Genomic DNA, 226,091 nt, shown 5'->3' on the forward strand with positions numbered 1-226,091 from the left:
ATGTGGGCAGTGCGGAACGAACGCTTCAGATCATGGCCATGCCGCCGTTGACGTGAATGGTCTGGCCGGTGACGTAGGCTGCTTCGTTCGAACTGAGGTAGACGGCCGCCGCCGCGATATCCTCGGGCGTTCCCAGGCGGGCGGCCGGAACCTTGGTCAGAATCGTTTCGCGCTGCTTGTCGTTGAGCGCATCGGTCATCGGCGTCTTGATGAAGCCCGGTGCGATGCAGTTGGCGGTGACGCCGCGCTTGGCGTATTCGGCCCCCAGCGTCTTGATCATGCCGATCAGGCCCGCCTTCGACGCCGTGTAATTGCCCTGCCCGGGATTGCCGGTGACGCCGACCACCGAGGTGATGGCGACGATGCGGCCGAAGCGCTTGCGCATCATCAGCTTGGTGGCGGCGCGCGCCAGGCGGAAGGTCGAAGTCAGATTGATGTTGATGACCTCCTCCCAATCCTCGTCCCGGAGCTGCACGAAGAGATTGTCGCGGGTGATGCCGGCATTGGCGATGAGGATGTCGACCTGGCCCATTGCCGCTTCCGCAGCGGGCACCAGCGCCTCGACCTCGTCGGCCTTGGAGAGATTACAGGGCAACACAAAGGTGCGCTCGCCGAGCTTGCCGGCAAGCTCATCCAGCACCTCCTTGCGCGTTCCTGATATCGCAACCGTCGCACCCTGCGCGTGCAGCGCCTGCGCGATCGCGCCGCCGATGCCGCCGGTCGCGCCGGTGACGAGCGCCTTTTTACCAGTCAGATCGAACATCGAAAAACTCCTCCAAAGCACGATCCGGAAAAGTGCGCAGCGGTTTCCGAAAGATCGTGCGTAAACTGAAAAACTCAAGCGCGATGAGCAATCATCGCGCTTTAGCCCTGCTTGGCAGCGGCCAATGCATCCTTGGCGGCGGCAATGTCGTTCGGGCCACCGACTGAAACGCCGACGGCGCCGTCCGCGATGCGCTTGACGAGACCGGACAGGACCTTGCCGGCGCCGATCTCGAAGAACCGCGTGACGCCCTGCCCTGCCATATAGGCAACCGACTCGCGCCAGCGCACGGTGCCGGTGACCTGCTCGACCAGGCGGCGACGAATCTCGTCGGGATCGGTGATGGCGCTCGCCAGCACGTTCGACACCAGCGGCGCGGCCGGGGCCTTGATCGTGACCTTCGACAGCGCTTCTGCCATGGCGTCGGCAGCGGGCTGCATCAGCTTGCAATGGAACGGGGCGGACACCGGCAGCAGCATCGCGCGCTTGGCGCCCTTGGCCTTGGCGATCTCGACGGCGCGATCGACCGCGGCCTTGTCGCCCGAGACGACAACCTGCCCGCCGCCATTGTCGTTGGCGGCCTGGCAGACCTGCCCCTGCGCCGCCTCCTTGGCGACCTCGATGGCCGCCTCGTAGTCGAGACCGAGCAGCGCGGCCATCGCGCCGGCGCCGACCGGGACGGCCTTTTGCATTGCGAGACCGCGGGTGCGAAGCAGGCGGGCGGTATCCGAGACCGTCAGGCTGCCGGCCGCGGCCAGCGCCGAATATTCACCGAGCGAGTGGCCGGCGACGAAGGCTGCATCTCGTCCCACGGAAAATCCCGCCTCAGCCTCCAGCACGCGCAGGGTGGCGACAGACACCGCCATCAGCGCCGGCTGGGCGTTTTCGGTGAGCTGGAGGGTTTCGGCCGGACCATCCCAAATGATCGCTGTCAGCTTCTCCCCTAGCGCGGCGTCGACCTCGTCGAACACGGCGCGCGCCACCGGAAAGGCATCGGCCAGGGCCTTGCCCATGCCGACCGCCTGGGAACCCTGTCCAGGAAATGTGAATGCAGCCGTCATCGGCGCTCCCTGCTTGTCGGACACGATCCCTGCGAGAACCGGCAGCCGATTACGCACGGCGTTAGGCCATGGTTCCGGATCGTGCTCCAAAGGGGGCCGTAGACACTGTCCGGGGCCGGACTGTCAAGCCGAGATGGGAACTTCGAGCAGCACTCAACTGGGGATGCGCCCCCTCAAAACCCACCGGCGGTCTGGTTGGCGTCGACCTCCGCTCCGGCCCGCGCACGGCGCGCGCTGCTCGCCAACTGCCCCGGCCGATCCTCCTTGTCAGGCTTTGCGGTCGCCAGCCGCAAGACCGCCGCGTAGTTCGGCTGCACCTCCATGCGGCCGGCGTGCCGGCTCTCGCTCAGCAGGCGATGGACCTTCGGCAGATTGTAACAGGGCACGTAGAACAGCAGATGATGCTCGAGGTGATAGTTGACGTAGTACGGCGCGATGAACAGGCGCTCGAGAACATTGGCATGCGTGGTGCGGGTGTTGCGCAGGGGATCGCTGCTGTCGGGGACGACGGCATGCTCTGCAATGTTGCGGATGCGGGTGATGACCATCATCCAGGTCAGGAGCGGCACCAGCCAGAGCAGCGGATAGGCCCACCACACGCCGGCCGCCGCGAGCGCTGCGAACATCGCGGCGTTGAGGAGGCATTGCGGGCCGAGCTTGTCCCAGAAATGCGCCAGACGCTGCTGCCACGGCCAGTCCTTCGGCCCGAGCGCATTGAGCAGCTGCGCCTTGCGCTGCTGGTAGCCGGTCTGTCCGGTGATGTCGCGAATGAACTTGCGGCGATAACTCAGCTTAGTAATCGGAAACGGCGCCGACAGCACGAGATCGGGATCATCCTCTTGCTGCGTGCGCGCATGGTGCTGAAGGTGGTAACGCCGGTAGCTGCGCGTCTCCGCAAACAGCGGATAGGCACAGAGCCACTGGCTCAGGGCCAGATTGGTCTTCTCATCAGTGGACAGGCAGCCATGCGCGCCATCATGCATCAGGATCGCGAGGCCCAGCTGACGCGAGCCGATGATCGCGACGGCGAGGACATAGGTGACCGGATTGGGCCACCACGCGACCAAGGCGATCGCGCCAATGATCAGCGCCCAGGCGTGCGCGATCAGCGCAACACCTTTCCAGGTCACACGCTCTCGCACGTCGGCAAGCTGGTCGTCGGTCAGGAAATCGCGGGCACGCATGCGAAGCGCGGTCATGGCCTAGCCTTCCTCGTTCGAATTGCTTGATGCCTCGCGCCCCTCGACGAGACGCAGGCGCGCCGTGTCATCGGATTTCGCCTGCTCGCCGAGCACGCGCAGCATCTCGGCGCAGAGCGCCTCGGGCGAACGGCCCATGGCGTAGCCTTCGAGAATGACGCCGATGGCGACGGCCCAGAACCGCCGCGAGCTTTCGTCGGGCGCGCGCAGCGAGCGCCAGCCGTGCCGCGCCACCTGGCTCGCATAGGCGCGCGCGCCTTCGCCGTGCAGGCGCTCGATCGTGCGCTCGACCAGCGGTGCGAGATCCTGGCGGCGCCGCGTCAATGTCAGCGCCTCGGCAAAGAAAGCCACTGAATCGCTCGCCGTCACGGTCTCCGCGAGCGCATGCGTGTAGTCCCGTGGCGTGCGCGCCTTCAGCGCCGCCTGCTCGGTCGCACGCGCCAGATACAGCAGCTCGCGGCAAGCGCATTCGACGAACAGCGCCTCCTTGGTGCGGAAGTAGTAGGTGATCTGGCTCGGGAATGCGTCCGCGGCGGCCGCGATGTCGGTGATCGCCGTGCCCGAAAGTCCCCGCTCCCGGAACAGGGGGCTTGCCGCATCCAGCAGCAGCGAGCGCATCTTGCGCCCCGCCGACCGTGTGGCCCGCGTAGCGTGCTTCGGATCGCCTGCCGACGCCTCAAACGGAGCCTGGATCGATTCACCCGCCATCAGCACCTCCCGATCCATTATTTGTATGACATACAAACAAATAGATCAAGCTGGTACGGGAGCGTGGGTTTGGCCCCCCCTGCCAGCACCGCCCGGCCGGAAACGGGACACTCCAACCTTGCCAAGTCAGCCAAAATCCGTATAAGGCGCGCATCCGCAGACCCCGGCCGGGAGCTGAACGGACGGTCTCAGCAAGTCATTCGTGATTTTGGTGTGGCAGGGCCAGTCGGCCCGTCGTCCCGTGTTTCCGCCTTCTGAGCTTAATCCCAGAGTCCTTTCCGAAGGCCTCTTAAGGGCTTGACGCCGGGCGATGCGCCAACATGAGGAAAGGACCACCATGGCTCTTTATGAGCATGTCTTTCTCGCGCGTCAGGACGCGAGCACGCAGCAGGTCGAAGAACTGACTGCGCAGATGACCGGTATCGTCGAGGGTCTCGGCGGCAAGGTCACCAAGACCGAGAATTGGGGCGTACGCTCCCTCACCTACCGCATGAACAAGAACCGCAAGGCGCACTTCGTTCTGCTCAACATCGACGCGCCGTCCGCGGCGATCGCCGAGATCGAGCGCCAGGAGCGCATCAGCGAAGACGTGATCCGCTATCTCAGCGTCCGCGTCGAGGAGCTCGAGGAAGGCCCGTCCGCGATGATGCGCAAGGCCGACCGTGACCGCGAGCGCGACGACCGTGGCGGCGGCTTCCGTGGCGACCGCGAAGGCGGTGGCTTCCGCGGCGACCGCGAGGGTGGTTTCCGTGGTGGCGATCGTGACGGTGGTGGCTTCCGCGGTGACCGCGGCCCGCGCCGTCCGCGCGAAGAAGCTGAAACCACCACCACGACGGACGGGGAGTAAGAACAATGGCTGAAGCTGGTGCACGCCGCCCATTTTTCCGTCGTCGCAAGAGCTGTCCGTTCACGGGCGCCAACGCTCCCAAGATCGACTACAAGGACTCCAAGCTGCTGATGCGTTACGTCTCCGAGCGCGGCAAGATCGTGCCGAGCCGCATCACCGCGGTGTCCGCGAAGAAGCAGCGTGAGCTCGCCCGCGCCATCAAGCGCGCGCGGTTCCTGGGCCTGTTGCCCTACGTCATTCGCTGATACGACCAATTCGACCGGCGGCGTCACGCCGCCGGTCGCGACTTTTTTGAACTCATAAGGCTTCCGGGTCGTCCGGTCGCCGATGGTTGGGGCGAGATGCCTCTAACCGCTCGAAGGGAGCGGGACAGCTGATGATGGCCTTTGTGCTGATAGCCCTGATCGCCGGCGCTGCGTCGGCCCTGATGTTCGCCTCGATCATTTCGGGCGCGCTGATCTCGCTCGTCCTGTTCTATCTCGCACCGCTGCCGCTGATGGTCGCCGCGATCGGCTGGGGACCGCTTTGCGCAAGCCTCGGCGGCATCGCCGCTGCGATCGGCCTCGGTGCCCTGTTCGGCCTGCCCTATTGCATCGCATTCGCCGTCACCGTCGCGCTGCCGGCCTGGTGGCTCGGCCATCTCGCGCTGCTCAGCCGTCCTGTGGGAAAGGTTGCCGTGGGACATGCCGCGCCAGACGGCGCCGCGCCCGCCGAACCTGACCTCGAATGGTATCCGGTCGGCCGCATCCTGCTGTGGCTCGCCGGCTTCGCCACGCTGACCACGATCGCCGCCCTGCTCACGCTCGGGACCGACGCCGAGACCATCATCGGCACGCTGCGGCGCGGCCTGATGCGCCTCCTCCGGGCCACCGACCCGCAAAGCTCCGGCGAAGCCGGCCAGTTCGTCGACGCGCTGGTGCGGATCGCACCGGCCGCGGCGACCATCATCGCGATGATGACACTGACGCTCAACCTCTGGCTCAGCGCCAAGATCACGGCGACCTCGGGCCGGCTGCGGCGCCCGTGGCCGGACATGATGACGGCGGAGCTGCCGCCGATGACGCTGGTGGCGCTCTGCATCGCGCTCGCCTTCTGCTTCACCGGCGGGCTGCTCGCGATCGCGGCACAGATCACCGCGGCCGCGCTGATGATGGGCTATGCGCTGACCGGCTTTGCGGTGCTGCATACGCTCACGCTGACGCTGAAGAGCCGCACCTTCTGGCTCGGCTCAACCTACGCCGTCGTGGTCGTGTTCGGATGGCCCGTGATCGCGATGGTGATCCTCGGACTTGCGGATGCCGTGTTCGGCTTCCGCGAACGCTTCCTGCGCAGCCGGCAACCGCCGCCGCTGCCGACCCCTTGAGTTCAACCCCGAAACCGAAACCGTACAGAGCACTTCAAAAGGAGAACGAATATGGAAGTCATTTTGCTGGAACGCGTCAACAAGCTCGGCCAGATGGGCGAAGTCGTGAAGGTTCGCGACGGCTATGCCCGCAATTTCCTGCTCAAGCGCGGCAAGGCATTGCGCGCCACCGCCGACAACAAAGCCAAGTATGACGGCATGAAGGCCGAGCTCGAGGCCCGCAACCTCCAGAGCAAGGGCGAGGCGTCAAAGGTCGCCGAGAAGATCGCGGGCAAGAACATCATCGTGATCCGCCAGGCCTCGGAAGCCGGCCAGCTGTTCGGCTCGGTCAACGTGCGTGACATCGTCGTCGCGTTCGAAGCCGACGGCATCTCGCTGGCCCGCCCGCAGGTCCAGCTCGACGCGCCGATCAAGACCATCGGCAAGCGCTCCATCACCGTTGCCGTCCACCCCGAGGTCGAGGTCGAGATCACCGTCACGGTCGCACGCAGCCAGGACGAGGCCGAGCGCATCAACCGCGGCGAGGACATCTCGACCCGCAACGAGGACCGCGATGCGGCCGCCGAGGCGATCGCCGCCGCCGGCGAGTTCTTCGATCCGGAAGCCGAGCACGACGAAGCCGAGCCGGCACCGGCCGCGGAAGAGAAGTAAGCCTCGCATTCCTACGCGAAGCGAAGCCCGGTCGCCTCAGGCGGCCGGGCTTTTCGTTTTGGCGGCGACGTCCTCGCTCCACATCGCGATCGAGGCCAGCGCCGTCGCCGTGTGCTTCTCGACACCGTCGCTGACGCAGAACACGTCGGCCGCGACCACCGACACCTGGCGGCCCGGCTTGATCACCCGGGCACGACAGATCAGCTTCTCACCGACCGCGGGCGACAACAGGTTGAGCTTGTATTCCGCCGTCAGCGCCGGCTGGCCGCGCGAGGTCGCGGCTGCGATCGTCGTGGCGTTGTCGACCAGGAAGGCGGTGACCCCGCCGTGGAAGAAGCCGTGCTGCTGCAGCAGCTCCGGCCGGCGATCCACAGCGATCGTGCAGGTGCCGCGCGACAATTCCGAGAGCTCGGCGCCGACCAGGTTCATGAAGCCTTGTCGGCCGACATTGGCGTGGATGCGTTCGGCCACAGTGGCGAATTCGGGATCTGCTGCGGCGCTCATGAGGCCTCTCCTTATGTCTTGTTGATGCGTTCGGGCGGCCTCAGCGCACGGCCGGCACAGGCGATCAACGTGTCGGCCTCGACGCGCGGATCGGCGCGGTCGCGTCCCGACAGGAAGGCGCGGCAGAAGATCTGCGCCGGCCCGATGAGCTGGCTGACGAACATCACCGGCGTCATCGGCAAGAGCTCACCGCTTGCAACGAGCGGCGCGCGCCAGCGCTCGATACCGTCGGCGAGCCGCGCATTCTGCGCGCGCTGGGCGTCGCGAACGTCCTCGCCCCACTCGCTCCGCGAAATCTCGAACAGGTAGCGCGCCTCGCGCCGGCTGGTCACGACCCAGTCGAGATGGGCCCGGATCAGCCGATCGATGCCCTGCTCCGCATCGGGCACGGGATCGAGCGCCGCCAGCACCGCGGCGTGATAGTGCCGCAAGACCTCCAGGAACAGCGCACCGGCGAGCTCCTTCTTCGAGCCGAAGGCGTGAAAGAAGCTGCCATTGGAGGCGCGGGCCCGGGTGCGGATCGCGGCCACCGTCGCGGCCTCGAATCCGACGCGGTCGAACACGATCAGCCCGGCTGCCAACAGGTCGTTCCGCACGCTCGCCGTCATGGACGCCTCCTAGAGTATTACTCTAGAGCAATACTCTAGACGCGGTCAATGCAATGCGGAGGCCGCGATGAAACGCGGCCTCCGCATGTCGATCAAAAATGTCGCTGGCTTAGCGCGAGATCGGCGGCGTTGGCGGACCGGACTGCTCGGCCGGCGCGGCGGGCGGGGCTGCAGCGGTCGCGGGTGGCGCCGGCTGCTGCGGCTTGGCCGCCGGCTCGGAGCTGGCCGCAGGCGCGGCCGGCTTGGGAGCCGCCTCTTCCGCCGGCTTGGGTGCGGCTGGCTCGGCAGGCTTCGCAGCCGGCGCTACCGCCGGGACTGGATCGGGCCGCAGCGCCGGAGCTTCGCTGCCGCGGGGCTCGGCCTTGGCGCTGTCAGGCTTGGTCTCAACAGACTTCTCGGACGCCTTGCCGCTGTCGGGCTTGGCCTCGTCGCGACCGGGCTCGACCTTGGCCGTGTCGGGCTTGGACTCAGGTTTGGACTCGGGCTTGGATTCGCTTTTCTTCTCGTCAATGGCTGGCGCGGCGGCGTCGACCTTCGGCGCCTCCTCGGTGCCGGGCTTGGCGCGGCGCTTGCCCTTGCGTCCCTCGGGCGCAGCCTGTCCCTCGGGCTTCGTGCCCTCCTCGGCGGGCCGTGCGGCACGCTTCTGGCGCGCACCTTCCGCTACGGGAGCAGCGGCCTCGCCATCCGGCCTGGCTGCGTCCTGGGCGCGCGGGCGGCGGCCCTGATGATCGGGATTGGTGCTCGCGTCCTTCTCCCTCGCGCCGTCCTTTTTGCCGTCCTTGGCCTGGTAGCGGGTGTCGGTGGCGCCGTTGGAGACGAGATAGGAGGCGAGGATGCCCGCCATATCCGAGCTCGTGGTGTAGTGCTGGCGCAGAAAGCCCGGCAGCGAGCCCGGCGCGACGGACTTCAGAAGTCCGCGCGGGCTCTTGTGGCACGCATTGCAGGTCTGCGCGAAAAGCTGGGACGGGGTTTTGCCGGCCTCGAGGTTGGTCACCTGCGCAAAAACGGTATCGGCCGCGCCGAAGCCGATCAGAAGCAATACCGTCGCGAGGCTGAGCGCTCGGCTCGACATTCCCATCATCTCCATTGAATTCCGAGAGTTGCAGCCAGCGTGCGGCGCGGCAGCGGTCACCTTTTATCCGATTGAGCCACGAATGGAAGCAGGCACCACGCGCAAGGATGTGATTAAGCGGTTTGCGAATATCGGCTGTGAACTCAGCGCATTAGCGCAGCCGATCCTGCCTCCCTAAATTTGGATGCAAGCGCATAGGAACCGCCGCGTCACCTGGGCGTCAGAAGTGAAGGCCGGGTTAGTCGCATCCCTTCGGGTTCGCTCGAGAGGAAGGTGTCGATGGACCTCTTGTTGCGTAGATTTCTGTCTCAATTCATCCGCCGCGGCACGATGACGGTGACCGGCTCGAGCGGATCGAAGTTCACCGTTGGAGACGGCACTGGTGAACCGGTCGCGGTGCGCTTCGTCACCGCGGAGGCGGAGCGGAAGATCCTCGTCAATCCCGAGCTCGGGCTTGGCGAGGCCTATATGGACCGCGAGTTCATCGTCGAGCACGGCACCATAGCTGATGCCCTCGCGATCCTGCTCGATCAACCCGACCTATTGCCGCAGTGGGCAAAACCCTGGTGGCGCCTGCGCTATCTGACGCGGCATCTGAAGCAGTTCAATCCGCGCTCGCGCTCCCGCCACAACGTCGCGCATCACTATGATCTCGATGCCCGGCTCTATTCGCTCTTCCTGGACGCCGACAAGCAATATAGCTGCGCCTATTTCGAGACGCAGGACGCGACGCTCGACGACGCGCAGATCGCCAAGAAACGGCACATCGCCGCAAAGCTGCTGGTCAGGCCCGGCCAGCGCGTCCTCGACATCGGCTCCGGCTGGGGCGGGCTCGGGCTCTACCTCGCCGAGATCGCCGCCGCCGACGTCACCGGCGTGACGCTGTCGAGCGAGCAGCTGCAGCTCGCCAACGCGCGCGCGGCTGAAAAGCGCCTGACCGGATCGGCCAGATTCCTGCTCCAGGACTATCGCGACATCGAGGGCCCGTTCGACCGTATCGTCTCCGTTGGCATGCTCGAGCATGTCGGCGCCCGCTTCTACGACACCTACTTCCAACGCTGCGCCGAGCTGTTGGGCGAGAACGGCATCATGCTGCTGCACGCGATCGGCCGTTCGCAGGGCCCGGACTCGACCAATCCCTGGATCGCCAAATACATCTTCCCCGGCGGCTACATCCCGGCGCTGTCGGAGGTGCTGCCGGCGATCGAGCGCGCCGGCCTCCTGGTCTGCGATATCGAGATCCTGCGCCTGCACTACGCGGAAACGCTGAAGGCCTGGCGGGAACGTTTCATGGCGCGGCGCGAGGAGGCCGTGCAGCTCTACGACGAGCGCTTCGCGCTGATGTGGGAATTCTATCTGGCGGCCTGCGAGATGACGTTCCGCAAGCAAGCCATGATGAACTTCCAGATCCAGCTCACCCGGCGCCAAGGCGTGGTGCCGATCACCCGCGACTACATGCCGCGTGAAGAAGCCCGGCTGCGAGCTCGCGAACGCGCGAGCAAGCCCAGACTGAAATTGGCTGGTGAATAGGTCCTAGTCTGGTGAATAGATCCTAGTGACGCAGGGTCGACATCTGGGAGGAGCGGAAACTGGCCGTTAACGCCAGCTGCGCCCTCAGCGCGACCAGGATTTCCGGGGCGACAGGCTGGCGACGTATTTCGGGCCGTTCCGCGTGCTCCATGGCCGCAATCAGCCCCGAGAGCCAAAGCCGGCTACCCGCCTCGCTCCGCCAAATCTGGTGCTGCCGTTCTGGCCGCATCGCCTGCCTCGTTCCCTGTTGACGGATCGCGGGAGACAATTCCCTCCCCCGCCTGCCTGTTCCCGTCTTACCCCCGAAAGATTCCGGGGAGATGTGATCCAATTCACATAAGTCTGGTCGGGCCTGGCTTAGACCGTCGCCATGAGCAAAGAGACCCAAACCTCATTCGACGTGCAGGACGACCTCCGCACCGATTACGCCCTGATCGTTACCGGCGTCGGGGCGGCTCTGGTGGCGCTGGTCTACCTCCTGCTGGTCTGAAGGCGAGCCCAAAGCCGCCAGCGTGCGTCATTTCGCGCGCTTCTGGATTCGTCTGCGCGCCAATCCATTAGGTTCATGCCATAAGGTACATGGTTGCAGGATTTTTCCATGGCGCCGTGGCGGCCACTTCCTGGCCGGGCGAGTTCCGCAAAAATCCGTCAAGCGCGACGCGTGCTGCGAGCGCTAATCATCCACCATTTTAACTGAGCGGTTGATAGCGGTCAGCTTTCGCTTCCGCTTTGCACCGAGGCGGCGCTTTATCCCGGCCCCGCATCCGCCCAAGAAAATTGCTAAGCACGTCCGACCATGGCCCTGACTGATTCGAACGTCCTCAAACTCGCACCCGAGCCCGGCACTCCCGCCTACCGGAGCGCGCCGCATAATATCGAAGCGGAACAGAGCCTTCTGGGCGCGATCCTGGTCAACAATGATGCGTTCTACCGTGTCTCCGACTTCCTCGAGCCGAAGCATTATTTCGAGCCGCTGCACCAGACCATCTACGAGACCGCCGGCAGCCTGATCCGGATGGGCAAGATCGCCACGCCCGTGACGCTGAAGACGTTCCTGCCCGCCGACACCGACGTCGGCGGTATGACCATCGGGCAGTATCTGGCGCGCCTTGCGGCGGAAGCGACCACCATCATCAATGCTCAGGACTACGGCCGCACCATCTATGACCTGGCGCTGCGTCGCGACCTCATCGGCATCGGCGAGGACATGGTCAATGTCGCCTATGACGCCCCGGTCGATTTCGCGCCGCGGGCGCAGATCGAGGACGCCGAGCGCCGCCTCTACGAGCTCGCCGAATCCGGCCGCTATGACGGCGGATTCCAGAAATTCTCGCAGGCGCTGGCGGTCGCGGTCGATCTCGCTGCAAAGGCGTTCCAGCGCGACGGCAAGCTGTCCGGCATCTCGACGGGCATGCGCGATCTCGACACCAAGATGGGTGGCCTGCAGCACTCCGACCTCATCATCGTCGCGGGCCGTCCCGGCATGGGCAAGACCTCGCTGGCGACCAACATCGCCTACAATGTCGCGCAAGCCTATGTTCCGGAACTCCAGGCCGACGGCACCACGAAGGCCGCCAATGGCGGCGTCATCGGCTTCTTCTCCTGCGAAATGTCGTCCGACCAGCTCGCCACGCGTATCGTGGCCGAGCGCACCGGCGTTCCCTCCTCCCACATCCGCCGCGGTGGCATCTCGGAAGCCGATTTCGAAAAGATCCGGGAGGTCTCGATCGAGCTGCAATCGCTGCCTTTCTATGTCGACGCGACCGGCGGCCTGTCGATCGCGCAGCTGATGGCGCGCGCCCGCCGGCTGAAGCGGCAGAAGGGCCTCGATCTGCTCGTGATCGACTACATCCAGCTGCTGTCGGGCTCGGGCAAGCGGAGCGATAATCGCGTGCAGGAAATCACGGAGATCACGACCAGCCTGAAGGCGCTCGCCAAGGAGCTCAACGTTCCGATCATCGCGCTGTCCCAGCTCTCACGCCAGGTCGAATCCCGCGACGACAAACGGCCGCAGCTCTCCGACTTGCGTGAATCCGGATCAATCGAGCAGGACGCCGACGTCGTGCTGTTCGTGTATCGCGAGGAATATTACCTCGCCATGAAGGAACCGCGCCCGGGCACGCCTGAACACGAGAAGTGGCAGCTCGACATGAGTCTTGCGCACGGCAAGGCCGAGGTCATCATCGGCAAGCAGCGCCACGGCCCGACAGGCACCGTTGACTTGGCCTTCGAGGCCTCGATCACGCGGTTCGGCGACCTCGCGCCTGACAGTCAGTTGCCGGCTCGCAGCGGCAACGACTACTGAGTTCCTTGAACAGGACCGGCCTCTTGCGTAAAACGACGCCATGACAATGGCGTCCGACCCGAAAACCATCTCACAATCTGGCCTTCTCTCCGCGGAGGCCAACCAGGCTGCCGCGCTCGCTGCCTATGGCGGCGTGCTGACCGTCGATCTCGACGCCATCATTGCCAATTGGCGCAAGCTCGAGAAGACGGCGGTGCCGGCTGAGTGTTCGGCGGTGATCAAGGCCGACGCCTATGGCTGCGGCGCCGCCGAGGTCGCGCGTGCGCTGAGCAAGGCCGGCTGCAAGACCTTTTTCGTCGCCACCATCGAGGAAGCGCGCAAGGTGCGCGCAGCCGTGCCGGAGCCCACGATCTACGTGCTCGGCGGCTATTTCCAGAATACCGGCGAGCACTACGCCAAGATCAATTGCCGTCCTGTCATCGGCGACCTCAACGAGCTCGCCGAGTGGGACGTGTTCTGCCGCCGCACCGGCTGGACCGGGGGCACGGCCGTTCACATCGACACCGGCATGAACCGGCTCGGCCTGACGTTATCGGAAGCGCAGGCCATCATCCCCCGCATCAATGCCGGCGATCACGGCATCACGCTGGTGATGAGCCATCTGGTCTCGGCCGAGCAGCTCAACAGCCCCGTGAACGCCAAGCAGCTCGCGGCCTTCCGCGGCATCGCCAGCGAATTCTCCGGCGTGCCGGCGGCGCTCGCCAATTCCTCCGGCATCTTCCTCGGCGCGCCCTTCCAGTTCGATATGGTGCGGCCGGGCGCTGCGCTCTACGGCGTCAACCCGACGCCGGAGGCCGACAATCCGATGCAGCCGGTGGTCGACCTCAAGGCGCGCATCGTGCAGATCCGCACTATCGAGCGCGGCGAGACCGTCGGCTATGGCGGCACCTGGACCGCGCGGCGGCCGACAAAGCTCGCGATCATCGCGGTCGGTTATGCCGACGGCTATTTCCGCGCCGCCAGCTCCAATGACGGCACCCGCGGCGCCGAGGTCATCGTCGCCGGCAAGCGCTGCCCCGTCGCCGGCCGCGTCTCCATGGATCTCATCGCGATCGACATCACCGATCTGCCGCAGAATGCAGCGCGGCGCGGCCACCTGGTGACGCTGCTCGGCGAGGGCATCACCGTCGACGAGCTCGCGCATCATTTCGGCACCATCGGCTACGAGGTGCTGACCAGCCTCGGCCACCGCTACGCCCGACTCTACAAAGGCGGCAATGTAGAGGAACCGCTGGTGAAGCCGGAGCCAGCGCAGGCCGCCGAGCAACCGCCCTCCCCGCCGCCAATCGAGCAGCCGGCAGCCCCGCCGCCGCTGCCGGGCTGAACTCTCGTGCCCCGGATGCGGCGCAGTGCGCTGCTGAGCCGGGGCCCATCTCTCTACAGCGCACCGTGTCGCTGTCTGGGTCCCGGCTCGCGCTACGCGCGTCCGGGACACGGAAGGGATCGCTTACTTCTTCTTCCTGTTGTCCAGCGCCGCCTTGCAGGTCGCGCTGAGCTGATCGCGCTTGTCGGTGAGGCAGGCGACGACGCGCCCTCCACCCGGCGCGATGCCGGCGCAGAATTTATCATAGTCTGCCTTGCACGCACCGCGCGGGTCGGACGATTGTGCCGACGCGGCCCCGGAGAACGCGAGGGCGACGACGATGGCGGCAAAGTTCAACTTGGACATTTTATCTCCGGGTACGGAAGGCAGGAGCCGGTAGCTCTACATGAAGATCGCGACATTCAACATCAACAACGTCAACCGCCGCCTGCCCAATCTGTTGGCATGGCTGCGCGCGGCAAAGCCCGATGTCGTCGCGCTTCAGGAATTGAAGGCAAGTGATGGCGAATTTCCGGCGGCCGCGATCGAAAAGGCCGGCTATGGCGCGGTGTGGCGCGGACAGAAGACCTGGAACGGTGTCGCGATCCTCGCCCGCAATGCAGAGCCCATTCTGACCCGCGACCGCTTGCCTGGAAAACCCAGCGATCTCGAAGCCCGCTATCTCGAAGCCGCCGTGCGCGGGATCATCGTCACCAGCATCTATCTGCCGAACGGCAATCCGCAACCGGGGCCGAAATTCGACTTCAAGCTCGACTGGTTCGCGCGCCTCAAGCGCCACGCCAAGAGCCTCATCAAGCAGGATCTGCCCGTCGTGCTCGCCGGCGACTACAACGTCGCGCCTGCAGAGATCGACATCTATCCGACGCGCTCATGGGACAAGGATGCGCTGATCCAGCCGAAGAGCCGGGCAGCCTTTGCTTCGCTCGTCGAGCAAGGCTGGTGCGATGCGATCCGCGAGCTGCATCCGGACCAGCGCATCTACACGTTCTGGGACTACAAGCGGAACCGCTGGCCGCGCGATGCGGGGCTGCGGCTCGATCATCTCCTGCTCAGCCCAGCCCTCGCCCCGCGCCTGGCCAAGGCCGGCGTCGACAAGAATATCCGCGGCGAGGATGGCGCCAGCGATCACGCGCCAGCATGGGTGGTGTTGAAATAGCAGAAGTGCCGTAGGTGGGCAAAGCGAAGCGTGCCCACCAAACTCGTTTACGGAGACAGACGGTGGGCACGGCGCAAGTGCGCCTTTGCCCACCCTGCGATCACCCGAGTTTAGCGCCCATAATAGTCCTGCACCGTGTCCCATGCCGCCTTTTGCAGAAGCTGCGCCGTCCCCGCATCCAGCCCCAAAGTGTAGGCATTGTCGACAGGCGAACGGCCTGTCAACGCGGCAAACGTCACGCATGCCGCAAGATAGGTGCCCGCCGGACTCGGATGCCGCTTGTCCAGCGCATACAGATTGAGCTCCGGCCGCAGCTTGCGCACCCGCGCGAAGGCAAGACCTGCAGGAATGACCAACGCATCGTTGGCATTGCCTGCGATCGTGTAGGCCTCGGCCAACGATTCCGTCATCTCCGGCTTGTCAGCATAGGCCCAGGACATGAACAGCACCGGCCGCATGCCGTGGACGCGAACGATCTCGCTGTCCTTCTTCGCGAAAGTCGCGAACGCGTCCTTCAATTGCGGATGGATCGGGCACTGGCTGCAATCCATCATCACGACGGCGTCGTACTGCCGGCCTGGCTTGTTGAAGATGACGTTGTTCTGCTCGTCGAAGGAATACGCGCCGAGGCCGCCCGGCCGCAGCAGATTGTCCATGTCGTGCCAATCGAGGCCGGAGCCGCCGATCGTCACCATGGTGTTGCGGTACACCGCCTTGTTCGCGGGATCCACCGCCCGCTCCATGAAGGTGAGATGCCCGGGCATGCCGTTGTTGTAGTAGAAGAAGCTGTTGCCGACGAACAGCGCTGCCTTGGGGAAGTCCGGTCCGAGCGAAGTCACCTTCGGCCTGGTCTGCGCCTGGACATTGAAGCCGGCTGCAACGGCGAGACACATTGCGAGCATGACTCGCGCAAAAAGACGCATCATGGCTTCCTCCCCTTTTCTCCAGGGCCGGAACCAAATCAGCTTTTCAAAATGGCCTCAAGAGCGCGAACGTGCAGCGGACATCTGCGCGCATGCATGCTCACCACAAGTTCTTGCCGTCAATCATGTTGACCGGCACCGCCTCCAGATCGAAATCGTCGAACAGGCGCGCATTCACCGCGACCTTGGGATTGTCGAAATCGGGCTTGCCGGTCGACCAGTCCGGCGACTCCGAATAGGTGCCGCAGCCGCAGCTTGCACAGAAATGATGTTTGACGGTGCGGCTACCCCAGAGATAGGTCGCGACATTGTCCGGCGGTGACAGCAGACGAAACTGCGCCGGCGTGTAATAGGCCCACAGCGCGCCGCGCTTGGCGCAGAGCGAGCAGGTGCAGCGCGTCACGCTCGAAGGCACCTCCGTCACCTCGAACACCGTCTCACCGCAATGACAACTTGCCTCGATCGGCATGACCCCTCCCGTTGTGTCAGAACTGGGGCATAGCCAGCCCCTGCTGCCAACATGCTGTCAGCAGCAGGACGCCTCAACCAAAATATGAAAAACAACCCCATGCACAGTAGCCGACCGCTGTCGGATCAATGAGTTACTGATTTCCGCAATTCGACCTGCCTGCCGTCGGGCAAAACACCGGCACGATGCCTCGGGGATTCAGATGGCCCCTTCGTCGGGAATATTGAGAACGGTGCCACAGGCCTTGCAATGCACGGCGTCGGCATCGTGCCTCTGGAGCCCGCAAGTCGGGCACGGAAATCGCACCTTGTGGGGACTGAGGAGCGCGCGTGCGAGATTGAAGAACAGCGTCACGCCGAAAATCATGATCACGACGGTGATCAAGCGACCGAGCGTGCCCGGCAGGGTAATGTCGCCAAAGCCGGTCGTTGTCAGCGCCGTGACGGTGAAATACAGGGCATCGGCATAGTTCCGGATCTCATCGTTGCGAAACTTCTGGGTCTCGTAAACGATCCCGGTCATGACGAAGATGAAGACGGCCAGGTTCGTGACGGCGAAGATGACGTCTTCGTTGCGACGGAAGAAGGGAGAATCCATGCGCAACCTCACCAGCATCTGGTAGTCGCGAAGCAGGCCCAACGTTCGCAAGATCCGGAAAAAGCCGCCCGCCTCGCCGGCAAGCGGTGCCAGGAACGATACGATCGCAACCATGTCAGCCCAAGTCGCGAGTTGACTGAATTTTCGAAACGGATGCCGATCGACCAGAAGCCGCGCCGAGAAGTCGGCGAGTAACGTGACGCCGAACAGGACATCGAGCGTTTCAACGATCTCACTGGGCGGCAGGAACGAGGTTGCGATGATGAACAGCACCGTCACGATGTCGAAGGCGAGCAGCGCGTAGCGGAAGCGCACGCCGCTTGGCGTTGCGCCCTCGTAAAGGCGACGGACATTGCTTCTGAGAGAATTGAGAGTCACGGCATCATGATCGCGGTTCGCACGGATGATGGCAACTCGGAGAGCGCGCCGCAAGATCGAACCCGATCGCTGCCATCTTTGGCCGAACAGGAGAAGGGTTGCCAACCCTGAGCGACTGGACGGTGTCCGACACGAAAGCCATGGTTGCGCCAGTTTCGCGATAATTTCTTAGCCCACCTGATCTATTCCGAGATTATTCGCGGTGCGAATTATTCTGATCGCTGCGATGTCGCTCGCCTGCATTGGTGCCGCACAGGCGCAGAACGTGACGTTCAAGCGTTTCCGAAACTCCGACCCGCAATGGGTGTCAGTATCGCTGCGAGGATCGTCCGCTGAGTTGAAGCCGACGCGATCGACATTGTTGCGGATGTCGGATCGGTAACTCGTCGTTGTCGAGAATGAACGTCTTCGTCGAATAGGTGCTGCCAAGGTCGATGTGGAGATAGTCGAGCTTCGCCGTCCAGTTTGCCGCGAGCGCCGCCTCGATGCCGCCCCGACGACCCGATCACGGACTGGGCGATGTCGACATCGACGGCCAAAAGCGGCTCCCGGTGGACTAAGGCCGGAACCGAGGCCGGCTTGAGAGCCGAGCCTCTTGACCTCAGCCCCTTGGTCAGCATACTGGTCTGACCAAGATCAGACCAGCGGGACGGGAATGGAGCTCAAGCGGGCCACCGAAGGCGAAAAAGGGTTCGAGAAGGTGTTCGCCTTCCTGCGCGAACGCCTGCTCGCCGGCTCGCTCAAGCCCGGCGACCGCCTCATCTCGGAACGCGAGCTGGCAACTCTCCTCGGCGTCAGCCGGCCGATCGTCCGCGAGGCACTGCGTGCCCTCACCGTGCTCGGCATCGTCGAGATCCGCGATCGCATCGGCACCGTGGTGACCCGGCCGGACGTGTCGGTGCTGAACGACTTCTTCACCTTCGCGCTCGCCCAGCAGGCGGACATGCTCGACGACGTCATGCAGGCGCGCGTCGCGATCGAATGCCAGGCGATCCGCCTCGCCTGCGAGCGTGCCAACATTGCAGATTTCGAGCGCCTGCAGCGCGCGCTCGCGAAGATCGGCGAGACGATCGACGAGGCCGATGCCGGCGGCATGGCCGATTTCGACTTCCACCGTGCCATCGTCGTCGCCTCGCATTCGGAGACACTGACGGTCCTGCATGGTTCGTTGGCCGGCCTCTTGACCCATTCGCATCGCAGCCGCCGTGAGCTGGTGCAGGCCTTCCCGTCGATGAAGACCTATCTGATCGACGATCACCGCCGCATCTTCGAGGCCGTGATTGCGCGCGACCCGGAGCGGGCGGACGCGACGCTGCGCAAGCATTTCGCCATCGGCGACGAGTACCGGCGGCGCGCCATCGTCGGCGACATCGACAAGACCAGCGCCTCGGGATGATCGCGGCAGCGCGGTCAACCAAGAAGCCAATCAACCAAGAAACGGACTTATTACATGGGACGGAACGACAAGGGCAATGTCGGCTTCATCGGCATCGGCACGATGGGCCGAGAGATGGTGCGCAACTTGCTGATGGCCGGCCACGCAGTTCGCGTGTTCGATCTCGACGAGGCGGCACTGGCCGACAGCGCCAGGGAAGGCGCTGCTCGTGCCAAGAGTCCAGCCGATGCCGCGCAAGGCGCCGACATCGTCATCACCATGCTGCCCGACACGCCCCATGTCGAGGCGACCATTTACGGCGAGCACGGCCTGCTGAAGTCGCCGCCATCAGGCAAGCTCGTCGTCGACATGAGCACGATTTCGCCAGTCGCCGTCCGCCGCATCCATGCCGACCTGCAAAAGATCGGCGTCGGCTTCATCGACGCGCCGGTCTCCGGCGGGCCGGTTGGCGCCAAGAATGCCGCGCTCTCGATCATGGCCGGCGGCGATGCGGACGCCTTTGCGCAGGCCGAGCCGTTCTTCCGTGCGATGGGCACCACCATCACGCATGTCGGCGCGTCCGGCGCCGGCCAGACCGTCAAGCTCTGCAACCAGCTGATCTGCGGCATCAACATCCAGGCGATTTGCGAGGCGCTGGCGCTTGGGCGCGCTTCGGGCCTCGATCTCAATCTGCTGCGCCGGGTTCTGCTCGGTGGCTCCGCGGCCTCCTGGATGCTCGACAAGCTCGGCCCCCAGATGATCGCAGGCGACGTCTCCGCCGGCTTCCGGATCGATCTCCAGCTCAAGGACCTCCGCCTGGTCCAGGAGCACGCGCAGGCGCTCAGCGTGCCGCTCCCCGGCACCGCGCTCGTGACCAGCCAGTATGTCGATGCGCGCGCGCACGGCGAAGGAAGCAACGGCAACCAGGCGCTGTTCCGCGTCTACGACCGCATGACCAACCAGACAACCGGCTGAACGGGTGGCGATGAGCCTTCAACTCGACTTCCCCGCAGTGCTGGAGCGTTGGCCGAGCTTTCTCGCCGGCGCCGTCCTCACGCTGGAGCTTGCCGCCTTCGCGACGGTGCTCGGCGCCCTCCTCGGCACGCTCGCGGCGGTCGGGCGCGGAACGCACAACGCGCTGATATCAGGCGCCTGCAAGGCCTATGTCGAGACCATCCGCAACACGCCGCTCTTGGTTCAGATCTTCCTGGTCTATTTCGGCCTGGCCAGTCTGGGGCTGAAATTCTCCGCTTTCACGGTGGCCGTGGCCGCGCTGACGATCAACGTCGGCGCCTACACCGCCGAGATCATGCGCGCCGGCTTCGAGGCGATCCCGCGGGGACAGATCGAGGCGGCCGAGGGCCTGGCGCTGTCGCGCCTCCAGATCTACTGGCACATCATCCTGCTGCCGGCGATCGAGAAGGTCTATCCGGCGTTGACCAGCCAGTTCGTGCTGCTGATGCTGGCCTCTTCGGTCTGCTCGCAGATCTCGGCCGAGGAGCTCACCGCCGTCGCCAACTACATCCAGTCGGATACGTATCGCGCGTTCGAGACCTACATCATCGTCGCCGTGCTCTACGTCATCCTGTCGCTGGTGATGCGCGCCGGCTTCTGGGGCCTCGGCCTCGTGCTGTTTCCGCGCCGTCGCCGGCTCGGCACGCCGTTGTGAGATGATCATGGGCGGACATCTCAACATCAATCATCTGATGTTCCTCGGCCAGGGCGCGCTGTGGACCATTGGCTTGTCGGTGATCGCGCTGATCGGCGGCGGCATCGTCGGTTTCGTGATCGCGCTCGCGCGGATATCGCCGCTGAAATCGGTGCGGATTGCCAGCGCCGTCTATGTCCAGCTCATCCAGGGCACGCCGCTACTCGTCATCCTGTTCCTCGGCTATTTCGGTCTCGCCGCGATCGGCCTCAAGGTCTCGCCGCTCGCTGCTGCCGGCGCCTCGCTGACGCTGTACGTCGCCGCCTATCTCGGCGAGATCTGGCGCGGCTGCATCCAGTCCGTGCCGAAGCCGCAATGGGAGGCCGCCGAAGGCCTGGCGCTGAGCCGGACCCAGCGCATGATGAAAGTTATCCTGCCGCAGGCCATTCGCATCGCGACGCCGCCCACCGTCGGCTTCATGGTGCAGATCGTCAAGAACACCTCGCTCGCCTCCGTCGTCGGCTTCGTCGAGCTGATGCGCTCGGGGCAGATCGTCAACAACTCGCTGTTCGAGCCCTTCGCCATCTACGCCATCATCGCCGTCATCTATTTCGCCATGTGCTATCCGCTGTCGCTGTTCAGCCAGAGGCTGGAACGGCGGATGGGGCGTGGCAGATCCAACCTCGCGCCGGCCTGACATGCAACAGAACCCCTCCTCCGACTCAATCGTGTCGCTCCGCGACGTGCAAAAGAGCTTTGGCTCGCTCCGGGTCCTCGATGGCGTCAGCTTCGCAGTCGAGCGCGGCGAAGTGCTGGCGCTGATCGGCCGCTCAGGCTCCGGCAAGAGCACGGCGCTGCGCTGCATCGACCGTTTCGAGAAGGTCGACGGCGGCGAGATCGTCGTTTGCGGGCATCGGGTCGACCGTCCCGACGTCGATCTGCGCGCGCTGCGCCAGGACGTCGGTATCGTGTTCCAGAGCTATAATCTGTTTCCACACCTGACGATCGAGCAGAACATCACGCTGGCGCCCTGCGCCGTAAAGGGCCTGGCGAATTCGCAGGCCAAGGACCTCGCGCGAAAGGTGCTGGCGCAGGTCGGGCTCGAAGAGAAGCTGCACGCCTATCCCGAGCAATTGTCGGGCGGCCAGCAGCAGCGCGCCGCGATCGCGCGCTCGCTCGCCATGCAGCCGAAGGTGATGCTGTTCGACGAGGTCACCTCTGCGCTCGACCCCGAACTCACCGCCGAAGTACTGAAGGTGATCGAGCAGCTGGCGGCGGACGGCATGACCATGGTGATGGTCACGCACGAGATGGGCTTTGCCAAAGGCATCGCCGACCGGATCGTGTTCATGCATCGCGGCAAGGTTCACGAGACCGGCCCCGCCTCGATCCTGACATCGCCGACGACGCCGGAGCTCACGCAATTCGTGGGCACCGGAAATCTAAAATCATAACAGGGAGAGGAGAACTAGGGATGACCAACAAGACACTGCTGGGGACCGCCGCCGCGCTGCTCGGCCTCGTCATTTTATCCGCCACGCCGGCATCGGCCGACCTGCTCGACGACGTGATGAAGGCCAAGAAGATTCGCATTTCAACCGATCTTGCGATTCCGCCCTCGGGCATGATGGATTCCAGCATGAAGCCGACCGGCTCCGACGTCGAGGTGGCTCAGTTGCTCGCCAAGGACTGGGGCCTCGAGCTCGAATTCATCCAGACCACCGGCGCGACCCGCATCCCGAACGTCTTGACCGGCAAGGCCGACATCATCATCTCGACCCTGTCGGTGACGCCCGAGCGCGCCAAGGTCATCGACTTCACCAAGCGCTATGCGACGCTGCAGTCCGACGTCGGCTGCCTCAAGTCGATGAACGTCAAGGACTGGCCCGACCTGAAAGGCAAGACCATCGGCGTCTCGCGCGGGACCACGCAGGATACCACCCTGTCCAACATGAAGGACAAGGAGCTGACGATCGCCCGCTATGACGACGACGCCACGGAAGTCACCGCGGCCGTCTCCGGTCAGGTCGATTGCGTCGGCACGTCGGCCACGATCATCAACCAGATCGGCGCCAAGAATCCCGCCCGCATCTTCGAGTCGAAGATTCCGCTCGCAACCTTCGACCTCGCCATCGGCCTGAAGAAAGGCGAGCAGCGCCTGATGGACAAGCTCAACGGCTGGATCACCGAGAACGTCAAGAACGGCAAGCTCAACGCGATCTACAAGAAATTCCACGGGGTCGAGCTGCCGCCCGACATGCGTAGCTGAACGAAAGAGAAGCCGTGACAGCCGCTTTCCGGTTGTCACGGTCAATGAAAAATCAAGAAGGACACCACATGCGTCTCGTCATCGGATCCGACCACGCCGGCTGGCCGCTCAAGCAGACCGTTATCGACCACATCCGCAAGCTCGGCCACGACATCGTCGATGTCGGCTCCCATGACGACAAGCCGGTGGACTTCCCCGACATCGCGCGGGCCGTGGCGCAGAAGGTGACGTCGGGCGAAGCCGCACGCGGCATCATGGTGTGCGGCACCGGCGTCGGCGCCTCGATCGCGGCCAACAAGATGAAGGGCATCCGCGCCGCGGTCTGTCACGACGTTCATTCCGCCCATCAGAGCGTCGAGCACGACGACGTCAACGTCATGTGCATCGGCGCGCAGATCGTCGGCGCCTGGCTCGCCGTGGATCTCGTCTCGTCCTACCTCTCCGCGGAATTCTCGACCGACGAGGATTTCCGCCGTCGGGTCGAGAAACTGCGCGTCATGGACGAGCAAGGCTGAGGGCCTCTCCACCAATGATCCTGGTGTTCGGGTCGCTCAACATCGACCTCGTCGCGAAGGTCCCGATCATTCCAGGCCCCGGCCGGACGGTGCTCGCGCCGTCCTACCAGACGCATTTCGGCGGCAAGGGCGCCAACCAGGCCGTTGCCGCCGCGCGGATCGCGGGACCGGGACAAGTCCGGATGGCGGGCCGCGTCGGCCGGGACGGATTTGGCAACAGCGCGATCGAGAACCTCCGGGCCAACGAAGTCGACACCGGCCTCGTCGTCGGGGCCGACGAGCCGACCGGCTGCGCCTTTATCACGGTCGACCAGGCCGGCGAGAATGCGATCACGGTCGCAAGCGGCGCCAACATGGCCGCGAATGCCGGGGATCTCCCGGCCAGGCTGTTTGGTCCCGACACGGTGCTGGTGCTTCAGATGGAAGTGCCCTTCGCGCAGGCGCTCGAGGCTGCGCGCAGGACGACATTGGCCGCCGGCACCGTCGTCTGGAATCTCGCGCCCGTCCCGGAGAGGATGACCCGCGAGATGGTGACAAAGCTTCTTGCCGTGACCGACCATCTCCTCGTCAACGAGCACGAGGCGCTGGACGCCGCCGGCGCCATCGACCTCGCTACGTCCAGTTACGAGGCCGCTGCCGCGGACCTCGCCAGGGCCGGCGACCTGACCTGCATCGTGACCGCCGGCGCGCAAGGCGCGCTGGCGGTGACGGCCGACGGCTCCCGCTTCCGCGCGGCTGCTCCACGGATCACGCCGGTGGACACGACCGGCGCTGGCGACACCTTTGTCGGCGCGTTCGCGGCCATGCTGAGCGAAGGCGTGTCGCTGCAGATTGCGCTCGATGTGAGCTGCGAAGCCGCCGCATTGAAATGTCTCAAGGCCGGCGCCCAGACCGGCATGCCGATGCGTAGCGCAATAGGTTCCCTCGCCTAGCACGAATCGCCCATATCGCTGCCCGCGGCTAAACTCTCCCGATTCGTGGAGAGCGTTTTGGCCTTCCTCTTCGTCCTCATCGTCGGCCTCGTCGCCGGCACCATTTCAGGCATCGTGGGCACCGGCTCGTCGATCATGCTGATGCCGGTGCTGGTCTATGCCTATGGGCCGAAGGAAGCGGTGCCGATCATGGCGGTCGCGTCCGTGATGGCGAACTTTTCGCGGATCCTGGCCTGGTGGCGAGAGGTCGACTGGCGGGCCTGCGCGGCCTATTCGGTCACGGGCATTCCGGCCGCCGTGCTCGGCGCACGGACGCTGCTGGCGCTGCCTTCGCATGCGGTGGACCTCGCCATCGGCATCTTCCTGATCGCGATGGTGCCGGTGCGGCACTGGCTGGCGCGGCACGACCTCAAGGCCAATCTCTGGCATCTGGCGATCGGCGGCGCCGTGATCGGCTATCTCACCGGCATCGTGGTCTCGACCGGCCCGCTCAGCGTGCCGCTGTTCCTGTTCTACGGACTCAGCAAGGGCGCTTTCCTCGCCACCGAGGCGGCCTCCTCGCTCGGCCTCTATTTCGCGAAATCGGTGACCTTCGAGCGTTTCGGCGCGCTGACCGGCGATGTCTTCATGAAGGGCCTGATCGCGGGTGCCTCGCTGATGTCGGGCGCCTTCATCGCAAAACGCTTCGTGCTGCACCTGAAGCCGGACGTGTTCCGCCTGCTGATGGACGCGATCATGGTCGCGGCCGGGCTCTCCATGCTATGGAACGCGACGCAATCTCCCTGAGCACGATTGACGCCCCATGGCCAAGAACACGCTTTCCTTCGTCTGCCAGAACTGCGGCGCGGCCTATAACCGCTGGCAGGGCAAGTGCGAATCCTGCGGCGAGTGGAATACGCTCGCCGAGGAGGACACCAGCGGCAGCATCCCCGTCTCGATCCGCTCCAAGCGCAAGGGACGGACGTTTGCGCTGGAGAGCCTGTCGGGGAAAACCCAGGATGCGCCGCGCCTGTCCTCAGGGATGACCGAGCTCGACCGCGTCACCGGCGGCGGCTTCGTGCGCGGCTCGGTGCTGCTGGTCGGCGGCGATCCCGGCATCGGCAAGTCGACATTGCTGACGCAGGCCACCAGCATGATGGCACGCGCCGGCCACCGCATCGTCTACATCTCCGGCGAAGAAGCCGTCGCGCAGGTGCGCCTGCGCGCCGAACGGCTCGGGCTGTCGGATGCGCCGGTGCAGCTCGCCGCCGAGACCTCGGTCGAGGACATCGTCTCGACGCTGTCCGAGGGCGCGGTCCCGCGGTTGATCGTGATCGATTCGATCCAGACGATGTGGACCGACACGGTGGAATCCGCGCCGGGCACGGTGACCCAGGTGCGCGCCTCGGCGCAGGCGCTGATCCGCTTTGCGAAGAAAACCGGTGCGGCCATCATCCTGGTCGGCCATGTCACCAAGGACGGCCAGATTGCCGGCCCCCGCGTGGTCGAGCACATGGTCGACGCCGTGCTGTCGTTCGAGGGCGAAGGCTCGCAGCAGTTCCGCATCCTGCGCGCCGTGAAGAACCGTTTCGGCCCGACCGACGAGATCGGCGTGTTCGAAATGACGGGCCTTGGCCTGCGCGAGGTCACCAATCCCTCCGAGCTGTTCCTGTCCGAGCGTGATCTCGGCACGCCCGGCACCGCAGTGTTCGCGGGCATCGAGGGCACGCGGCCCGTCCTGGTCGAATTGCAGGCGCTGGTGGCGCCGACCTCGCTCGGCACCCCGCGACGGGCCGTGGTGGGCTGGGATCAGAGTCGGCTCTCGATGGTGCTGGCGGTGCTGGAGGCCCATTGCGGGGTCAAGCTGTCGGGCCACGACGTCTATCTGAACGTGGCGGGAGGCTTGCGCATCCACGAGCCCGCGGCCGACATGGCCGCCGCGGCCGCGCTGGTGTCCTCCCTGGTTAACGCGCAGTTACCCACGGATGCGGTCTATTTCGGCGAGATTTCACTTTCTGGCGTGATCCGGCCGGTGGCGCAGACCCCGGCCCGGCTCAAGGAGGCGGTCAAGCTGGGCTTCAAGCGCGCCGTGCTGCCCGAATCGGCCCGAGGCGGGGATGCCGGCGGTGACGCCGGACTGTCCCTGAACGCGGTCAACAGCCTGACGACATTGGTCGCAGAGATTGCCGCCAAGGGCTCGCGCCGGGGCGAATCGAACGCGCCGGCAGAGAAAAATGCCACACCGGCAAGATTCCGCCGTGGAGAGGGTTAGGTGGAGGTGACGTCGGAGGCCCCCGCCGCTATACAGCCGTCACAAAAGCAGCATGGGATTGCGAGGTTGCGGCCTTGCCGGGAACGCCGTCTGCCCCTCTTTTAGGGCAGCGGCCAAACACCGATTCGGCTAGAGCACCTTCGACGTACGAGCGGACCAGACCAGCCGATGCCAGTAACACTCCTCGACCTGATCCTGCTCGGTGTGATGCTGATCTCGGGCCTGCTCGCCATGGTCCGCGGCTTCATGCGCGAAATCCTGTCGATCGCGGCCTGGGGTGCGGCGGCGATCGTGACGCTGTACTCCTTCTCGAAGCTGCTGCCGACGGCCAAGAGCTATTTCAACAACGATACCGTCGCGAGCGTGGTCGTCGTCGCCGGCGTTTTCGTGGGCACCCTGGTCGTGGTTTCCGTGATCACGGTCCGGATCTCCGACATGATCCTGGATTCCAGGATCGGCGCGCTGGACCGCACCCTCGGCTTCCTGTTTGGCCTGGCTCGCGGGCTTTTGATCGTCGTGGTCGCCTTCCTGTTCTTCACCTGGCTGGTTCCGGACAAGCAGCGCCCGGACTGGGTCACGGGGGCCAAATCCCGCGTCGTGCTCCAGGGAACCGGGGATTGGCTGATGGCCCTCTTGCCTGACGACCCCGAGAACACCATCTTGAAGAGATTCAAGAAAAACAAACCAGATGATGATCAAGCTGAATCCGAGCAGCAGCCTTCGGGCAGTGGCGACGGATACAGTAAACCTGCTCGTGACAGTTTGAAGAAACTGATCGAGAAACCTGCGGCGCGTTGATTGCCCTTAAAGAGAGGCGCGGACGAGATGCGACACCCTGACCAGGACGCCCAACTTGATCTCGATCCAAACGCCGGCCCAAGCCCGGCCGTTCTAGAGGTTCAGGACGACCTGGAGGGAGATACGCTGCGCGAGGAATGCGGCGTCTTCGGCATCTATGGTCACCCGGACGCCGCCGCCATCACCGCACTTGGTCTGCACGCCCTTCAGCACCGCGGCCAGGAAGCCGCCGGCATCGTCTCCTACGACGGCAGCCGCTTCCACAGTGAACGCCGCCTCGGCCTCGTCGGCGACACCTTCTCCCGCCGCGAAGTAATCGACCGCCTCCCCGGCAATATGGCCGTCGGCCATGTCCGCTACTCCACCACCGGCGCCACCATCCTGCGCAACGTGCAGCCGCTGTTCGCCGAGCTCAATGCCGGCGGCCTTGCGGTCGCCCATAACGGCAACCTCACCAACGGCCTGACGCTGCGCCGCGAGCTGGTGCGCCACGGCGCCATGATGCAGTCGACCACCGACACCGAGGTGATCCTGCATCTGGTCGCGCGCTCCAGGCGCAGCCGCTTCATCGAGCGCTACATCGACGCGCTGCGCGAGATCGAGGGGGCCTATGCGCTGGTCTCGCTGACCAACAAGAAGCTGGTCGGCGCGCGCGATCCGCGTGGCATCCGCCCGCTGGTGCTCGGCGAGCTCGACGGCTGCCCGATCCTGACCTCGGAGACCTGCGCGCTCGACATCATCGGCGCGCGCTTCATCCGCGACATCGAGCCGGGCGAAGTCATCGTGTTCGACGAGAACGGCCAGGACATCCACAAGCCGTTCCCGCCGATGGCGCCGCGTCCCTGCATCTTCGAATACATTTATTTCGCCCGTCCGGACTCCATCGTCCACGGCCGCTCAGTCTACGAGGTCCGCAAGGCCTTCGGTGCGCAGCTCGCGCGCGAGAGCCACGTGCCGATCGACGTCGTCGTGCCGGTGCCGGATTCCGGCGTGCCCGCCGCGGTCGGCTACAGCCAGCATTCGGGCGTGCCGTTCGAGCTCGGCATCATCCGCAACCACTATGTCGGCCGCACCTTCATCCAGCCGACGCAGGCGATCCGCGAATCCGGCGTGCGCATGAAGCATTCGGCCAACCGCGCCGCGATCGAAGGCAAGCGCATCATCCTGATCGACGACTCGCTGGTGCGCGGCACCACCTCGAAGAAGATCGTGCGCATGATGCGCGATGCCGGCGCCAAGGAAGTGCACTTCCGCCTCGCTTCGCCGCCGATCCTCTATCCCGATTATTACGGCATCGACCTGCCCGACCGCGGCGGCCTCCTGGCCGCGACGCATTCGCTGGAGGAGATGCGCGAGATCATCGGCGCCGACTCGCTCGCCTTCCTGTCGATCGACGGCATGTACCGCGCCATGGGCGAGCCCGGCCGCGACCCGGCCAATCCGAAGTTCTCGGATCATTGTTTTACCGGCGCCTATCCGACCCACCTCACCGACCAGACCCAGACCGAGCAGCAGCCGCGGCAATTGTCGCTGCTGGCGGAAGCGAGCTGACGGCGTAGTCGTCATCCCGGGGCGATGCGAAGCATCGAGCCCGGGATCTCGAGATTCCCCGATGCGCGATTGCGCATCTGAGGTCTGGTGCTTCGCACCATCCCGGAAATGACAGATGCGGATGGGGGCTTGTCCCAGCCATCCACGCCTGTAAAACCCCGCCATGACAAAACTCCTCGCTGATCGCATTGCTCTCGTCACCGGCGCCTCGCGCGGCATCGGCCATGCCGCAGCAATCGCGCTCGCCAAAGCCGGCGCGCATATCGTGGCGGTGGCGCGCACGCAGGGCGGGCTCGAGGAGCTCGATGACGAGATCCGGAAGATCGGCGGCAGCGCCACCCTGGTGCCGCTCAACCTCACCGATTCCGACGGCATCGCGCGGCTCGGCGCCGGCCTGCACGAGCGCTATGGCAAGCTCGACATCCTCGTCGGCAATGCCGGCGTGCTCGGCCCCTCCTCGCCGATCGGCCATATCGAGCTGAAGACCTTCACCGACGTGATGGCCGTGAACGTCTCCGCCAACTTCCAGCTGATCCGCTGCATGGAGCCGCTGCTGAAGCAGTCGGATGCGGGCCGCGCCGTGTTCATCACCTCGGGCGCCGCCAACAAGGCGACCGCCTATGTCAGCCCCTACGCAGCGTCCAAGGCCGCGCTGGAGACGCTGGCGCGCGCCTGGGCGCAGGAGACCGCGAACACGAAGCTCCGCGTCAACCTGTTCAACCCCGGCCCGGTCCGCACCCGCATGCGCGCCACGCTGATGCCGGGCGAAGACCCCGCGACGCTCGACACGCCCGAGCAGGTCGCCGAATTCATCGTGCCGATGTGCGCGCCTGACTGGACCGAGACCGGCAAGTTCTACGACTACAAGACGCGCAGCCTGATGAGCTTCCGCTCGCCTGCGTAATTTCCTTGCCTGATTGACTCGCCTGCCTCCCCGCGATTGACTGCCCGCGCGCAAGCGGCAGCAAGCCGCACGCCAAAAAAGGGAGGTTGCCATGGCGCCATGGCATGATCGCGCAGGCTTTGCGTCTGCGCTCGCACGTCACGCACTCTCCATTCTGATCGCAGCCGTCGCGCTCGCGTCTCCGGTTGCATCGAATGCCGGCGACGTCCCGACCTTCGCGGTCGATCCCTCCTGGCCGAAGCAGCTGCCCAACAACTGGATCCTCGGCCAGGTCGGCGGCATCACGGTCGACTGGCAGGGCCATATCTGGGTGATCCATCGCCCGCGCTCGCTCACCGACGACGAGAAAGGCGCAAGCCTCACTCCGCCGCGCTCGAAATGCTGCGTGTCGGCGCCGCCCGTGCTCGAGTTCGACGCCGACGGCAATCTGCTGCGGTCCTGGGGCGGTCCCGGCCAGGGCTATGAATGGGTCGGCCGCGAGCACGGCATCGAGGTCGACGAGCGCGGCTTCGTCTGGGTCGGCGGCAATGCCGACAACGACAACGCCATTTTGAAGTTCACGCTCGACGGCAAGTTCGTCGCCCAGATCGGCAAGTTCGCCCCGAGCCTCGGCAGCAACGACACGACGCAGCTCGGCAAGCCCGCCGAGACCGCACTCGACAAGGAGGCGAACGAAATCTACGTCGCCGACGGCTACGGCAACCGCCGCGTCATCGTGTTCGATGCGACGACGCTGGCCTACAAGCGGCACTGGGGCGCCTACGGCAACAAGCCCGACGACGCCAAGCAGGCGCCCTACGATCCCAAGGCGCAGGTCGCGCAGCAATTCGGCAACCCGGTCCACTGCGTGAAGCTTGCCAATGACGGCCTCGTCTATGTCTGCGACCGCATCAACAACCGCATCCAGGTCTTCAGGAAGGACGGCAGCTTCGTGAAGGAGTTCTTCTTCGAGAAGAACACGCTCGGCAACGGCGCGGTGTGGGACATCGCGATCTGGCCCGATCCGAAGCAGACCTATCTGCTCAGCGCCGACGGCGAGAACAACGAGATCAGGGTCATCAAGCGCGAAGATGGTAGCGTGGTCGGGAGCTTCGGGCACAACGGCCGCAACGCCGGTCAATTCCACTGGGTGCATGCCATGGCGATCGACGCGAGGGGTAACGTCTATACCGCCGAGGTCGATACCGGAAAGCGCATCCAGAAATTCAAGCTGACATCGGACGCGCTCAAATAGCGTCTCAACGCATTTTGCCCAAAAGTTAACCGAAGGATGACGCTACGACGCAGCGTCATCCGGCTTTAGGCGCATTGCCGCCGGCCCTGGGAAAGGCTAGAGCCAATCAGCCGGAACAAGGCTTCGCAAGAGAGCCGTCCGCATATTTGACAAGGGAGGAAACCTTTTATGACGACGACGTTCGCGCGCCGCTCCGCGGCCCTTCTGGCCTGTGCCGCCTTCGGTTTTGCAACATCCGCCTACGCGCAGGACAAGACCGTCAAGATCGGCGTGCTCAACGACATGTCGAGCCTCTATGCCGACATCGGCGGCCCCAATTCCGTGGTTGCGATCAAGATGGCGGTTGAGGATTCCGGCCTGCTCAAGAAGGGCTGGAAGATCGACGTCATCAGCGGCGATCACCAGAACAAGCCCGACGTCGGCGTCAACATCGCCCGGCAGTGGATCGACAACGAGAAGGTCGACGCGATCGCCGACACGCCGAACTCCGGTGTCGCCCTGGCGGTCAGCAACCTCGTCAAGGAAAAGAATGCGGTGCTGCTGAATTCCGGCGCCGCCTCCGCCGACCTCACCGGCAAGGCCTGCACGCCGAACACGATCTCCTACACCTATGACACCTACATGCTGGCCAACGGCACCGGCAAGGCGCTGACCAAGGCCGGCGGCGACAGCTGGTTCTTCCTGACTGCGGATTATGCCTTCGGCCACGCGCTCGAACGCGACACCACGGCGGTCGTGACCGCGAACGGCGGCAAGGTGCTCGGCAGCGTCAAGCATCCGATCAATACCGCGGACTTCTCATCCTTCCTGCTGCAGGCGCAATCCTCCAAGTCCAAGGTGGTAGGCCTCGCCAACGCCGGCGGCGACACCACGAACTCGATCAAGCAGGCGGCCGAATTCGGCATCGTCTCCGCCGGCCAGAAGCTCGCGGCCCTGCTGCTGTTCATCAACGACGTGCATTCTCTGGGCCTGAAGACCGCCCAGGGCCTGACCTTCACCGAATCGTTCTACTGGGACCTGAACGACAAGACCCGCGAATGGTCCAAGCGCTTCTCTGCGCTCGCCAGCAAGAACGCGATGCCATCGATGACACAGGCCGGCAATTACGCGATGGTGCTGCACTATCTGAAGGCGATGGACGCACTCGGCGGCAATCCGCATGACGGCGCCAAGGTCGTCGCCAAGATGAAGGAGCTGCCGACCGACGATCCGCTGTTCGGCAACGGTCCGCTGCGCCAGGACGGCCGCCGCCTCATCCCCGCTTACCTGTTCGAGGTGAAGAAGCCCGAGGAGTCGAAGGGGCCGTGGGACTATTACAAGCAGATCGCCACGATCTCGGCGGAAGACGCGGCCAAGCCGCTCAAGGACAGCGACTGCCCGCTGGTGAAGAAGTGACCGCGTAGCGGTCATCCCGGGATGGTGCGCAAGCACCAGACCCGGGATCTCGAGATTCCGGGTTCGATGCTTCGCATCGCCCCGGAATGACGAAGGAACAACTGCCGTAGGGTGGGCAAAGCGAAGCGTGCCCACGACTTCTTGCTATCATGAACAGATGGTGGGCACGGCGCGGCGCGCCTTTGCCCACCCTACGATCCTGCCTTCGCCGCCCCCAGCGTCCGCACCGCGATCGCCACGCAGACCACCATCAGCGCTGCCGCGAGCAGGAACGGTGCGCCGGGCAGATGCAGCGGCGCGCCCGCGCTGATGAAATAGGAAAAGGTCAGCGTGAACAGGAACGGGCCGACGAGCTGCGAGACGCTCTGCACGCTCGCGGTCGCGCCCTGGAGCTGGCCCTGCTGCTCGGCCGCGACCAGCCGCGTCATCAATGCCTGCGACGCGGCACCCGAGATGCCCCACAGCGCCAGAATGGGAATCCCGATCCAGGACAGCGGCCCGGTCGGCGCAGCGCCCAGGACGACGAAGCCGAGCGCGCCACAACACAGGCCCAGCAACAGCGCGTTCCGCTCGCCGAGCACGCGCACGATCGGGCCGATCGCAAGCCCCTGCACCACCATGGCGCAGATGCCGACCATCGCCAGCGTCAATCCCACGGTCTTGGAATCCCAACCGTAGCGATAGGTCGCATAGAGCACGAAGGTCGAGGGCAGCACGACATGTGCGACCTGCGCGATGAAATTGACGACGGACAACGCAGCGAGCACTGCATTGGAGCGCAATAGGCGGAGCGCCCCGACCGGACTGGCGCTCCGCCAGCGGAACGGCGCGCGCTTGTCGGGCGCGAGCGATTCCGGCAGGACGAATAGCCCATAGAGCGCATTGGCGAAGCTGAGGGCTGCCGACGCCCAGAACGGCAAGCGCGGATCGATATCGCCGAGCAGGCCGCCGAGCGCTGGCCCAAGAATGAATCCGACGCCGAACGCCGCGCCAATCCGGCCGAAGACCGCCGCGCGCCGCTCCGGCGGCGTGATGTCGGCGATATAGGCAAAGGCCGTCGAGATGCTGGCCGAGGTGATGCCGGAGATGACGCGGCCGACGAACAACCACACCAGGGACGGCGCCAGCGCCATCAGCACGTAGTCGGCGGCAAGGCCGAAATTCGACAGCAACACCACCGGCCGCCGCCCGAAACGGTCCGACAGCGCGCCGAGCAACGGCGAGAACACGAACTGCATCAGCGCCCAGGCGGCGCCGAACAGGCCGAAGATGCGGGCGGCGTGGGCGGTATCGTTGTCGACGAAGCTCTCGATCAGCTTCGGCAGGATCGGCATGATCACGCCGAGCGCGAGCATGTCCAAGAGGATGGTGACGAAGATGAAGGCGACCGCGCCGCGCCTCGCCGGCACGGCGCCTTGCGCCGTCGCCTCGCCGGCGCCGTCACTCACGACGGGCGCTTGCGCTTGTGCGCGAAGGGATTGGCCTTTTCACGGAGAGTAATGCGCACCGGCGTGCCCGGCAGTTCGAAAGTCTCGCGCATGGAATTGATGAGGTAGCGCAGATAGGACTGCGGCACCGCGTCCGCGCGCGAGCAGAACAGTACAAAGCTCGGCGGGCGCGCCTTGGTCTGCGTGATGTAATTGAGCTTGAGCCGTCGGCCGGACACGGCGGGCGGCGGATTGGCCTGGACAGCCTGCTCGAACCAGCGGTTCAACGCCGAAGTCGACACGCGCCGGTTCCAGAGCGCGTAGGCGTCCTGGATTGCCTGCATCAGCCGATCGATGCCCTCGCCCATCAGGCCCGAGACCGCGACGATCGGCACGCCCTTGATCTGCGGCAGCCAATGGTCGGCATCGCGGCGCAGGCCCGAGATCGCGCCGCCCCCCTTGCTCTCCATCAGGTCCCATTTGTTGACGGCGAGCACGACCGCGCGGCCCTCGCGTTCGATCAGATCGGCGATGCGCAAATCCTGCTCCTCGAAGCGGTTCTGCGAATCCATCATCATCACGACGACTTCGGCAAAACGGACCGCGCGCAGGGCGTCGGCGACCGAGAGCTTTTCCAGCTTCTCCTCGATGCGGGAGCGCCGGCGGAGGCCTGCTGTGTCGAATACGCGAAACTCGCGGCCCTTCCAGTTGATCTCGACCGCGATGGAATCGCGCGTGGTGCCGGCCTCCGGGCTCGTCAGCAGGCGTTCCTCGCCGAGCAGATGGTTGATCAGCGTCGACTTGCCGGCATTGGGCCGGCCGACGATGGCGACCCGGATCGGGCGCGTCGCGGCCTCTTCCTCGGTGAGCGGCTCGTCGTCCTCGGTCTCGTCGTCGTCGCCGGGCTCCGGCATCAGCTTGGCGAGCTCATCGTAGAGCTCTCCCATGCCCTCGCCATGCTCGGCCGAGATCTGGATGGGATCGCCGAGGCCGAGTGCAAAGGATTCCATCGCGCCGGCATCGCCGTGCTTGCCCTCGCTCTTGTTGGCAACCAGCAGCACGGGCTTGTTGGCCTTGCGGGCGAAATCGGCGAAGGCGCGGTCGGTGGGCGTGAGGCCGACGCGGGCATCGATGACGAAGAACAGCGCGTCGGCCTGCGCGATCGCGGTCTCGGTCTGCTCCTGCATGCGCGCGGTCAGCGAGCCCTTGGCGCCCTCGTCGAGGCCGGCGGTATCGATGATGGTGAATTCGAGATCGCCGAGCCTCGCCTCACCCTCGCGGCGGTCGCGGGTGACGCCCGGCAGGTCGTCGACGAGCGCGAGCTTCTGTCCGACCAGGCGGTTGAACAGCGTCGATTTGCCGACATTGGGCCGGCCGATAATGGCAATCGTGAAGGACATCGGTCATTCGTGCGCTGCCGGGGCTGCGCCTGTCAATGCAGGTGGAATTATTAGCGCGAGAAGCTGCCGCTCGGCAGCGGCGCCGGGAAGCCGCCCTGCGTCTGCTGCTGCGTGGTCTGGGTCGGTTGCGCCTGCTGGACCGGCTGATCTGGCGGCGGTGCGGTGGTGCGCTTGCGGACGATCTTGTGCTTGGGCGGCGGAGCGGCCGAGGCCGGCGCCGCCTCCGGCTGGGCCTCGCCGTCAACTTCGCCGGCGGGCGCCTCCGCGGGCGCGACGGCTGCGGCGGCCGGCTGCCTTGTCTTCTTTGCGTGGGCTCCCTTCGCCGGCTTGGCCTCGGGCGGCGGCTCGGCGGGCAAAGCCGCGACGGCAGGTGCGTTCGGATCGGGCTGCTGCTGAGCGCCCTTGTACATGTCCTTCGGGACGCCCTGCTCGAGGCCCGGCACGCCCTCCGGGAAGACCGGCTTGCGGTCGCCCGGCAGCTTCTTCTTGGTGTCGAGGAAGTCGAGCATGTCGCTTGGATCGAAGCTGGAGCAGCCGCCCAGGACACCCGTGAAGGCGATCAGGACGGCGGCTGCGATCAAGCGTGGCGTACGGCGCATCTTGTGTGTCTCGTTTACGTCAGAGGGCCCGTCGTCAGCTCTTTTTGCTCAGCTCTTGGCGACGGGCGGAAGCAGGGCCTGGAGCGCCTCGGCGCGCGAGCGCAGGCCGGGCGGCGTTTCGCCGTCCTCGCTAATCGCGTCGAGCCATTTGCGGGCCGCGGTCATGTCGTTGTTGCGCCAGGCCGACAGCGCCAGCATCTCGCGGGCACTGTGGCGGAAGGTCGATTTGGGCGCTGCGGAAGGCTCGAGCCGCTGCTGCATGTCGGCATAGGACGCGCTGTCGAGCAGCAGGCCGGCGGCGCGGACCTTGGCCAGATCCTGCCACTCACCGCCGACGCTGCGGTCGGCAGCGATGTCGTCATACATCTTGGCGGCAGCCTTGGCGTCGCGGGGCGCCGCCTCGGCCGCGGCACGCAGCCGCGCCAGGGTGCGATAGCCCGACGGCGCCTTGGCGGCGAGCTCGGTGAAGGCGGCCTCGGCCTCGGCATGCTTGTCCTGGTCGGACAGCTCGGCGGCCTTCTCGAAGGCGGCGCCGGCCTCGGCGGCCTTCCTGGCCTCCAGATACTGATACCCGCGCCAGCCGCCGACGCCGGCCACAACCAGCACCATCAGGGCGATGAAGTAGATCGAATATCTATCCCACAGCTTCTTGAGCTGTTCGCGACGTACTTCCTCGTCGACTTCGTTAAATAATTCAGACACTTATGCTAATCCCATGCCCATCCGGGTACGCGCGCGGAAGCGTTCGCGTCAGGAATCCCGTCCCCCACGTGGCGGCGAGGTACCCTAACGATATGGCGCTGGCAAGGCAAAGCGAGCCCGATCAAGGCGTTAACCACCCGGGAGAGCCCGGATGGCGCCTGCCCGGCTCAAGGGCCCAGGAGCTCCCGGAGCTGCCGCTTCAGCACCTTGCCGTTGGCATTGCGCGGCAGCGGGTCCGGCGTGATCGCCATGGTCTCGGGAACCTTGTAGTCGGACAGACGCTCGGCGCACCAAGCCCGTAAGTCGCTGTCGGCGACCGGGCTGCGTGTCACCACCACGGCGTGGACGCGCTCGCCCAGCACCGGGCACGCCTTGGCGATGATCGCGCTCTCGATCACCGCGGGATGGCCGGCCAGCACGGATTCGACCTCGGCCGAATAGATCTTCAGGCCGCCGCGATTGATCATGTCCTTCTGCCGGTCGAACACCCGGACGAACCCGTCCGCATCGACCGAGCCGAGATCGCCGGAGTGCCAGAATCCGCTGGTGAAGCTTTCGGCGGTCGCCTTCGGGTTGTTCCAGTAGCCTTTGATGACGGAGGCGCTCTGGATCCAGAGCTCGCCGATCTCGCCATGGGCCAGCTCACGCCCGTCCGGATCCATCGCGACGATGCGCGCGCCGGGACACGGCAGGCCGACGCTGTCGATGTGGCTCTCGGTCAGCTCGCCCGGCATGATCGTCGAGGGGGACGTCGTCTCGGTCGAACCGTAGCAGTTCATCAGCTTCAGGCCGGGAATCGTCGCCTTGAGCTTCTCGATGGTCGCGACCGGCATCGGCGCGCCGCCGAAGCCGCCGATGCGCCAGCTCGACAGATCGTAGCTGTCGAAATCCGGCTGCAGCAGGCAGAGATTGTACATCGCCGGCACCATCACCGTGTAGGTGACCCGCTCGCGCGCGGCGAGCTTGAGGTAATCGGCGGCCTTGAACTCCGGCATGATGATCAGCGCTCCGCCACAGCGGATCATGGTCGTGATGTTGGCGACGACGCCGGTGACATGGCCGAGAGGTACTGCCGCGATCGAGCGATCCGCCTGCGTCAATTGCAGGCAGGACGCGAACACCATCGAGGAATGGACGATGTTGCAATGGGCCAGCATCGCGCCCTTCGGCTTGCCTGTGGTGCCCGAGGTGTAGAGGATCATCGCCGTGTCCTCTTCGCTCACCTCGACCGGCGCTGGCGCCGGCGGATTGTCGGCGAGCGCGGCGAAGCGCGAGCGAGCCGGATCGTCGTCGACGGCGATGCGATGGATCACATCGGGCACCTCCTGCGCATCGGGCAGCCGCTCTGCGAGCCCTGCTTCGTGGATCAGGATCCTGGCGCCGCAATCGGCGAGGACATAGGCGATCTCCGGCTTCTGCTGGCGCGTGCTGAGCAGCACCGTGACCAGCCCCTCATGCGCGGCGGCAAACAGCAGCAGCGGAAATGCGATGCGGTTGCCGAGCAGGATCGCGACGCGGTCGCCGCGCTGCAGGCCAAGCTTGCGGAAGCCCGCGGCGATCTGCGCTGCCTGCTCCACGGCCTGCCGCCAGCTCAGCCGGACATTGCCTGCGATCAGCGCCTCGCCATCGGCATTGCGGGCGCGGGCTTGCGCGATCATCTCCCACACGCTCGCCGGCCGGTCGCAAAAGGCCGGCACCACCCGATCGCCAAAGCGCGCCTCGAACCGCATCGGCGGGATCTGAGATTGCGACCAGTCCATCGAAGGGCCCTCGGCTTGTTGCTCTTATTGCCTTCCGCGCATGGACATCGGGTTTCGTCTTGTGCTGACCGGCTAGACCCCGATCACGGGAACACCGATCACGACCGGATGGAACGCGAAGGCCAGCGCGAGATAGGCGACGACGCCGACGACGATCGCAATCAGATCATTGCTGACGCCGCCCACAGGGATCGGCGGGCCACCGCTATCGGTGCGATGCTTGAGCGAAATGCGGTCGTATACCGCCCAGCCCAGGAACGAGCCGAACAGGATGATGGAGCCGAGATCGCCGTTGGCGAGCAGATGCGCCGCCGCCCACAGCTTGATGCCGGCCAGCATCGGATGCTTCAGCGTCGCGTAGATGCGGCCGCGCAGGTAAGAGGCGACCACCAGGATGACCGCGGGCAGCATCAGCGCGAGCGTGATGTGCTTCATCGCCTTCGGCGGATACCAGACGTCGATCCAGCCGGAGCTGCGGTAATGGGCAAAGCCCCAGATGATCAACGCGAGCCCCGCGAGCGAGACCACGGCATAGAGAATCTTGTAGGTCCCCTCGCCCAGCCTTGCGATTGCCTGCGCGCGCGCCTCACGTTTGGTGGTGAACACATGGGTCGCAAAAAACAGCGCAAGCCCCAGGATCATGACCAGCAGACCCACGACATCCTCCCCCGTAAAGCAGCCCCCGCCAATGGCGTATCATCGATTGGCCGCGGGTCGCAACTCGCGCGCTACTGAGCGACCTGCCGATTGTCGACATACCGGATCGCGATCGGCCGCCCGGCCAGGGCGCCGGCGAGCCCGCCAGTGAATTTCAGCGGCAGGCAGGCATTCAGCGATGCGTTGATCGCCTTCAGATACGTCGTGCGGGTGTCGGCGGGACGCCGGCGGTCGCGAATGTGAGGCGCGGCGGGCCGATCAGGCCTCCGGCCCTGTTGAAGCTGAAACGCACCGACATCTGCATGCCCGCGCGCGCATTGTCCGATGGCGGCGACCAGCAGCTACGCAACTCGGCGAAGAGGTCGCCGATCGTGTCGAGATCGTGATCGGGCTTTTGGTATTTGGCGCGATCGGCCTCTGGTGGGACGCTTTGGATGGTGAGCTGGAGATTCTGGCCGTAGGGATAGTCAATCTCGGGAATGCAGGGACCGGGCTCGAGCGGGCTGCAATAGGACGGCGTGCAGGGGCGGCCGTCGAGCACGCTGCAGGGCTCGTGCGCGAACGGGATCGGATTGATCTGGCGGGAGCGCGCGTCGGCGGTGGTCGAGACTGCCAGCATGAGAAGGACGAGGATGCCGCGCCACATGGGATGAACTCGCAAGGTCACGAGTAAAAGTGGCGTTGTCCATGAGCGCGTCAAGTCCGCGCGCGCTCACATGCTCGCGTACGAGCGGCAGGCGCCCCTACCCCTTCTTCTTGACGTCCTTGACGTTGGTGAACTCGATGCCCTCGGCGCGCTCCTTGGTGTAGCCGAGATAGAATTCGTTCCTCGCCAGATACACGGGATCGCCGTCGACGTCGTCGGCGATGCTGGAGGTATTGGCGGCGATGAAGGTGTCGAGCTTCTTGCGGTCCTCCGAGGAGACCCAGCGCGCGAGCTGGAATTCGCTGACCTCGAATTCGACCGGCAGCGAATACTCCGCCTCCAGCCGCGCCTTCAGCACGTCGAGCTGGAGCGCGCCGACGACACCCACCAGCGCCGGCGCTCCGTCGCGCGGGCGGAACACCTGCACCACGCCCTCTTCCGACATCTGCTGAAGCGCTTCCTTCAGCTTCTTAGCCTTCATCGCGTCGGTGAGACGGACGCGGCGAACGATTTCCGGCGCAAAGCTCGGCACCCCGACGAAGTTGAAATCCTCGCCTTCGGTCAGCGTGTCGCCGATGCGCAGCGTGCCGTGATTGGGAATGCCGACGACGTCGCCAGCGAAGGCTTCATCCGCGACCGAGCGGTCCTGCGCGAAGAAGAATTGCGGGCTCGACAGCGGCATGCTCTTGCCGGTACGAACCAGCTTGGCCTTCATGCCGCGGCTGAGCTTGCCCGAGCAGAGGCGCGCGAAGGCGATGCGGTCGCGGTGGTTCGGATCCATATTGGCCTGGATCTTGAACACGAAGGCGCTCATGCGCGGATCGGTGGCCTCGACCTTGCGCTGGTCGCTGTCCTGCGCGCGCGGCTCGGGCGCGAACTTGCCGAGGCCTTCCAGGAGGTCGCCGACGCCGAAATTGCGCAGCGCACTGCCGAAATAGACCGGCGTCAGGTGGCCCTCGCGGAACGCGTCGAGCTCGAACGGTTTTGACGCTTCGGTGACGAGCTCGAGCTCGTCCTTGACCGCGGAAACGTCGAGATTGGCGTTGAGCTTGGCGAGCTCGGCGATCTCGATCTGCTGCGCCGCGCCGGTCTTGGCGCCGCCGCCTTCGAGCAGGCGCACGCCGCCATTGACGACGTCGTAGGTGCCGAGGAAGTCGCGGCCGCGTCCGACCGGCCAGGTCATCGGCGTGGTGTCGAGCGCCAGCGTCTTCTCGATCTCGTCGAGCAGCTCGAACACGTCGCGGCTCTCGCGATCCATCTTGTTGATGAAGGTGATGATCGGGATATCCCGAAGACGACACACCTCGAACAGCTTTCGGGTGCGCGCCTCGATGCCCTTGGCGGCGTCGATCACCATCACGGCGGAATCGACCGCCGTGAGGGTGCGATAGGTATCTTCCGAAAAGTCCTCGTGGCCCGGCGTGTCCAGGAGGTTGAACACGAGGCCCTCGAACTCGAAGGTCATCACCGAGGTCACGACCGAGATGCCGCGCTCGCGCTCGATCTTCATCCAGTCCGATCGCGTGTTGCGCCGCTCGCCCTTGGCCTTGACCTGGCCGGCGAGATTGATGGCGCCGCCGAACAGCAGCAGCTTTTCGGTCAGCGTGGTCTTGCCGGCGTCGGGATGGGAGATGATCGCAAACGTGCGCCGCCGCGCCACTTCGGCGGCAAGCGGGGAACGGGCCGGCAATTCGGCTGTGGTGATGGCGATGTCGGACATGGCGGGAGCGTGTGGCAGGGAAAACGGGCCTGATCAAGCCTCATTTGGTGATTGCGGAGCCCCCCGGCCAGCCCCATATCGGCCTTGGCCATACTGGCCTTGGGGGAGGACGGCCTCCCCAGCCCATCAGCACGTTAGCCGCGGGGACGACCCTGCCTTGAATGGAGGGTCGTCATGGCCTGGAGCATCCTGTTCGTCGCGGGCCTTCTCGAGATCACCTGGGCGATCGGCCTGAAATACACCGAGGGCTTTACCAGGCTTGTTCCGTCCGTCGTCACGCTCGTGGCCATGGCCGGCAGCGTCATCCTGCTCGGGCTCGCGCTCAAATCCCTGCCCGTTGGAACCGCCTATGCGGTCTGGACCGGCATCGGCGCGGTCGGCACCGCAACACTGGGCATCATCCTGTTCGGCGAGCCGGCCACGGCCCTCCGTCTTGCCAGCATCGGGCTGATCGTCGCCGGGATCGTCGGGCTGAAGCTCGTTACTTGACGAAGATCTTGACCGCCCACCAGGTCAGCGCCGCCACGATGGCCGAGGCCGGGATCGTGATCACCCAGGCGTAGACGATCGAGCTGGCAACGTTCCAGCGCACCGCCGAGACGCGGCGGGCGGCACCGACGCCGACGATGGCGCCGGTGATGGTGTGCGTGGTGGAGACGGGAACCCCGAGATAGGTTGCCATGAACAAAGTCGCGGCCCCGCCGGTCTCGGCGCAAAAGCCCTGCATCGGGGTCAATTTGGTGATGCGCAGGCCCATGGTGCGGACGATGCGCCAGCCGCCCATCAGGGTGCCCAGCGCCATCGCCGCCTGGCAGGACAGCACCACCCAGAACGGCACCGAGAAGTCGCTGCCCAGATGGCCCTGCGAATAGAGCAGCACCGCGATGATGCCCATGGTCTTCTGCGCATCGTTACCGCCATGGCCGAGCGAATAGAGCGAGGCGGAGGCGAATTGCAGGATACGGAAGGCGCGATCGACCGCGAAAGGCGTCGAGCGCACCGAGGCCCAGGACACGATCGCCACCAGCATCATCGCGAGCAGGAAGCCGATCAGCGGCGACAGCACGATCGCCAGCACCGTCTTGGTCAATCCGCTCCACACCGCAGCCGAGATCCCGGCCTTGGCCATGCCGCCGCCGACGAGCCCGCCGATCAGCGCATGCGACGACGAGGACGGGATGCCGAGCGCCCAGGTCACGAGGTTCCAGACGATGGCGCCGACCAGGGCCGCGAAGATCACCTGGGCATCGACGATCGAGGGATCGATGATGCCGGTGCCGATGGTCTGGGCAACGTGCAGGCCGAACACCATGAAGGCGACGAAATTGAAGAACGCGGCCCAGAATACCGCGAATTGCGGTCGCAGCACGCGGGTCGAGACAATGGTCGCGATCGAATTGGCGGCATCGTGCAGGCCGTTCAGGAAATCGAACAGCAGCGCGACGGCGATCAAGCCGACCAGGACGGGAAGACCCAACGCGGCATCCACAGCGGCCTGTCCTAAACTTGCTCGATGACGATGCTGTTGATCTCGTTCGCAACGTCGTCGAAGCGATCCGCCACCTTCTCGAGGTGGTCGTAGATCTCGACGCCGACGATGAAGTCCATCGCATTGCCGTCGCGATGCTTGAGGAACAGCTCCTTCAAGCCGATGTCGTGGAGATCGTCGACGCGGCCCTCGAGCTTGCCGAGCTCCTCCGTGATCGCGGTCAGCATGGCGACATTCGGGCCGATCGACTGCATCAGCGGCAGCGCGCGGCCGACCAGATTGGCGCATTCGATCAGAAGCCCGCCGATCTCGCGCATGGGCGGCTCGAAGGTGCGGACCTCGAACAGCATCACCGCCTTGGCCGTCTGCTGCATCTGGTCGATGGCGTCGTCCATCGACGTGATCAGGTTCTTGATGTCGCCGCGGTCGAACGGGGTGATGAAGGTGCGGCGCACCGCCGTCAGCACCTCTCGGGTGATGTTGTCGGCATCATTCTCGAACTGGTTGACGCGCTGGCAATAGACCGGCGTCTCCTCGCCCCCGTTCAGCATACCCTGGAGCGCGATGGAGCCCTGGATCACCGTCTGGGCATGCCGGTCGAACAGGTCAAAGAACCGTTCTTCCTTGGGAAGGAAAGCACGAAACCATCGCATCATGGGGGTAGGCTACCGGTTGGAAATGGCCCGGCCCTGTCGGGCCGTCATGAAACTGTCATAGACCATTTTCGATCCGCGCGCGTGTCATCTCACGCCCGCGGAGCCGGATCATCCACCGCTTTCAGGCGGGCAGTAAAACACTTTTGAATCAGCTACTTAGAGCGATCGCCGGAAGTAATGCGCGATTTCGCCGATGACGCCGCGGCGGAAGGTGAGCACGCAGATTACGAAGATCGAGCCCTGGATTACCGTCACCCACTGGCCGAAGCCGGCGAGATATTGCTGCATGGCGATGATCGCGAACGCACCGACCACGGGGCCGAAGATGGTTCCAAGGCCGCCAACCAGCGTCATCAGCACGACCTCGCCCGACATCGACCAATGGACGTCGGTGAGCGAGGCGTTCTGCGCCACGAACACCTTCAGCGCACCGGCAAAACCGGCCAGGGTTCCCGACAGCACGAAGGCCAGGAACTTGTACTGGTCGGTCCGGTAGCCGAGCGAAATCGCCCGCGGCTCATTCTCCCGGATCGCCTTCAGCACCTCGCCGAACGGCGAGTTGATGACACGGAAGATCAGCAGGAAGCCGGCGAGGAACCCCACCAGCACGACGTAATAGAGCACCGTCGGCTTGGACAGATCGAACACGCCGAACATGTGTCCCTGCGGGATGCCCTGGATGCCGTCCTCGCCGTGGGTGAACGGGGCCTGGAGGTAGATGAAGTACAGCAGCTGCGACAGCGCCAGCGTGATCATCGAGAAATAGATGCCCTGGCGGCGGATCGAGATGTAGCCGGTGATGAGCGAGAGCACGAAAGCCGCGGCGATGCCGACGAGGATGCCGAGCTCGGGCGGCAGCGCCCACACCTTCAGCGCATGCGCGCAGCAATAGCCGGCGGTGCCCAGGAACATGGCGTGGCCGAACGACAACAGGCCGCCATAGCCGATCAGCAGATTGAAGGCGCAGGCGAGCAGCGCAAAGCACAGCGCCTGCATCACGAAGAACGGGTAGACGCCCGTGAATGGCACCGACGCCAGCAGCAGCGCCATCACGACGAAAGCGATCATCTCGTCGCGCATCGCGCGAGGGGTCACCGGCAGCGTGTCGTCCGTCAGGGTTGTCATATCAGGCCGCCCTTCCCGTCAATCCCGTTGGCTTCACCAAGAGCACCAGCACCATCAGCACGAAAACGACGGTGTTGGAGGCCTCGGGATAGAAATACTTGGTCAGACCCTCGATCACGCCCAGCGCGAAGCCGGTGATGATGGAGCCCATGATCGAACCCATGCCGCCGATCACGACCACCGCGAACACGACGATGATGAGGTCGGCGCCCATCAGCGGCCGCACCTGGTTGATCGGCGCCGAGAGCACGCCCGCGAGCGCGGCAAGGCCGACGCCGAGACCATAGGTCAGCGTGATCATGCGCGGCACGTTGATGCCGAAGGCGCGCACCAACGTCGGATTTTCGGTGGCGGCGCGCAGGTAAGCGCCGAGCTGGGTCTTCTCGATCAGGAACCAGGTCGCCAGACACACGACCAGCGAGAACACGACCACCCAGCCGCGATAGATCGGCAAGAACATGAAGCCCAGATTCATGCCGCCCTTGAGCTGGTCCGGAATGGCGTAAGGCAGACCGGAGGAGCCGAAATAGTTCTGGAACACGCCCTGCACGATCAGCGCGATGCCGAAGGTCAGGAGCAGGCCGTAGAGATGGTCGAGCCCGGTCAGCCATTGCAGCATGGTCCTTTCCAGGATCATGCCGAAGATGCCGACGATCACGGGTGCGATCAGCAGCGCCCACCAGTAGTTGATGCCGCCGAGGCTCAACAGGAAATAAGCAACGAAGGCGCCCATCATGTAGAGCGCGCCATGGGCGAAATTGATGATGTTGAGCATGCCGAAAATCACGGCAAGCCCGAGACTGAGCAGCGCGTAGAACGAGCCGTTGATCAGTCCCACCAGTAGCTGAGCGTATAGAGCCTGCATCGATCCCGCACCCGGTCCCTTCGGCGTTCCCTGAAAGTCGCCCGCGGGCCTGATGGCCTGCGGGCGGTTATCTTACTTCTTCAAGAGCGCGCACTTGCTCTCGGACAGCGGCGTGAAAGCCTGATCGCCCGGCACCGTGCCGACCAGCTTGTAGAAGTCCCACGGCCCCTTGGATTCGGAGGGCTTCTTCACCTCGAACAGATAGGCGTTGTGGATGGTGCGGCCGTTGGGCTGGATCTCGCCCTTGCCGAACAGATCGTCCTCCGTCGGCATCGACTTCATCTTCTCGACGACCTTGACGCCGTCATGGGGATTGCCGCCGAGCGCTTCCAGCGCCTTGAGATAGTGACGCACGCCCGAATAGACGCCGGCCTGCACCATGGTGGGCGGTGCGTTGTTCTTCATCCTGTCAGCGAAGCGCTTCGAGAACGCCCGGGTTTGGTCGTTCATGTCCCAGTAGAAGGTCTCGGTGAAGTTGAGGCCCTGCGCCGTCTCCAGTCCGATCGCCTTGACGTCGGTGAGGAAGAGCAGCAGCGCCGCGAGCTTCTGGCCGCCCTTGCCGATGCCGAACTCGGCAGCCTGCTTGATCGTGTTGGTGGTGTCGCCGCCGGCATTGGCAAGACCGATGATCTTTGCCTTGGATGACTGCGCCTGGAGCAGGAATGACGAGAAGTCGGGCGTGTTCAGCGGATGCTTGACGCCGCCGACCACCTTGCCGCCGTTGGCGGTGACGACCGCCGTGGTGTCGCGCTCGAGCGCCGCACCAAAGGCATAGTCGGCGGTCAGGAAGAACCAGGTGTCGCCGCCGGCCTTCACCAGCGCCTGGCCGGTGGTGTGGGCCAGCATGTAGGTATCGTAGGTCCAGTGCACGGTGTTGGGGGAGCACTGCGCGTTGCTGAGATCCGAGGTCGCCGCGCCCGAATTGATGTAGACGCCGTTCTTTTCCTTGATGACGTTGTTGACGGCGAGCGCCACGCCGGAATTCGGCACGTCGACGATGATGTCGACCTTGTCGACGTCGAACCACTGCCGCGCGATCGCGGTGCCGATGTCGGGTTTGTTCTGGTGATCGCCGGAGATGATGTCGATCTTCCAGCCCTTCGCCGCCAGGCCGGAATCCTCAACGGCCATCTGTGCGGCAAGCGTCGAGCCGGGACCGCCGAGGTCGGCGTAGAGGCCGGACTGATCGGACAGCGCGCCGATCTTGACGGTCTTGTCCTGCGCGGAGGCGACGCCTGTTACGGCGAAGGTGAGCGCGGTGGTCAGCAGCAACGATGCAATCGACTTCGTCTTCATGCAACTTTCCTTTTTGAATTTTCTCGTTGGCAGTTCTAGACACCCAAATAGGTGTGGAGCTTGTCCATGTTGGCGGCAAGATCCGCATTGGAAAATCCGTCAATGATCTTGCCGTGCTCGACCACGTAGTAGCGGTCGGCGACGGTGGATGCGAAGCGGAAATTCTGCTCGACCAGGAGGATCGTGAACCCCTCCTTCTTGAGCCGCGCGATGGTGTGGCCGATCTGCTGGATGATGACCGGCGCCAGGCCCTCGGTCGGCTCGTCCAGCATCAGGAAGCTCGCGCCGGTGCGCAGGATGCGCGCGATCGCGAGCATCTGCTGCTCGCCACCGGATAGCTTGGTGCCCTGGCTGTTGAGCCGCTCCTTCAGGTTCGGGAACAGATCGAAGATCTGATCGAGCGGCAGCCCGCCTTCGCGGACCACCGGCGGCAGCATCAAATTCTCCCGCACATCGAGACTGGAGAATATGCCCCGCTCTTCCGGGCAGAATGCGATGCCCATGCGCGCGATCTTGTCGGAGGTCGCGCGGATGATCTCCTGGTTGTTGAACTTCACCGAGCCGGTACGCTTGCCGATGATGCCCATGATCGACTTCAGCGTGGTCGTCTTACCGGCGCCGTTACGCCCGAGCAGGGTGACGACCTCGCCCGCGTTCACGTCGAAGTTGATCCCGTGCAGGATGTGAGACTCGCCGTACCATGCTTCCAGGTTGCGGATTTGAAGGATGTTTCCGCCGGTCGCAGCCTTGGCCGGAGCCTCGGCGATCGCAGTGTCAGGCATGACCGGCTCCCAGATAGGCTTCCTTGACGCGCTCGTCCTTGGTGAGCTCCGAGTAATGGCCCTGCGCGAGCACCTGGCCGCGCGTCAGCACGGTGATGATGTCGGACAGGTTGGCCACGACGCTTAAGTTATGCTCCACCATCAGGATGGTGTATTTCGCCGAGATCCGCTTGATCAGCGCCGCGATCTTGTCGATGTCCTCGTGGCCCATGCCCGCCATCGGCTCGTCCAGCAGCATCATCTCCGGGTCGAGCGCGAGCGTGGTTGCGATCTCCAGTGCACGCTTGCGTCCATAGGGCATCTCGACCGCGGGCGTGTTGGCAAACTCGTTCAGGCCGACATCGTTCAACAATTCGCGCGCGCGATCGTTGAAGCGGTTGAGCACCGACTTGGAGCGCCAGAAATCGAACGAAGAGCCGTGCTGGCGCTGAAGCGCGACACGGACGTTCTCCAGCGCCGTGAGATGCGGAAACACCGCCGAAATCTGGAACGAACGGACCAGCCCCATGCGGGCCACGTCGGCCGGCGCCATCGCGGTGATGTCCTGCCCCTTGTAGAGGATTTTTCCTGCGGACGGTTTCAGGAACTTGGTCAGAAGATTGAAGCAGGTCGTCTTGCCGGCCCCGTTCGGGCCGATCAACGCATGAATGCTCCCACGGCGAACCTTGAGCGCAACGTCACGGACGGCGAAGAAGCCCGCGAACTCCTTGGTCAAGCCTTCCGTTTCGAGAATAAACTCATCGGCCAAACAGATTTCCCCCTGCCCGCGCGAGCCGCGTGGCTATCCTTGTTGCTTCGGCTTTCCGGGGGCCTTGGAGCCTATCCTTGGAGCCCATCCGGAACGCCGTCTCCGGGCGCGGAATATGCCGGAGGTGACGGGGGTTAGGCAAGGCGGAAAGCTGAGCAGATCAGGTCTCCGGCTGGGATACAAATGCTCCCTTAGTCGGAGATGTTTTGATGTCGTGCCTGCCCGGCCTCCCGGTTCGCAAGACACCGGTCATCAAGCCGTCGTTAACGGTCTTTCGTCCGGCGCGCCAGCCTTCATAGAAAATTTTCCCGCAAGCGACATCATGTGCTGGTTTTGACGTTCCGGGATTATTGTTTTGGATTTCGCAAGCGCCGCTCCGTCCGTCGTCAAGTCGATCAGGCAGCGTGATCTCCTGAACACGTGGCTGCGACTTTATGCGCGCCAGCAGATCGCGCCGGCGGTCTGGGAATATCAGCCTGCGCGGCTCGAGGAAGAGCTGTCCGATCTCATCTATTATACGGTGGACGTTTCGACGCCGGCGCCGCGCCTCACCATCCAGAGCGAAAACACGCGCATCTCCCGCGCCTATGGACATACCGGCAAGGGCGTTCTGCTCGACGATTATCTCGGGCCGCGGCTCGCCCCCTTCGTGATGCCGGTTTACTATGAATGCGTGGCACGCGGGCTGCCCGTCTACAGCGTTGCCGATGTCGACGACATCTACGGACGCATCGTCGCGTATGAACGGCTGCTGCTACCTTTCCAGACGGGCGGCCAAGTCTGCCACGTCATCGCCTCGGTCAAGACCTTCTGCGAGGACGGCGGCTTCGAGATCAAGAATCTGATGCGCGGAAATGACTCGCTGCCGCGCCCGAAACTGCGCGCCGTGATCGATCGCGATCTCTTCCATCGCGCGCCTGGCCGCATCGCAACGGCCGACGTCGTCGAGTTCGCGGACCAGCCGGCTCCCGGCGTCACCAACGAGATCATCGAGCTGAACTAGACACTAACGCGTCCTGGCTCCGACTTCCTTGGCATAGATGTCCGGCTTGAAGCCGACCAGCAGCTTGCCGCCGATCTCCAGCACCGGCCGCTTGATCATCGATGGTTGCGCTAGCATCAGCGCCAGCGCCTTCTTCTCGGTGACGCCATCCTTGTCGGAATCGGGCAGCTTCCTGAACGTCGTGCCGGCGCGATTGAGCAGAGTCTCCCAGCCGACCTTGTCGCTCCAGTGCTTGAGCTTGTCCTTGTCCACGCCCGCTGTCTTGTAGTCGTGAAATTCATATGCGACGCCATGGGAGTCGAGCCAGGCGCGCGCCTTCTTCATGGTGTCGCAGTTCTTGATGCCGTAGATGGTGTTGGGCAAGATGTTCCTCGCGCATGGCGTACGTGATGTTCGCAGCGTTGTACGAAACTCCGCCTCGCGCGACAATATTGCGAACGACGCCAACTCGCCGAACGGACATCCCATGCACGTCACCCACGATCCCGCAGCCGCCGCCACGCCGACCATCGACTTCAACAGCTTCCTCGCGGTCGATATCCGCGTCGGCACCATCGTCGATGCGAAACCGTTTCCAGAGGCGCGCAAGCCGGCCTTTCGGCTGTGGATCGACTTCGGCCCGGTGATCGGCGTGCGCAAGAGCTCGGCGCAGATCACCGAGAACCATCCGCTCGAGACGCTGGTGGGACAACAGGTCGCGGCCGTCGTCAATTTCCCGCCGCGCCAGATCGGACCCGTCATCTCCGAGGTGCTGACGCTCGGCTTCCCCGATGCCGACGGCAAGGTCGTGCTGGTGCAGCCCAGCAGGCCGGTGCCGAACGGCGGACGGCTGTTCTAGCCGCGCGCGATCGAGTGCAGCGTCGCCTCTGTCGACGCATTCGCAACGACATCATCCTTCTCCTGCCAGGCCTCCAGACCAGCCAGACTTGACCAAAATCTTCTTTTGCATTAAAAATGACTGACTGATCGTTTTTTATTACGGTCCACTTATGTCCTGCCCAATTGGGATCAACGGTAAAACGATCGACCTGTCAGTTATTTAAGGACGGCGAGATGCCCAAGATCAGCGACAAGCAGCGCGAAAGTCGGCGACAGCAAATTCTCGAAGCTGCCCTCGCCTGCTTCTCCGAAGACGGTTTTCACCAGACCGGCATGGCCGACATCGTCAAACGCTCCGGACTGAGCCACGGCGCGGTTTATCTCTACTTCCAGAGCAAGGACGATCTGATCGAGGCACTCGCCGACGACCGGCATCGGCGCGAAGCCGTGCTCAATTCGGTCGCGCAAGGATCCGGCGATCCGATCGAAGGGCTTCACGCGCTGATCCGCGTCTACGCGCAATGGCTGACCGACCCCGCCGGCGAACCGCGCCGCCGTGTCGGCATCCACGGCTGGGCCGAAGCCCTGCGCAACCGCCGCGTCCGCACCAGCGTCGTCGAAGGCATCGACATGCCGCGCGCGCTGATCGTGGCGCTGGTCGAGCGCGGCCAGCATGACGGCCTGATCAGGCGCGACCTCGGTGCCGAAGCGATCGCACGCGTGCTGATCGCGATCTTCCAGGGTTTTGTGCTGCAAAAATGCTGGGGCGAGGATTTCGACGTCGAGGCCTGCATGGCGGCGGTGGCCGGGGTGATCGACGGCTTTCGCACGACCAGGCCTGACATCAAGCGGCGAACCAGGACGTAAGCGATGTCAGGAATCCACGACCTGCTCGCTGGCGCCGGCGTCGGCCTGGTCAGCGGATTGACGTCGGGCTTGATGGGAACGAGCCCGGGTGGCGGGCTCGTGATCTTCAGCGTGCTGCTGTTTGGGGCCGAACAACACGTCGCGCAGGGCACCTCGCTGATCACCCAGATTCCGCCGACGGGCCTCGCCGGCGCGCGCCGCTATTGGCGGAGCGGCAATCGCAGCCCCTTGCCGTGGATCGTCTGGATCGGCATCGGATTTCTCGTCGGCGGTGCCGGCGGCGGTTACGCCGCGGCGGCGGTTTCCGACCGGGTCTTGCAATGGACTTATGTCATCTATCTCGCCGCGCTGATCGCCCTGCTGATCCTGCGCCGCGATCGCAAGGACGGCGGCCGTGAGGCCGACGACCAGGACCAGCAGTCCCGGCTACCCCTGCTGCTCATCGGCCTGCTCGCCGGATTTTCCTCCGGCTTCATGGGCATCGGCGGGGGCCTGGCCATCACGGTCGGCCTTGCTGCGGGCCTGCGCGTGCCGCAGCATCAGGCGCAGCTCGTCAGCCTCGTTTTCTCGGTCATCCCGACCAACCTGCCGGCGGCCTGGATCTACTGGAGCAAGGGCCTGATGGTCGGCTGGCCGGCCATCACAGGTATTCTGGCCGGCCTCTGGATCGGCACGGATCTCGGCGCACGCATGGCCAACGGCGTCAGCAGATCGGTGCTGCGCCGGGTCATGATCGCCTTCGTCTCGCTGATGGCGCTCTACATGACGTACAAGGCGCTGACCTGATCTTACGGCCGCTGCGGAATGTTCAGCCCCCGCTGCACCGCCGGACGCGCGAGGCCCCGTTCGAGCCAGGCACCGACCGATTTGAACTGGGTGAATTCGACGAGCTCGCCGGCACCGTAGAAGCCGATGAGATTGCGCACCCAGCCGAGCATGGAGATGTCGGCAATGGTGTAGTCGTCATCCATGAACCATTGCCGTCCCGAAAGATGCGTCTCCATCACGCCGAGCAGGCGCTTGGCTTCGGCGACGTATCGGTCACGGGGCCGCTTGTCCTCAAAATCCTTGCCGGCGAATTTGTGGAAGAAGCCGACCTGGCCGAACATCGGCCCGATGCCGCCCATCTGGAAGTGCACCCACTGGATGGTCTGGTAGCGGCGCGCGGCATCCTCCGGCAGAAGCTTGCCGGTCTTCTCGGCGAGGTATTGCAGGATCGCCCCGGACTCGAACAGCGGCAGCGGCCTGCCTCCGGGACCGTTGGGGTCGAGGATCGCCGGGATCTTGCCATTCGGATTGAGCGAGAGAAATTCAGTCGTCTTCTGGTCGTCCTTGCCGAAATCGACGAGATGGACCTCGTACGGAAGTCCGATCTCCTCCAGCATGATCGAGACCTTGACGCCGTTCGGCGTCGGCAGCGAATAGAGCTGGAGCAACTCGGGATGTTTGGCCGGCCAGCGTCTGCTGATGGGAAAGGCGGACAGATCAGACATCGGGACTCCAGCTTCGTTCATGCGATGCCGCCTAATCTAGGCGAGCAGACGAACGACGCAAGGTCGAGCGGTCACATCATTTCCCGCACGGGGATGAGATCACAAGGGCCGCAGCAAATGACTGGTGGCGTAAATCACATCGCGCTGTGCGCGCTGCTTGATGAAGAGCTGTCCGGTGACGAGCAACGCGCTGGTGAAGACGAGCGCAAGCATTGCGGTCGCGAATTGACTGACATCCCTCATCGCACGAGCTTCTCTGTCATCGGTCCACACGGGGAACGCGGACCCGCCATCGACAGTTCCCGCATAGGTCAAATAAATTGCCACTTTTTCCCGATTTCCATATCATGGGCTGGCAGCCTCAATAATTGATCTCCATACGCAGTCCGCGCGGATCGGTCTCCTCCCCGCCGACACGTTGCGTGCTGTCGCGCGCCGCGATGGCGCAGGCACAGGCGTCGATGAGATCGTCGCGGCCGATGCCGGTGCCATGTCGCTGCGTCAGCCATTTCGGCAAGCGCGTAAAGCCGCGTTGCGCCAGCAGCGCGACGCGCTGCTTGCGGCCGAGCGCGGATGCCTTCTTCGCAAGCCGGACTCGCCCTGCGAGATTCCAGAACACCAATTCCGGATGCGCTTCGCCGGTCGTTGCCTGCCGCGCCGGAGTCATGATCTCGTCGACCTCCCTGATCTTGTCCCTGATATTCCAGAGCTGCGCTGACACGCCCCTGCCCTTGCCTTCATGCGCCCAGTAGTAACGGTTGGCCTCGGCCATGTCGGTGAACGTCCAGAGATCGCGGCGCGCACCGAGAAACACGGCGGGGCCAATCAGCTCGCGCGCTCGCAGGTCGCACAGGCGATAGCCGGCCGGATTCAATCCGATCGGCATGTCGATCATCGCACGCACATGCGGCAACGCGAGCAAACGCGTCAGGCCCGGCGAATAGTCGAAGCCATGATCGCCGCGCTCGCCGATCCAGGCCGCGACCCAGCCGAAACGAAATCCGTCGATGCCGAGATAGTTATTCACGCGCGCGACGCCGCCGCTGCCGAAGTTCGTTCACCCCAAGCTGCCACCTCGATGTTGCAGGAACGGCGCTCACGTTTCATCTCGTCAGATATTCGCGCATCAGGGCGCGAGCGCGGTGCAGCCGGGCCTTTACGGTCTGCCGGGACGCGCCGAGCGCGACGGCGATTTCCTCGATGGTCATTTCCTTGACGTCGCGCATCAGCGCGACGTCGCGATAATGCGGCGGCAGTGCCTCGAAGGCCGCAGCCACGTCGAGTCGCAGATCGGCTTCAGGGCGCGTCAGCAGCAGCGCTTCCGCCTCGCTCTCATCGATAGGCCGCGCGAGGCCTGCTTTGCGCGCCAACCGCAGGCATTCGCGGCGGACCACGCTGAACAGCCAGGCCGAAAACGCCAGCAGCGAGCGGATGGTGCCGACATGGCGGAACAGGATCCATAGCGCCTCCTGCGCCGCATCCTCGGCATCCGCCGAGCTGCGGCAGGTCGCGCGGGCGTAGCGGCGGATATCCGGCTGCGCCGTCTCGAGCAGCGAGGCGATCGCGTGGGGATCGCCGAGCCGCGCCGCTTCGAACAGGTTCGGCGAGATCGCCGCCGCACTCACGACACCCCTCCTCTCCCGATCCCCGCCATCGCGCACATCGGGCAATAGCCGACAAGGCCGGTCAGCGCGAAGCCGGCGCCACCCAGCGCGACCAGCCACGCCGTCGGGCCGGCCAGATAAACGGATGCCGCAACCACCACCGCGACTCCCGAGGCGATCCGCACTGCCTGGTGCAAGCCGCCGATGTTCTTCCTGTAAAATGCCATCGCATCCTCCGAGTTGAGCCGAGGCAAATTGCCTCGACCATCAAGAGGGCGCGCCGGCCGGAAAGGATTCGCGGGGCGCGTAATTTTTTTCGCCGGTCAGCCTCCGACGGCCTGATAGGCCAGGCGCTTGAACTCGAAGAAGAACGGATTCCAGAAGCCCATGTAACGTTGGGCCATCAGGACCCCCGCGGTATTGGCCTGCGGACAGATCCACCAATGCGTGCCGGCAAGCCCGCCCCACTGGAATTCCCCGGTCGAGTTCCGCGGATCAAACGGCGTCGGCGCGAAGGTAACCGCGCCGCCGAGGCCAAAGCCCTTGCCGGGGATCGGGCCGAGATTGGCGAAGCGGATGGTCTGCCCTGCCGGGAGCTGGTTCGTCATCATCTGCCGCAGCGTCTCCGGCTTCAGCAGCGCATCCGAACCGGGCAGCAGCGCGCGGACCAGCGCGAGCATGTCGGGCAGGGTCGAGACCAGACCGCCGCCGCCCGAGAGCCGCGGGAACGGCCGTCGATAGGCTTGCGGAAACGGCAGATTGTCGGCGCGCGTGAGCCCGGGCTTCATGGGGTCGAGCACATCAGCGCCATTGTAAAGCGCAACCAGCCTGCCCTGCTGCGCGTCCGGAACATGGAAGCCGGTGTCGGTCATGCCGAGCGGGTCGAAGATGCGCGCCTTCAGAAAGGCGTCGAGCGCTTTGCCGGAGACGACCTCCACGACACGGCCGAGCACGTCGGTGGCGACCGAATATTCCCAGTTCGTGCCGGGATGATACGACAGCGGCAGATCGGCGAGTTGGTCGATCATGTCGGCGAGTGGCGTCAGCGGATTGAGTACGCGCGCCTCGTTGTAGGCCTTGAACAGCACCGTGCCGGGATCGAAGATGCCGTAGCTGAGGCCGGAGGTGTGGGTCAGGAGCTGGCGGATCGTGATCGGGTTCTTCGCCGGCTCGACATCGGCAAGGCTCGAGGCGCCCGGCTTCAGCACCTTGCGACCGGCGAGCTGCGGCAGGAATGTCTCGATCGGGTCATCGAGGCCGATGCGGCCTTCCTCGACCAGCAGCATGATCGCGCAAGTGACGAAGATCTTGGTGTTGGAGAACGCGCGGAAGATATGGTCGGGACGAAGCGCGGTCTTAGCTTCGCGGTCGGCAAAACCGACGCATTGCTGGTCGACCACCTCGCCCCCGCGCAGCACGGCCCAAGATGCGCCCGGAATGATCTCCTGATCGACGTAGCGCTGCATCGCCGTCCGTGCGGCGGAAAAATCGGTCGTTCTGGCGTCCATTTACTTCCCCCAAATTGTGGTTGGGACGGATATAGCGAAAATCGGGAGGAAATGAAGGGCGCCCCCGAGGGCGCCTATTCTTCCCTCATGAACGCTGTGACGTGCAGGCAACGGCGGATGCGCATGCCCTGTCGCTGGTACAGCGCGATCGCCGACGCGTTGCTCGAAAACACGTGGAGGAACGGAATTTCCCCGCGCGCCTCGATCCCGCGCGCGACGGCCGCAAGCAGCGCTTGCGCATAGCCGCGGCCGCGATAGTCGGGATGCACGCACACGGCCGTCACCTCGGTGAACTTGCCCGGCTTCATGCGCTCGCCGGTCATCGCGACCAATTGTCCCCCGGCGCGAATGCCGAGGAACGTACCAAGCTCATGGGTGCGCCGCGCGAACGGACCGGGCTTCGTCAGCTCCGTCAATGCCATCATGGCAGGGACGTCGTCGGCCCCCAGAGTGACGATCTCGGCATCGCGGAGCGGACTGACCGCGGGCGAGCCGATCATCTGCTCGCAAGGCCCGGCGATCACGACCTTGAAACCGACGGGGACGTCAACCGGATCCGGCGTGAACAATGCTGCGACCTGCGAACCCGACAGCAGATCGCGCAGCGCGGCAAAGCTTGCCGCGGACATGTCCACCATGTCGGCAAACGGCGTCATGTCGACGGGATAGCGCAGCGCCCGCGCCCCGCCCTCGGCCAGATGCTTGTGACTGGTCGTCAGCGCGCTCCAGATCGGACGATCGAGCAGCGCCTCATCGCTGTCGGACACCGGTCTAGTCCTTGTCGAAGCTGACGATGACAGCGGCATTGGCGATGAGGATGGGATCGTTGGCCACTTCGGTCGCCGAGGGAATCTCCAACCCGCCCTTGACCGCGGTGACGGTCACGGTGCCGTAAGGAAGCTCCTTGGCCACAGCCTCCTTGTCGACGGCTTCCGGATTGGGTACCGCGATCGTGACGTCGACGAACATGTCGTTCGCGGTCTTGCCGATCATCCGGAAGAAGCCGAGGCTCGAGTGCCTGATGGCATCCGACACCGCGCGCTTGGCCGCCTTGGTGGCGTCCCTGCCGTGGACATCGACGCCCATACCCATCTCGGTGACGCAGCGAACACGAGTCATTTTGTTGTCCTGTGCTTGTTCGGTATTTGGGAGTGTGGGTGATCGATTCTCTCCAGACAAGCCCCTCTCGTGTCCCGGACGCGCTGCAACGCTTTTGCGTTGCTGCGCAGAGCCGGGACCCAGGAGGCGGCGAAGGTGGCTGACGCATGGGCCCCGGCTCTGCAGCGCAACGCTGAAGAAGCGCTGCGCTGCGTCCGGGGCACGAGACCAAACATCACCCCTTTGCCTTCTCATGGGCGCGCAGCTCGTCGACGAGCACGCGCACGTTCTCCGAATAGTCGATCGGGATCACGACCAGATGCACGCCGCCCTCTTTGAAAGCGGCATCCAGCGTCGGGCCAAAGCTGTCGATGCTCTCGACCCGATGCCCCTTCGCTCCATAGGCCTTCGCGTAGAGAACAAAATCAGGATTGCCAAAGGTCATGCCGTAGTCGGCGAAATGGTCGACGGCCTGCTTCCAGCGGATCATGCCGTAGGCGTTATCCTCCAGCACCAGCACGACGAGGTTGAGCTTGAGACGGACGGCGGTCTCCATCTCCTGGCTGTTCATCATGAAGCCGCCGTCGCCCGCGACCGCGAGCACGCGGCGGTCGGGATAGAGCATCGCGGCCATCATCGCCGACGGCAGACCTGCGCCCATGGTCGCCAGCGCATTGTCGAGCAGCAGCGTGTTGGCGACGCGGGTGCGGTAGTTGCGCGCGAACCAGATCTTGTACATGCCGTTGTCGAGCGCGACGATGCCGTTCTCCGGGATCACCTGCCGGATGTCGTGCACGATCCGCTGCGGCGTCGGCGGCCAGCGCGCCTCGGTGGCGCGGTCGGCGATGTGGCCGAGAATCTTCTCGCGCAGCGACAGCAGCGACGCGGCTTGCGGCAGCTTGCCTTCGAGCCGGTCGGCAAGCAGTTCCAGGCTGGGGCCGACGTCGCCAATGACCTCCGCGTCGGGAAAATAGACCAGCTCCACACTGGCCGACGTGTAGCTGACGTGAATGACCTTCGGGCCTGACGGCCCCATGATGAAGGGCGGCTTCTCGATCGGGTCGTGACCGATCGCAATGATCAGGTCGGCGGCATCGATCGCGTCATGAACGTAGTCGCGTTCGGACAGCGCGGCGGTCCCCATGTAGAGATTGGTACCGCCGGGCACGGTGCCCTTGCCCATCTGCGTGGTGAAGAACGGAATGCCGGTCCGCCGCACGAAGCTGGCGATACCGTGGGTCGCGCGCGGCCGGCTGGTCGCGGCGCCCATCATGACCAGCGGATGTCTCGCCGACAGAATCATCTCGGCGGCGCGGTCGAGCGTGGTGCGATGAGCGACCGGGATTTCGATCGGATGGACCGGGATCACGGGAACATCAGGCACTTCGTCACCCGCGATGTCCTCGGGCAATTCGAGATGCACCGGCCCCGGCCGCTCCTCCATGGCGACGCGAAAGGCATCGCGCACCACGGTCGGAATGCTGGAGGCGCTGACGATCTGCCGCGACAGCTTCGTCAATGGCTTCATGGTCGCGACCACGTCCACGATCTGGAAGCGCGCTTGTCGGCTGCTCATGATCGGCTTCTGGCCGGTGATCAGGATCATCGGCATCGCGCCGAGATGCGCATAGGCGGCGCCCGTTGACAGATTGAGCGCGCCGGGCCCGAGCGTCGAGAGGCAAACGCCGGGCTTGCCGGTCAACCGCCCATGCGTGGCGGCCATGAAGGCGGCGGCCTGCTCGTGACGGGTCAGGACCAGCTCGATCTTGGAGGTGCGGAGCGATTCCACGAGATCGAGATTCTCTTCGCCGGGAACGCCGAAGATGCGATCGACACCTTCGTTCTCGAGCGCCGCGACAAACAGGTCCGATCCCTTCACCTTGCGCTCCTGTCCGCTCATGTCGCCTCCGCTTGTGCTCGCTGCCGTGTTCCACGGCAGTTGGCACATGGTAGCGGCCTGCGGCGCCGGCACAACTCACAAAGGGCGGCACACGGCATCAACTTCGCCCTTGCCGTGCGAACCAAGCGAAACAATCGAGCGTCTCTCCGCGAGGCCGTCAGCATGCACGTTGCAAGCCGCGCGCAACCTGCTATCGCTCCGGCAATGACACCCAAATCCTTCGAAACCCGCTGCCTGCGCCTGCCCGCCGTCACCAAGGTGGTGCAATGGGAGGGCACCTCCGTCTTCAAGGTCGGCGGCAAGATGTTCGCGCTCGGCGGCGGCTTTGCCGCGCGCTCCGGCGGCTACATGTTCAAGACCGCGAACATGGCCTACGCCATGGTGATCGAGCACGGCCTGGCCCGGCCTGCGCCGTATTTGGCGCGCGCCAAATGGGTGCAACTCGTCAGCAACAACGCCTTACCCGATGCCGAGCTCATCCTGTATCTGGCGCAGGCGCACGCGCTGATCGCGGCAAAGCTGACGCGGAAGACACGCAAGGAACTCGGGCTCGCCTCACCGGAGCGATCATGACCATTCCCGCGTGCAGCACAGGGATCGCTCGCGGCGACATTGAGCTTTCATTGTTCCCCGTTATACTGCCGTTTCTGGATTCGATTTAGGGCATCGGCGTGGCGATTGATCTGAAGGCGGTCGAGCAACTCGCTACCGATCAATCCTCACTCAAGGCCGCCGCCGGCCTCGCCAAGCCCGCCAAATGGTCCGGTGTCGGCATGAGCCGTGATGCCGCGCTGATCTGGGGCGAATGCGCGGGCTCCGGCGCCAATCCGTACCGCGTGATGGCCGATCTGCGCGACCTCGGCAACAAGTGCACCTGCCCCTCGCGCAAATTCCCCTGCAAGCATGTGCTCGGCCTGTTGTGGCTGAATGCAGAAGCGGTGGTGCCGTTCACGCCCGCCGACACGCCGGCCTGGGTCAGCGATTGGCTCGGCCGCAGGCGCGGCCCGTCCGCAGCAAAGCCTGCAACCAATGCGCCGCCTGGCGGCGACAAGGATCTGGGTGCCGCGCGCGCCGCCGAGCCTGAGGTCGCAGACGACCCGAAGGACGTGGCGCGGCGCGAGGCCCAGGTAGCCAAACGTAACGAAGAGACCGAGCGCGCCATTTTCGATGCGCTGGATGCGCTCGATCAATAGATCGGCGACCAGCTTCGCATGGGATTGTCAGGCTTCATCGATGATGCCACGGCGCGATGCCGGCGGATCGCGGCGCGGCTTGTCGATGGCAAGGCCGCGGTGCTCGCCGGCCGGATCGACGAGCTGCCGTCCCGCCTCCTCGCGCTCTCCGCAGGCGACCGTCCGCGCGGCGCCGTGGTCGAGCTCGGCAAGCTCGTTCTGCTCGCGCGCGCCTTCCGCGCCACCCCGCGCAATACCGCGATCCGGCGCGCGGTCGCCGCATCGGAGACGCGCGAGACGGTGCTGGCCGATCCAGATGCGCTACGGGTCGATGCGGATTGGGAGGTGCTTGCCGAGCAGGTGCAGACGCGCCGTGACGGGTTGGTGTCACAGACGACATGGCTGCTCAACCTCGCCGCGGCCGGCCCACGCTTCGCAATGCTGCTCGATTTTTTCCCGGCAAGCGCGGGAAGGCGCGGTTCGGTCTTCACGCCCGGCGAGCGCTTTCATGGCGAGCTCGTCTTCTATCCGTCGGCGCAGCCGCTTCGCGCCCTGCTCGTCCGGCGCGACGCCACGCACGAGATGCCGCCGCCGGCATGGCCCGCGCCGGATGACACACTCTCCGACGCGTTGACGCGACCGTTGCTGGCAGAGCCCTGGGTGATCGATATTCCGCTGCTGCTGCCGCAGGGGCGCATCGCGCGCGACGCTGCCGGACACAAATGGTGGCGATCGGCCGATGGCCTCGCGACGCTGCCGGTGGCCTCCGAGGTCAATGGCATTCTGTGCGGCACCGATCTCGCGCGCACCGCCGCGATCTGGTCGGGCAATCGGCTCGCGATCCTCGCCGCGCAGACCCCTTGGGGGCGGATCGGCGGCCATGACTGAGGCAACCAGGGCCGAGACGATCCTTGATGCGATGGGTGCAGTCCTCACGCGCTGGACCATGGGATCCGCGGCCGCGCCCGCAGCCACGTTCTGGCGTACCGAGCTCGGCGACGATCCCGCCGAAGCGGAATTGCGGCTGCTTGCGCTTTCGGGCCAGTTCCTCGGCACATCGGTGACGATGGAGCCGGCTTCAGTGCTCCGCATCCTGCCTGATATTCCGACGCTTGCATTGCCGACGGTGCCCGAAGAGCTGCGTCCGCTCGTGCGCCGGATCCTCGCGGCGAGGAAGCACGCGCACGCCGGAACCGAACTCGTCCATTTCCTGGCGGCGCGCGGCTGGACAGCGCATCCAGCCGACTGGATGCCGGCCGCCGATGATGACGACGCGCCGGACGTCTATGCCATCTGGCGCGACTGGGCGGCGCTTGCAGACTCCGACAGCGCCGCGCGGCAGCAAAGCAGCGACGATCTCACCGCCGAGAACTGGGACGATTTCTGGCCCGCTGCGCGCAAGGCGGCACTGACCGAACTCAGGCGGCGCGACCCGTCCGCCGCACGCGCGGTGCTCGAGGCCAAGCTCGCGAGCGAGACTGCCGACGCACGCTTGCGCCTGCTGTTGCTGCTGTCGGAGCGGCTTTCCGACGACGACATCCCTTTTCTCGAACGCATCGCGGCCGACGATCGCGCCCCCAAGGTCAAGGCGCTTGCGGCCTCGCTGCTCGCGCGTCTTGGCCGAGGCCCTGCGGCCGGCGAGGACGTCGCCGAACTTGCCGGCTTCTTTTCGGTCAAGACCAAGGGGCTGCTACGCCGCTCGCGCGTGGTCCAGGCCGAACCACTCAAGACGCCGGCGCAAGTGCAACGCCGCAAGGCCCTGTTCGACGGCGCCGACCTCGTTTCGTTTTCCGGCGCGCTGGGGCTTGCGCCGCAGGAGCTGATCGCCGCCTGGGACTGGAACGTGGACCACGCCGCCGACATGTCATTGATCAACCTGATCGTCGCGACCGGGACGGATGCGCTGGTCGCGCAAGCAGCGGATGCCGTCGGTGAACGTGATGCCACTGGCCTCGTTGCCGCGCTCGCGCCACGCCTTGCGCCCGCCGAACGCACAGGGCATGCCGAGGCGGCGCTGCGCACCCACGGCATCAGCTTCGAACTGGCCCGACAACTCGCAGGCGCAGCGGCACGGCTGGACGATCCGCTCTCCGCGCCCGCCGGCAAGACCCTGCTCGCCGCGCTTCATCGCGATGACGCGAGGCCCGGCGATCAGGTCCCGGAGCTTCACGCGCTCGGCCTTCTCGCCTCGCGAGACGGCGCGCGACAATCACTGCAACGACTGACGGCTGCGGGCCTCCTGCAAGGAGACTCGCGCCTCGACATGCTGCGGCTCAACGCCGCGTTGGACGACAATGGAGCGAAACCATGAGCGAGAAACTGCGCTTGCCCGCCGAGGACAGCTATGCCGCCGAGTTGAAGGCGCTTGCCGCGGGCGACGGGCATCGTCCGCCGGGCTGGGCGCTCTCGCCGCGGCAAGTGGTGACTTACCTGATGGGCGGAAAGGCTGCCGACGGGAGCGTGATCACGCCGAAATATGTCGGAGACAAGCGGCTGATCGAGACCGCCGTTGCAACCCTTGCGACCGATCGCGCATTATTGCTGCTGGGCGTGCCCGGCACCGCCAAATCGTGGGTCTCCGAGCACCTCGCCGCGGGCATCACCGGCGACTCCACACTCGTGATCCAGTGCACGGCCGGGACCGACGAGAACCAGATCCGCTACGGCTGGAACTATGCCCAATTGCTCGCGCACGGGCCGAGCCGCGAAGCGCTGGTCCCTACGCCGCTGATGCGTGCGATGGAGGGCGGCAAGCTCTGCCGTTTCGAGGAACTGACGCGGATGGGCAGCGACGTGCAGGACACGCTGATCACGGTGCTGTCGGAAAAGATGATGCCGGTTCCTGAGCTCAACACTGCCGTCTATGCCCAGCGCGGCTTCAACATCATCGCCACCGCCAACAACCGCGACAAGGGCGTCAACGAATTGTCGTCCGCGCTCAAGCGCCGCTTCAACGTCGTCGTGCTGCCCCTGCCCGACAGCGCCGAGGAGGAAGTGGCGATCATCGTCAAGCGTGTCGGCGAGATGGCTGAGAATCTCGATTTGCCGGCACCGAAGAACGTCGCCGACGAGGTCGCGCGCATCGTTTCGATCTTCCGTGAGCTGCGCTCGGGCTCGACCGAGGACGGCAAGATCGCGCTGAAGTCGCCCTCGGGCGGGCTGTCGACAGCCGAAGCGATCGCGGTGATGATCGGCGGCATCAGCCAGGCGACCTTCTTCAACGACGGCAAGCTGACGCCGGAAACACTCGCCAGCAACATGATCGGCGCCGTCGTGAAGGATCCGGTGCAGGATACGGCCGTGCTCGGCGAGTATCTCGAGACCGTGCTGAAGAAGCGGCGTGGCTTCGAAGGCTACTATGCTTCGCTGACCGACCGGATCTGACAGCGCGGCGCGAGCGATGGCAGACCAGGTCTCCCTCTTCGGCATCCGGCATCACGGTCCCGGCTCCGCGCGGCGGCTGGTGGAAGCGCTCGACGCGCTGAAGCCGGTCGCGGTGCTGATCGAGGGCCCGGCGGATGCATCGGAGCTACTACCCATGCTCGCCGATCCCGACATGGTGACGCCGGTGGCGCTGCTCACCTACGCCGAGGACAATCCGGCCAACGCCAGCTTCTTCCCCTTCGCCGACTATTCGCCGGAATACCAGGCCGCACGCTGGGCGGTGCGCCACGGCGCGACCCTGCGCTTCATCGACCTGCCGGCATCGGACCGGCTGGGTGCCACCGACGGCGACATTGCGGAGGAGATTGCTGCAAGGGCGGAGGCCGATCCAGTCAGCCACGACCCGATCGGGGCGCTCGCCACCGCCGCAGGCTATGACGACGGCGAGTCCTGGTGGTCCGACGTCATCGAGGAAAACCCTGCAACGGGCCCGATCTTCGCCGCCGTTGCCGATGCGATGACGGCGCTGCGCGCAGACGAGAAATCGCTATCGGCCCGCGAGGCCGCGCGCGAGGCGCATATGCGGATCGAGATCGCGAAGGCGGCAAAGGACCACGATGGCGCCATCGCGGTCGTCTGCGGCGCCTGGCACGTGCCGGCACTCGCCGAGCGTCGCAGCCTTGCTGCGGATCGCGAATTGCTCAAGGGCCGGCCGAAGACGAAGATCAAGGCGACCTGGGCGCCCTGGACCGCGCCGCGTCTGGCGCGCGCGAGCGGCTATGGCGCGGGCGTGGTGGCGCCGGGATGGTGCGCTCATGTCTGGGACACGCGCGAGCGCGATCGTGCCGCGGAGTGGCTTGCCAAGGCGACCCGCGTGCTGCGCGATCGCGGCCATTTCGTCTCGACCGCCTCGGTCATCGAGGCGCAGCGGCTGGGCACGGCGCTTGCGGCGCTGCGCGGCCGCCCCGCGCCGGGTTTCGCGGAGCTGCGCGAGGCGGCGATCGCCTGCCTCTGCAACGGCGAACGCGCCATGTGGGACGACATTTCGGCCGAGCTGCTGATCGGCGCAGGTGTCGGCGCGATTCCAGCGACAACACCGCTTGCGCCGCTGCTCGAAGATCTCCAGCGGCAGCAGAAGGCGACGCGGCTCAAGCCGGAGGCGCTCGATCGGCCGCTGACGCTCGATCTGCGCAGCGAAAGCGGGCTGATGCGCTCCACGCTGCTGCACCGGCTGAACGCGCTCGACGTGCCCTGGGGACGGCTGACCGATGCGGGCCGCAGCCGCGGTACGTTTCGCGAGAACTGGCAGTTGCGCTGGGAGCCGGAATTCGCAGTCAGGCTCGTGGAGAATCTGCTCTACGGTTCGACCATCGCTGAAGCTGCCGGCGGACGCCTGATCGAAGCGATGGGCAAGGAAGCCGAGCTTGCTCCGCTCGCGACGCTGGTGCGCAACGCCATGATCGCCGACCTGTCCCGTGCCACTGCGTTCGGCATCGCGGCGCTGGAGACCAAGGCGGCGCTGACCAGCGACGGGCAGTCTCTGCTCGGTGCGCTGCCGCCAATGGCCGACATCCTGCGCTATGGCGAGGCGCGCGCCGGCACGGTCGAGCATCTGGCGGCGCTGATGCCGCGCATCGTGGTGCAGGCCGCACTCGCCTTGCCTTATGCGGCGCGCAATCTGGACGGTCCCGCCGCGGCCAGGCTGCGCGGCGCGCTGCTCGCGGCCGACGCCGCGATCCAGCTTGCCCAGATCGAGCCCGAAATCGTAGCCAGCTGGCGCGATGCACTGAGCGCGCTGCTGAACGATGATCAGGCGACCCGGTTGATCGCCGGCACCGCGGCCCGGCTGCTCTACGAGGCCGAGCTCTTGACCGCCCATCACGCGGCAGACCTGCTGACGCGGATGCTCTCGCCCGGCACACCCGTGGCGGAAGCCGCCGGCTTCTTTGAAGGCTTCTTCGAGGGCGCCGGCCAGCGGCTGATCCACGATGCAACGCTGCGCGGCGCCGTCGACGGCTGGTTGATGACGCTGGACGAGGACGCCTTCACCGCGAGCCTGCCGCTGTTCCGCCGCGTCTTCTCGGCGCTGGACCGAACCGAGCGCAGGCGATTGATGGACGCGCTGTTCGCGCGCAGCACCGATGCCGCCAAAGGGTATCGGCTGCTCGCCGGCGCAGGCGAGATCTGGCCCGCGCATCAGGCCCGCGTGCTCGAACTTCTCACCTCGGGAGCTGCGCGATGAGCGAAGCCGATGAACGCAGCCGCCGCTGGACGCTCGCCCTCGGCGTCGACGCGGAAGGCGCCGAGAACGGCCCCGCCCTGTCCGCCAGCGATCGCCGCATGTCCGAGGCGCTGACGGCGCTCTATGGCGACGGCGACGAGGCGCCGAGGAAGGGCCGCGGCGGGCTCGGCGGCTCGGCGCCGCGCGTCGCAAAATGGCTCGGCGACATCAGGGAGTTCTTCCCCGCGCCCGTGGTGCAGGTGATCCAGAAAGATGCCTTCGAGCGCAAGGGCCTGCGCCAGATGCTGCTCGAGCCTGAATTCCTTGCGACCGTCGAGGCGGATGTGAGCCTGATCGCCGATCTCGTCGCACTGCGCGGCGTGATGCCGGAGAAGACCAAGGACACCGCCCGCATCGTCATCGCCAAGGTGGTGGCCGAGCTGATGGAACGGCTCGAGCGGCGCACCGCGGACGCGGTCCGCGGCGCCTTGAACCGCTCGCTGCGCACCCATCGCCCGCGCTTTGCCGACATCGACTGGCCGCGCACCATCAAGGCCAATCTGCGCCACTACCAGGCCGAGCACCGCACCGTGGTGCCCGAACGGCTGATCGGCTTCCTGCGCCAGCAGCGTCGCATCGTCGATCTCGAAGAGGTTACTCTGTGCGTCGACCAGTCGGGGTCGATGGCAACCTCCGTCGTCTATGCCTCGATCTTCGCGGCGGTGATGGCCTCGCTGCCGGTGGTCACAACCAAGCTCGTCTGTTTCGACACTGCGATCGTCGACCTCACCGAGGAGCTCGCCGATCCCGTCGAGGTGCTGTTCGGCGTCCAGCTCGGCGGCGGCACCGACATCAACCGCGCCGTCGCCTATTGCGAGGAACGCATCGAACGGCCGGCGAAAGCGCATCTGATCCTGATCACCGACCTCTATGAGGGCGGCGATGCGGACGCGCTGGTCGACCGGCTGGCGCGGCTCGCGACGCGCGGCATCAACGTGATCGTGCTGCTGGCGCTGACCGACACCGGCCATCCCTCTTACAATCCCGCGCTGTCTGCGAAGGTCGCAAGTCTCGGCATTCCCGTGTTCGCCTGCACGCCGGATCAGTTCCCGGATCTGATGGCAACCGCCCTGAAGCGCGAGGATGTTGCCGGATGGGCCGCCGACCAGGACATCAAGCTGATCCGGCCGGAAACCTAGCATCCAGCCCGATCAGCTCCCGCCCGATTGACAGACCACGATATCTGACTAAAGTCAGACATCATGCTCGACCCCGTTTCCCGCGTCCGCCGCTTCAACCGTGCCGTCACCTCCGCCGTCGGCGCGCTCGATACCTCATTTCTCGGGCGCGGCCGCCCGCTCGGCGCGGCGCGTGTGCTCAATGCGATCGGGCACGGGCGTTCGGACGTGGCCGAGATCCGCGATTATCTCGGCCTCGATTCCGGTTTGATGAGCCGGCTGCTGCGCAGCCTGGAAGAGGACGGCCTGGTCGAGACCGCCGCGCATGAGGACGATGCCCGCCGCCGGGTCGCGACATTGACGCGTGCGGGCCGGCGCGAGTTCGCAGCCTATGAGGCGCTGTCGAACACGCAAGCCGAGGGCTTGCTCGCGCAGCATTCGCAGGCCGAGACGCTGCTGGCGGCGATGGACCTGATCGCGTCCGCATTGACGCGCGAGCGTGTTGCGCTGGAGGAGATGGATCCGCAAAGCGAGCAAGCGCGTTACTGCCTCGGCGAGTATTATGCCGAGCTCGGCCGCCGCTTCAAGCAGGGCTTCGACGTTTCGCTGTCGCGCGACCCCGACGCCAAGGACATGCGCCGCCCGCGCGGCAGCTTCATCGTCGCGATGTCGGACACGCTGCCGATCGGCTGCGTCGGCCTGAAGGGAACCGATCACGGCTATGCCGAGATCAAGCGGCTGTGGGTCGCGCCCGCCGCGCGCGGATTGCGGCTCGGCCGGCGCCTGATGGACGGGGCCGAGAGCGCCGCGCGCGAACTCGGCATCACGCTGCTGCGGCTCGACACCAACAGCGCGCTGCCCGAGGCCGGCCAGCTCTACCGCACGACGGGCTGGCGCGGGATCCCGCGCTACAATGACGACCCCTACCCGGACCTGTTTTTCGAGAAGCGCATCTGATGCGGATGGGTATCGTCACCTCGTCCGCGTCGGCCGCACGACGATCTCGTTGACGTCGACGTCATCGGGCTGCTCGATGGCGAAGCGCACCGCGCGGGCGATGGCGTCTGGCTGAAGCGCAATCGTCCGATACGTCTTCATCGCCTCGGCGGCCACGGGATCGGTGATAGTGCCGGCAAGCTCGCTTTCGACCACGCCGGGATGGATGCAGGTGACGCGGATATTGTCGTGCTCCTGGCGCAGGCCATCCGAGATCGCCCGCACCGCATATTTCGTGGCGCAGTAGACGGCTGCCGTCGGCGACACGCTCAGCGCACCGATCGAGGCGATGTTGACGATTTGGCCGGAGCCGCGCGCCACCATCTCCGGCAGCACGGCGGCGATGCCGTAGAGCACGCCCTTGATGTTGACGTCGACCATCCGGTCCCACTCCTCGACCTTGAGCGAGGCCATCAGCGACAGCGGCATCACGCCGGCATTGTTGACGATGACGTCGACGCGGCCCCAGACCCCGCGCGCTGCGTCGGCAAAGGCGGCAACGCTGGCGCGGTCGGTGACGTCGAGTGGATGCGCGAGCACCGTTCCGCCCCGCCCGTTCAACTCGGCCGCAAGCGCATTCAGACGGTCGGTGCGCCGCGCGCCGAGCAGAATCTTCGCGCCGGCCGCGGCCAGCTCGCGGGCAATGCCGGCGCCGATACCGCTGGAGGCGCCGGTGATGAGAATGACTTTGTCGATTGGCATGAGGGTTCTTCCCGTTGCTTTCGGAGTGATTGCGGGAAGATGGACCGGCGCCATCGCTGTGATAAGACGACGATCCCTAACCACACTGACAAGCTACGCTAACCGATGGAACCAGACCTCAACGCCCTCGCCGTCTTTGCGCTGGTCGCCGAAGAGCGGAATTTCCGCGCCGCCGCCGACCGTCTCGGCGTAACCCGCTCGGCGGTGAGCCAGACAATCCGGCGGCTGGAGGAAACGCTCGGCATCGCGCTGGTCCAGCGCACCACCCGCAGCGTCAGCCTGACCGAAGCCGGCGAGCGGCTGCATGCGGAGGTCGCGCCTGCGATCGCGGACATGCGCGCCGCGCTCGACGGCACCGAGGCACTACGCGGGCGGCCGCGCGGTTTGCTACGCCTCGCCGTCTCCTCGATCGCCGAGCATTTTCTCTCGGGGCGCTTTCTAGCGGACTTCGCCGACGCGAACCCGGAGGTGCAGCTCGACATCACCGTGACGGATGCGGAATTCGACATCGTCGCCGCCGGCTATGACGCCGGCGTCCGCCTTGGCGAGGTCATCGAGCAGGACATGATTGCGGTGCCGATCGCCGGAGAGGAACGCCAGCTCGCCGTCTGCGCGCCGGATTTCCGCGACCGCTTCGGCGTGCCCTCGCATCCGTCCGAGCTTGCGTCCTTTCGCTGTATCGGCTGGCGTCCGGCGCCGAACGTTGTCCCCTATCGCTGGGAGTTTGCCGACGGCGGCAAGGAGTTCAGCGTCGCGGTCGCGCCCGAGATCACGACCAACGACATGGCGCTGATGATCAAGCTGGCGGTGGCCGGCGCCGGCATCACGTTCGGCATGGAGGCGAGCTTTCGCCCCGCGATCGCGCGCGGCGAGCTGGTGCCGATCCTGGAGGACTATTGCCCCTGCTTCGCCGGATTCTATCTCTACTACCCGAGCCGCCGCAACGTCGCACCGAAGCTGCGCGCGCTGATCGAGCATCTGCGGCGGCGCGCGTGAACCGGAAGGAGCCGGTATGGAGAAAGAAGAGCTCGCCGGCATCTACCGTGCCTACATCGCCTGCCTGAACCGGCAGGATTGGCCGGCGCTCGGCCAGTTCGTGCATGATGAGGTCGCCCGCAATGCCCGTCCGCTCGGCCTGTCCGGCTACCGCGCGATGCTGGAGCAGGATTTTCGGGAGATACCCGACCTGCAATTCCACATCGAGATGCTCATCATCGATCCACCGCGCGTCGCGGCACGACTGAAGTTCGATTGCACGCCGGTCGGGACGTTCCTTGGGCTTGCCGTCAACGGAAGGCGCGTGTCGTTTTGCGAGAACGTGTTCTACGAATTCGGCAACGACAAGATCCGGCAGGTCTGGTCGGTGATCGACAAGACCGCGATCGAGGCGCAGCTCTGACCTTGCGCCTCGATGTCGAACCTACGCCGCCGCCGGCGCCACCTCGCCTTGCGGCTTCGCAAACGGCCTGAAATTCATCGCCATCAGGAAGGCACCCAAGCCCATCGCCCAGGAAGCGATGTAGAGCCAGGCGTAGCTGGAGAAGGCGTCGTAGATCAGGCCGCCGGCGAGCGGGCCCGTCGCCATGCCGAGGCTGCCGGCCATCGCCGTGCCGCCGATCACCGTGCCCATCATCCGCAGCGGAAAGTTCTCGCGTATCAGCACGGCGTAGAGCGGCATGGTGCCGGCATAGATGAAGCCGAACACCGCGCCGACGGCGTAGAAGGTCGCGAGCTGATGGGCGAAGACGTAGGCGAGCGCGCCGAACGCCTGGAGCAGCAGCCCTGAGACCAGCACGCGCTTGGCCCCGAAACGGTCGCCCATCAGGCCGAAGGCGATGCGCCCGCCGAGACCGGCAAAACCCTCGATGCTGTAGATCGTCACCGCCGCGACCAGCGGGATGCCGCAGCTCACGGCATAGCTGACGGTGTGGATGATTGGACCGGAATGGGTGGCGCAGCAGAAGAAATTGGTCGCGAGCAGGATGAGGAATTGCGGCGAGCGCAGCGCCTCGCCCATCGACATCTCGCTCTGCGCGGCCCCCTCGCCCGTTGGTGCGACCGCCGCATTGGCGAGCGCTGGCGGGCGGCGCACCAGGAACGAGACTGGGATCATGATGGCGCCGACGACGAGCGCGATGATCTGCATCGAGGTGCGCCAGTCATGGTTCGAGACGAGCCAGGCCGCGAGCGGCGCCATCGTCATCGGCGCCACGCCCATGCCGGCCGACACCAGCGACACGGCAAGGCTGCGATGGGTATCGAACCAGCCGGTCACGGTCGCCATCATCGGCGCGAAGATCGCCGCACAGGAGGCGCCGACCAGAAGGCCGAACACGAACTGGAACACGATCAGGGAGGTCGCATGGCTCGCCGTGAACAGGCTGAGCGCCAGTACCGTCGATCCCGTCAGCACCACCGGCAGCGGCCCGAACCGGTCGGACAGTGTGCCCCAGACCATGCTGGTGCAGGCCATCGCCAGAAAGCCGATCGTCATCGCGCTTGAGATGCCGGTCACGGACCAGCCGGTGTCCTTGGCGATCGGCTGCAGGAACACCGGCAGCGAAAACATGCCGCCGATCGCGACGCAGCCGAGCAGGCCGCCGGCGGCGACGATCACCCAGCGATAGTTGGAAGAAGTCATTTCGGTCTCCCGTCAGGTCTGTCTCACGTGGAAGACGAATGGGAACCGGGCGGACCGACATGGCTCACGTCATTTTTGCCGCCCCGGTTCGTGACCTGCCAACAAAAAAGTCGAAAAACAACCCCATGCAAAGTAGCCGGGCGCTGTCGGATCAATGACTTACGAGGCAGATGATTTGCGACAACCGTGACGCGATTTGACTCATCGGGCAAAACACCAGCACCATACCAGGGACAAATCCATGCCAAAGATCGACATCGCTGCCGTGCCATCGCGCAAAGGCTCCGGTTATCCGGCGCCCTTCAATGCGCCTTGCGCTGATCGCATCCGCCAGCGGCTCGGCGATGCCGGAGGCCTGAGGGATTTCGGGGTGAACCTGATGCGCCTGCCGCCGGACGGCTGGTCGAGCCAGCGGCACTGGCATTCGCACGAGGACGAGTTCGTCTATGTGCTCGAAGGCGAAGTGACGCTGATCGAGGACGGCGGCGAAACCGTGCTGCGCGCTGGCGACTGCGCCGCCTTCCCGAAGGCAAGCGGCAACGGCCATCACATGGTCAACCGGTCGGATGCAACGGCCGTCTATCTCGAGATCGGCTCGCGCTCACCCGACGACCTCATCACCTCCTCCGACATCGACATGATGAGCCCGGCATCCGACGGCCGCTTCCTGCACAAGGACGGCACGCCCTATCCGGCGTGACGTCTCACAGCGCCGCGCCGCGGCGCCACGTGCTGACGGTGAGCCAGACCGCCGAGACCAGGAAGTACAGCGCGCCGACCGCAGCGTAGCCCGCGACGTTCGCGATCGACGGGATTGCAGGCATCGCGGCCTGAACGATGAAGAAGCCGCCTGCCAGCGCCGACTGGCCTCCGCTGAGCACCATGGCCCATTGCGCGCCGTAGCTCCTCCAGCGCCGGACCGCCGTGCCGAGCTGAAGCAATCCGGCAAGGATCGCCCACGCGCCGAAGATCCCGAGCACCCAGTTCATGCTCACCCGCAAGGCCAGGATGACCGCGATGGTGGTCGCCAGGCTGACCAGCACGTTCAGGGCCTGGGTGCGGTTTTGGTTCAATCCGCCGCTGCAGAACGCGTCGAGATAATTGGCCGCGGCGTCCCATGCCGGATAGGCGACGAGCAACGTTCCTGCGATCGCCGCAGACGACGGCGCGACGGCAAAGGCGGCAATGACCCAGGCAACGGAAAACGCGGCGCGAAGGAAATAGTATTGCTTCAGCCATTGCGCACGGTCGGATGTATCCGAAGCCAACTCAAGATCTTTCATTTTCTCTTCCTTACCTACTAGTTGGTAGTTTTCTTGCGAAACCAGATCGCCTCGCCATTCAGATCGATTGCAACAGTGCGGATTGCGTCAGTGCCTGGGGGAAAGCCGATCCAGCAACGGCCGGGCGATGACCCCAAACATCTTTGGATCGCCATAGGCCCGCGCCGACAACATCGCGCCGTGAACGGTCGCCATGAACCCTTCAGCCTCGACCCGGGCTGTGCCGGAGAGCTGAAGCCGCCCCTGCCGCTTGCCGCGCTCCATCACCGATGTCAGCCACGACGCCAGCGAGCGGAAGTGAGCCCGGACCTCGAGCGCGACCTCCTCAGGCAGGATCGGAAGCTCGCTGGCGAGCAGCGCGCAAACGCAGAACGGAGCCTTCGCGTCCTTGATGCACGCTTCCCAATACGCGACATAGCTCTTGAGCTGCTCGCCGGGGTCCGGCACGTTGCGCTCCATGGCCGCCAGCCCAGCCTGGGCCTCCTCGCGATATCGCGACACGAGGGTGCGGACCAGATCGACCTTGCTGGCGAAATGGTGGTGGATGCTCGGTTTGCGGATGCCGACGATCTCGGCCACATCGGCGTAACTGAAGCCGTTGTAGCCGCCTGCAATGATCAGCGTGCGGGCGCAGTCCAGAATGTCGTCGGCGGTCGAGGAAATCTTGGTCATGGCAGATTAACTACCTTCCAGTTGGTAGGCCGTCAAGAACGGTGTGCTTCAACCCTCCGTGAGTGGTAGGAGCCCTGCATGACCATCCGCCTCATCGTCCGTTACCCCGATCGCCGGCTCACAATGCCGGCACGCACCGTCACCACATTCGACGACGGCTTGCGCGAGCTTGCAGCGGATCTGCTCGACACCATGCGGGCCGCCCCCGGCATCGGCATCACCGCGCCGCATATCGGCGTGCCGCTGCGCGTCGTCGTGCTTGAGCTCGATGCCAAGGACGGCCCCCTCACCTACGTCAATCCGGTCATTGAATGGACGTCACCCGAGATGATCCTGCACCGCGAGGGCAGCGTCTCGATGCCCGGCGTCAATGACGAGGTACAGCGCCACGCCCGGGTGCGGATCAGCTATTGGGATCTCGACGGCAAATTGCAGAGCGAGGAGTCCGAAGCCTTGCGCGCCGTCTGCCATCAGCACGAGATCGACCAGCTCGACGGCATGTTCTGGATCCAGCGGCTGTCGCGGCTGAAGCGCGAGCGGCTGGTGAAGAAGTTCGAGAAGATGTCGCGGAATATGTAGTACGGGTTGGCCGCGACTGCGCTTCGCGCAGCCGCGGGCATAATCCACCTTAGGCAATCATTTCAGCGGCAAAAACAAATCCGCGACCGTCTCGTGCTCGGGCACTTCCGGGAAGAAGCTCAGCCGTTGGCAATAGATCGGGAAGTCGCGTGCCTCCTCGCCGCTGGCCGGAAGCCAGTCGCGATAGAGATAGAGCGCGGCGGGCTCCAGATTGTCGGTGTAGCCGACGATTCGCAGCACGGCGCAGCGTCCGCCGGGGATCTCGCCGGCCTTGATCTCTTCGCCATTCGCCTCGATCGACTGCTCGGCGCCGACACAAAGGTCCACGCTGTAATCGGCAGGCGATGAAGGACGCCGCTCGGAACGCCAGACATTGAAAGTCGGACTTGTCCGGGGATGCAGGCCGGCTGTCTTGCGCCAGGCGATGAAGCGCTGGATGGTGGCGCCAAGCGTCGCCGGGTCGCCCCGATGCTCCATGATCGCCACTTTCGTGGTGGGCACATCGCGGATCGTCACGTCGTCACTGCTAAACGTCTTCATGAGCTTGTTCCTCGCGTTATCGAGAGGCCCGAAGGCCGCAAGCCACGGCTCCCAGTCGGGAGACTTCCGGAACGACGACGGCGATTGCCCGAACCGTTGCCGAAAGGCGCGGGCGAAGGCGTCAGGCGTAGCGTAACCGGCATCCATCGCGATGTCGGTGACGCCAAGGGCGTTACCGTAGGCCAGCTGATGTGAAGCGCGCTTCATGCGGGCCAACTGGACATAGCGATGCACTGACAACCCGAAGGTCGCGGTGAATTGCCGGTGGAAATGAAACTTCGAGAACGCGGCAACAGCGCTTAACCCGTCGAGGGCCAGATCATCGTCGAGATGCCGATCGATATGATCCAGCACCCGTCGCATCCGGTCCTGATAGTTTTGCAGCGCCGCCTTCATCGTCCCTCCTCCGTGGCGGCTCCATCTAGCCGCAGAAGGCCGTGACACGCTCGACCGATCTTGCGGTTTGAGAGGATATCGCGGCATTCGCCGGCCCGTAGGGCGGATTAGCGAAGCGCAATCCGCCATCTTGAACGAGCAGCGGCGGATTACGCCTTGCGGCTAATCCGCCCTACGCACCTATCCCGCCATCAGCGCCTTCGCCAGCGCCATGTAGGCCGGCAGCGTCACGGGATCGTTGGCGGCGTTGCCCGCGACGGGATGCGACGCGTAGCGCGCGATCACCATCTCGGCCTTCGGATCGACATAGATGCCCTGGCCGTGGACGCCGCGCGCCATGTAGGCGCCGTGGGCGTTGTGGCTGACCCACCATTGGTTGCGGTAGGAGGCGCCGGGCAAGGTGGTGTAGCCGGCGGGCTTGAACTTTTCGGGGTCGCCGCCGCGCGCGATGTCCTCGACCACGGATGATGGCACGATCTGGCGACCGTTGAAGCGGCCGTGGTTGCGCATGGTCTCGCCGAAGCGGGCAAGATCGCGCAGTGTCGTGGAAAGACCGCCACCGCCGCTCTCGGTGCCGATGCGGTCGACGTGATAATACGCGTCCTCCTCCGCACCCATGGGAATCCAGATGCGCTCCGACAGAAGATCGGACAGCGTCATGCCGCTGGCGCGCCTGATGATCCAGGCCAGCACGTCGGTGTTGACGGTCTTGTACGCAAAGACCTTGCCGTGCTCGCCCTGCTTCTTCTGCGCCATCAGGAAATCGAAAATGGTGGTCGGGCCGTCATAATCGGGCTCGATCGGCGCCATGCCGTTGGCGCGCCGCAATCCCCACACGGCCGAATTCTTGTCGGTGTAGACTTCGGTGTATGCGAGCCCCGTGGTCATATCCATGACCTCGTGCACACGCGCGTCGCCAAACCCGCTCGCCTTCAGCTCCGGCACATAGTCCGTGACGGGTGCCTGCGGGTCGATCCTACCCTCGGCCACCAGAATGCCGGCCAGCACGCCGGTGAACGACTTCGTCACCGACATCCCGATATGCGCCTTGTGCGGCTTCAACGCGCCGAAATAGCGCTCATAGATCAGCTTGCCCCGATGCAGCACGGCGATGCCGTCTGCATAGGTCTCCTCCAGCATCTTTGCGAAGGTCATGGGCCGGCCGTCCATCGTGGTCGAGGCGACCGCGCCGATGTCATGGTCCTCGCGCGGCAGCGGCGAGGCCGGCCCTGCCCCGCGCCAGACGTTCACCGTCGGCACCAGCTGCCGGACATTGCTCCACGCCCAGCGCAGCTCGGGAAAGCTGCGGAACGAGCCGTCCTGGAAGGTGATGGTGCGATCCGGCGCCGGCGGAAAGCCCTTCATCCAGCCGAGGGTCTCGGGATCGGTCTCGGCGGCGGTTGCGGGCTGTTGGCTGAAGGCGGTCGCAGTGGACATGCAGGCTGGCTCCGGAAAGGACGATGCAGATGTCGTATCACGGCCGAACGTGACGGACATCCGACGTTTGCGCCGGGTCCCTGCGCGCCGATCGGATCGGCGGCAGCGCCAGCCCTGCTCACCACCGCGCTGTCGCGCTCCCCAGCACGGTCCGTCCCTGCGTGAACGCGCAGGTCCCACCATTGCAGATCGGAACGCGCTCATCCGACAGATTGCGCGCATTCAGAGCCAAGCGCATGCCGCGATAGTCGTAATGCACGCCCGCATCAAACGCCGTGACGGCCGGATTCCTGATCGTATTGACCTCGTCCGCCCAGGTCTGCCCGATCCATCGCGCACCGGCACCGACGCCAAAGCCTGCAAGCAGGCCATTCTGCCAGGTGTAATCGAGGAAGATCGCCGCCTGCTGCAACGGCACGCCGATCGGCACCTTGCCGAGATCAAGGCCATTGCTGCGCGTCACGATGGCATCGGTATAGCTGTAGGACGCGACACCTTTGAGACCCGCGGCCAGCGACAGCACGGCCTCGAGCTCGGCGCCGCGCGAACGAACCTGACCGGTCTGCACCGAAAAAGTCGGAAAGGCCGGATCGATGGTCAACACGTTGTCCTTGGTGAGGTTGAACCAGGTCGCGGTGAAGTAACTGTTCCAGCCAAGCGGCTGATACTTGATACCGGCTTCAAACGATTCACCCGTCGTTGGCGCGAATGGTGTACCGCCGCGCTGGGGTGCCGTCGTGCCGGTTAGCGGCAGAAACGATGTCGCATAGTTCACATAGGGGGCAAGCCCCGACTCGAACAGATACAACAATCCGGCGCGGCCGGTGAACTTGCTTGGCTCGCTGTTGCTCGTCACACCCGTCAGGTCGTTGCGGTTCGAGAGCTCGGCAAAATCCTGCCGGCCGCCGACGGTCAGCCGCCAGCCGCCCCACGCCATCTGGTCTTGTGCGTAAAGCCCGACCTGGCCGAGCGTTTGGCTGTTGGTGCTCATGAGCCCCAGAGGCATCGTCGGCGCCGAACTGCCGTAAACCGGATTGGTCAGATCGAGCGACGGCGCCAAGCCGGCATAATAGTCCAGCGTCGTGCTTTGCCGGAAATAATCAACACCCGCGAGGACCGTATGCTTGATCGGACCGGTGGCCAGCTTGGCCTCGATCTGGTTGTCGACGTTGAATGTGCTCAGCCGCTCACGGAAGGTCGCCGCGTAGCGGTTGAGGGTGCGGCCATCCGGCGACAAACTGAGCGCATCGACCATGTTGCCCTCGAACGACACATGTCCGAGCCGGACATGCTGCCGGAACGCCAATGCCTCGTGGAAGCGATGCTCGAGCCTGTAACCGACCGAGGCCTGCCACTGCGTGAGCGCGTCGAATGCGGGATCGCCGAGACGAATATTGGTGACCACGCCGGTCACCGGGTTGCGAAGGTAATACGGCCACATCGACGTCTTGCTGCGCTCGTACTCGGCCAGCACGGTCAGCGTCGTATCCTCGTTCAGCTTGGCGGTCACGCTCGGGGCGAAAAACACGCGGTCGTCCCACGTCCCGGGAATCTGCGTGCCGCTATCGCGCACCAGCCCGGTGAAGCGATAGAGCAGCTTGTCGTTATCAAGGCTCGGTCCGCTGAAGTCGAAACGTCCCTGATAGCGATCGAAATTGCCGATATCGAGGCCAACCTCGTTGAGCCGCTTGTCGAGCGGCATCTTGCTCACATAGTTCACCATGCCACCGGCTTCATTGGCACCGTACAGCACGGACGACGGACCGCGCATCACCTCGATGCGCTCGGCGCCATAGGGCTCGTTGCGGAAATAGGCGAACGAGCCGTTGCCCTGCCGCAAGCCGTCCCGATAATTGCCGTACTGGTTGGCCGCAAATCCCCGGATCAGAAACTGATCATAACGCGGGTCGAAGCCGTATGGCTGCGTCTGCACGCCGGCGGTGTAGGCCAACGCCTCGCCGACGGTTCGTGCGCCGGTGTCGCGGATCTGGTCCTGCGTCACGACCGAGACGGACTGCGGCGTCTCGATCAGCGGCGTATTCGTCTTGGTGCCGGTGGCGCTGCGCGTTGCGACGAAGCCCTGGACCGGACCCATCGCACTCTGAAGAGTCGTGGCCGACACCGGAGCTGCTGCAGCAATCTGCGCCTCCCTGCGCGGATTCGGCCGCCGCACCGATCGTCGCATCTCGCTTGCAGCACCGGGCCGCGCGGACTGCGCGCGGCGGGCCTGCTGCGGCTTTGGAGCATCGACCGTCACTGGCGGTAGCTGAGATTGAGCGTAACTCTTGCCGTCAAGTCCTGCATCCAACACGAACAAACTGCAGGTCGCGAGAAAACCATGCCTCACGGCATTCAAACTCAGCATTCCAATCCCCGGTGAGCAAAAAATCAGACGCGGACTTATGGGCACACGGAAACGAGGAAGCGAAATTGAATGGGTCTAAGGAATGTCGTCTCGTCGCGACTGTGGCATTGTTGCGACTCCGATCCCGTATGCGCAGCGTGCGACAATCTGGACATCGCACCCCTTGATGGATGGCGCTGCGAGCGCTGCGTCAAACCGTCCCGCGGCGATGTTGAACAAACACCGGCGTCAGGCGTCTACCGTTTCACCCTGTCAACTCAGGCGCGGAACGGAAGGATCCCATGAAGGTTCGCAAGTTTGCCGTGGCGGATGCGTCGTTCGAACGCTCGCCCGGGCAGGACGGAGATATTTTCGCAGGCAATGTGATCGACCGGCGCCACGGCGGCCCGATCACCATCGGATTCGGCCGCTATGCGCCGAACCAGAGCCTCGATGAAAAGCTCGCCGTGGACGATGTCATGCTCGTGCTGGAGGGCAAGCTATCGGTGTCGAGTGAAGCCGGCACCGTCACGGCAGGCCCCGGCGAGATCATCTACATGCCCAAGGGCGAGAAGGTCACTATCCGCTCGCACGAGCAAGGCGCCGTCACGGCCTACGTCACCTATCCACATTGGCAGGAGGCGCATGAGTGAGGCGCTTCGGGTTCGGCACAGCTCTCAAGCCCTCTTGCCGCTCCGCTTGGTCAGCGGCGCATTGCGCCGCTCCCGCTTGCCGCGCGCGACTTCCGTCGCCAGCGCGTCGAGCTTCGGCTCCCAGAAAGTCCTGAACCGACCAACCCACGCATCCACTGCCTGAAGTCCGGCCACGTCGACCGAGTAGAGGCGTCGTTGCGCTTGCGCCCGAACGATCGCAAAGCCGCTCTCGCGCAGCACCTTCAGGTGCTGCGACACGGCGGCTTGCGTGATGCCGAACTCGGCGCCGATCGCCTCGACGACTTCCCCGGAGGCCATCTCTCCCGGGGCGAGCAGTTCGAGGATGCGTCGGCGCACGGGATCGGCGAGGACTTCGAAGACGTGCATCAGCTTCCTGTGCCGGGGTGCGCGATGTCAGGCGGCATCTCGCCGCGATAGAAGGCAATGGTACGGTCCGAGCGCTGCTTCGCCGAGGCCGCATCCACCCCGCTCGCGACATGCGCTGCGCGCCAATACTCACCGCTCCCGGTCATGAATTCCTTGCCCTCGGGCGAGCCCATCCACGCCTCGGCCGTCTCGTGGTCGACCGATGCCCCCGTCGCAACGTATCGCTCGAGCCCGGCAATGGCGAGGTCCCAACCGATGCCGACCGCACCCGGACCGAACTGATTCCAATGATCCTCGATCATCGCGCTGTGCTCGAGCGTCAAGCGCGCCTGGCTCCGTTCTGCCGCCAGCGTGACGTCGATCCAGCTCACCGCGCCTGCAAATTCCCACGTCGCCGCAAAATGAGTTGGCGGCGCACAGGCCGTGATGGTGCCGCCCGCATTGCCCTTGAGCTGATATCTTCCGCCGAGCTGGAGATCTCCCTCGACCGGCAGAAACCAGCGCGGGATGCGTTCCCTGCTCGTCACCGCATCCCAGAGATCGTCGACGCTGGTGTCGTAGAGCCGCGTCAAGGTGACCGCACTGGCTGCCTTTCCGTCCTTCTCGAAATTGCGCACCGAACGCGTGACAAGCCCCAACACCCTGGCAACGTCGATCTCCATCCCGGACCTCCCTTTGATTTCGGGAAGGAATATCGGCATAGGTTTATATAAGTCAATACTTATATTACGGCATGCGACCGTCACCTCGCCATCGAGCACGATGGGTTCCGCCGCACACTTTGAGCGCGCCTGACGTCGCGCGCTTCATCCTCGACCTCAAGGACTTCAACCGGCGCTGACGAGGCCAGGGCGCGCTTGCGCTGGCGTTACCTCAGTACCGATGCTACGAGGCTGCACGCACAGGATGAATCACGGACGCCCCCTCAAGAACGTCCCATTCTCAAACGGAATCCAGGAATGAATGTAACTGTCTCGATCGTCGTCGTGGCTGCCGAGCTTGTCGTCAGCGCGCTGAGTGCCTTCATCTCAATTGCCGCGCTTGGCTTTGCAGGAGAGGCCACCCGATCCAAGGACCTGACGGCCTTTGGCTGGATCCTCGGAGCTGTCTACATCATCGTCGCCCTGACGCCCCTCGTCGCAACCACATGGGTAGCCTACAGGCGGTTTGTTTCGGACAAGGCATTTCCCGTGCTCGAGGTCATCTCGTCCCCGTACCTGGTCCCGGTGGTGCTGTTAGTCGGCGCCGCGATCTTCTGCGTCGGGCTGCTGGCGTTCCAGAATGGCGCGGGGTTGGCGCCGCGATAGGTGCCCATCCTACGCGTTGACCTCGCTCGCTTTCCCTATTGCTTGAAGCTATGTTCGCGATGCCATTTCAGGAAGTGCGGGTGTGGGCGATCTGATATTCGCCGCGGCGCAAGTGCGTACCCCGTCTTATTGATGATTGATCGCGCGCCGTCCGGATCGTTTGTCTGGCGCGAGATCAATATCTTCAAATCGTCCGCCAGGCTAATGAGGCCGCGATCGAACATCCAATGCGCGGTACCACAAAGTGCGATGCCATTGCTAATGATGTCAGGTCCACGCGCCTCGACCGGTCGTATGTGAGCGGCTGCGACCTCGGCACGCCCCATTCCATTGATAAGCTTTAGCCCGGTGATGGCACAACGCTCATCGTAGGCGCGAAGCACGACGCGACGGAAGACTCGATCGCGCAAAATCCTAGATACTGTCACGCTAATACGCTCGCGCTGCTGTTCGAATCTGAACGGCACCGCCTCCTCGTTAAGGTCGAGTGGACGGACATCGTCATCGCGTCGCGGCAACAGCGGCGCATTCTCCGCCAAACCAAGTTCACATATTCTGTTGAAGTCGCCGGGGGAGATTGGACGGACTGCAGACTGAGCGCGTCCTGAAATTCGTCCCTGCTCATTCAGGACGCCGCGCTCTACGGGACCAGTTGGCCCGTTGAAGGGGACCGGATTGGCGAAATCGAGGTAACTTCCGGGTTCGATCATAGCCAAATACATTCCCGAAGTACCTGGATCGGGAACAACCTGCTGAACCCGCGCAATCGCAAAGTAGCCCCGCGTCTCAGCGACCTTGCTCGGTTCGTAGTAGATTATCCAATCACCGACGCAGGCTTCAACGCGGCGAAGATACTGGCTGGGAAATTGATATTGTTCAGCGGGGCTGTCATCGTAGATCGAGTCCGATCGATGGATGAATACCCCAAATCCCATGATCTAAGCGACGCCGCCTTCCCGAAGCGCTTGAGATTGAATAGGCCCCCCCTACTCCCACTCAATCGTCCCGGGCGGCTTGCTGGTCACGTCGTACACCACCCTATTCACGCCCTTCACCTCGTTGATGATGCGCGTGGCGGTCTCGCCCAGGAACTTCATGTCGAACTGGTAGAAGTCCGCGGTCATGCCGTCGGTTGAGGTGACGGCGCGCAGGCCCACGACGTAGTCGTAGGTGCGGCCGTCGCCCATGACGCCCACCGTCTTCACGGGGAGCAGCACGGCGAAGGCCTGCCAGATCTCGTCGTAGAGACCGTGCTTGCGGATCTGGTCGATGTAGACGGCGTCCGCCTTGCGCAGGATGTCGAGCTTGTCGCGGGTAATGTCGCCAGGGCAGCGGATGGCAAGGCCCGGGCCCGGGAACGGATGGCGGCCGACGAAGATCTCGGGCAGGCCGAGTTCGCGGCCGAGCTTGCGCACCTCGTCCTTGAACAGCTCGCGCAGCGGCTCGACGAGCTTCATGTTCATGCGCTCGGGCAGGCCGCCGACATTGTGGTGCGACTTGATCGTCACCGAGGGGCCGCCGGTGAAGGAGACGCTCTCGATCACGTCGGGGTAGAGCGTGCCTTGCGCCAGGAAGTCGGCGCCGCCGATCTTCTTGGCCTCCTGCTCGAACACCTCGATGAAGAGGCGGCCGATGGTCTTGCGCTTGGTTTCGGGATCGGTGACGCCTTCGAGCTCGCCGAGGAACTGCTTGGACGCATCCACGTGCACGAGCGGGATGTTGTAGTGGTGGCGGAACAGGTCGACCACGGTCTTGGCCTCGTCGAGGCGGAGCAGGCCGTGATCGACGAACACGCACGTCAGCTGCTCGCCGATGGCTTCGTGGATCAGCACGGCCGCCACGGCGGAATCGACGCCGCCGGAGAGGCCGCAGATCACCTTGCCCTTGCCGACCTGGGCGCGGATTTTTGCGATCTCCTCCTCGCGGAAGGCGCGCATGGTCCAGTCGCCGGTGAGCCCTGCGATCTTGCGCACGAAGTTGCGGATCAGTTTCGCGCCGTCGGGCGTGTGCACCACTTCGGGGTGGAACATCAGGCCGTAATATTTGCGCGTCTCGTCCTGGATGATCGCGAACGGCGCGTTCGGCGAGGTGCCGGCAACGGAGAAGCCCGGCGGCATCTTGGTGATGCGGTCGCCATGGCTCATCCAGACCTGGTTCTTGCCGCCCGACGACCAGACGTCCTCGAACAGCTTGCTCGGCGCCTTCACCTCGACGTCGGCGCGGCCGAATTCGCGGTGATGGCCACCCTCGACCTCGCCCCCGAGCTGGGCCGCCATGGTCATCTGGCCGTAGCAGATGCCCATCACGGGCACGCCGGAATCGAAGATCGCTTGCGGGGCGCGGGGCGAGCCGGCCTCGTGCACCGATTCAGGACCGCCCGAGAGGATCACCGCCTTTGGCTTCATCTCGTTGAAGGCGGCTTCGGCCTTGTTGAACGGGACGATCTCGCAATAGACGCCGTCCTCGCGCACGCGACGCGCGATCAGCTGCGTCACCTGGCTGCCGAAGTCGACGATGAGAATCTTGTCGTGCGCCGAGGCCACCGAGGGCGTCGACGCGGAGCGGTCGTTCTGTGCTGCTGTCATGGCCAGCAGATACGCGACGGGGGCTTTTCCCGCAACCGCGCGGGCCGCGCGCCCACATTCTTCTTTGGGCATGGACAAGGTGGACATAGGTAAGTATCATTGACCTAATATGCCCCGCTCTTCAAACAGGGGCCGGTCAGGGAGAACGCCATGCCGCAGCATCATCAGCCTTCAACGCTTGCCGAGCTCGGCCGGACCTGGGTCGAGGCCTGGAACGCGCGCGATCTCGAACGCGTGCTCGCGCTCTATGACGAGGCCGCCGTGATGACCTCGGACCGCATTCCGGCGCTGGGGTTCGATGCCAGCGGAACGTTGCGCGGCAAGGACGCCTTGCGGGCGTATTGGGGCAAGGCGCTTGGGCTGCTGCCGGAGCTGCATTTTTCGCTGATCGAGCTGTTCGTCAGCCCCGATAGCGTCGTGGTGTTCTACGCGAACGAGCGCGGCAAGAAGATCTGCGAATATCTGCGGGTGAATGATGCGGGGCTGATCGTGCAGGGCTCGGCGAACCATTTGGTGCATTGAAGGGTGCTCTCTCCCCGTCATTGCGAGGAGCTCTTGCGACGAAGCAATCCAGACTGTGGCCGCAGATGCATTTCTGGATTGCTTCGCTGCGCTCGCAATGACGGAGACCGGGGCGACAGCGTGCGCTAACAACAGAACTGCCGGCTCAGAGATAGGACTCTCCCATGAAACTCCCCACCTCTCCCTTTACCGTCACCGACTGGAGCAAGGTCGAGGCCACCACGCATCCCGGCGAGACCGGCAAAGCCAAGTGGCGCACGCTCAACATCGGCGACCTCCGGGTGCGGATGGTCGAGTATTCGCCGGGCTATTTGGCCGACCATTGGTGCGATCGCGGCCACGTGCTCTACGTGCTCAAGGGCGAGCTCGACAGCGAGCTGCGCGACGGGCGCAAATTCAAGCTCACGGCCGGGATGAGCTACCAGGTCTCGGACTACGGCGACGCCGCGCACCGGTCCTCGACCGCGACCGGAGCGACCCTTTTCATCGTGGACTGAGATCCGCCGGGCGGTTAATTTGCACCGCAAAATAGCAAAGTCGCGCGACGCGCCGGCTCACGGGTGGTGCCTTGAACTGGCCCCAAATTCTCGCTATATTGTGATCATCGATACTTGGCCGAACGACTGGGCCGCTTCGCTTCGTTGCTGACGGGCGCGCACGCTTCAGATGAATTCTCCAAACATCGACTCATCAGGGACTATGGGCGCAATGCTGCGTACCGGTCCGCGTGCGTACTCAATCTAACTAACTAAAGGAAATTCCCATGGCTATGGGCACCGTGAAGTGGTTCAACACCCAAAAGGGTTATGGTTTCATCCAGCCGGACGACGGCCAGAAGGACGTGTTCGTGCACATCAGCGCCGTCGAGCGCGCCGGCCTCTCCTCCCTCAACGAGGGTCAGAAGGTCTCGTTCGACATCGTCGCCGATCGTCGCAGCGGCAAGTCCTCGGCTGACAATCTCCGCGTCGGCTAACGCCTACGCAGCGTTCTGACCACGGACGTACCGGCAGAACGTTAGAAAAATGAAAGCCCCGCGACCGGGATCCGGTGCGCGGGGTTTTTGTTTTTGGCTCCCCGTCATTCCGGGGCTCGCGAAGCGAGAGCCCCGGAATCCATTGGACCGCGGAGACTGCCGCGCGATGGATTCCGGGCTCGCCCTGCGGGCGCCCCGGAATGACGGCGGAGTATTGTCAGCCCGCCTTCTTCAACACCGACACGAAGAACCCGTCCGTCCCAGTCCGCCGCGGCGTCATCAGCCAGCCCTCGGGCGACTGCAGCGCGGCCTCCCCAAACGCCTCCGCCTTGTCCCACAGCACGCTCGCGGTCTGCTCGGGCGGCACGGCCGCGAACTCGGGATGGCGCGCGACGAATGCCCTCACCTGCTCGTCGTTCTCTTCCGAAAGCACCGAGCAGGTGATGTAGGCAATGCGGCCGCCAGCCTTCACCAGCGGCACCGCGCGCTCCAGCACCTCGGCCTGGTCGCGCAGGCGAATCTCCAGCGCGCCCGGGCGCATGCGCCATTTGGCATCGGGGTTGCGGCGCCAGGTTCCGGTCCCCGTGCAGGGCGCGTCGATCACGACGAGGTCGGCAGAGGCGCGGATGTCGGCCAACGGATCGGCCTCGCCCTTGGGCGTGCGGACATCGGCATTATGGACCCCGGCGCGCGAGAGGCGCTCGTGGATCGGCGCGAGCTGGCGCTTGTCGCTGTCGGTCGCGATCAGCCGGCCCTTGCCCTGCATCAGGGCGGCGAGCGCCAGGGTCTTGCCGCCGGCGCCGGCGCAGAGGTCGATCACCTGCTCGCCGGGCTTTACCGCGGTGAATTGGGCGGCCAGCTGCGATCCCTCATCCTGCACTTCAATGGCGCCCTTGATGAAATCCTCCTCGGCCTGGATCCCGGGGTTGCGCGCATCGGCCGAAAGCGCGATGCGCAGGCCCGTTGCCGACCAAGGCGTCGGTTTCGCATGAAGATGAGCAAGCGACTGCAGCGCCTTGTCGCGGTTGGATTTTAGCGTGTTGACGCGCAGGTCGAGCGGCGCCCGGCTCGCCATCGCGGCCGCCTCCGCGGCACGGTCCTCGCCGAACACTTTTGCCAGGTGCGGATCCAGCCATTCGGGATAGTCGCCGGCGATCGCGGCCGGCGCGTCCTTCAGGGACCGCGAGGCGAGCGCGGCCGCTTCCGCCTCGGTCAGCGGCGCCGGCGCAAAGCGGCTGCCGTCGAACAAGGCGCCCATCGTGGCCGTGTCCATGTCGCGCTCGAGCCGGAGCATGCCGATCAACCTGGCACGCGCGGTACCGGACTCCATCAGGAACGCGCTCGAGGCGTAGCGGCGCAGCACGTCCCAGACCAGGCCGGCAATGGCGGCGCGGTCGCCCGAGCCGGCAAAGCGGTGCGCGGTGCCCCACTCCTTCAGCGCCTTGGCCGCGGGCACGCGGTCCTTCTCGATGGTGTCGATCAGTTCGATGGCTGCGGACAGCCGGGCAGCGGGAGTCATTTGAATCTTTCAGATGAAATCGGACTCGCAAGAGTCAGATCAACAAGAGCATTTTCAGTGCGAAGTAGATCCACATCGCCAGCAGCACGAGGACGCCGGCGAGCCAGACCGTGGAGCGCCGTCCGAGATCGTTCGAGGAGACGAACACGCCGGCATGGGCAAAGCGCGTCACCACGAACACCCAGGACATCAGCACGATGAAGAGATCGGCATGGCGCAAGGGCAGCGCCAGCGCGATCAGGACGTAGAGCAGGACCGGCAGCTCGAACTGGTTGCGGTAGCAATTGGCGATCTGTGTGGCGCCCTTCGGCCAGTTCGGCTCGCCGAGTGCAATGTCGCGGATGCTGGTCTCGCCGGAGACCAGCGTCTTGCGGCGCGCGAACACCATGCCGATCAGAAGCGCGAAGGTAAGGCCGACCTGCACGAAGACAGGGAGCAGGACCATTTGGACGGACATCGGAACTTTCCCGTAAGGCGGAACGCCGCGAACCGTCATTAGCCGCCGCTCCTCGTCCTGACAATCAACCAGTTGAACCGGCGTTCCCGGTCTTGCGACCAACCACCGATAGTTAAAGCGATTTCGGCTCCTTTTCGGGAGCCCAAGGCGAGATAGAGGCGAGATGGCGCCATGACCACCCTGTCCAGCCTCTGGACCGAATCCGCCGACGGCCAGCTCGGTATCCTGATGTCGGCCCTCTCAGGTATCGCGATGGCGCTTGCGGTCGCGCTGGCGATGACGGTCTACTTTCGCCTGAGCTACCGAACCCGGCGCGACGTCGTCAGGCATGGCCTCGCCGCTCTGGCCGCCACTGCCCTGTTCGCCTTTGCCGCCTACGACATGCGCCACGCCGCGCTCGCCTATCTCGGTCTCAATCCGTCCAAGCCCGCCGTCGAGTTCGAAATCCGCATGCCCCGGGCGATGCTGACGGCGGTGACCGACAGCCAGATCGAGCTGCATACCGACCGCAACCAGACACTGGCGCTGGTCGAGGGCGTGCGCGACCTCTCGGATGGCCGTGCGCTGCTGCGCGGCGCGGTCGCGCTCAACCACCGCACCGCGGACCGCGTGCTGGTCGTGAACCTGCCGGGCAAGGGCATTTTCGAGTTCCGCCTCCGTCTGCCCGCCGAGCCGCATCGCTCCCAAGAGTTCGGTCCCTGGCACCTCGCCGACCGCATCGCCTCGCCGCTCGCCGACACCGTCGCGCCGCAGGACGCCTACACGATCCGCTACCGCGTGCTTTAAACTTTGTTCGTTGCGATCCATGCCCGCGCCGTCATCGTTCCGACGCGCAAGCACGGGTACGGTGATCGCATGTCCGAATTTCGCCTGACGCAGATTTCCGACACCCATCTCGGCCGGCGCTTCCCCGGCCTGATCGCCAACTTCCAGGCGATCAGCGAACATATCGACGGCAACCGGCCCGATCTCGTCATCAACACCGGCGACGTCGCCTTCGACGGGCCGACCGGCCGCGACGATGTCGTCTTCGCAAAAGACCTGCACGAGGCCCTGCCCGTCGCCTGCCGTTACCTCCCCGGCAATCACGACATCGGCGACAATCCGACCGCGGTTGGCCCGGGGCCGAAGCCGCCGGTCACGGAAGCGCATCGCCGGCAATTCTGCGACCTCATCGGCGAAGACCATTGGTCATTCGAGGCCGCCGGCTGGCGCTTCATCGGCCTCAACTCGCTGGTGATGAATTCCGGGCTCGCCTTCGAGGCCGAGCAGTTCGACTGGCTGTCGCAACAGATCGCGCGCACGAACGGCAGGCCGGTCGCGCTGTTCCTGCACAAGCCGGTGTTTCTCAACCTGCCGGACGATCCCGAGACGCCGGAGACCGCGATCCGCTACGTGCCGCAGCCGGCACGGGCACGGCTGATCGAGATGCTCGGGACGATCGACCTGCGCCTCATCGCCAGCGGCCACGTGCACCAGCGGCGCGACTTCACCTGGCGCCACACCCGCCATGTCTGGGCGCCGTCGGCCGGCTTCGTCATCAACGATCAGCGCCAGGACCGGATCGCGATCAAGGAAGTCGGGCTGGTCGAATACCGCTTCCGGCCCGACGGTTTCGAGGTCCGCCACGTCAGGGCCGCGGGCCAGGTCGATGTCGACATCGAGGAGTTGCTCGTCCAGATGGGCGGCGAGCATTAAGGCGCGCTGATCCGCTCAGGCGACGCTCTTGAGGTCCTGCTGGATCGCAGCGAGCAAGGATTGCAGCGCCTCGCTGTTCACCGGCTTGGCCGCGAGATCATTGGCAGGCGGCTGCCTGGCGGGCTGCACGGCCTTGACCGGGCGCTTTGGGAATGGCGGGGGCGGTGCCGGCATCGAGGGGCGCGTCAGATCGCCCTCCTCGTCGACATGGACGAACTTGCCATGGATGACGTCGTCGTGGCGGCCCATGACGAACATGGCCAGCCAATAGCCGGCAGCAAGCAGGATAACGCAGAAAACACTGATCTCTAACATCGCAGCACCTAAAATATGCCCGATGATTCAATGCCTTCGCGATCCCGTCAATGAACAGCCGGTCACACCTGCGGCTTTTGCGGGCAGGTGTGACCATTTGGTGACTCTTTCTTAACTATCCCGGGGCGGCATGTGGCTCCCGAGCCACGGGAGTCCCAGTCCCTGTCGCGCTAGGCCTTGTCCGGCCCGACCCGGACCAGCTGCTTGCCGAAATTAGCGCCCTTCAAGAGGCCCATGAAGGCGCCAGGCGCGCTTTCCAGGCCCTCGGTGACGAACTCCTTGTACTTGACCTTGCCGTCGCGGACCCAAGAGGACATGTCGCGCAGGAAGTCGCCATGGCGCGAGGCGAAGTCGGAGACAATGAAGCCGCGGAAGGTCAGCCGCTTCGTCAGCGTCGCTCGCATCATCGATGCGGCCCATTTCGGCGCCTTGGCTTCGGTGTCGTTGTAGTGCGCGATCAGGCCGCACACCGGCACACGCGCGAACGGATTGAGCAGGGGGAACACCGCCTCGAACACGGCGCCGCCGACATTCTCGAAATAGACGTCGATACCTTTCGGACAGGCCTCCTTCAGCTTGGCGGCCAATTCGGGATCGCGGTGATCGATGCAGGCATCGAAGCCGAGCTCCTTCACCACGTAGGCGCACTTGTCCTTGCCGCCGGCAATGCCGACCGCGCGTGCGCCCTTGATCTTCGCGATCTGCCCCACCGCCGAGCCGACCGCACCGGAGGCACCCGCGACCACGACGGTCTCGCCTGCTTGCGGCTTGCCGATGTCGAGCAGGCCCGTATACGCAGTCATGCCGGGCATGCCGAGCACGCCGATCGAGGTCGAGATCGGACCGAGCTTCGGATCGACCTTGATCAGGCCCTTGCCGTTCGAGATCGCATGCGTCTGCCAGCCGGTCCGTGCACGGACGATGTCGCCCTTGGCGAAATCCGGATTGTTGGAGGCCGCGACCTCGCTCACCGCCTCGCCTTCCATCACGCCGCCGACCGGCACCGGCGCAGCATAGGACGGACCATCACTCATGCGCCCGCGCATATAAGGATCGAGCGAGAGCCAGATCGTGCGCAGCAGGACTTCGCCTGCCGCAGGCGCCGGGACAGCGAATTCCTCGATACGGAAATCAGACGGCTTGGGCTCACCGACGGGACGCGCGGCGAGAACGATGCGCTTGGCTTGGGACATGATGGCTTCCTCCTGATTGTCTTTCGACGTGAACGGAAGCGGAGGGAGGTAGCTGCGTCAATACAAAAGCGGTGACGCGTGATGGCGTTTCACGCGCAGCTCTCGTGTCCCGGACGCGCAGCGTTGCTGCGCAGAGCCGGGACCCAGAAAGCGACACGGCAAAATGCCGAGACATGGGCCCCGGCTCTGCAGCGCATCACCGAAGAGGTGCTGCGCTGCGTCCGGGGCACGAGAGCGGAGTAACTAACCCCCGCCCGGATAGTTCGGGCTCTCGCGCGTGATGGTGACGTCGTGGACGTGGCTTTCGCGCAGGCCGGCGCCGGTGATGCGGACGAACTGAGCCTTGTCGTGCAGGTCCTTCATGTCCTTTGCGCCGACATAGCCCATCGCGGCGCGCAGGCCACCGGCAAGCTGGTGCATGACGTTGCCGACCGGGCCCTTGTAGGGCACCTGGCCCTCGATGCCTTCAGGCACGAGCTTGAGCGTGTCCTTGATGTCCTGCTGGAAGTAGCGATCGGCAGATCCGCGCGCCATCGCGCCGACCGAGCCCATGCCGCGATAGGCCTTGTAGGAACGGCCCTGCCACAAAAACACTTCACCGGGCGTCTCGTCGGTACCGGCCAATAGCGAGCCGACCATCGCGATGTCGGCCCCCGCGGCGAGCGCCTTGGCGAGGTCGCCGGAGAACTTGATGCCGCCGTCGGCGATGACGGGAATGTCGGCCTTCTTCGCCGCTTCCACCGCATCCATGATCGCGGTGAGCTGGGGAACGCCGACGCCGGCGACGATGCGCGTGGTGCAGATCGAGCCCGGGCCGATGCCGACCTTGATGCAGTCGGCGCCAGCATCGATCAGGGCCTGCGTGCCCTCGGTGGTAGCAACGTTGCCGGCAACGACCTGCACGGAGTTGGAGAGACGCTTGATGCGGTTCACGGCATGCAGCACATGACGGGAATGGCCGTGCGCGGTGTCGACGACGACGAGGTCGACGCCGGCATCGATCAGCCGCTCGGTGCGCTCGAAGCCGGTGTCGCCGACGGTGGTGGCGGCGGCAACGCGCAGGCGCCCCTGGGCATCCTTGCAGGCGAGCGGATGGGCGACCGCCTTCTCCATGTCCTTGACGGTGATGAGGCCGACGCAGCGATATTGCTCGTCGACGACGAGCAGCTTCTCGATGCGATGCTGGTGCAGCATCCGCCGCGCCTCGTCCTGGCTGACACTCTCGCGCACCGTGACGAGACCTTCATGCGTCATCAGCTCGGAGACTTTTTGCCGGCGGTCGGTGGCAAAGCGCACGTCGCGGTTGGTGAGGATGCCGACCAGCTTGCCCGGCGTGGACTTGCCGGCGCCGGTGACGACGGGAATGCCGGAGATGCCGTGATCGCTCATCAGCTTGAGCGCGTCCTCGAGCGAGGCCTCGGGGCTGATGGTGAGCGGGTTCACCACCATGCCGGACTCGTAGCGCTTGACCTGCCGCACCTGCGCGGCCTGCCCTTCGGGATCGAAATTGCGGTGGATGACGCCGAGGCCGCCGGCCTGCGCCATCGCGATCGCCATGCGGGCTTCGGTAACGGTGTCCATGGCGGAGGCCATGATCGGGATGTTGAGCGGTATGGCGCGGGTGACGCGGGAGCGGATGTCGACCTCGCCCGGCATGACGTCCGACAGGCCCGGCTTCAGCAGCACGTCGTCGAACGTAAAGGCTTCGCGAATGCCTTGTTGCACCGTGGCCATGTGCCAACTCCTTCCGCGGCCCTGCCGCAAATAGCTATGGATGAGCGCCGCCCTCGGCGTACCTTGCGGCATCGCCTTGAGAATCGGAGCCCATCGGTGGGGTTGACGCGGGTCGATAGCACGGTCGCGTGACGAATCAAAGCAATTCGGACCGCCGGCCAGCCATGCACAGGCTTTTTTGGCCAGTTCAGCGTGGATAGCCGGGGGCAGCCCCTTCTCGTCATTCCGGGGCGCGACGACGTCGCGAGCCCGGAATCCATCCCGCAGCGGTCCCTGCGGCCCAATGGATTCCGGGCTCGCGCCAAGTGGCGCGCCCCGGAATGACGAAGGAGCGCGACACGCAACCCTGGAGAGAGGTCACACCGTTGTTACACGGGATCTAGGTGCTATGCGTCGATCCGCAATGGTCGGGGGCCGGCGGCGGTGATAAGCCGCAATTCCACCCTTCCTTCCGATTTTCATTACCAATCCGTCATGGTCGACAAGCAACGCGTCATTCCGCTGATCGTGGCCACCGCGCTTTTCATGGAGAACATGGACTCGACGGTGATCGCCACTTCGCTGCCGGCGATCGCAGCCGACATCGGCACCAGCCCGCTGACGCTGAAACTCGCGATCACGTCCTATCTGCTGTCGCTGGCGGTGTTCATCCCGGCGAGCGGCTGGACCGCCGACCGCTTCGGCGCGCGGATGGTGTTCGCGATCGCCGTCGGCGTGTTCATGGTCGGATCGGTCGGCTGCGCGCTCTCCTCCTCGGTCACCGATTTCGTGTTCGCGCGCGTCCTGCAAGGCATGGGCGGGGCGATGATGACGCCGGTCGGGCGCCTGGTGCTGTTGCGCTCGGTCGACAAGAGCGCGCTGGTCAACGCCATGGCCTGGGTGACGGTCCCTGCCCTGATCGGTCCCGTGATCGGGCCGCCGCTCGGCGGCTTCATCACGACCTACGCGTCCTGGCACTGGATCTTCCTGATCAACATCCCGATCGGGCTGCTCGGCATCTTCATGGCGCTGCGCTTCATCGACCCGATCAAGAGCGAGGAGCGCGAGCCGTTCGACCTCTACGGCATGGTGCTCGCAGGCATCGGCCTCGCCGGCATCGCCTTCGGCCTGTCCGTTGCTGGTCTCAACCTGCTGCCGTGGAGCACCGTCGCCGCGCTGATCGCGGGCGGCGCGATCTCGATGACACTCTACGTCATTCACGCCCGGCGCACCGGCTCGCCGGTGCTCGACTTCTCGCTCCTGAAGCTGCCGACGCTGCGCGCCGCCGTGTTCGGCGGCTTCCTGTTCCGGCTCGGCATCGGCGCGCTGCCGTTCCTGCTGCCGCTCTTGATGCAGATCGGCTTCGGTCTGTCGCCGTTCCATTCGGGTCTCGTCACCTTCGCCTCTTCGCTCGGCGCCATGGGCATGAAGACGCTGGCGGCGCGCATCATCCGCACCTTCGGCTTCCGCAATCTGATGACGGTGAACGCGATCGTCAGCGCCTTCTTCCTCGCCGTCTGCGCGCTGTTCACAGTGACGACGCCGCTGCTCATCATCATGGTCATCCTGGTGGTCGGCGGCTTCTTCCGCTCGCTCGAGTTCACCGCGATCAACACGGTCGCCTATGCCGACGTCGAGACTGCGCAGATGAGCCGCGCCACCACCCTCGTCAGCGTCAACCAGCAGCTCGCGGTCTCCGCCGGCGTCGCCGTCGGCGCGGCCTGCGTGGAAACGACGATGTGGTTCAACCATGTCAGCGAAATCGACGCCACCGTGTTCGCCCCCGCCTTCCTCGTGGTCGCGCTGACCTCGGCGGCGTCGAGCTGGTTCTTCTGGCAGATGCCCGTCGATGCCGGCCACGAGATCTCCGGCCGCAAGGCCGTGGAGATCGCCAGTCGCAAGGGTGCCGGCAAGGGTGCAGAAAAGGCGGCGGTCAAGGCGGCGTCCGAGGATACGCAGGACGTGCGGGATCAAAGGTTGGGGTGAGTTGAGCGAGCGGGCGCCTCACACTCGGTGTCGTCCCTGCGAACGCAGGGACCCATAACCACAGGGAGGAGACGTTGCGCGAGTCTGCCACTCCGAGTCTTCGCCAAACTTCTCCCTGTGGCTATGGGTCCCGGATCGGCGCTTCGCTCCAGACAACGCTACGCGTTGTCGGGAGCTCCGCTTGTCCGGGACGACAGCGGAGATTGGCTCAGGCAGCCCCGCCCCGAAATCCCGTCGCCAGCACGTAGCGTTCCGAGGAATCCTGCCGGCTCGCCGCGGGCTTCACGTGACGCACCGTCGCAAAATCGCGCTTGAGCTGGGCGAGCAGATCGGCATCGGCGCCGCTCTGGAACGTCTTGGCCAGGAACGCGCCGCCGGGCTTGAGCACGTCGCACGCAAACGCCGCGGCGGTCTCGACCAGGCCGACGATACGGAGCTGGTCGGTCTTGCGGTGGCCGGTGGTGTTGGCGGCCATATCGGACATCACGAAATCGGCGCCGCCGCCCAGCATCGCGGTCAGCTTCTCAGGCGCTTCGTTGGCCATGAAGTCGAGCTGCGCGAAATCCACGCCGGGGATCTCCGGCATTTCCAACAGATCGATGGCAACGACCTTGCCCCTGCCTTCCACCGAGCCGACGCGCTTGGCCGCGATCTGGCTCCAGCCGCCGGGCGCCGCGCCGAGGTCGACGACGGCCATGCCGGGTTTCAAGAGCCGGAATTTGTCGTCGATCTCCAGAAGCTTGAACGCGGCGCGCGAGCGGTAGCCCGCCGCCTTGGCCTTCACGACATAGGGATCGTTGAGCTGCCGCTCCAGCCACAGCTTCGACGACAATTTGCGCTTGCCGCCGGTCTTGACCTTGGTCTTGACTTGGACGTGCAAGCGGCCGGTGGTGTCCTTGGCCATCTCACCAGCTCCTGAGCGCGCCGTCCTCGCGCATCATCTCGACCAGCATGCCCTCGCGCAGGCCACGGTCGGCGACGCGCAGGCGCGGCAGCGGAAAGGCGCGGCGGATCGCATCGAGGATGGCGCAGCCGGCGAGCACGAGATCGGCGCGCTCGACGCTGATGCAACTGTTGCCGGCGCGCTCCTCGTAGCTCATGCCGAGCAGCTTGTTGATGGTCGCGGTGATGTCGGAATCGTTCATCCAGATGCTGTCGATGCGGCGGCGGTCATAGCGCGCGAGGTTGAGATGGATGCCGGCGAGCGTCGTCACCGTGCCCGAGGTGCCGAGCAGGTGCATGTCGGCGAGATCGCCGCCGTGGACTTCGGCGAACGGCGCGACGTGGTTCGCCACCTCCTGCTCCATCGCGGCGTAGATCTCCGGCGTCACGTCGCGGCCGCCGAATTGCTCGGCGAGCGTGACCACACCGTAGGGGATCGACATCCAGGCCTTGATCCGCGGCTCCGGATTTTGCGGATCGCGCTCGATCCGCACCAGCTCGGTCGAGCCGCCGCCGATGTCGAACAGGATCGCGCCGCGGCCCCTGGGGTCGACCAGCGGCGAGCAGCCGAGCACGGCGAGCGCGGCCTCGGTCTCGCGGTCGATCACTTCGAGCTCGATGCCGGTCTCGGCCGCGACGCGGCTGCGGAACCCCTCCGCATTCGAGGCGGCGCGGCAGGCTTCGGTCGCGATCAGCCGCAACCGGCGCGCTTTGCGCAAATTGATCTTGTCGCGGCAGATGCTGAGCGCGGCAATGGCACGCTCGATCGCGGCGTCGCTGATGCACCCCGTCGACGAGACCCCCTCCCCGAGCCGGATAATGCGCGAGAAGGAATCGACGACGCGAAAGCCGTCCTGGGTCGGACAGGCGATCAGCAGCCTGCAATTGTTGGTGCCGAGGTCCAGCGCCGCATAGACGCCGGTTCCCGACGCCTGCGCGCCGACAGCCGGTTCGGTGGCCAACGCCACCGCCGCCATCGACCCCTCCAGCTCACCGTGCGGCGCATGGCCGTCGCGGAGCCGCGTGTGGTCATTCATACAAACTGTCTTTCCGCGGCCGGTCGGGCCGGTCTGGAATTGATTTTTCGCCTGAAACATTAGCAGCGCAGCCGGCCTGCGCAACAACGCATCACATGGGACCATGCCCATTCGTGCGTTGTCGTGAACGGGGTGGTGGGTTATCTCAATGGAGTCCGGTGCCCCGCTGCCGCGAAAATGCGCAAATGCCGGCTTTTCAGGTCAATTCCATGCAAGAACACACCAAATCGTCCACGCTCGAAAACGCTATTGCACTGCAAAAATATGGCGTCGGGCAACCGGTCCGCCGCAAGGAGGACGACACGCTGGTGCGCGGCAAGGGCCGCTATACCGACGATTTCAACCTGCCCGGCCAGGCCTATGCCGTGGTCGTCCGTTCCACCCGCGCCCATGGAATCATCCGCGGCATCGGCATCGACGCCGCCAAGGCGATGCCGGGCGTGCTCGGCGTGTGGACAGGCAGGGATCTCGATGCCGCCGGCTATGGCCCCTTCACCTGCGGCCTGCCGCTGAAGAGCCGCGACGGCTCGCCTTTGCTCCAGACCAACCGCCAGCCGCTGGCGACCGACAAGGTCCGCTTCGTCGGCGATCCCGTCGCCTTCGTGGTTGCCGAGACACTGGCGCAGGCGCGCGATGCGGCTGAGGCGGTCGAGCTCGATATCGAGCCGCTGCCAGCCGTGACGGATCCCGAGGACGCGGCCAAGCCCGGCGCGCCGCAGCTCTATGAGCACATTCCTGGTAACGTGGCGCTCGACTACCACTATGGCGACATGGAGAAGGTCAACGCGGCCTTCGCCAACGCCGCCCATGTCACCAGGATGGACATCGAAAACACCCGTGTCGCCGTGGTCTCGATGGAGCCGCGCGTCGGCCTTGCCTCCTACGACAAAAAGACCGAGCGCTACACGCTTCAGGTGCCGACGCAGGGCGTCGCCGGCAACCGCGCCAACCTCGCCAAGAACCTGAAGGTGCCGAACGAGAAAGTGCGCATCCTCACCGCCAATGTCGGCGGCTCCTTCGGCATGAAGAACATCAACTATCCCGAGTACATGTGCATCCTGTATGCGGCGAAGGAATTGGGAAAGCCGGTGAAGTGGCTCGACGAGCGCTCGACCGCCTTCCTCTCCGACAGCCACGGCCGCGCCCAGAAGATCCATGCCGAGCTGGCGCTCGACGCCGAAGGGCATTTCCTCGCGGCCAAGCTGTCCGGCTACGGCAATCTCGGCGCCTACATCACCGGCGTCGCGCCGGGGCCGCTCTCGCTCAATACCGGCAAGAATTTTTCCAGCGTCTACCGCACGCCGTTGATGGCAGTCGACATCAAGGTGGTGCTGACCAACACCACGCTGATGGGCGCCTATCGCGGCGCCGGCCGGCCCGAGGCGAACTACTACATGGAGCGGCTGATCGATCGCGCTGCCGACGAGATGGGCATCAACCGGCTGACCTTGCGCAAGCGCAATTTCATCAAGCAGAACCAGATGCCGTTCGCGGCGTCCTCCGGCGTCACCTATGACAGCGGCGACTTCCAGGCCGTGTTCAACAAGGCGCTCGAAATCTCCGACCACGAGAATTTCGCCAAGCGCAAGAAGGAGAGCAGGAAGGCCGGCAAGCTGCGCGGCATCGCCGTCGGATCCTATCTCGAGGTCACGGCGCCGCCGAGCCCCGAGCTGGGAAAGATCGTGTTCGACGCTGACGGCACCGTGCAGCTCATCACCGGCACGCTCGATTACGGCCAGGGCCATGCCACGCCATTCGCGCAGGTGCTGAGCGAGCAGCTCGGTGTTCCCTTCGAGAGCGTCAAGCTGGTGCAGGGCGACAGCGACATCGTCCATACCGGCAACGGCACCGGCGGCTCGCGCTCGATCACGGCAACCGGCCAGGCCATCGTGGGAGCAGCAAAGCTCGTCATCGAGAAAGGCAAGCGCGCAGCGGCGCATATGCTCGAAGCGTCCGAAGCCGACATCGAATTCGAAGGCGGCAGCTTCACCATCGCCGGCACCGATCGCAGCATCGACATCATGGAGCTCGCCAGGAAGCTGCATGACGGCAAGACGCCGGAGGGCGTGCCCGACAGCCTCGACGTCGATCATACCAGCGAACCGATCGCCTCGGCGTTCCCGAACGGCTGTCATGTCGCCGAGGTCGAGATCGATCCGGAAACCGGCGTGGTGCAGATCGTGCGCTACAGCGCCGTCAACGATTTCGGCACGGTGATCAACCCGCTGCTGGTCGCAGGCCAGCTCCATGGCGGCGTGGTCCAGGGCATCGGGCAGGCGCTGATGGAGCACATCCGCTACGACGAGAGCGGCCAGCCGATCACGGGCTCGCTGATGGACTACGCCCTGCCGCGCGCCGAGGACGTTCCCAACATGACGGTGGGCGATCATCCGGTGCCGGCCACGACCAATCCGCTCGGCAGCAAGGGCTGCGGCGAAGCCGGCTGCGCCGGCAGCCTGTCGACGGTGGTGAACGCGGTGCTCGATGCGCTCTCAGACCACGGCATCAAGCACATCGACATGCCGCTGACCCCGGAGCGCGTGTGGCGGGCCATTCAGGACGCGAAGGGCAAGGCGGCGTAGGGCTGCCCTTTCTCAGTCGTCATGGCCGGGCTTGTCCCGGCCATCCACGGCTTGCCACGAGGCACGGAGAACGTGGATGCCCGGGACAAGCCCGGGCATGACGACGTGGTGACGATGTGCTTATTTCCGCCTACACCGCCTGTTCGCGCGGCTGGGTGATCGCAATGTGCTGGCAGTGCGCGATCGGCGTCGTGCCGTTGGCGACGACGAGCGCGTCGAGCTCGACGAAGCGGTGGCCCTTCTTCTCGTAGTTCGCGGTGACTTTCGCCCGCGCAGTGATCTCGTCGCCGGCGCGCAGCGCCGACAGCAGCTGCATGCGGCTGCCGACATGGATCCACGGGCCCAAAATGGTGTTGTCGACCAGCACGCGGTTCATCACGCGCTGGATCAGGCCGGGATGACCGAGCCCTTCGCGCGCGAAGATCGGATCGGTCTCCCTGACATCCGTGAGATAGTCTGCGGCGGCCTGCCCGGCCCACCGGCGCGGCTCGGTGCCCAGCCATTTGCCCGTCTCGAAGGTCGCCGGACTGACCGGCTTGCGCTCGGCGACCACGGGGACCGTGACATAGTCGCTCAGCGACACCGCCGGCGCTGCCGCCGGCAGCGAGGCCGTGCCTGTCGCGCAGAGCTCGGTGCGGCTGAACACCTCGATCGTCAGCAAGCCGTTGTGCTCGGTCGCATCGACATCGGCAGGCTCGCCATCATAGACCGGCTTGATGAAGCGGGCCTCGATGAGCCCACGTGCCAGAAAATCACGGCCCCACCGCGCCACCGGCACATGCATCATGTAGGCGAAGACATCGACGCCGGGGACAAGCCCGCCGGAAAAGCCGAAGCGGCGCGCCACGGTGTCGTCATGCATCTTGTTTTCGGATTGCTTGGCGGTGTTGTAGGCCTCGACGCGCCAGGTTTCGAGCCGGTCCGGCATGGGGTCATCTTCCCTGTTCTTGTTGTTTCGGGCTGATCGTAGGCCCCAGGGAACACTGGTCAATCCCCTCGCCTTTGCGGCCCGAATGGGGTACCACGCGGCGAATGACTGACACCCCCACCCGCATCTATGTCGACGCCGACGCCTGCCCGGTGAAGGACGAGATTTATCGCGTCGCGCTCCGGCACGGCGTGCCCGTGAGCGTGGTCGCCGGCAATTTCATCCGCGTGCCGCACGATCCGCTGATCGAGCGTATCGCCGCAGGCGCCGGGATGGACGCTGCCGACGACTGGATCGTCGAACGCGTCAAGCCCGGCGACGTCGTCGTCACCTCGGACATTCCGCTGGCGAGCCGCTGCGTCAAGGCCGGCGCCGACGTGATCGCCCCGAACGGCAAGCCGTTCACGGAAGAATCGATCGGGATGACGCTGGCGGTGCGCAATCTGATGACCGATCTGCGCTCGGCCGGCGAAGTCACCGGCGGCCCGCGCTCGTTCGCACCGCGCGACCGCTCCGCCTTCCTCTCGGCGCTCGACCAGACGCTGCGCCGGATCCAGCGCCGCCGCGCCGATCAGGCCGCGACGAGCCAGAATTTGAGTCAAGGCTGACGATGGCGCCGCCGCTGATCCAACTGAAAGACATCAGGCTGACCTTTGGCGGAACGCCGCTCTTGAGCGGTGTCGAGCTCAATGTCGCGCCATCCGAACGCGTCTGCCTGATCGGCCGCAACGGCTCCGGCAAGTCGACGCTGCTGAAGATCGCGGCCGGCCTGGTCGAGCCCGACGGCGGCACGCGCTTCGTGCAGCCGGGCGCGACCGTTCGCTATTTGCCGCAGGAGCCGGATTTCGGCGAGCACAAGACCACGCTCTCTTATGTCGAGTCCGGGCTCGCCCCCGGCGACGACCAGCATCAGGCGCGCTATCTGCTCGAGCAGCTCGGGCTCACCGGCGACGAGAACCCGCACAATCTCTCCGGCGGCGAGGCCCGTCGCGCGGCGCTGGCCTATGTGCTCGCGCCCTCGCCCGACATTCTGCTGCTGGACGAGCCGACCAACCATCTCGATCTCTCCACCATCGAGTGGCTGGAGCAGGAGCTCGACAGCCGCCGCAGCGCGCTGGTGATCATCAGCCACGACCGCCGCTTCCTCACCAATCTGTCGCGCTCCACCGCGTGGCTCGACCGCGGCAAGATCAAGCAGATCGACCGCGGCTTTGCCTCGTTCGAGAGCTGGCGCGACGAGGTGCTGGCGGAAGAGGAGCGCGACCAGCACAAGCTCGACCGCAAGATCGTCGACGAAGAGCACTGGCTACGCCACGGCGTCTCCGGCCGGCGCAAGCGCAACGTCAAGCGCCTCGCCAATCTGCACACGCTGCGCGACCAGCGCCGCAACTATCGCGGCACGGCCGGCACCGCCAGTCTCGCAGCTAGCGAAGCGGAGCAATCCGGCAAGCTGGTGATCGAGGCCAAGGGCGTCTCCAAGGCCTATGGCGAGCGCAAGATCGTCGACAATTTCTCGACCCGCATCCAGCGCGGCGACCGGCTCGGCATCATCGGACCGAACGGCGCCGGCAAGACCACGCTGGTCAATCTGCTCACCGGCGGCGGGGAACCGGACTCCGGCACCCTACGTCTCGGCGCCAATCTAGAGGTAGCGACGCTGGATCAGCACCGCGAAAGCCTCGATCCGAAATCGACGCTGGCTGAAGCCTTGACCGGCGGGCGCGGCGACCAGATCATGGTCGGCGGCAAGCCGAAGCACGTCGTCGGCTACATGAAGGACTTTTTGTTCGCGCAGGAGCAGCGCGGCACGCCGGTGGAAGTCCTCTCGGGCGGTGAGCGCGGCCGGCTGATGCTGGCGCGCGCACTGGCAAAACCCTCGAACCTGCTGGTGCTGGACGAGCCGACCAACGACCTCGATCTCGAAACGCTCGACGTCCTCGAAGACATGCTCGGCGACTACGAGGGCACCGTCATCCTGATCAGCCATGACCGCGACTTCCTCGACCGCGTCGTCACCTCCGTGATCGCGCCCGAGGGCAACGGCAAGTGGACCGAATATGCCGGCGGCTACAGCGACATGCTGACCCAGCGCGGCGCGGATTTGAAGCGCGAAACGGCGAAGGCCCAGCCGGTTGCGGAGAAGAGAGAGGAGCGCGCCGCTGCTCCCGCCTCCACACCGAAACGCAAGCTGAGCTTCAACGAAAAGCACGCGCTGGACACGCTGCCGAAGACGATGGAAAAATTGCAGGCAGATATCGCCAGGCTGCAACGCGTACTCGACGATCCCAACCTCTACGCCAAGGATCGCAAGACATTCGACGACACCTCCGCCGCTATCGCTAAGGCGCATGATGAACTGTCTGCCGCTGAAGAGCGCTGGCTCGAACTTGAAATGCTTCGTGAAGAAATAGAGCAGGCCTAGCGCGCATTCCGCAAAAGTGGGCACCGGTTTTGCGATCAGAATGCGCGCCAACTAAGAGACTCCCATGACAACTCCCCTCGCCGCAAAAATCGCCCGCGAATACGGCACGCCCTGCGCCGTCATCGACATGGACAGGGTCGAGCGCAACATCGCGCGGATCCAGAAGGCCTGCGACGAGGCCGGAATCGCCAACCGTCCCCACATCAAGACCCACAAGAACCCGACCATCGCCAAGATGCAGGTCGCGGCCGGCGCGAAGGGCATCACCTGCCAGAAGCTGGGCGAAGCCGAGATCATGGCCAATGCCGGCATCGACGACATCCTGATCAGCTACAATCTCCTCGGCGAAGAGAAGATGGCGCGGCTCGGTGCGCTGCAGGCCAAGGCCAACATGACGGTGGCCGCCGACAATTCGACCGTCGTTGCCGGCCTGCCCAAGGCCGCGGCGGCGTCGGGCCGTCCGCTCTCGGTCGTGGTCGAATGCGACACCGGGCGCAAGCGCGCCGGCGTCGAGACGCCGGCGGAGGCGATCGCGCTAGCACGCGAGATCGCGAGCTCGAAGGGGCTCGAATTCGCCGGCTTCATGCTGTATCCAACCGAGACCGGCTGGGCGGACGCGCAAAAATTCTACGACGAAGCGCTGGCCGGCGTGCGCGCGCACGGGCTGGACGCAAAAATCGTCTCGACCGGCGGTACGCCGAACCTGAAGAACATCGGCAAGCTCAAGGGCGGCACCGAGCATCGCTTCGGCACCTACATCTACAACGACCGCATGCAGGTCACTGCGGGCTCGGCGACCTGGGACGATTGCGCGCTGCATATTTACTCGACCGTGGTCAGCCGCGCCGCACCCGAGCGCGGCATTCTCGATGCCGGCTCGAAGACGCTGACCACGGATACCGGCGGTCTCGACGGCCACGGCCTGATCCTGGAGCACCCCGAAGCCAAGATCGCGCGCTTCGCCGAGGAGCACGGCTTCCTCGATCTCTCCCGCAGCAACACTCGGCCCAATGTCGGCGACGTCGTCCGCATCGTGCCCAACCACGTCTGTGTCGTCGTCAACATGATGGACGAGGTGGTGATGGTCCGCGGCGAGGAGATCATCGGCACGCTGCCGGTGGCGGCACGCGGGAAGTTGCGGTAGGCATTGCTCTGGTAGGGTGGGTTAGCCGAAGGCGTAACCCACCACTCCTCTCGATGCAGATACAGACGTGGTGGGTTACGCTTCGCTAACCCACCCTACGACCTGGCGAGCCACGCCAGCACGCCCCTGCCCGCGGCGGCTCCCGTCGCGAACGAGGCCTGCAGCAGATAGCCGCCGGTCGGCGCCTCCCAGTCCAGCATCTCGCCGGCGGCGAACACGCCGGGCAATTTTCGCAGCATGAAGCTGCCGTCGAGCTCATCGAAGGTGATCCCGCCCGCAGTCGAGATCGCGCGATCGATCGGGGCAACGCCGGTGAGCTGAACCGGAATGGCGTTGATCAGATGCGCAAGCTCGGCGGGCGAGAACGCGGCCAGTGGCCGGCCGGACACGATGGCGGCCTCCTGCATCAGACCGATTCCGACCGGCGACAATTGCGCCGCCTTGCGCAGGAAGTTCCCGAGCGATTGCTTGCCGCGCGTGCCTGATAGCCGCGTGGTCAGGGCGGCGGCGTCGAGGTCCGGCCGCAATGCGATCGAAAGCGTCGCCTGCCCGAGACTGAGCACCGCCTCCCGCAACTCCGCCGACAGCGCGTAGATCGCGCCGCCTTCGATGCCGCTACGCGTGATCATGGCTTCGCCCCGCACCGTATGCGCGCCGATCGTCAGCGCCACGCCCTTGAGCGGCTGGCCCTCGAAACGATCGCGGAACACATCGGACCAGGCGACCGTGAAGCCGGAATTGGCTGGCCGGAGCTTTGAGATGGCAACGCCCTTCGCGGCGAGGATGTCGGCCCAGCTGCCATCCGACCCCAGCCGCGGCCAGCTCGCGCCGCCGAGCGCGAGCACGGTGGCGTTGGCAGTGACGACCGCCACGCCATCGGGCGCTCGAAACACCAGCCGCCCCTCGTCATCCCAGCCGGTCCAGCGATGACGAAAGGCAAACCGCACGCCGCTCGCATCGAGCCGCCGGAGCCACGCGCGCAGCAAGGGCGAGGCCTTGAACGCTTTTGGAAACACCCGCCCGCTGGTGCCGACGAAGGTCGGCTCACCCAGGGCTTCGCTCCACGCGCGCAACGCCTCAGGCGAAAACGCCTCGATCGCCGCCTGCAGCTTCGGGGCCGCCTCGCGATAGCGCGCCATGAATTCCGACAGCGGTTCGCTGTGGGTGAGATTGAGCCCGCCGCGACCGGCCATCAGGAATTTTCGGCCCGCGGACGGCATCGCGTCGTACACGGTAACGCGCGCGCCGCCCTGCGCCTGCACCTCCGCCGCCATCAGCCCGGCGGGACCGGCCCCGATGACGGCGACGTCGGTCAGAGCTTGATCCCCGCCCGCGCCGCGGCCTGCGTCACGTATTTCTGCGTCTGCTCGAACGCCCCGGTCAGCGCCTTGGCTTTCGACATGTCGCTGATCTCCGCGAAATGCGCCGCCACCGCGTCCGGCGTCCATTCCGTCTCCGGCAGGTTGATGCCCTCGCTCTCCACGATCTTGATCACCGCGAAGGAGCCAGCACCGGCGCCCATGATGGTACGGGTCGGAGCGTCTTCGCTGAGCATGTACTCGACCGCGGGCGTGATCGCGTTCGGCTTCATCAATTGCAGCGCCTGCGGCGGCAGCAGCTCTTCCGTCATGCGCGTCGCCGCCGTCGGCGAGATGATGTTGACGCGGATGTCGGACTTGCGGCCTTCCTCGGCGAGCACGTTCATCAGGCCGACCATGCCGGACTTGGCCGCGCCGTAATTGGCCTGGCCGAAATTGCCGTAGAGGCCGGAGGACGACGTCGTCAGCACGATGCGGCCGTAATTGCGGTCGCGCATGCCGGCCCAGGCCGCCTTGCAGCAATAGAAGGTGCCGACCAGATGCACGTCGAGCACTTTCTGGAAGTCGGCCGCTTCCATCTTGCCGAACGACTTGTCGCGCAAAATGCCGGCATTGGCGCACAAGAGATCGACGCTGCCCCATTCCTTGGTGGCGCGCTCGACCATGGCGGTGACCTGTTCGAAATTCGAGACGTCGGCGCCATCCGCCATCGCGGTGCCACCGGCTTTGCGGATTTCCTCGACCACGGTCTCGGCCGGCGACAGCGAGCCACCGGTGCCGTCACGCGCGCCGCCGAAATCGTTGACGACGACCTTGGCGCCGCGGCTGGCCAGTCCCAGCGCATGCGCACGCCCCAGACCATTGCCCGCGCCGGTGACGATGGCGACGCGTCCGTCGAACCTGATTGCCATGAGTGCTTTCCTACATGCTAGTCGTCATGGGCGGGCTCGACCCGGCCATCCATCAAATTGACAGGCTTTTGAGCAGCGATGGCTGGCCGGGTCAAGCCCGGCCGCCCTACGCGAAATAGATCAGACCCAGCCACTCCGCGACCAGCGCCGGCTTGTCCTCGCCTTCGATCTCCACGGTGACGTTGGTGCGGGACTGCAGCTCGTTGGGCTTGCGGAGCTTGGCTTCGGCCAGCACGAAACGGCCGCGGACGCGCTTGCCGGAACGCACCGGCGAGATGAAGCGCAGCTTGTCGAAACCGTAATTGACGCCCATCGTGGTGCCCGCGATCACGGGCATCACCTCATAGGACATGATCGACAGCAGCGACATCGTCAGGAAGCCGTGCGCGATGGTGGTGCCGAAGGCGGTCTCCTTCTTGGCCCGTTCAGGGTCGACATGGATGAACTGATGATCTTCGATCACATCGGCATAGGTGTCGATGCGCGGCTGATCGATCAGGTGCCATGAGGACACGCCGATCTCCTTGCCGACCATGGCCTGATAGGCTTCCAAGGAAATCGGCGGCTTCTTCCAGACTTCGTTCATTTAGCAACTCCAAATGCCGTCATTCCGGGGCGCGCGAAGCGCGAGCCCGGAATCCATCGCGCCACGGCGTCTGTTGCAAGATGGATTCCGGGTTCGATGCTACGCATCGCCTCGGAATGACAAGCCTACTTAGGTCTCACTCCGTGTTTTCGGCAGTTCCGGAAAATCCTCCTCACGGAATTCCCGGCCGCGCAGCGGATCGTTGCGATCATCGTCGCGCTCCAGCCTGCGTAGCTGCACCCGGCGGATTTTTCCAGAGATCGTCTTCGGCAGCTCGGTGACCATTTCGAGGCGACGGATGCGCTTGAACGGGGCGAGCCGCGTGTGCAGGTGCTGGAAGATCGACAGCGCGGTCTCAGGCGTCCGCTCCGCGCCCGAGGTCAGCAGCACGAACGCCTTGGGGATCGCGAGCCGGATCGGATCCGGGCTCGGCACCACCGCGGCTTCTGCGACCAGCTCATGCTCGAGCAACACGCTCTCCAACTCGAACGGACTGATCCGGTAATCCGACGACTTGAACACGTCGTCGGAGCGGCCGACAAAAGTAAGATAGCCCTCGTCGTCTTCGAACACGACATCGCCGCTGCGATAGAGCTCGCCCTCGGCGCCGGAGAGCTTGCCGTCGTCGCTCTGATAGCCCTGCATCAGCCCGGCGGGGCGCTCGGCGCCGAGCACCAGTGTAACTTCGCCTTCCCTGGCGGGATGGCCGTCAGCATCGCTGATCTGCACGCGATAGCCCGGCAGCGGCCGGCCCATCGAGCCGATCTTGATCTTCTGGCCCGGCGAGTTGCCGGCGAGCGCGGTGGTTTCGGTCTGGCCGTAGCCGTCGCGGATGGTGAGCCCCCAGGCGGCCTGCACCTGGTCGATCACTTCCGGGTTGAGCGGCTCGCCGGCGCCGCAGACCTCGCGCAAGCTCACCTTGAAGGAGGCAAGGTTCTCCTGGATGAACAGCCTCCACACCGTCGGCGGCGCGCACAGCGTGGTGACGCCGCAGCGGCCGATGGTGGCGAGCAGGCCCTTAGCATCGAAGCGCGGCTGGTTGACCACGAACACGGTGGCGCCCGCATTCCACGGCGCGAAGAAGCAGCTCCAGGCATGCTTGGCCCAGCCGGGCGAGGAAATGTTGAGATGGACGTCACCCGGCTTCAGCCCGATCCAGTACATGGTCGACAGATGGCCGACCGGATAGCTGCGCTGGCTGTGCAGCACGAGTTTCGGCTTCGCCGTCGTGCCCGATGTGAAATAGAGCAGCATCGGATCGTCGGCATTAGTCGGGCCGTCGGCGCTAAAACTCTCCGGGGCCTTTGCGGCCTCATCATAGGAGAGCCATCCGTCGTGAGCCGTGCCGACCACGATGCGAACGATGTTCTCGGCACCAAGGTTTGCGAACTTCGCGACCTGATCCTCGGTGGCGATCACCGCCTTGGCCTTGCCGCGATCGAGGCGATCGCGCAGCTCGTCCGCGGTGAGCAGCGTGGTCGCGGGGATCACGACGACGCCAAGCTTCATCGCCGCCAGCATCGTCTCCCACAGCGGAACCACATTGCCGAGCAGCAGCAGAAGATGATCGCCGCGGTTCAGGCCCTGCGCGCGGAGGAAATTCGCCACCTGGTTCGAGCGCTTCGACAGCGCCGCGAAGGACAGTTTTGTCTGCCGGTCCTGCGCGGCGTCGACGATCCAGAGCGCGGGCCGGTCCTTGGCTTCGGCGTCCTTCGCCAGCTCGTCGAACCAGTCGAGCGCCCAGTTGAAGGGAGCCGGATCCGGCCAGCGGAAGCCTTTGACCGCTGTCTCGTAATCCGTGCGGTGCTTGAGCAGAAACGCGCGCGCGTCCTGAAATGTCGTCATGTTCCGGGCCCGTCGAAATGATCTTCGAACGTAACCCGGATGGAGCGAAGCGCAATCCGGGGCCGGCTACGCCATTGGAAGCAGCTGACCCGGATTTCGCTTCGCTCCATCCGGGCAACGAAGCCTCGCTATTTTCCAGCGAGGCTGCGAACGTGCTTGATAATTCCGGAAAAATCCACCCCACCTTGCCCGGCTGCGTCGAAAGACTGATAGATCTCCTGCGCATGCTTGCCGAGCGGGGTGGCAGCGCCCGCAGCCTTCGCGGCGTCCTGCGCCAGCGTCAGATCCTTCGCCATCAGCGCCGAGGCAAAGCCCGGCTTGTAGTCGTTGTTCGCGGGCGAAGTCGGCACCGGACCCGGCACCGGGCAATAGGTCGTCAGCGACCAGCACTGGCCCGACGAGGTCGAGGCAACGTCGAACAGCGCCTGATGCGAGAGCCCGAGCTTCTCGCCGAGTGCGAAAGCTTCGCTCACCGCGATCATGGAAATGCCGAGGATCATGTTGTTGCAGATCTTGGCCGCCTGCCCTGCGCCGGCGCCGCCGCAATGCACGATCTTCTTGCCCATGTTCTCCAGCACGGGCTTTGCCGCCGCGAATGCATTCTCCTCGCCGCCGCACATGAAGGTGAGCGTCGCGCCCTTGGCGCCGCCGGTGCCGCCGGAGACCGGCGCATCCACCGAGAGCACGCCGTGCTTGCCGGCGAGCGCATGCGCCTGCCTCGCACTCTCGACGTCGATGGTGGAGCTATCGATGACCAGCGCACCCTTGGTCATCGCGGGAAGGATTTCGTTCCAGACGCCGAGCACATGCTTGCCGGCCGGCAGCATGGTGACGACGACATCGGCGCCCTTTACCGCGCCCGCGGCGCTGTCGGCGATGCCGGCGCCATCGGCCTTGGCCTGATTGCGCGAGGCTTCGACGAGATCGAACGCCACCACCTTGTGGCCGGCCTTCACGAGGTTGGCGGCCATCGGGCCGCCCATGTTGCCCAGACCAATGAATGCGATCGTGGCCATTGTCGTCTCCTCCGCTTCAATCGTTGATTAGTTGAACTTCAGCTCGTCGGCGCCGATCTCGGCGAGATACGGCGCAAGCATCTCTGGCGTCACATCCTCGATCCGCGGCGGCGACCAGATCGGATTGCGGTCCTTGTCGATCACGGCCGCGCGCACGCCCTCGCGAAAATCATCGCTGCGGAACACCTCGAGCGCGGCACGGTATTCGCGCACCAGGCATTCCTCCAGGCTCGACGCGGTGCGCGCCAGTCGCAACAATTTCAGCGTCACCACCATGCCGCGCGGCGATTTTTCGTTGAGCGTCTTCAGCGTCGCCAGCGCGAACTCCGAGCCGTCACGTTTCAGAGCGGCAAAGATATCTTCCATCCGGTCGAAGCCGAACAATGCGTCGATAGCAGGCTCTTTTGCCGCGACCGGTCCCGCGGTCTCGGCCGTCGCAAAGCCGTTGATGAGCTTGCCAATATCGGCCGCAGTTACGCCTGGACGAACCTTGGTCAGCGCCTCGCGCAGCTCCGGCCATTTGGCCGTCGGCACCACGGCGTCGGCGAATTTGGCGTGGATCGCGTCGGGCCCGTTCATGGTCTGGCCGGTCAGGCCGAAGTAAGTGCCGATCTCGCCCGGCGAGCGCGACAACAGAAAGGTGCCGCCGACGTCAGGAAAGAAGCCGAGCCCGACTTCGGGCATCGCGAGCTTGGTGCGATCGGTGACGATGCGATGGCTGGCATGGGCGGAGAGCCCGACGCCGCCGCCCATCACGATGCCGTCCATGAAGGCGATATACGGCTTTGGGAATCTTTTGATCCGGGCGTTGAGGATGTATTCCTCGCGCCAGAGGATCTTGCCGAGGTCGCCGTTGACCTTCGAGCTCTCCCAGAGCGTGCGGATGTCGCCGCCCGCACAGAGGCCGCGCTCCCCGGCACCTTCCAGCACGATCACGGCGACGGCGGAATCGGCCTCGAAGCGATCGAGCGCCTTGTCGATGTCGCGAAACATTTCCAGCGTGACGGCGTTGATGGCCTTGGGACGATTGAGCCTGATCACCCCGGCCGTGCCCTCGACGCGCGCGACCAGATCGCCCTCTTCCACCGAACTCATCGCGCGCCCTCGATCAGTTTGCGCGCCACGATGAGCCGCATGATTTCATTGGTGCCTTCGAGGATCTGGTGCACGCGCAGATCGCGCACGATCTTCTCGATCCCATATTCGCTCAAGTACCCGTAGCCGCCGTGAAGCTGCAGCGCATGGTTGGCGACCTCGAAGCCGACATCGGTGCCGAAGCGTTTTGCCATCGCGCATAGCATGGTGGCATCGGGGTCCTTCCGGTCCAACGCCGCGGCGGCGCGCCACAGGAAGGTGCGCGCGGCCTCGAGCTCGATCGCCATGTCGGCGAGACGGAATTGCAGCGCCTGGAATTCGTCGAGACGCTTTCCGAAGGCCTTGCGCTCCTTCATGTAGGCGCGCGCCTTGTCGAGCGCGGTTTGCGCGCCGCCCAGCGAGCACGCGGTGATGTTGAGGCGGCCCCCATCGAGACCGGCCATCGCGATCTTGAAGCCGATGCCCTCCTCGCCGAGGCGGTTGGTAACAGGCACGCGGGCGTTCTCGAACATCACGGCGCGGGTCGGCTGCGCGTTCCAGCCCATCTTGCGCTCATTGGCGCCGAAGGAGACGCCCGGCGTCTTGCCGTCGATGACGAGGGTCGAGATGCCGCCCGGGCCATCGCCGCCGGTGCGCACCATCGCGACCAGCAGATCAGTACCGCCGGCACCGGAGATGAACTGCTTCTGGCCGTTGAGAACGTAGTGATCGCCATCGCGCACCGCGCGGGTGCGGAGCGCCGCGGCATCCGAGCCCGCGCCCGGCTCGGTCAGGCAGTAGCTGGCGATCAGCTCCATCGAGCAGAGCTTTGGCAGCCATGTATGACGCTGGGTGTCGCTGCCGAAGGCATCGATCATCCAGCTCGCCATGTTGTGGATCGAGATGAAGGCGGAAGTGGTCGGGCAGCCCGTCGCCAACGCCTCGAAGATCAGCGCCGCGTCGAACCGCGTCATCGCGGATCCCCCGACATCCTCACGGATGTAGATGCCGCCCATGCCGAGCGTGGCGGCCTCGCGCATCACGTCGACGGGGAAGTGCTTCTCCTCGTCCCAGCGCAGCGCGTGCGGCGCGATCTTCTCCGCCGCAAACGCCAACGCCATGTCGCGAACCGCGATCTGATCCTCGTTCAGAGCGAACTGCATGCTGCCGTTACCCTCTTGCCCCATCGTCATTGTGAGCGCAGCGACGTGTCCGCCGAAGCCTTTGGCGAAGGCGGAAGCAATCCAGGCTGCCTCCGCGGAAAGTCTCTGGATTGCTTCGTCGCTACGCTCCTCGCAATGACGGGCTGGGCAACAGCCCTACTTCATCAGCGGGATCGAGAACTCCGCACCTTCCTTGACGCCGGACGGCCAGCGCGAGGTCACCGTCTTGGTCTTGGTGTAGAAGCGGACCGAATCCGGACCGTGCTGGTTGAGATCGCCAAAACCCGACTTCTTCCAGCCGCCGAAGGTGTAGTAGGCAATCGGCACCGGGATCGGCACGTTGATGCCGACCATGCCGACATTGACCTTGGCTGCGAAGTCGCGGGCGGCGTCGCCGTCGCGGGTGAAGATGGCAACGCCGTTGCCGTAGTCATGCTCGGACGGCAGCGCCAGCGCTTCCTTGTAATCGTGCGCGCGCACGACCGAGAGCACCGGGCCGAAGATCTCTTCCTTGTAGATCCGCATATCCTTGGTGACGTTGTCGAACAGCGAGCCGCCGAGATAGAAGCCGTTCTCGTAGCCCTGCATCTTGAAGCCGCGGCCATCGACGGCGAGCGTCGCGCCTTCCTTGATGCCGATGTCGATGTAGCCCTTGACCTTCTCGACCGCCTCGCGCGTCACCAGCGGGCCGTAATCGGCGGACGGATCGATCGAGGTGCCGATCTTGAGCGACTCGACGCGCGGGATCAGCTTTTCCATGAGACGGTCGGCAGTGGACTTGCCGACGGGGACCGCGACGGAGACAGCCATGCAGCGCTCGCCGGCCGAGCCGTAGCCCGCGCCGATCAGCGCATCGACCGCCTGGTCCATGTCGGCATCCGGCATGATGATGGCGTGGTTCTTGGCGCCGCCGAAACACTGGCAGCGCTTGCCCGTTTGAGCTGCGCGCTCATAGATGTACTGCGCGATCGGAGTGGAGCCGACGAAGCCGACGGCCTTGATATCGGGGTCGTCGAGGATGGCGTCTACCGCCTCCTTGTCGCCGTTGACGACGTTGAGGATACCGGCCGGCAGGCCGGCCTCGATCATGAGTTCGGCGAGCAGCATCGGCACGCCGGGATCGCGCTCGGAGGGCTTGAGGATGAAGGCGTTGCCGCAGGCGATCGCGGGCGCGAACTTCCACATCGGGATCATCGCCGGGAAGTTGAACGGCGTGATGCCGGCGACGACACCGAGCGCCTGACGCATGGAATAGATGTCGATGCCGGGGCCGGCGCCTTCGGTGTATTCGCCCTTCATCAGATGCGGGATGCCGCAGGCGAACTCGGCGACCTCGAGGCCGCGCTGGATGTCGCCCTTGGCGTCCGGCACGGTCTTGCCGTGCTCGCGGGCGAGCAGCTCGGCCAGCTTGTCGTAGTCGCGCTGAACCAGCTCGACGAATTTCATCATGACGCGGGCGCGGCGCTGCGGGTTGGTCGCGGCCCATTCGGGCTGTGCTGCGCGGGCGTTCTCGACCGCGGCCCGGACCTCGGCCTTGGACGCCAGCGCCACCTTGGCCTGGACGTCACCGGTCATCGGCTCGAAAACGTCGGCGGTGCGGCCAGAGGTGCCCTTTACTTCCTTACCACCGATGAAATGTCCGACTGAACGCATGGAATGATCTCCTTGAGGCCGAGCTTGAACGCTTTGACAAATCCTATCGACCTGCATTTTATAGGATTCAAGTCTGAGATAATGCACCATAGATGTGCGAAAATGCTGGATCAAGGCGCTATCGATTGGGACGACTTTCGCTTCGTGCTGGCCATAGTGCGGGGCGGCTCGGTCTCGGCTGCGGCAAAACAGCTCGGGGTCGACCATGCCACAGTGATCCGCCGCGTCGACCGGCTGGAGAAGCACCTCTCGGCCAAGCTGTTCGACCGGCGCAAGACCGGCTACCTCCTCACCGAGGCCGGCCAGCGCGTCGCCGATAGCGCGGAAGCGATGGAATCGACCATCGTTGCCAACCAGGAGCAGGTCGGCGGTTCCGTGGCGCGGCTGACGGGGACGGTGCGGATCGGGGCGCCCGACGGGTTCGGCACGGCTTTCCTGGCGCCGCGGCTGGCCCCCTTTGCCGACCGGTATCCCGATCTCGATCTGCAACTTGTGGCCACCGCGCGGCTGTTCAGTCTCTCCAAACGCGAGGCCGATATCGCCATCAGCCTGACCATGCCGAAGGAAGGTCGCATTGTCGGCCGCAAGCTGCTCGACTACCGCCTCGGCCTCTATGCCGCACCTGGCTATCTCGATCGCTTCCCTGCGATCACCTCGCGGCAGGATCTGCCGCAACACCGCTTCGTCGGCTACATCGAAGAGCTCTTGTTCACGCCGGAACTCGATTATCTGCCGCAGGTGTCGCCGCGGATTTCGGCGCGCTTCCGCAGCGCCAATCTGATCGCACAGCTCAATGCCACGCTGTCGGGCTTCGGCATCGCGGTGCTGCCGCACTTCATGGCGAGCGATTATCCGCAACTCGTTCCGGTGTTGCCCGAGGAGATCTCGATCACGCGGACATTCTGGATGCTGATGCACGCCGACAGCAAGGATCTGGCGCGGATCAGGGCGGTGGCCGATTACATCGGGGAGATCGTGGAGCGCGAGCGGGCGCTGTTTGCGGGACGCACTTCGTAGGGTGGGTTAGCCGAAGGCGTAACCCACCACGCCTGCCTCCGCGGAAATCGAAGAGGTGGATTACGCTTCGCTAATCCACCCTACGCATTCAATGGCACCTCGGCTAGCTCTTCGCCTTCTTTGGCGCAGCAGCCTTCGGTTCGCGCTTCGCGCCCTCCAGCGCACTGTCCCTGCCCACCTTCAACACCTCGTCGGAGAGCTCGCTCGACCCTGCAATGCGCGCCAGCAGCATGGTGCCGGCCATCGTCGCCAGCGTCGCAACCGCCTGCTTGCGTGCGGCCTTGCGCGGCATGTTCGGAATGTTGTCCGCTAGCACCTCGATCATCTCGTCGAGCTTGCCGGCAAAGGCCTTTCGCGCCTTCGGGCTCTCGCGGGCAATCTCGGCACCGAGCGCCGGGATCGAGCAGCCATGGCCGGGATTGTCGCGATGCAACGCCGACAGGTAGGCCTCCGCGATCATCGCCAGCCGCTTGTCCGGCGAAACCTCGTCGGTGATCTTGCGCCAGTGTTCCATCGAGCGGTCCATCGCGTAACCGAACGCCTCGATCACCAGCGCCTCGCGGGAATCGAAATGCGCGTAGAAGCCGCCATGGGTCAGGCCCGCCTCCTTCATGAGGTCGGCCACGCCGATGCCATGGGCGCCCTTTTCGCGCAGCCGCACAGAGGCCCTCTTCACGATACGGTCGTGGGTTTCCTGCTTGTGTTCCCGGGAGTAGCGCATGCGGTTCTCATTGAATGTCGATGGTCATCTCATAACACGCAAATGACGAAAAGGGTGCATTAATTCATGTTAAGTTGCTTCCGATCATGGAAAACGTCGCGGTTGCGTGCACCGCAAGGGCGCCCTTGCCGTCCCGGACGAAGCCTTCGGCGTAGCTGGTCTGCCGCCCCAGCTTGATCACCTTGCCTTCGGCCGAGATCAGGCCTGAGCGAACCGAGAGCGGACGCAGGAAGGTCATTTTCAGGTCGAGCGTCACGGAGCTCTGCCCGGCTTCCAACCGGGTCGAGATCGCGCATCCCATCGCGGTATCGAGCAGCGCAGCTGCTGTCGCGCCGTGGATGAGGCCAATGGTATTTTCGAGATCCTCGCGCGGCTCCAGTTCCATGACGATCCGGCCCGGCTCGACCACCCCCACCGTGAAGCCGATCAGTTTTGCAAAAGGCGGCGGCGGCAGCCGGCCATCGCGAATGCCCAGCATGGCGTCCATGCCCGACAGGCTCATTGCTACTTTCGCGACCGGCGCCGGCACCTGCCAGTCCACCACGCGCTCGCGACGCTGTGCGGGCGAAAACAGATCGAGTTGGTCGGGTTCAGTCATGGGATCCCTTTTGTATGTTACTCGTCATACTATGCCACGGACTTCGCCCTTGCAACTCGCCCCACCCCGCTTGACAACAAGGACGTTTCGGCCCGGAAGTGGCACCGACCCGCGCGCCTCGCGCCTGTCCACGAAACCTTCGAGATGCCACGATGGAAATGCTCACCCCCCACTGCGGCGTGACGCGCGATACGCGCGGCGTCGTTCATGTCGCGATCTGCAACGCCGGCCCGCTCAATATTCTCGGCTCGCCGGTGATCGACGACGTGCGCGAAGGCCTGCAGCAGCTCAGCTCGGACCGCAGCATCCGCGTCGTGGTGCTGCGCGGCCATAGCGAGAGGAGCATGATCGGGGGCGCCGACATCAAGGAGATGGCCAAGCTCGACCAACGATCGGCCGAAGCCTTCATCAGCCGCCTGCGCGACCTCTGCGAGGCCGTGCGCGCCTTCCCCGCCCCGGTGATCGCGCGCATGCCCGGCTGGTGCCTCGGCGGCGGCCTCGAAGTCGCCGCCGCCTGCGATTTCCGGATTGCCGCGCATGATGCGCATTTCGGCATGCCGGAGGTTCGCGTCGGCATCCCCTCGGTGATCCACGCAGCGCTGTTGCCCCGTCTGATCGGCTGGGCCCGCGCGCGCTGGCTGGTGATGACGGCGGAGAATATCGACGCGCCGACGGCGTTCGCCTGGGGCCTGGTCGACAAGGTGGCGCCCCAAGACGGCCTGGATGCGGAGATCGAGCACTTGGTGAAAGCATTGCTCGAATGCGGCCCCGAAGCGCTGCGCTCGCAGAAGGCCCTGCTGCGGCAGTGGGAGGAACTGCCGCTGACGGAGTCGGTGAACCTCAGCGTCAAGGTGTTCGGCGAGTCGTTCCTGACGGACGAGCCGACGCGGCTGATGCAGGCGTTTGTGAACAGGAAACGGTAGGATACAGGCTCCGGTGCCCCGGACGCAGCGCAGCGCCGCTTTGGCGGTGCGCTGCTGAGCCGGGGCCCACGCACCAACGAGGCCGGCGCGACTCTGGGTCCCGGCTCTGCGACGCGACGTTGCTCGCCGCGCCGCGTCCGGGACACGGATGAGGAACAGCGCCGCAACAAATCTCATCCGACCCACGACATTTTCTCATCCCTGCCACGGTTGCATTTTTTGCGCCGCATCATATGATGATCATAATCCTACACATCACCTCACAGGGAGCCCCATCATGGCCGAAGCCGCCGATCCCGTCGTCATCCTCTCCGCCGCCCGCACCCCGCTCGGCCGCTTCATGGGCGAGCTCTCGCCGCTCCCCGCCCACAAGCTCGGATCGCATGTGATCGGCGCGGCGCTGGAGCGCGCAAAACTTGAACCCGAGAAAGTCGACGAGGTCTTCATGGGCTGTGTGCTGCCGGCCGGACAGGGCCAGGCACCCGCCCGCCAGGCGGCGCGCGCGGCCGGGCTGCCCGATGCCACCGGCGCGACCACGGTCAACAAGGTCTGCGGCTCCGGCATGAAGGCGACCATGCTCGCGCACGACATCATCCGCGCCGGCTCGGCCGAGATCGTCGTCTCCGGCGGCATGGAAAGCATGAGCAACGCGCCGTATCTCCTCGCCAAGGCACGCGGCGGCTATCGCGTTGGCCATGACCGCATCATCGACCACATGATGATGGATGGCCTCGAGGATGCCTACGAGACCGGTCGCTCGATGGGCGATTTCGGCGAGGCCACCGCGGAGACGTACCAGTTCACCCGCAAGGACCAGGACGCCTATGCGATGGAGACGCTCAGCCGCGCCCGCAAGGCTGTCGAGGGCGGCGCGTTCAAGGCCGAGATTGCGCCGATCACGCTCACGGAAAAGGCCGGTCCCCGCATCATCGCCAATGATGAGCATCCATTGAAGGTCGATCCGGCGAAGATCCCGGGCCTGAAGCCGGCATTCCGCGCCAACGGCACCATCACGCCGGCCGCCTCCTCCGCCAATGCCGACGGCGCCGCCGCGCTGGTGCTGACGAAGCGGTCGCTCGCCGATCGGGGCGGCCTGCCCGTGCTCGCCGAGATCAAGGGCCACGCCACCCACAGCCAGGAGCCGCAATGGTTCACCACGGCGCCGATCCCGGCGATCCGCAAGCTGCTCGACAAGGTCGGCTGGAGCGCAGGCGACGTCGACCTGTTCGAGATCAACGAGGCCTTCGCCGTGGTGGCGATGGCGGCGCAGCGTGACCTCGGCATTCCCCGCGACAAGCTGAACGTCAATGGCGGCGCCTGCGCGCTCGGCCATCCCATCGGGGCCACCGGGGCCCGACTGATCGTGACGCTGCTGCATGCGCTCGAGGCCCAGAATCTCAAACGCGGTATCGCGGCCCTCTGCATCGGCGGCGGCGAAGCCACGGCGATCGCGGTGGAGCGGCTGGCACGCTGAGCGCGGGTGTCCGAAATTGAGGGAAGTCTGTCATTTCAGACTTCCCCTTCCTGTGCCAGACTGCAACGATGACGCGGGTCCCTCGGGGCTCGCCAACCCGCATTGAGGCCCAATGATCTCGAACTGGCTCGCGGCAGCATTGTCCCGCCGCAACATCCATTACGGCTGGGTGATGGTCGGCGTGACCTTCCTTGCCGCGCTGATCAGCGCCGGCACGGTCGGCGCGCCCGGCGTGTTCATCGTTCCCCTGCAAAAGGAGTTCGGCTGGAGCACGGCGGAGATCTCTTCCGCGCTGTCGATCCGTTTCATCCTGTTCGGGCTGATGGCGCCGTTCGCCGCCGCCCTGCTCAACCGCTACGGGCTGCGCAACGTCACGCTGGCGGCACAGCTGATCGTGGTCTCGGCGCTGGTCGCATCGCTCGGCATGACTCAGGTCTGGCAGCTCGTCGCCCTCTGGGGCGTGGTGATCGGCATCGGCACCGGCATGACCGCGCTGGTGCTCGGCGCGACCATTGCCACGCGCTGGTTCGCGGCACGGCGCGGCCTCGTCGTCGGCATCATGACCGCGAGCGTCGCCACTGGTCAGCTCGTGTTCCTGCCGCTGCTCGCAAGCCTCACCGATCGCTACGGCTGGCGGCTGGCGCTCGGCTTCGTCTGCATCATGCTCGGCGTCTCTGCGCTGGCCGTCCTGCTTGCGATGCGCGACCGGCCGAGCGATCTCGGCCTGCGCCCGTACGGCGACGAAGGCACCGAGCCCCTGCCCACCCCGCCCGTGAGCCACGGCTCGATCACGGGCGTGGCGCTCGGCACGCTGCGCGATGCCTCGAAGTCGACTGCATTCTGGATCCTGTTTGCGACCTTCTTCGTCTGCGGCGCTTCCACCAACGGCCTCGTCCAGGTTCACCTGATCCCGATGTGCCTCGATTTCGGCATCCCGCAGGTGCAGGCCGCGAGCCTGCTCGCAGCCATGGGCATCTTCGACTTCTTCGGCACCATCATGTCGGGCTGGCTGTCGGACCGCTACGACAATCGCTATCTCTTGTTCTGGTACTACGGCCTGCGCGGGCTCTCGCTGATCTTCCTGCCGTTCAGCGACTTCTCGTTCTATGGCCTTTCGATCTTCGCGATGTTCTACGGCCTCGACTGGATCGCGACGGTGCCGCCGACGGTGCGCCTCACCGCGCAGAAATTCGGACCCGAGCGCGCCAATCTGGTGTTCGGCTGGATCTTTGCTGGCCATCAGCTCGGCGCCGGCACCGCGGCGTTCGGCGCTGGTCTCTCGCGGACGGTCTATGAGAGCTATTTGCCCGCGTTCTTCATCGCCGGCGCGCTCTGCGTGTTCGCCTCGTTGATCGTGCTGGCGCTGTCGCGGCAACCCAAACTACAGCCGGCGACGGCCTCGGCCTAGTACCGGATCGTGGTGGTGACGCCGAACACCGCGGCGTCACCGATCCTGGAAATACCGCTCGGATCGTTCGGATTCGCGATGCCGCCGGAGGGACGGAACACATATTGAAAGTAAGGCGCGATCAGCCAGCCCGGCTTGATGTGCGCCTCGTAGATCATCTCGATCAGTGTCTCGTTGCTGCGCACCGGGCTCCGGATGCCGGTGAAGGCCTGCGTGTCGACGTCGAGATGGCGCGCGGTGTTCGAGATCCGCATATAGGCCATCGCCACGCCGAAGCGGTCGAGCGGGCGGCCCGGCGTGAAGCCGACGAAGCCGATGCCGCCGTCCATATAGAGGTCGATCAGATTGCGATCCGGCGGGCTGTGGGCGATGCGGCCGAACGCGGTGATGCCGGGGAGCGAGGCCGACGTGCTGGTCTCGGTCACCTCAGGCGGACGATACAGCACCTGCTCGATCACGGCGAAGATGCCGTAATTGCCTTTGAGCCTTGCGGGAATGCCGCTGCCGCCGGGATCGGCGATCGACATCCCCTCCGCCGTCAAGCGCTGGCTGTCGAACGAGCCGTAGTGCTTCCACGCGCCCGGCGTGAAATTGCCGGCGAGCGGACGGCCGCCGATATCGATGTCGTAGTTGAAGCGGACCTGCCCGATCACCCACGGCGGATCGTTGACGCGGAATGCCAGGCCATGATGATCGCGCAGCTGAGGATCGACATCGCCGGGCCCGGACGGATCGCCGTTGAACACCGCACCATACGCGGTGATCTTGTCGGTCAGTGCGGCCTTGATGCGAATGCCGGGCACCGCGATCGGCGGCGCCGGGCCGCCGGCCGGAAGATTGCTGGCCTTGATCGCGGGCCAGCCGAAGGTGCCGTTGATGAAGAGGTCGTCGGTCTGGCTGTCGAAGAACTCGACATCGGCGGCCTGCTGGCCGGCCCTGATGTTCAGGCGGTCATTGAAAAAGCTCTGCTCGAAATAGGCGTTGTAGAGCCGCTGGTCCGGCAGCGCCTCGATCTCGCTGATGGTGGCGAGGTTCATCACGTAGTTGCGGCTGAGCCCCTGGCCGTAGATGACGAGAGCATTGGCGTAAAAGCGGCCGCCGGTCCAGCCGACCAGTCTGTCGAGATCGGCATCGACCGACAGATCGAGCCGGCCGAAATGGATGGCGCCACGCTTCACGCCGCCGGCGGCGTTGGCGATATTGTCTGCGATATAGGTGGCGCCGAAATTCAGGCCCTTGCTGGCAAGGCCGTCGTGCCATTCGTTGAACCATTTGGGAAACAGCCATGCGGCCGCGCTTTCGTCCTTGGCACCGGCGAGCGCGCTCGTCGCCGTGCAGGCCAGGGCGATCGCGGCCGCCACGGATATTTGGGTCCCCCAACTCACGATCGACACACGCTACTTGAAGATACCGGTGCGCCGCATGAAGAGGTAGGCCGCAGTAACCGAGCAGGCCATCAACACTGCCGCCCACAAAAATCCGCTTTCGACCTCGGTCAGCGGCAGGCCCTTGGTGTTCATGCCGAAGATGCCGGTGACCAGCGTCGGCGGCAGCAACAGCGAGGTCACGATCGAGAGGGTGTGGAGATGGCGGTTGCTCTCCTCCTCGTTCTTGAAGCGCAGCTCTTCCTCGAGCAGGCGGCTGCGCTCGCGCAGCTCGACGATGTCGTGATCGAGCCCGTCGAGCCGCTGCGCGAGCTTGCCGGCCTGGATCCGCAACGCCGGCGACAAATGATCGGTGTTCTTCTGATCGAGACGGTGAAACAGCGTGCGCAATCCGGTGAGCTGCCGATGCAGCCGCACGCAGGTGCGGCGGAGCCGGCCGAGATTGCGGCGCATCTCCGGCCTCGCGTCATCGGCGAGGATGCGCTCCTCGATATCGTCGATCTCCTGGCCGAGCTTGTCGGCCATCCGGTCCAGCGTGTCCGCGACCTCATCGACGATCTTTTCGAGCAGATGAGCGACATTGTCGACGCGGTAGCCGCCTTCGAGCACCCGCCGCGTGGCGTCCGCCGAGCACAGCGCCTGATGGCGGCCGGAGACCAGCAGGTGCTCGGTCATGGCGAAGCGCAGGAACGCGGTCTCCTCCGTCGCGCTGTCGATCTCACGCACGAGGTCGGAAAACACGCCGTAGACGCAGTGGTCGATGACGTGAAGCTGCTGGAAGGTGTCGCTCGACAGCAGCAGTTCGCGTGCAAGCGCCGGCAGCTGCGACGCCGCGATCCAGGGCCGCGCCCGCGCGTCGGTCAGGTTGAAATGCAGCCAGAGCCGGCCGTCATGGCTGAACTCGATCGGCTGGTCGACCGGCAGCGCCTCGGCACTGCCGTCGCTGTGCAGGCGGAAGGCCCAGACCAGGCCGGGAATGGCGGGTTCGGCGTTCGATAATGCGCTGGCAAGCTTTGCCGGCTCAGCCATGGATAGCCCCAACCGTCAACAACTGCCCCGTTTCGGAAGATGGCTGACGGCATCTTCCGGACCCCACGCGGGTACTCAATTACGCCAGTGTTACAGTTTGATGATGCCGCCCTATTCCGCCGCGAGCCCAGTCGCGACCGCCTCGGCTTGCCTGATGTAGTCATGGACGACGCGGCCGAACGGCAGCGTCAGATCGGCAATGTAATGATGCGCGCCGAGGCAGCGGCGGACCGGGAAATCGGCGACCGGCGCATTCACATGCGGCACCAGGTGCAGCCGGCCCGGCCCCATCCAGGAGCCCTTCGGCACGATGTCGACGAGGTTGATCGCAACCAGCTGGCAGACCTCGAGACGGCCGTCGACGCCCGGGATCATCTTCAGATTGATCTGCGTCTTCGACAGCGTGGCGCGGGTGAGGTCGCCGTTGCCGGCCATGCTCTCGTGCTTGTAGCCCATGGTGCCCATGGCGACGAGCTGGCCGGCATATTCCAGCGTGCCCGTCAGCGTGTCCTTGACGATCTCGAGTTTGGGATGGGCGTATTTCTTGGGAAAGCCCCAGATCTCGCGGCCGGCGGCGATCGGCGGATCGTCGTCGAGATACATCTGCGAGACGAAGTTGACGTCCTCGCCGTTGAGACGCGCGGGGATGACGAGGCCGGATTCGGTGTAGCTGCCGAAGCCGGAGGAGTCAGGCATCTTGATCCATTCGTAATGCACGATCGGCTGGTCGATCGGCTGCAACGGCTCAGGCAGGCCGGCACGGATCAGCTCCGGGTCGGTCTCGTAGGTGATGACGAGGAATTCGCGGTTGACGAACCGATACGGACCGGCCGGATAGCTCGGCCCCGCCGCGGGCATGGACGGAAGTCTCAGCACGTCTTCGCTTCGCATCGCTGGTCTCCTGTGTTCCTGATCGGCGGCAATTGCTAGCGATCCTCATTGACTGCGATGTGAAGCTTTTCCGTCAGGCGCACGACCCCTGCCATTGCAGCGTGGTCGGTCTGCGTTGCCGGCGATGCATCGGTGCCGCCCTGTCATCACGCCGTCACCACGTGACGCAATCGTCTTGCGCAAGCAGGAGGCATCGCCATGGACGCCCGCACGTCGCATCCGACATATCAGAGCCATCAGGCGCCCTCGCGGGGCTGGCGGCCCGAACGCTGCGATCGCATCGCGCTGGTGCTGCAGGGCGGCGGCGCGCTCGGCGCCTACCAGGCCGGTGTCTATCAGGCGCTGCACGAGGCCGGCATCGAGCCCGACTGGGTCTGCGGTGTCTCGATCGGCGCGATCAACTCCGCCATCATCGCCGGCAACAAGCCGGAAAAGCGGCTCGAGGCGCTGCGCATCTTCTGGGAGCGCATCACCAACCGCAAGATCTGGCACTACACGCCCGACGGCGACGTCTTCCGCCAGTGGCGCAATCTCACCAGCGCCTGGATGACCTCGGCGATGGGCCAGCCCGGATTCTTCACCCCGCACCAAATGAATCCCTGGTTCAGCCCGGTCGGCGCGCGCACCGCGACCAGCTATTACGACACGATGCCGCTGAAGGAGAGCCTGCTCGAGCTGGTCGACTTCGATCTCATCAACGAGAAGAGGGTCCGCTTCGCGGTCGGCGCGGTCAACGTGCTCTCGGGCAATTTCATCTATTTCGACAATTCCCATGACGAGATCGAGCCGGAGCACATCATGGCCTCCGGCGCCCTGCCCCCGGCGCTGCCGATGGTGCGGATCGGCACCGATCATTTCTGGGACGGCGGCATCGTCTCCAACACGCCGCTGCAACACCTGCTCGACCAGGAGGATGCGCTCAATTCGCTGGTGTTTCAGGTCGACCTGTTCAGCGCGCGCGGCGTGCTGCCGCGCTCGATCCAGGACGTGATGGCTCGCCACAAGGACATCATGTATTCCTCGCGCACGCGCCACAACACCGACGTCTATCGCCGCACCCACAATCTCAAGGTCCTGCTCCACAAGGCGCTGGCGAAGCTGCCGGACGAGCAACTGTCCGACGAGGAGCGCAAGCTGAAGACGAGCCTGTGCCACATGCCGGAGATCGCGATCCTGCATCTGATCTACCAGCAGAAGGCCTATGAGGGCGACGCCAAGGACCACGAATTCTCGGGCACCTCGATGCGCGAGCACTGGACCAGCGGCTATGAAGACACCAAGCGGACGCTGAAGCGCCGCGACTGGATCAAGATGCCGGAGGAAGGCATGGGGCTCGTCGTGCACGACGTGCACCGGGAGACGGAGAGCGCGTAAGGGACGCTTGTGTCCCGGACGCGCAGCAACGCCTTGAGCGTTGCTGCGCCAAGCCGGGACCCAGAAGCTACACGGTTCGTCGCGATCATGGGCTCCGGCTCTGCAGCGCAACGTCGAAGGGACGCTGCGCTGCGTCCGGGGCACGAGACTGCCCATAAACATGATCCATTCGGAAGACACACTATCGCATTCTCGCGGCTCATTTCGCCCGAGCTTTGCTCTCGTCGTTGCCCTTCTTGTTCAGAAAGGGCGCAGGGAAGGCCGGGCGCCGGCTGGCACCCGCGGTCCCGTGTGCGAACAAGACGCGCACGGGTTGGACAACAGGTGTAGCCGGGCGACCGGCATTCCCTGCGCGGATGGCTTTACGGCTTATGTCGCGCTCTCCCCGGGGAGCGATGCACTATTGCCCCCGTCGCGTTGCGGATGACTGATGTGCTGACCCGGTTGAGCCGCAACATCACCGCAACACTTGACGCACAGACCCCGGGCGTCAGGACCACACGATTTTGCCGTCCGCGCACATCCCCGTTCCTGTCCCCGATGGCTTGCGTGCGCTCACCATCGTGGCCGAACCAAGGACGCCGTCAGCGCCGTGTCGTATCGCGCGTGCAGCTGCTCACGGGGATTCCCGCCCTGCAGCCTGCCCAGCGCGCCGACGCCGTCGCGGCCACCGCCTCCCGGCCCGCGTCTCGTGACGATCGCGAAACGCCCCTTATGGCGGGCGGGATGAGCCATTGATACGACATATCCGAAATTCGGTAAATAGGAATGTTTTTGCGTCGAGGGATTGACAGGGTGTTTTGCCCGACGGGCGGGGTGCCACCGCAACTGAATATTCGATGCAATGGTGTAATGGGCCTTCGGGTCCCTCTCGCAACCACCGGGGTGGAACAACAGCAGATCGTTTCGAGCAAGTCGCTTCCTGATGGAGGCGCCGGGCTCCTGGATGGCGGAGGTCGCGATCGAATTGAACAAGGAAGCGAAGTGACGCCGATCTTCGCGCATGCGCAACAATTCTCCATACGCAGCAATCGTTCTCCGCTTGGTGGAGCGGCATCGCAGCCGCTATCGTTGCCTTCAGGCCCTAGGACTCCCCAAGTTCTCGCGCCTGAGGACCGCCGCCTCGGCCCCTGGACGTTGACAGTCCCCGAGCAGCTGGCGGCGGTCCTTTCTCCTGTCTCGGCCGCGCCCCGATTTGCAACAGTCGGTTGCTGAGACGGGCCGAGCCGAGGCAGACGATTTGCGGACCCGCTAAGTCATTGATCCCTTTTGTGACCCGAACTGGAAGGACAAGCCTTTTTCCGAGTCCCAATCTCTCGGCTTGGGATAGAGGTCAGCCACCTCCGGACCCAAATCGGCCGTGCAAGGCCCCAAAACAAACCGCAGGAGGCGCCGCGGTAGGACGTCGATTGAAGGAATGTCGTTAGCTACCGCATCAGGTGGAAATCAGGGCGGGCTGGCGCTAACGGCGGCCACAGAAGCGCCCGAACGATGAGCGGAATACCAACGGCCAAAGGTATCAACCAGTACATGAAATGAGGCAGGTCCTTCCAAAGTGGAAGCTGCTTTCCGTTGTCCACGTAGAAGGCAACCAGCATCAGGATATACGACAGGCCCATCCCCGCGATATGGACCCTGACCCAATACCGCCAGCGGTGCCGGAGCGCAGTGCGACCGATCCAGGCGCAGGCGAACGACAACGTACCGAGGACGAACAAGTGATAGTTTTCGGCCCAGCGCATAAGCGACAGTAACGTCGCGGACGCGAAGAGCGCCAGCAGACACCAGAAATAGATCGTTCCAAGCCTAGAATGACGCCCGCGACGCTTCTGACTCGACATTGCGATTGCGCCGATCGCAACGCTCGCAAGGCCCAGGGGGATATGCACCCCGAAGATCAACGCCAGAAAGAAGTGGTCGGTTGATGGAATTTCGATGCCCGCCACGATGGTCGTTTCTTCGCCTGTCATGGCGTTACTCCCATCTTGCAATTCAACATCGACTAAGCGGCGAAGAGGGTCGTTTGACGGCGAACGCTACGGCGCCGCAGACAATGCAAAGCATGCAGCAGCCGATCAGGACGACTGCATAGCTTCCCGTCCAATCGGCGCTTGCTGCGAAAGGCAGCGGGCCGAACGCTGCGCCGGCAATGCCAACCCCTTCGGGCCGCGCCCGCCAGGGACGAAGAGCGCGCCTGGTCAAGCGTTCGAGCCGCGACATGGAATACTCGTCAGGTCAATTGCCCGTCAATTTTCCCCTGCGCAGCTTCGTCAATGGTGCTGACGGTAATTCTCCGGAATTGCCGTTGCGTCTGTCCCGGTCTGGGATGGGCCATTCAATGCATCCACTTCGAGACGAGACGACTGCCCCTTTGTCCGCATCGTACATTGAGTCTGGAGATGATCATGCGCAACATTGCATCGGCGATTGCAATCGTGATCGCGTTGAGCGCGCCGGCTTTGGCTCAGAAGGCCGAGATCGAAGCGAACAATGCGAAATGGATAGAGATGTTCAACAAGGGAGATTTTTCCGGGATTGCATCCCTCTACAGCGCTGATGCGACCGCGCTCCCGCCGGGCTCCGCGATGGTGCAGGGTCGACCAGCCATCGAGGTCATGTGGAAAAGCATGGCTGAACAAGTGACCGATCCGAAGCTCACAACGGTGGATGTCAAGCCACTCGGTTCTTCCGCGGCCCGTGAGATCGGCACGTTCGTCCTGAAGACCAAGGGATCGACACCGCAGGAAGTGACCGGAAAGTATGTCGTCGTCTGGGAGAAGGTCGGAGACGACTGGAAGCTCGCCACCGACATCTGGAACGACGGCAAGTAGCCGTCTTACGTCCAAACCAGCGCTTGCGCAAAAAGCAGGAGGGATCAAACCGACGCGCGTGTTCATTCGCCGTTGTCATTCGATACGCAGGCGCTATCGTGCGCATGCGGCGCAGCCGCGACGTTCATCCGATAATTCTGGTCATGGGAGAATCGCATGAAATTCATAACCACCTGGAGCGTACCTCAAGGCACCTTCAATGCAGCCGTCGCCCGCTTTCTCGAGACCGGTGGCGCACCACCCGAGGGCGTCAAGATGCTGGGCCGCTGGCATGGCATGAATGGACAGGGATTCGCGATCTCTGAATCGAGTGATCCAAAAGCCATGTATCGTTGGCTCGCGCAATGGTCTGACCTGCTCCCGTTGACCGTCACGCCCTGCCTTGAGGACGGAGACGCGGGCGAGGTGATGGCGTCGCTTCCCAAGCGTTGATCATCAAGCGTTGATCATCAAGCGGGCGAAGGGTTTTCTGAACCAGCTCATCCACTGAAGCGCGATGAGATTAGGATGAATCGTCATCGCGCTTTAGTTTATTGCTTGAGCATGAACTTTTCGGAAAACCTCTGCGCACTTTTCCGGATCATGCTCTAGGGTCCAGCCGTCTCCTGGACTCTCCGGAGAGCGGCTACTTCGCGTCCTTGTTCAATTCGATCGCGACCTCCGCCATCCAGGAGCCCGGCGCCTCCATCAGGAAGGATTGACGGTTACTCCTGGTCTGGATCGTCACCAGCGCGGCCACTGTGTTTCCCCTCTATTCGCGCCTCGATCAGGCCGTCCTTGTTGGTGCCGTAGACCTTGCCGCCCTGCCGGTACTCGCTCTCGAACCAGTTGCCGGAAAGCTCCGTCCCGCTCTGCTCGATGTTCGCGGACAGGACCATCTTGTACGCATCGCTTGCGCAGCGCAGGTCGAGTGTCAACGACCGTCCCGGCCTGGTGACGTTGTACGCCACCTTGCAGCGAACCTTCTCGCGCGGACCGTCCGACGGCTTCATGGTGCCGATGCCCGACCATGCGCCGGCCAGACTGTCGAACACCGGCTCTGCGCGCAGCGGGCCGGTGCCGACGAGCACGAGCCAGGCCGCGCCAATGCTCATGCGCGCCGCCAAAACCTTCAATCGCATTCTGCCAATCCTGATCTGTAAAGTCCGAGCGCGTTCTACGCCCTGATGGCCGCGGGAAGTTGTCGAAGATGTTTAGAAATGTTGCAGAGATTGCCTGAACGTTGCCGGGATCGACACATCAGCCGGTAATGAAGCCGATATCGCCGCGGCAAGTTCCCGTCGGTCCCGCTTGGCCGCAAATGCCCCGCGGGAGCGCAGGGCAATCGCATACGGCATTTTCCGCCAGCCAAGCGCGCGCCTCGTCCTTCGAGACGACCGCTTTGCGGTCTCCCAGGATGAGGCTAAGCGGCATCGGTGCCCGTTGAGAGTGCTGCCGCACACTCCGTCCTCATCCTGAGGCCCGCCAACGGCTTGCGCCTCGAAGGATGGCCACAGAGAACGTCGCCGGAGCGAAATCCCGCCTCAGTTCGGACCGGGCATATTGCCCGCGAACTGCGGATAGCACTCGCGCAGTTCCTCGCGGATTCGCCCCCGGATCAAAGCAAGCGTCGCCTCGTCCGGCAGCGGCGTCGTGACCTCGCATCTCTCGTTGTCGTACGAGAATCCCGTCGTGCCTCGAATGTCGCGCCAACCATATCCCGGATGCGTGCTCTCGAGGCGGAAACGTCCCGCTTCCCGGTCGAAGGAAAACAACGCCGCATTGGTCAGCAGGGCATGAGGGCCGCCTCGCCGATAGACCGTCTCGTCGGTAACTCCAGGCGCGGAGACGAAGTCCACGCGCTCCACCAGGGATCGCAGGCTGTGCTCTTCGCGGAACAGAATGACCCGCGGCACCAGGAAGTACAGATAGGCGGAGCCGAACGAGCCGGGCCACCTGACCGGATTGTTCGGATAGTCGCCGGTGCCAACGAGATTGACGTTGCCCTGACCGTCGATCTGGCCGCCGCCGAGAAAGAAGGCGTCAAGGCGCCCCTGCGCAGCGCAATCGAACAGCTCCTCGGCACCGCCAGTGAAGGAATTGTGCTTGACCGACCCGAGGATCGAGACCTGCACGTGCTCCAACCCGTCACGCTGGTTGAGCGCGCGCAAGAGCATCGCTCCCGCCGCCGGCATCGGCGAGGATTGGCCGACTGCAACATGCCGCACGCCCTTCAGCAGCCGCGAGATCGTGTAGATCATCAACTCGCGGCTGGTGCACGCCTCGCTCATGCCGCGCTCCTCGCGCCCCGCATGTAGGCCTGGAACCCTTCCGGCGAGCGCGCCGCGCGCGCGTATTTCTCGACTTCCTGTCCATCCCTGGGATATTCGGCGTAAAGCCCGGTGGGCCATCCACCGTTCTTCAGCTGTGCCACCGCGCTCACATAGATCGCGGGCAGGACGCCCGCGGCCATCTTCTCGTCCTCGAGCAGCGACGTCTCGGAGATGCGCTCCACGGTCACGAAAGCCCGCTTCGACGCATGGGCCAGCAGCATCGTTTCGCGCCGGCGGCCCAGCCGCACATTGCCGAACCTGTCTGCTTCAGGCGCATGAAACAAAGCGACATCGGGCTGGATCGCCGAGACCACGACGATCTTCTCGCCGTCGTCGAACGGATTGGACGTCACCTTCCAGTCGTCGCGCTTCTCCAGGACGTCGCTGCCGATGATGCCGCGGATCGGCATGAACGGAACGCCCTTCTCCGCGGCCGTCAACCCTGCGAACACCGCGGGACAAGTGGCATCACGGAGGCGAATAGATCCGTCGCGGACAGCCCGGCTGAAGCAGGGCGCGCCGCCGGCTTCGCCGAGACTGACGGCGCTCGTCTCCAGCGTTGCCACGGCGCCAGCGCCGATGAGCATGTCGACCTGCATGCCGCCGATCGGTGCGCAGACCACATGGAGATCGCGAATGCCGCGATCGATCAGCATCCGAACCAGTCCTGGTGCCGCGGCGTAATCGTCCGGCGCCAGGCCGAGCTTGCATCCCGAGGGTATCATCTCCGCCATCTCTCGCGGCGTTACGAAGTCTGTCATCTCTTCACCTCTCCCTCGATTTCCAGTCAGGCCCATCGAACAAGATCGACGTCCGGACACGTCCGCATCATTTGAGCCGTGGCGCCGCCGGTTGTGAACATGCGAATCCGGTCAACCACGTCCCATGTTGTAGAACTCCGGGTTCGGACGCATGCTGGTGACGTTGGCAAGCCGGTTGGAGAGACCGAAGAAGGCCGAGATCGCGGCAATGTCCCAGATGTCGTCTTCCGTGAACCCGTGCGATTTCAGCGTGGCGAAATCGGATTCGGAAACCTTGTAGGCCTCGGTCGAAACGCGCACGGCGAAATCGAGCATCGCCTTCTGCCGGTCGGTGATATCCGCCTTGCGGTAATTGACCGCGACCTGGTCGGCGATCAGCGGATCCTTGGCGCGGATCCGCAGGATCGCGCCATGGGCGACGACGCAATACTGGCATTGATTGAGGTTGCTGGTCGCAACCACGATCATTTCCCGCTCGGCCTTGGTGGTGTTGCCGGGCTTGTCCATGAGCGCGTCGTGATAGGCAAAAAATGCGCGAAACTCGTCCGGCCGGTGCGCCAGCACGAGAAAGACGTTCGGGATGAAGCCGGACTTCTCCTGGACGGCGACGATGCGGGCGCGGATGTCCTCTGGCATGTCGGCCAGATCAGGGACAGGGAAGCGGCTGATGGCAAGTGCCTGGGTCATGGCCTGGTTATCCTCGGTACTCGTCGATGGAAATCGGTACGATCACGCGTTCCTTCGCCTGGATCATGGCGAGAAATCCTCGCGCGAAGACGTCGAGCGCGTCGGGGCGCCTTTCCAGCTTCGCCCGCAGCACCGCGCCCTCCCAGCCGATCCAGAAGAACTGCGCGAGGCTGTCGCAATCGACGCCTTCGGGGACGTCGCCCGCCTGCTGCGCCGCGCGGAGGCAGCGTGAGGTCCGCGCCTCCCAATCCCTGAAGACGGCGGCGAGGCGCTTTCGGAACGGCTCCGGCAGCGCCCCCATCTCTTGCCCGAGATTGCCGACGAGACAGCCACGTCGATAGCCGTAGCGAGCCATGCCCGACCGCGCGTCTGCGATGAAATCGCGCAGGCGATCCAGCGGAGCCCGCTCTATGTCGTCGAACCATCGATCCAGCTTGCGGGCGAAATAGGCGGCATAGGCATCGATCAGCTCGAGGCCAAAAGCCTCCTTGCTGCCGAAGTAATGATAGAACGACCCTTTCGGCACGTCCGCGGAATCCAGGATCTCCTCGACGCCGACGGCGCTGAATCCCTTCTCGGTCAGTATAGCAACGCCCGTCCGCAACAGACGCGCGCGCGGCGCATTCGGCTGCGACTGGTCCTTGGGAGGACGCCCCCGTCGGCGCGGCTCTGGAACCGAGGCTGCTCTATTCATCATGATTTATTAGACCGACTGTCTTGCAAAATCAACCGCTCGTCGTCCCAAGGCTCAACTCTCCCGCGGACCGCATTCGTCACCGGCTGCAGTTCGAGACATCTTGCCGTTAGACTCCCCGCGCCAAACGTGGACAATAACCCGGGCACGTTACGTGCGCAGTGCACACCAAGATGCGCCAGGGGAAACGAAAATGCCGGCTGCCTTTCCGTCGTCCGAACCCACCATTCCGACCGCTCCCTTGACGGCCGAGATGCGCGATGCGTTGCGCGTGATCGTGGGTGAGAAGGGCCTCATCGAGGACGCGCACGGCAAGCAGCCATTCGTGACGGATTGGCGGGGACTGCTGGTTGGCGGTGCCGGCGCCGTCGTCCGTCCTGGCAGCACCGAGGAGGTCTCGAAAGTGGTCCGGCTTTGCCATGAGCACGGCGTCGCCATCGTGCCACAGGGTGGCAACACCGGCCTGATGGGTGGGGCAACGCCCTGGCCTGCACACACCGGCATCGTGTTGTCGCTCGGCCGCATGAACCGCGTGCTGGACGTCGATCCCGTCGGCTACGCGATGACGGTCGAGGCCGGCTGCGTGCTGCAGACACTTCAAGAGACGGCAAGCCGGCACGACAGGTTCCTGCCGCTCAGCCTCGGCGCCCAGGGCTCGTGCATGATCGGCGGCAATCTATCGACCAACGCCGGCGGCGTGCAGGTGCTGCGCTATGGCAATGCCCGCAATCTCGTGCTGGGTCTCGAGGTCGTGCTGGCGAGCGGCGAGGTCTGGGACGGATTGCGCGCGCTCAAGAAGGACAACACCGGCTATGACCTCAAGCACCTCTTCATGGGCGCCGAGGGCACGCTGGGCATCATCACCAAAGCCGTGCTCAAGCTGTGGCCGGCGCCGAAGGATGTCTCTACGTCGTGGCTGGCGATCCGCGATCCGCGCGCGGCCCTCGAGATCCTGTCGGAAGCGCACAGCGCGTCCGAGGACAATGTCGGCTCCTGCGAGCTGATGAGCCGGGCCGCCATCGACATGGTGCTGCGCCATATTCCCGGCACCCAGGATCCTCTCAAGGCCGACACGCCATGGTACCTGCTGCTGGAATGGTCGTCCTCGCGGGCGCGCCAGGACGGCGCGGAGGGCATGTCCGAGAAGATGGAGCAGTTTCTTGGCCATCAACTCGAGGCCTGCCGCGTGCTCGATGCGGTGATCGCCCACACGGTCGGTCAAGCGCGCAACATGTGGCGCATCCGCGAAAGTGTCGCCGAGGCGTCCCGGGCCGAAGGTCCGGGGCTCAGCTTCGATGTGTCGGTGGCCATCTCCAAGATTCCGGAGTTCATCGCCAAGGGCACCACGGCGGTGCTCGACATTCTCCCGACCATCAGGCCCTATCCTTTGGGGCACATCGGCGATGGCAATCTGCATTTTTCGTTCATGGGGCCATCAGGCATGGATCAGCAGACGCTGACCCAATACAAGGGGGCCATCACGCGGGCCGTGAACGATCTCGTCACCTCGATGGGCGGCTCGATCTCGGCGGAACACGGCATCGGCATCGACAAGCTCGACGAGCTCAGCCATTATCGCTCGAAGACCGAGCTCGACATCATGCGAACCATCAAGCGCGCGCTCGATCCGCAGAACATCATGAATCCCGGCAAGGTGCTGCGGCTGTGACCGACGCTGCGCCCCGCGCCGACGATCGGTCGAGCGTGGGCAGGTCGCAACGATGTTGCGACCCGTCCGCGATCTTGTCGAGAGTGGTGTCCGCGGCCCTCAAGCCGCCGAACCGCCGCGCGGATTGACGATCGCATACCCTCGCAATGAACGTGCGTGGATTCTCGTGGCGTGTCCGCCCGAGTTGGCGTCATAGGCCATCCAGACATCGCCTCCGAGGTGCTGCTCCAGAACGAAAACGTGTCCTCGTCGCGCAGCAACCATTCCCGGTGCGGGTGATGTCCGCGGAAAGCGCAGCCAATTGGCCGCAAGATTCAATTCCGGCACGATACGACCGAACACGCGCAGAGCCGCGCCGCAGCCGCAGAAGGACGAAGGGCAACCTGCCGGACGACCACCGACGACGCGAGCCCCGGAGGCACTGGAGACGGTCGCCGGCGTGGCGGCGCCCCCAGCATCGGTCACTGTCAGTTGCGTCGAGCGGTACGCTTGCAGTGACGGCCTGGAATTCAGTGAGTATCTGGAAGTAATTGAAGACTTGAAAGTCCGCTCGCGCTGCATCTGCGAATACGAGAAGTCGCAAGGCATGGTGACGTTGCATTCGGAAGCATGATGAATGCGATAAGGTCGCGCTTCCGAAGTAACAGAGCTCAAGACAACGAAGAGATACGCAGAAATTACTAGCCTGTACATTGCAGGACTCCAAAATAGAGTGGTCCTGCCCCAGGCAACGAGAAATCAATAACAGTTTGGCTGAAATGGGCCTAAAGAGCGGCTGAAAATGGCTGCGTCCGCGCGACGCTGTCTGTAATCATCATAGCCTACAAATAGCGACCGAAATGATTAACTCGCAGAGAACGAATGAGCGCTCCGCGCGTCCAACGCAGCGCATGCAATCAAGTCCGGTTCGCATGGGTCGTGGATTCCGCAGCAAGCTCTCCTCGTCACTGCGCTGCCCGTGATCGGCACGACGCCGCCATTCACTGCATCATCGCTGCTGCGATCTTCTCCGCCGACATCAACACGGGAAAGTTGGTGTTGGCGCATGGCACCACCGGAAAGATCGAGGCGTCGACGACGCGCAGGCCCTGGATGCCCTTGACGCGGCCCTGATTGTCGACCACCGCCATCGGATCGTCGGCCCGGCCCATGCGGCATGAGCAGGAGGCGTGCCAGACGCCGATGGTCGCCTTGCGCACGAAGGCTTCCAGCGCCTCGTCGTCGTTCATCACCTGATCGAAGGTAAAACCCTCGACCACGAAATTGTCGATCATGTAGTGACGCAGCGCCGCCGGTCCGTCCATCAAGGTCGCGGCGATCTTGGTCAAGATCCTGTTCCTGGTGTTGACCACGCCGATCTTGCGGACCTTGTCCGTATAGGCGGCCGGGAACGGCTTGTCCGTCACCGCCTTGACCACGTCGCTCATCTGCACCGCCGCCATCTTGCGGAAGCCGCTCATCAGGCGATCGAGATCGCGCCGGTCGGACAACAGGTTGAACTCGACGATCGGCTCTGCCGACGGATCGCGCGAGGCCAGCTTGACCTGTCCGGTCTCGGAATAGGTCTTGTTGACGAAGGTCAAGAGCGAACCGATCTGCTCGCCGACCGCATGCCAGGCCGATTTGGAGAGCAGGACGACGAACATGTCGCCCTTCGGCACACCTTCGAGGCCCGACGAGTAGCGCAGGCCAAGCTGCATGTGGCGCCTGGTGTGCTCGTTCATGCGCGCGCCGCGGCGGACAAAGGACGACAGCGAGATCGAGGGATGATCCATCAGGCGCTGGCCGACGCCCGGCAGTCCCATCAGCACGGGAATCCCCATATCCTTGAGATGGCCGACCGGCCCGATGCCGGCGCGGAGCAGATGCGCCGGCGAATGGATGGCGCCGCTGGAGAGGATGATCTCGCGTCCACGGAATTCCTGCTCGCGTCCGTCCACGACGGCCTTCACGCCGACGCATCGCGTCCCCTCGAACAGCAGCTCGCGCACTTGCGTGTTGGTGGAGATCGTGAGATTGGCGCGCTGGCGGGTGTCGCGGTCGAGATAGCCCATCGCGGCCGAGACGCGCTGCTCGGCCTGATTGGAATGCGTCACCGGGAAATAGCCGTCGACGAACTCGCCGTTCTGGTCCGGCAGGAATCGGTGGCCGGCCTGCTGGAAAGCATCGGCGAAGGCCTGCGAATGCCGCGTCCAGTGCTCGCGCGGGATGCGGCGGACCGGGATCCGGCCATCCTTGCCATGGTACGGTCCGTCGAAATCGAGATCGCGCTCGACCTTCTTGAAGAAGGGCAGCACGTCGTTCCAGGTCCACCCTTCGGCGCCGCGCGCGTCCCATTCGTCGTAATCGGTGGGAGCACCGCGGTTGGCCATCTGGCCGTTGATCGATGAGCCGCCGCCGAGCACGCGCGCCTGCTCGTATTTGCGCAAGGGGGGCCGGCCCACGTGCGGGTTGTTGTGGCTGACGACCTGCGTCGTGACCTTGAGCTCGGTCCAGTGGAAGCGTGGATCGAAATAGGCCGTACCCGGATAGCTGTCCCTGATCTCGGCCGGCTCGTTGCCGGGCGGCGTGTCCTGCCCGGCTTCGCACAGCAGGACCTTGTTGGCACTTCTCGCGGAGAGCCGGTGGGCCAGCACGGACCCCGCCGAGCCGCCGCCCACGATAATGAAGTCATACACGATTGGCGCGTCCTCTTGTTCTTGTTCGGGGAACGTAGCGCGTAATTGTTTTGAGGTCACGCCATCGCGGCCGCGACAAGATTGTCGCGCGGCAGCGATGGCCAATATCAAGGCCTGATCGAAAAATTCTCCGGCGGCCCGGCTTTTCGCAGCGGCTCGGCGAGGCGCGCGAACTCGCACAGCAGCGAGCGCGTCTTGCGGGGATCGATGATCTCCTCGACCCAGAATTTCTCGGCCGAGCGGAACGGCGAGCGCAGCTTGTTGAGGCGCTCCTCGATCTCCTTGAGCTTCTCCGCCTTGTCCTCGGCAGCGTCGATGTCGGCGCGGTAGGCAGCCTCGATGCCGCCTTCGAGCGGCAGCGAGCCCCAATAGGCCGACGGCCAGGCGTAGCGGATCGAGAAGCGGTCGGCCGGCTGATGCACCACGCCCGCAACACCAAACGCGTTGCGCAGGATCACGGTGCACCAGGGCACGGTGGTCTGGTTCACCGCAGCCATGGCGCGAACGCCGTGGCGGATGGTGGCGGCCTTCTCGGCATCGAGGCCGATCATGAAGCCCGGGCAGTCCATGAGATAGACGACCGGCAGATGAAAAGTTTCGGCGAAGTCGACCCAGCGCACCACCTTCTGGCAGGCATCCGCCGTCCAGGAGCCGCCATAATGAAAGCTGTCGCTGGCGAGGACCAGCACCGCCCTGCCCTCGAGTCGCGCGAGACCGACGATGATGGGCTTGCCGAAATTCTTGCCGACCTCGAAGAACGAGCCCTTGTCCACGACGGACTCGATAATGGGCCGCATCTTGTAGACCTGCTTGCGGTTGCGCGGCACAGCGTTCATCAGCGCCTCTTCGGAGCGCTCGGGATTGTCGGTGCAGGGCAAGGTCGGCGGCAGCTCATAGACCGATGACGGCAGATAGGACAGGAAGCGCCGCGCGCAGGCGAACGCCTCTTCTTCCGTATCGACGGCATGATCGACCGCGCCGGCGCGGGTCTGGATGTCGGCGCCGCCGAGCTCCTCCTTCGAGAGGTCCTGCCCGAGCGCCTTCACCACCGGCGGCCCCGCGACGAACATCGCGGACTTCCTCGTCATGATCGAATAGTGGCTGGCGGCAAGCCGCGCGGCACCGAGCCCTGCGACCGAGCCAAGGCCGAGGGCGACCACGGGAACGCGCGACAAATTCTCCGTCGTGAAGCGATACCAGCGCGTGCCGCCGATGCCTCCAGGCAGATTCGCCGCGCCCTTGGTCTCGATGGTCTTGACCGAACCGCCGCCGCCGGAGCCCTCGATGATGCGGACGATCGGCAGGCGGAAATCATGCGCCATCTCCTCCGCCATCAGCGGCTTTGCGGAAATGGACGCATCCGCCGAGCCGCCCCGTACCGTAAAGTCGTCGCCGACCACAACCACGGTGCGGCCGTCGACGCGCGCACGGCCGAACACGCAGTTCGCCGGCGTCAATTTCTGCAGCTCGCCGCTGCTATCGTACTCACCGATGCCGGAGACGGCACCGATCTCGTGGAAGCTGCCGCGATCGATCAGCTTGTCGATACGCTCCCGAACAGTCAGCCGGCCCTGGTCATGCTGTCGCTTGACCTTGTCAACGCCGCCCATCTCCCGCGCGAAGGCTTCGCGCCGGGCGAGCTCGTCGAGTTCCGGCTTCCAGTTCATTCACTCCCTCCGAATTGATCGGCTTGTTATTGTTGTGCACGGCCATTGCGACCGGTTTACGCGGGATGCGGTTGTTGAAGGCGTCGCCTTCCGCGCCCTCCATCAGGCTGCCGAGCGAACGGCCGAGCTCGAGCATCAGGGGTGCGACTTCGGCATGCAGCCGCTGCTCGTCATACATCGTGGACAGAAGGCCGATCGTGATGACGACGTAGGTCTGGTACTGCGGCGACCAGATCGGCACCGCGAGCCCGTTGATGTGCGGGCTCCAGAGGCCACAGGCCACGACATATCCGCGCTCACGCAACATCTGCCGATTGGCTTCAATGCGGGGTTTCAGGATCTTCGCAGCCTCGGGCGCTTCCCGTTCCACGTCCGCGATGAAGGCATCGCCGATCTCCGGCGCCAGCGCCGCGGTGTAGGCCGCGCCCGCGGCGGTCGAGGCCATCGAGATGCGGCTGCCGGTGCCCTCGTGCAGGCCGAGGGCGGTCGGCGAGCGCGCGAACTGCAGATAGACCAGATGGAAGCGATCGGGCACGACGAGGCCGACTGTGCCCGGCAGCTGCTCGGCGACTTCCTGAAGCCGTTGCCGGATCATGCTGCGCAGCTGCGCGCCCTTCATCATCGAGGCACTCATCGCCACCGCGCTCGGGCCGATGCGATATTTCTGATCGCGCGGCAGGTAGACCAACTGGCCCATCCGCGTCAGCGTGTGCGTGAGCCGCGACACCGTCGAGCGCGGCAGGCCGCAGCGATTTGAAATCTCGAGATTGCCGAGCCTTGCCTCGTGGCCCTCGAAGCATCGCAACACGTCGAACGCGCGCGAGACCACCTGGATGACATCACCCTCACCGGCATCGCCAGCGAGCACACCTTGCCTACTCAACCGCTCGGATCGTCGTCCCATGTTCCCTACCGTTTGTTCCGCTGTGCGGAATTAAATTCCACTTGCAGTCGACGCTACCTCAGGCATTTTGCGACGACAACAAAAAGGCGATGGCATGCCAGAAATTAAGATCGTCACGGAGGTCGCCGGGCGCGTCTGCGCAACTCCCGTGCAAGTTGGAGGAACCGTTGCGGATGGCGATGACGTTGTAATCGTCGAAGCCATGAAGATGGAGATACCGGTATCCTCGCCCGCGAACGGCACCATCACATCGCTTCTGGTGAAGCTCGACGACGTCGTTGCCGAGGGACAGGCGGTCGCGATTGTCGCGAGCTGAAGTGCGTTCTCTTCGTGGCCATCCTTCGAGACGCCCGCTACGGCGGGCTGCTCGGGATAAGGTCTGTTTTCGCCGCAGATTCGTAGACCTCATGGTGAGGAGCGCCGCTTACGGCGCGTCTCGAACCATGGGCCGAGCACTCCGTATTCGCCGCGAGGCCGCATCCTCCGCGACAATGTGTCAGTCCGATGCGTCGCATTCCCGGTACGGCGTTGCCATCGCCTGATGCGGGTGACATGATCCGTCGCAAACAAAACTCTGTTTCAAACAAAGAACGAAATTCTTCGCGGCAAACGCGACGATCATTGGAGGGAAACATGCTTCGTGGGCTGCTCATGCTCGCGCCTGCCTTGGTGGCGGGCATCTCTTTTGCGTCTACACGCTATTCGTTCGCCGAAGACATCAAGCTGCCGGCGACGTTGACGTTCACCGCCTATGACACCGGAACGGCCGGCTTCAACATCGCCGTCGGCGTCGGCAAGATGATGAAGGACAAATACGGCACCGATGTGCGCGTGCTGCCCGCAGGGAACGACGTCGCCCGCCTCGCGCCGCTGCGCGCCAAGCGCGCGGCATCCTCGGCGATGGGATCCGGCACCTACTTCGCGCAGGAAGGCATGTTCGAGTTCGGCGCGAAGGAATGGGGTCCGCAGCCGCTTCAGATCCTGCTCTCGACCGTCGACTGCAATTGCGGATCGCTCGGCGTCGCCGCCGACACCGGTGTGAAGGAGCTGAAGGACCTCAAGGGCAAGCGTGTCGGCTTCGTGGTCGGCTCACCCGCGCTGAACCAGAACTCGCTCGCAGTGCTCGCCTTCGCCGGGCTGACGCAGAAGGACGTCAAGGCCGTCGAATTCGCGAGCTACGGCGCGATGTGGAAAGGCCTGATCAACAACGACGTCGATGCCGCTTTCGGCACCACCATCACCGGCCCCGCCAAGGAAGCCGAGACCTCGCCGCGCGGCCTGATCTGGCCGCCGCTGCCCGCCAAGGACAAGGAAGGCTGGGCGCGGATGCAGAAGGTCGGCTCGTTCTTCTTCCCGCAAGTCGCGACCTGCGGGGCCGGCATCTCGCCGGACAAGCCGGTCGAGCTCGGCAACTACCCCTACCCGATCTTCGTCGCCTATGCCTCGCAGCCGGCCGACCAGGTCTATGCGATCACCAAGGCGATGATCGTCAACTACGATGCCTACAAGGACTCCGCGCCCGGCGCCGGCGGCCTCGCCGCCGACCGCCAGACCAAGAACTGGGTGGTGCCGGTGCATCCCGGCTCGGTGAAGGCCCTGAAGGAAGCCGGGCAATGGAGCGATGCGCAGGAGGCGCACAACAACAAGCTGATCAAGCGGCAGGAGGTGCTGGCAGCCGCGTGGGCCGATTACGGCAAGTCCAACCCGCCGTCCGACGACAAGGCGTTTCTCGACGGCTGGATGAAGGCGCGCGCGACGGCGCTTGCGAAAGCCGACATGCCGAACGGGTTCGAGGATTAGAGTGTGCCGACATTGAGCTTGACCGTTGCTTCGCGTCAGGTGCGCCGCCTCTCCCGCTTGCGGGAGAGGTTGAGCGAGCTCGCGGCCGCATTCGAGTCAACCAACGGCCATTCGCCTAATTAGTTACCAGCCCACGCGAGGGGTCGATTGATGTCTTCCGTTTCCACCTCCACTGCCCCGCAAGACGAGGCCAAGCGGGTCGTATTCGACGATCCACATGGCGCGGCCGGCAACATGCAGGAGGCCGAAGTCACGCGCGTGCGCACCTTGCGCGGCGCCTGGCGCTGGACGCTGGTCGCGGCGACCGCGGCCACGATCCTGCTCTGCATCAACCAGCAATTCTCGTTGCGCTTCTTCATCGGCTACACCCAGCTCAACACGGAGTATTTCTATCTCCTGATCGCGTTGATGCTGCCCTTCACCTTCCTGATCTTTCCGGGCTCCGAGCGCGCCCCGCTCGACCGGATTCCCTGGTACGACCTCGTCTTGTTCGCCGCGACTTTCGCCGCAGCGCTGCTGCTGATGTCGAACGTGCGCAAGGCGGCGGAGGCCGGTTGGGAATTCGGCGGCGCGCCGAACAACGTGATCGCCGCGGGGCTCGTGATGTGGGTGATGCTGATGGAGGCGCTGCGCCGCACCGGCGGCTGGAGCCTGCTGTTGAGCGTGCTCCCCTTCACCGTCTATCCGCTGTTCGCCGAATCCAGCTGGCTCGGCCCTTTCCGCGGCACGCAATCGACGTTGGAGCAGGCGACCGCCTATCACGTGCTGTCGGGCGAGAGCCTGCTCGGCATTCCGATCCAGGCCTTCGCCGATACCGTGATCGGCTTCCTCGTATTCGGCACTGCGCTGATGATGACGGGCGCCGGCAAATTCTTCATCAACCTCTCTTTCGCGATGTGCGGGACGTTCCGCGGCGGCGCGGCCAAGGTCTGCATCTTCGCGAGCGGCCTGCTCGGCATGATGTCGGGCTCGATCATCTCCAACGTGCTGACCGCCGGCACCATGACCATCCCCGTGATGAAGAAGAGCGGCTTTCGCGCCTCCTATGCCGGCGCGATCGAGGCCTGCGCCTCGACCGGCGCGGTGCTGGCGCCGCCGGTGATGGGCGCGACCGCCTTCGTGATCGCGCAGTTCCTCAATATCAGCTACGCCGAGGTCGCGGTCGCCGCGATCATCCCGGCCGCGCTCTATTATGTCGGCCTGTTCATGCAGGTCGATACCTACGCCGCGCGCCACGGGCTGAAGGGGATTCCGCGCGCCGAGCTGCCGCGGATCATGGATACGATCAAGGACGGCTGGTACTACGTCTTCGTCATCGCCCTGCTGATCGTGATGCTGCTCTACTTCAAGCGCGAAAGCCATGCGCCGTTCTACGCGACCGCGCTGCTGCTGGTGCTCAACCAATTCTTCTCCAAGGACACCCGCTGGACCCTTGCGACGATCGGAAAATTCCTCGAGGTCAACGGCCGCACCTTCGTCGAGCTCGTCGGCATCCTCGCCGGCTGCGGTCTCCTGATCGGCGCGTTCTCGATGACCGGAGTGGTGTCGAGCCTTGCTAACGATCTCTTGCATATTGCCGGCGACAATCCCTTCCTGCTGCTCGGCATGTGCGCGGTCACCAGCCTGATCCTCGGCCTCGGGCTGACGACGACGGCCTGCTACATCTTCCTTGCCATCCTGGTCGCGCCCGCACTGGAGAAGCTCGGGCTGAACAAGATGGCCGTGCACATGTTCATCTTCTATTGGGGCATGCTGTCCTCGATTACCCCGCCGGTCGCGATCGCCTCCTTCGCGGCCGCAGGCATTGCCGGCTCGCCGGCGATGAAGACGGGCTGGGAATCGATGTGGGTCGGCAGCATCATCTATTTCATCCCGTTCTTCTTCGTGCTTAATCCGGCGCTGGTGCTGCAAGGGCCGAGCCCGTATCTCGCCGGTCTCGGCCTGATGGGACTTGCTGCGTTCGGCACGCTGTTCATCTGCGGCGGCATCCAGGGCTATCAGCCCTTCGTCGGGGACTTACGCAGCGCCGGCGGGCTGGAATGGCCGATCCGCGTTCTGCTGGTGATCGGCGGCTTCGTGGTGGCGACACCGGGCGGCGGGATCATGCCGCTGTCGCAGCTGCAGGTGACGCTGCTGGGCCTTGCCATCCTTGCACCCACGGTTCTGCTCGCCCTGCTGCTGGTCCGGCGGCAGGCCGTGGTACCGAACGGGTTGCGCATACCCTGATTGCGTTGCACAAAGAGAGGCGATGAAACCGCTTTCGCCCCTCGCCTCCGCCTGGAGCCGCTCGAAGCCGCCCTTGCTGCGGTTTCTGGACAATTGCCTCAACGAATTCTCGGCCGAGACCTCAGGCGCGGTCGCCGACTACATTCCCGAGCTGAGCAAGGCTGATCCTGCCTGTTTTGGCATCAGCCTCGCCACGCTCGACGGCCATGTCTACGAGGTCGGCGACTCCAGGGTGCCCTTCACCATCCAGTCGATGTCAAAACCGTTCGTGTTCGCGCTGGCGCTTGACCTGCTCGGCGCCGGCAGGGTCGAGAGCGCGATCGGCGTCGAACCGTCGGGCGATCCTTTCAACTCGATCCGGCTCAATTCCGAGAACCACCCGTTCAACCCGATGGTCAATGCCGGCGCGATCGCCTGCACGGGGCTGATCTACGACAGCAAGGGCGCAGATGCCTTCGAGCAGATACGCCTGGCGCTGAGCCGCTTCGCCGGTCGCGATCTCGCGGTGGACGAGGCCGTCTACGGCTCGGAGAGCCAGACCGGCGACCGCAACCGCGCGATCGGTTATCTCTTGAAGACCAACGCGGTGATCTCGGACAATGTCGCAGGCGTGCTCGACGTCTATTTCCGGCAATGCGCGGTGCTGGTCACCGCGCGCGACATCGCGGTGATGGCGGCGACCCTCGCCAATCGCGGCGTCAATCCGGTCACGGGTGAGCAGGTGCTGACGCCTTACGCGATCTCCCGCACGCTGTCGGTGATGACGTCCTCGGGCATGTACGACTATGCCGGCGAATGGATCTACCGGATCGGCATTCCCGCCAAGAGCGGCGTCGGCGGCGGCATCCTTGCCGCCCTCCCCGCCCGGCTCGGGCTCGGCAGCTATTCGCCAAGGCTCGACAAGCACGGCAACAGCGTGCGCGGCATCAAGGTCTGCGAGGCGCTGTCCTCACATTACGATCTGCACATGCTCAACCGCAGCGACGATGCGCGCAACGCCGTCATCGCCGACTACGATATCGGCAAGAGCCCGTCGCGCCGCGTGCGCCGGCCGCAGGAGCGCGAGATTCTCGCCGCCCATGAGCAGGAGGTGCGGATCATCGAGCTGGTCGGCACGCTGTCACTGTCCGCGGTCGACTACGTCTCCCGGCGGCTTGCGGGGCGGCCCCGTCCGCAATTCGTGATCTTCGATCTGCACCGCGTCACCTCCACCACGCGCGCCGGGGCGCGGCTCGTCGCCGAAGCGTTCGAGGAGCTCGCGGCGCTGAATGTCACGGTGGTGCTGTCGGGCGTCAGGCGCGCATCCAAGGAATGGGACACGTTGCGGGAATGGACGGCCGAGCTGAAGAACGTCCGCGACTTCTACCTGCTCGACACCGCGATCGAATGGGCCGAAGACCAGATCGTCTACCGCTACGGCGGCTCGATCGACTTCCACGAGACCACCGAGCTTGCCGAGCAACCGCTGCTCGAGGGCCTCGGCGAGGACGAGCTGACTGACCTCACCTCGATCTGCACCATCCGCACCTATCAGTCCGGCGCGAAGATTCTCACCACGGGCGATCCCGCCGATTCCCTGTTTTTCCTGCGCAGCGGCGCCGTGCACGTCACGCTGCCTGACGGCGTGCGGCTCGCGACGCTGACCGCGGGCATGGCGTTCGGCGAGATGGCGCTGCTGGAATCCACGCGCTCGGCCGACGTCTTCGCCGACATGGCAGCGACCGCCTATGAGGCTCCGCTGCAGGAATTCGAACGCTTCCGCCAGCGGCACCCGCACGCCAGCGAGCGCATCATGCGCAACCTCGCCCAGCTCCTCGCCGACCGCCTGATTGTCGCCAACGCCAAGGTGGATATTCTGACATCGATGTAGAGCAGCTCATTCACGACAGGTCGTCATGCCCGGGCCTGTCCCGGGCATCCACGTCCATCGTGCTGCATGGCATGGCCGGGACGAGCCCGGCATGACGCTGTGGAGGCTGTCGGTGTCCAGCCTACATCTCTTGCCCTACCGGCTCGCCGCCTCGCTCAGCCGCCGCTTGATCTTTGCCGCGCTCCTTTCGAGCAGCTCGGACGGCTTCTGGCCGGTCGTCGCGCAGAGGCAGGCCCAGTAATAGATGACGTCGCCGAGCTCATCGACGAGGCCAGCCTTGTCGAGCCAGTCATCGCGCAACAGCTTCTTGATGTGCTCGGCCACCTCGCCGGCCTCGCCCGCGAGGCCGAGACCGAGATAGGACAGCCGCTCGTTGGACGGATGTTCATCGACTTTCGCAACGCTCGCGGCCCAGGCCGCATATTCATCGATCGTCATTGGCATCCCTCGCCGCGGTGCTTCGATCAGCCCACCACTTCGGTAACGGGCTGGAGATCGATCTCAAACGTCTCCAGGAATTTTGACGTCATGATGTAGAAGCCGACCGAGAGCTGCAGCTCGACCAGCGCAGCCGGCGTCAGCTTCGCTGCGATCGCCTTGAAGGTCGCATCCGTCGGCTTCTTGAGTTTCACGATCTCGTCGGTGAAGGCGAGCGCGGCGCGCTGCACCTCGTTGAAGCACGTCGCCGCCTGCCAGTTTTCGAGCGCCTCGTTCTGCGCGTCGGTGACGCCGACATTCTTGCCGATCCGCTTGTGCGCGACGATCTCGTACGGCGCCTCGCACAAGATGCCGGTGCGGGTGATCGCAAGCTCGCGCACGACCGGATCGAGCTCGCCCTTGTGACGGATGGCGCCCCCCAGGCGGCAGTACTGCTCGAAATAGCTTGGCGAGTGCGCCATCATGCGGAAGATGTTGGCGTTGCGGTTCTTGTCGAGAATTTCGCGGGTGCGGTCGGATGCCTTGGACGGGTCGCTGTAGTTGATGCGGGCCATGATTTTCCTGAAGTTTTCCCTGATTTTTTGATGCTTTTTGTCGTCGTCCGCGCAAGTTCCCAAAGACTCTATTCGCGCGAGGACGCAGGAGCAACATTATCAAGTCAAATTGCCGCCGCATTGCTGATCGACCCTGACACAGTCGATATTCGCCGCGTGGGGACAAATCACGGTGAATACTCGCAAATGGGGTGTTCCGAGTAAAACAATTGGCCGTCAGGTGCGCTAGCCGCACAACGATGAGTCACGCCCAAGTCTAGGGAGAAAAAGGCATGAAGGAAGCCACCAAGGGGGCGGCCTCGGGAGCGCTCGCGCATATGCTGGCGGTGACGGCGATGCTCGTCATCGCCAGCATCTTGTTCTACGGGCGTTAGTTGGAGTTCTAGAGTTTTCGTCATTCCGGGGTGGCCCTCGCACAGGCCAGGCCCAGAATACCCGTTCCAGGCTCGGTCCCATGACCGCCCCCGAATGACGAATCCCGTTACGTTTCCTTCGTGAAGAACGGCACGAGTTTCCCGGCAAACGGCTTGAAGCTCGCGATGACCGAATCGCCGATGACGAGTCCGTTGTCGCCATGCGCCATCATGCGAAAACCCTCGGCGCAATCGACCAGCAAAATGTTGTAAGGCACGTGTGCGCGCGTCTCGGGTGTGGCGGCGCGGCAGACCAGCGAGCTCGCATAGACCCTGCCCTTGCCGCTGGCGCGCTGCTCGCGCGGATCCGATTCGCCACAAGCCGCGCAGAAGGCGCGGTGGAAATACTGCACATGCCCGCATGAGTTGCAGGTCTGGTAGGTGATGGCCGCCTCGCCCTTGGTCCAGTCTGCCAGACGCCCGCTCATCGCACCCGCTCCAGGAACATGCTCACATGCGACGACAGCACGCCGCCGTCGCCATGCAGCAACGCGATCGAGGCGTCGCGCACCTGGCGGCAAGCCGCCCGCCCCGTCATCTGCAAATGCGCCTCGACCAGATGCGCCATGGCGCCGCCGACGCCGCAATGGCCATAGCTGAGCAGGCCGCCATGGGTGTTCAGCGGCATCGCGCCGTCGCGGCTGAAATGGCCCGATCGGACGCGGGCTGCGGCCTCGCCGCGGCCGGCAAGACCGAGGTCTTCGAGCAGCATCGCGAGCGTAATGGTAAAACTGTCGTAGATCGCGGCGTAGCGCACATCGGAGATCGCAAGGCCCGTGGCCTTCTTGGCGCGGGCGATGGAGATCTCGGCGCCGAGTTCGCTGAGCGCGGGCGCGGCCGTGACATGCTGATGGGTATGCGCCTGGGCGCAGCCGCGGATGCGCACGCCCGCCTCCCCCGTCCGCTCGCGGCTGATGACGAAGGCGGCGCCGCCGTCGGACACGGGGCAGCAGTCGAGCAGCTTGAGCGGCATCGCCACCGGCTTCGAGGCCATGACGTCGGCAACGGTGATCGGGTCGTGGAATTGCGCGCCGGGATGGGTGCAGGCGTAGCTGCGCATCAGCACGGCGAATTCGGCAAGGTCCTCTTCGGTCACGCCATATTCGTGCATGTACCTGCTAGCGACGAGGCCGTAATAGGCGGGGATCGTTGGTCCCAGCGACACCTCGTATTCGGGATGGCCGACCTGCGCCAGCGCCTGGATCGAGGCATCGCGGCTCTGCCCGGTGAGCCGGTTCTCGCCGGCAACGACCAGCACATTGCGCGCGACGCCCGAGGTGACGAGGTGATGCGCCAGCATCGTCATCGCGAGTCCCGTGGCGCCGCCGACCTGCACGGCGTGAGCGTAACTCGGGCGGATTCCAAAGTGCTCGGCGAACACGGTCGCCAGCATGATGTGCGGCGAGACGGTGGAATAGCCGCAAAGGATGCCGTCGATGTCCGCACGCTTCAGCCCGGCATCGTCGAGCGCGGCTTGTGCCGCCTGGCTCATCAGGTCGAGCGAGGACGAGCCGTCATGCTTGCCGAAGGGCGTGAGGCCGACGCCGGTGATGAAGCTCATCGTCTCTCCTCCTCGTCATTCCGGGGCGCGCCCCTTGGCGCGAGCCCGGAATCCATACTCCCGATCGTGGTTATGGATTCCGGGCTCGCGACTTCGTCGCGCCCCGGAATGACGGATGAAAGAGTTGTCGCCATCACTTCCTCCCCTACTCCGGCGGCGAGCGCGTGACGCCGTCGCGCACCATGGCGGCGATCTCGTCGGCGGAGTATCCGATCTCGCGAAGAATCTCCGCGCCGTGCTCGTTGAGCCGCGGCGCCAGCCGCACCGGCTCGGCCTCCGTCTCCGACCAGGTCGCGGTCACTTTCATGCTGCGGATCGGACCTTCGGTCGGATGGTCCACGACCGGAAAGAAATTCGTCGCCTCCAGATGCTCATCGTGCAAGATCGAGGCGAGGTCGTGCATCGGCATGACCGGCACGTCGGCCTTGGTCAGCAGGTCGATCCATTCGGCGGTGGAGCGCGTCTCGAAGATGCGCGCGAGCTCGGCATAGACGAAGTCGATATTGGCGGCGCGCCCCGCGAAAGTCGCGAATTTTGGATCGACACGCAGATCATCGCGCGCCGTCGCCTTGAAGAAGTTCTCCCACTGCTTGTCGTTGTAGACGATGACGCTGAGATAGCCGTCCGAGGTCTTGTACGGCCTGCGGTCGCGCGAGAGGTGGCGGGCATAGCCGCCCTTGTCGAGCGGCGGCTCGTAGGTGAGCCCGCCCATGTGATCGCCCATGACGAAGCCGGCCATGGTCTCGAACATCGGGATATCGACGCGCTGGCCGCGTCCGGTGCGGTCGCGATGCACGAGACTGGCGCAGATCGCGCCGACGGCGGTGAGGCCGACGATGCGGTCGACCAGCGCGTTCGGCACGTAGCGCGGCACGCCGTCGCCGGTCTGCGCCATCAGCGCCGGCAGCGCGGTGGCGCCCTGGATCAGATCGTCATAGGCGGGCTTTGCGGCATACGGGCCATCCTGGCCGAAGCCGAACACGCCGGCATAGACGAGGCGCGGATTGAGGGCGGAGACGACGTCGTAGCCGAGCTGCAGCCGCGCCATCGCCTGCGGACGGACGTTGTAGACGAGAACGTCGGCGTCCCTCAGCAGCCGCAACACGGCCTCGCGGCCCGCGGGCTTCTTCAGATCGAGGCAGATCGACCGTTTGCTGCGGTTGGTGTTGAGAAACACCGGGCCCATGCCGGCATGGCGCATCGGGCCGATCAGGCGGGTGACGTCGCCGTCGAGCGATTCCACCTTGATGACGTCGGCGCCGTAATCGCCGAGCATCTGGGTCGCATACGGCCCCATCAGCACGGTGGTCATGTCGATGACCTTGATGCCCTTCAGCGGCCCCATCATTCGCTCCCGATTGCGCGGGGGACTCAAGGCGCGGCCCCGCGATTTCGGTCCAGCTAAAGGCAGCGGGGCCGCGCGCACAAGGGCGGCCGGCGTATGGCCGCATGCGCCGCGCGGCGATACCGGCCGCTATTTCTTCTGGCGGGATTCGCGGATCTTGAGGAGCCGGTCGAGCTCTTCGTTCTGCTGGCTGATCCGGTCGGCGATGCGCGACTCGTTCTGCTCGCCTGAGGCGGCCGCGGCCTGCTCGATGAGCTGCCTTATATTGTCCTCGAGGATCGCAATCCGACCGTTGAGTGCGTCCATCGACAGCGAGTCTTCGTAGTCAGTGCTCATGATGCATTTCCGCCAATCAATCAGGAGCCATAGGGTGGGCCAAGCGAAGCGGGCCCACCATGATCTAACGCAAGGAAGAGGGTGGGCACGGCGCCTTCGCGCCTTTGCCCACCCTACAAGACCTACTTCAGCGGCTCCAGCACGGAGACGTAGTTGGCGACCGCGGCGCCGCCCATGTTGAAGATGCCGCCGAGCTTGGCGTTCTTGAGCTGCATGCCCTCGGGCGCCTGGCCTGCGAGCTGCATCGCGGTCATCACATGCATGGAAACGCCGGTGGCGCCGATCGGATGGCCCTTGGCCTTCAGGCCGCCGGACGGATTGACCGGCAGCTTGCCGTCCTTGAGAGTCCAGCCTTCCTTGATGGCGCGGGCGCCCTGCCCCCTCGGCGTCAGCCCCATCGCTTCGTATTCGATCAGCTCGGCCACGGTGAAGCAGTCATGGGTCTCGACGAAGGAGAGATCGGACAGCGTCACCCCGGCCTTCTCCAGCGCGCGCTGCCAGGCAACGGTGCAGCCCTCGAACTGGAGGATGTCGCGCTTGGACATCGGCAGGAAGTCCTGGGCGTGCGCGGTGGCGCGGAAGCCGATCGACTTGGTCATGCCCTTGGCGGTCTCGGCGTCAGCCAGCACCAGCGCGGCGGCGCCGTCGGAGACCAGCGAGCAATCGGTGCGCTTCAGGGGGCCGGCGACGTAGGGGTTCTTCTCGCTCTCGGCGCGGCAGAAGTCGAAACCGAAATCCTTGCGCATCTGGGCGAAGGGATTGGCGACGCCGTTCTTGTGGTTCTTGGCCGCGATCAGCGCCAGGGCGTCGGACTGGTCGCCGTATTTCTGGAAATAGGAGCTGGCGATCTTGCCGAACACGCCGGCGAAGCCGCCGACGGTGTCGCCGTCCTCGGGCAGGTAGGACGCCTTCAGCAGGTTCTTGCCGATCTCGGCGCCCGGGGTGCGGGTCATCTGCTCGACACCGACGACCAGGACGATCTTGGCGGCGCCTGCGGCGATCGCGCGCAGGCCCTGGTGCACGGCGGCAGAACCGGTGGCGCAGGCGTTCTCGACCCGGGTGGCCGGCTTGAAGCGCAGCTTCGGGTCGGCCTGGAGCACCAGCGAGGCGGTAAAATCCTGCGCCGAGAAGCCGGCGTTGAAATGGCCGAGCACGATCTCGTCGACATCGCCGGCCGAAATGCCGGCATCGGCCATCGCCTCATTGGCGACGCGGGTGACGAGGCTTTCGACGGTCTCGGTGTCGAACTTGCCGAACGGCGTATGCGCCCATCCGACGATGCTGGCGGTCATGGTCATGTCTCCCTGGGGTCTCTCTTCCTGAGCTAAGTCTTAGCGCAGGGATGGCAAGACTTCACGCGGGTTTCAGGGCCTTGAGGGTGCGCTGGCAGATGGCAGTTATGCCGGCCCAGTTCCCGGCCTTGATCTCGGCCGTCGGGCACAGCCAGGAACCGCCGACCGCGACCACGTTGGGCTCGGCGAGCCAGCTCGCCGCATTGGCCTCACCGATGCCACCGGTCGGGCAGAACCGCACGTTCGGGAACGGGCCGCCGAGCGAACGCAGGCCCTTGATGCCGCCGGCCTGCTCTGCCGGGAAGAATTTTGCGACGTCGAGGCCGTGCGACAGCGCCAGCATCAGCTCGGACGCCGTGGCGATGCCCGGCGCGAACGGCAGGGAGCTGTGGGCGGCGGCCTTGAGGAGATCGGGGGTCAGGCCCGGGCTGATGCCGAAGGCGACGCCGAGCTTCTCGACACGGGTGAAGTCGGCCGGATTGAGGATCGTGCCGATGCCGACGACCGCCTCCGGGACTTCGGCCATCATCGCCCTCGCCGCCTCGATCGCAACCGGGGTGCGCATGGTCACCTCCAGCGTGCGGACGCCGCCGGCAACCAGCGCGCGCGCCAGCGGCACGGCATCCTGGATCCGCTCGATGGTGAGGACGGGAATGACGGTCGCCGCCTTGAACAGCGCGGCGAGGTGGTTCTGTTGGGCAGTCGTGGTCATAGGGTCTCGATCTTTACTTGGTCGCCTGGCGGGAGGTCGCCGGCCGGTGCCGTTTCTTCGGCGGCATGGCATAGCCCGGAATAATGGCGCCGGAATAGCAGATCACGAGGCTGGCGAGGCGATGCCCGGCCTGGGCGGCCTCGACCGGATCGGAACCGGCGAGCCGGGCCGCGATATAGGCCGCGGCAAAGCTGTCTCCGGCCGCCGTGGTGTCGACGACGGGCTTGGTCATCGGTTCGGCCCGGACCTCATGGGTAGCCCCGGGGAAACGCAGCAGGCTGACGGGCTCGGCGAGCCGGAACACCAGCTCGGGCGTCGCGATGCGTGCCATCAGCTGATCGTTGCTCTCACCAGGATAGAGCGCGAGCAGGTCCTCGGTCGAGGTCAGCACGATATCGGCGGCGGCGAAAGCAGCCGCAAACACCTCGCGCGCGACGTCGCGGTCCGGCCAACCCCGCGCGCGAAAATTGGTGTCGAACACAAAGCGGGTGCCGAGCAGGCGCGCGCGCTTGATCGCCGCGAACAGCCGCTCGCGCCCGGGCGCATCGTAGATCGAGAGCGTGATCGCGGAGAGATAGACGATGTCGTAGCTCATCAGCGAGTTGAGCAGCTCATCGGTCTCCGGCAGGTTCATAAGCTGGCGCGCCGCCGCGCTGTCGCGCCAGTGGAAGAACTGGCGCTCGCCCTTCGCATCCAGCTGGATCATGTAGAGGCCGGGTAGCTTGCCGGCCAGCCGCACGACACGCCTTGTGCCGACGCCCTCCGCATTCCAGGCCGCGATCATCTCTTCGCTGAGGCCGTCATCGCCGAGCGCGGTGAGATAATCGACCTTGACCTCGAGCCGCGCCAGATAGACCGCGGTGTTGAGGGTGTCACCGCCGAAGCCGCGCGAATACAGCCCGCCGCCCTGCCCTTGCCCGGCAGACGCGCCTCCTTGCGCCTGCCTGAGCTCGACCATGCATTCGCCGATGCAAGCAACGCTCGCCATCACCAGGGCTCGCTCAGTCAGAGATCATGCGACGAAGTTGCCGCCGAGCTCGTCTTCGATGTGAATGCGGATGATGTCGTCGAAGGTCTTCTCGGCGGTGGTGAAGCCGAGCTCGAGCGACCGCTTTGCATTGAAATTGCGCGGCCAGCCGCCGACGATGCCGACGATGAAGGGATCAGGTTCGTGCTTGATGCGCGCCGCGACTTTTTCGCCGGCAACCCGCTTCAAGGCGGCGATCTGCTCGCCGACCGTTGCCGAAAGGCCTGGCATGGTCAGATTGCGGCGCGGGCCGACGGTGGCGAGATCCATGGTGCCGGCATGGAGCAGGAAGCCGACCGCGGAGCGCGGCGTCGCGTGCCAGTGGCGAACGTCCTCGGACACCGGCAGCACCGCTTCCTTGCCGGCCAGCGGCTCGCGCAGGATGTTGGAGAAGAAACCCGATGCCGCCTTGTTGGGCAGGCCCGGCCGGATGCAGATGGTCGGCAGACGGATGCCGATGCCGTCGAGGAAACCGCGGCGCGAATAGTCGGCCAGCAACAGCTCGCCGATCGCCTTCTGGGTGCCGTAGCTGAGCAGCGGGGTGTGGAAGAACTCGTCGCCGATCGCATCGGGGAACGGCGCGCCGAACACCGCGATCGAGGACGTGAACACCACGCGAGGCTTGTAGCCGCCGCCGACCAGCCTGACAGCATCGAGCAGCATCCGCGTGCCGTCGAGATTGATGCGGTAACCCTTGTCGAAGTCGAGCTCGGCTTCGCCGGAGACGATCGCGGCGAGATGGAAGATCACGTCCGGGCGGCCGGCGATGAGCTTCTCGGCCGCGCCTGGGACTGCGAAATCGCCCGACACGGTCTCGACCGGGAAACCGGCCTTTTCCGGCCTCTTCGGTTCGACCACGTCATGCATGGTCAGCTTGGTGATGTCGCTCTTGCCGAGCCGGCCGTCACGCAACAGCCGTTCGCACAATTTGCGGCCGACCATGCCGGCGGCGCCGAGAACCAGAATGTGCAAGAGCTTAACTCCTTCTTATTGGCCGGAGCGCGCAGCCTCCGGCGCGCTCCCGTGGCAGACCCCGCGATTATTCCTTCACGGCGCCGGTCATCGCGGACACATAATGCTCCACGAAGAAGGCGTAAAGGATGACGAGCGGCAGCGAGCCGGCCAGGGCTCCGGCCATCAGCGAACCCCAGCGGTAGATGTCACCGTCCACGAACTCGTTGACGATCGCGACCGGCACCGTCTTGTTGCTGGTCGACTGCAGGAAGGTCAACGCGTAGATGAACTCGTTCCAGCACAGCGTGAAGCAGAAGATGAAGGCCGAGATCAGCCCGGGGATTGCGAGCGGCAGAACGATCTTGATCAGGATCTGCCAGCGGCTCGCCCCGTCGATCAGCGCGCATTCCTCGAGCTCGAACGGGATGGTCTTGAAATAGCCCATCAAGAGCCAGGTCGAGAACGGGATCAGGATGGTCGGATAGGTCAGGATCAACGCCAGCGGCGAGTCGAACAGCCCGTACTGGAACACGACGGTGGCGAGCGGGATGAACAGGATCGATGGCGGCACCAGATAAGCGAGGAAGATCAGCCCGCCGACGAGATTGGCGCCCTTGTAGCGCAAGCGCACGATGGCGTAGGCAGCTAGCACCGACGCGATGATCGAAAGCACCGTCGCGCAGACGGCCACGTACATCGTGTTCCAGAGCCAGTACGGGTAGTAGCTCTCGAACAGCAGCTTGTGGAAATGCTTGAAGGTCGGATTCCAGGTCCAGAACGGGTTGTACCTGTCGAGATCGAGCAATTGCTCGTCCGGCTTCACCGAGGTCAGCGCCATCCAGTAGAACGGGAACAGCAGAACGATGACGATGATCGCGAGCGGCAGGTACAGCGTCACCATCCGGCGCGGCACCGACTGCAGATAGCTCATGCCCTCGCTGTGATCGTCCTTCGCCACCGTCGGAGAGGATCCCGATAGCACGGCCTTGAGATCAACGGACCTGGTGGGCAGATCAGTCATTGTTCTCTCCCTGCTGCCATTTCCTGCGCTGGAGGCCGAACCACGACACCATGATTGCGGCGAGCAGGAACGGGATCATGGCGCTCGAGATCGCGGCACCCTCGCCCAGCTGCCCGGCGATGATCGCGCGCTGGTAGGACAGCGTCGCCATCAGATGGGTGGCGTTGACCGGGCCTCCGCGCGTCATAGCCCAGATCAGCTGGAAGTCGGTGAAGGTGAACAGCACCGAGAAGGTCATCACGACGGCGATGATCGGCGTCAGCAGCGGATAGGTGATGAAGCGGAAATTCTGCCAGCGCGTGGCGCCGTCGAGCGTTGCGGCTTCATAGAGCGAGGGCGACACCGTCTGCAAGCCCGCCAGCAGCGTGATCGCCACGAACGGCACGCCGCGCCAGATATTGGCGAAGATCACGCAAATCCGCGCCCAGGTCGTGTCGCCGAGGAAGTTGATGTTTTGGTCGATCAGGCCGAGATGCCTCAGCGACCAGGAGATGATGGAGAATTGCGAATCGAAGATCCACCAGAACGCCAGTGCCGAGAGCACCGTCGGCACGATGAAGGGGATCAGGACCATCGCGCGCAACATCGCCTTGAACGGCATGTTCTCGTTCAGCAGCAGCGCGAGATAAAGCCCGATCGCGAATTTGAGGGCGCTGGCGACGAAGGTGTAGAGCAGCGTGTTGAACACCGACAGCCAGAAGATGGAGTCGTCCCACAACCACTCATAGTTCTCGGTAGCGACAAAGTGCCCGACCCTGCCGATGCGGGTGTCAGTGAAGGACAGCCAGATGCCGAGCCCCAGCGGATAGGCCAGGAAGAAGATCAGGAAGGCCATGGCCGGCACCATGAACCAGAAGCCGAGCCAGTTGCGATTGTGTTTGAGCTGGGTCCAGGCGCCGTCCTCTCTCATCTGAGGCTTGGCCCGGGGAATTGCGACATCAGCCATGCCCGATATCCCTGATCGAAATGTTGACGAGCGGGCGGCCGAATGGCCGCCCGCCCCGTGACCCTCAGCGATAGATGCGCTTCAGCTGGCGCTCGGCTTCCGCCATCGCGCCCTTCGCATCCTTGGTGCCGGTGCAGTAGTTGGCGAACATGTCGACGACGATGAAGTCGGCGATTGCGGTTGCCGCCTTTTCGCCGACGGTGCCGATACCGGCCGCCGGGAGAGTGCGCTTGGACGCCTGCGAGAACACGGCATTCTTGGGATCCGCCGTCCAGATCGGCGCCGATTCATAGCCGTTCAAGGTCTGCGTCAGATAGCCCTGCGCGCCGTCCAGCCACTTCTCGTAGTTCTCCTTCTCCAGCATGAAGGCGACGAAAGCCTTCGCCGCGTTCGGATATTTGGTGAAGTTGAAGGCGAGGATCGGCAGCGCAAGCTGCAGCTCGGTCGGCTTGCCGACCGGTCCGACCGGCCAGAGCGCGTGATAGGTGTCCTCGGCGAGCTCCTTCTTGCTCGCATCGGTCTTGGCGGCGACGTAGATCGAGATGCCGTTCGCCGTGCAATAGAGCTCGCCGGCGAGGAACGCCTTGTTGTTGGAGGAATCGTTCCAGGACGCGGTGCCCGGGATGAAGGCATCGTACAGCGACTTGCAATATTCAAGCGCCTTCGCGGTCTCCGGCGAATTGATGATGATCTTGTCGCTCTGGTCGACCGTGTAGGCGCCGTGGCCCCACAGCACCCAGTGCAGCCACGAATTGCCGTCGCCCGAGGCGTGCCCGAGCGCGAAGCCGGCCGGCGTGTTGTTCGCCTTCAGCGCCTTGCACATCTCGAGGAAGCTGGGGAAGTCCTTCGGGAATTCCTTGAACCCCGCCTTGTCGAGCGCCGACTTGCGGTACGTCATGTAACCGCCGTTGGTCGCGACCGGAATACCGAGCCAGTCGTTGCCTTGCTTGCAGGTCTTGGCGGCCGCATCGGTCCAGCCGCCGTACTTCTTGCCGAGATAATCGGCGACGTCGTTCATCTTCAGCACTTTGGTGGGGAACAGCTGCGGCAACGTGTGCAGGCCCCAGGCGAGATCGAGTCCGGAGCCGGTATTGGCCGCAACCGAGGCCTTCGGCTGCACATCCTCGAAGGATTCGCTGAACACGTTCATCTCGGTGCCGGTGGCAGCCTTGAACGCCGCGACCATTGCGTTGAACGCGTCGTCCTCAGCCGGCACGAAGCGCTTCCATCGCATCACGGTCAGCTTGGCACCGGGCTCCGCCTTCCAGGGCGCGCTCTGCGCCCAGGCCTTGGCGAAATCGAACAGTGCCGGCCCGGTGAGCATGCCGGTCGCAGCCAGTGCCGTTCCGCCTTGAAGCAGAGTCCGGCGGGTAAAGTCTTGCATGTCGTCCTCCCTGTGATGCTTTTTATTGTCTTAACTTGAACTTACGCTACGCGTTCAGGCGCTTTCCCGTCGCCTCGTCGAACAGATGCACCAGCGACGGATCGGGCTTCAGCCGGATCTTGTCGCCCGGGTTGAACTGATGGCGTTCGCGGAAGACCGCGACGACCTGCTCGCCGCCGATCTTGGCGAACACCTGCGTCTCCGAGCCGGTCGGCTCGACCACGATGATCTCGGCTTCGGCGCCGTCGTCGGCAATGGTGAAATGCTCGGGCCGCACGCCATAGACCGCGGGACGGCCGTCGGACGCCGCGGGAGCGGTCTTGAGCGGCAGCTTGACGCCGTTCGGTCCCTCGAAGGTCGCAACGCCGTTGACGCGCACATGCCCCTTCAGGAAGTTCATCGCGGGCGAGCCGATGAAGCCGGCGACGAACTGGTTATCGGGCTTGTCATAGAGCTCGAGCGGCGTGCCCATCTGCTCGACGATGCCGTCATGCATGACGACGATCTTGTCGGCCATGGTCATGGCTTCGATCTGGTCGTGGGTGACGTAGACGGTCGTCGTCTTCAGCCGCTGATGCAGCTCCTTGATCTCGGTGCGCATGGCGACGCGCAGCTTGGCGTCGAGGTTGGACAAGGGCTCGTCGAACAGGAAGACTTGCGGATCGCGCACGATGGCGCGGCCCATCGCGACGCGTTGGCGCTGGCCGCCGGAGAGCTGGCGCGGATAGCGATCGAGCAGCGGCGACAGCGCGAGGATCTCGGCGGCGCGCTTGACGCGCTTGTTGATCTCGTCGGCGCCCGCATTCCGCAGCTTCAGCGAGAAGCCCATGTTGTCGGCGACCGTCATGTGCGGATAGAGCGCGTAGTTCTGGAATACCATCGCAATGTCCCGCTCCTTGGGCTGGACATTGTTGACGACGCGGTCGCCGATCGAGATCGTGCCGGAGGTGATGTTCTCGAGACCGGCGAGCATGCGCAGAAGCGTCGACTTGCCGCAGCCGGAAGGGCCGACCAGAACGACGAACTGGCCGTCCTCGATCGGTACAGTCACGCCGTGCAGGACTTCAAAATTGCCGAACGATTTCCGCACGTCGCGGATTTGCACAGACGACATCTAGCTCCCTCCTCGAAAGTCCACGGCGCCTCTAGCGCCGCGACCGTCTTGTTTTTTCAGACTTCACCGAACTCGGCCCGATCTTAGCGGGCAACATTGTCGGCAGTTTGTGCGGTTTTGGCAATTTGTCTTTGGTTAGTCGTTGCTGGTAGCGCTGTCAACGTTCCTTTGTTTGCGGGACTGACTGTGTTAAGAGCAGCAAATGGGTCGAAAACGCACCAAGTCAGGCAAGATCCGGCTGGCGGAAGTCGCCGAGCTTGCCGGCGTCAGCCCGATTACGGCGTCCCGCTTCTTCCGCAATCCGGAGGCCCTGTCGATCGGCAAGCGGACGCGGGTCGAGAGCGCCGCCAAGGAGCTCGGCTATGTGCCGAACCTTGCGGCCCGCGCGCTGGCCTCGCAACGCACCGAGGTCATCGGTGTCTTGATCCCGTCCCTCACCAACAACGTGTTCTCGGACGTGCTGCGCGGCATCTACGACGCGTCCGAAGGTAGCCGTTACTCGATCCAGTTGTCCAACACGCGCTACAGCATTCTCCAGGAAGAAAAGCTGCTGCGACTGTTTCTCGCGCAGAAGCCGGCCGGGCTGATCGTCACCGGCATCGACCAGACCACGGAATCGCGTGCCATGCTGGAGGCCGCGGATTGCCCGATCGTGCAGATCATGGAGATCGGCCCCGATCCGGTCGACATGATGATCGGCTTTTCGCACTATGATGCAGCCCGCGCAGCGGTTGCGCACCTGTTCGAGCAGGGCCGCCGCAAGATCGGCTTCGTCGGTGCGCGCATGGACCCGCGGGTGCAGCGGCGGCTGGACGGATATGTCTCGGCGATGAAGGATGCCGCACTGTTCGAGCAGCGCCTCGTCGTCACCACGGCGACACCGACCTCGGTGACGCTGGGCGGCGCCCTGTTCACCGATCTCCTGGCGCGCGAGCCCAATCTCGATGCGGTGTTCTGCGCCAATGACGACCTTGCGCTCGGCGTACTGTTCGAATGCCGGCGCCGGGAGATCGCTGTCCCCGAGCAGATCGCGATCGTCGGCTTCAACGACCTCGAGTTCATGGCCTCCGCCGTCCCCACCCTTACCAGCGTGCGCACCAACCGCTACGAGATGGGCAAAACGGCCGCCACCATGCTGATCGAGGCGATCGACGGACGGCGCCCGGAGCAGCCGGTGCTCGATCTCGGCTTCAGGGTGATCGAGCGGCAAAGCTCATCGCCGCGCCATTCGGACAGCAGGCCGACCGTTTCAGTCGCAGGCGCGGCGAACAAAATGGTAGCGTTACCAAGTAGCCATGACTAGTATCGCATTTGTGAGGAAACGACCCGCCAGCGGGCCAGCGATCCGTCATTGGCGTCATTGGGCATCGCACAAGCCGACACCCCAAGACTGATGTAAATGGACGGACGCCAGTGCGTTTGCATTGCAGGAGAAACCAATGACAAAAAAGCCAACCAATGGGCATGCGCCCGCCGGCAACGGCTCCCGCCGCCACCTTCGCTCGCAGGAATGGTTCAACAACCCGCATAATCCGGGCATGACGGCGCTCTACATGGAGCGCTACCTCAATTACGGCCTCACCCGTGCGGAGCTGCAGTCCGGCAAGCCGATCATCGGCATCGCCCAGACCGGCAACGACCTCTCTCCCTGCAACCGCCACCATATCGAGCTTGCCCATCGCGTCCGCGAGGGCATCCGCGAGGCCGGCGGCATTGCGATGGAATTCCCGACCCATCCGATCCAGGAGACCGGCAAGCGCCCGACCGCCGCGCTCGACCGCAACCTCGCCTATCTCGGCCTGGTCGAGATCCTCTACGGCTATCCGCTCGACGGCGTCGTGCTCACCACCGGCTGCGACAAGACCACGCCGGCCTGCATGATGGCGGCGGCGACCGTCAATCTGCCCGCGATCGTGCTGTCGGGCGGCCCGATGCTGAACGGCTGGCATGCCGGCGAGCGCACCGGCTCCGGCACCATCGTCTGGAAGTCACGCGAGCGGCTCGCCGCGGGCGAGATCGACTATGAAGAGTTCATGGAGATCGTGGCTTCGTCGGCGCCCTCGGTCGGCCATTGCAACACCATGGGCACCGCCTCGACCATGAACGGTCTTGCCGAAGCGCTCGGCTTCTCGCTGCCGGGCTGCGCGGCGATCCCCGCGCCCTATCGCGAGCGCGGCCAGATCGCCTACGAGACCGGCAAGCGCGCCGTCGAGATGGTCTGGGAAGATCTCAAGCCCTCGGACATCCTGACCCGCAAGGCGTTCGAGAACTGCATCGTGATCAATTCGGCGATCGGCGGCTCGACCAACGCGCCGATCCACATCAACGCGCTGGCCCGCCACATCGGCGTCGAGCTCACCATCGAGGACTGGCAGAAGGTCGGGCACGACGTGCCGCTGCTGGTCAACATGCAGCCGGCCGGCTTCTATCTCGGCGAGGAATTCCACCGCGCCGGCGGCGTGCCTGCGGTGGTGCGCGAGTTGATGAAGCACAAGCGCATCCATGAGGATGCCGTCACCGTCAACGGCCGCGGCATCGGCGAGAACTGCAAGGACGCGCCTGTCCCCGACAACGACGTGATCTGGGCTTACGACAAGCCGCTGGTGAAGGACGCCGGCTTCCTGGTGCTGAAGGGCAATCTGTTCGATTCCGCGATCATGAAGACCTCGGTGATCTCCAAGGAATTCCGCGACCGCTATCTCAGCAATCCGAAAGATCCCAACGCATTCGAGGGCCGCGCCATCGTGTTCGAGGGTCCGGAGGACTATCACGAGCGGATCGACGATGCCTCGCTCGACATCGACGAGCGCTGCGTGCTGTTCATCCGCGGCACCGGACCGATCGGCTACCCTGGTGGAGCCGAGGTCGTGAACATGCAGCCGCCGGCAGCGCTGATCAAACGCGGCATCCTGTCCCTGCCCTGCATCGGCGACGGCCGCCAGTCCGGCACCTCGGGCTCGCCCTCGATCCTGAACGCTTCGCCGGAAGCTGCCGCCAATGGCGGGCTTGCGATCCTCAAGACTGGCGACAAGGTCCGGGTCGACCTCAACAAGGGCAGCGCCAACATCCTGATCTCGGACGAGGAGCTGAAGAAGCGTCACGCCGAGCTCAAGGCCAATGGCGGCTTCAAGCATCCCGAAAACCAGACGCCGTGGCAGGAGATCTATCGCAACACCGTCGGCCAGCAATCGACCGGCGCCTGCATGGAGCTCGCCACGCGCTATCAGAACGTCGCCGGCACGTTTGGCGTGGCGCGGGATAATCACTAAGCAAGATTGTCATTCCGGGATGCGCCGCAAGGCGCAGGCCGGAATCCATACTCCCGATCGTGGTTATGGATTCTCAGATGCGCAATTGCGCATCGTAGCTCGCGCCTTCGCCGCGCCCCGGAATGACGGCACCAATTCAAAGGAGAAAACAACATGGCACACCGCCTCAAGGGCAAACGCGCCGTCGTCACGGCTGCGGCAGCAGGCATCGGGCGCGCTTGCGCCATCGCATTTGCGCGTGAAGGCGCAACCGTCATCGCCACCGACATCAACGAGACCGGTATCGCTGATCTGACCAAGGAAGGCATTGCCGAGGTCGCAAAGCTCGACGTGCGCAACACCGCCGACGTCAACGCCCTTGCCAAGCGCATCGGCAAGATCGACATCCTGCTCAACGCGGCCGGCTTCGTGCACCACGGCACCATCCTGGAGTGCTCGGAAGAGGATTTTGATTTCTCGTTCGACCTCAACGTCAAGTCGATGCACCGGACCATCAGGGCGTTCCTGCCCGACATGATCGCGGGCGGCGGGGGCAGCATCGTCAACATCTCGTCCTGCGCAGCGCTGCGGCCGCCGGCGAACCGCTACGTCTACAGCTCGTCGAAGGCGGCAGTGTCGCTGCTGTCGCGTGCGGTCGCGCTCGACTTCATCACCAAGGGCATCCGCTGCAACTCGATCTGCCCCGGCACCGTCGAGACGCCCTCGATGCTCGACCGCGCCGCCGCACAGGGACCGCAAGGCAAGGAGATGTTCATCTCCCGCCAGAAGATGGGCCGGCTCGGCACCGCCGAGGAGATTGCCAACATGGCGGTCTATCTCGGCAGCGACGAGAGCGCCTTCACCACCGGCGTCGACCTCGTCGTCGACGGCGGCTACATGCTCTGACCCCAGGGGCACCCGGCATGAACAAGATCGATCTCGACGGCCGCGTCGCCATCGTCACCGGTGGCGCGCAGGGCTTTGGCCGCGCCATCACCGAGCGCCTTGCCGCCTCCGGCGCCAAGGTCGCGATCTGGGATTTCGACGCCGCGCTCGCTGAGAAGACGGCGAAGGAGATCGGCGACAACGTCCGCGTCTTCAAGGTCGACGTCACCGACACCGCGGCCGTCGAGCAGGCGCGCGATGCGACGCTCGCCGCATTCGGCAAGATCGACATCCTCGTCAACAATGCCGGCATCGCCGGCGTGAACAAGCCGGTCTGGGAGACCGACCTCGAGGAATGGCGGAAGGTCCTACGCATCAACCTCGATGGTCCCTTCATCGTCTGCAAGGCCATCGTGCCCGCGATGCTCAAGCAGAAATACGGGCGGATCGTGAACATCGCCTCGATCGCCGGCAAGGAAGGCAACCCGAACGCCTCGCACTATTCGGCGTCCAAGGCCGGCCTGATCGCGCTGACGAAGTCGCTCGGCAAGGAGCTCGCCGCGCATGACATCCTCGTCAATGCGGTGACGCCGGCCGCGGCCAAGACCGCGATCTTCGACCAGATGACGCAGCAGCACATCGACTTCATGCTGTCGAAGATCCCGAAGGGGCGCTTCGTGCTGGTCGAAGAGCTCGCCGCGATGGTGGCCTGGCTCGCATCCGAGGACTGCGCGTTCTCGACCGGCGCGGTGTTCGACATCTCGGGCGGACGCGCAACCTATTGAGGACAGCATGATCCGGGAAGGTGGATGCCTGTGCGGCGCGGTGCGGTTCAAGGCGGAAGGCGAGCCGCTCAACGTTCGCGTCTGCCATTGCCGCCTCTGTCAGAAGGCGATGGGCTCGCCCTTCTTCGCCCGCGCGCAGTTCGACCAGCGCGCGCTGAGCGTCGAAGGCGAGACGGAGCGCTATGCGTCGTCCGAGGCGATCGACCGCGTGTTCTGCAAGCGCTGCGGCACGCGCCTGTTCGCCTGGCGCCGTAACGGCACGCTCGCGGGCGTGTCCCTCTCCGTTTTCGACGATCGCAATGCCTTCGCGCCGACCGAGCACATCTGGGTCTCGGAAAAGCCCGCCTGGCTGAAGCTCGACGACGGCCTGGTGCAATATCCGGGGACGATTCCGGCCTGATTGCACGATGGCACGGCGGCGTGCTGCCGGCGCCCCCTTTGCAGCGTGGCATTTCGGGACCGCCCCTCCTATGTTGAGCCGAAGCGTTGCTGTACCGCCGGTTGGCCGGGACGGCCGCAAGGCCGCAGGCAAACCGGGACGGACGAGCCGTGAACATTTCCTTTTATGATCTGTCGGTATGGGTGCTTCCCCTCGTGCTCGCCATCACCTTCCACGAGGCTGCGCACGCTTTCGTCGCGGACCGGCTCGGGGACGACACCGCCTCGCAGCTCGGCCGCGTCAGCTTCAACCCGCTGCGCCACATTGACCCGTTCGGCACCGTGATCCTGCCGGCGATGCTGCTGTTCGCGCACTCGCCGTTCCTGTTCGGCTACGCCAAGCCGGTACCGGTCAACTTCCGCAAGCTGAACAACCCCAAACTGGACATGGTCTGGGTGGCATTGGCCGGGCCTGTCACCAACATCCTGCTGGCGCTTGCAGTGGCCCTCACCTTCCACGCCCTGCCCCTTGTCCCCGCAGGCTCGGCGAAATGGGTCGCCGACAACCTCAAGAATGCGCTCATCATCAACGCCATCCTCGCGGTCTTCAACATGATGCCGATCCCGCCGCTCGATGGCGGGCGCGTCGCGGTCGGGCTGTTGCCCCGCCCGCTCGCCATGCCGCTGGCCCGGCTCGAGCCGTTCGGGATGCTGATCCTGATCGGCCTGTTGATCCTGCTGCCCCTTGCAGGTTCCCAGTTCGGTCTAAATCTTGATGTTATTTCAGCAATACTGCGAACGTTGACCGGTTATGTGATTCAGGCTGTTCTCCTCCTGACCGGCAATGCGTAGTTGAACAGCCACCCGAACTTTAAGCCGAAGGGCCAGAGGCCGACTTGGTCAAAGCTGCCGATATGCTGATCGCGCGACGCGCGGACACCCGCGCCCGCGCCGATTTGGCCACCTGGAAGATGATGGCCAAGCTCAATGGGGCGTCCGCGCTCCCGCCGGAGGCCCAGGAGTTTCTGGCGAGCTACCAGAACCTGCTGGCGCAGATGAGCGAGGGCGAGGCCACCGAGGCGACCATCGGTGCGATCTACAAGGCCTATTATGCCGAGATGGGCGGCGCGGGAGCCGCACCCGACGTCCGCCCTCGCCCGCCTGAAGCAGCGGCGGACAATGTTACCGCTTTCCGCCGTCCGGCGCCGAAGCCAAAGACGACCAGCTTTTTCGGGGCTGGGGCGACAGCTGGAACCCAGAAACGGCCACTCCCGGTGGCGCTGATCTTCGCCTGCCTGGTCGTCGTCTATGTCGGCATCCGGCTCTACTGGCGCTGAGCGGTCTTCTTCTTTTTCGCGTCGGCCGGCGTGAAGATGATATCGACGGTCCGCTCGAACCGGTCCTCGGTCAGCCCGGCAGGCGGCTGCGGGATCGGATCCGACTTGCGGACGATCGAGACCGCGGCCGCGTCGTAGGCTGAATCCCCGGATGACTCCACCACATCCACCGACAGCACGTTGCCCTTCCGGTTGATCGCGAAGCTCACCTTGACCTTCTGGTTATTGGGCTGCTTGCCTTCCGGATTGATCTTGTGCAGCGACAAATGCGCGCTGATCTTGCGGTTCCAGTCGGCGGTCAGCTTCAGGATGTCCTTGCCGATGCCGATGACGGGCGCCAGCGCCTTCTCGGCCTCGCGCGCGTCCTCCTCGAGCGTCTGCCGTGCCGTCGCAACCGATTTCGGCGAGGCTTCGGCGGCCGGCGTTTCGACCGCCTGAATTTTCGGATCGTCTTCGGTCGGCTTCTTCGCGTTGTTCTCGGTCACGACGCGGTCGGGATCCTCGACCTGCTGCGACTGGTCCTTTGGAAGCTCCGTCTCCTTGGTCTCGGCCTTCTGCTCGGGAAGCGCCTGCTGCTCCTGCATCGCTTCGCTGTCGGGCCCGGGCGGCAGATCGGTTTCGGGCGCCTTGGGCGATGCCATCTCCACGGCGAATTCCGCACCGTTCGCACCCAGGCCGTCGCCGTCGTCGTCAGCGCGCAAATGAGCCAGCGCGAGCGCAGCACCACCGAGATGGAGCACGAGCGCGGCCACCGCCGCCAGGATCCAGAGCTTCCGGGATGGTCTGTGTTCGTCCGACATAGCGGGCCTCTAAGGCTGAGCGGCGCCTGCCGCAGGCGCTCCCGGCGCGCCTTCCAGCGCCACCAGTTTCACCCGCGTATAGCCGCCTGAGCGCAGGAGCTCCATGACGCCCATCAACTCCCCGTACGGCACCGAACGATCGGCGCGCAGGAAGACGTACTTGTCCTTGCTCATGTCGGACAGTCCGTCGAGCGTCCCGATCAGCTCGGCCCGGTGAACCGGATTCTCCCCGAGGGCGAGCGTCAGATCGGGCTTGATGCTGAGATAGGTCGGCTTGTCCGGTTTCTTCTGCGGCGTCGCGCTCGACGTCGGCAGATCGATCGGCAGGTCGACCGTGGAGAGCGGAGCTGCGACCATGAAGATGATCAGCAGCACCAGGATGACGTCGATGAACGGCGTGACGTTGATGTCATGCGTTTCCGAAAAATCGTCGTCGTCATCGTTGTCTGCGAGCGAAACGCCCATGGCTCACTCCGCTGCGCGCGAATGCACGCTGCCGTGGCTGCGGTCGAGATCACGCGAGAGCAGCCGCCCCGCGGCACCCGAGGCGCGGCTGACGAGCTCGAGATAGCCCTTCGTCACGCGCGAGAAGTGGTTGTAGATGATGACGGCCGGGATCGCGGCGACGAGGCCGATCGCGGTGGCGAGCAGCGCCTCGGCGATGCCGGGCGCGACGACCGCGAGGTTCGTGGTCTGCGACTTCGAGATGCCGATGAAGCTGTTCATGATGCCCCAGACCGTGCCGAACAGGCCGACGAAGGGCGAGGTCGAGCCGATGGTCGCGAGCACGCCCATGCCGATGCGGATCCGCCGCGCCTCGGCGCGCACGATCTCGGAAAAGCTGGAGGCCGCGCGCTCCTTGATGCCGGCGTCGCTGGACAGGCCGGCCGACATCCGCGCCTCGCGCAGCGCCGCCGCCAGGAACGACGGCAGGATGCCCTCCTTGGCTCCGAGCGCCATCTGCGCTTCGGCGAGGGAGCGCGTCTCCGCAACCTTCTTCAGCGCCGAACGAAGCTTGGAGGATGCGACCGACAGCTCGATCGACTTGGCAATGAAGACGGTCCAGGTCATCAGCGATGCGAAGGCGAGCCCGATCATCACCGCCTTCACGATGACGTCCGCCGACATGAACATCACCCAGGGTGACAATTCCTTCATCGCCGGCGCGATGCCAGCCGCCGCATCGGATTTGGCATCAGGCTTGGCATCAGGCTTGGCGGTGGTCGAAACGGCGGCCGCGGAGGGCACCGTCGGAGCAACCGGGGTGGCTGCCGTCGAAGCCGAAGGCGCCGGGACCGCAGGCGTGGTGGCCGCGGGCGCCGCCGGAGCCGGACCGGCCGGGGCCGGCTGAGCCGTCGACTGCGCCGGTGCCGAGGGGGGTTGTGTCTGGGCCGAAACGGGGGATGCGAGCCCGGCGGCCGCCAGCATCAAAGCTGCGGCAAGGCTTGCTCTAGAGGTCATGGTCTTCATACTTCGGCCCAGTAGCGAATGAGGTTGTGATAGATACCCGTCAATTTGACCGTTTCGGGATCGTCACGCCCGAGCCGGTCCACCAGCGCCTGAATCGCGGTATCGAGGTCGAAGATCATGCTCCGGGCTTGATCGTCCCGTATCATGCTCTGAAGCCAGAAGAAAGACGCAACCCGTGTTCCCCTGGTCACCGGCGTGACGAGGTGGAGGCTGGTCGAGGGATAGAGCACGCAGTCGCCGGCTGGCAACTTGACTTCGTGCGAGCCGTAAGTGTCCTCGATCACAAGTTCGCCACCGTCGTACTCTTCCGGCTCGGCGAGAAACAGCGTCACCGACAGGTCCGTGCGGATGCGAAGGCCGGTCAGACGGTCGCCGCGGATCGCATTGTCGACATGCAGGCCGAAATGGTGGCCGCTATCCGCCGCATAGCGGTTGAACAGCGGCGGGAAGATCTGGAGCGGAATTGCCGCCGCGATGAAGCGCGGGTTCGACGTCAGCGCAGAGATGATGTGGTTGCCGAGTTTTCGCGCGACCTCGCTATCGGGCGGCAATTGCTCGTTGCGCTTGACCATCGCCGACTGCGCGCCGGCGGTGGACCGGCCGTCCTCCCATGCGCTGGCGTCCATGATGCGGCGGAAATCCGCCACATCATCCTTGCTGAGAACGCCAGGCAGACACGTCAACATGATCAGAACTTCGCCGTCGTGACGATGTAGAAGGCCCGGCCCGGCGCGACCGCCACGAACGGCACGGCGCTGCGATAGAACGAGTCGTAATACAGCTTGTTGGTCAGGTTCTGGGCGTAGAACTTCATGGTCCAGTTCTTGTCGATCTTCTTCTCGACGAACGCGTCGAAGCGCCAATAGCTCGGCAGCTCGTTGGTGTTGGCCGCGAACGTGCCGCCATAGACCTTCGAGCGATATACCGCCTGTCCGCCAAGCTCCCAGCCGTCGTCGAACTTGTATTTGGTCAGCATGCTGAACGACTGATGGGCGATATTGGCAAGCTGCAGGCCGATGTTCGAGGCAACGCCGCTCTGCGTGACCTTGGACTGCATCAACACCAGGCCGCCGAAGATGCTCCAGCGATCGGTGATCTTACCCTCGGCTTCGATGTCGATGCCCTGGATCCTGTAGGCCGCGCCCGAGGTGAGCAGGCCGTTGACGGTCTCGCGCGCGTTGTCCTTGGTGGTCTGGAACAGCGCGCCGGTCACCAGCAGATGGCGATCGGCAAGCTCCCATTTGGTACCGACCTCGATCGCCTTGTTGCGCTCGGGTCCGAGCAGGATGGTCGAGTTGGCGGGAACGCCGCCGTAGTCGGTGCCGGTCGCGTCAAGCTCCGAGCCGAACGGATTGGCCGAGGTCGCGTAGGCTGCGTAGACGCTGCCGATCGACATCGGCTTGTAGACCGCGCCAACGTTGTAATTGACGAGATCGTTGTTCTGCTTGAGGTAGGCCGAGTTCGTCGACGCGCTCTGGCTGTAGCCGTCGTAGCGGATACCGCCGTTGACGATGATCGTGTCCTGCCAGTTCGCGGTGTCCATGACGTACACGCTGCTGGTGTTGACGCCATAGCGCGTCGGATTTCCGACGAGCCCCGGAATGCCGAAGGGAATGTTGGTGTATTGCGGGGAGTAGAGATTGACCCCCGTGACCGCACCGGTGCTCGTGAAGGGGCTTCCCGCCAGTTCCGAGGCGAGGCCGGCGTAGCGGTCGATCGAGATGTTCTCGTTCGAATATTCGACGCCGAACACCGCGGTGTGCTTGACCCCGCCGGTGTCGAGCTTGAACGTCGCCTCGTTCTGATTGGTCCACACGTCCACGTTCTGATAGCGGCTCTGCGCGCTCGCCGTCGTGGTCCAGAGCATCGGATTGGGGCTGGTCGTAATCGGGTTCTGCGGCAGCGTGCCGATATAGTTGAGCACCGAATGCTCGCCGCGCACCTTGCTGGTCAGCGTGATGGCCTCGTTGACCTTGTACTCGATCGTGCCGGTGCCGAAATCCTGCCGCGCCGTCTGGAAGTCGCGATTGAGGAAGCCGTACCAGTTGCCGCGCGGAATGCCGGCCGAGGTCACCGGCACATTGCCCTGCCTGTAATATGGCACGCCGAAATCCGGCAGACCGCTGAGGTCGGTGTGGACGTAGTTCGTGGTGATCTTGATGTCGCTCGTCGGGGTGTACTTGGTCGAGATGAAGGAGCCCCAGCGATTGTCGGTCACATAATTGCGGCCGGCGACGTTGGCGTCCTGGAACAGGCCGCCCGTGCGCACCGAGAAGGTGGGATCGATGACCTGGTTGACGTCGAGCGTGACGCGCTTTGTGTAGTCGGTCCCGAACTCGGTATCCATGCGCTGGAAATTGCGATCGCCCGCCTGCTTGGTGACGATGTTGATGGCGCCGCCGGCGGTGCCGCGGCCGGCATAGGAGGACGCGGGACCGCGCAGAATCTCGATCTGCTCGGTGAAGAAGTTCTCGCGGATGGACACGGCGGGATCGCGGATGCCGTCGATGAACACGTCGTTGCGCGCATCGAAGCCGCGGATGAAGAAACGGTCGCCGAACGCGTTGCCGCCCTCGCCCGAGCCCAGCGTCACGCCCGCGGTCGAGCGCCCGATCTCCTTCAGCGTCGTCGCGTTCTTGTCCTCGAGCACTTCCTTGCTGAGCACCGTGATCGACTTGGGCGTGTTCAGCATCTTCTCGGGAAACTTGCCGCTGGCCTGGACGTGGTCGACCTTGTAGGGCGCGGCCGGATCCGCATAGGGATTGCCGTCGGGAGCGCCTGACGGTGTGGTCGGCGCCGTCTGCTGAGCCGCCTGCTCGCGCTGCGCGGCGCGGCGAATCGCATTGCGGGCGCGGACCTGCTCCGGCGAGGGCTTCGACGACGTTGGACGCGGACGTTCGACGGGAGCATCGACCGTCACCGGCGGCAGGTTCGACTGCTGCGCCTGCGCGCCGCTCGACACCGACGCCACCGCGATCAAGCTCGCAACTGCGGAGACCTTCTTGCCGGAAACGCCTGCGAACTTTTCATCCACCAGACCGAATGCTGCGACCGAACGCAACGACTTCGGTGCGACCACCTGCCCCATTACCAAACGCCCCATCTTCCTGTTCGCTCATTCACTTCGACGAACGATGAGTGTTGGTATCGACCACAAAATAGCGGGTCAATGCGAGCGCCTCGCAAGAACCCTTGAATCAATCCAGATCAAAACGATTCTAAACTAGAGTTTGAAATCGTTCTAAACTGAGATTGGACTCGTTCTAAGAAACAGCGCCGCATGCTGTGCAATCGGCGGTTTCGCTCACAGCATCAATCGCTGCTCGGTGGCTTCATCAGCGAAAACAATTCGTCGACGGTTTTCAGCGCGACGGCGCGCACGCGATCGGTGCTCTCCATGCCGACGATGTTGACTCCGTTCACGACGGCTTTGATCTCGTCCCGGAAGTCGGTGAGGAAGTGCAAGGGATCGCGCTGCTCATTGGCGACACGCGCGATCAATCCCGTGATCAGAATCTGACACGCGATCAGCTTGCCGTTCAGCTCGTCCATCCTGCGCTCCCTTTGTGGCGGCGCCGATATGGACGATGCCGAAATTCCTGACAACCAAAACGGCTTCCGCCCGACTTAGAACCATTCTTGTTACCGATACCGACTGGCGGCTCGGCCCGCACCATTCGGCCCGAGCACACCGTCTGGGAGTGCTGCTTGAGGTTTGCCCGCCGATCGCGTCTGCCGGGAAAATGCAGCACTGCACACCGCCGTGCCAGACCACTGCCCAGACGGTGCAAAGCTTTCCAATTGTTTAGGATTCTCAACTGATAGTGCTGTTTACACTGGAACTTGGCGTGTATTATACAAACGCTTATGGAACCCTACGATTGCCCCATAATTCGTAGCCGAGGGCACAAGAGCCGACACGAGACGATATGAAAAAGTCCCGGCCGATCCTCTGGATTCTGATCATCGCGGCCGTGGCCTCCGCGGGTTACTATGGTTGGCAGAAATTCGGTGCCTCCCAGGCTGGAAAAGCCCAGACCGCCCAGAAGGGTCCGCCCCGCCCGCCCGCCGTCCCCGTCAGCGTTGCCCCGGTCCAGAAGGTCGATTTCCCAGTCTATCTGACCGGTCTGGGCACGGTTCAGGGGTTCAACACGGTGCAAGTCCGCACCCGCGTGGATGGCCAGATCGACAAGCTCGCCTTCCGCGAAGGCCAGATCGTCCAGCAGGGCGAGCTTCTGGTCTCGATCGATCCCCGTCCCTATCAAGCCACGCTCGACCAGGCCAAGGCCAAGAAGGCGCAGGACGAGGCTAGTCTGGCCAACGCCAATCTCGAGCTTCAGCGCGCCATGAAGCTCGGCGAATTCGCCACCGCCCAGCGGGTCGACACCCAGCGCTCGACCGTCGCCCAGCTCACCGCCCAGATCGCCGCCGACGAAGCCGCGATCGCCAACGCCCAGACCCAGCTCGACTACACCCAGGTCAAGGCGCCGATCACCGGCGTCGCCGGCCTGCGCCAGGTCGACATCGGCAACATCGTCAACGCCTCGACGCAGACGGGCATCGTCACGATCTCGCAGGTCGAGCCGATCTCCGTGATCTTCACCGCACCGGAAGACCAGCTGCCCTATATCACCGAAGGGCAGAAGAGCGGCGCGCTCAAGGTGATCGCCTTCACCACCGACGGCAAGAAGACGCTGGCCGAGGGCAAGCTTGCGGTCATCAACAACCAGGTCGACACCAGCAGCGGAACGATCCGGCTCAAGGCGGTGTTCGACAACAAGGACCACACGCTGTGGCCGGGTCAGTCGGTCTCGACGCGGCTTCTGGTGCGGACGCTGAAGGATGCGACCGTGGTTCCGGATGACGCGGTCCAGCATTCGACCAACGGCCTCTACGCCTATACCGTCAATCAGGACAACAAGGCCGAGGTGCACAAGGTCAAGGTCAGCTACGCCATCGACGGACATTCGGTCATCGAAGAAGGGCTGAGCGCCGGTCAGCAGGTGATCACCGGCGGCCAGTTCAAGGTGCAGCCCGGAAGCCTCGTCTCGACGACGGTGGCGAGTTCGAACCCGGCCCAGAACAAGGTACGACAGGAATGACCGAGGGCGGGATTTCGGCACCTTTCATCCGTTATCCCATCGGCACCTCGCTGCTGATGGCCGGCATCCTCTTCGTCGGTCTCGTCGCCTATCCCCTGCTCCCGGTCGCACCGCTGCCGCAGGTCGACTTCCCGACCATCCAGATCACCGCCAATTTGCCGGGCGGCAGTCCCGAGACGATGGCTTCGTCGGTGGCGCAGCCGCTGGAGCGCCAGTTCGCCCAGATTCCCGGCATCGCGCAGATGACCTCGACGAGCTATCTGGGCACCGCGTCGATCACCATCCAGTTCGATCTCAACCGCAGCATCGATGGCGCTGCCAATGACGTGCAGGGCGCCATCAACGCCGCCAGCGGCCAGCTGCCGAAGAACCTGCCGTCGCCGCCGACGTACCGCAAGGTCAACCCGGCTGATGCGCCGATCCTGCTGCTCTCTGCGACATCGGAGACGTTGCCTCTGACCAGCGTCAGCGACGCGGTCGACGCCCAGCTCGCCCAGCAGATCAGCCAGCTCTCCGGCGTCGCCCAGGTCTTCATCGGCGGCCAGCAAAAACCCTCCATCCGCGTCCAGGTCGATCCCGCGAAGCTGGTCGCCAAGGGCCTGTCGATGGAGGACGTACGCAGCCAGATCGCGATCACCACGGTCGACAGTCCGAAGGGCAATATCGACGGCGAGAAGCGCGCCTACACGATCTACGCCAACGACCAGCTCACGCACGCGAAGGACTGGAACGACGTCATCATCGCCTATCGCAACGGCGCTCCGTTGCGAATCCGCGACATCGGCCAGGCGGTCAGCGCCGCTGAAGACGCCAAGCAGGCGGCCTGGGCCAACGGCAAGCGTGGCGTGTTCCTGGTGATATTCAAGCAGCCGGGCGCCAACGTCATCGAGACCGTCGATCGGATCAAGGCCACCCTGCCTCGCCTCGTGGCCGCGATCCCACCCGCCATCAAGATCGAGCTCATCAGCGACCGCACAACGACCATCCGCGCCGCCGTCGAGGACGTCCAGTTCACGCTGCTGCTGACCATCGCCCTCGTGGTCATGGTCATCTTCATCTTCCTGCGCAGCTTCTGGGCCACCGTCATTCCGGCCATCACGGTTCCGCTGGCGCTGCTCGGCGCCTGCGCGCTGATGTGGGTCGTCGGCTATTCCCTCGACAATCTATCGCTGATGGCACTCACCATCGCGGTCGGATTCGTCGTCGACGATGCCATCGTGATGCTCGAGAACATCACGCGCTACATCGAGGAAGGCGAATCGCCGATGGCGGCGGCCTTCCGCGGCTCGAAGGAAATCGGTTTCACCATCGTGTCGATCAGCATCTCGCTGGTCGCAGTGCTGATTCCGCTGCTCTTGATGGGCGGCATCATCGGGCGCCTGTTCCGCGAATTCGCCGTCGTGCTGGCGATGACCATCTTCGTCTCGATGTTCGTGTCGCTGACCCTGACGCCGATGATGGCCTCGCGCTTCCTGCGCGCCCATGGCGAGGTGCGCCACGGCCGGTTCTATCAATGGAGCGAGCGCGCCTTCGACGCGATGCTGCGCGGCTACGAATACGTTCTCGACCATGCCCTCGCCTGGCGGCGCACCACGCTGGCGATCTTCTTCGCCACGCTCGGACTGTCGATCTATTTGTTCGTCCTGATCCCGAAGGGTTTCTTCCCGCAGCAGGATGTCGGCCTGATCACGGCGACTTCGGAAGCCTCGCAGGACATTTCGTTCAAGGAGATGACCCGGCGTCAGGAACAGCTCGGCAAGATCATCCTCGCCGATCCCGATGTCGCCAGCGTCGCCATGTCGATCGGCGGCAGCGGCCGCGCCGGCAACAACGGCAACATATTCATCACGCTGAAGGCTCGCGACAAGCGCGATGCCTCGGCTCAGCAGATCATCGCGCGACTGCGTCCCCAGTTCGACAAGGTCGAGGGCGCCCGCGTCTACATGCAGGCAGCCCAGGACGTGCGCCTCGGCGGACGGCCGACGCGTACGCAGTTCGAATTCACGCTGCAGGACGCCAATCTGGACGAGCTCAACGAATGGGCGCCCAAAATCCTCGCCAAGATGCAGACGCTGCCGGAGCTGCGCGACGTCGCGACCGACCAGCAGACCCAGGGCACCACGGTCCAGCTCAAGATCAACCGCGACACCGCCGCGCGCTACGGCATCCAGCCGCAGCTGATCGACGACACGCTGTATGACGCCTTCGGACAACGGCAGATCACGCAGTATTTCACCCAGCTCAACACCTACAAGGTGATCCTGGAGATCCTGCCGGAGATGCAGGGCAATCTCGACAGCCTGAACAAGCTCTATCTGAAGTCGCCGCTGACGGGCGACCAGGTGCCGCTATCGACGTTCGCGACCTGGACCACCGATCCGGTCCGCCCGCTCTCGATCAGCCACCAGGGCCAGTTCCCGGCGATCACCATCAGCTTCAACCTCGGCCAGGGCGTCGCGCTCGGTCAGGCGACGGAAGCCGTGCAGAAGGCGATGGCAGATCTCGGCGCGCCGCCGACGCTGAACTCGAGCTTCCAGGGCACCGCGCAGGCGTTCCAGCAATCGCTCGGCACCGTGCCGCTGCTGATCCTTGCCGCGCTCGTCGTGGTCTACCTGATCCTCGGCATCCTCTACGAGAGCTACATCCATCCGATCACGATTCTGTCGACCCTGCCCTCGGCAGGCGTCGGCGCGCTTCTGATCCTGATGGCGGCCGGATTCGACTTCAGCCTCATTGCCTTGATCGGAATCATTCTCCTGATCGGCATCGTGAAGAAGAACGGCATCATGATGGTCGACTTCGCCATCGCCGCCGAACGCGACGAGCACAAGACGCCGGCGGAATCGATCCGCCAGGCCGCCCTGCTCCGCTTCCGCCCGATCATGATGACGACGATGGCCGCGCTGCTCGGCGGCGTGCCGCTGATGCTCGGCCACGGCACCGGCGCCGAGATCCGCCAGCCGCTCGGCTACGCCATGGTCGGCGGCCTGATCGTCAGCCAGGCGCTGACGCTGTTCACCACGCCGGTGGTCTATCTCTATCTCGACGAGCTCAACAACTGGTTCTCGGGCTGGGGCCGTTCGGGTGACGGCGAAGGCGGCGAGACGGTCGAGCACGGCACCGTTAAGGAAGCCGCCGAGTAGCGGCTTGCACGGCGCTTCCGGCGACGCTACAGCGAGGCCCCCGGTTCACGCCAACGCGGTCTCGCCATGCTCATGCAATCCAGACTTGTCGCCCTCGCCGCAGCTGTCCTGTTGCCCTTGGGCGCCGCGTATGCCCAACAGGCCAAGAAGAACGCCCCCGCTCCGGCGGCACAGCCCGCGCCGGCTCCGACGCAGCCACAGGCTGACGGCGCGCCGGCACAACAGCCCGGCTGGATCGTGCGTTGCACCAGCGTCAGCCGCGACGCGCCGCTCGAATGCGCGATGGAGCAGAACGCGGTGCTGACCAAGACCGGCCAGACCATCGTTTTGATCAACATCCGCATCGCGCCCGACACCCGCACGCCGGTGGCGCTGCTGCAATTGCCGCTCGGCCTCAACCTTCCCATCGGCGCCAAGCTCCAGGTCGACGAGGGCAAGACGGTCGATTTGCAGATCCAGACCTGCGAGAACCGCGGCTGCTACGCCTCGGCGCCGATCGCGCCGGACCTGCTTGCCGCCTTGCGGTCGGGCAAGCAGCTCAAGGTCTCCTTCCAGAACATGGCCAAGGAGACGATCGCGATCCCGATGCCGCTGGGCGATTTCGCGGCCGCCTACGACAAGATCAAGTAACGCAAGTCCCCGTTACTGCCGCGCCATCTGCGCGTCGCCGTCGAGCCGCTGGTCATTGTGCATGGTGACGGTGACGTGCAGCAGCCGTGTCGATCAGCAGCGTGTATTCGGTGATGGAGGCGCGGCTCGCCGGCTGCCCGCTGTTGCAGGCCGAAGTCGACCGCGCACCTCCGAGATAGGCTTTCTCCCCCGCCTCTCAGCTGACGACGTCGCTCGCCCTGAGCAATGTCGTGAAGCCGCCATAGATCATGCGCTTGCCGTCGAACGGCATGCCCTCCATCTTCAGCCGCGGGTCCGCCATCACCTTCTTGTTGACGGCATCGCGGGTCTCCCGGTCGCGGTAGACGATCCAGGCGAACACCACGACCTCGTCCTCCTTCGCCATCACCGCGCGCGGAAACGAGGTGAGCTCGCCATAGGGGACATCGTCAGCGACGCATTCGACATAATCGAGCGCGCCGTGCTCCATCCAGAGCGCGCAGGCGGTCGTCGACAGCGTCTTGTAGGCCTCGATCTTGTCCTTCGGCACAGCCAGAACGAAACCATCGACATAGGGCATCAGGGATCTCCTTGAGTTGTGTGACCCAAGGACGATGCAGAGAACGGCGATCCGACCGGGGAAGTGCGATTTCAGATGAGGCAAACGGTCGCGACCGGCGGCGCGGCCCGTGGACGGTCACCGTCACCGAGGGGCCTTGAGATCTTGACCTTTGGGCGTGCCTGGAACTGGCTGGGGAACCTGGATTCGAACCAAGACAAACAGAGTCAGAGTCTGTTGTGCTACCGTTACACCATTCCCCACCGAAGCGCTTGAAATCACTAAGCTTTCTTCGGAAGTTCTGCGAGCGCGGCTGACAGTTTCGCAAATCAGCGGCTCGCAGGCCGCTCATATAGCCGCGCTGACCTTCGCGGTCCAGCCCCTCTGTGAACATCGTCGGCTTGTTCTCGCTGCGTTCGCACCGACAAGACCGACTGTCTCAACTCTTCCCGAAGGAATCCTGCGGCCCTCTGCGATTGTAGAACAGCGACCGGCGCGCCCGATCGATCCATCGCTGCAGCGTGAACTCGAAGGCGGGCGCAACGACCGTGGATGCGAGCAGGATGCCCAGGGTTTGAAACAGAATTCGCCAATGGCTCACAATGTGTGGATTGGTCAGCGTGATCGGATCAAAGAACTGCAGATTGATCGCGATCTGGATGAAGAGAAAATGCGAGAGATAGACGCCATAGGAGGCGTCGCCCAACGCGGTCGACAGCGGTCCGTTGATTCTTGAGAAAAGCGTCGGAATCACGATGCAGGTTGCGATAACCAGCGGTACGCCCTGAACGATGCCCCCGTGATAGTCGACGTCGGCATAGACGTCGCCGAGGAGATAGAGGCAGTACAGGGCCGCGAGCCAGTAGCCCGCACGCGTCGACCATGTCAGGCGATCTCGCAACGAGAAGAGCACAACGCCGGTGCCGAAATAGCCGATCTGGCTGTAAAACGGGAAGTAAGCCCATTTCCATTCGTAGACGTGCAGAATGGTCATCTTGATCGCGAAGGCAGCGACCACCAACCCGGCGAGCCATTTTCTATTCAGGAGAAGCAAGGCAGGCAGCAGCGCGTAGAAGACGATCTCCGCACTGATCGACCAGGCCTGCGGAACCAGGAGATACGTGGTGCTGTGCATGGCCGAATAGAGATCGAGACCCAGCAGCGACAGGTTGATCACATAGGGCCGCTCATCCGTTCTGAGGGAATTGAAGATGCCGCTCTCGTTCGCCGGATTCCACAGATGTAGCGCGAACGTAGCTGCAAGGACAGCGAGGTAGAACGGATAAAGCCTCGCGAAGCGGCTGGCGAAGAATGCAGCAGGCCGTCCGGGATAGTGCCGCTCATAGGCGGCGGCCATGTAAAAGCCGCTGATGATGTAGAAGACTTCTACAGCGGCCAAACCTCCGATTGTCTGGTGAATGACGCCAAATTGGCAATGAAATCCAACGACGATCGCCGCCAGCAGAAAACGAACAGTCCCCATCAGCCCCGCACCCGTTGGCTGATGCGAACTTAGACCGGCGACCGGCGTTGAACAAGCGGCCGCCGTTCTCGGGCATGCGGCGGCCGGCTTCTCTCATCGCGTACCGCCCTACTCCAGCTTGATGTTGGCGGCCTCGATCACCTTCTTCCAGCGCGCCGTCTCAGCGTTGATGTAGGCCGCGAACGGTTCGGAATCCACGGCGACAGCGGTGGCACCGAGCTCGGCCATCTTCTGCACCGTCTCCGGTTGCTGCATGAAGGCGCGGATCTCGGCCGAGAGCTTTTCGACGATCGGCTTGGGCGTGCCCGCGGGCACAATGAAACCGTGCCAGGCCACCGCCTCGAAGCCGGGCAGGAATTCGGCAACGGCCGGAGCTTCGGGATCGAAGGCGGCGCGCTTCGGCGTTGCCGTCGCGAGCAGCGCGAGCTGGCCGGTCTTCACCTGCGGCAGCAGCAGCGGAACGTTGTCGAAGGCGAGATCGATCTGGCCGCTGAGCAGGTCCGTCAGCATCTGGCTGGAGCCTTTGTAGGGCACGTGCACCATCTTGGTGCCGGTCATCTGCTGGAACAGCTCGCTGGCAAGATGCTGCGAGGTGCCGACACCGGCCGAGCCGAACGAGACCTTGTCCGGATTCGCCTTCAGATAGGCGATCAGCTCCGGCACGGTACGCGCCTTGATCTTGTTGGGATTGACGACGAGAACGTTGGGCACGACGCTGATCTGGGCGACCGGCACCAGGTCCTTGTCCGGCTGGTAGCTGAGCTTCGGCCCGTAGAGCGACGGGTTGATCGCAAGCGCGGACGTGCTGGCAAGGCCGAGCGTGATGCCGTCAGGCGCCGATTTCGCCACCCGCGTCACGCCGAGGATCGAGCCGGCACCGCCGACATTCTCGACCACGAAAGGCTTGCCGAACTTCGCCTGCAAATGGTTGGAGACCATCCGCGCGAAGATATCCGCGGTGCCGCCGGCGGCGAAGGGAACGACCACCGTCACCTGCTTGGACGGATAGCCGTCCTGCGCCTTTGCGGGTGAGGCCGCCAGCACCAAGGCTGAGGCAAGGACAAGCCAGATCGATCTCATAGACGTTTCCTCTGTTTTCCGTGTTGTTGATTGGCTGCCGCGCGCGAGCGGCGAAGACTGTTAGAACGCGACCTCGTACATGTTCAGGATCGCATCCCGGCCGAGGTCGCGCGGATTGTTGTCGAGCAGGCGGCGAATGGCGTGCGCCTCGTCGGCCATCACGCCGAGATCGTCCCGGGGCACGCCGAGCGCGGACAGCCGCATCTCGATGCCGAGATTCTTGCAGAACCCGTAGGTCGCGTCGAATGCGAGCTTTGGATCGCCCTTCTCCGGCAGTCCGAGCGCCTGGAGCACCGCGATCGTCTTCGCTTCCACCGCCGGCATGTTGAAGGCCAGCGTATGCGGGAAGATCGCCGCGCAGGCGAGGCCATGCGCCACGTGGTGACGGGTGCCGAGCGGATACGCCACGGCGTGGCCGGCGGTCGTGTTCACCGGTCCCAGGCAATAGCCGCCGTAGAGCGAGGCCAGGGAAAGGCCGGCGCGCGCCTCGCGATCGCCGCCATCTGCCACCGCGCGCTCGAGATAGCGGCCGACCAGCCGCGCGCCTTCGAGCGCGTAGAGGTCGATCGTCGGATGCGCCTTGCGGCTGGTATAGGCCTCGACGCAATGCGCCAGCGCGTCGACCCCGGTTGCCGCGGTGACCTCTTTCGGCACGGTCATCGTCAGATCCGGATCGACGATGGCGATGTCGGCCAGCATGAAGCGGCTCTGCACTGCCTGCTTGTTCTGGCTGACGGGATCGGTCACGAGCGCGCGGGTGCCGGCCTCGCTGCCGGTGCCCGACGTCGTCGGAATCTGCATCAGCGCGACGCTGCGGCCGGCCACCTTCTCCGGCCCGACGATATCGGCAAAGGGCACGTCGCTCGTGCACATCACCGCGACCAGCTTGGCGAGATCCATCGCGCTGCCGCCGCCGAAGCCGACCAGGAGATCGGGGTTGACGTCCTTCGCCATCGCCACCGCCTTCTCGAGATTGGGCAGGTCGGGCTCGGGCTTGACGTCACCGAACACCTTCACCGCACCCGGCAGCGCCAGCATGTCGACGCGGCGTGCGTTGAACGGATCGGAGATCACCAGCGGCCGCCTGGCACCGATCCGCTCGGCGAAGCGCGCTGCCGCGCCGATCGTGCCGTTGCCGAACTCGAGGATGGTGGGACGCTGGATTTCAATGGGCGTGAAGGCGTTGGTCATCGTGCGTTCGAACTCATGATTTGGATGCAGAAACGCCAGCGGCGAGCCGCTCGGCATAGTCGATGGCCTCGATCAGGCTGTGCTCGTTGGCGATGCCCTGGCCGGCGATGTCGAAGGCGGTGCCGTGATCGACGGAGGTGCGGATGATCGGCAGGCCCAGCGTGATGTTGACGCCGGAGAGCTCCTGCCAGCGGCCGGTTGCCGGATCGACCTGGAAACCGAGCAGCTTGACGGGGATGTGCCCCTGGTCGTGATACATCGCGACCGCCGCATCGTACTGGCCGGCGCGCAGCTTGACGAAAATGGTATCGCCGGGCACGGGGCCGACGACGTCGAGACCGTCGGCGACGGCTTTTGCAATCGTCGGCGCTGACACGTCGATGTCCTGCCGGCCGAACAGGCCGCCCTCGCCGGCGTGTGGATTGAGCGCGGCAACCGCGATCTTCGGCTTGGCAATGCCGAGCCGCAGCAGGGCATCGTTGGTGAGGTCGATGACCATGCGCAGCCGCTCCGGCGTCAGACGCTTCGGCACGTCCTCGAGCGCCACATGGGTCGAGACATGGCTGACGCGCATGTTGCCATGGGCCAGCAGCATCACCGAGCCGCGCACGCCGGTGAGATGCGCCAGCATCTCGGTATGACCCGGGAAGTGATAGCCGGCCCTGTTGAGCGCTTCCTTGTTGAGCGGCGCCGTGACGATCGCCGCGGTCCGGCCCGCCTGCGTCAGCCGCACACCCTGCTCGATCGCCTTGTAGGCAAAGCGGCCGCCATCAGCGCTGAGCACGCCCGGCTTGATCGGATCGCCCTCGATGTCGGCCTGGAGGAAGCAGAGGTTTGGCCAGTCGCGATCCTCGGCGCGCACTTCGGGAATCGCAATGCCGGCACCAAGTGCGGCTTTAGCGCCATCGAGCGCCGCGCCGCTGCCGATGATCAGCATCCGCAGATCGCCTTTCGCGATCCGGTCCTTAAGCCCGACGCAGGCCTTGACGATGATCTCCGGCCCGATCCCGGCGGGATCGCCCATGGTGATGGCTAGATGACGAGAGGTCATGTCGGACTTCCCTTGCTGAGCAAATGATTATCCCGAAGCAGGTCGCGCCACAGCTCGCTGGGGCCGAATGCACCGGACTTCGAGATGACATCGACGCCGGCCCAGCGGCCGCCTTGCAAGATCGAGCGCGGCAATCCCGGCACGATACGTCCTGTCACCTCGAGCGCATGCGCGCCAAGGGCAACGCAAGCGGCCTTCAGGGTTTCCCCACCGGCAACAACCAGCGTGCCCGGCGGTTCGAGTGCCGCGATCAGCCCCGTCATCTCGTGCGCGATCCGCCGCGCCGCCTCGGCCCGCATCAAGCCGTCGGCGAGGGCGAATTTCACCAGCGCCACGCCCTCGTCGGCCAGCTTGCGCCGAACGCCCGCGTTGCCCTCCCCCTCGGCCAGCGCGATGGTGGCGTGACCACATGCAGCCAGCTGGGATGCGGTGGCAGCCTGGTCGGAGCCAAACAGCCCCAGCACCGGCCGCTTCAGTTGCGAGGACGCAGCGGCGCCTTGACCGCGGGCAAGCGCACCGGCCAAGCCGCCGCTCCCACACCACAACACGGGCCCCGGCATGCGCCGCACGATTTCGACGACGCGATCGAGGTCGAGGTCGCTCTCGGCATCGAACACCTGAACGCCGCCTTGCGCGAGCGTGTCGGGCGTCCCCTGGCGTGCCTCGATGCCGTCCTGCCGCAATTGATCCAGCAAATTGTCGCCGACCCTGTGCCAATCGCCATGCACGGTGCGGGCGAATTGCTGGCCACCGACGGTGCGGCGTCCCTGATAATCGAACGCCGGCGCGACCACGCAGGAGGTCCAATGGCCGCTGCGCAGACAGGCGCCAAGCTCAGCCGCCCACGCGCCCCGAAGGAGGCTATCGACCTTCTTGTAGGCGATCGTCCCGCCCTGAAGGTGGGACGCCAGCCGCCCAACGATTTCTACGCTCTCGGCCTTCGAGCGCTCACGGGTGCCGCTATCGATCGCCAGGCTTCCGGACTCCAGCGGCGTAAACGGATCCGACCAGAGGACGTCGAACGGTCCGCACAGGCCGACGAACTCTGCCGCGGTGTCGAGCGCACCGGTGAGATCGTCGGCAAGCAGGCGGACGCTCGTCATGGTCATGCCGCTCCCGCACCAACGATCTTGCCGGGATTCATCAGGCCCTTCGGATCGAGCAATCTCTTGATATCGCGCATCAGCTCGATGTCGAGGGGATCGGCGATACGGGCGAGCCGGCCGCGATTGGTGACGCCGATGCCGTGCTCGGCACTGATCGCACCGCCCTGCGCTGCGGTCTCGTCGTCGACGATCTCGTTGATTTCAGCCACCAGCGCAGCCGTCGCCGCCTGGTCCTGGCAACGCGCGCGGTCGATCAGGGCGATCACGTGGATGTTGCCGTCGCCGATATGGCCGTGCATCACGACGTTCGCATGGGGGACGGCCGCCTTGATACGGGCTTCGACATTGTTGACGAAAGCCGCCTGACGCTCCAGCGGCACCACGCTGTCATGCGACACCACATAGCCGCTGCGCTTGTTGCCTTCGGATACGCTGTGCCGGACAGCCCAGATCGCCTTCGCCTGCGCCAGGTTGGAGGCCAGGATCACGTCTTCGGAGAGCCCCGCTTCCATCGCGTCGGCCAGCACCGTGCCCAGCGGCTCGTCGAGGTCGACTCCGGCGAGCGTGTCGGTCAGCTCGACGATCAGATACCACGGCGTCGTCAACTCGAAGGGGATCGTGACATGGGGCACGGTCTCTGCGATCGCCTCGATCTGCGCGCGCGACATGATCTCGAGGCTGCCGAGCCGGTCGCCGACCGCGCCGCGCAGGCGCTGCATGATCTCGAGCGCCTGCTCGACGCCCTGCAGTTTCAGCAGCGCCAGCGCCGAGCTGCGCGGCGGCGCGAACAGCTTCAACACCGCCGCGGTGATGATGCCGAGCGTGCCCTCCGCCCCGATGAACAGCTGCTTGAGCGCGTAGCCGGTATTGTCCTTGCGCAGTGCGCGCAGGCCGTTGAAGATTCGCCCGTCGGGCAGCACGACCTCCAGCCCGAGCACGAGATCGCGCGTCGGACCGTAACGCAGCACCGCCGTGCCGCCGGCATTCGTCGAGATATTGCCGCCGATCTGGCAGGAGCCTTCGGCACCCAGGCTCAAGGGAAAGTAGCGATCGACGTCGCGCGCCGCGTTTTGCACCTCAGCGAGGATGCAGCCGGCTTCCACTGTGATCGTGTTCGCGAGTGGGCTGACGTCGCGGACGGCGCGCATCCGGTCGAGCCGGATCACCACATTGCCGGCCCGATCGTCCGGCGTCGCCGCCCCGCACATGCCGGTGTTGCCTCCCTGCGGCACGATCGCGAGCTGCCTTGCCGCACAGAATTTGACGACGGCGGCGACCTCGGCGGTGGAGCCGGGCTTCACCACCGCGACCGCGCGGCCGTGATAACGCCCGCGCCAGTCTACGACGTAGGCTTCCTGGTCAGCCCCGGACGCAATGACGTGCTTGTCGCCGACGATCGCGGCAAGCCCGGAGAGCGCTTCCTGGAAGGAGTCTGACATCGGATCGCCTTGTCGTTGCGCCGCCTACAAAGCGGCTGCGAATGCCGCAGCATTCGCGAGCAGCTCTTTCACCTGCTCCGGCGGCAAACACTCCAGCGGCGGTCGCAGGCTCTGCCATCCCGCATGACCGGTGCGCTCTGCCACCAGTGTCTTCAGCGAGGCCATCTGCGGGAAGCGCGAGACCAGCTCGCGCGCTTTCACGATGCGCGCCTGCGCCGTCTTGAGCGCCGCGTCGTCGTCGCTATCGCGAAAATGCTTGTAGACATAAGCAAGGTCCCGCGCGACCAGATTGGAGGTCGCCGTGATGCAGCCGGCGCCGCCCTTGCGCAGCAGCGGCAGCAGCAGTGGATCGGCTCCGACCAGGACCGAAAAGCCGGGGAAGCGCTCGACCATCGCGGTCATGTTCGCGAAGTCGCCGGAGGAATCCTTGATACCCACGAACGTTGCCGGATAAGCCGTTCGCAGCCGCTCGATCAGCGCATGCGAGATCGGCTGCGCCGACATCTGCGGGATGTGATAGAGCACGACCTTGAGCCTGGCATCGCCAATGCGCTGCACGATTTCGCTATAGGACGCGTAAACGCCATCGTCCGTGACACCCTTATAATAAAACGGCGGCAGCATCACGACGGTGTCGACGCCGACTGAAAGCGCGTGGCGCGTCAGGGCGATGGTCTCGCTGAACGCGGCAACGCCGGTGCCCGGCAGAAGACGTTGCGGCGCGATGCCGGCAGCCACCACCGCCTCGAGCAGTGCCATGCGCTCCGCCGCGGAGAAGGAGTTCGCCTCGCCCGTCGTGCCGAGCAGCGCGATGCCGTCGCAGCCCTCATCGAGGAGATAGCGGCAATGCGCGATGAAGCGCGCATGATCGGGGGCGAGCTGGGCGTCAAGCGGAGTCAGCGCGGCGGAGAACACGCCATGAGGGTGCAGCGATGGTGTCGACAAACTTCCTCCGATCGTCAAATCAGTTGTTCGGAATGCGAACATTTGTTATTGCCTTGCACCAGTCGTAAAATCAGCTTGCCGCCACGTCAAGGGCGGTGGCTGTCAATGGCAAGGCATTCGAGCATGGCCAAGGTCGAAAAGAAGGCCACGAAGCGCAAATCGGAATCGCCCCCGAAAAACCCCAAGAATCACGTCGCGTCCGTCGGCAAGGCCTTTGCCGCGCTCAAGAGCTTCAGCAGCGAAGCCTTCGAGCTCACCCTGAGTGAGATTGCCGCACGGGCAGATCTCGATCGCGGAACGGCGTTCCGGCTGATCCAGACCCTGACCGAGCTCGGCTATCTCCAGGCCGTGCCGCAGAGCCGCCGGTTCCGCCTCGGCGTTGCCTGCCTCGACCTCGGCTACACCGTGCTGTCGCACGGATCGCTAAGGCCGATGGTCGAGCCGTTGCTGCGAGATCTCGTGCCCGATGTCGGCGATGCGGCTTCGCTCGGCATCCTCGACGGCGGTGACGTGGTCTATCTCGCGCGCGTCGGCGCGGGCCTCGACCGCCACAAGATGGATCGCCGGCCCGGCACGCGCATTCCCGCCTATAGCGCCGCGCTCGGTCATGTCATGCTGGCACATCTGGCGCGTGACGAGCAGATCGAGCGACTGGAATCGCGCCCTCGCGTCAAACTGTCGGAGCGGACGCTGACCGATCTCTATGCCCTGCTCGCCCGGCTCGATCAGGTGAAGAAGAAAGGCCACGCCGTCTCCGACGGGGAGAACGCCTACGGCCTGCGCACGCTGGCAACGCCGATCTTCGACGCCCAGGGCCTCGTGATCGGGGGATTGAGCATCACGGTCGATGCCATGCGCATGGACATGCCGACGTTCCGTGACCAGGCGCTGCCGCGGCTGATGGAGCTGACCGGCCAAGTGCAGGATCTCGCGATCAAGTCGGGATTGACGAGCTGAGCGATCTCTTCGCGGATGTCCCGTGCGACCTCACAGCTGACGATCTGCATTCGAAGATCATTGTGAAAAAGCTTTCGCGACCTATATCCTCGAGACTTCCTTCCGAAACCCGATCTCGCCTTGCGAAGAGCCGTGCTCATTTTCTTCCTGCTCCTGTTCGTGCCGATCGGCCTATCGGCCGCGCGGTACTATTGGCTTGGAGATGGCCGCGGCAATTGGCAGACGGCTGACCGTTCCAGCGCAGGCCTGCTGCCGCCGGCTTCTTCCCATCCCGACGCCCTGATCCGGGTTTATGCGGCGCGAACGGTCCGGTGGCGAAGCATCTTCGCCGTCCACACCTGGATCGTCGTCAAGGAAAAGGATGCGACCAGCTACAGCCGATACGACTACACCGCGTGGGGCGAACCGATCCGGAGCAATGGCTTCGCCCCCGATGGAAGGTGGTTCGGCGCCCTGCCGGAAACCGTCGTCGCCGTAGATGGGTCGCGGGCCGAGCTCCTCATTCCCAGGATTCGGACCGTGATCGAGACCTACAAGTTTCGAACCTACGGCGACTACAGCGCCTGGCCGGGACCGAATTCAAACACCTTCGTTCAAGCCGCGCTCGATGCCGTGCCGGAACTTCGCGCGGTTCTGCCGCCGACCGCGATCGGCAAGGATTATCCCTATTCCGGGGAATGGATTGGGCTGACCGCCTCGCGCACCGGCTTCTATGCCTCGCTCTTCGGCTATCTCGGCCTGACCCTCGGATGGGTTGAAGGCCTCGAGGTCAACTTCTTCGGCGCCGTGCTCGGCCTCGACATCCGCCGGCCCGCCGTCAAGCTGCCGGGCATCGGCCGCCTCGGTGTTGCCGCCGGTCTGTAGAGCCGGCCGAGACGGCGATTGGCGATGTCTCGTCGCGATGGCTAGATCACGATGTGATCGAAGTCGGCGGCGATCCGGCTGTTCGGAAAGATCCGCGCCGCCTCCGCGAGAATCTCTTCGTCCTCATAGCGTCCCGACATATGGGTCAGCACGAGCTGCTTCACATTGCTCGCTGCCGCAAACGACGCCGCTTCTGCCGCGGTGAGATGGCCGTAATCCCGCGCGGTTGGCGCGTCACGATCGAGGAACGTTGCCTCGATCACCAGCATGTCGGCATCAACGACGTGTTGCGCCAGCCCCTCGGTGGTTTCGGTGTCGCCGATCACGACGAGTTTCCTGCCGCCGCTCCGCGGCCCCAGGACGTCTTCCGGATCGATCGTTTGATCGCCCTCGATTACGACTGCCCGGCCTGCGGCCAGCTCGCCGCGCAAGCGACCGTCGGGAACGCCAAGCGCCGCCAGCCGATCCGGCTGAAGGTGGCGGCGAGCGGGGCTTTGGAAGACGAATCCAAAACTGTCGGTGTCGCGATGGCGGACCGGAAAGCAGTCGATGGTGAAATCACCGGCGTCGACGAACCGTCCTGCGGCCAACGAGGCGAACTCCACTGGGAGCGGCGCCCTGCCCGCGCCCCACAAGCCGGCCAGCATCTGGATGACCGTATCAAGCGTCGATGGGCCACCATGAACCATCATCACCTCGGCGCTCTGCCGCAAACGCAGCGTCGAGAACAGGCCGGGGATGCCGAGCACATGATCGAGATGGGCATGCGTCAGTAGAATGCGGTCGAGCCGTCGAAAACCTGCGCCACTGCGCAGCAACTGACGCTGCGTGCCCTCGCCGCAATCGACCAGCACGCGCTGTCCGGCAGCCTCGATCAGCAGGGCCGGATGGTTGCGTTCCGCGGAGGGAACGCTCGCCGAGGTGCCGAGGAATGTCAGGGCAAACATGGTCGTCGATGTCCAGCGACCGCCCCTCTCCGCGACGGTACGGTGGACGGTCTCACCGTCCCCAATGCCACGCGAGCAACAACGCGTACAGCCCCATCGAAGCGGCGTAGAGCGCGGCAAGAAGTGCATAGCCCGCGATCTGGCGACTGATCGCCGCCTTCGGCGCGACCCACCAGTCGAGTGCCCTGAAGGCCGCGGGCACGAGCCACCAGCCGAGCAGCTGGGTGCTGACGAGATTGCCGACAAACAGCGACAGCCAGATCGGTACGCCATGGCTGTCGATCAGGGGCCGGCTGACGAAAGTGCCCCAGAGATAGACCACGGGGTAGAGCACCAGGAGGACGATGAGGTTGCTCTTCCAGATCATGGCCGGGCCCTGCTCGGGAGCCCCAGTCTTGCCGGCCGGGAACCAGAAATTGAAGCCGTAGCTCGCGCGCTTCACGTTCATGCCGGCGTTGAAGCGCTCGCCCTCTTTCAGCAGGGTCTGACGGACGGGTGAGCCAAGCCATGCATTGAGGTTGGCATCGCTGTCGAACGACAGGATGACGATCCATTCGTCGCGCAAGCCTGGAATCGGCCGCTCGATCTTGTGACGCAAAAATCCCTTAAACTCGGCCTCCGCGGCCTGGATGCGCTGCTGCCATTTCAGAAACGCGTCCTCGAGTCCATCCGGCACCTTGAAGGAGATGACGGCCGACACCGCGCTGTCACGCTGAACGCCGGTGTCGGGCAGGATGTGGACATCCTCCGAACCGACGAAGAAGCGCTGCACCTCAGCGATCAGCTTCGCCCGCACCTCGCTCTGGAGCCAGGCGCGCGCCGCGGCCGGACTGGCGAAACGCAAAATCGTCACCCAGTCGACATGCGCCGGCGGCTGCGGCGGCACCACCTCCTGCCCCAGGAAACCGGGCCAGGCCTTCAGCGCCTCGCCCACCTCGCCGTTCCACCGCGCGAACGCGGCAAAGCCCTCGTCAGCGATGCGGCGTTGGATGACGAGGGCGACCGGCTGGCCGGCCGTGTCAGGAGATGTGCTCATCGCGGCGGCTTCAGCCTTTTTTGTAGAGACGCTTGCCCATCACCCAGGTCTCGTCGACGCAGCGATCGTCGCCGACCATCATCACGGCGAACAGCATGCTCGCGGCCTCGTCCATCGTGCGCGGGCCGGCGCCCTCGGCGATCAGCGATTGGTGCCACGCTTGGGCGATCTGCCCGCCGTTCGGATCGAGCGCAACGAAATCGGCTTCTTTGCCGGGCTCGAAATTACCGAGCTTGTCGTCGATGTAGAGGCCCTCGGCACCGCCAAGCGTGATCGACCAGAAGCCGCGATAGGGCGAGAGCTTGTTGCGCTCGGCTTCCGCAAGGTCCTTCCGCGTGGGATCGATGCTGCCGTCGAGCAGCGTGTTGTTGCACATGCCGACCTTGTAGGCGTCGTCGAGCACGGAGATCATCGAGAAGCGGTTGCCGCCGCCGACATCGGTGCCGAACGACATCTTCACGCGATGCTCCGGATCGGTGGCGCGGCCGAGGCGGAACAGGCCGCTGCCGAGGAACAGGTTCGAGCACGGACAGAACACCACCGCCGCGCCCTTCTTCGACATGCGCCGGAATTCGTTGTTCGAGAGATAGACGCCATGGCCGCCTGAGAACTTCGGCCCGACGAGGTCGAACTTCTCGTAGACGCCGAGATAGTCCTCGCAGTCCGGATGCTCGACCAGCACGCCACTGCATTCAGCCGGGTTCTCGGAGATGTGGGTGTTGACCCAGCAGTCCGGATGCTCGTGCTTGAGGCGCTGGCACGCCTTGAGCAATTCCGGCGAGGCACCGAAGGCGAAGCGCGGCGTGATGGCGTAGAGGTTGCGGCCCTTGTTGTGATACTCTGCTATCAGCCGCTTGCTGTCGCGATAGAAATTCTCCGGGGTATCGATGAAGTCCGCCGGCGCGTTGCGATCGATGCCGGTGAGGCCCGCGATGACGCGCATGTTGCGGCGGGCCGCTTCCTCGAACAGTTCCTCGGTTGAAACAGGCGAGGAGCTCGTGAAGGCCTGGCAGGTGGTGGTGCCGGACGCGAGCAACGCGTCGAGGAAACGCTTGACGCCCTCCCGCGCGTAGTTGCGATCCCGGTATTTGAGCTCTTCCGGATAGACCCATTTCTGGAGCCACGGCAGCAGCTGCTCGCCATAGGCCCCGAGCACGCGGGTCTGCGGCAGATGGATGTGGCCGTCGATGAAGCCCGGAACGATGATGCGGTCCTTGATGTGGGTGATCTCAACGCCGGGATGGGCGGCGGCGATCGTCTCGTAGGGTCCGAACGCCTTGATGACGCCATCGGTGACGATCATGAGACCGTCCTGGTGAAAGCGCGCGGCGGCTTGCTCGTTGCCGACATGCTTCCAGGGATCGTCGACGAAGTCGAAGAACGTGCCGCGAATACCGACCGTGGTCATGATTGGGTCCCTTCCTTAAGACTGTGTGGCTTGGCGCACTGACGGCAGCGACATCGCGAGCAGCGTGCCCGCGATGGCGCAGAGGCCGAGATAGAGCCATCCGATCGGCGCCTGCGTTGCCTCAGGCAACACCGCCGCGATCGCCATGGCGCCGCTCACGGCGAGATAGCAGAGCGCGCTGATCAGACCGCCGATCAGGCCGTGGTCGCGCTCGAACAGGCCGAGCGCCATGCCGTACATCATCGGGCACAGCACGCCGCAGCCGCCGAGCACCAGCGCACCGCCGATCGTGATCGACGCGAAATCGAGACCGACGACCATGCCTGTTACGGTCAGCACGGCGGAGCCGGCGAGAAACAGCGCGAAGGCACCGAAGCCCAGCAGGCGCGCCGGCATGAAGCGCGCAAAATGCGCGCAGCCGAGCTCGCCGGCGAGATTGACCCCGCCGAGGCCGAGCGCGACGAGGCCGTAGATCGCCGCCGAGTAACCGAGGCCGGTCTGGTAGAAGAACGGCGCGACGACGCCGAACGCCAGCTGCGCGCTCGCCGCCGCGGCGAAGACCAGCACGAAAGCCAAAAAGCCTGGACGGACCAGCGCCTCGCGCAAGATACCCGCCGTGCGGCGCGGATCGAACGGCGCGCGCCGCTCCGACGGCAATGTCTCGGGCAGAAGAAAAACGACGATCGCAGCGACGATGGCCGCGGCAATCGCAATGATGACGAAGACACCGCGCCAGGACGTCAGCTCGACGATGAAGCCGCCGGCCGCGGGCGCGAGCACCGGCGCCAGCCCCCAGGCCGCGCCAAGCAGGCCGGAGATCGCGGTGAGCTCACGGCCGCGATAGCAATCGGCCGCAACCGCATAGGCCACGACGAGGCAAGTGCAACCGCCGATCCCTTGCAGGAAGCGCAAGCCCAGCAGCAGCGAGGCGCTGGTGGCGAGCGCGCAGGCGATGCTCATCGCGATCAGCATCGACAGGCCTGCGAGCAGGACGTTGCGGCGGCCCAGCGTGTCGGAGGCGATGCCGACCGGCACCAGCGCCAGACTCATGCCGAGCATGTAGGCGGTGACGGTGTTCTGCATCGAGGCGGGATCGGCGGCGAGATCCACCACCATCTGCGGCAGGCCGGGCGTATAGGCATCGAGCGGAATCTGGCTGAACGGCACGACGCACAGCAGGATCGGCACGATCCCGCGCTTCGCGCAACCGGCGTCCGAAGCAAGTGCGGTCATGAGCAACGCCCCCTTGATCTCCGCGGGCCCCGTCTTTTCGTGCGCGCAGTGAGACGCGACGATGCAGGTTGCGGGAACTTTGACGCGCGGGAGCGTGCCAGAACTGTGTGTAAGAATTCTTAGGAGCGCCCGTATCGATACGGCCTTTGATGATGCTCTGGCCGGGGGACGCCCAAACAAAAAACGCGAAAACAACCCCATGCAAAGTACAAATCATTGAAGAATTTCGCGCCGCACTCCGCCAAGGCCTGCCCGCGCGGACGTTTGACACGTCGGGCAAAGCAGGCGCTGACTCGCCTGATGGCCGATTGTGGATCCCGCCAGCGCGCCGGTCCGTTAACGGGGCGGAAGGCATAGCTGCTTCGAAGCCCGGGCCTCCGCACCGGTGCCCCCGGCAAGCAGATCTGGTGCCCGTTGCGCCGCCTCCTCATCCCCCTTTCAAAATCGCATGTTCGGTGCCCCGAGCGATCTGCAGCGGGGATAGTGTAGATGCCGCGATGAGAGACATTGGAGTTCGTGATGACCGCAGATGCTGCTGACCTGAACTACGGCTCGATCAGAGCACTGGCGAGCGCCCTGCACGCGCGCAAGATATCTGCCTCGGAATTGCTCGAACACACGATCGCGCGCATCGAGGCACTGGACGGGCGGATCAACGCGGTCATCGTGCGCGATTTCGACCGCGCGAGAGCGGCCGCGCGCACCGCCGATGCCGCGCTTGGACGCGGCGAGCAACGGCCATTGCTCGGCATCCCCGTGACCTTGAAAGAACCCTTCAACGTCGCGGGCCTGCCGACGAATTGGGGCTTTCCGCATTTCAGGGATTTCCAGCCGGCAGAGGATGCCCTCGTCGTCTCGCGGTTGAAGGCGGCCGGCGCCATCGTCATCGGCAAGACCAACATTCCGATCGGGCTCAGGGATTTCCAGAGCTACAACGAGATCTACGGGACGACCAACAACCCCTGGGACCTCGGCCGGTCGCCCGGCGGTTCCTCTGGCGGATCAGGCGCGGCACTGGCTGCCGGCTTCGGTCCACTCTCGATCGGCTCGGATATCGGCGGCTCGATCCGGGTCCCCTCGCATTTCTGCGGCGTGTTCGGACACAAGCCGAGCCTCGGCCTGGTCCCGCTGCGCGGATACAGCCTGCCGCCGGCACCGCCCGTCCCCGGCCAGGGCGATCTCGCGGTCGTTGGGCCGATGGCGCGCACAGCTTCGGACCTTGCGCTGGCGCTCGACGTGATCGCCGGCCCGGACGAGACGCGCGACGGCGTCGGCTACCGCCTCGCGCTGCCGGCCCCGCGCCACGACCGGCTCGGGGATTTCAGGATCCTCGTGGTCGACACGCATCCGTTGATGCCGACGGGCGACGCGGTGCGCTCAGCCATTGGACGATTGGCCGAGCGGCTCGGCAGATCGGGCGCGCAGGTGGCGCGCTCGAGCACATCGCTGCCCGATCTCGCCGAGTCGGCCCGGCTCTACATGAGACTGCTGAACGCCGCGCGAAGCCCGCGCCTGACACCGGCCGCCATCGAAGAAGCGCGAGGTCTTGCCGCGGCACTCTCCCCCGACGACCGCAGCCTGCAGGCCGAACGCGCCCGCGGCTGGGGCATGATCCATCGCGAATGGCTCGCGACCGATGCGGCGCGCCTGCAGCTGCAGCAACGGTGGCAGGAGCTCTTCCGCGAATTCGACGCGGTGATCTATCCGGCAGCGGCGGTGCCGGCCTTTCCGCATGACCATTCCGAACCGTTCGACGCCCGGCAGCTCGACATCGATGGAAAGCTCTACAACTACTCCGATGCGTGCTTCATCTGGGCCGACCCCGCTTCCACCTGCGGGTTACCTGCGACCGCCGTTCCGATCGAGCGTACGTCGTCGGGCCTGCCGGTCGGCGTCCAGATCATCGGGCCCTATCTGGAGGATCGTACGACGATGGCGCTCGCCGGACTGATCGAGCGCGAGTTCGGCGGCTTCGTGCCGCCGCCGGCGCTGTCTGCATAATCCGCGGGAAGACAGCCGACGGCACTTACAGCCATCACGTTCGGTCGGCCGACTGCGCCTCGACCGCCTGCACGGCGACATGAGCCACCTGTCGCAGCGCTTCGCGGTCCGCGCCCGAGGATGCCATCACCCCCATGCCGACCGCGACCGCCGAGACGTAGCGCGCGAGCGCGGCGGGGTCGGCGCTCTCCTTGAGATCGCCATCGGCCTTGGCACGAACAAAACGGTCGCGGAGCTGGTCCTCGTTCTGGGCGCGGCGGGCGGCGAGCTCGAACGGGACGTTTTCGGAGCCGGTACCGCAGGCGATGCCGCCCTGCACGAGCAGGCAGCCGGGCGGATTGGCGGGATCGGTCTGCTTCTCGGCGATGCCCATCAGCATCCGTTCGGCGACGTCACGGGCGGTGGATGCGGCCACCACCTCGTCCATCCAGACGCCGCGCAGCTTGGTGTAGCGATCGAGCGCAGCCTTCAGCAGACCTTCCTTATTGCCGAAACAGGCATAGAGGCTGGGCGGATTGATGCCCATGGCCTCGGTCAGTTGCGCGATGGTGGCGCCCTCATAGCCATGGCGCCAAAACACTTCCATCGCCTGGTCCAACGCCGTTTCGGCGTTGAATTCGCGGGGGCGTCCCATGCGCATGTGCCTGTCTCCTCGGAACCGGCGGCTGGTATCAGCTTAACGCCGGTCCTATCTATTTGTTCTGGCTTTCTTTTTCTTGTGTCTTCCAATCGTCGCGGTATCGGCGTACATTTTTCTTAGTGAATGGTACATAAGTATCTTGCACTGCGAGATCCAGCTCCACATCTGTAGTGAACACTACATATCTGGAGCGCGCAAATGCCCCCCTCCCAACATACCTCCCACACCGGCCGTCTCCGCCCCCTTCTTGGTGGCGTCGCCATCGTGGGCGCCCTCGCCGTAGCCGGTACGATTGCGACCGGCCACTATCTTCGTTCCGCCCAGGCAACCGCAACGGCCGCCGCGGCTGAACAGGCGGTGCCCGTCACCGTCGCCATGATCGAGCCGCGGCAGACCGCGCTGTGGGACGACTTCTCCGGCCGGTTGGAAGCCATCAACCGCGTCGAGCTCCGCCCGCGTGTCGCCGGTGCGATCCTTGCGACCAACTTCACCGAAGGCGCGCTGGTGAAGGCTGGCGACGTGCTGTTCAAGATCGATCCGGCGCCTTACGCCGCCGAGGTCGACAAGGCCAACGCCCAGCTCGAGGCCGCAAAGGCGCGCGTGGTGTTCACCACCAGCGAGGTCGAACGCGGCGCGCAGCTGGTCGGCAACGCCGTCGTGACGCGCCGCGATTTCGACCAGCGCGAGAACGCCAACCGCGAAGCGATCGCCAACGTGAAGGCGGCCGAGGCAACGCTCCAGACTGCAAAGCTCAATCTCGACTACACCGAGGTGCGCGCGCCCGTGGACGGCCGCGTCGGCAAGATCGAGATCACCGTCGGCAATCTCGTCGCTGCCGGCGCCGCCTCCCCGGTGCTGACCTCGCTGGTCTCGGTCAATCCGATCTATGCGTCGTTCGATGCGGACGAAGAGGTCGTGCTGCGTGCGCTGAACTCGATCGCGGACGCCAAGGGCGGACGCGGCAAGCTCGACCAGATCCCTGTGGAGATGGCGACCTCCGGCGGCCTCTCGGCGAAGGGCCACATCCAGCTCATCGACAACCAGGTCAACGGCCAGAGCGGCACCATTCGGGTGCGCGCGGTGTTCCGGAACGAGGACGGGCGTCTGATCCCCGGCCAGTTCGCCCGCGTGCGCATGGGCCAGCCGAAGCAGCAGACGCTGGTGATGATCGATGAGCGCGCGATCGGCACCGATCAGGACAAGAAGTTCGTGATGGCGGTCGGCGACGACAGCCGCGCGGTCTACCGTCCGATCACGCTCGGCAGCGCCGTCGACGGGCTTCGCATCGTCACCTCGGGCCTGAAGTCCGGCGATCGTATCGTCGTCAACGGTCTGCAGCGTGTGCGTCCGGGCGCCCTCCTCAAGACGGAGGTCGCCGCGATGGGCGCGCGTGGGCAGCAAGCAGCTTCCAACCACAGCAACCAGGACGTGGTGCAACGCTAATGTTCTCTGTCATCCCGGGGCGCGCATAGCGCGAACCCGGGATCTCGAAGTTACGAAACTCCGACCACCTCACCTCTGGATTCCGGGCTCGCGGGCTTCGCCTACGCCCCGGAATGACGGCGGAGCTGTCGGAGACGCACAAGATATTGCCCAGGGGCAAAGCCATGAATCTCTCGAAATTCTTCATCGATCGTCCGATTTTTGCCGGCGTGCTGTCGGTCCTGATTTTCCTTGCCGGCCTGATCTCGCTGTTCGCGATGCCGATCTCGGAATATCCGGACGTGGTGCCCCCGTCGGTCCTGGTGCGCGCCACCTATCCCGGCGCCAATCCCAAGGTGATCGCGGAGACGGTAGCGACCCCGATCGAGGAGCAGATCAACGGCGTCGAGAACATGCTCTACATGTCGAGCCAGGCGACCACCGACGGCGCGATGACGCTGACGGTGACGTTCCGGCTCGGCACCGATCCCGACAAGGCGACGCAGCTGGTGCAGAACCGCGTGCAGCAGGCCGAGCCGCGCCTGCCGGCCGTGGTGCGCCAGCTCGGCATCGTCACCAAGAAGTCCTCGCCCGACCTCACCATGGTCGTGCATCTGTTGTCGCCGAACGGCCGCTACGACATGACCTATTTGCGCAACTACGCGGTGCTCAACGTCAAGGACCGCCTGGCGCGGATCGACGGCGTCGGCGACGTCCAGCTCTACGGCGCCGGTGACTATTCGATGCGGGTCTGGGTCGATCCGCAGAAGGCGGCCGAGCACGGCCTGACCGCGAGCGACATCGTCAAATCGATCCAGGCGCAGAACGTCGAGGCCGCCGCCGGCGTCGTCGGCTCCTCCCCGAACGTGCAGGGCATCGACCTGCAACTGTCGGTCAATGCGGAAGGCCGGCTCTCCAGCGAAGAGCAGTTCGGCGACATCGTGGTCAAGACCGGCACGCGCGGCGAGGTCGTGCGGCTGCGCGACGTCGCGCGGATCGAGCTCGGCGCCTCGCAATATGGCCTGCGTTCGCTGCTCGACAACAAGCAGGCGGTGGCGATCCCGATCTTCCAGGCGCCGGGCTCCAACGCGCTGCAGATCTCAGACAACGTCCGCGCCACCATGGCCGAGATCAAGAAGAACATGCCGGAAGGCGTGTCTTATCAGATCGTCTACGACCCCACCCAGTTCGTGCGCTCCTCGATCGAGGCCGTCATCCACACGCTGCTGGAAGCGATCGCGCTGGTGGTGCTGGTGGTGATCCTGTTCCTCCAGACCTGGCGGGCCTCGATCATTCCGCTGCTGGCCGTGCCGGTGTCCATCGTCGGCACGTTCGCGGTGATGCACGTGTTCGGCTTCTCCATCAACGCGCTCAGCCTGTTCGGCCTCGTGCTCGCGATCGGCATCGTCGTCGACGACGCCATCGTCGTGGTCGAGAATGTCGAGCGCAACATCGAGGCCGGGCTGTCGCCGCGCGACGCCACCTATCAGGCCATGCGCGAGGTGTCGGGCCCGATCATCGCCATCGCCATGGTGCTGATCGCGGTGTTCGTGCCCCTGGCCTTCATCTCCGGCCTCACCGGGCAGTTCTACAAGCAGTTCGCACTGACGATCGCGATCTCGACCGTGATCTCGGCGGTCAACTCGCTGACGCTGTCGCCGGCGCTGTCGGCGCTGCTGCTCAGGGGACACAACGAGCCGAAGGACCGGCTGACGCTCATCATGGAAAAGAGCCTTGGCTGGTTCTTCCGCGGCTTCAACAAGGCCTTCACGCGCTCCTCGGATAATTACAGCGGAACCGTCACCAAGGTGATCTCGGGCAAGGCCGCAGTGATGGGGCTCTACGTGGTCCTGGTCGGCCTCACCGCCCTCTTGTTCCAGCAGGTGCCGAGCGGCTTCGTGCCGGGCCAGGACAAGCAATATCTGGTCGGCTTTGCGCGCCTGCCCGATGGCGCAACGCTCGACCGCACCGAAGAGGTCATCCGCAAGATGAGCGACGTCGCGCTGACCCAGCCTGGTGTGGAGAGCTCCGTGGCTTTCCCCGGTCTGTCGATCTCCGGCTTCACTAACTCGTCCAATGCCGGCATCGTGTTCTCGACGCTCAAGCCATTCGACGAGCGCAAGGGCCCGGCCCTGAGCGGGAATGCCATCGCGGCCGACTTGAACAAGAAGTACGCCGGCATCCAGGAGGCCTTCATCGCCATGTTCCCGCCGCCGCCGGTCAATGGTCTCGGCACCATCGGCGGCTTCAAGCTCCAGATCGAGGACCGCGCCGGCCTCGGCTATGAGGCCTTGAACGAAGCGACGAAAGCGTTCATGGCTGCGATGCAGAAGGCGCCGGAGATCGCGGGCGTGTTCTCGAGCTTCCAGGTCAACGTACCCCAGCTCTTCGCCGACATCGACCGCACCAAGGCGCTGCAGCTTGGCGTGCCCGTGACTGAAGTCTTCAACACGCTGCAGATCTACCTCGGGTCCTACTACGTCAACGACTTCAACAAGTTCGGCCGCACCTATTCGGTCTATGTGCAGGCCGACGCGCCGTTCCGCGCACGCGCCGACGACATCAGGCAGTTGAAGGTGCGCTCGTCCTCGGGCGACATGGTGCCGTTGTCGGCGCTGCTCAATATCCGCCAGAGCGCGGGACCGGAGCGTGCGATCCGCTACAACGGATTCCTGTCGTCCGATATCAACGCCGCCGCCGCCCCCGGCTTCTCGTCGGGCCAGGCGCAGGAGGCGGCAACCCGGATCGCGGCGGAGACGTTGCCACCCGGCTTTGCCTTCGAATGGACCGACCTGACCTATCAGGAGTTCATCGCCGGCAATTCCGGCCTCTGGGTGTTTCCGCTGGCGATCCTGCTGGTGTTCCTGGTGCTGGCCGCGCTCTACGAGAGCCTGACCCTGCCGCTCTCGATCATCATGATCGTGCCGATGGGCCTGCTCGCCGCCATGTTCGGCGTCTGGATCTCCAAGGGCGACAACAACGTCTTCACCCAGATCGGCTTGATCGTTCTCGTAGGGCTCTCGGCCAAGAACGCGATCCTGATCGTCGAGTTCGCGCGTGAGCTCGAATTCGCCGGGCGCACGCCGATCCGCGCCGCGATCGAGGCGAGCCGCTTGAGGCTTCGCCCGATCCTGATGACGTCGATGGCCTTCATCATGGGCGTGCTGCCGCTGGTGCTCTCGACCGGCGCGGGCTCGGAGATGCGGCGAGCCATGGGCGTTGCCGTGTTCTCCGGCATGATCGGCGTCACCGTGTTCGGCCTGTTCCTGACGCCGGTGTTCTATGTGCTGCTGCGGACCGTGACCGGTAACAAGCCGCTGGTGCATCACGGCAGCGACATCAGCGCGGCGCCGGTCCAGGGACTTCACGAAGTCCAAGGACACTAGATCAGGGATATCCCCGACACGAGCAACAGAACGAGCACGGTCTTGCGAAAGACCGTCTCGTTGACCCGGTGGAAAGCGATCACGCCAAGCGCCGAGCCGGCGAACAACGCCGGCAGGCTGACAGCAAGATCGACGAAGACCTTTGACGACAGGTCCTGATGCCCGACCAGCAGCGCGATGGCAAACAGCTGCATTGCCGCGATGAACGGCTGCACCAGGCCGCGCTGCTCGCTCTTGGGCATACCGCGCATGTCGCACCAGATCGTCGGGATTGCGCCCGGCATCGCCGTCAGCCCGCCGACGAGCCCTCCTCCAAATCCGATCAGCGCCACCCAGTGCCGGCCGACGGCCTCTCCGGCCGTGACCAGCGTCGGCCGCAGCAGCATATACGCGGCATAGAGCGCGACGATGATGCCGAAGCCGCGCCTGAGCAGATGCGTATCCGCGCTCTGCAACAGCGACACCGCGATGGGAACGCCGATCAATCCGCCGACGATCAGCAGCAGACTGCCCTCCCAACGGATGCTGCGCCGGAGCGCCCACAGATTGGTCGCCTGCACGCCGATGCTGCAAGCCATCATCAACGGCACGGCTTCGAGCGGCTGAAACACCCGCAGCAGGATCGTGCCCGCGACCGCCGAAAACGCGAAACCCGAGAGCCCCGAAACGAAGGCGCCGGCGAAGACGGCAACGCTAAGCAGAATCAGAGTCGTGACATCAGGCACGGACCGTCCTCCGGTCAATCGTAGGGGATCTGCGGAACGGCGACATCCGGGGTGTCCGTGCAGGCCGCCGGTTCGCGTGGAAACGACATTTGCATCGCGTGGGCGTGGGATCGTTCCAGAAGCGCCAGCCCGACCAGCTGAAGAGCGACGAGCGCCCCGGTCAGCGCAATCGCGACGATGTTGAAATTACGCGCGCTCGTAGGCGGGCTCGCCGGCGGCGCGCTCGCGCGCATCAGATCCGTGGGCATTTCCTGAAACATCCTCTTGCTTGCTGACCGGAATGATTTCGTTCAAAGGCAATGTGTCGCCGGGCTGCGCCAGCAAGTGGTGATAGCGTTGCAATGCGCGCTGCGCGTCGATCTTACGCTGCTCGCGGAACACGGCGCCGATGCGAGCGACGATGTCGCGGAACTTGTCGGCCATGGCAAGTGACGTCCTTCGCATGACGACCTCCTCTCAACCTGTGCGAGAGAATGATGAGATTCACCCCAGCGTGATGTGAGTTGCTTCACAAAGAAGTCTGATAGGTCGAACAAGAAATCGTGTGACGCGTCTGTAGAAGAATACGCAAAAAATCGCGTCATTCGATCGAATGACGCGCGATAACTTTCTAATGATGTCTCTCTTTGAACCTGTCGGCGTGCTGCAGCGAAGGGCCCGCGACGCGCCTGCGCATCAGTGCAGAAGCGGATTGGAGAATCCCGCTGCAAGCTTGACGAGATCGGCCTGACGGGACACGCCGGTCTTGGCGAAGACGCGATGAAGATGCGTCTTCACCGTCGTCTCGGCGATCCCCAATGCGAGCGCGGTCTCCGGCACACCGCCGACCTCGACGATCGATTGCAGAACCCTGAGTTCCGCGGGCGTCAGCTCGAACGTGCGGTCGATCAGGCCGGCACATGAGCGGCTGTCGAGTTCCGCCTTCCAGACAAGCAAGGCCCCGACGGCCGATGTGCGCTCGGTCGCGCCATCGCGCAGCAGCGAGGGCAACGCAATCACGTGCGCGACGTAGTGCGAACCGTCGTGCGACGTCAGAGGGATCTTTCGACCTTCAGCGGCCGCCAAGGCCACCTCTCCCGGATCGCGGAAGATATTGCGCAGGGCCAGATTGGCCTCGGAAGATCTCGTCACCAGCCTGCCCGAGATCGAGCGCAGGACATCGTCCGCGGCCAGGATCGTCTCGGCCGCCGGATTGCTGTGGACGATCCGGCAGGCTGCGTCGAGCAGGATGACGCCGGCATTCAGGCGGTCCACGACGTCGGCCAGCGCGGTCGCGCGCTGCTGCTTCCGCTCGATCGCGCGGTTGATCATGAGCGCGCGGCTCGCATGCGGGACCAGGAACTGCATTCGCGCGCGCTGCTCGGCGCCCAGCATCTCCCTGCCGGGGATGACGGTCAGCAACATCGGGCACGGCGACTTCGACTGCTCCAGCACCACATTGGCGACGTCGATGCAGCCCTGCGGGCGCAGCCATTCCTGATAGAAACGCCCGCGGCGGTACTCGTCGAAATTCACGAGGTCCGGAATGTTGCGCACCTCGCCATACCCAGGAAGCCGGGCGAGCGGATCGTACCGGGAGTAGGTTTCGGAATAGAGCTGGATGTAGTGCGGATCGACTCCGCAATAATAGTGGGTCGCCCCGGACTTGCTGACCGTATCCTTCGAAATCAGGCCGCAGGCCTGGCTGCCGATGAACGCATTGAGCTTGACCACGACGTCGCTCCACAACTCAGGGTGGAGTCCTGCATCATAGATGCTCTCGATCAGCTCGGAATGTCGTGGAGGTCGGAGCATCGGAAGAGCCAATGGTCAAATTCGGAGATTTGCGGAATGATCTTCGTGCCCGGCGGCTCCTGTGAGTCTGTCGCGGGAGAAAAAGGTTCAACGCCGACGGCGGTTTGTCAGTGGACGAGCGGATTGGCAAATCCCGCCGCGAGCTTGACCAGATCGGCCTGCCGGGACACGCCAGTCTTGGCGAAGACGCGATGCAGATGCGTTTTCGCGGTCGTCTCCGCGATACCGAGCGCGGCCGCCGTCTCCGGGATGCCGCCGATCTCGACGATCGACAGGAACACGCGGAGCTCCGCCGACGTCAGCTCGAAAGTTCGCGCGATCAATTCGCCGCAGGATTGTCCACCGAGCGACACCTTGCGCACAAGCAGCGCACCGGCGGCATCGACCATGCGCTCGCTGCCGTTGCGCAGCAAGGACGACAACGGCAGCATGTGAGCGACGTAGCGCTCGCCGGTGGCGGACAATAGCGGAATCGCATGGCCGCCTGCGGCAAGCGATGTGCCGTCGCGGCGGCCTGCAAACGCTTTGCGCAGCGCCTGATTGGCCTCAGTGCTGCTGGTCACGAGTTGCCCGGCAACGGACCGCACCAAATCATCGGCCGCGAGCAGGTCCTGACCGGCCGAATTCGCATGCACCAGGCGGCAGAAGCCGTCGAGCAGGAAGATCCCGACCGTCAAATTGTCGAGGACATCAGCCAGTGCCGTCGCCAGCGTCAGTTGCGCGGTCATGGCGCGGTTGATCAGCAGCGCGCGGCTGGCGTGCGGCACCAGCAGCGAGAGGCGCTGCTTCATGCGCCGATCGACCATGCGGCGGCCCGACAGCACGGTCATCATCACCGGGCAGTTCGCATTCGACATCTCGAGCACGACATTGGCCGCGTCGCTGCATCCCTGCGGCTGCATCCATTCCTGGTAGAAGCGCCCGCGCCGGTACTCTTCGAAATTGACGAGATCGGGAATGCTAACAATCCTGCCGTGTGGCGGCAGGACCGTCAGCGGATCGAACTTCGAATGGGTCTCGGCATAGAGCTGGATGTAGTGCGGGTCCGCCCCGCAATAGTAATGCGTGACACCGGATTTGCTGATCGAATCCTTCGAGAACAGCCCGCAGGCCTGGCCGCCGACGAAATCCCGGATGCCGGCCACCGCGCTATTCCACAGCGAAGGATCGAGCCCGGCATCGTAGATGGACTCGACGAGATCTGGCAGCTTTTGCGATCCGTGCATGGCTCAAATTGGCACTGAATGATCAATGCCGGGGAGCATAACACAACCGTAGCATGCGACATCCTCCGATCGGAGGAGGCGCCGGCCGGGCGGATGGCGCCCGGCCGGCGGCATCGCGTTCGAGCCGCCAGGGCTGATGCCGGCTCAGAACGCGACGCGAACGCCACCCTTGGCCGTGCCGGTGCGGCTCTGATCGGACATCATCATGCCCTCGACCGCGCCAAACACGGACACGTTGGGCCCGGTGCGGTAGTCGAAGCCGAGGCCGGCGACGGCACCGACCGTGCTGCGACTGCCCGGGGTGACGAACGACAGATTCTGGCCGAGCAGCACCGTGTTGACGGTGGTGTCGCCGACGCGCTGGAGCGCGATGACACCGCCATGGATGTTGGCCTTGAGCTCGCCGCCGGCAATGCTCGTCACCCGCGAGAGATCGACCTCGCCGCGCTCCTCGAAGTCCTGCAGCGTGCGGCCACCGACCGACAGCCCTTGCGCCGAACCGGTCTCGCTGTAGCCGTCGAACCGGCCCGCGACATAACGCAGCCGCGCGGTCGGCGTCAGCACGTAGCCGTTGCCGATGTTGAGTCTGTAGCCGTAGGCGACCTCTGGACTCACGTACCATCCGCTGTAGTTCGCGGCTGCCGTCTCCATGCCGCCGACGACCGCGTTGTTCAGCACCAGCCGGCGCGACCTGTTGTCGGCATTGCCGCCCTGGATCGTGAGGTCGAAGAACTGCGAAGCCCATTCGAACCGGCTGTAAGCGCCAGCAAACACGTAATTGGTGTCCACCGACTGCGAATTGAGATCGACCGAGAGGCCGCCCTGCCCGCCACCGAGGAAGGCGCCGACCAGCCAGTTCGGCTGCACCTTCCGGTCGATGCCGATGGCCCCGCCCCACGCCGTCGAGGTCGCGCGCAGCGTGGAGGTGGTCTCGTCCTGAATGCGCTGGCCGCCGAAGCTGTTGGCCCAGACCGTGATCGGCGCGGGATCGGTCCACAGGCTGCGCGGCGCCTTGGTGAAGGGTCCGGCCTGCGCCGTCTCGGGGGCATAGGCCATTGCCATCATGTTGCTGCCGGCCGGCCCAGCGCCGCCGCTCAGGCGGCCCTGCACCAGCGAGGAGACGCCGCCGGTGAAATCCATCAGCGTGCGGTCGGTCTGTGCCGGCGCGGTCGGATCGAGGGTGGCGAGTGTGCCGCCGGCAAAGACCTTCGGGCCATCGAAGCCCCCGCTGTTGGTGTTGATGGTGCCGTTGAAGTTGACGAAGGTCGGAAGCTCGATGCTCGTCAGCGACGCCACCCGGCTGCTCAAAGGGACGAAGTTGACGTTGACGACGTCGGCACCGAAGCCGAAATCGACCACACCGTTGATCTTCGAGCCCGGCAGCAGCGTCACCGTGTCGGCCTTGCTCGACAATTTGATTGCCGTCCCGCTGGTGCCAGTGATCGTACCGGAATTCGTGATGTTCGCCCCGTCGCTGGAAGAGATGCCCGTACTGGCGATCATGGTGCCGGAATTGATGACGTTGGCCTGGATCGCGGAGATTCCGGTGCCGCCGAGGTTGGAGGCCTGAAGAAGGCCGGTGTTCGTCACATTGGCGACGTTGGCGCTGACGGCTGCGCTATCCCCAATGATGGACCCGGAATTGTTGACGTTGCCGACGAGTGCATTGACGCCGCGATCTGCCGTGACTCTTCCGATATTGTCCAGGTTCACCGTGCCGGCGCTCATGCCGGAGCCGAGTATCGACGCAATCAGCCCTGTGTTGGTCACAGTGACGCTCGTACCAAAGATCGCGCTCGATACGCTAGTTATCGTGCCGCTGTTCGTCACGCTTGCCGCGAGGTCGGCGCGAATGGCGTTGCTCGCGCCGCCGTCGGCACCAATGGTGCCGGAGGCGAAATTGGACACGTTGACGTTCTTGCCGGACACGCCGAACACGTGACCGGCGATGTTGCCTGCGTTTGCCATCGTCACCACACCGGAGGCCTCGATCGCGCCGCCGGTCGCTGCAATCTGCGAAATGATACCGGAGGCATCATTGGTGATGTTGAGGGTCGTACCCTTGATGCCGCGGGCATCTCCCGAGATCGTTCCGGTGTTCGAGACCACGTTGACCGTGGTACCGTTGATCCCGATCGTATCGGGCCCGACGCCGGCGATCGTGCCGGAATTTCGCACAGTGGACGTCGTGGCTTCGACCCCGCTCCCCCTTCCCCCGGCTTCGCTCGCAATCATGCCCGCATTGTCGAGCGTGAGTGTCGACGCCAGAATCGCATGAAAGCCGGTGATCGTGGCGCCGCTGAGATTCGACACCGTCAAACCGAGGCCGCTGAGACCCGACGCCAACGCGCCGTCGATGATGCCGGCATTGATGATAACATTGCCATCGCCGCTCTGGATGCCGAAGGCGCTTCCGTGCACCTTGGCCCCGGCCTCGATCCGATAGATGTTGTTGTCGTCCAGGCTTGTCCCATATCCGTTGTTGGGGGCCTGCTGAGCGTCGACATCACCCGAGCAAACGATGGTCGCATTGCTGACCGGTGCCGCCGGCGTGCACGCAGCCTCGACCCGATCGACGGCCAGCAGCGGCGCAGCGAACACCAGAAAGCGCATCGATCGCCGCACCAAATGCCGCTGCACCAAGTCGCCAAGAGCCGTCACATTCATCGCCTTCGTTCCCCAGAAAACCTCGCGCTTGATGGCAGCGCAGGCATGGTGATGCCGGACTCCTCCATTGGAAGGCGCTCGGCAGCGAACCCTGGATTCGCTAAACGCTAAGGTAGAAGCACGCCAATGGCCCGACTTGGACGGAAACGACCGCGCTTCAGCCGAGAACGAACCGAAGGCGCTTCGTTCCGCACTGGTGCAGAGTTGCTACACCGAAGCGGCACTCACGCCTGGTCCCAACCCTGTTTCTCGGCGCACTCCGCCCAGACCGGCGCGCGATAGATTTCGCGGCCGCTGTTGTCCCTGACGCGAATCCAGGCGTCGCGATCGCGCAGATCGTCGCGCCAGACGAAGAGATGTTTTGCCGTCTCGTTGGCCACCACGAATGTCGCTTCCGCACATTCGAACACCATGCCGCCCGGGTCGATCTTCACGATGTTGCCTACCAGGAGGTCGAAAAAGAAACGGCGCATTCAATACTCCGGCTGCGGATGCCGCACGCAACGCTTGGGTCATGGCTTCGCGATCAAGGATCACGTCGGATCCCTGTCTGCTGGCTGAAATCGGCAGTTGGCTGAAATCCAGTGGCGCGCCGTCACGGCATCTCGCCGCTCCTGATGTCACTCGGCGTCGCGTTATAGGTGCGCCGGAAGCAGCGGTTGAAATAAGAGAGATCGCCGAAGCCGACATCGTAGGCGATCGAGCTCACCGTTCGCCCGGCATATCCCGGTTCCCGCAGCATGCGGTGCGCGCGCTTGACGCGCTGCTCGATCAAGAAGGAAGAGAACGTCTTGCCGTCGGCCTCGAACAGGCGCTGGAGATAGCGCGGCGTCACGCCGAGCTCCTGGGCAACCGAGGCCACTGACAGATCCTGCCGCCAGCAATTGTTGGCGATGGAGACTTTCGCCTTCTGGAGCCGCGCCGCCTTGACGCCGCGCCGTCCGGCCAGCTCCCGCGCTTCTCCGGTGGCACCGAGGACGAGCGCCAGCAGATCGTGCAGATGCCCGACCCCGAGCTGCCGCAGCACGGGCGTCGCGAACGCCTTCTCCCGCACCAGCGTCACCGCGTAGTCGACCAGCAGCCTCAGTCCGGCGGAGCTTTCAGGCATGATGCGCATCACGGCATCGTCGACGTCCACGATCATCGGCGCCAGCACGCGCCTCGGCACGCGCAGCGAGAAGCAGCTTCCCAGCAACAGCCGCTCGAACGTCGTGACGTCCTCCGCGCTCGTCAGCACCGCCTCTCCTGCATGAAGCCTCAGATCGTGTCCCCGCTCGGATATGCCGAGAACGCCGGACCTGTTCACGATCAGGGCGAGGCTGTCGTCGCCATCGGCCACCAGCTGCTTGGTGCGAATGACCCGCGCTCCGCACAGCCCCCCGATCAACAACTGGGCTTCCGGCAGGACATGAGAGGTGAAGCTCGCCGCGGCCGGCTTTCCATCCCTTGCCTCGACCTCCGCCTTCAGCACCCCGCGGCAATAGAAATCGCGAAGCAACGGGATGCGCTCGTTTTCGGGAATTTCGTTCGTTGAAACATTGAGAACGGAAAAATCAACCATGCTGCTCACTGCAATCTCTCCAGCCGACGAGCAGACCCGGCCACGCGCTGTCGTTTCCTCCACACGCGCGTTCGATGCCGTTGTGGCAAGCTTCGCGGCGCTCGCTGCTCTTCAATTATCAGAAGCGCGATATACGAAAGTCTCGAATGACTCGCGTCCTGCATTCGGATGACCCGCGAGCGCGGATCATCACAATGGATTGAGAACGCGGCACGTAACATCGAGGCATCGCAATGAATCACGCAACGCTGTCATCGCCGTTCGTTCGCAGCGCGAACGGCACGGCAAAGCCGGCGGCGATCTTCACCAGATCAGCCTGCCTGCCGGCGCCCGTCTTCTCGAACAGGCGACCGAGATGCGTCTTCACCGTCGTCTCGGCGACGCCGAGTTTTGCGGCGATGTCGGGAACACCGCCGGTCTCGATGATCGCCATCAGCACGCGCAATTCAGACGGCGTCAGCCTGAAGGCTGCTGCGATCGCGTCGGCTGCGAGCAGCGGCAGCATGGAAGCTCTTTGAACGAAGAGCATCGTGGCTGCAATGTCCCGCGGCAGGCTGCGATCCCGCTTCAGCGGAAAAGCATGGAGCAGATAATGCTGCCCATCGGCCGACGTCGCAAGTTCGATCTGACGACGAGCGGCAGAATGTGTGCCTTCATCGAATTCGCACAGGCTGCGGAATATTTTATCGGTCTGGGTGTTGCGGGCCACGATCCGGTCACCGACGATCGCAAGCAGATTGGCATCGGCGAACAACTGGCGGCATGCCGCGTTGGCATGAACGACGCGGCCGTCCGCATCGAGCAGGCAGATCGCCGTGTTCAATCCGTCGAGGACGTCGGCAAGGTCGTCCACCGTATGCGAGCGCGCCCTGATCTGCCGGCCCATGATCTGCGACCGATGGATGTGCGGAGCGAGCAGCCGCATGCGCTCGCGCATCGCATCGTCGACGGTTCCACGGGAGCGGTGGCGCAACACCTGCAGGATCGTGGTGCGCGCGGCCGTCTTCTCGAGCGCGACGGTCGCGAGGTCTATCGCCCCCTGCGGTTCCACCCACTCGCGATGGAAGCTCGTCTCGAGAAAATCAGCATGGGACATGATGTCGGTCACGCCGATCGTCTGTTCGGACGCGAGGGTGAGGTGACGGTCGAGCAGAGGATCGAGCTCCACATACCGGTCGCGATAAAGCTGGCGGAAGCGGGCGTCGGTTCCAAAATGCTGCTGAATCTCGATCGTAAGCCGTGCTGAATCCCTGGACAGGATCATCGCGGCGCAACCACCGACGAACTGCAAAACCTGTTCCAGCGCGCCGCTGCGCAAGGCGGGGTCAACCGCCGCGTCGTAAATCTCGCCGATGAGAGACGAGAACCGGTTTGCCTGATGGGTCGTCATCGGACGGACGACGCGATCTGCGTGCGGCCCGTCCGAGACGGAGAGCTCGCGATCCGGGAACTGACGGAGAAGACGGGCCGGTCAATTGCCGCCTTCGACGAGGAAAAAACGTTGCAGCCAGATGCTGGAATATCGAACATCGTCCTTGCGTAACGTCAACCGCAGGGTGCGGCTTGGACTGTTTCGCCAAAGACTAGGATAAATGCGAACAGCGCGCGGACTGTGTGCGATGAGTCACGCGCCGGTTCGCTGCCGCCCGCTTCGTTGCCACGTCCTGCCCGCTTCACGGCCGGCAGCGGCAACCTATTTCCGATTCTCCTCGCAGAACTTCAACGCGGCCAGCGCTTCGCCGGCACGCGGTACCTGCATCTCGATACTGTCGTCGTCATCGTCCTCGAAATCGAGCGTCAGGCGTCTCGCCTTCGACAGGCGGTCCATCATCGACTGGTCGTACTCGAAGATGCCGCGCACGGTGGTCTTGTCCATGACCTCCCACTTCGCCTTCTTCATGATGTCCGCATCGTCAGTGCCGACATCGGCCCGAAGGATCTCTCCGACCTTCTCCCATTCCCAGCCATCATAGATCATCACGATCACGATCGCCTTCTCGGAATAGGTGATCACGATGACGTAGTCGCGGTTCTCGTCCTCCTTGTCCTTGTAGCCACGGCTCGCATTGCAATGCGTGTCCTGCGTGCGCTTTTCGATGGTCCAGTCGCCGACCTTGGATTGTTGCGCAAGCGCCGGTCCGGCGCTTAAGGCGCCCGTCGCGATCAGCAAAGCGGCAAGAAGGAATCGTTTCATGTCAGCCTCCAGCGCGTTCCCCGGGCCGAGATGACCACCTCCGCGGGAGGGCCGCAAGGGCTTACCCCGGCAGAACGGCGGCGCCCGTGCCTATCCCCGCCGCGGCACGATCGCGATGGGAGTGAAGGTGTAAACCTCCTCGCCGCTCTGGTTGAACATGGTCCATTTCACCAGCGCGATACCCTGCGGCTTCGACTTCGAGGGCGTCAGGCTCATCACCTCCCCAACCAGATGCAGGCGATCATTGGGCCGTACCGGCATCGTCCAGCGCAGGCCGTCGACGCCGGCGCCGATCAGCGGATGCGGGCCGAACGGGCGTGTCTGGATCGCGAGATTCATGGCTATCGCCGCGGTGTGCCATCCCGATGCCGCCAGGCCCTTGAACAGGGTCGCCTTGGCCGCCTCGTGGTCGAGATGCATCGGCTGCGGATCGAACTCGGCCGCGAAGCGCTTGATGTCGGCCTCGATGACCTCGACCTCGGGGGACCTGAACCGCATTCCGATCGCCAGATCGTCGAACCATTCGACCTGCGCCATGATTTTGCCTCGCAATGTCGTGCGCCGCCTTCGAAGAGACGGCCAAAGGGCTCCAGCAATGGCGGGACCGCAGCGCACAAAACCAGCCCCGAGGTTCCCCGCGAAACCCCTTTCCCGAGGCGACGAAACACCGCTGAAACAGATGGCCGCTTAAGTCGTTGTCAAAATAAATACAGGGACGGCTACCATGCAATTCCTTCTCGACCTGATCTACGACTATTCCTGCTGCCGCAACCTCGTTGCCCATTCAATACGGGAGGACGAGCTATGATCGAGCTGATCTCGGGCCTGCTCGCCCTTTGCAGCGCCGGTGTCTTTGCGGCGCACGCGCTGGACGCCTACCGCACCACACATCACTGACCGCTTCGCCGTTTCGGCCGCTAGAAAGGCCGCCGGTAGAAGTGCTCCGAATGCGTTGCCGGCGGAAACCGGTTGGCGAGAGAGAGCGCGCCTGTCTCGTCGGTCTCGAGCGCGATCTTCTGCGCCAGCATCACGTCGCCCGGCACCAGGAAGCCTGACGGGACGAAGCACCATCCCATCGTGGCGCGGCCCTCGCCGTCGATTTCGTGGACATTGGCGGCGGTGCCGTAGTGAATGCGATAGGTCTTGCCGGTGTCGCATCCAATGACGTCGAAATACCGGTGCTCTTCGAATTGGGCGCGCTGTGCGGGCGAGAGCCAATCGAAGAGCAGCCGGCGACCACGGGCATCCGGCGTGTTCTCGCCGAAGAAGCGCCGATACAGTTCACGCAGCGCATGCAGACGCGCACGCGCCGGCGCGCGGAGCCAAACCGCCGTAATCATGAGCAGCTCAGATCAACCGCCGACCAGGCGGGGATAGAACAGCGTTTCCTGCGCGGTCGGGTCGAACGATCTGATACGAGTGACTTCGCCGGGTCCGTTGCGAAGGGCCGCGGTGAAGCCGGCTCCAGTCAGCTCCCGAAAGCGCCGTTCGGCTCGCGCCAGCGCTTCGGCATTGCCAGGATCAAACTCGTGGCGCGTATCGCCAGTCTGGTCCATCACGATCTGGGTTGCCATGTTGAGTCTCCTCATGCCCAGCCCTGAATCTGATCAAAGCAAACCTCGTGCCCTCGGTTCCTGATGGCAACAACTTTCTCATGTCGGCGCATCACGCCTTGCTGAGCAGGAGCGTTTTTCGAGCGAAGTGGACGGGTTTTCGTCAGCGCGAGGCCGCCGCTCCGCCGCCCTCGTCGATCTGCCGGCCCATCAGTGCGATCGCCTTCTGATAAACGCCGGCCGCATTCCAGGCCTCGATGGCGACGAAATTCGGCTCGCCCGGCTGGTAACCGGCTCCTGCTTTCCAGCCATGACCTTTAAGGAAATTCGCGGTCGAGTTCAGCGCGTTGGCGGCCACCTCGAGGTTGCCGGTGCCATAGGCCAGGATGTTCTTGGGCATGAACTGGGTCTGGCCGACCTCGCCATGCATGGAGCCGCGGGTCGCCCCCGACAGCGTGCCGCGGTCGACCAGCTTCAAGGCCGCGTAGAGCTGGTCGGTGAAGAATTCAGGACGGCGGCAGTCATAGGCCAGGGTTGCGATCGACGACAGCATGTTCTGGTTGCCGCGCTGGCTGCCGAAACCGGTCTCCATGCCCCAAATCGCGATCAGCGGGCCGGGCGGGACGCCATAGCGCTGCTGGATGGAGGCGAACAAGGCAGCCTGCGACTGCTTGAGCTGGCGCCCCTTGGCGACGATAGTGGTGGCGCCGCGCTTGGCGAGAAACTGGTCGAGCGTCAGCGAAAAGCTGCGCTGGCCGCGGTCGGCCGCGATGGTGGCACTGGCGTAGTTGGTCTGCATCAGCGCCGAGAGCGCGGTCTGGCCGATGCCCTTGCCCTGCGCCTCTGCGCTGAACTCTCGTTTCCAGGCCTCAAAACCCGCCGGCGAGCTGCCGCATTGCGCGGCCGCGGCGGCGGACGCCAGGCACCCGAGCAGCGCCATCGCACCAACAACCGCTCCCGCAACAGCCCTGCCCGTGGTCATACCCAATCTCCCGTCCTGTAACCGATCGGCGCAACCTTACCCGGAGGAACGCGCCGACTCCATGGCCTGATCATAGGACAATTCGAGGCCGTCCAGATTGCCTTCCTTCCGCCATTTGTCGAGCAGCCGCAGGAAGGCCACCGGCCCGCGCCAATATTGGCTGTTTCTTGCCGCGATCGGATCGAACACGCCCTCGTTGTTGTAGTAACCGGGCGTGCATTCGGCGAGATAGGTCTGGCGGCCGAGCGCGGCCTTGACGACCTCCTCGACCCAGGCGTTTTCCGCGGCCAGCGTCGGCTCCAGCGTTCGGGCTTTGCGCTTGCGCGCTTCGGCGATCACATAGGCGATGTGCTGCGACTGCTCGTCGATGATGTGCGGGAAGTTGGCGCTCTGGCCGGCCTGCACCGTGACGATCAGGAAGCAGTTCGGAAATCCGCGGCTGTAGAACCCATGCATCGTCTTGACGCCGCCTTGCCAGCGCTCGGTCAGGCTCATGCCGTCGCGGCCGTAGACCTCGAAGCCCATGCGGCGGGCGTAATCGGTGCCGACCTCGAAGCCGCTGGCATAGATCAGGCAGTCGAGCTCGTAAGCCTTGCCGCCAGCCACGACGCCGTTCTCGGTGATGCGATCGACCCCCTGCCCTTTGGTGTCGACGAGATGCACGTTGGGACGATTGAAGACATCGAGATATTCGTCGTGGAAGCACGGCCGCTTGCAGAACGCCTTGTACCAGGGCTTGAGCGCGTCCGCGGTCGCCGTGTCCTTGACCACCGCATCGACGCGGGCGCGGATCTCCTCCATCTTGCGGTAGTCGGCCTGCTCGATGACTTTCAGCGCCTCTTCCATCGAGGTCACCGGCTGCGGCTGCCGACGCGGCGCCAGCAGGATCTCGCCGAGCAGGCCGGTCCAGCCGTCCTGCACCAGGTCCCGTTCGACCGGCTCGCCGGAGATCACGGCGGTGAAATTGTCCATACGCTCGCGCTGCCAGCCGGGCCTGAGGCTCTGCGCCCAATCTTGATCCGTCGACCGGTCGTCGCGCACGCCGATCGCCGACGGTGTGCGCTGGAAGACATAGAGCTCCTTCGCAGCGCGTCCGAGATGCGGCACGCATTGCACGGCGGTGGCGCCGGTGCCGATGATGCCGACGCGCTTGTCGGCAAGTCCGGTCAGACCACCATCCGCATTGCCGCCGGTGTAGCCGTAGTCCCACCGACTGGTATGGAAGCTGTGGCCCTTGAAGGTCTCGATGCCGGGAATGCCCGGCAGCTTCGGTCTGCTGAGCGGACCTCCGGCGAGAATGACGAAACGCGCACGGATGCGATCGCCCCGATCGGTCTCGACCAGCCAACGCGCCTCCTGCTCCTGCCATGCCATTCGCGAGATGACGGTCTGAAACAGCGCGCGATCGTAAAGACCGAAATGGCGGCCGATGCGACGGGAGTGCTCGTAGATCTCCGGCGCGCGCGCATATTTGCGCACCGGCATGTAGCCGGTCTCTTCCAGCAGCGGCAGATAGATGTAGCTCTCGGTATCGCAGGCGGCGCCAGGATAGCGATTCCAGTACCAGGTGCCGCCGAAGTCGGCCGCCTTTTCCACGATGCGGAAATCATCGATGCCGGCTTCGCGCAAACGCGCGGCACAGAGCAGCCCGCCAAAGCCGCCACCGACGACGAGCACTTCAGTCCCTTCACTGACAGGTGCGCGCGCAAATCCGGGATCGGCCCAGGGGTCGTCGAGGTAGCGGCCGAATTCCCCTGTTACCTCGACATACTGGGCCTTGCCCTCGGCACGCAGACGGCGGTCGCGCTCGTCGCGGTAGCGCGCGCGGAGAGCTGCAATATCGACGGTAGGTTCGCCGGCTGCACCGGTCTTGTGTCTTTCCGCTGACATGCATTTCCTCCACGGAGAACGCTGCTTCGCCGGCAGCTCGGATCAGTTAGCCCTGAAAAAGTGACGCATGCAATCGCGTCCAATGCTTTTTGCGTGAACGCCGCGCGACGTTCCGCTAACCTCACGCGCAAATCACAAGGGCAACGCCACGCAACGACGTGGCCGTGGAGGAGACCATGCAGGGATTGATGATGGACATGCCGCTTCTGATCAGCGGCCTGATCCAGTATGCCGCGGACTATCACGGCGAGGCCGAGATCGTCGCGCGCGAGATCGAGGGCGACATTCATCGCTACACTTATGCCGATGCCCATCCGCGCATCAAGCGCATGGCGCTGGCGCTGAAGCGGCTCGGCATGAATCCGGGCGATCGCGTCGGCACGCTGGCCTGGAATACGCATCGTCATTTCGAGATGTTCTATGCCGCGCCGGGTATGGGCTATGTGCTGCACACCGTCAACCCGCGGCTGTTTCCCGAGCAGCTCGTCTACATCATCAACCACGCCGAAGACCGCCTGCTGTTCATCGACCGCGCCACGCTGCCGATCGTCGAGGCGATCGCGCCGCAGCTCAAGACGATCGAAGCTTATGTCGTGATGTCGTCGCGCGAGCGGATGCCCGAGACCAAGCTCGCCAACGTGCATTGCTACGAGGAGCTTCTCGACAAGGAGAACGAGGCCGGCTTCACCTGGCCGGAGTTCGACGAGAAGTCCGCCTCCACCATCTGCTACACGTCCGGCACGACCGGCAATCCCAAGGGCGTGATCTATTCGCACCGTGCCGCGATCCTGCAGACCATGACCTGCTGCAATTTCGACTTCCTGCCGGGACATGTCGAAGGCGTGCGCGAGGTGATGATGCCGATGGCGCCGCTCTTCCATGGCAATGGCTGGAACATGCCGTTCACGGCTCCCTACACCGGATCGAAGCTGGTGCTGCCGGGCCGCAACTACGAGCCCGACAAGCTCTATGAATTGCTCGAAGGCGAGAAGGTGACGCTGTCGGCGGGCGTACCGAGCTTCTGGCTGATCCTGCTCGACTGGCTGGGCCGCACCGGCAACAAATTCTCCACGCTGCGGGCAACGTTGTCGTCGGGCTCGGCGCCGCCGCGCGCCATGGTCGAGAAACTGAAGCGCGACTACCATATCGACTACATCCAGGCCTGGGGCATGACCGAGGCGCTCGGCTGCTCGATGCCGGGCTTAAGGCCCGGCTCGGAGCATCTCGGCGACAAGGAGAGGTTCGACCGGCGCCAGGTGTCTGGCCGCGCCTGCTTTGGCACGAGCTTGCGCATCGTCGACGACAGCGGCGCCGAGTTGCCACGCGACGGCAAGTCCGTCGGCCATTTGCGCGCTCGTGGCCCCTGGGTCGCCTCCGGCTACATGAAGCTAGACGAAGGCCTCGACCGCGACGGCTGGCTGATCACCGGCGACATGGCGGTGATCGACCCACAGGGCCACGTCACGCTCACCGACCGCTCCAAGGACGTGATCAAGTCCGGCGGCGAATGGATCTCCTCGATCCAGCTCGAGGACGTCGCCTTGTCTCACCCCGACGTGCTTCAGGCAGCCGTGGTCGCGATCAACCATGAGAAATGGCAGGAGCGTCCCCTCCTCCTCGTCGTCCGCAAGAAGGGCGCGACCGTCGACGGCAAGACGCTGCTCGACCATATGCGCCCGAAAATCGCGAGCTGGTGGATGCCGGACGCGGTCGAATTCCTCGACGAATTCCCGATGACGGGGACCGGCAAGGTGTTGAAATCGGCTCTGCGCGAGAAGTTCAGGGAGTATCGCGTCGCGTGAGCCGCGCGCAGAGGCGTCGACCTTGTAGCCCGGATGGAGCGCAGCGCAATCCGGGCTACGAAGGCGGACATCGGTCGTCTTCCCTGACGCCATCATCTTCACCTTTTGGTCAATTCAGCGACGATATATCGGGAGGTCGCTAACCCCGCATCGAGGACATCATGGCGTTTTCCGGATTGGGCCTGCATCTCGGCAATCTGTCGCGCCTGTCGAACGCGCAGACGCGTTCGATCAGCCCCGAGAACTTCACCGGCGAGAAGGGCAAGGGCGGCATGTCCGTCGATGGCCCCGCCGCCCGCCAGGCCCGCGATCTCGGACAGGGCTGGAAGGTCTCGCCCTACGTCGTCATCGAACCGGGCACGACCTTCACGCTCGGCGACATCGCCGGGCAAGGCGCGATCCAGCAGATCTGGATGACGCTGGCGCGCGGACGGCTGCGGCATTCGATCCTGCGCATCTACTGGGACGACCAAACGCTGCCGAGCGTCGAGTGCCCGGCCGGCGATTTCTTCGCTTGCGGATGGGAAGAGTTCGCGCAGGTGTCCTCCCTCGCGGTCTGCGTCAATCCCGGCCGCGCCTTCAACTGCTATTGGGAGATGCCGTTTCGCAAGCGCGCGCGCTTCACGCTCGAGAACCGCAGCGAGGAGCAACTCACCGTCTACTACCAGATCAACTACACCCTGACCTACGTGCCGGAGGACTGCGCCTACTTCCATGCCCAATTCCGCCGCACCAACCCGCTGCCTTACAAGGAGGTCTATACCATCCTCGACGGCATCAGCGGCGCGGGCCACTATGTCGGCACCTACATGGCCTGGGGCGTCAACAACAACGGCTGGTGGGGCGAAGGCGAAATCAAGTTCTTCATCGACGGCGACGGTGACTTCCCGACGATCTGCGGCACCGGCACCGAGGACTATTTCTGCGGTGCCTATAATTTCGATCCCTATGTCGCCCATTCCGGCCAGGGCCAGCAATCGCGCTACCAGGAATTCACCACGCCCTATGCCGGCCTGCCCCAGGTGATCCGCCCCGACGGCGTCTACAAATCGCAGCAACGGTTCGGCATGTATCGCTGGCACATCCCCGATCCCGTGCGCTTCCACTCCGATCTGCGTGTGACGATCCAGGCGCTGGGCTGGTTGCCGGGCACCAAGGAGGCCAAATACCTTCCGCTGCAGGACGACATCGCCTCCGTCGCGTTCTGGTATCAGACGCTGCCGACGGCGCCCTTCCCGAAACTGCCCGGCCCGGATTATCTCGAAATCGGCTGATCCTGCCGCCGATCAATAAGGAGACCAGAGATGCTTTACCCGATGTCGCCAAAAGTCGTCGAGCTCAAGCGCAAGCTCGAGAGCTTCATGGACCGGCACATCTACCCGAACGAGGAGCGCTTCTATCGCGAGGCGGAAGAGCTGGGACCCTGGAAGGTCTATCCCGTCGTCGAGGAGTTGAAGCCGCTGGCGCGTGCGGAAGGTCTCTGGAATCTGTTCCTGCCGGAGTCCGGCCATGGCGCAGGCCTGACCAATCTCGAATACGCGCCGCTCTGCGAGGTGATGGGCCGATCGCATCTGGCGCCCGAAGTGTTCAACTGCTCGGCGCCCGATACCGGCAACATGGAGGTGCTGGAGCGCTACGGTTCGGAGAAGGACAAGGAGCGTTGGCTGAAGCCGCTGCTCGCAGGCGAAATCCGCTCCTGCTTCGCCATGACGGAGCCTGCGGTCGCCTCATCCGATGCGACCAACATCGAAAGCTCGATCGTGCGCGACGGCGACCATTACGTCATCAACGGCCGCAAATGGTACACGACCAACGCAACCGATCCGCGCTGCAAGATCTGCATCTTCATGGGCAAGACAGACCCTGACAATCCCGACCGCCACAAGCAGCAATCGATGATCCTGGTGCCGATGGACACGCCGGGCATCGAGGTGAAGCGCCCCCTGCCCGTGTTCGGCTTCTACGGCGTGCCTGACCGGGCGTCCGAAGTCGTCTTCACCAATGTGCGGGTCCCCAAGGAGAACATGCTGCTCGGCGAAGGCCGCGGCTTCGAAATCGCGCAGGGCCGCCTCGGCCCCGGCCGCATCCACCATTGCATGCGGCTGATCGGCCTTGCCGAACGCACGCTGGAGAAGATGTGCCGCCGCGCGCGCAGCCGCGTCGCCTTCGGCAAACCGGTCTCCGAGCAAACGGTGACGCAAGAGCGCATTGCAGAATCCCGCATCATGATCGAGCAGGCCCGGCTGCTCACGCTGAACGCGGCCTACGCGATGGACACCGTCGGCAACAAGGTCGCGAAGGCGGAGATCGCGATGATCAAGGTCGCCGTGCCCAACATGGCCTGCCAGATCATCGACTGGGCGATCCAGGCCCATGGCGGCGGCGGCACCTCGAACGATTTCGGTTTGACGCAGGCCTATGCGACCGCGCGTTTGCTGCGGCTTGCCGATGGACCGGATGAGGTGCACCGAAACCAGATCGCCCGGTTCGAGCTGAAGAAATATTCGAACGCGTAGATCCGGTGTTCGCCGAGGGCGCGCGGGTCGTTTCCCGCGCGCCTCGGCGCCCTCGCCTCAGTTCGCCAGATACACGTCCGGATCTGCGCTCCAGCTCGGCTTCTTGAAGGCGTTGCGCAGGGCGGGCGACATCGGGACGTTGTAGTTGAGGCCGTTCGGCGGCGTCGGGGACTGCAGCCATTTCTTGTAGAGCACCTCGATCTCCGGGCTTGCATAGAGCTCCGCAGTCGCGCGGTCGGCGAGCGCCTTGAACGGCGCATCCTCCCGCCGCAGCATGATGCCGTAGGGCTCCGGCTTGGAGAACGCCTCCTCGCTGATCATGAAGGCTTGCGGCTCCTTCGAGCGCGCAATCGCGACCGCGAGCTGCACGTCGTCGAGTGCGTAGGCCTGGGCGCGGTCGGTTTCCAAGAGCAGGAAGGCCTCGGCCTGATCCTTCGCCGGCATCAGACTGATGCCGAGATTGCGTTCCGTATTGACCTTGGCGAGCTGCGTCAGATTGACTGAGCCGGCCACGGCCGTGACCGCCTTGCCCTTGAGATCGTCGATGGTGTTGATCTTTGCTGCCTTCTTGGCTGCAAAGCGCGTCGCGCTGAGGAAGTGCGTGTTGGTGAAGGCGACCTGCTTCTGGCGGTCGGCGTTGTTGGTGGTCGCCGAGCAGTGCAGATCGAGCGTGCCGTTGACCATCAAGGGGATCCGGTTCGACGAGGTCACGGCGAGCGTGTCGACGACGATGTCGGGCATGCCCAGCTGTTTCTTCACGGCATCGACGATCCTAAGGCAGATGTCCATGGCGAAGCCGACCGGCTTCTGGTTGCCGTCGAGATAGCTGAACGGGACCGAGGCCTCCTGATAGCCCAGGGTGATCTTTTTGGTCTCCTTGACCTTCTGGAGCGTGCCCGACAAATCTTCGGCTGAAGCTGCGCCTGCAAGACATGTCAGGGCCAGGATAACGGTGGGTAGACGCATCGGCTGCTCCTAAAGGGGCTCGCGCCTCCATGCCGGGCGCAATCGCGGGATTTGATAGCGCAGGCGCACGCCAGCCGCCAGATGGGCTCGCGCCTATCAGCTATCGCAGCTTTCGATATGACGAGCGGCCGTTCGGCTCCGCCTGTGGCGTGACGGACCTTACGCGTCGATGCCGCGCTGGACCAGGATGCGCTCGGCGCTATCGTTCCAGACATCCATCCTGGTGATCTTGCCATTGCGCACCACGAAGCGGTCGACGTAACGGTTGCCCTCGAACGGGGTCCCATCCTTCCATTCGCCGTAGAGCGTACCGACGCTGTAAACCACGGTCTCGCCGTCGCCGGGGCAGACGTCGAACCGGTCCATCTTCTTCTTGACCCAGCGGTAGCGCTTGGCGTTGAAGCCGGTCGGGCCGCGCGGATGATCGAACTCGCGCCCGCCGGTGAAGGTGATCACGGTGCCCGGCGCCATATAGGTCGCCGCAGCGTCGGGATCGGGAATCATCGATGCCGTGAGATAGGCCTCCACGATCGCGGCGTCGGACAAATCAGCAGTTTCGGCTCTGGCGGCAACGGACATGGCAGGCTCTCCTGGGTTCGCGGAATATTACCGCCACTGTCGCGCAATCCATGCATATATTTTGAACATTTGCCTCGCTACACTGCCGACAATCTGGAGCCGCCGATCCCGGCTGATTGCTCTAAATTCCGTCCGCAAGAGCCATGATCACCCAGCCCGCCTTCGACCTGATCTTCCGTAACGCGCTGCTCCGATCATCCGCCGCGCCCGTCGACATCGGCGTGAAGGGCGGCCGGATCGCCGCGATCGCGCCGAAGCTCGCCTGCGAAGCGGTCGAGGTCGATATCGGCGGTCACCTCGCCCTGCCCGGCTTCGTCGACACCCACATCCATCTCGACAAGGCCTGCCTGCTCGACCGCTGCGGCCACGATCACGGCAGTCTCAGTGACGCCATCCGAGCCGTATCGGCGATGAAACGCGACTTCACCGTCGAGGACGTCTACGCCCGCGGCGCCAAGGTGCTCGAACGCGCGATCGTGCACGGCACGACGCACATGCGCACGCATGTGGAAATCGATCCGCGGATCGGCCTGCGCAGCTTCGAGGCGGTGAAGGCGCTGAAGCGCGACTATGCGTGGGCCCTCGACCTGTCGCTCTGCGTGTTCCCGCAGGAGGGGCTCACCAACGATCCCGGAGCCGAGGAGCTGCTGGTCCGGGCGCTACGCGACGGCGGCGAGACGATCGGCGGCTGTCCCTATACCGACACCGATCCGACCGCGCATGTTGCGCGCATCTTCGACCTCGCCCAGGAATTCGACGTCGACGTCGACCTCCATCTGGATTTCGATCTCGATCCCTCCTGGTGGCATCTCGACGAGGTCTGCCGCCAGACCGAGCGGCGCAACTATCACGGCCGCGTCGCGATCGGCCATGCGACAAAGCTCTCGGCATTGCCGCCCGAACGGATGAAGGCTGCCACCGCACAACTGGCAAGAGCCGGCGTCGCCGTCACCGTGCTGCCCGCGACCGATCTCTATCTCATGGGGCGCGAAGCCACCCACAACGCTCCGCGCGGGCTGACCCTCGCCCACAAGCTCGCGGGCGACGGCGTGGTTTGCTCGGTCGCGACCAACAACGTCCTCAATCCCTTCACCCCGTTTGGCGACGCCTCATTGCTGCGGATGGCGAACTTCTACGCCAATGTCGCACACGCTTCGGTCGGGGATTTCGACACCTGCCTCGATCTCGTGACCGAGCTGCCCGCGCGGCTGATGAACCTCGACGATTACGGCATCAAGGTCGGCAATCCCGCCGATCTCATCGTGCTTGATACGCAAGACAGCCGCTTCGCCATCGCCGAGCTGCCCGACGTCATGATGGGCTTCAAGGAGGGCCGACAGACGTTTGCACGGCAGCGGCCCACTCTGTTCCGGCCTGGGGCCTGAACGCGTTTCCGGTCGAATCTCCAACGGTAAAATCGTCGGGAACACGGCTGATCGTCGGACCGTTTCGTACCGATTCACGGCCGATACGTCCCCAGATCCGAGCCCGGTAGAATCCCGGACCGTAGCTGTGCGCATTGCGCAACGGGTCGTCCGGATCATACTAAGGGGACGCACTGAACGAGCTGTTCAGTGGGGAAGTATGTATATGTTCAGCGCATTCAGTAGCATCGATTATCGCTCCATTCGGGCCAACTCGCCGGCTGAAACCGCCGTCAAGCGACTGAATGGTATTGGCGAAGTCCTATCTGGCCTCGATATCTCGGCGATCCACACGCAGGACGACATGACCCGCGCGCTCTGGACGCTGGATACCGCCGACAAGTGCATCCGCATGATTCTCACCGAGTTCCGCACCGCGCCCGCCAAGGAGCAAGTCGTCCGCGAGGCCAAGCGCCTGGTCGACCTGATCGAGCTCGCCCGTGACGAAATCTCGAACTATCGCGACAGCGACAGGGTTTTGAGCTCAACCCACGCGTTCGGCGTCAGCGTTTGATCTTGCTCAGGATTCGATCTGCCTCGGTACGCCAATCAGCGCTGCGCGCGAACTCCGCCGTGCCCCTGACGCCGAACAGACCTTCATCAGCAAGGTCAGCCACCCAGGCCTGACGCTCTGCCGTGCCCTGCGCGGACCATGGTGTCAGTCCCGCCTCACGCACGGTCTCGGCGACCTCACGCACCTCCTCGGCTCGCCGGCGACCGTGCTCGATCACGCGCTGGAAGAAATAGGCGCCCTGCTTCTCCCAGTTGATCCCGGGGAACGTCTCCGCGAGCGAGGCCAACACCGCATCCTCGACCCCATAGGCACGCGCGGTCGTAAAACTCTCGATGACCATCGCCTCCAGGCCCTTGATCAAGATGCTGCGGCACATCTTCACCGCGGAGGACACGCCGAGCTTGTCGCTCGCGACCTTGGCGGCAAAGCCGATGGTGTTGAGCAGCGGCTCGATCTCTCTCGCGCCGGGGCCGCCGAGCAGCAGCGGCACCTTGATGCGATACGGCGGCACCGAGGTCATCACCGCACCCTCGACATAGCGGCCGCCTCCGCCGTCGATCAGCGCAGCAGCGCGCTGCTTGGCGCCCGGAGAGGCCGAATTGAAATCAAGGAACCAGTTACCCTGGTTGATCGCAGCGGCGCAGGCCTTCGCCACCGGCACGGCCTGGCTGGCGGTGACCGCGGAGATGATGAAGTCCGATTTCGCCGTCAACTCGGCGTGCGAGGCCGCAAGCGCCACACCGTGTTTCGCCGCATGCTCCTTCAGCGGCGCGCCCTGCTCGCCCCCGAGCTTGATGTCATAAGCCGAGACCTTGATGTCCTGCTGGCGCAAATCCTCGGCCAAGATTTTGCCGACTTCGCCGTAGCCAACCAGACCGATCTGCCATCGTTTCGGATCCACCATCAGTTCAATCCTCGTGTCGTCTCGTCGAACAGCTCCTCGACAGCATAGCGGCGCGGGATCAGCGCCTGCTGGAATGCGTAGTCGACGATCAGCTCCAGCGGCTTCCGGTTGGCCTCGATCCCGAACGGGACAAGGTCAGGCGTTGCCACTGCTCCCGCCTGCTCCTTGTTCCGCTTGAGCAGATCATAAACGCCCACAACGACGTCGGGCCGCGATTTCGCAAGTTGCTCGGTCACGACCACGAGGTGATTGACCGGGACGACGCCGCGCCTCGCGTACCATCTGGCGGCCTCCGCGGCTGGATCGGAGAAGAGCGGCTTCAGCTTGGGATTGTCACAGGTCTCGCCGAGGACGGCGTCGAGCTCACCGTCGAGCAGCATCTGCAGGATCTTCTTGTCCTTCGGGGCGCGCTCGGTGGTGTCGACATATTCGGCCACGTGCGGATCCTCGAAGGTGATCCAGCGGATCGTGTCGAGATTGACGCCATAGTCGTTGGCGAGGATGCCCCTGATCCAGGCGCCGGTCGTGGTCGTGAACGAGCGGATGCCGACGCGCTTGCCTTCGAGATCGGACGGCCCGAGCATTCCCCGTGCGGGATTGTACAGCGCATAGGAATGCTGGAAGCGCCCGAGCATGGTCGCCGGCAGCAGCACCAGCGGCTTGCCGTGCGCCTTCGCCATCAGATAGGTGACGATCGCCATCTCGCAGACCTCGAAGGCCTGCTCCCGCACCATCGGCTTGAACGCGGTGTTGGTCGGCGTGTACGCGATGAAGTCGAGATCGAAAAGATCGGAGCGGAGTTCGCCGCCCTTCACCGCCTGCACGTGGGGGTGGCTACCGAGCACGGCCTTCAGCTTGAGACGATCCATCCACCCGCTCCCACCGTTGCTCTAGACATCCTCGGTATTGTCGACATAGACGAGCCCGGCCTTCGCCAGCGCTTCGCGCATGCCGTACATGTCGAGGCCCAGTTCGCCCGAGGCAAGGCGCGTGCGCTTGCCGCCCTCGTCCGCGTTGCGCCTCCTCGCCTTCTCGGCGACCTCGGCGGCATAGCGCTTCGGGACCACCACGACGCCATCGTCATCGGCGACGACGATATCGCCGGGGTCGACATTGACGCCGGCGCAAACGACGGAGACGTTGACCGAGCCGAGCGTCGCCTTGACTGTGCCCTTGGCCGACACCGCACGCGACCACACCGGAAACTCCATCTCGTGCAGCGCTTTGACGTCGCGGCAACCGGCATCGATGATCAACCCCTGCACGCCACGTGCCTGCAGCGAGGTCGCCAGCAATTCGCCGAACATGCCGTCGGTATTGTCGGTGGTGCAGCCGACGACGAGGATGTCGCCCTTTTTGCACTGCTCGACCGCGACATGGATCATCCAATTGTCGCCGGGCTGCGCCAGCACCGTGACGGCGGGCCCCGCAATCGACGCACCAGACCAGACCGGACGCAGATAGGGCTTCATCAGGCCGATGCGGCCGTAAGCCTCGTGCACGGTCGAAACACCGTACTCGGCTATGTCGGCGGGATCGGCCCGCTCAATGTTGCGAACGACGACCGGCTTCATGCCAGCTCCTCCGCAACCGTCGGGAACAGGCGCTGATAGGCCTCGCCATAAGTCATGGGCACGCCGGTGTTGCGGCTGCCCTGAATACCACGGTTGAGCGCGACCCGCTCGTAATAGCCCCAGAGGTGTTTTTGCGCAGCGAGAATCTGGAACGCCTCGTACTTCTCCTTCCAGACCTCGTCGATCTTGAGGAGCAGATCCGGCTTGTAATTGCACTGCTCTGGCTGATGCGGCTCGAACAGGAACACCGGCGGCGCCGAATATTTGTACTGCGCGCCGGGCTTGTGACCCATCGCCTGCGCGACCACGCGGGTCTCCTGCGCGAAATGCGCCGCGTTGGGATGGTCGAAATTATAGGGGTCTTCCAGCGCGTGGGTCAGCACGAAACTGGGATTAAGCTCGCGATAGATGTCGACCATGCGGTCGAAATGCGCCTCGGTGAGCTTGAGAGGATAATCGCCGCAATCGAAGAACTCGATCTCCGCGCCGAGCAGTTTTGCCGCGCGCTCCGCTTCGTCCTTGCGGCCGGCCTTGACCGATTCCAGCGTCGCGCCCTTCTCCTTCCAGGCGAACTGGCTCTCGCCGCGCTCGCCAAAGGACATGCAGACGATCTTCATGCGATAGCCCTTCTTCGCATGCAGCGCGATCGCGCCGCCGGCGCGCCAGACGAAATCGCCGGGATGGGCGGTGATGACCAGACCTGTCTTCATGGGAGAAACTCCCCTCTCTTGTTCGTAACCATCATAGGCCGCCTGCGTCACGCCGGAAGCCACTTCATCAGATTGCAGCGGCCACTTGTTCCTCGCCGTCGAGCACGCGCCTCAGGCGCTCGCCGTCGAGCGCGCCTTCCCATTTGGCAATCGCGATGGTCGCGACCGCGTTTCCGATCAGGTTGGTCGGCGTCAAGCCCTGCGACATCAGGCGATGGATGCCGAGCACCAGCGCAACGCTCGTCACCGGGATGGTGCCGGTCGCCGACAGCGTCGCCGCGAGCACGACGAAGGCGGCGCCGGCGATCCCCGCCGCCCCCTTGGAGGTCACCAGCAGGATCAGCAAGAGCTCGATCTGCTCGGCCAGCCCGAACGGCGTGTTGGTTGCCTGCGCCAGGAACACCGAGGCCGCCGCGAGGTAGAGGCAGGTGCCGTCGAGATTGAAGGAATAGCCCGTCGGGATGACGAGCCCGACCACGCTCTTCTCGCAGCCCGCTTTCTCCAGCTTGGTCAGCATCCGCGGCAGCACCGTCTCCGACGATGTCGTGGCTATGCAGATCAACAGCTCTTCCCAGATGTAGCGGATCAGCTTGAGCAATGAGAAGCCGCAGAGCCGCGCCACCGGGCCGAGCGCCACGACGATGAAGACCACACAGGTGAGATAGAAGCCTCCGAGCAGCTTGCCGAGCGAGGCCAGCGATCCCACGCCGAACTTGCCGACCGTAAAGGCGATGGCACCGAAGGCACCGATCGGCGCCGCACACATCACGAAACCGACGACGGCGAACACCATTTTCGCAGCGATGTCGATCAGATGGACCAGCGGCGCGGCCCGTTCGCCGAGCTGCACCAGCGCAAAGCCGCAAACGACCGAGATGAACAGCACCTGGAGGATGTTGCCTTCGGCAAAGGCGCCGATGAACGTCGCGGGCACGATGTTCATCAGGAACGGCACGAAGCCAATGACGCTGGTCTGCTTGACATAAGGCTCGATCGCGCTGGCATTGATGCTGGCGGGATCGATGTTCATGCCGACGCCGGGCTTGAGCAGGTTGATCGCGATGAGACCGATGATCAGCGCGATCGTGGTCATGATCTCGAAATAGACGATCGCCTTCACGGCGACGCGCCCGACCCGCGCCATGTCGGCCATATGGGCGATGCCGTGCACGACGGTGCAGAAGATGATCGGCGCGATCAGCATCCGGATCGCCTTGATGAAGGCATCCCCCAGCGGCTGCATCTTGGCGCCCGCCTCGGGACTGGCGATCCCAAGCGCGATGCCGGCGGCCATGGCGATGAGCACCTGGATCCAGAGCTCCCTCCACCAGGGCCGCCCGCGCGGCTTGTCGATTGCAAGCACGGTCATCGGTCGAACTCGAACAGGCGCGCCGGATTGTCGACAAGGATCTTCTGCTGGAACTCGGGTTCGGGCGCGAACAGCGGAATCAGGTCGACGAGGTCGCCGTCATTCGGCATCACCTTGACGTTAGGATGCGGCCAGTCAGTGCCCCAGATGACGCGATCCGGCGCGGTCTCGACGATCTTTCGCGCGAACGGCACCGCATCGGTAAAGGGCGGACCGCTGGAGGACACCCGCTCCGAGCCGCAGATCTTGACCCAGCATTTCTCGTCGCACTGCATCAGCTCGATCAGGATCCTGAAGGGAAGCTGATCGAGCCCCTGCGCCGCCTTCACACGGCCCATATGGTCGATGGTGTAGCCAAGCGGCAGCCTGGTCAGCATGTCGGCATATTCAGGCAAATCGATCGCATCGAAGTGCAGATCGATGTGCCAGCCAAGCGGCGTGACCATCGCGATGATACGGTCGAACACGCGCTTGTCGGGCACGCCGCCGAGATGGCGGACGAAATTGAAGCGGCAGCCGCGGAAGCCACCTTCGTGCAGCACACGGAGCTCGCGCTCGGTGATGCTGTCGTCGATATTGGCGACCGCACGGTAGGCGCCATTGCTCTCAGCGATCGCATCGAGCGCCACACTGTTGTCGGTGCCGTGCACGCTGGCATTGACGATGACCGCACGCTCCACGCCGAGCTTGGCATGCAACGCCCCGAAATCCTCCAGCGGCGCGTCCGGCGGCGTGTAGGACCGGTCAGGCGCATAAGGGTATTTCGCACCGGGCCCGAAGATGTGGCAATGCGCGTCGCATGACAGCTTCGGCAGCTTGAACTTGGGCGTGCGCGTGTTCGGATCGGGCGGCGGAATGGTGGGCGTGTACATCATCGTCATCACTTCAACCGTCGGGCGAGACGGCTTCTTTCAAGTCCTGCTGCTGACGACCGGCCGCCGCCGCGACGGCGCGACATGATCGAGCGGCGGCGCCTGGAAGGAGGCAACCGTGGCCTGCACCAGCTGCTCGATAGCGCTGGCGGCATCGCCGCCATCGGCTTCGCCGCGCGACAGGCGCGAGACGCGATCGGGCGTCACCAGCGAGTAATAAAGTGCGCCTAGCAGGAAGTGACTGCGCCAGACAATGTCGGTGCGCGGAATGTGCGGCAGGCTCTCGTGGACCGCATCGATGAAGGCGTGGCTGGTGTCGTCAAATGTCTGCGCGATGATTTTTCGCGCGACCTCGTTGCCTTCGGCCGACATCACGGCGCGCAGCCGCGTGAAGCGCGCACCGCCGCCGGCAAGATCGCTGCCTGAGGTGAAAGCCGGCACGACATAGGCGCGCACCACCGCCTCCAGCCGGTCCTGGAGATCACGCACGCGCCTCGCGGCGGCGAGCAGTTCCGAACGGCGCAAATTCATCGGCCCGCAATGGCGCCGGTAGATCTCCAGCAGCAGGCCGTCCTTGGTCTTGAAATGATAGGTGACGCTGCCTGGATTGGCTCCGGCAGCCTGCGCGATGTCGCGCACCGAGATGGCATTGAAGCCGTTGGTGGCGAACAGCTCCTCGGCCGCGGCGAGGATCGCCTCGCGCATGTTCGGCTTGCGGGCCGTTTCCTTGCTGGTGGGTTTGCGTACCATGTGATTTGTACTATCGTACAAAAGATCAGGTCTCGTCAACAAAAACCATGGGCGGCATCCAGACGACCCGAAGACCGATGCAAGGATGCGCGCCCGCAAGGAGTGCTGGGAAAATGCTGGGTTTTAACAAGACAATCGGCGGATTGATGCTGGGCGCCGGTTTACTGCTGGCGGGCAGCGCCGCGCAGGCCGCCGACAATTATCCGAGCAAGCCGGTTCACATCCTCGTGCCCTACGCGGCCGGCGGCGCGGTCGATGTGCTCGCGCGCACGCTGGGCCAGGCGCTGGCGAAGTCTTGGGGGCAGCAGCCGGTGGTCGACAATCGTCCAGGCGCCGGCGGGATCGTCGCCTCGCAGGCGCTGACACAGGCCGCGCCCGACGGCTACACGCTGATCCTGGTCGCGAGCGGCCATCCGCTCAACCAGTTCATCTATCCGAGCGTGCCCTACGACACGTTTAGGGATTTTACCGCAATCACCGAAGTCGCCTCCTCACCGCTCGCGATCGTCGTGGCCAAGGACAGCCCCTACAAGACGCTCGGAGATCTCCTCGCTGCGGCGAAGAAGGAGCCGGACAAGCTCTCCTACGGCATGTCCGGCAATGGCACCTCGGCGCACCTGGCCGGCGAACTGTTGAAACACATGTCCGGCAGCAAAATCGTCGCGATTCCCTACAAGGGCGGCGCGCCGGCGCTGACCGCCGTGATCGCAGGCGAAATCCCGCTCAGCATCAATCCGCTTGCGGAAGCGATCGGTCAGCTCGAAGGCGGTCCGGTGCGCGCACTCGCGGTGACCTCGGCCGAACGCTCCAAGGCGCTACCTGACGTCCCGACCGTCGCAGAATCCGGCGTCGCCGGTTACGACGTTTCGGTGTGGTGGGGCGTGCTTGGTCCGGCAAAAATGCCGCCGGAGATCGTGGCGAAGCTCGAAACCGATCTGAAGGCAGCGCTTCAGGACCCGAACGTGCTGTCGACGCTCGGCAAGATCGGCGCCGCTCCGGTCGGCTCCTCTGCCAAGGAGTTTGACGCCT

At 64.7% G+C, this 226,091-nt stretch carries 220 protein-coding genes, 1 tRNA gene and 1 pseudogene (1 of these 222 running past the window's edge); 85 read left to right on the forward strand and 137 right to left on the reverse strand.

Annotation, left to right across the window (positions count from 1 at the left end):
* Positions 1–25 precede the first annotated feature (25 nt).
* From fabG to GDN70_RS22830, 4 genes are all read right to left on the reverse strand, one after another.
* Positions 26–763 carry a 3-oxoacyl-[acyl-carrier-protein] reductase gene (gene fabG / locus GDN70_RS22815; RefSeq protein WP_028145024.1) on the reverse strand — a complete coding sequence of 246 codons (738 nt, stop codon included), beginning with the start codon at positions 761–763 and terminating at the stop codon, positions 26–28.
* Positions 764–864: 101 nt separating this feature from the next.
* Positions 865–1,824, reverse strand: a complete 960-nt coding sequence (fabD, locus tag GDN70_RS22820; protein WP_152103064.1) for an ACP S-malonyltransferase — start codon at positions 1,822–1,824, stop codon at positions 865–867.
* A gap of 173 nt (positions 1,825–1,997) precedes the next feature.
* Positions 1,998–3,023, reverse strand: coding sequence for a fatty acid desaturase family protein (locus GDN70_RS22825; protein WP_152103065.1), 1,026 nt, complete (start codon positions 3,021–3,023; stop codon positions 1,998–2,000).
* 3 nt (positions 3,024–3,026) lie between these two features.
* Complete coding sequence (locus tag GDN70_RS22830; protein ID WP_028145027.1) at positions 3,027–3,731, reverse strand: TetR/AcrR family transcriptional regulator C-terminal domain-containing protein; 705 nt, start codon at positions 3,729–3,731, stop codon at positions 3,027–3,029.
* 337 nt (positions 3,732–4,068) lie between these two features.
* On the opposite strand from GDN70_RS22830, the gene rpsF reads away from it, so the two are divergent.
* The 4 genes from rpsF to rplI all read left to right on the forward strand — a co-directional run bounded on the left by rpsF (position 4,069) and on the right by rplI (position 6,592).
* Entirely contained in the window at positions 4,069–4,578 is a 510-nt protein-coding gene (gene rpsF, locus GDN70_RS22835; protein WP_028145028.1) for a 30S ribosomal protein S6, read from the forward strand.
* Between the two features lie 5 nt (positions 4,579–4,583).
* The gene (gene rpsR / locus GDN70_RS22840; RefSeq protein WP_007592020.1) at positions 4,584–4,823 is read left to right on the forward strand and encodes a 30S ribosomal protein S18; all 240 of its coding nucleotides are present in this window, start codon (positions 4,584–4,586) and stop codon (positions 4,821–4,823) included.
* A 131-nt stretch (positions 4,824–4,954) separates the two neighbouring features.
* Positions 4,955–5,941: a hypothetical protein gene (locus GDN70_RS22845; protein ID WP_152103066.1), complete on the forward strand. Its 987-nt coding sequence runs from the start codon at positions 4,955–4,957 to the stop codon at positions 5,939–5,941.
* Between the two features lie 51 nt (positions 5,942–5,992).
* Positions 5,993–6,592 carry a 50S ribosomal protein L9 gene (gene rplI / locus GDN70_RS22850; RefSeq protein WP_028145030.1) on the forward strand — a complete coding sequence of 200 codons (600 nt, stop codon included), beginning with the start codon at positions 5,993–5,995 and terminating at the stop codon, positions 6,590–6,592.
* A 36-nt stretch (positions 6,593–6,628) separates the two neighbouring features.
* Here rplI and GDN70_RS22855 read toward each other — a convergent pair whose 3' ends face one another.
* From GDN70_RS22855 to GDN70_RS22865, 3 genes are all read right to left on the reverse strand, one after another.
* Entirely contained in the window at positions 6,629–7,096 is a 468-nt protein-coding gene (locus GDN70_RS22855; protein ID WP_038972487.1) for a PaaI family thioesterase, read from the reverse strand.
* A gap of 11 nt (positions 7,097–7,107) precedes the next feature.
* Positions 7,108–7,704: a TetR/AcrR family transcriptional regulator gene (locus tag GDN70_RS22860; RefSeq protein WP_038946501.1), complete on the reverse strand. Its 597-nt coding sequence runs from the start codon at positions 7,702–7,704 to the stop codon at positions 7,108–7,110.
* A 109-nt stretch (positions 7,705–7,813) separates the two neighbouring features.
* A complete protein-coding gene (locus GDN70_RS22865) occupies positions 7,814–8,776 on the reverse strand; it encodes a hypothetical protein (protein ID WP_173015855.1) in 963 nt (320 codons plus the stop codon).
* A 279-nt stretch (positions 8,777–9,055) separates the two neighbouring features.
* On the opposite strand from GDN70_RS22865, the gene GDN70_RS22870 reads away from it, so the two are divergent.
* From GDN70_RS22870 to alr, 3 genes are all read left to right on the forward strand, one after another.
* Complete coding sequence (locus tag GDN70_RS22870; RefSeq protein ID WP_173015856.1) at positions 9,056–10,306, forward strand: cyclopropane-fatty-acyl-phospholipid synthase family protein; 1,251 nt, start codon at positions 9,056–9,058, stop codon at positions 10,304–10,306.
* Between the two features lie 796 nt (positions 10,307–11,102).
* A complete protein-coding gene (locus GDN70_RS22880; RefSeq protein ID WP_028145035.1) occupies positions 11,103–12,611 on the forward strand; it encodes a replicative DNA helicase in 1,509 nt (502 codons plus the stop codon).
* 46 nt (positions 12,612–12,657) lie between these two features.
* The gene (gene alr, locus GDN70_RS22885) at positions 12,658–13,935 is read left to right on the forward strand and encodes an alanine racemase (RefSeq protein ID WP_173015958.1); all 1,278 of its coding nucleotides are present in this window, start codon (positions 12,658–12,660) and stop codon (positions 13,933–13,935) included.
* Between the two features lie 123 nt (positions 13,936–14,058).
* On the opposite strand, the gene GDN70_RS22890 is transcribed toward alr, so the two are convergent.
* Entirely contained in the window at positions 14,059–14,280 is a 222-nt protein-coding gene (locus GDN70_RS22890) for a cysteine rich repeat-containing protein (RefSeq protein WP_028145037.1), read from the reverse strand.
* Between the two features lie 40 nt (positions 14,281–14,320).
* Between GDN70_RS22890 and GDN70_RS22895 the strand changes: the two genes are divergently transcribed.
* Positions 14,321–15,091, forward strand: coding sequence for an exodeoxyribonuclease III (locus GDN70_RS22895; protein WP_038946496.1), 771 nt, complete (start codon positions 14,321–14,323; stop codon positions 15,089–15,091).
* A gap of 110 nt (positions 15,092–15,201) precedes the next feature.
* On the opposite strand, the gene GDN70_RS22900 is transcribed toward GDN70_RS22895, so the two are convergent.
* The 3 genes from GDN70_RS22900 to GDN70_RS22910 all read right to left on the reverse strand — a co-directional run bounded on the left by GDN70_RS22900 (position 15,202) and on the right by GDN70_RS22910 (position 17,458).
* The gene (locus GDN70_RS22900) at positions 15,202–16,017 is read right to left on the reverse strand and encodes a DUF4886 domain-containing protein (protein ID WP_028145039.1); all 816 of its coding nucleotides are present in this window, start codon (positions 16,015–16,017) and stop codon (positions 15,202–15,204) included.
* A gap of 97 nt (positions 16,018–16,114) precedes the next feature.
* On the reverse strand, positions 16,115–16,483 hold the full coding sequence (locus tag GDN70_RS22905) for a GFA family protein (RefSeq protein WP_038946492.1): 369 nt from the start codon (positions 16,481–16,483) through the stop codon (positions 16,115–16,117).
* Between the two features lie 198 nt (positions 16,484–16,681).
* The gene (locus GDN70_RS22910) at positions 16,682–17,458 is read right to left on the reverse strand and encodes a potassium channel family protein (protein WP_038972510.1); all 777 of its coding nucleotides are present in this window, start codon (positions 17,456–17,458) and stop codon (positions 16,682–16,684) included.
* A gap of 655 nt (positions 17,459–18,113) precedes the next feature.
* Here GDN70_RS22910 and GDN70_RS22915 point away from each other — a divergent pair.
* From GDN70_RS22915 to GDN70_RS22985, 15 genes are all read left to right on the forward strand, one after another.
* On the forward strand, positions 18,114–18,854 hold the full coding sequence (locus GDN70_RS22915; RefSeq protein WP_018317590.1) for a FadR/GntR family transcriptional regulator: 741 nt from the start codon (positions 18,114–18,116) through the stop codon (positions 18,852–18,854).
* 54 nt (positions 18,855–18,908) lie between these two features.
* Complete coding sequence (locus GDN70_RS22920) at positions 18,909–19,808, forward strand: NAD(P)-dependent oxidoreductase (RefSeq protein ID WP_028145042.1); 900 nt, start codon at positions 18,909–18,911, stop codon at positions 19,806–19,808.
* Between the two features lie 10 nt (positions 19,809–19,818).
* Positions 19,819–20,502 carry an amino acid ABC transporter permease gene (locus GDN70_RS22925; protein WP_028145043.1) on the forward strand — a complete coding sequence of 228 codons (684 nt, stop codon included), beginning with the start codon at positions 19,819–19,821 and terminating at the stop codon, positions 20,500–20,502.
* A gap of 7 nt (positions 20,503–20,509) precedes the next feature.
* On the forward strand, positions 20,510–21,178 hold the full coding sequence (locus tag GDN70_RS22930; RefSeq protein ID WP_026201880.1) for an amino acid ABC transporter permease: 669 nt from the start codon (positions 20,510–20,512) through the stop codon (positions 21,176–21,178).
* Between the two features lies 1 nt (position 21,179).
* Positions 21,180–21,935: an amino acid ABC transporter ATP-binding protein gene (locus tag GDN70_RS22935; protein ID WP_028145044.1), complete on the forward strand. Its 756-nt coding sequence runs from the start codon at positions 21,180–21,182 to the stop codon at positions 21,933–21,935.
* 20 nt (positions 21,936–21,955) lie between these two features.
* The gene (locus GDN70_RS22940) at positions 21,956–22,750 is read left to right on the forward strand and encodes a transporter substrate-binding domain-containing protein (RefSeq protein WP_152103070.1); all 795 of its coding nucleotides are present in this window, start codon (positions 21,956–21,958) and stop codon (positions 22,748–22,750) included.
* 68 nt (positions 22,751–22,818) lie between these two features.
* A complete protein-coding gene (rpiB, locus tag GDN70_RS22945) occupies positions 22,819–23,265 on the forward strand; it encodes a ribose 5-phosphate isomerase B (RefSeq protein WP_018317596.1) in 447 nt (148 codons plus the stop codon).
* Between the two features lie 14 nt (positions 23,266–23,279).
* A complete protein-coding gene (locus tag GDN70_RS22950) occupies positions 23,280–24,197 on the forward strand; it encodes a ribokinase (RefSeq protein ID WP_028145046.1) in 918 nt (305 codons plus the stop codon).
* A gap of 57 nt (positions 24,198–24,254) precedes the next feature.
* Positions 24,255–24,983, forward strand: coding sequence for a sulfite exporter TauE/SafE family protein (locus GDN70_RS22955; protein WP_028145047.1), 729 nt, complete (start codon positions 24,255–24,257; stop codon positions 24,981–24,983).
* 16 nt (positions 24,984–24,999) lie between these two features.
* Positions 25,000–26,448 carry a DNA repair protein RadA gene (radA, locus tag GDN70_RS22960; protein ID WP_038946489.1) on the forward strand — a complete coding sequence of 483 codons (1,449 nt, stop codon included), beginning with the start codon at positions 25,000–25,002 and terminating at the stop codon, positions 26,446–26,448.
* A gap of 168 nt (positions 26,449–26,616) precedes the next feature.
* Positions 26,617–27,246 carry a CvpA family protein gene (locus GDN70_RS22965; protein ID WP_028145049.1) on the forward strand — a complete coding sequence of 210 codons (630 nt, stop codon included), beginning with the start codon at positions 26,617–26,619 and terminating at the stop codon, positions 27,244–27,246.
* A 27-nt stretch (positions 27,247–27,273) separates the two neighbouring features.
* Positions 27,274–28,797, forward strand: coding sequence for an amidophosphoribosyltransferase (gene purF / locus GDN70_RS22970; RefSeq protein ID WP_152103071.1), 1,524 nt, complete (start codon positions 27,274–27,276; stop codon positions 28,795–28,797).
* Between the two features lie 163 nt (positions 28,798–28,960).
* Complete coding sequence (locus tag GDN70_RS22975; RefSeq protein ID WP_152103072.1) at positions 28,961–29,701, forward strand: SDR family NAD(P)-dependent oxidoreductase; 741 nt, start codon at positions 28,961–28,963, stop codon at positions 29,699–29,701.
* Between the two features lie 91 nt (positions 29,702–29,792).
* The gene (locus GDN70_RS22980; protein WP_095424734.1) at positions 29,793–30,935 is read left to right on the forward strand and encodes a hypothetical protein; all 1,143 of its coding nucleotides are present in this window, start codon (positions 29,793–29,795) and stop codon (positions 30,933–30,935) included.
* A 168-nt stretch (positions 30,936–31,103) separates the two neighbouring features.
* A complete protein-coding gene (locus GDN70_RS22985; protein WP_028145053.1) occupies positions 31,104–32,330 on the forward strand; it encodes an ABC transporter substrate-binding protein in 1,227 nt (408 codons plus the stop codon).
* 191 nt (positions 32,331–32,521) lie between these two features.
* Here GDN70_RS22985 and GDN70_RS22990 read toward each other — a convergent pair whose 3' ends face one another.
* From GDN70_RS22990 to GDN70_RS23025, 8 genes and pseudogenes are all read right to left on the reverse strand, one after another.
* Positions 32,522–33,778 carry a TCR/Tet family MFS transporter gene (locus tag GDN70_RS22990; protein WP_152103073.1) on the reverse strand — a complete coding sequence of 419 codons (1,257 nt, stop codon included), beginning with the start codon at positions 33,776–33,778 and terminating at the stop codon, positions 32,522–32,524.
* Positions 33,775–35,157, reverse strand: coding sequence for a ribosome biogenesis GTPase Der (der, locus tag GDN70_RS22995; RefSeq protein WP_028145055.1), 1,383 nt, complete (start codon positions 35,155–35,157; stop codon positions 33,775–33,777). The genes GDN70_RS22990 and der overlap by 4 nt, the downstream gene beginning before the upstream one ends.
* A 50-nt stretch (positions 35,158–35,207) precedes the next feature.
* Positions 35,208–35,756, reverse strand: coding sequence for a hypothetical protein (locus tag GDN70_RS23000; protein WP_152103074.1), 549 nt, complete (start codon positions 35,754–35,756; stop codon positions 35,208–35,210).
* 48 nt (positions 35,757–35,804) lie between these two features.
* Positions 35,805–36,458: a tetratricopeptide repeat protein gene (locus GDN70_RS23005; protein WP_095424733.1), complete on the reverse strand. Its 654-nt coding sequence runs from the start codon at positions 36,456–36,458 to the stop codon at positions 35,805–35,807.
* A 167-nt stretch (positions 36,459–36,625) separates the two neighbouring features.
* Positions 36,626–38,218 (reverse strand): class I adenylate-forming enzyme family protein, encoded by a 1,593-nt coding sequence (locus GDN70_RS23010; RefSeq protein WP_095424732.1) that lies wholly within the window; start codon positions 38,216–38,218, stop codon positions 36,626–36,628.
* Positions 38,219–38,290: 72 nt separating this feature from the next.
* Positions 38,291–38,875, reverse strand: coding sequence for an NnrU family protein (locus tag GDN70_RS23015; protein WP_028145059.1), 585 nt, complete (start codon positions 38,873–38,875; stop codon positions 38,291–38,293).
* 71 nt (positions 38,876–38,946) lie between these two features.
* Positions 38,947–39,521, reverse strand: a pseudogene (locus GDN70_RS23020) (hypothetical protein).
* Positions 39,522–39,618: 97 nt separating this feature from the next.
* Entirely contained in the window at positions 39,619–41,241 is a 1,623-nt protein-coding gene (locus GDN70_RS23025; protein ID WP_038972498.1) for a peptide chain release factor 3, read from the reverse strand.
* Positions 41,242–41,415: 174 nt separating this feature from the next.
* On the opposite strand from GDN70_RS23025, the gene sugE reads away from it, so the two are divergent.
* Entirely contained in the window at positions 41,416–41,730 is a 315-nt protein-coding gene (gene sugE / locus GDN70_RS23030) for a quaternary ammonium compound efflux SMR transporter SugE (RefSeq protein WP_028145062.1), read from the forward strand.
* On the opposite strand, the gene GDN70_RS23035 is transcribed toward sugE, so the two are convergent.
* The 7 genes from GDN70_RS23035 to GDN70_RS23065 all read right to left on the reverse strand — a co-directional run bounded on the left by GDN70_RS23035 (position 41,723) and on the right by GDN70_RS23065 (position 48,202).
* A complete protein-coding gene (locus GDN70_RS23035) occupies positions 41,723–42,730 on the reverse strand; it encodes an inorganic phosphate transporter (RefSeq protein WP_028145063.1) in 1,008 nt (335 codons plus the stop codon). The genes sugE and GDN70_RS23035 overlap by 8 nt on opposite strands.
* Positions 42,731–42,741: 11 nt before the next feature.
* Positions 42,742–43,386, reverse strand: a complete 645-nt coding sequence (locus GDN70_RS23040) for a DUF47 domain-containing protein (RefSeq protein ID WP_018317614.1) — start codon at positions 43,384–43,386, stop codon at positions 42,742–42,744.
* A 156-nt stretch (positions 43,387–43,542) separates the two neighbouring features.
* On the reverse strand, positions 43,543–44,511 hold the full coding sequence (locus GDN70_RS23045) for a branched-chain amino acid ABC transporter permease (RefSeq protein ID WP_028145064.1): 969 nt from the start codon (positions 44,509–44,511) through the stop codon (positions 43,543–43,545).
* A 1-nt stretch (position 44,512) separates the two neighbouring features.
* Positions 44,513–45,376: a branched-chain amino acid ABC transporter permease gene (locus tag GDN70_RS23050; protein ID WP_018317616.1), complete on the reverse strand. Its 864-nt coding sequence runs from the start codon at positions 45,374–45,376 to the stop codon at positions 44,513–44,515.
* A gap of 72 nt (positions 45,377–45,448) precedes the next feature.
* Entirely contained in the window at positions 45,449–46,672 is a 1,224-nt protein-coding gene (locus GDN70_RS23055) for an ABC transporter substrate-binding protein (protein WP_028145065.1), read from the reverse strand.
* Between the two features lie 35 nt (positions 46,673–46,707).
* Entirely contained in the window at positions 46,708–47,454 is a 747-nt protein-coding gene (locus tag GDN70_RS23060; RefSeq protein ID WP_038972499.1) for an ABC transporter ATP-binding protein, read from the reverse strand.
* Positions 47,447–48,202, reverse strand: coding sequence for an ABC transporter ATP-binding protein (locus GDN70_RS23065; RefSeq protein WP_018317619.1), 756 nt, complete (start codon positions 48,200–48,202; stop codon positions 47,447–47,449). Before GDN70_RS23065 ends, GDN70_RS23060 begins: the two co-directional genes overlap by 8 nt.
* Before the next feature lie 355 nt (positions 48,203–48,557).
* Between GDN70_RS23065 and GDN70_RS23070 the strand changes: the two genes are divergently transcribed.
* Positions 48,558–49,205: a hypothetical protein gene (locus GDN70_RS23070; RefSeq protein ID WP_050995694.1), complete on the forward strand. Its 648-nt coding sequence runs from the start codon at positions 48,558–48,560 to the stop codon at positions 49,203–49,205.
* 3 nt (positions 49,206–49,208) lie between these two features.
* Here the strand turns inward: GDN70_RS23070 and GDN70_RS23075 are convergent, their stop codons facing one another.
* Entirely contained in the window at positions 49,209–49,568 is a 360-nt protein-coding gene (locus GDN70_RS23075) for an ArsC family reductase (RefSeq protein WP_038946481.1), read from the reverse strand.
* Between the two features lie 103 nt (positions 49,569–49,671).
* Between GDN70_RS23075 and GDN70_RS23080 the strand changes: the two genes are divergently transcribed.
* The 3 genes from GDN70_RS23080 (at position 49,672) to GDN70_RS23090 (ending at position 51,677) form a co-directional block, all read left to right on the forward strand.
* A complete protein-coding gene (locus GDN70_RS23080; RefSeq protein ID WP_038946480.1) occupies positions 49,672–50,043 on the forward strand; it encodes a tRNA-binding protein in 372 nt (123 codons plus the stop codon).
* A gap of 215 nt (positions 50,044–50,258) precedes the next feature.
* Positions 50,259–50,891, forward strand: coding sequence for a TetR/AcrR family transcriptional regulator (locus tag GDN70_RS23085; RefSeq protein WP_038972501.1), 633 nt, complete (start codon positions 50,259–50,261; stop codon positions 50,889–50,891).
* A 3-nt stretch (positions 50,892–50,894) separates the two neighbouring features.
* Positions 50,895–51,677: a sulfite exporter TauE/SafE family protein gene (locus tag GDN70_RS23090; RefSeq protein WP_038972502.1), complete on the forward strand. Its 783-nt coding sequence runs from the start codon at positions 50,895–50,897 to the stop codon at positions 51,675–51,677.
* Positions 51,678–51,679: 2 nt separating this feature from the next.
* Here GDN70_RS23090 and GDN70_RS23095 read toward each other — a convergent pair whose 3' ends face one another.
* The 9 genes from GDN70_RS23095 to GDN70_RS23140 form a co-directional block, all read right to left on the reverse strand.
* Positions 51,680–52,384, reverse strand: a complete 705-nt coding sequence (locus GDN70_RS23095) for a glutathione S-transferase family protein (protein ID WP_038946479.1) — start codon at positions 52,382–52,384, stop codon at positions 51,680–51,682.
* A gap of 99 nt (positions 52,385–52,483) precedes the next feature.
* Positions 52,484–52,711 carry a hypothetical protein gene (locus GDN70_RS23100; protein ID WP_049801662.1) on the reverse strand — a complete coding sequence of 76 codons (228 nt, stop codon included), beginning with the start codon at positions 52,709–52,711 and terminating at the stop codon, positions 52,484–52,486.
* Between the two features lie 34 nt (positions 52,712–52,745).
* Positions 52,746–53,411, reverse strand: coding sequence for a DUF429 domain-containing protein (locus tag GDN70_RS23105; RefSeq protein ID WP_038946478.1), 666 nt, complete (start codon positions 53,409–53,411; stop codon positions 52,746–52,748).
* A 76-nt stretch (positions 53,412–53,487) separates the two neighbouring features.
* A complete protein-coding gene (locus GDN70_RS23110) occupies positions 53,488–54,009 on the reverse strand; it encodes an RNA polymerase sigma factor (protein ID WP_028145074.1) in 522 nt (173 codons plus the stop codon).
* The gene (locus tag GDN70_RS23115) at positions 54,006–54,215 is read right to left on the reverse strand and encodes a DUF2892 domain-containing protein (RefSeq protein ID WP_028145075.1); all 210 of its coding nucleotides are present in this window, start codon (positions 54,213–54,215) and stop codon (positions 54,006–54,008) included. Before GDN70_RS23115 ends, GDN70_RS23110 begins: the two co-directional genes overlap by 4 nt.
* Before the next feature lie 96 nt (positions 54,216–54,311).
* On the reverse strand, positions 54,312–55,496 hold the full coding sequence (locus tag GDN70_RS23120; protein WP_085968477.1) for a serine hydrolase: 1,185 nt from the start codon (positions 55,494–55,496) through the stop codon (positions 54,312–54,314).
* A 74-nt stretch (positions 55,497–55,570) separates the two neighbouring features.
* On the reverse strand, positions 55,571–56,263 hold the full coding sequence (locus GDN70_RS23125) for a GNAT family N-acetyltransferase (RefSeq protein ID WP_038972503.1): 693 nt from the start codon (positions 56,261–56,263) through the stop codon (positions 55,571–55,573).
* Positions 56,264–56,267: 4 nt separating this feature from the next.
* Complete coding sequence (locus GDN70_RS23130; RefSeq protein WP_026201886.1) at positions 56,268–56,615, reverse strand: Lin0512 family protein; 348 nt, start codon at positions 56,613–56,615, stop codon at positions 56,268–56,270.
* 214 nt (positions 56,616–56,829) lie between these two features.
* A complete protein-coding gene (locus tag GDN70_RS23140) occupies positions 56,830–58,494 on the reverse strand; it encodes an acetolactate synthase large subunit (RefSeq protein WP_038972504.1) in 1,665 nt (554 codons plus the stop codon).
* A gap of 204 nt (positions 58,495–58,698) precedes the next feature.
* On the opposite strand from GDN70_RS23140, the gene GDN70_RS23145 reads away from it, so the two are divergent.
* From GDN70_RS23145 to GDN70_RS23175, 8 genes are all read left to right on the forward strand, one after another.
* Positions 58,699–59,067 carry an MmcQ/YjbR family DNA-binding protein gene (locus GDN70_RS23145; RefSeq protein ID WP_038972505.1) on the forward strand — a complete coding sequence of 123 codons (369 nt, stop codon included), beginning with the start codon at positions 58,699–58,701 and terminating at the stop codon, positions 59,065–59,067.
* Positions 59,068–59,165: 98 nt separating this feature from the next.
* Entirely contained in the window at positions 59,166–59,687 is a 522-nt protein-coding gene (locus GDN70_RS35555; RefSeq protein ID WP_244625810.1) for an SWIM zinc finger family protein, read from the forward strand.
* A gap of 18 nt (positions 59,688–59,705) precedes the next feature.
* The gene (locus GDN70_RS35560) at positions 59,706–60,554 is read left to right on the forward strand and encodes a hypothetical protein (RefSeq protein WP_244625811.1); all 849 of its coding nucleotides are present in this window, start codon (positions 59,706–59,708) and stop codon (positions 60,552–60,554) included.
* Positions 60,555–60,612: 58 nt separating this feature from the next.
* Positions 60,613–61,977, forward strand: a complete 1,365-nt coding sequence (locus tag GDN70_RS23155; RefSeq protein ID WP_244625812.1) for a DUF5691 domain-containing protein — start codon at positions 60,613–60,615, stop codon at positions 61,975–61,977.
* Positions 61,974–63,050, forward strand: a complete 1,077-nt coding sequence (locus GDN70_RS23160; protein WP_038972513.1) for an AAA family ATPase — start codon at positions 61,974–61,976, stop codon at positions 63,048–63,050. The genes GDN70_RS23155 and GDN70_RS23160 overlap by 4 nt, the downstream gene beginning before the upstream one ends.
* Positions 63,051–63,066: 16 nt before the next feature.
* Positions 63,067–65,292: a DUF5682 family protein gene (locus GDN70_RS23165; protein ID WP_038972514.1), complete on the forward strand. Its 2,226-nt coding sequence runs from the start codon at positions 63,067–63,069 to the stop codon at positions 65,290–65,292.
* Entirely contained in the window at positions 65,289–66,470 is a 1,182-nt protein-coding gene (locus GDN70_RS23170) for a VWA domain-containing protein (protein WP_028145083.1), read from the forward strand. Before GDN70_RS23165 ends, GDN70_RS23170 begins: the two co-directional genes overlap by 4 nt.
* 63 nt (positions 66,471–66,533) lie before the next feature.
* Positions 66,534–67,406, forward strand: coding sequence for a helix-turn-helix domain-containing GNAT family N-acetyltransferase (locus tag GDN70_RS23175; RefSeq protein ID WP_028145084.1), 873 nt, complete (start codon positions 66,534–66,536; stop codon positions 67,404–67,406).
* A gap of 15 nt (positions 67,407–67,421) precedes the next feature.
* Here the strand turns inward: GDN70_RS23175 and GDN70_RS23180 are convergent, their stop codons facing one another.
* Positions 67,422–68,147: an SDR family oxidoreductase gene (locus GDN70_RS23180; protein WP_152103075.1), complete on the reverse strand. Its 726-nt coding sequence runs from the start codon at positions 68,145–68,147 to the stop codon at positions 67,422–67,424.
* A 105-nt stretch (positions 68,148–68,252) separates the two neighbouring features.
* On the opposite strand from GDN70_RS23180, the gene GDN70_RS23185 reads away from it, so the two are divergent.
* Both GDN70_RS23185 and GDN70_RS23190 read left to right on the forward strand, forming a co-directional pair.
* Entirely contained in the window at positions 68,253–69,143 is an 891-nt protein-coding gene (locus GDN70_RS23185; RefSeq protein WP_028145086.1) for a LysR family transcriptional regulator, read from the forward strand.
* A 16-nt stretch (positions 69,144–69,159) separates the two neighbouring features.
* Positions 69,160–69,546, forward strand: a complete 387-nt coding sequence (locus GDN70_RS23190; RefSeq protein ID WP_028145087.1) for an ester cyclase — start codon at positions 69,160–69,162, stop codon at positions 69,544–69,546.
* Positions 69,547–69,567: 21 nt separating this feature from the next.
* Here the strand turns inward: GDN70_RS23190 and GDN70_RS23195 are convergent, their stop codons facing one another.
* The gene (locus tag GDN70_RS23195) at positions 69,568–70,788 is read right to left on the reverse strand and encodes an MFS transporter (RefSeq protein ID WP_152103076.1); all 1,221 of its coding nucleotides are present in this window, start codon (positions 70,786–70,788) and stop codon (positions 69,568–69,570) included.
* Between the two features lie 241 nt (positions 70,789–71,029).
* Between GDN70_RS23195 and GDN70_RS23200 the strand changes: the two genes are divergently transcribed.
* The gene (locus tag GDN70_RS23200; protein ID WP_152103077.1) at positions 71,030–71,488 is read left to right on the forward strand and encodes a cupin domain-containing protein; all 459 of its coding nucleotides are present in this window, start codon (positions 71,030–71,032) and stop codon (positions 71,486–71,488) included.
* Positions 71,489–71,492: 4 nt separating this feature from the next.
* Here the strand turns inward: GDN70_RS23200 and GDN70_RS23205 are convergent, their stop codons facing one another.
* Entirely contained in the window at positions 71,493–72,071 is a 579-nt protein-coding gene (locus GDN70_RS23205) for a hypothetical protein (RefSeq protein ID WP_038972520.1), read from the reverse strand.
* An 87-nt stretch (positions 72,072–72,158) separates the two neighbouring features.
* Positions 72,159–72,743, reverse strand: coding sequence for a TetR/AcrR family transcriptional regulator (locus tag GDN70_RS23210; protein WP_038972521.1), 585 nt, complete (start codon positions 72,741–72,743; stop codon positions 72,159–72,161).
* A gap of 78 nt (positions 72,744–72,821) precedes the next feature.
* Here GDN70_RS23210 and GDN70_RS23215 point away from each other — a divergent pair, with 78 nt between their 5' ends.
* Entirely contained in the window at positions 72,822–73,322 is a 501-nt protein-coding gene (locus GDN70_RS23215; protein WP_152103078.1) for a peptide deformylase, read from the forward strand.
* A 57-nt stretch (positions 73,323–73,379) separates the two neighbouring features.
* Here the strand turns inward: GDN70_RS23215 and GDN70_RS23220 are convergent, their stop codons facing one another.
* From GDN70_RS23220 to GDN70_RS23230, 3 genes are all read right to left on the reverse strand, one after another.
* Positions 73,380–74,258, reverse strand: coding sequence for a GyrI-like domain-containing protein (locus tag GDN70_RS23220; protein ID WP_028145092.1), 879 nt, complete (start codon positions 74,256–74,258; stop codon positions 73,380–73,382).
* A 180-nt stretch (positions 74,259–74,438) separates the two neighbouring features.
* Entirely contained in the window at positions 74,439–75,695 is a 1,257-nt protein-coding gene (locus tag GDN70_RS23225) for a serine hydrolase (RefSeq protein ID WP_152103079.1), read from the reverse strand.
* Positions 75,696–75,813: 118 nt separating this feature from the next.
* Positions 75,814–77,817 carry a TonB-dependent siderophore receptor gene (locus tag GDN70_RS23230; protein WP_173015857.1) on the reverse strand — a complete coding sequence of 668 codons (2,004 nt, stop codon included), beginning with the start codon at positions 77,815–77,817 and terminating at the stop codon, positions 75,814–75,816.
* Between the two features lie 524 nt (positions 77,818–78,341).
* Between GDN70_RS23230 and GDN70_RS23235 the strand changes: the two genes are divergently transcribed.
* Positions 78,342–78,692: an AraC family ligand binding domain-containing protein gene (locus tag GDN70_RS23235; RefSeq protein WP_097668180.1), complete on the forward strand. Its 351-nt coding sequence runs from the start codon at positions 78,342–78,344 to the stop codon at positions 78,690–78,692.
* A 24-nt stretch (positions 78,693–78,716) separates the two neighbouring features.
* Here the strand turns inward: GDN70_RS23235 and GDN70_RS23240 are convergent, their stop codons facing one another.
* A complete protein-coding gene (locus GDN70_RS23240; RefSeq protein ID WP_152103081.1) occupies positions 78,717–79,079 on the reverse strand; it encodes a helix-turn-helix transcriptional regulator in 363 nt (120 codons plus the stop codon).
* On the reverse strand, positions 79,079–79,741 hold the full coding sequence (locus GDN70_RS23245) for an SRPBCC family protein (protein ID WP_152103082.1): 663 nt from the start codon (positions 79,739–79,741) through the stop codon (positions 79,079–79,081). The genes GDN70_RS23240 and GDN70_RS23245 overlap by 1 nt, the downstream gene beginning before the upstream one ends.
* A 297-nt stretch (positions 79,742–80,038) precedes the next feature.
* On the opposite strand from GDN70_RS23245, the gene GDN70_RS23250 reads away from it, so the two are divergent.
* A complete protein-coding gene (locus GDN70_RS23250) occupies positions 80,039–80,386 on the forward strand; it encodes a hypothetical protein (RefSeq protein ID WP_152103083.1) in 348 nt (115 codons plus the stop codon).
* A 35-nt stretch (positions 80,387–80,421) separates the two neighbouring features.
* Here GDN70_RS23250 and GDN70_RS23255 read toward each other — a convergent pair whose 3' ends face one another.
* Together GDN70_RS23255 and guaA are read right to left on the reverse strand one after the other, a co-directional pair.
* Positions 80,422–81,321: an HNH endonuclease gene (locus GDN70_RS23255; protein WP_152103084.1), complete on the reverse strand. Its 900-nt coding sequence runs from the start codon at positions 81,319–81,321 to the stop codon at positions 80,422–80,424.
* Positions 81,322–81,372: 51 nt separating this feature from the next.
* The gene (gene guaA, locus GDN70_RS23260) at positions 81,373–82,971 is read right to left on the reverse strand and encodes a glutamine-hydrolyzing GMP synthase (RefSeq protein WP_028145099.1); all 1,599 of its coding nucleotides are present in this window, start codon (positions 82,969–82,971) and stop codon (positions 81,373–81,375) included.
* Positions 82,972–83,121: 150 nt separating this feature from the next.
* Here guaA and GDN70_RS23265 point away from each other — a divergent pair, with 150 nt between their 5' ends.
* The 3 genes from GDN70_RS23265 to GDN70_RS23275 all read left to right on the forward strand — a co-directional run bounded on the left by GDN70_RS23265 (position 83,122) and on the right by GDN70_RS23275 (position 84,466).
* On the forward strand, positions 83,122–83,493 hold the full coding sequence (locus GDN70_RS23265) for a nuclear transport factor 2 family protein (protein WP_028145100.1): 372 nt from the start codon (positions 83,122–83,124) through the stop codon (positions 83,491–83,493).
* A gap of 164 nt (positions 83,494–83,657) precedes the next feature.
* The gene (locus tag GDN70_RS23270) at positions 83,658–83,990 is read left to right on the forward strand and encodes a DHCW motif cupin fold protein (protein ID WP_152103085.1); all 333 of its coding nucleotides are present in this window, start codon (positions 83,658–83,660) and stop codon (positions 83,988–83,990) included.
* A gap of 266 nt (positions 83,991–84,256) precedes the next feature.
* Positions 84,257–84,466: a cold-shock protein gene (locus GDN70_RS23275; protein ID WP_008141931.1), complete on the forward strand. Its 210-nt coding sequence runs from the start codon at positions 84,257–84,259 to the stop codon at positions 84,464–84,466.
* A 217-nt stretch (positions 84,467–84,683) separates the two neighbouring features.
* Here GDN70_RS23275 and GDN70_RS23280 read toward each other — a convergent pair whose 3' ends face one another.
* Both GDN70_RS23280 and GDN70_RS23285 read right to left on the reverse strand, forming a co-directional pair.
* A complete protein-coding gene (locus tag GDN70_RS23280; RefSeq protein WP_038972528.1) occupies positions 84,684–85,985 on the reverse strand; it encodes an RsmB/NOP family class I SAM-dependent RNA methyltransferase in 1,302 nt (433 codons plus the stop codon).
* Positions 85,986–86,019: 34 nt separating this feature from the next.
* Positions 86,020–86,442 carry an MAPEG family protein gene (locus GDN70_RS23285; protein WP_038946451.1) on the reverse strand — a complete coding sequence of 141 codons (423 nt, stop codon included), beginning with the start codon at positions 86,440–86,442 and terminating at the stop codon, positions 86,020–86,022.
* Positions 86,443–86,613: 171 nt separating this feature from the next.
* Here GDN70_RS23285 and GDN70_RS23290 point away from each other — a divergent pair, with 171 nt between their 5' ends.
* A complete protein-coding gene (locus tag GDN70_RS23290; RefSeq protein WP_152103086.1) occupies positions 86,614–87,228 on the forward strand; it encodes an acriflavin resistance protein in 615 nt (204 codons plus the stop codon).
* 69 nt (positions 87,229–87,297) lie between these two features.
* Positions 87,298–88,140, forward strand: coding sequence for a metallophosphoesterase (locus GDN70_RS23295; protein WP_152103087.1), 843 nt, complete (start codon positions 87,298–87,300; stop codon positions 88,138–88,140).
* 15 nt (positions 88,141–88,155) lie between these two features.
* Here GDN70_RS23295 and GDN70_RS23300 read toward each other — a convergent pair whose 3' ends face one another.
* The 3 genes from GDN70_RS23300 to guaB all read right to left on the reverse strand — a co-directional run bounded on the left by GDN70_RS23300 (position 88,156) and on the right by guaB (position 91,382).
* The gene (locus tag GDN70_RS23300) at positions 88,156–88,455 is read right to left on the reverse strand and encodes a hypothetical protein (RefSeq protein ID WP_028145106.1); all 300 of its coding nucleotides are present in this window, start codon (positions 88,453–88,455) and stop codon (positions 88,156–88,158) included.
* Positions 88,456–88,625: 170 nt separating this feature from the next.
* Entirely contained in the window at positions 88,626–89,648 is a 1,023-nt protein-coding gene (locus tag GDN70_RS23305) for an NADP-dependent oxidoreductase (protein ID WP_028145107.1), read from the reverse strand.
* 243 nt (positions 89,649–89,891) lie between these two features.
* Positions 89,892–91,382: an IMP dehydrogenase gene (guaB, locus tag GDN70_RS23310; protein WP_038946448.1), complete on the reverse strand. Its 1,491-nt coding sequence runs from the start codon at positions 91,380–91,382 to the stop codon at positions 89,892–89,894.
* A gap of 474 nt (positions 91,383–91,856) precedes the next feature.
* Between guaB and GDN70_RS23315 the strand changes: the two genes are divergently transcribed.
* Positions 91,857–93,347 (forward strand): DHA2 family efflux MFS transporter permease subunit, encoded by a 1,491-nt coding sequence (locus GDN70_RS23315; protein ID WP_028145109.1) that lies wholly within the window; start codon positions 91,857–91,859, stop codon positions 93,345–93,347.
* A gap of 208 nt (positions 93,348–93,555) precedes the next feature.
* Here GDN70_RS23315 and GDN70_RS23320 read toward each other — a convergent pair whose 3' ends face one another.
* Positions 93,556–94,251: an RlmE family RNA methyltransferase gene (locus GDN70_RS23320; RefSeq protein ID WP_038946447.1), complete on the reverse strand. Its 696-nt coding sequence runs from the start codon at positions 94,249–94,251 to the stop codon at positions 93,556–93,558.
* 1 nt (position 94,252) lies between these two features.
* The gene (locus tag GDN70_RS23325; RefSeq protein ID WP_028145111.1) at positions 94,253–95,326 is read right to left on the reverse strand and encodes a Ppx/GppA phosphatase family protein; all 1,074 of its coding nucleotides are present in this window, start codon (positions 95,324–95,326) and stop codon (positions 94,253–94,255) included.
* Positions 95,327–95,535: 209 nt separating this feature from the next.
* Here GDN70_RS23325 and GDN70_RS23330 point away from each other — a divergent pair, with 209 nt between their 5' ends.
* Positions 95,536–97,908, forward strand: coding sequence for a xanthine dehydrogenase family protein molybdopterin-binding subunit (locus tag GDN70_RS23330; RefSeq protein ID WP_038946446.1), 2,373 nt, complete (start codon positions 95,536–95,538; stop codon positions 97,906–97,908).
* 130 nt (positions 97,909–98,038) lie between these two features.
* Here the strand turns inward: GDN70_RS23330 and GDN70_RS35125 are convergent, their stop codons facing one another.
* Positions 98,039–98,836 carry a hypothetical protein gene (locus GDN70_RS35125; RefSeq protein WP_038946444.1) on the reverse strand — a complete coding sequence of 266 codons (798 nt, stop codon included), beginning with the start codon at positions 98,834–98,836 and terminating at the stop codon, positions 98,039–98,041.
* Between the two features lie 104 nt (positions 98,837–98,940).
* Between GDN70_RS35125 and GDN70_RS23340 the strand changes: the two genes are divergently transcribed.
* The 3 genes from GDN70_RS23340 (at position 98,941) to GDN70_RS23350 (ending at position 102,402) form a co-directional block, all read left to right on the forward strand.
* Positions 98,941–99,444 carry a YaiI/YqxD family protein gene (locus tag GDN70_RS23340; protein ID WP_018319890.1) on the forward strand — a complete coding sequence of 168 codons (504 nt, stop codon included), beginning with the start codon at positions 98,941–98,943 and terminating at the stop codon, positions 99,442–99,444.
* A 2-nt stretch (positions 99,445–99,446) separates the two neighbouring features.
* Positions 99,447–101,258 carry an ABC-F family ATP-binding cassette domain-containing protein gene (locus tag GDN70_RS23345; RefSeq protein ID WP_038946443.1) on the forward strand — a complete coding sequence of 604 codons (1,812 nt, stop codon included), beginning with the start codon at positions 99,447–99,449 and terminating at the stop codon, positions 101,256–101,258.
* Positions 101,259–101,322: 64 nt separating this feature from the next.
* Positions 101,323–102,402 (forward strand): D-TA family PLP-dependent enzyme, encoded by a 1,080-nt coding sequence (locus GDN70_RS23350; RefSeq protein WP_038946442.1) that lies wholly within the window; start codon positions 101,323–101,325, stop codon positions 102,400–102,402.
* 95 nt (positions 102,403–102,497) lie between these two features.
* Here GDN70_RS23350 and GDN70_RS23355 read toward each other — a convergent pair whose 3' ends face one another.
* From GDN70_RS23355 to GDN70_RS23390, 8 genes are all read right to left on the reverse strand, one after another.
* Entirely contained in the window at positions 102,498–103,676 is a 1,179-nt protein-coding gene (locus GDN70_RS23355) for a TIGR03862 family flavoprotein (protein ID WP_038972540.1), read from the reverse strand.
* 38 nt (positions 103,677–103,714) lie between these two features.
* Positions 103,715–104,632: an SDR family NAD(P)-dependent oxidoreductase gene (locus GDN70_RS23360; RefSeq protein WP_038972541.1), complete on the reverse strand. Its 918-nt coding sequence runs from the start codon at positions 104,630–104,632 to the stop codon at positions 103,715–103,717.
* A 106-nt stretch (positions 104,633–104,738) separates the two neighbouring features.
* Positions 104,739–105,218 (reverse strand): MaoC family dehydratase, encoded by a 480-nt coding sequence (locus GDN70_RS23365; protein ID WP_028145119.1) that lies wholly within the window; start codon positions 105,216–105,218, stop codon positions 104,739–104,741.
* Positions 105,219–105,347: 129 nt separating this feature from the next.
* A complete protein-coding gene (locus tag GDN70_RS23370) occupies positions 105,348–107,063 on the reverse strand; it encodes an AMP-binding protein (protein ID WP_152103089.1) in 1,716 nt (571 codons plus the stop codon).
* Positions 107,064–107,191: 128 nt separating this feature from the next.
* Positions 107,192–108,079, reverse strand: a complete 888-nt coding sequence (gene mmsB / locus GDN70_RS23375; RefSeq protein ID WP_152103090.1) for a 3-hydroxyisobutyrate dehydrogenase — start codon at positions 108,077–108,079, stop codon at positions 107,192–107,194.
* 27 nt (positions 108,080–108,106) lie between these two features.
* Positions 108,107–109,174, reverse strand: coding sequence for an enoyl-CoA hydratase/isomerase family protein (locus GDN70_RS23380; protein WP_038972544.1), 1,068 nt, complete (start codon positions 109,172–109,174; stop codon positions 108,107–108,109).
* Positions 109,171–110,316: an isobutyryl-CoA dehydrogenase gene (locus GDN70_RS23385; protein ID WP_038946439.1), complete on the reverse strand. Its 1,146-nt coding sequence runs from the start codon at positions 110,314–110,316 to the stop codon at positions 109,171–109,173. The genes GDN70_RS23380 and GDN70_RS23385 overlap by 4 nt, the downstream gene beginning before the upstream one ends.
* Before the next feature lie 156 nt (positions 110,317–110,472).
* Positions 110,473–111,969, reverse strand: coding sequence for a CoA-acylating methylmalonate-semialdehyde dehydrogenase (locus tag GDN70_RS23390; RefSeq protein ID WP_038946438.1), 1,497 nt, complete (start codon positions 111,967–111,969; stop codon positions 110,473–110,475).
* 102 nt (positions 111,970–112,071) lie between these two features.
* Here GDN70_RS23390 and GDN70_RS23395 point away from each other — a divergent pair, with 102 nt between their 5' ends.
* A complete protein-coding gene (locus tag GDN70_RS23395) occupies positions 112,072–112,986 on the forward strand; it encodes a LysR family transcriptional regulator (RefSeq protein WP_028145124.1) in 915 nt (304 codons plus the stop codon).
* A gap of 103 nt (positions 112,987–113,089) precedes the next feature.
* Here the strand turns inward: GDN70_RS23395 and GDN70_RS23400 are convergent, their stop codons facing one another.
* Both GDN70_RS23400 and GDN70_RS23405 read right to left on the reverse strand, forming a co-directional pair.
* Positions 113,090–113,707, reverse strand: a complete 618-nt coding sequence (locus GDN70_RS23400; protein WP_028145125.1) for a TetR/AcrR family transcriptional regulator — start codon at positions 113,705–113,707, stop codon at positions 113,090–113,092.
* A 64-nt stretch (positions 113,708–113,771) separates the two neighbouring features.
* Complete coding sequence (locus GDN70_RS23405; protein WP_028145126.1) at positions 113,772–114,305, reverse strand: PaaI family thioesterase; 534 nt, start codon at positions 114,303–114,305, stop codon at positions 113,772–113,774.
* 152 nt (positions 114,306–114,457) lie between these two features.
* Between GDN70_RS23405 and GDN70_RS23410 the strand changes: the two genes are divergently transcribed.
* The 3 genes from GDN70_RS23410 to GDN70_RS23420 all read left to right on the forward strand — a co-directional run bounded on the left by GDN70_RS23410 (position 114,458) and on the right by GDN70_RS23420 (position 118,110).
* Positions 114,458–115,228: an enoyl-CoA hydratase gene (locus tag GDN70_RS23410; RefSeq protein WP_038972545.1), complete on the forward strand. Its 771-nt coding sequence runs from the start codon at positions 114,458–114,460 to the stop codon at positions 115,226–115,228.
* A gap of 277 nt (positions 115,229–115,505) precedes the next feature.
* The gene (locus tag GDN70_RS23415; RefSeq protein ID WP_038972546.1) at positions 115,506–116,702 is read left to right on the forward strand and encodes an acetyl-CoA C-acyltransferase; all 1,197 of its coding nucleotides are present in this window, start codon (positions 115,506–115,508) and stop codon (positions 116,700–116,702) included.
* Positions 116,703–116,814: 112 nt separating this feature from the next.
* Positions 116,815–118,110: an MFS transporter gene (locus tag GDN70_RS23420; protein ID WP_152103091.1), complete on the forward strand. Its 1,296-nt coding sequence runs from the start codon at positions 116,815–116,817 to the stop codon at positions 118,108–118,110.
* Here the strand turns inward: GDN70_RS23420 and GDN70_RS23425 are convergent.
* The 3 genes from GDN70_RS23425 to GDN70_RS23435 all read right to left on the reverse strand — a co-directional run bounded on the left by GDN70_RS23425 (position 118,107) and on the right by GDN70_RS23435 (position 121,415).
* Positions 118,107–119,477, reverse strand: a complete 1,371-nt coding sequence (locus GDN70_RS23425; RefSeq protein WP_371731596.1) for a carbohydrate porin — start codon at positions 119,475–119,477, stop codon at positions 118,107–118,109. The genes GDN70_RS23420 and GDN70_RS23425 overlap by 4 nt on opposite strands.
* 30 nt (positions 119,478–119,507) lie before the next feature.
* Positions 119,508–120,524, reverse strand: coding sequence for a transporter (locus GDN70_RS23430; protein WP_152103093.1), 1,017 nt, complete (start codon positions 120,522–120,524; stop codon positions 119,508–119,510).
* A gap of 111 nt (positions 120,525–120,635) precedes the next feature.
* Positions 120,636–121,415 carry an acetoacetate decarboxylase gene (locus GDN70_RS23435; protein WP_152103094.1) on the reverse strand — a complete coding sequence of 260 codons (780 nt, stop codon included), beginning with the start codon at positions 121,413–121,415 and terminating at the stop codon, positions 120,636–120,638.
* Between the two features lie 198 nt (positions 121,416–121,613).
* Here GDN70_RS23435 and GDN70_RS23440 point away from each other — a divergent pair, with 198 nt between their 5' ends.
* On the forward strand, positions 121,614–122,789 hold the full coding sequence (locus tag GDN70_RS23440; protein WP_152103095.1) for a patatin-like phospholipase family protein: 1,176 nt from the start codon (positions 121,614–121,616) through the stop codon (positions 122,787–122,789).
* Between the two features lie 555 nt (positions 122,790–123,344).
* Here the strand turns inward: GDN70_RS23440 and GDN70_RS23445 are convergent.
* Positions 123,345–123,794, reverse strand: coding sequence for a hypothetical protein (locus GDN70_RS23445; protein WP_152036348.1), 450 nt, complete (start codon positions 123,792–123,794; stop codon positions 123,345–123,347).
* 422 nt (positions 123,795–124,216) lie between these two features.
* Positions 124,217–124,759 (reverse strand): hypothetical protein, encoded by a 543-nt coding sequence (locus GDN70_RS23450; RefSeq protein ID WP_050995584.1) that lies wholly within the window; start codon positions 124,757–124,759, stop codon positions 124,217–124,219.
* 435 nt (positions 124,760–125,194) lie between these two features.
* Here GDN70_RS23450 and GDN70_RS23460 point away from each other — a divergent pair, with 435 nt between their 5' ends.
* Positions 125,195–125,620: a DUF4440 domain-containing protein gene (locus GDN70_RS23460; protein WP_028145136.1), complete on the forward strand. Its 426-nt coding sequence runs from the start codon at positions 125,195–125,197 to the stop codon at positions 125,618–125,620.
* Positions 125,621–125,776: 156 nt separating this feature from the next.
* Positions 125,777–126,052, forward strand: a complete 276-nt coding sequence (locus GDN70_RS23465) for a DUF3303 domain-containing protein (RefSeq protein ID WP_018319867.1) — start codon at positions 125,777–125,779, stop codon at positions 126,050–126,052.
* A 272-nt stretch (positions 126,053–126,324) separates the two neighbouring features.
* Here GDN70_RS23465 and GDN70_RS23470 read toward each other — a convergent pair whose 3' ends face one another.
* The 5 genes from GDN70_RS23470 to GDN70_RS23490 form a co-directional block, all read right to left on the reverse strand.
* Positions 126,325–126,741 carry a hypothetical protein gene (locus GDN70_RS23470; protein ID WP_244625814.1) on the reverse strand — a complete coding sequence of 139 codons (417 nt, stop codon included), beginning with the start codon at positions 126,739–126,741 and terminating at the stop codon, positions 126,325–126,327.
* Between the two features lie 402 nt (positions 126,742–127,143).
* Positions 127,144–127,890, reverse strand: coding sequence for a CoA-transferase (locus GDN70_RS23475; protein WP_038946429.1), 747 nt, complete (start codon positions 127,888–127,890; stop codon positions 127,144–127,146).
* Positions 127,887–128,693 (reverse strand): CoA transferase subunit A, encoded by an 807-nt coding sequence (locus GDN70_RS23480; RefSeq protein ID WP_038946428.1) that lies wholly within the window; start codon positions 128,691–128,693, stop codon positions 127,887–127,889. The genes GDN70_RS23475 and GDN70_RS23480 overlap by 4 nt, the downstream gene beginning before the upstream one ends.
* A 111-nt stretch (positions 128,694–128,804) precedes the next feature.
* Complete coding sequence (locus GDN70_RS23485) at positions 128,805–129,380, reverse strand: peroxidase-related enzyme (RefSeq protein WP_038946427.1); 576 nt, start codon at positions 129,378–129,380, stop codon at positions 128,805–128,807.
* A gap of 7 nt (positions 129,381–129,387) precedes the next feature.
* Entirely contained in the window at positions 129,388–129,984 is a 597-nt protein-coding gene (locus GDN70_RS23490; RefSeq protein WP_197742264.1) for a TetR/AcrR family transcriptional regulator, read from the reverse strand.
* A 283-nt stretch (positions 129,985–130,267) separates the two neighbouring features.
* Between GDN70_RS23490 and GDN70_RS23495 the strand changes: the two genes are divergently transcribed.
* On the forward strand, positions 130,268–131,743 hold the full coding sequence (locus GDN70_RS23495; RefSeq protein ID WP_038970911.1) for an FAD-binding oxidoreductase: 1,476 nt from the start codon (positions 130,268–130,270) through the stop codon (positions 131,741–131,743).
* 99 nt (positions 131,744–131,842) lie between these two features.
* Here GDN70_RS23495 and GDN70_RS23500 read toward each other — a convergent pair whose 3' ends face one another.
* The 4 genes from GDN70_RS23500 to GDN70_RS23515 all read right to left on the reverse strand — a co-directional run bounded on the left by GDN70_RS23500 (position 131,843) and on the right by GDN70_RS23515 (position 136,992).
* The gene (locus tag GDN70_RS23500; protein WP_162832234.1) at positions 131,843–132,436 is read right to left on the reverse strand and encodes a hypothetical protein; all 594 of its coding nucleotides are present in this window, start codon (positions 132,434–132,436) and stop codon (positions 131,843–131,845) included.
* Positions 132,437–132,723: 287 nt separating this feature from the next.
* Positions 132,724–134,421, reverse strand: coding sequence for a GMC family oxidoreductase (locus tag GDN70_RS23505; RefSeq protein WP_038970912.1), 1,698 nt, complete (start codon positions 134,419–134,421; stop codon positions 132,724–132,726).
* Between the two features lie 107 nt (positions 134,422–134,528).
* Positions 134,529–136,088 carry an acyl-CoA carboxylase subunit beta gene (locus GDN70_RS23510; RefSeq protein WP_028145143.1) on the reverse strand — a complete coding sequence of 520 codons (1,560 nt, stop codon included), beginning with the start codon at positions 136,086–136,088 and terminating at the stop codon, positions 134,529–134,531.
* Positions 136,018–136,992: an IclR family transcriptional regulator gene (locus GDN70_RS23515; RefSeq protein ID WP_028145144.1), complete on the reverse strand. Its 975-nt coding sequence runs from the start codon at positions 136,990–136,992 to the stop codon at positions 136,018–136,020. Before GDN70_RS23515 ends, GDN70_RS23510 begins: the two co-directional genes overlap by 71 nt.
* Before the next feature lie 94 nt (positions 136,993–137,086).
* On the opposite strand from GDN70_RS23515, the gene GDN70_RS23520 reads away from it, so the two are divergent.
* The 4 genes from GDN70_RS23520 (at position 137,087) to glsA (ending at position 142,888) form a co-directional block, all read left to right on the forward strand.
* On the forward strand, positions 137,087–137,308 hold the full coding sequence (locus GDN70_RS23520) for an acetyl-CoA carboxylase biotin carboxyl carrier protein subunit (RefSeq protein ID WP_028145145.1): 222 nt from the start codon (positions 137,087–137,089) through the stop codon (positions 137,306–137,308).
* A 317-nt stretch (positions 137,309–137,625) separates the two neighbouring features.
* Positions 137,626–138,792: a TAXI family TRAP transporter solute-binding subunit gene (locus GDN70_RS23525; protein WP_038970913.1), complete on the forward strand. Its 1,167-nt coding sequence runs from the start codon at positions 137,626–137,628 to the stop codon at positions 138,790–138,792.
* 150 nt (positions 138,793–138,942) lie between these two features.
* Complete coding sequence (locus GDN70_RS23530) at positions 138,943–141,018, forward strand: TRAP transporter permease (RefSeq protein ID WP_038970914.1); 2,076 nt, start codon at positions 138,943–138,945, stop codon at positions 141,016–141,018.
* Positions 141,019–141,040: 22 nt separating this feature from the next.
* Entirely contained in the window at positions 141,041–142,888 is a 1,848-nt protein-coding gene (gene glsA / locus GDN70_RS23535; protein WP_038946421.1) for a glutaminase A, read from the forward strand.
* Positions 142,889–143,023: 135 nt separating this feature from the next.
* On the opposite strand, the gene GDN70_RS23540 is transcribed toward glsA, so the two are convergent.
* The 14 genes from GDN70_RS23540 to GDN70_RS23605 all read right to left on the reverse strand — a co-directional run bounded on the left by GDN70_RS23540 (position 143,024) and on the right by GDN70_RS23605 (position 155,985).
* A complete protein-coding gene (locus GDN70_RS23540; RefSeq protein ID WP_028145149.1) occupies positions 143,024–143,326 on the reverse strand; it encodes a nucleoside triphosphate pyrophosphohydrolase family protein in 303 nt (100 codons plus the stop codon).
* Positions 143,327–143,352: 26 nt separating this feature from the next.
* Entirely contained in the window at positions 143,353–143,880 is a 528-nt protein-coding gene (locus GDN70_RS23545; RefSeq protein ID WP_028145150.1) for a carboxymuconolactone decarboxylase family protein, read from the reverse strand.
* A gap of 481 nt (positions 143,881–144,361) precedes the next feature.
* The gene (locus tag GDN70_RS23550; protein ID WP_095425908.1) at positions 144,362–144,721 is read right to left on the reverse strand and encodes a Zn-ribbon domain-containing OB-fold protein; all 360 of its coding nucleotides are present in this window, start codon (positions 144,719–144,721) and stop codon (positions 144,362–144,364) included.
* Positions 144,718–145,854, reverse strand: coding sequence for a thiolase family protein (locus GDN70_RS23555; protein ID WP_152103096.1), 1,137 nt, complete (start codon positions 145,852–145,854; stop codon positions 144,718–144,720). Before GDN70_RS23555 ends, GDN70_RS23550 begins: the two co-directional genes overlap by 4 nt.
* A gap of 145 nt (positions 145,855–145,999) precedes the next feature.
* Positions 146,000–147,199 carry a CaiB/BaiF CoA-transferase family protein gene (locus GDN70_RS23560; RefSeq protein WP_152103097.1) on the reverse strand — a complete coding sequence of 400 codons (1,200 nt, stop codon included), beginning with the start codon at positions 147,197–147,199 and terminating at the stop codon, positions 146,000–146,002.
* 129 nt (positions 147,200–147,328) lie between these two features.
* Positions 147,329–147,535 (reverse strand): hypothetical protein, encoded by a 207-nt coding sequence (locus GDN70_RS23565; protein WP_028145154.1) that lies wholly within the window; start codon positions 147,533–147,535, stop codon positions 147,329–147,331.
* A gap of 122 nt (positions 147,536–147,657) precedes the next feature.
* Complete coding sequence (locus tag GDN70_RS23570; RefSeq protein WP_028145155.1) at positions 147,658–148,827, reverse strand: acetyl-CoA acetyltransferase; 1,170 nt, start codon at positions 148,825–148,827, stop codon at positions 147,658–147,660.
* A 61-nt stretch (positions 148,828–148,888) separates the two neighbouring features.
* Positions 148,889–149,539 carry a bifunctional 4-hydroxy-2-oxoglutarate aldolase/2-dehydro-3-deoxy-phosphogluconate aldolase gene (eda, locus tag GDN70_RS23575; protein WP_028145156.1) on the reverse strand — a complete coding sequence of 217 codons (651 nt, stop codon included), beginning with the start codon at positions 149,537–149,539 and terminating at the stop codon, positions 148,889–148,891.
* 13 nt (positions 149,540–149,552) lie between these two features.
* A complete protein-coding gene (locus tag GDN70_RS23580) occupies positions 149,553–150,527 on the reverse strand; it encodes a sugar kinase (protein ID WP_152103098.1) in 975 nt (324 codons plus the stop codon).
* 24 nt (positions 150,528–150,551) lie between these two features.
* Positions 150,552–151,538, reverse strand: coding sequence for a D-erythronate dehydrogenase (denD, locus tag GDN70_RS23585; protein WP_028145158.1), 987 nt, complete (start codon positions 151,536–151,538; stop codon positions 150,552–150,554).
* A 67-nt stretch (positions 151,539–151,605) separates the two neighbouring features.
* Positions 151,606–152,541, reverse strand: coding sequence for a carbohydrate ABC transporter permease (locus GDN70_RS23590; RefSeq protein WP_028145159.1), 936 nt, complete (start codon positions 152,539–152,541; stop codon positions 151,606–151,608).
* Positions 152,534–153,451 carry a carbohydrate ABC transporter permease gene (locus tag GDN70_RS23595; protein ID WP_080670311.1) on the reverse strand — a complete coding sequence of 306 codons (918 nt, stop codon included), beginning with the start codon at positions 153,449–153,451 and terminating at the stop codon, positions 152,534–152,536. The genes GDN70_RS23590 and GDN70_RS23595 overlap by 8 nt, the downstream gene beginning before the upstream one ends.
* A 100-nt stretch (positions 153,452–153,551) precedes the next feature.
* A complete protein-coding gene (locus tag GDN70_RS23600) occupies positions 153,552–154,871 on the reverse strand; it encodes an ABC transporter substrate-binding protein (RefSeq protein WP_028145161.1) in 1,320 nt (439 codons plus the stop codon).
* A gap of 46 nt (positions 154,872–154,917) precedes the next feature.
* A complete protein-coding gene (locus GDN70_RS23605) occupies positions 154,918–155,985 on the reverse strand; it encodes an ABC transporter ATP-binding protein (RefSeq protein ID WP_028145162.1) in 1,068 nt (355 codons plus the stop codon).
* A 202-nt stretch (positions 155,986–156,187) separates the two neighbouring features.
* On the opposite strand from GDN70_RS23605, the gene GDN70_RS23610 reads away from it, so the two are divergent.
* The 7 genes from GDN70_RS23610 to GDN70_RS23640 all read left to right on the forward strand — a co-directional run bounded on the left by GDN70_RS23610 (position 156,188) and on the right by GDN70_RS23640 (position 162,618).
* On the forward strand, positions 156,188–157,288 hold the full coding sequence (locus tag GDN70_RS23610) for a LacI family DNA-binding transcriptional regulator (protein WP_097668157.1): 1,101 nt from the start codon (positions 156,188–156,190) through the stop codon (positions 157,286–157,288).
* A gap of 136 nt (positions 157,289–157,424) precedes the next feature.
* A complete protein-coding gene (locus tag GDN70_RS23615; protein ID WP_095425905.1) occupies positions 157,425–159,254 on the forward strand; it encodes an IlvD/Edd family dehydratase in 1,830 nt (609 codons plus the stop codon).
* 153 nt (positions 159,255–159,407) lie between these two features.
* Positions 159,408–160,139, forward strand: a complete 732-nt coding sequence (locus GDN70_RS23620; protein WP_152103099.1) for an SDR family oxidoreductase — start codon at positions 159,408–159,410, stop codon at positions 160,137–160,139.
* A 17-nt stretch (positions 160,140–160,156) separates the two neighbouring features.
* Positions 160,157–160,903, forward strand: a complete 747-nt coding sequence (locus GDN70_RS23625) for an SDR family NAD(P)-dependent oxidoreductase (RefSeq protein WP_028145166.1) — start codon at positions 160,157–160,159, stop codon at positions 160,901–160,903.
* A gap of 7 nt (positions 160,904–160,910) precedes the next feature.
* Positions 160,911–161,303 carry a GFA family protein gene (locus GDN70_RS23630; protein WP_028145167.1) on the forward strand — a complete coding sequence of 131 codons (393 nt, stop codon included), beginning with the start codon at positions 160,911–160,913 and terminating at the stop codon, positions 161,301–161,303.
* 149 nt (positions 161,304–161,452) lie between these two features.
* Positions 161,453–162,133 (forward strand): site-2 protease family protein, encoded by a 681-nt coding sequence (locus tag GDN70_RS23635; protein ID WP_152103100.1) that lies wholly within the window; start codon positions 161,453–161,455, stop codon positions 162,131–162,133.
* Between the two features lie 62 nt (positions 162,134–162,195).
* Positions 162,196–162,618: a hypothetical protein gene (locus tag GDN70_RS23640; RefSeq protein WP_152103727.1), complete on the forward strand. Its 423-nt coding sequence runs from the start codon at positions 162,196–162,198 to the stop codon at positions 162,616–162,618.
* Here the strand turns inward: GDN70_RS23640 and GDN70_RS23645 are convergent.
* The 6 genes from GDN70_RS23645 to GDN70_RS23670 form a co-directional block, all read right to left on the reverse strand.
* Complete coding sequence (locus GDN70_RS23645) at positions 162,606–163,418, reverse strand: energy transducer TonB (RefSeq protein WP_028145170.1); 813 nt, start codon at positions 163,416–163,418, stop codon at positions 162,606–162,608. The genes GDN70_RS23640 and GDN70_RS23645 overlap by 13 nt on opposite strands.
* 9 nt (positions 163,419–163,427) lie before the next feature.
* Positions 163,428–163,883 (reverse strand): TonB system transport protein ExbD, encoded by a 456-nt coding sequence (exbD, locus tag GDN70_RS23650; protein WP_028145171.1) that lies wholly within the window; start codon positions 163,881–163,883, stop codon positions 163,428–163,430.
* Between the two features lie 3 nt (positions 163,884–163,886).
* Positions 163,887–164,888: a tonB-system energizer ExbB gene (exbB, locus tag GDN70_RS23655; RefSeq protein ID WP_152103101.1), complete on the reverse strand. Its 1,002-nt coding sequence runs from the start codon at positions 164,886–164,888 to the stop codon at positions 163,887–163,889.
* Entirely contained in the window at positions 164,885–165,574 is a 690-nt protein-coding gene (locus GDN70_RS23660) for a Fe2+-dependent dioxygenase (protein WP_095425903.1), read from the reverse strand. The genes exbB and GDN70_RS23660 overlap by 4 nt, the downstream gene beginning before the upstream one ends.
* A 2-nt stretch (positions 165,575–165,576) precedes the next feature.
* Complete coding sequence (locus GDN70_RS23665) at positions 165,577–167,976, reverse strand: TonB-dependent siderophore receptor (protein ID WP_095425902.1); 2,400 nt, start codon at positions 167,974–167,976, stop codon at positions 165,577–165,579.
* A 224-nt stretch (positions 167,977–168,200) separates the two neighbouring features.
* The gene (locus GDN70_RS23670) at positions 168,201–168,440 is read right to left on the reverse strand and encodes a hypothetical protein (RefSeq protein ID WP_152103102.1); all 240 of its coding nucleotides are present in this window, start codon (positions 168,438–168,440) and stop codon (positions 168,201–168,203) included.
* 377 nt (positions 168,441–168,817) lie between these two features.
* On the opposite strand from GDN70_RS23670, the gene GDN70_RS23675 reads away from it, so the two are divergent.
* The 3 genes from GDN70_RS23675 to GDN70_RS23685 all read left to right on the forward strand — a co-directional run bounded on the left by GDN70_RS23675 (position 168,818) and on the right by GDN70_RS23685 (position 173,763).
* Positions 168,818–169,990: an efflux RND transporter periplasmic adaptor subunit gene (locus tag GDN70_RS23675; protein WP_152103103.1), complete on the forward strand. Its 1,173-nt coding sequence runs from the start codon at positions 168,818–168,820 to the stop codon at positions 169,988–169,990.
* Positions 169,987–173,133 (forward strand): multidrug efflux RND transporter permease subunit, encoded by a 3,147-nt coding sequence (locus GDN70_RS23680; RefSeq protein ID WP_028145176.1) that lies wholly within the window; start codon positions 169,987–169,989, stop codon positions 173,131–173,133. The genes GDN70_RS23675 and GDN70_RS23680 overlap by 4 nt, the downstream gene beginning before the upstream one ends.
* 66 nt (positions 173,134–173,199) lie before the next feature.
* A complete protein-coding gene (locus tag GDN70_RS23685; RefSeq protein ID WP_028145177.1) occupies positions 173,200–173,763 on the forward strand; it encodes an invasion associated locus B family protein in 564 nt (187 codons plus the stop codon).
* Positions 173,764–173,959: 196 nt separating this feature from the next.
* Here the strand turns inward: GDN70_RS23685 and GDN70_RS23690 are convergent, their stop codons facing one another.
* The 9 genes from GDN70_RS23690 to GDN70_RS23730 all read right to left on the reverse strand — a co-directional run bounded on the left by GDN70_RS23690 (position 173,960) and on the right by GDN70_RS23730 (position 182,596).
* On the reverse strand, positions 173,960–174,322 hold the full coding sequence (locus GDN70_RS23690; protein ID WP_038946399.1) for a DUF1428 domain-containing protein: 363 nt from the start codon (positions 174,320–174,322) through the stop codon (positions 173,960–173,962).
* A gap of 168 nt (positions 174,323–174,490) precedes the next feature.
* Positions 174,491–174,564 (reverse strand) — tRNA-Gln (locus tag GDN70_RS23695).
* A 176-nt stretch (positions 174,565–174,740) separates the two neighbouring features.
* Positions 174,741–175,784, reverse strand: coding sequence for an acyltransferase (locus GDN70_RS23700; RefSeq protein ID WP_152103104.1), 1,044 nt, complete (start codon positions 175,782–175,784; stop codon positions 174,741–174,743).
* Positions 175,785–175,892: 108 nt separating this feature from the next.
* Positions 175,893–176,864: a tripartite tricarboxylate transporter substrate binding protein gene (locus GDN70_RS23705; protein ID WP_038970931.1), complete on the reverse strand. Its 972-nt coding sequence runs from the start codon at positions 176,862–176,864 to the stop codon at positions 175,893–175,895.
* 60 nt (positions 176,865–176,924) lie between these two features.
* Positions 176,925–178,112: an iron-containing alcohol dehydrogenase gene (locus tag GDN70_RS23710; RefSeq protein WP_152103105.1), complete on the reverse strand. Its 1,188-nt coding sequence runs from the start codon at positions 178,110–178,112 to the stop codon at positions 176,925–176,927.
* Entirely contained in the window at positions 178,069–179,106 is a 1,038-nt protein-coding gene (pdxA, locus tag GDN70_RS23715; RefSeq protein WP_152103106.1) for a 4-hydroxythreonine-4-phosphate dehydrogenase PdxA, read from the reverse strand. The genes GDN70_RS23710 and pdxA overlap by 44 nt, the downstream gene beginning before the upstream one ends.
* Complete coding sequence (locus GDN70_RS23720) at positions 179,103–180,209, reverse strand: four-carbon acid sugar kinase family protein (protein ID WP_152103728.1); 1,107 nt, start codon at positions 180,207–180,209, stop codon at positions 179,103–179,105. Before GDN70_RS23720 ends, pdxA begins: the two co-directional genes overlap by 4 nt.
* Before the next feature lie 2 nt (positions 180,210–180,211).
* On the reverse strand, positions 180,212–181,651 hold the full coding sequence (locus GDN70_RS23725) for an FAD-binding oxidoreductase (protein WP_152103107.1): 1,440 nt from the start codon (positions 181,649–181,651) through the stop codon (positions 180,212–180,214).
* Between the two features lie 24 nt (positions 181,652–181,675).
* Entirely contained in the window at positions 181,676–182,596 is a 921-nt protein-coding gene (locus tag GDN70_RS23730) for a dihydrodipicolinate synthase family protein (RefSeq protein ID WP_038970935.1), read from the reverse strand.
* Positions 182,597–182,719: 123 nt separating this feature from the next.
* Between GDN70_RS23730 and GDN70_RS23735 the strand changes: the two genes are divergently transcribed.
* Both GDN70_RS23735 and GDN70_RS23740 read left to right on the forward strand, forming a co-directional pair.
* Positions 182,720–183,553 carry an IclR family transcriptional regulator gene (locus tag GDN70_RS23735; protein WP_152103108.1) on the forward strand — a complete coding sequence of 278 codons (834 nt, stop codon included), beginning with the start codon at positions 182,720–182,722 and terminating at the stop codon, positions 183,551–183,553.
* A 132-nt stretch (positions 183,554–183,685) separates the two neighbouring features.
* On the forward strand, positions 183,686–184,417 hold the full coding sequence (locus tag GDN70_RS23740; RefSeq protein ID WP_038970937.1) for a DUF3750 domain-containing protein: 732 nt from the start codon (positions 183,686–183,688) through the stop codon (positions 184,415–184,417).
* Positions 184,418–184,458: 41 nt separating this feature from the next.
* Here GDN70_RS23740 and rnz read toward each other — a convergent pair whose 3' ends face one another.
* Genes rnz through GDN70_RS23760 form a run of 4 tightly spaced genes read right to left on the reverse strand, consistent with a single transcriptional unit; the run spans position 184,459 to position 189,041 of the window.
* On the reverse strand, positions 184,459–185,364 hold the full coding sequence (rnz, locus tag GDN70_RS23745; RefSeq protein WP_152103109.1) for a ribonuclease Z: 906 nt from the start codon (positions 185,362–185,364) through the stop codon (positions 184,459–184,461).
* Between the two features lie 52 nt (positions 185,365–185,416).
* Positions 185,417–186,400, reverse strand: a complete 984-nt coding sequence (locus tag GDN70_RS23750) for an antibiotic biosynthesis monooxygenase (RefSeq protein ID WP_038946369.1) — start codon at positions 186,398–186,400, stop codon at positions 185,417–185,419.
* Positions 186,401–186,410: 10 nt separating this feature from the next.
* Positions 186,411–187,808 carry a guanine deaminase gene (gene guaD, locus GDN70_RS23755; RefSeq protein WP_028145190.1) on the reverse strand — a complete coding sequence of 466 codons (1,398 nt, stop codon included), beginning with the start codon at positions 187,806–187,808 and terminating at the stop codon, positions 186,411–186,413.
* 15 nt (positions 187,809–187,823) lie between these two features.
* Positions 187,824–189,041, reverse strand: a complete 1,218-nt coding sequence (locus tag GDN70_RS23760) for a multidrug effflux MFS transporter (protein ID WP_028145191.1) — start codon at positions 189,039–189,041, stop codon at positions 187,824–187,826.
* Between the two features lie 519 nt (positions 189,042–189,560).
* Between GDN70_RS23760 and GDN70_RS23765 the strand changes: the two genes are divergently transcribed.
* The gene (locus GDN70_RS23765; protein ID WP_038946366.1) at positions 189,561–191,042 is read left to right on the forward strand and encodes an amidase; all 1,482 of its coding nucleotides are present in this window, start codon (positions 189,561–189,563) and stop codon (positions 191,040–191,042) included.
* A 34-nt stretch (positions 191,043–191,076) separates the two neighbouring features.
* Here GDN70_RS23765 and GDN70_RS23770 read toward each other — a convergent pair whose 3' ends face one another.
* A complete protein-coding gene (locus GDN70_RS23770) occupies positions 191,077–191,682 on the reverse strand; it encodes a TetR/AcrR family transcriptional regulator (RefSeq protein WP_038946365.1) in 606 nt (201 codons plus the stop codon).
* A gap of 198 nt (positions 191,683–191,880) precedes the next feature.
* Between GDN70_RS23770 and GDN70_RS23775 the strand changes: the two genes are divergently transcribed.
* Positions 191,881–193,125, forward strand: a complete 1,245-nt coding sequence (locus GDN70_RS23775) for an efflux RND transporter periplasmic adaptor subunit (protein ID WP_152103110.1) — start codon at positions 191,881–191,883, stop codon at positions 193,123–193,125.
* 164 nt (positions 193,126–193,289) lie between these two features.
* Positions 193,290–196,490 carry an efflux RND transporter permease subunit gene (locus GDN70_RS23780; RefSeq protein ID WP_152103111.1) on the forward strand — a complete coding sequence of 1,067 codons (3,201 nt, stop codon included), beginning with the start codon at positions 193,290–193,292 and terminating at the stop codon, positions 196,488–196,490.
* Here GDN70_RS23780 and GDN70_RS23785 read toward each other — a convergent pair.
* From GDN70_RS23785 to GDN70_RS23855, 15 genes are all read right to left on the reverse strand, one after another.
* On the reverse strand, positions 196,487–197,215 hold the full coding sequence (locus GDN70_RS23785; RefSeq protein ID WP_038970940.1) for a sulfite exporter TauE/SafE family protein: 729 nt from the start codon (positions 197,213–197,215) through the stop codon (positions 196,487–196,489). The genes GDN70_RS23780 and GDN70_RS23785 overlap by 4 nt on opposite strands.
* A 14-nt stretch (positions 197,216–197,229) precedes the next feature.
* Complete coding sequence (locus tag GDN70_RS23790; protein WP_240536293.1) at positions 197,230–197,475, reverse strand: hypothetical protein; 246 nt, start codon at positions 197,473–197,475, stop codon at positions 197,230–197,232.
* On the reverse strand, positions 197,402–197,638 hold the full coding sequence (locus GDN70_RS23795) for a hypothetical protein (protein ID WP_244429067.1): 237 nt from the start codon (positions 197,636–197,638) through the stop codon (positions 197,402–197,404). The genes GDN70_RS23790 and GDN70_RS23795 overlap by 74 nt, the downstream gene beginning before the upstream one ends.
* A gap of 252 nt (positions 197,639–197,890) precedes the next feature.
* Positions 197,891–199,009, reverse strand: a complete 1,119-nt coding sequence (locus tag GDN70_RS23800; protein ID WP_152103112.1) for a helix-turn-helix transcriptional regulator — start codon at positions 199,007–199,009, stop codon at positions 197,891–197,893.
* A gap of 107 nt (positions 199,010–199,116) precedes the next feature.
* Positions 199,117–200,235 (reverse strand): helix-turn-helix transcriptional regulator, encoded by a 1,119-nt coding sequence (locus GDN70_RS23805; RefSeq protein ID WP_152103113.1) that lies wholly within the window; start codon positions 200,233–200,235, stop codon positions 199,117–199,119.
* A gap of 144 nt (positions 200,236–200,379) precedes the next feature.
* Positions 200,380–202,902: an autotransporter outer membrane beta-barrel domain-containing protein gene (locus GDN70_RS23810; protein ID WP_152103114.1), complete on the reverse strand. Its 2,523-nt coding sequence runs from the start codon at positions 202,900–202,902 to the stop codon at positions 200,380–200,382.
* A 224-nt stretch (positions 202,903–203,126) separates the two neighbouring features.
* Positions 203,127–203,375 (reverse strand): hypothetical protein, encoded by a 249-nt coding sequence (locus tag GDN70_RS23815; RefSeq protein ID WP_038970945.1) that lies wholly within the window; start codon positions 203,373–203,375, stop codon positions 203,127–203,129.
* Between the two features lie 122 nt (positions 203,376–203,497).
* Complete coding sequence (locus GDN70_RS23820; RefSeq protein WP_038974169.1) at positions 203,498–204,463, reverse strand: AraC family transcriptional regulator; 966 nt, start codon at positions 204,461–204,463, stop codon at positions 203,498–203,500.
* Positions 204,464–204,701: 238 nt separating this feature from the next.
* A complete protein-coding gene (locus GDN70_RS23825) occupies positions 204,702–205,853 on the reverse strand; it encodes a LuxR C-terminal-related transcriptional regulator (RefSeq protein WP_038970946.1) in 1,152 nt (383 codons plus the stop codon).
* Between the two features lie 303 nt (positions 205,854–206,156).
* Positions 206,157–206,657 carry a hypothetical protein gene (locus GDN70_RS23830; protein ID WP_028145205.1) on the reverse strand — a complete coding sequence of 167 codons (501 nt, stop codon included), beginning with the start codon at positions 206,655–206,657 and terminating at the stop codon, positions 206,157–206,159.
* A 90-nt stretch (positions 206,658–206,747) separates the two neighbouring features.
* A complete protein-coding gene (locus GDN70_RS23835) occupies positions 206,748–207,194 on the reverse strand; it encodes a MaoC family dehydratase (RefSeq protein WP_038970947.1) in 447 nt (148 codons plus the stop codon).
* A 380-nt stretch (positions 207,195–207,574) separates the two neighbouring features.
* The gene (locus GDN70_RS23840; protein WP_018319784.1) at positions 207,575–207,997 is read right to left on the reverse strand and encodes a hypothetical protein; all 423 of its coding nucleotides are present in this window, start codon (positions 207,995–207,997) and stop codon (positions 207,575–207,577) included.
* 12 nt (positions 207,998–208,009) lie between these two features.
* Positions 208,010–208,231: a hypothetical protein gene (locus GDN70_RS23845; protein WP_018319783.1), complete on the reverse strand. Its 222-nt coding sequence runs from the start codon at positions 208,229–208,231 to the stop codon at positions 208,010–208,012.
* Between the two features lie 142 nt (positions 208,232–208,373).
* Positions 208,374–209,192: a lytic murein transglycosylase gene (locus GDN70_RS23850; protein ID WP_038946356.1), complete on the reverse strand. Its 819-nt coding sequence runs from the start codon at positions 209,190–209,192 to the stop codon at positions 208,374–208,376.
* Positions 209,193–209,228: 36 nt separating this feature from the next.
* Complete coding sequence (locus GDN70_RS23855; RefSeq protein ID WP_152103115.1) at positions 209,229–211,082, reverse strand: NAD(P)/FAD-dependent oxidoreductase; 1,854 nt, start codon at positions 211,080–211,082, stop codon at positions 209,229–209,231.
* A gap of 176 nt (positions 211,083–211,258) precedes the next feature.
* On the opposite strand from GDN70_RS23855, the gene GDN70_RS23860 reads away from it, so the two are divergent.
* The 3 genes from GDN70_RS23860 to GDN70_RS23870 all read left to right on the forward strand — a co-directional run bounded on the left by GDN70_RS23860 (position 211,259) and on the right by GDN70_RS23870 (position 215,400).
* On the forward strand, positions 211,259–212,884 hold the full coding sequence (locus GDN70_RS23860) for a long-chain fatty acid--CoA ligase (protein WP_028145210.1): 1,626 nt from the start codon (positions 211,259–211,261) through the stop codon (positions 212,882–212,884).
* Between the two features lie 161 nt (positions 212,885–213,045).
* Positions 213,046–214,158 (forward strand): glycoside hydrolase family 172 protein, encoded by a 1,113-nt coding sequence (locus tag GDN70_RS23865; protein ID WP_038970949.1) that lies wholly within the window; start codon positions 213,046–213,048, stop codon positions 214,156–214,158.
* 30 nt (positions 214,159–214,188) lie between these two features.
* Positions 214,189–215,400: an acyl-CoA dehydrogenase family protein gene (locus GDN70_RS23870; protein ID WP_038970950.1), complete on the forward strand. Its 1,212-nt coding sequence runs from the start codon at positions 214,189–214,191 to the stop codon at positions 215,398–215,400.
* 57 nt (positions 215,401–215,457) lie between these two features.
* On the opposite strand, the gene GDN70_RS23875 is transcribed toward GDN70_RS23870, so the two are convergent.
* Both GDN70_RS23875 and GDN70_RS23880 read right to left on the reverse strand, forming a co-directional pair.
* Entirely contained in the window at positions 215,458–216,366 is a 909-nt protein-coding gene (locus GDN70_RS23875; RefSeq protein WP_038970951.1) for an amino acid ABC transporter substrate-binding protein, read from the reverse strand.
* A 159-nt stretch (positions 216,367–216,525) separates the two neighbouring features.
* The gene (locus tag GDN70_RS23880; RefSeq protein WP_028145214.1) at positions 216,526–216,945 is read right to left on the reverse strand and encodes a nuclear transport factor 2 family protein; all 420 of its coding nucleotides are present in this window, start codon (positions 216,943–216,945) and stop codon (positions 216,526–216,528) included.
* A gap of 143 nt (positions 216,946–217,088) precedes the next feature.
* On the opposite strand from GDN70_RS23880, the gene GDN70_RS23885 reads away from it, so the two are divergent.
* Both GDN70_RS23885 and GDN70_RS23890 read left to right on the forward strand, forming a co-directional pair.
* Positions 217,089–218,330, forward strand: a complete 1,242-nt coding sequence (locus tag GDN70_RS23885; RefSeq protein ID WP_038970952.1) for an amidohydrolase family protein — start codon at positions 217,089–217,091, stop codon at positions 218,328–218,330.
* Between the two features lie 205 nt (positions 218,331–218,535).
* A complete protein-coding gene (locus tag GDN70_RS23890; protein WP_038970964.1) occupies positions 218,536–218,883 on the forward strand; it encodes a hypothetical protein in 348 nt (115 codons plus the stop codon).
* Here GDN70_RS23890 and GDN70_RS23895 read toward each other — a convergent pair.
* From GDN70_RS23895 to GDN70_RS23925, 7 genes are all read right to left on the reverse strand, one after another.
* On the reverse strand, positions 218,873–219,787 hold the full coding sequence (locus tag GDN70_RS23895) for a DUF1932 domain-containing protein (protein WP_038946347.1): 915 nt from the start codon (positions 219,785–219,787) through the stop codon (positions 218,873–218,875). The two genes, GDN70_RS23890 and GDN70_RS23895, sit on opposite strands and share 11 nt — an antisense overlap.
* Positions 219,787–220,656, reverse strand: a complete 870-nt coding sequence (locus GDN70_RS23900; protein WP_038946346.1) for a hypothetical protein — start codon at positions 220,654–220,656, stop codon at positions 219,787–219,789. The genes GDN70_RS23895 and GDN70_RS23900 overlap by 1 nt, the downstream gene beginning before the upstream one ends.
* A gap of 21 nt (positions 220,657–220,677) precedes the next feature.
* Complete coding sequence (locus GDN70_RS23905; RefSeq protein WP_038970953.1) at positions 220,678–221,361, reverse strand: 4-carboxy-4-hydroxy-2-oxoadipate aldolase/oxaloacetate decarboxylase; 684 nt, start codon at positions 221,359–221,361, stop codon at positions 220,678–220,680.
* Entirely contained in the window at positions 221,358–222,071 is a 714-nt protein-coding gene (locus GDN70_RS23910) for a PIG-L deacetylase family protein (RefSeq protein ID WP_027517331.1), read from the reverse strand. Before GDN70_RS23910 ends, GDN70_RS23905 begins: the two co-directional genes overlap by 4 nt.
* Positions 222,072–222,138: 67 nt before the next feature.
* The gene (gene dctA, locus GDN70_RS23915; protein ID WP_038970954.1) at positions 222,139–223,440 is read right to left on the reverse strand and encodes a C4-dicarboxylate transporter DctA; all 1,302 of its coding nucleotides are present in this window, start codon (positions 223,438–223,440) and stop codon (positions 222,139–222,141) included.
* Positions 223,437–224,321, reverse strand: coding sequence for an amidohydrolase (locus GDN70_RS23920; RefSeq protein ID WP_038946343.1), 885 nt, complete (start codon positions 224,319–224,321; stop codon positions 223,437–223,439). Before GDN70_RS23920 ends, dctA begins: the two co-directional genes overlap by 4 nt.
* Before the next feature lie 30 nt (positions 224,322–224,351).
* Complete coding sequence (locus tag GDN70_RS23925; RefSeq protein ID WP_038946342.1) at positions 224,352–225,062, reverse strand: TetR/AcrR family transcriptional regulator; 711 nt, start codon at positions 225,060–225,062, stop codon at positions 224,352–224,354.
* 113 nt (positions 225,063–225,175) lie between these two features.
* On the opposite strand from GDN70_RS23925, the gene GDN70_RS23930 reads away from it, so the two are divergent.
* Positions 225,176–226,091 carry the 5' portion of a tripartite tricarboxylate transporter substrate binding protein gene (locus tag GDN70_RS23930; RefSeq protein WP_038946341.1) on the forward strand. It continues 65 nt past the right edge of the window, so only the first 916 of its 981 coding nucleotides appear in the window; it begins with the start codon at positions 225,176–225,178; its stop codon lies beyond the right edge, outside the window.

The organism is Bradyrhizobium sp. TM102, assembly GCF_009176685.1.
Taxonomy (GTDB): Bacteria; Pseudomonadota; Alphaproteobacteria; order Rhizobiales; family Xanthobacteraceae; genus Bradyrhizobium; species Bradyrhizobium ottawaense.

Coding starts and splice junctions, on each gene's coding strand:
- GDN70_RS23040 (WP_018317614.1), bottom strand. CDS start 43,386: ATGATGCGATGGTTTCGTGCTTTCCTTCCCAAGGAAGAACGGTTCTTT.
- GDN70_RS23500 (WP_162832234.1), bottom strand. CDS start 132,436: ATGTACAGGCTAGTAATTTCTGCGTATCTCTTCGTTGTCTTGAGCTCT.
- GDN70_RS23090 (WP_038972502.1), top strand. CDS start 50,895: ATGTCAGGAATCCACGACCTGCTCGCTGGCGCCGGCGTCGGCCTGGTC.
- GDN70_RS23665 (WP_095425902.1), bottom strand. CDS start 167,976: ATGGGGCAGGTGGTCGCACCGAAGTCGTTGCGTTCGGTCGCAGCATTC.
- dctA (WP_038970954.1), bottom strand. CDS start 223,440: ATGACCGTGCTTGCAATCGACAAGCCGCGCGGGCGGCCCTGGTGGAGG.
- GDN70_RS23600 (WP_028145161.1), bottom strand. CDS start 154,871: ATGCAAGACTTTACCCGCCGGACTCTGCTTCAAGGCGGAACGGCACTG.
- GDN70_RS23780 (WP_152103111.1), top strand. CDS start 193,290: ATGAATCTCTCGAAATTCTTCATCGATCGTCCGATTTTTGCCGGCGTG.
- sugE (WP_028145062.1), top strand. CDS start 41,416: ATGGCCTGGAGCATCCTGTTCGTCGCGGGCCTTCTCGAGATCACCTGG.
- GDN70_RS23315 (WP_028145109.1), top strand. CDS start 91,857: ATGGTCGACAAGCAACGCGTCATTCCGCTGATCGTGGCCACCGCGCTT.
- GDN70_RS22905 (WP_038946492.1), bottom strand. CDS start 16,483: ATGCCGATCGAGGCAAGTTGTCATTGCGGTGAGACGGTGTTCGAGGTG.
- rnz (WP_152103109.1), bottom strand. CDS start 185,364: ATGTTTGCCCTGACATTCCTCGGCACCTCGGCGAGCGTTCCCTCCGCG.
- GDN70_RS23095 (WP_038946479.1), bottom strand. CDS start 52,384: ATGTCTGATCTGTCCGCCTTTCCCATCAGCAGACGCTGGCCGGCCAAA.
- GDN70_RS23380 (WP_038972544.1), bottom strand. CDS start 109,174: ATGAGTTCGGTGGAAGAGGGCGATCTGGTCGCGCGCGTCGAGGGCACG.
- GDN70_RS23420 (WP_152103091.1), top strand. CDS start 116,815: ATGATCTCGAACTGGCTCGCGGCAGCATTGTCCCGCCGCAACATCCAT.
- GDN70_RS23280 (WP_038972528.1), bottom strand. CDS start 85,985: ATGACTCCCGCTGCCCGGCTGTCCGCAGCCATCGAACTGATCGACACC.
- GDN70_RS23080 (WP_038946480.1), top strand. CDS start 49,672: ATGCACGTCACCCACGATCCCGCAGCCGCCGCCACGCCGACCATCGAC.
- GDN70_RS23000 (WP_152103074.1), bottom strand. CDS start 35,756: ATGCGCCGTACGCCACGCTTGATCGCAGCCGCCGTCCTGATCGCCTTC.
- GDN70_RS23710 (WP_152103105.1), bottom strand. CDS start 178,112: ATGCCGAGCGGCTCGCCGCTGGCGTTTCTGCATCCAAATCATGAGTTC.
- GDN70_RS23870 (WP_038970950.1), top strand. CDS start 214,189: ATGCTTTACCCGATGTCGCCAAAAGTCGTCGAGCTCAAGCGCAAGCTC.
- GDN70_RS23555 (WP_152103096.1), bottom strand. CDS start 145,854: ATGAGCTTCATCACCGGCGTCGGCCTCACGCCCTTCGGCAAGCATGAC.
- GDN70_RS23395 (WP_028145124.1), top strand. CDS start 112,072: ATGCTGGATCAAGGCGCTATCGATTGGGACGACTTTCGCTTCGTGCTG.
- GDN70_RS22950 (WP_028145046.1), top strand. CDS start 23,280: ATGATCCTGGTGTTCGGGTCGCTCAACATCGACCTCGTCGCGAAGGTC.
- GDN70_RS23865 (WP_038970949.1), top strand. CDS start 213,046: ATGGCGTTTTCCGGATTGGGCCTGCATCTCGGCAATCTGTCGCGCCTG.
- guaA (WP_028145099.1), bottom strand. CDS start 82,971: ATGACAGCAGCACAGAACGACCGCTCCGCGTCGACGCCCTCGGTGGCC.
- GDN70_RS23430 (WP_152103093.1), bottom strand. CDS start 120,524: ATGGCTGAGCCGGCAAAGCTTGCCAGCGCATTATCGAACGCCGAACCC.
- GDN70_RS23760 (WP_028145191.1), bottom strand. CDS start 189,041: ATGACCGCACTTGCTTCGGACGCCGGTTGCGCGAAGCGCGGGATCGTG.
- GDN70_RS23885 (WP_038970952.1), top strand. CDS start 217,089: ATGATCACCCAGCCCGCCTTCGACCTGATCTTCCGTAACGCGCTGCTC.
- exbB (WP_152103101.1), bottom strand. CDS start 164,888: ATGAAGACCATGACCTCTAGAGCAAGCCTTGCCGCAGCTTTGATGCTG.
- GDN70_RS22925 (WP_028145043.1), top strand. CDS start 19,819: ATGAGCCTTCAACTCGACTTCCCCGCAGTGCTGGAGCGTTGGCCGAGC.
- GDN70_RS22895 (WP_038946496.1), top strand. CDS start 14,321: ATGAAGATCGCGACATTCAACATCAACAACGTCAACCGCCGCCTGCCC.
- GDN70_RS23250 (WP_152103083.1), top strand. CDS start 80,039: ATGAATGTAACTGTCTCGATCGTCGTCGTGGCTGCCGAGCTTGTCGTC.
- GDN70_RS23350 (WP_038946442.1), top strand. CDS start 101,323: ATGACAACTCCCCTCGCCGCAAAAATCGCCCGCGAATACGGCACGCCC.
- purF (WP_152103071.1), top strand. CDS start 27,274: ATGCGACACCCTGACCAGGACGCCCAACTTGATCTCGATCCAAACGCC.
- GDN70_RS23840 (WP_018319784.1), bottom strand. CDS start 207,997: ATGATTACGGCGGTTTGGCTCCGCGCGCCGGCGCGTGCGCGTCTGCAT.
- guaB (WP_038946448.1), bottom strand. CDS start 91,382: ATGGCCACGGTGCAACAAGGCATTCGCGAAGCCTTTACGTTCGACGAC.
- GDN70_RS22930 (WP_026201880.1), top strand. CDS start 20,510: ATGGGCGGACATCTCAACATCAATCATCTGATGTTCCTCGGCCAGGGC.
- GDN70_RS23300 (WP_028145106.1), bottom strand. CDS start 88,455: ATGTTAGAGATCAGTGTTTTCTGCGTTATCCTGCTTGCTGCCGGCTAT.
- GDN70_RS23390 (WP_038946438.1), bottom strand. CDS start 111,969: ATGCGTTCAGTCGGACATTTCATCGGTGGTAAGGAAGTAAAGGGCACC.
- GDN70_RS23200 (WP_152103077.1), top strand. CDS start 71,030: ATGCCAAAGATCGACATCGCTGCCGTGCCATCGCGCAAAGGCTCCGGT.
- GDN70_RS23920 (WP_038946343.1), bottom strand. CDS start 224,321: ATGACGATGATGTACACGCCCACCATTCCGCCGCCCGATCCGAACACG.
- GDN70_RS23495 (WP_038970911.1), top strand. CDS start 130,268: ATGCCGGCTGCCTTTCCGTCGTCCGAACCCACCATTCCGACCGCTCCC.
- pdxA (WP_152103106.1), bottom strand. CDS start 179,106: ATGACCTCTCGTCATCTAGCCATCACCATGGGCGATCCCGCCGGGATC.
- GDN70_RS23415 (WP_038972546.1), top strand. CDS start 115,506: ATGGCCGAAGCCGCCGATCCCGTCGTCATCCTCTCCGCCGCCCGCACC.
- GDN70_RS23085 (WP_038972501.1), top strand. CDS start 50,259: ATGCCCAAGATCAGCGACAAGCAGCGCGAAAGTCGGCGACAGCAAATT.
- exbD (WP_028145171.1), bottom strand. CDS start 163,883: ATGGGCGTTTCGCTCGCAGACAACGATGACGACGACGATTTTTCGGAA.
- GDN70_RS23215 (WP_152103078.1), top strand. CDS start 72,822: ATGACCATCCGCCTCATCGTCCGTTACCCCGATCGCCGGCTCACAATG.
- GDN70_RS23345 (WP_038946443.1), top strand. CDS start 99,447: ATGGCGCCGCCGCTGATCCAACTGAAAGACATCAGGCTGACCTTTGGC.
- GDN70_RS23170 (WP_028145083.1), top strand. CDS start 65,289: ATGAGCGAAGCCGATGAACGCAGCCGCCGCTGGACGCTCGCCCTCGGC.
- GDN70_RS23330 (WP_038946446.1), top strand. CDS start 95,536: ATGCAAGAACACACCAAATCGTCCACGCTCGAAAACGCTATTGCACTG.
- GDN70_RS23685 (WP_028145177.1), top strand. CDS start 173,200: ATGCTCATGCAATCCAGACTTGTCGCCCTCGCCGCAGCTGTCCTGTTG.
- GDN70_RS23025 (WP_038972498.1), bottom strand. CDS start 41,241: ATGTCCGACATCGCCATCACCACAGCCGAATTGCCGGCCCGTTCCCCG.
- GDN70_RS23510 (WP_028145143.1), bottom strand. CDS start 136,088: ATGAACTGGAAGCCGGAACTCGACGAGCTCGCCCGGCGCGAAGCCTTC.
- GDN70_RS23705 (WP_038970931.1), bottom strand. CDS start 176,864: ATGAGATCGATCTGGCTTGTCCTTGCCTCAGCCTTGGTGCTGGCGGCC.
- GDN70_RS23325 (WP_028145111.1), bottom strand. CDS start 95,326: ATGAATGACCACACGCGGCTCCGCGACGGCCATGCGCCGCACGGTGAG.
- GDN70_RS23630 (WP_028145167.1), top strand. CDS start 160,911: ATGATCCGGGAAGGTGGATGCCTGTGCGGCGCGGTGCGGTTCAAGGCG.
- GDN70_RS22920 (WP_028145042.1), top strand. CDS start 18,909: ATGGGACGGAACGACAAGGGCAATGTCGGCTTCATCGGCATCGGCACG.
- GDN70_RS23405 (WP_028145126.1), bottom strand. CDS start 114,305: ATGACTGAACCCGACCAACTCGATCTGTTTTCGCCCGCACAGCGTCGC.
- GDN70_RS23235 (WP_097668180.1), top strand. CDS start 78,342: ATGAAGGTTCGCAAGTTTGCCGTGGCGGATGCGTCGTTCGAACGCTCG.
- GDN70_RS23255 (WP_152103084.1), bottom strand. CDS start 81,321: ATGGGATTTGGGGTATTCATCCATCGATCGGACTCGATCTACGATGAC.
- GDN70_RS23770 (WP_038946365.1), bottom strand. CDS start 191,682: ATGCGCATGGGACGCCCCCGCGAATTCAACGCCGAAACGGCGTTGGAC.
- GDN70_RS23165 (WP_038972514.1), top strand. CDS start 63,067: ATGGCAGACCAGGTCTCCCTCTTCGGCATCCGGCATCACGGTCCCGGC.
- GDN70_RS23050 (WP_018317616.1), bottom strand. CDS start 45,376: ATGCAGGCTCTATACGCTCAGCTACTGGTGGGACTGATCAACGGCTCG.
- GDN70_RS22865 (WP_173015855.1), bottom strand. CDS start 8,776: ATGTCGAGCCGAGCGCTCAGCCTCGCGACGGTATTGCTTCTGATCGGC.
- GDN70_RS23385 (WP_038946439.1), bottom strand. CDS start 110,316: ATGCAGTTCGCTCTGAACGAGGATCAGATCGCGGTTCGCGACATGGCG.
- GDN70_RS23700 (WP_152103104.1), bottom strand. CDS start 175,784: ATGGGGACTGTTCGTTTTCTGCTGGCGGCGATCGTCGTTGGATTTCAT.
- GDN70_RS23060 (WP_038972499.1), bottom strand. CDS start 47,454: ATGCCTGACACTGCGATCGCCGAGGCTCCGGCCAAGGCTGCGACCGGC.
- GDN70_RS22935 (WP_028145044.1), top strand. CDS start 21,180: ATGCAACAGAACCCCTCCTCCGACTCAATCGTGTCGCTCCGCGACGTG.
- GDN70_RS23445 (WP_152036348.1), bottom strand. CDS start 123,794: ATGCGCGAAGATCGGCGTCACTTCGCTTCCTTGTTCAATTCGATCGCG.
- GDN70_RS23855 (WP_152103115.1), bottom strand. CDS start 211,082: ATGTCAGCGGAAAGACACAAGACCGGTGCAGCCGGCGAACCTACCGTC.
- radA (WP_038946489.1), top strand. CDS start 25,000: ATGGCCAAGAACACGCTTTCCTTCGTCTGCCAGAACTGCGGCGCGGCC.
- GDN70_RS23195 (WP_152103076.1), bottom strand. CDS start 70,788: ATGACTTCTTCCAACTATCGCTGGGTGATCGTCGCCGCCGGCGGCCTG.
- GDN70_RS23675 (WP_152103103.1), top strand. CDS start 168,818: ATGAAAAAGTCCCGGCCGATCCTCTGGATTCTGATCATCGCGGCCGTG.
- rplI (WP_028145030.1), top strand. CDS start 5,993: ATGGAAGTCATTTTGCTGGAACGCGTCAACAAGCTCGGCCAGATGGGC.
- GDN70_RS23595 (WP_080670311.1), bottom strand. CDS start 153,451: ATGAGAGAGGACGGCGCCTGGACCCAGCTCAAACACAATCGCAACTGG.
- GDN70_RS23845 (WP_018319783.1), bottom strand. CDS start 208,231: ATGGCAACCCAGATCGTGATGGACCAGACTGGCGATACGCGCCACGAG.
- rpsR (WP_007592020.1), top strand. CDS start 4,584: ATGGCTGAAGCTGGTGCACGCCGCCCATTTTTCCGTCGTCGCAAGAGC.
- GDN70_RS23830 (WP_028145205.1), bottom strand. CDS start 206,657: ATGAAACGATTCCTTCTTGCCGCTTTGCTGATCGCGACGGGCGCCTTA.
- GDN70_RS23825 (WP_038970946.1), bottom strand. CDS start 205,853: ATGACGACCCATCAGGCAAACCGGTTCTCGTCTCTCATCGGCGAGATT.
- GDN70_RS23615 (WP_095425905.1), top strand. CDS start 157,425: ATGACAAAAAAGCCAACCAATGGGCATGCGCCCGCCGGCAACGGCTCC.
- GDN70_RS23765 (WP_038946366.1), top strand. CDS start 189,561: ATGACCGCAGATGCTGCTGACCTGAACTACGGCTCGATCAGAGCACTG.
- GDN70_RS23115 (WP_028145075.1), bottom strand. CDS start 54,215: ATGGCATTTTACAGGAAGAACATCGGCGGCTTGCACCAGGCAGTGCGG.
- GDN70_RS23640 (WP_152103727.1), top strand. CDS start 162,196: ATGCTGATCGCGCGACGCGCGGACACCCGCGCCCGCGCCGATTTGGCC.
- GDN70_RS22830 (WP_028145027.1), bottom strand. CDS start 3,731: ATGGCGGGTGAATCGATCCAGGCTCCGTTTGAGGCGTCGGCAGGCGAT.
- GDN70_RS23355 (WP_038972540.1), bottom strand. CDS start 103,676: ATGGCGGCGGAGGTGCAGGCGCAGGGCGGCGCGCGCGTTACCGTGTAC.
- GDN70_RS23155 (WP_244625812.1), top strand. CDS start 60,613: ATGGGATCCGCGGCCGCGCCCGCAGCCACGTTCTGGCGTACCGAGCTC.
- GDN70_RS23620 (WP_152103099.1), top strand. CDS start 159,408: ATGGCACACCGCCTCAAGGGCAAACGCGCCGTCGTCACGGCTGCGGCA.
- GDN70_RS23835 (WP_038970947.1), bottom strand. CDS start 207,194: ATGGCGCAGGTCGAATGGTTCGACGATCTGGCGATCGGAATGCGGTTC.
- GDN70_RS23805 (WP_152103113.1), bottom strand. CDS start 200,235: ATGCACGGATCGCAAAAGCTGCCAGATCTCGTCGAGTCCATCTACGAT.
- mmsB (WP_152103090.1), bottom strand. CDS start 108,079: ATGGCCACGATCGCATTCATTGGTCTGGGCAACATGGGCGGCCCGATG.
- GDN70_RS22900 (WP_028145039.1), bottom strand. CDS start 16,017: ATGATGCGTCTTTTTGCGCGAGTCATGCTCGCAATGTGTCTCGCCGTT.
- GDN70_RS23180 (WP_152103075.1), bottom strand. CDS start 68,147: ATGCCAATCGACAAAGTCATTCTCATCACCGGCGCCTCCAGCGGTATC.
- GDN70_RS23880 (WP_028145214.1), bottom strand. CDS start 216,945: ATGTCCGTTGCCGCCAGAGCCGAAACTGCTGATTTGTCCGACGCCGCG.
- GDN70_RS23570 (WP_028145155.1), bottom strand. CDS start 148,827: ATGACCGCCAGCATCGTCGGATGGGCGCATACGCCGTTCGGCAAGTTC.
- GDN70_RS23580 (WP_152103098.1), bottom strand. CDS start 150,527: ATGGCGAGCGTTGCTTGCATCGGCGAATGCATGGTCGAGCTCAGGCAG.
- GDN70_RS23320 (WP_038946447.1), bottom strand. CDS start 94,251: ATGGCCAAGGACACCACCGGCCGCTTGCACGTCCAAGTCAAGACCAAG.
- GDN70_RS23160 (WP_038972513.1), top strand. CDS start 61,974: ATGAGCGAGAAACTGCGCTTGCCCGCCGAGGACAGCTATGCCGCCGAG.
- GDN70_RS23145 (WP_038972505.1), top strand. CDS start 58,699: ATGACACCCAAATCCTTCGAAACCCGCTGCCTGCGCCTGCCCGCCGTC.
- GDN70_RS22890 (WP_028145037.1), bottom strand. CDS start 14,280: ATGTCCAAGTTGAACTTTGCCGCCATCGTCGTCGCCCTCGCGTTCTCC.
- GDN70_RS23520 (WP_028145145.1), top strand. CDS start 137,087: ATGCCAGAAATTAAGATCGTCACGGAGGTCGCCGGGCGCGTCTGCGCA.
- GDN70_RS23475 (WP_038946429.1), bottom strand. CDS start 127,890: ATGAGCGAGGCGTGCACCAGCCGCGAGTTGATGATCTACACGATCTCG.
- GDN70_RS23775 (WP_152103110.1), top strand. CDS start 191,881: ATGCCCCCCTCCCAACATACCTCCCACACCGGCCGTCTCCGCCCCCTT.
- GDN70_RS23460 (WP_028145136.1), top strand. CDS start 125,195: ATGCGCAACATTGCATCGGCGATTGCAATCGTGATCGCGTTGAGCGCG.
- GDN70_RS23550 (WP_095425908.1), bottom strand. CDS start 144,721: ATGAGCGGGCGTCTGGCAGACTGGACCAAGGGCGAGGCGGCCATCACC.
- GDN70_RS23470 (WP_244625814.1), bottom strand. CDS start 126,741: ATGCGATTGAAGGTTTTGGCGGCGCGCATGAGCATTGGCGCGGCCTGG.
- GDN70_RS23560 (WP_152103097.1), bottom strand. CDS start 147,199: ATGGGGCCGCTGAAGGGCATCAAGGTCATCGACATGACCACCGTGCTG.
- GDN70_RS22880 (WP_028145035.1), top strand. CDS start 11,103: ATGGCCCTGACTGATTCGAACGTCCTCAAACTCGCACCCGAGCCCGGC.
- GDN70_RS23725 (WP_152103107.1), bottom strand. CDS start 181,651: ATGTCAGACTCCTTCCAGGAAGCGCTCTCCGGGCTTGCCGCGATCGTC.
- GDN70_RS23360 (WP_038972541.1), bottom strand. CDS start 104,632: ATGGCAATCAGGTTCGACGGACGCGTCGCCATCGTCACCGGCGCGGGC.
- fabD (WP_152103064.1), bottom strand. CDS start 1,824: ATGACGGCTGCATTCACATTTCCTGGACAGGGTTCCCAGGCGGTCGGC.
- eda (WP_028145156.1), bottom strand. CDS start 149,539: ATGACCACGACTGCCCAACAGAACCACCTCGCCGCGCTGTTCAAGGCG.
- GDN70_RS23285 (WP_038946451.1), bottom strand. CDS start 86,442: ATGTCCGTCCAAATGGTCCTGCTCCCTGTCTTCGTGCAGGTCGGCCTT.
- GDN70_RS23480 (WP_038946428.1), bottom strand. CDS start 128,693: ATGACAGACTTCGTAACGCCGCGAGAGATGGCGGAGATGATACCCTCG.
- GDN70_RS23750 (WP_038946369.1), bottom strand. CDS start 186,400: ATGAGCACATCTCCTGACACGGCCGGCCAGCCGGTCGCCCTCGTCATC.
- GDN70_RS23410 (WP_038972545.1), top strand. CDS start 114,458: ATGGAAATGCTCACCCCCCACTGCGGCGTGACGCGCGATACGCGCGGC.
- GDN70_RS23210 (WP_038972521.1), bottom strand. CDS start 72,743: ATGACCAAGATTTCCTCGACCGCCGACGACATTCTGGACTGCGCCCGC.
- GDN70_RS35125 (WP_038946444.1), bottom strand. CDS start 98,836: ATGCCGGACCGGCTCGAAACCTGGCGCGTCGAGGCCTACAACACCGCC.
- GDN70_RS23565 (WP_028145154.1), bottom strand. CDS start 147,535: ATGAGCACTGACTACGAAGACTCGCTGTCGATGGACGCACTCAACGGT.
- GDN70_RS23265 (WP_028145100.1), top strand. CDS start 83,122: ATGCCGCAGCATCATCAGCCTTCAACGCTTGCCGAGCTCGGCCGGACC.
- GDN70_RS23590 (WP_028145159.1), bottom strand. CDS start 152,541: ATGACTGATCTGCCCACCAGGTCCGTTGATCTCAAGGCCGTGCTATCG.
- GDN70_RS23530 (WP_038970914.1), top strand. CDS start 138,943: ATGTCTTCCGTTTCCACCTCCACTGCCCCGCAAGACGAGGCCAAGCGG.
- rpsF (WP_028145028.1), top strand. CDS start 4,069: ATGGCTCTTTATGAGCATGTCTTTCTCGCGCGTCAGGACGCGAGCACG.
- GDN70_RS23190 (WP_028145087.1), top strand. CDS start 69,160: ATGGAGAAAGAAGAGCTCGCCGGCATCTACCGTGCCTACATCGCCTGC.
- GDN70_RS23875 (WP_038970951.1), bottom strand. CDS start 216,366: ATGCGTCTACCCACCGTTATCCTGGCCCTGACATGTCTTGCAGGCGCA.
- GDN70_RS23860 (WP_028145210.1), top strand. CDS start 211,259: ATGCAGGGATTGATGATGGACATGCCGCTTCTGATCAGCGGCCTGATC.
- GDN70_RS23450 (WP_050995584.1), bottom strand. CDS start 124,759: ATGACAGGCGAAGAAACGACCATCGTGGCGGGCATCGAAATTCCATCA.
- GDN70_RS23130 (WP_026201886.1), bottom strand. CDS start 56,615: ATGACTCGTGTTCGCTGCGTCACCGAGATGGGTATGGGCGTCGATGTC.
- GDN70_RS23120 (WP_085968477.1), bottom strand. CDS start 55,496: ATGGACGCCAGAACGACCGATTTTTCCGCCGCACGGACGGCGATGCAG.
- GDN70_RS23925 (WP_038946342.1), bottom strand. CDS start 225,062: ATGGTACGCAAACCCACCAGCAAGGAAACGGCCCGCAAGCCGAACATG.
- GDN70_RS22965 (WP_028145049.1), top strand. CDS start 26,617: ATGCCAGTAACACTCCTCGACCTGATCCTGCTCGGTGTGATGCTGATC.
- GDN70_RS23910 (WP_027517331.1), bottom strand. CDS start 222,071: ATGAAGACAGGTCTGGTCATCACCGCCCATCCCGGCGATTTCGTCTGG.
- GDN70_RS23690 (WP_038946399.1), bottom strand. CDS start 174,322: ATGCCCTATGTCGATGGTTTCGTTCTGGCTGTGCCGAAGGACAAGATC.
- GDN70_RS35560 (WP_244625811.1), top strand. CDS start 59,706: ATGGGATTGTCAGGCTTCATCGATGATGCCACGGCGCGATGCCGGCGG.
- GDN70_RS23720 (WP_152103728.1), bottom strand. CDS start 180,209: ATGACGAGCGTCCGCCTGCTTGCCGACGATCTCACCGGTGCGCTCGAC.
- GDN70_RS23435 (WP_152103094.1), bottom strand. CDS start 121,415: ATGCGAAGCGAAGACGTGCTGAGACTTCCGTCCATGCCCGCGGCGGGG.
- GDN70_RS23045 (WP_028145064.1), bottom strand. CDS start 44,511: ATGACAACCCTGACGGACGACACGCTGCCGGTGACCCCTCGCGCGATG.
- GDN70_RS23800 (WP_152103112.1), bottom strand. CDS start 199,009: ATGCTCCGACCTCCACGACATTCCGAGCTGATCGAGAGCATCTATGAT.
- rpiB (WP_018317596.1), top strand. CDS start 22,819: ATGCGTCTCGTCATCGGATCCGACCACGCCGGCTGGCCGCTCAAGCAG.
- GDN70_RS23245 (WP_152103082.1), bottom strand. CDS start 79,741: ATGGAGATCGACGTTGCCAGGGTGTTGGGGCTTGTCACGCGTTCGGTG.
- GDN70_RS23540 (WP_028145149.1), bottom strand. CDS start 143,326: ATGACGATCGATGAATATGCGGCCTGGGCCGCGAGCGTTGCGAAAGTC.
- GDN70_RS23175 (WP_028145084.1), top strand. CDS start 66,534: ATGCTCGACCCCGTTTCCCGCGTCCGCCGCTTCAACCGTGCCGTCACC.
- GDN70_RS23400 (WP_028145125.1), bottom strand. CDS start 113,707: ATGCGCTACTCCCGGGAACACAAGCAGGAAACCCACGACCGTATCGTG.
- GDN70_RS23610 (WP_097668157.1), top strand. CDS start 156,188: ATGGGTCGAAAACGCACCAAGTCAGGCAAGATCCGGCTGGCGGAAGTC.
- fabG (WP_028145024.1), bottom strand. CDS start 763: ATGTTCGATCTGACTGGTAAAAAGGCGCTCGTCACCGGCGCGACCGGC.
- GDN70_RS23515 (WP_028145144.1), bottom strand. CDS start 136,992: ATGGGACGACGATCCGAGCGGTTGAGTAGGCAAGGTGTGCTCGCTGGC.
- GDN70_RS22980 (WP_095424734.1), top strand. CDS start 29,793: ATGGCGCCATGGCATGATCGCGCAGGCTTTGCGTCTGCGCTCGCACGT.
- GDN70_RS23890 (WP_038970964.1), top strand. CDS start 218,536: ATGTTCAGCGCATTCAGTAGCATCGATTATCGCTCCATTCGGGCCAAC.
- GDN70_RS23440 (WP_152103095.1), top strand. CDS start 121,614: ATGGACGCCCGCACGTCGCATCCGACATATCAGAGCCATCAGGCGCCC.
- GDN70_RS23660 (WP_095425903.1), bottom strand. CDS start 165,574: ATGTTGACGTGTCTGCCTGGCGTTCTCAGCAAGGATGATGTGGCGGAT.
- GDN70_RS23465 (WP_018319867.1), top strand. CDS start 125,777: ATGAAATTCATAACCACCTGGAGCGTACCTCAAGGCACCTTCAATGCA.
- GDN70_RS22825 (WP_152103065.1), bottom strand. CDS start 3,023: ATGACCGCGCTTCGCATGCGTGCCCGCGATTTCCTGACCGACGACCAG.
- GDN70_RS23010 (WP_095424732.1), bottom strand. CDS start 38,218: ATGGACTGGTCGCAATCTCAGATCCCGCCGATGCGGTTCGAGGCGCGC.
- GDN70_RS23850 (WP_038946356.1), bottom strand. CDS start 209,192: ATGACCACGGGCAGGGCTGTTGCGGGAGCGGTTGTTGGTGCGATGGCG.
- GDN70_RS23140 (WP_038972504.1), bottom strand. CDS start 58,494: ATGAGCGGACAGGAGCGCAAGGTGAAGGGATCGGACCTGTTTGTCGCG.
- GDN70_RS23485 (WP_038946427.1), bottom strand. CDS start 129,380: ATGACCCAGGCACTTGCCATCAGCCGCTTCCCTGTCCCTGATCTGGCC.
- GDN70_RS23275 (WP_008141931.1), top strand. CDS start 84,257: ATGGCTATGGGCACCGTGAAGTGGTTCAACACCCAAAAGGGTTATGGT.
- GDN70_RS23270 (WP_152103085.1), top strand. CDS start 83,658: ATGAAACTCCCCACCTCTCCCTTTACCGTCACCGACTGGAGCAAGGTC.
- GDN70_RS22870 (WP_173015856.1), top strand. CDS start 9,056: ATGGACCTCTTGTTGCGTAGATTTCTGTCTCAATTCATCCGCCGCGGC.
- GDN70_RS23545 (WP_028145150.1), bottom strand. CDS start 143,880: ATGGCCCGCATCAACTACAGCGACCCGTCCAAGGCATCCGACCGCACC.
- GDN70_RS23220 (WP_028145092.1), bottom strand. CDS start 74,258: ATGAAGGCGGCGCTGCAAAACTATCAGGACCGGATGCGACGGGTGCTG.
- GDN70_RS23905 (WP_038970953.1), bottom strand. CDS start 221,361: ATGAAGCCGGTCGTCGTTCGCAACATTGAGCGGGCCGATCCCGCCGAC.
- GDN70_RS23810 (WP_152103114.1), bottom strand. CDS start 202,902: ATGAATGTGACGGCTCTTGGCGACTTGGTGCAGCGGCATTTGGTGCGG.
- GDN70_RS22855 (WP_038972487.1), bottom strand. CDS start 7,096: ATGAGCGCCGCAGCAGATCCCGAATTCGCCACTGTGGCCGAACGCATC.
- GDN70_RS23525 (WP_038970913.1), top strand. CDS start 137,626: ATGCTTCGTGGGCTGCTCATGCTCGCGCCTGCCTTGGTGGCGGGCATC.
- GDN70_RS23290 (WP_152103086.1), top strand. CDS start 86,614: ATGACCACCCTGTCCAGCCTCTGGACCGAATCCGCCGACGGCCAGCTC.
- GDN70_RS23605 (WP_028145162.1), bottom strand. CDS start 155,985: ATGTCGTCTGTGCAAATCCGCGACGTGCGGAAATCGTTCGGCAATTTT.
- GDN70_RS23680 (WP_028145176.1), top strand. CDS start 169,987: ATGACCGAGGGCGGGATTTCGGCACCTTTCATCCGTTATCCCATCGGC.
- guaD (WP_028145190.1), bottom strand. CDS start 187,808: ATGACCACGGTCGGTATTCGCGGCACGTTCTTCGACTTCGTCGACGAT.
- GDN70_RS23225 (WP_152103079.1), bottom strand. CDS start 75,695: ATGTCCACTGCGACCGCCTTCAGCCAACAGCCCGCAACCGCCGCCGAG.
- GDN70_RS22845 (WP_152103066.1), top strand. CDS start 4,955: ATGATGGCCTTTGTGCTGATAGCCCTGATCGCCGGCGCTGCGTCGGCC.
- GDN70_RS22860 (WP_038946501.1), bottom strand. CDS start 7,704: ATGACGGCGAGCGTGCGGAACGACCTGTTGGCAGCCGGGCTGATCGTG.
- GDN70_RS23340 (WP_018319890.1), top strand. CDS start 98,941: ATGACTGACACCCCCACCCGCATCTATGTCGACGCCGACGCCTGCCCG.
- GDN70_RS23305 (WP_028145107.1), bottom strand. CDS start 89,648: ATGTCCCAAGCCAAGCGCATCGTTCTCGCCGCGCGTCCCGTCGGTGAG.
- glsA (WP_038946421.1), top strand. CDS start 141,041: ATGAAACCGCTTTCGCCCCTCGCCTCCGCCTGGAGCCGCTCGAAGCCG.
- alr (WP_173015958.1), top strand. CDS start 12,658: ATGGCGTCCGACCCGAAAACCATCTCACAATCTGGCCTTCTCTCCGCG.
- GDN70_RS23205 (WP_038972520.1), bottom strand. CDS start 72,071: ATGAAAGATCTTGAGTTGGCTTCGGATACATCCGACCGTGCGCAATGG.
- GDN70_RS23240 (WP_152103081.1), bottom strand. CDS start 79,079: ATGCACGTCTTCGAAGTCCTCGCCGATCCCGTGCGCCGACGCATCCTC.
- GDN70_RS23735 (WP_152103108.1), top strand. CDS start 182,720: ATGGCCAAGGTCGAAAAGAAGGCCACGAAGCGCAAATCGGAATCGCCC.
- GDN70_RS23370 (WP_152103089.1), bottom strand. CDS start 107,063: ATGACGACATTTCAGGACGCGCGCGCGTTTCTGCTCAAGCACCGCACG.
- GDN70_RS23815 (WP_038970945.1), bottom strand. CDS start 203,375: ATGCGCCGTTTCTTTTTCGACCTCCTGGTAGGCAACATCGTGAAGATC.
- GDN70_RS23790 (WP_240536293.1), bottom strand. CDS start 197,475: ATGTTTCAGGAAATGCCCACGGATCTGATGCGCGCGAGCGCGCCGCCG.
- GDN70_RS22975 (WP_152103072.1), top strand. CDS start 28,961: ATGACAAAACTCCTCGCTGATCGCATTGCTCTCGTCACCGGCGCCTCG.
- GDN70_RS23820 (WP_038974169.1), bottom strand. CDS start 204,463: ATGGTTGATTTTTCCGTTCTCAATGTTTCAACGAACGAAATTCCCGAA.
- GDN70_RS23625 (WP_028145166.1), top strand. CDS start 160,157: ATGAACAAGATCGATCTCGACGGCCGCGTCGCCATCGTCACCGGTGGC.
- GDN70_RS23895 (WP_038946347.1), bottom strand. CDS start 219,787: ATGGTGGATCCGAAACGATGGCAGATCGGTCTGGTTGGCTACGGCGAA.
- GDN70_RS22940 (WP_152103070.1), top strand. CDS start 21,956: ATGACCAACAAGACACTGCTGGGGACCGCCGCCGCGCTGCTCGGCCTC.
- der (WP_028145055.1), bottom strand. CDS start 35,157: ATGTCCTTCACGATTGCCATTATCGGCCGGCCCAATGTCGGCAAATCG.
- GDN70_RS23365 (WP_028145119.1), bottom strand. CDS start 105,218: ATGAACGAAGTCTGGAAGAAGCCGCCGATTTCCTTGGAAGCCTATCAG.
- GDN70_RS22985 (WP_028145053.1), top strand. CDS start 31,104: ATGACGACGACGTTCGCGCGCCGCTCCGCGGCCCTTCTGGCCTGTGCC.
- GDN70_RS23795 (WP_244429067.1), bottom strand. CDS start 197,638: ATGGCCGACAAGTTCCGCGACATCGTCGCTCGCATCGGCGCCGTGTTC.
- GDN70_RS23185 (WP_028145086.1), top strand. CDS start 68,253: ATGGAACCAGACCTCAACGCCCTCGCCGTCTTTGCGCTGGTCGCCGAA.
- GDN70_RS23900 (WP_038946346.1), bottom strand. CDS start 220,656: ATGGATCGTCTCAAGCTGAAGGCCGTGCTCGGTAGCCACCCCCACGTG.
- GDN70_RS22915 (WP_018317590.1), top strand. CDS start 18,114: ATGGAGCTCAAGCGGGCCACCGAAGGCGAAAAAGGGTTCGAGAAGGTG.
- GDN70_RS23645 (WP_028145170.1), bottom strand. CDS start 163,418: ATGTCGGACGAACACAGACCATCCCGGAAGCTCTGGATCCTGGCGGCG.
- GDN70_RS23055 (WP_028145065.1), bottom strand. CDS start 46,672: ATGAAGACGAAGTCGATTGCATCGTTGCTGCTGACCACCGCGCTCACC.
- GDN70_RS23670 (WP_152103102.1), bottom strand. CDS start 168,440: ATGGACGAGCTGAACGGCAAGCTGATCGCGTGTCAGATTCTGATCACG.
- GDN70_RS23295 (WP_152103087.1), top strand. CDS start 87,298: ATGTCCGAATTTCGCCTGACGCAGATTTCCGACACCCATCTCGGCCGG.